This is a genomic window from Bradyrhizobium tunisiense (assembly GCF_042263385.1).
Classification (GTDB): domain Bacteria; phylum Pseudomonadota; class Alphaproteobacteria; order Rhizobiales; family Xanthobacteraceae; genus Bradyrhizobium; species Bradyrhizobium tunisiense.
Window position 1 is genome coordinate 1 of record NZ_JBHLEV010000011.1, and the last position, 225,565, is coordinate 225,565.

At 63.6% G+C, this 225,565-nt stretch carries 220 protein-coding genes and 3 pseudogenes (1 of these 223 cut by a window edge); 101 read left to right on the top strand and 122 right to left on the bottom strand.

Features of this window, described 5'->3' with window-relative positions; translation table 11 throughout:
- Positions 1–215: 215 nt before the first annotated feature.
- Complete coding sequence (locus tag ACFDR6_RS32130) at positions 216–629, bottom strand: hypothetical protein (RefSeq protein ID WP_212092094.1); 414 nt, start codon at positions 627–629, stop codon at positions 216–218.
- 305 nt (positions 630–934) lie between these two features.
- On the opposite strand from ACFDR6_RS32130, the gene ACFDR6_RS32135 reads away from it, so the two are divergent.
- A complete protein-coding gene (locus ACFDR6_RS32135) occupies positions 935–1,186 on the top strand; it encodes a DUF2798 domain-containing protein (protein WP_212092093.1) in 252 nt (83 codons plus the stop codon).
- A 7-nt stretch (positions 1,187–1,193) separates the two neighbouring features.
- On the opposite strand, the gene ACFDR6_RS32140 is transcribed toward ACFDR6_RS32135, so the two are convergent.
- From ACFDR6_RS32140 to ACFDR6_RS32150, 3 genes are all read right to left on the bottom strand, one after another.
- A complete protein-coding gene (locus ACFDR6_RS32140; RefSeq protein ID WP_212092092.1) occupies positions 1,194–2,981 on the bottom strand; it encodes a chloride channel protein in 1,788 nt (595 codons plus the stop codon).
- Positions 2,982–2,993: 12 nt separating this feature from the next.
- Positions 2,994–3,434, bottom strand: a complete 441-nt coding sequence (locus ACFDR6_RS32145; protein ID WP_375860792.1) for a class II aldolase/adducin family protein — start codon at positions 3,432–3,434, stop codon at positions 2,994–2,996.
- 88 nt (positions 3,435–3,522) lie between these two features.
- Positions 3,523–3,693 carry a hypothetical protein gene (locus tag ACFDR6_RS32150; RefSeq protein ID WP_317244060.1) on the bottom strand — a complete coding sequence of 57 codons (171 nt, stop codon included), beginning with the start codon at positions 3,691–3,693 and terminating at the stop codon, positions 3,523–3,525.
- Positions 3,694–3,779: 86 nt separating this feature from the next.
- Between ACFDR6_RS32150 and ACFDR6_RS32155 the strand changes: the two genes are divergently transcribed.
- From ACFDR6_RS32155 to ACFDR6_RS32175, 5 genes are all read left to right on the top strand, one after another.
- Positions 3,780–3,986, top strand: coding sequence for a hypothetical protein (locus tag ACFDR6_RS32155; RefSeq protein WP_212092090.1), 207 nt, complete (start codon positions 3,780–3,782; stop codon positions 3,984–3,986).
- Between the two features lie 113 nt (positions 3,987–4,099).
- Complete coding sequence (locus ACFDR6_RS32160; protein WP_212092089.1) at positions 4,100–4,666, top strand: YciE/YciF ferroxidase family protein; 567 nt, start codon at positions 4,100–4,102, stop codon at positions 4,664–4,666.
- 153 nt (positions 4,667–4,819) lie between these two features.
- Positions 4,820–5,203: an Hsp20/alpha crystallin family protein gene (locus ACFDR6_RS32165; protein ID WP_063202787.1), complete on the top strand. Its 384-nt coding sequence runs from the start codon at positions 4,820–4,822 to the stop codon at positions 5,201–5,203.
- Between the two features lie 8 nt (positions 5,204–5,211).
- The gene (lon, locus tag ACFDR6_RS32170; RefSeq protein ID WP_375860793.1) at positions 5,212–7,605 is read left to right on the top strand and encodes an endopeptidase La; all 2,394 of its coding nucleotides are present in this window, start codon (positions 5,212–5,214) and stop codon (positions 7,603–7,605) included.
- A gap of 5 nt (positions 7,606–7,610) precedes the next feature.
- On the top strand, positions 7,611–7,766 hold the full coding sequence (locus tag ACFDR6_RS32175; RefSeq protein WP_375860794.1) for a hypothetical protein: 156 nt from the start codon (positions 7,611–7,613) through the stop codon (positions 7,764–7,766).
- 72 nt (positions 7,767–7,838) lie between these two features.
- Here ACFDR6_RS32175 and ACFDR6_RS32180 read toward each other — a convergent pair whose 3' ends face one another.
- From ACFDR6_RS32180 to ACFDR6_RS32195, 4 genes are all read right to left on the bottom strand, one after another.
- Positions 7,839–8,141, bottom strand: a complete 303-nt coding sequence (locus tag ACFDR6_RS32180; protein WP_094891268.1) for an HU family DNA-binding protein — start codon at positions 8,139–8,141, stop codon at positions 7,839–7,841.
- A 343-nt stretch (positions 8,142–8,484) separates the two neighbouring features.
- The gene (locus ACFDR6_RS32185; RefSeq protein ID WP_375860795.1) at positions 8,485–9,717 is read right to left on the bottom strand and encodes an acetyl-CoA C-acetyltransferase; all 1,233 of its coding nucleotides are present in this window, start codon (positions 9,715–9,717) and stop codon (positions 8,485–8,487) included.
- 261 nt (positions 9,718–9,978) lie between these two features.
- The gene (locus tag ACFDR6_RS32190) at positions 9,979–11,442 is read right to left on the bottom strand and encodes a GH1 family beta-glucosidase (RefSeq protein WP_317242745.1); all 1,464 of its coding nucleotides are present in this window, start codon (positions 11,440–11,442) and stop codon (positions 9,979–9,981) included.
- Between the two features lie 155 nt (positions 11,443–11,597).
- Positions 11,598–12,551, bottom strand: coding sequence for a LysR family transcriptional regulator (locus ACFDR6_RS32195; RefSeq protein ID WP_375860796.1), 954 nt, complete (start codon positions 12,549–12,551; stop codon positions 11,598–11,600).
- Positions 12,552–12,628: 77 nt separating this feature from the next.
- On the opposite strand from ACFDR6_RS32195, the gene ACFDR6_RS32200 reads away from it, so the two are divergent.
- The gene (locus ACFDR6_RS32200) at positions 12,629–13,201 is read left to right on the top strand and encodes a YybH family protein (protein ID WP_375860797.1); all 573 of its coding nucleotides are present in this window, start codon (positions 12,629–12,631) and stop codon (positions 13,199–13,201) included.
- A 69-nt stretch (positions 13,202–13,270) separates the two neighbouring features.
- Here the strand turns inward: ACFDR6_RS32200 and ACFDR6_RS32205 are convergent, their stop codons facing one another.
- From ACFDR6_RS32205 to ACFDR6_RS32225, 5 genes are all read right to left on the bottom strand, one after another.
- Positions 13,271–13,678, bottom strand: a complete 408-nt coding sequence (locus ACFDR6_RS32205; RefSeq protein WP_212092077.1) for a hypothetical protein — start codon at positions 13,676–13,678, stop codon at positions 13,271–13,273.
- A 60-nt stretch (positions 13,679–13,738) separates the two neighbouring features.
- A complete protein-coding gene (locus tag ACFDR6_RS32210) occupies positions 13,739–13,906 on the bottom strand; it encodes a hypothetical protein (protein WP_212092075.1) in 168 nt (55 codons plus the stop codon).
- Positions 13,907–14,145: 239 nt separating this feature from the next.
- Positions 14,146–14,508 (bottom strand): hypothetical protein, encoded by a 363-nt coding sequence (locus ACFDR6_RS32215; protein WP_212092138.1) that lies wholly within the window; start codon positions 14,506–14,508, stop codon positions 14,146–14,148.
- A 145-nt stretch (positions 14,509–14,653) separates the two neighbouring features.
- Positions 14,654–17,116, bottom strand: a complete 2,463-nt coding sequence (locus ACFDR6_RS32220) for a TonB-dependent receptor (RefSeq protein WP_375860798.1) — start codon at positions 17,114–17,116, stop codon at positions 14,654–14,656.
- A gap of 160 nt (positions 17,117–17,276) precedes the next feature.
- A complete protein-coding gene (locus tag ACFDR6_RS32225) occupies positions 17,277–18,635 on the bottom strand; it encodes a histidine kinase (RefSeq protein WP_375860799.1) in 1,359 nt (452 codons plus the stop codon).
- Between the two features lie 195 nt (positions 18,636–18,830).
- On the opposite strand from ACFDR6_RS32225, the gene ACFDR6_RS32230 reads away from it, so the two are divergent.
- Positions 18,831–19,451, top strand: coding sequence for a response regulator (locus tag ACFDR6_RS32230; RefSeq protein WP_008562541.1), 621 nt, complete (start codon positions 18,831–18,833; stop codon positions 19,449–19,451).
- Positions 19,452–19,520: 69 nt separating this feature from the next.
- Entirely contained in the window at positions 19,521–20,366 is an 846-nt protein-coding gene (gene fghA, locus ACFDR6_RS32235) for an S-formylglutathione hydrolase (protein ID WP_375860800.1), read from the top strand.
- A gap of 4 nt (positions 20,367–20,370) precedes the next feature.
- Here fghA and ACFDR6_RS32240 read toward each other — a convergent pair whose 3' ends face one another.
- Complete coding sequence (locus tag ACFDR6_RS32240; RefSeq protein WP_212092067.1) at positions 20,371–20,943, bottom strand: DUF3280 domain-containing protein; 573 nt, start codon at positions 20,941–20,943, stop codon at positions 20,371–20,373.
- Positions 20,944–21,002: 59 nt separating this feature from the next.
- On the opposite strand from ACFDR6_RS32240, the gene ACFDR6_RS32245 reads away from it, so the two are divergent.
- From ACFDR6_RS32245 to ACFDR6_RS32270, 6 genes are all read left to right on the top strand, one after another.
- Positions 21,003–22,184, top strand: a complete 1,182-nt coding sequence (locus tag ACFDR6_RS32245) for an ABC transporter substrate-binding protein (protein WP_212092064.1) — start codon at positions 21,003–21,005, stop codon at positions 22,182–22,184.
- Positions 22,185–22,192: 8 nt separating this feature from the next.
- Positions 22,193–23,161: a YVTN family beta-propeller repeat protein gene (locus tag ACFDR6_RS32250; protein ID WP_375860967.1), complete on the top strand. Its 969-nt coding sequence runs from the start codon at positions 22,193–22,195 to the stop codon at positions 23,159–23,161.
- A complete protein-coding gene (locus tag ACFDR6_RS32255) occupies positions 23,158–23,964 on the top strand; it encodes an ABC transporter ATP-binding protein (RefSeq protein WP_375860801.1) in 807 nt (268 codons plus the stop codon). The genes ACFDR6_RS32250 and ACFDR6_RS32255 overlap by 4 nt, the downstream gene beginning before the upstream one ends.
- Entirely contained in the window at positions 23,961–24,809 is an 849-nt protein-coding gene (locus tag ACFDR6_RS32260; RefSeq protein ID WP_212092060.1) for an ABC transporter permease, read from the top strand. Before ACFDR6_RS32255 ends, ACFDR6_RS32260 begins: the two co-directional genes overlap by 4 nt.
- Complete coding sequence (locus ACFDR6_RS32265) at positions 24,806–25,414, top strand: BAR domain-containing protein (protein ID WP_212092059.1); 609 nt, start codon at positions 24,806–24,808, stop codon at positions 25,412–25,414. The genes ACFDR6_RS32260 and ACFDR6_RS32265 overlap by 4 nt, the downstream gene beginning before the upstream one ends.
- A 149-nt stretch (positions 25,415–25,563) precedes the next feature.
- Positions 25,564–25,866: a copper-binding protein gene (locus ACFDR6_RS32270; protein WP_317242736.1), complete on the top strand. Its 303-nt coding sequence runs from the start codon at positions 25,564–25,566 to the stop codon at positions 25,864–25,866.
- 54 nt (positions 25,867–25,920) lie between these two features.
- On the opposite strand, the gene ACFDR6_RS32275 is transcribed toward ACFDR6_RS32270, so the two are convergent.
- Together ACFDR6_RS32275 and ACFDR6_RS32280 are read right to left on the bottom strand one after the other, a co-directional pair.
- Positions 25,921–26,478, bottom strand: a complete 558-nt coding sequence (locus ACFDR6_RS32275) for a PQQ-dependent catabolism-associated CXXCW motif protein (RefSeq protein ID WP_212092055.1) — start codon at positions 26,476–26,478, stop codon at positions 25,921–25,923.
- Positions 26,479–26,488: 10 nt separating this feature from the next.
- The gene (locus ACFDR6_RS32280; RefSeq protein WP_212092053.1) at positions 26,489–27,370 is read right to left on the bottom strand and encodes a substrate-binding domain-containing protein; all 882 of its coding nucleotides are present in this window, start codon (positions 27,368–27,370) and stop codon (positions 26,489–26,491) included.
- Between the two features lie 127 nt (positions 27,371–27,497).
- On the opposite strand from ACFDR6_RS32280, the gene ACFDR6_RS32285 reads away from it, so the two are divergent.
- The 3 genes from ACFDR6_RS32285 (at position 27,498) to ACFDR6_RS32295 (ending at position 30,635) form a co-directional block, all read left to right on the top strand.
- A complete protein-coding gene (locus ACFDR6_RS32285; protein ID WP_375860802.1) occupies positions 27,498–28,424 on the top strand; it encodes a quinoprotein relay system zinc metallohydrolase 2 in 927 nt (308 codons plus the stop codon).
- Positions 28,425–28,521: 97 nt separating this feature from the next.
- The gene (locus ACFDR6_RS32290) at positions 28,522–29,340 is read left to right on the top strand and encodes a quinoprotein dehydrogenase-associated SoxYZ-like carrier (RefSeq protein ID WP_375860803.1); all 819 of its coding nucleotides are present in this window, start codon (positions 28,522–28,524) and stop codon (positions 29,338–29,340) included.
- A 164-nt stretch (positions 29,341–29,504) separates the two neighbouring features.
- The gene (locus ACFDR6_RS32295) at positions 29,505–30,635 is read left to right on the top strand and encodes an MFS transporter (protein ID WP_375860804.1); all 1,131 of its coding nucleotides are present in this window, start codon (positions 29,505–29,507) and stop codon (positions 30,633–30,635) included.
- Positions 30,636–30,712: 77 nt separating this feature from the next.
- Here the strand turns inward: ACFDR6_RS32295 and msrA are convergent, their stop codons facing one another.
- The 5 genes from msrA to ACFDR6_RS32320 all read right to left on the bottom strand — a co-directional run bounded on the left by msrA (position 30,713) and on the right by ACFDR6_RS32320 (position 35,067).
- Positions 30,713–31,228: a peptide-methionine (S)-S-oxide reductase MsrA gene (gene msrA / locus ACFDR6_RS32300; RefSeq protein WP_375860805.1), complete on the bottom strand. Its 516-nt coding sequence runs from the start codon at positions 31,226–31,228 to the stop codon at positions 30,713–30,715.
- Between the two features lie 335 nt (positions 31,229–31,563).
- Entirely contained in the window at positions 31,564–31,986 is a 423-nt protein-coding gene (locus ACFDR6_RS32305) for an OsmC family protein (RefSeq protein WP_375860806.1), read from the bottom strand.
- Positions 31,987–32,005: 19 nt separating this feature from the next.
- The gene (locus ACFDR6_RS32310) at positions 32,006–34,327 is read right to left on the bottom strand and encodes a molybdopterin guanine dinucleotide-containing S/N-oxide reductase (protein ID WP_375860807.1); all 2,322 of its coding nucleotides are present in this window, start codon (positions 34,325–34,327) and stop codon (positions 32,006–32,008) included.
- 235 nt (positions 34,328–34,562) lie between these two features.
- The gene (locus tag ACFDR6_RS32315; RefSeq protein ID WP_212092142.1) at positions 34,563–34,802 is read right to left on the bottom strand and encodes a hypothetical protein; all 240 of its coding nucleotides are present in this window, start codon (positions 34,800–34,802) and stop codon (positions 34,563–34,565) included.
- Positions 34,803–34,872: 70 nt separating this feature from the next.
- Positions 34,873–35,067: a hypothetical protein gene (locus ACFDR6_RS32320; protein ID WP_212092039.1), complete on the bottom strand. Its 195-nt coding sequence runs from the start codon at positions 35,065–35,067 to the stop codon at positions 34,873–34,875.
- An 87-nt stretch (positions 35,068–35,154) separates the two neighbouring features.
- On the opposite strand from ACFDR6_RS32320, the gene ACFDR6_RS32325 reads away from it, so the two are divergent.
- Positions 35,155–35,670, top strand: coding sequence for a YciE/YciF ferroxidase family protein (locus tag ACFDR6_RS32325; RefSeq protein ID WP_375860808.1), 516 nt, complete (start codon positions 35,155–35,157; stop codon positions 35,668–35,670).
- Between the two features lie 71 nt (positions 35,671–35,741).
- Here the strand turns inward: ACFDR6_RS32325 and ACFDR6_RS32330 are convergent, their stop codons facing one another.
- Positions 35,742–36,599, bottom strand: a complete 858-nt coding sequence (locus ACFDR6_RS32330) for an SDR family oxidoreductase (protein ID WP_375860809.1) — start codon at positions 36,597–36,599, stop codon at positions 35,742–35,744.
- 253 nt (positions 36,600–36,852) lie between these two features.
- On the opposite strand from ACFDR6_RS32330, the gene ACFDR6_RS32335 reads away from it, so the two are divergent.
- The 20 genes from ACFDR6_RS32335 (at position 36,853) to ACFDR6_RS32430 (ending at position 58,937) form a co-directional block, all read left to right on the top strand.
- Positions 36,853–38,103, top strand: a complete 1,251-nt coding sequence (locus ACFDR6_RS32335; RefSeq protein ID WP_212092033.1) for an ABC transporter substrate-binding protein — start codon at positions 36,853–36,855, stop codon at positions 38,101–38,103.
- Between the two features lie 121 nt (positions 38,104–38,224).
- Complete coding sequence (locus ACFDR6_RS32340; protein WP_212092031.1) at positions 38,225–39,052, top strand: helix-turn-helix transcriptional regulator; 828 nt, start codon at positions 38,225–38,227, stop codon at positions 39,050–39,052.
- A 225-nt stretch (positions 39,053–39,277) separates the two neighbouring features.
- The gene (locus ACFDR6_RS32345; RefSeq protein ID WP_212092029.1) at positions 39,278–40,288 is read left to right on the top strand and encodes a branched-chain amino acid ABC transporter permease; all 1,011 of its coding nucleotides are present in this window, start codon (positions 39,278–39,280) and stop codon (positions 40,286–40,288) included.
- A 1-nt stretch (position 40,289) separates the two neighbouring features.
- Positions 40,290–41,372, top strand: coding sequence for a branched-chain amino acid ABC transporter permease (locus tag ACFDR6_RS32350; protein WP_375860810.1), 1,083 nt, complete (start codon positions 40,290–40,292; stop codon positions 41,370–41,372).
- Positions 41,365–42,147 (top strand): ABC transporter ATP-binding protein, encoded by a 783-nt coding sequence (locus tag ACFDR6_RS32355; RefSeq protein ID WP_317242728.1) that lies wholly within the window; start codon positions 41,365–41,367, stop codon positions 42,145–42,147. Before ACFDR6_RS32350 ends, ACFDR6_RS32355 begins: the two co-directional genes overlap by 8 nt.
- The gene (locus tag ACFDR6_RS32360; RefSeq protein ID WP_375860811.1) at positions 42,140–44,347 is read left to right on the top strand and encodes an ABC transporter permease; all 2,208 of its coding nucleotides are present in this window, start codon (positions 42,140–42,142) and stop codon (positions 44,345–44,347) included. Before ACFDR6_RS32355 ends, ACFDR6_RS32360 begins: the two co-directional genes overlap by 8 nt.
- Positions 44,348–44,350: 3 nt before the next feature.
- Entirely contained in the window at positions 44,351–45,184 is an 834-nt protein-coding gene (locus ACFDR6_RS32365) for a phosphoenolpyruvate hydrolase family protein (RefSeq protein ID WP_375860812.1), read from the top strand.
- Positions 45,185–45,209: 25 nt separating this feature from the next.
- On the top strand, positions 45,210–48,116 hold the full coding sequence (locus ACFDR6_RS32370; RefSeq protein ID WP_375860813.1) for a flotillin family protein: 2,907 nt from the start codon (positions 45,210–45,212) through the stop codon (positions 48,114–48,116).
- 9 nt (positions 48,117–48,125) lie between these two features.
- Positions 48,126–48,563, top strand: coding sequence for an SRPBCC family protein (locus ACFDR6_RS32375; RefSeq protein ID WP_375860814.1), 438 nt, complete (start codon positions 48,126–48,128; stop codon positions 48,561–48,563).
- A gap of 2 nt (positions 48,564–48,565) precedes the next feature.
- On the top strand, positions 48,566–49,009 hold the full coding sequence (locus tag ACFDR6_RS32380) for an SRPBCC family protein (RefSeq protein ID WP_063202619.1): 444 nt from the start codon (positions 48,566–48,568) through the stop codon (positions 49,007–49,009).
- A gap of 2 nt (positions 49,010–49,011) precedes the next feature.
- A complete protein-coding gene (locus tag ACFDR6_RS32385) occupies positions 49,012–49,830 on the top strand; it encodes an FAD binding domain-containing protein (RefSeq protein WP_212092015.1) in 819 nt (272 codons plus the stop codon).
- Positions 49,831–49,834: 4 nt separating this feature from the next.
- Positions 49,835–50,311 carry a (2Fe-2S)-binding protein gene (locus tag ACFDR6_RS32390; protein WP_212092013.1) on the top strand — a complete coding sequence of 159 codons (477 nt, stop codon included), beginning with the start codon at positions 49,835–49,837 and terminating at the stop codon, positions 50,309–50,311.
- A 9-nt stretch (positions 50,312–50,320) separates the two neighbouring features.
- Positions 50,321–51,916, top strand: a complete 1,596-nt coding sequence (locus ACFDR6_RS32395) for a xanthine dehydrogenase family protein molybdopterin-binding subunit (RefSeq protein ID WP_317242724.1) — start codon at positions 50,321–50,323, stop codon at positions 51,914–51,916.
- Between the two features lies 1 nt (position 51,917).
- Positions 51,918–52,940, top strand: a complete 1,023-nt coding sequence (locus tag ACFDR6_RS32400; RefSeq protein ID WP_011086158.1) for a xanthine dehydrogenase family protein molybdopterin-binding subunit — start codon at positions 51,918–51,920, stop codon at positions 52,938–52,940.
- A gap of 11 nt (positions 52,941–52,951) precedes the next feature.
- Complete coding sequence (locus tag ACFDR6_RS32405) at positions 52,952–53,833, top strand: AAA family ATPase (protein WP_375860815.1); 882 nt, start codon at positions 52,952–52,954, stop codon at positions 53,831–53,833.
- On the top strand, positions 53,830–54,951 hold the full coding sequence (locus tag ACFDR6_RS32410) for a VWA domain-containing protein (protein WP_375860816.1): 1,122 nt from the start codon (positions 53,830–53,832) through the stop codon (positions 54,949–54,951). The genes ACFDR6_RS32405 and ACFDR6_RS32410 overlap by 4 nt, the downstream gene beginning before the upstream one ends.
- The gene (locus ACFDR6_RS32415; RefSeq protein WP_375860817.1) at positions 54,948–55,832 is read left to right on the top strand and encodes an amidohydrolase family protein; all 885 of its coding nucleotides are present in this window, start codon (positions 54,948–54,950) and stop codon (positions 55,830–55,832) included. The genes ACFDR6_RS32410 and ACFDR6_RS32415 overlap by 4 nt, the downstream gene beginning before the upstream one ends.
- Positions 55,833–55,863: 31 nt before the next feature.
- Positions 55,864–56,712 carry an MBL fold metallo-hydrolase gene (locus ACFDR6_RS32420; RefSeq protein ID WP_317242720.1) on the top strand — a complete coding sequence of 283 codons (849 nt, stop codon included), beginning with the start codon at positions 55,864–55,866 and terminating at the stop codon, positions 56,710–56,712.
- Positions 56,713–56,732: 20 nt separating this feature from the next.
- Complete coding sequence (locus tag ACFDR6_RS32425) at positions 56,733–58,307, top strand: isochorismatase family protein (protein ID WP_375860818.1); 1,575 nt, start codon at positions 56,733–56,735, stop codon at positions 58,305–58,307.
- A 3-nt stretch (positions 58,308–58,310) separates the two neighbouring features.
- Entirely contained in the window at positions 58,311–58,937 is a 627-nt protein-coding gene (locus ACFDR6_RS32430; protein WP_375860968.1) for an FMN-dependent NADH-azoreductase, read from the top strand.
- A 23-nt stretch (positions 58,938–58,960) separates the two neighbouring features.
- Here the strand turns inward: ACFDR6_RS32430 and ubiV are convergent, their stop codons facing one another.
- From ubiV to ubiT, 3 genes are read right to left on the bottom strand one after another with little or no spacing between them, the layout of a single operon-like run.
- Complete coding sequence (gene ubiV, locus ACFDR6_RS32435; protein ID WP_375860819.1) at positions 58,961–59,881, bottom strand: ubiquinone anaerobic biosynthesis protein UbiV; 921 nt, start codon at positions 59,879–59,881, stop codon at positions 58,961–58,963.
- Positions 59,882–59,907: 26 nt separating this feature from the next.
- Positions 59,908–60,885, bottom strand: a complete 978-nt coding sequence (ubiU, locus tag ACFDR6_RS32440; protein ID WP_375860969.1) for a ubiquinone anaerobic biosynthesis protein UbiU — start codon at positions 60,883–60,885, stop codon at positions 59,908–59,910.
- Positions 60,885–61,430 carry a ubiquinone anaerobic biosynthesis accessory factor UbiT gene (ubiT, locus tag ACFDR6_RS32445; protein ID WP_375860820.1) on the bottom strand — a complete coding sequence of 182 codons (546 nt, stop codon included), beginning with the start codon at positions 61,428–61,430 and terminating at the stop codon, positions 60,885–60,887. The genes ubiU and ubiT overlap by 1 nt, the downstream gene beginning before the upstream one ends.
- A gap of 49 nt (positions 61,431–61,479) precedes the next feature.
- On the opposite strand from ubiT, the gene ACFDR6_RS32450 reads away from it, so the two are divergent.
- Positions 61,480–63,060, top strand: a complete 1,581-nt coding sequence (locus ACFDR6_RS32450; RefSeq protein ID WP_375860821.1) for a UbiD family decarboxylase — start codon at positions 61,480–61,482, stop codon at positions 63,058–63,060.
- A complete protein-coding gene (locus ACFDR6_RS32455) occupies positions 63,057–63,653 on the top strand; it encodes a UbiX family flavin prenyltransferase (RefSeq protein WP_375860822.1) in 597 nt (198 codons plus the stop codon). Before ACFDR6_RS32450 ends, ACFDR6_RS32455 begins: the two co-directional genes overlap by 4 nt.
- Positions 63,654–63,676: 23 nt before the next feature.
- Here the strand turns inward: ACFDR6_RS32455 and ACFDR6_RS32460 are convergent, their stop codons facing one another.
- From ACFDR6_RS32460 to ACFDR6_RS32515, 12 genes are all read right to left on the bottom strand, one after another.
- Positions 63,677–64,000, bottom strand: a complete 324-nt coding sequence (locus tag ACFDR6_RS32460; RefSeq protein WP_212091972.1) for a metal-sulfur cluster assembly factor — start codon at positions 63,998–64,000, stop codon at positions 63,677–63,679.
- Positions 63,997–64,506: a DUF2249 domain-containing protein gene (locus ACFDR6_RS32465; protein WP_212091970.1), complete on the bottom strand. Its 510-nt coding sequence runs from the start codon at positions 64,504–64,506 to the stop codon at positions 63,997–63,999. Before ACFDR6_RS32465 ends, ACFDR6_RS32460 begins: the two co-directional genes overlap by 4 nt.
- A gap of 12 nt (positions 64,507–64,518) precedes the next feature.
- The gene (locus tag ACFDR6_RS32470) at positions 64,519–65,865 is read right to left on the bottom strand and encodes a hypothetical protein (RefSeq protein ID WP_375860823.1); all 1,347 of its coding nucleotides are present in this window, start codon (positions 65,863–65,865) and stop codon (positions 64,519–64,521) included.
- Between the two features lie 257 nt (positions 65,866–66,122).
- Positions 66,123–66,341, bottom strand: a complete 219-nt coding sequence (locus ACFDR6_RS32475; protein WP_212091966.1) for a DUF6894 family protein — start codon at positions 66,339–66,341, stop codon at positions 66,123–66,125.
- 612 nt (positions 66,342–66,953) lie between these two features.
- Complete coding sequence (locus ACFDR6_RS32480; RefSeq protein ID WP_375860824.1) at positions 66,954–68,153, bottom strand: ABC transporter substrate-binding protein; 1,200 nt, start codon at positions 68,151–68,153, stop codon at positions 66,954–66,956.
- A 669-nt stretch (positions 68,154–68,822) separates the two neighbouring features.
- Positions 68,823–69,086 carry a PepSY domain-containing protein gene (locus ACFDR6_RS32485; protein ID WP_375860825.1) on the bottom strand — a complete coding sequence of 88 codons (264 nt, stop codon included), beginning with the start codon at positions 69,084–69,086 and terminating at the stop codon, positions 68,823–68,825.
- Between the two features lie 151 nt (positions 69,087–69,237).
- Positions 69,238–69,873: a response regulator gene (locus ACFDR6_RS32490; RefSeq protein WP_212091960.1), complete on the bottom strand. Its 636-nt coding sequence runs from the start codon at positions 69,871–69,873 to the stop codon at positions 69,238–69,240.
- A 161-nt stretch (positions 69,874–70,034) separates the two neighbouring features.
- On the bottom strand, positions 70,035–70,664 hold the full coding sequence (locus ACFDR6_RS32495; RefSeq protein WP_375860826.1) for a response regulator: 630 nt from the start codon (positions 70,662–70,664) through the stop codon (positions 70,035–70,037).
- An 86-nt stretch (positions 70,665–70,750) separates the two neighbouring features.
- A complete protein-coding gene (locus ACFDR6_RS32500; protein WP_375860827.1) occupies positions 70,751–71,950 on the bottom strand; it encodes a PAS domain-containing sensor histidine kinase in 1,200 nt (399 codons plus the stop codon).
- A 633-nt stretch (positions 71,951–72,583) separates the two neighbouring features.
- Entirely contained in the window at positions 72,584–73,402 is an 819-nt protein-coding gene (locus tag ACFDR6_RS32505; RefSeq protein WP_375860828.1) for a hypothetical protein, read from the bottom strand.
- A 257-nt stretch (positions 73,403–73,659) separates the two neighbouring features.
- Positions 73,660–74,919, bottom strand: a complete 1,260-nt coding sequence (gene arcA / locus ACFDR6_RS32510) for an arginine deiminase (RefSeq protein WP_375860829.1) — start codon at positions 74,917–74,919, stop codon at positions 73,660–73,662.
- A 26-nt stretch (positions 74,920–74,945) separates the two neighbouring features.
- Positions 74,946–76,379: a basic amino acid/polyamine antiporter gene (locus ACFDR6_RS32515; protein WP_375860830.1), complete on the bottom strand. Its 1,434-nt coding sequence runs from the start codon at positions 76,377–76,379 to the stop codon at positions 74,946–74,948.
- A gap of 428 nt (positions 76,380–76,807) precedes the next feature.
- On the opposite strand from ACFDR6_RS32515, the gene ACFDR6_RS32520 reads away from it, so the two are divergent.
- Positions 76,808–77,311: a DUF1269 domain-containing protein gene (locus ACFDR6_RS32520; protein ID WP_212091950.1), complete on the top strand. Its 504-nt coding sequence runs from the start codon at positions 76,808–76,810 to the stop codon at positions 77,309–77,311.
- Positions 77,312–77,330: 19 nt separating this feature from the next.
- Here the strand turns inward: ACFDR6_RS32520 and ACFDR6_RS32525 are convergent, their stop codons facing one another.
- Positions 77,331–78,044, bottom strand: a complete 714-nt coding sequence (locus ACFDR6_RS32525; RefSeq protein WP_317242706.1) for a Bax inhibitor-1/YccA family protein — start codon at positions 78,042–78,044, stop codon at positions 77,331–77,333.
- A 254-nt stretch (positions 78,045–78,298) separates the two neighbouring features.
- Here ACFDR6_RS32525 and ACFDR6_RS32530 point away from each other — a divergent pair, with 254 nt between their 5' ends.
- The 11 genes from ACFDR6_RS32530 to ACFDR6_RS32580 all read left to right on the top strand — a co-directional run bounded on the left by ACFDR6_RS32530 (position 78,299) and on the right by ACFDR6_RS32580 (position 88,364).
- Positions 78,299–78,580, top strand: a complete 282-nt coding sequence (locus tag ACFDR6_RS32530; protein WP_375860831.1) for a DUF6894 family protein — start codon at positions 78,299–78,301, stop codon at positions 78,578–78,580.
- An 89-nt stretch (positions 78,581–78,669) separates the two neighbouring features.
- Positions 78,670–80,109, top strand: a complete 1,440-nt coding sequence (locus ACFDR6_RS32535; protein ID WP_375860832.1) for a basic amino acid/polyamine antiporter — start codon at positions 78,670–78,672, stop codon at positions 80,107–80,109.
- A gap of 30 nt (positions 80,110–80,139) precedes the next feature.
- Positions 80,140–80,379 (top strand): hypothetical protein, encoded by a 240-nt coding sequence (locus tag ACFDR6_RS32540; RefSeq protein WP_375860833.1) that lies wholly within the window; start codon positions 80,140–80,142, stop codon positions 80,377–80,379.
- Positions 80,380–80,420: 41 nt separating this feature from the next.
- Positions 80,421–81,542: an AI-2E family transporter gene (locus ACFDR6_RS32545; protein WP_375860834.1), complete on the top strand. Its 1,122-nt coding sequence runs from the start codon at positions 80,421–80,423 to the stop codon at positions 81,540–81,542.
- Between the two features lie 11 nt (positions 81,543–81,553).
- Positions 81,554–82,147 carry a hypothetical protein gene (locus tag ACFDR6_RS32550; RefSeq protein WP_375860835.1) on the top strand — a complete coding sequence of 198 codons (594 nt, stop codon included), beginning with the start codon at positions 81,554–81,556 and terminating at the stop codon, positions 82,145–82,147.
- Complete coding sequence (locus tag ACFDR6_RS32555) at positions 82,148–82,633, top strand: DUF992 domain-containing protein (protein ID WP_212091939.1); 486 nt, start codon at positions 82,148–82,150, stop codon at positions 82,631–82,633.
- Positions 82,634–82,772: 139 nt separating this feature from the next.
- On the top strand, positions 82,773–83,330 hold the full coding sequence (locus tag ACFDR6_RS32560) for an HdeD family acid-resistance protein (protein ID WP_212091937.1): 558 nt from the start codon (positions 82,773–82,775) through the stop codon (positions 83,328–83,330).
- 14 nt (positions 83,331–83,344) lie between these two features.
- Positions 83,345–83,623 (top strand): hypothetical protein, encoded by a 279-nt coding sequence (locus tag ACFDR6_RS32565; protein ID WP_375860836.1) that lies wholly within the window; start codon positions 83,345–83,347, stop codon positions 83,621–83,623.
- A gap of 82 nt (positions 83,624–83,705) precedes the next feature.
- The gene (locus tag ACFDR6_RS32570) at positions 83,706–83,948 is read left to right on the top strand and encodes a hypothetical protein (RefSeq protein WP_212091933.1); all 243 of its coding nucleotides are present in this window, start codon (positions 83,706–83,708) and stop codon (positions 83,946–83,948) included.
- Positions 83,949–84,003: 55 nt separating this feature from the next.
- Entirely contained in the window at positions 84,004–85,245 is a 1,242-nt protein-coding gene (locus ACFDR6_RS32575; protein ID WP_375860837.1) for an efflux RND transporter periplasmic adaptor subunit, read from the top strand.
- Entirely contained in the window at positions 85,242–88,364 is a 3,123-nt protein-coding gene (locus ACFDR6_RS32580; protein WP_375860838.1) for an efflux RND transporter permease subunit, read from the top strand. Before ACFDR6_RS32575 ends, ACFDR6_RS32580 begins: the two co-directional genes overlap by 4 nt.
- Positions 88,365–88,402: 38 nt before the next feature.
- Here the strand turns inward: ACFDR6_RS32580 and ACFDR6_RS32585 are convergent, their stop codons facing one another.
- The 10 genes from ACFDR6_RS32585 to ACFDR6_RS32630 all read right to left on the bottom strand — a co-directional run bounded on the left by ACFDR6_RS32585 (position 88,403) and on the right by ACFDR6_RS32630 (position 97,345).
- Positions 88,403–88,792: an acyl-CoA dehydrogenase family protein gene (locus tag ACFDR6_RS32585; protein WP_375860839.1), complete on the bottom strand. Its 390-nt coding sequence runs from the start codon at positions 88,790–88,792 to the stop codon at positions 88,403–88,405.
- Positions 88,793–89,044: 252 nt separating this feature from the next.
- Positions 89,045–89,692, bottom strand: a complete 648-nt coding sequence (locus ACFDR6_RS32590; RefSeq protein ID WP_212091927.1) for a glutathione S-transferase family protein — start codon at positions 89,690–89,692, stop codon at positions 89,045–89,047.
- Positions 89,692–90,435, bottom strand: coding sequence for an SDR family NAD(P)-dependent oxidoreductase (locus ACFDR6_RS32595; protein ID WP_375860840.1), 744 nt, complete (start codon positions 90,433–90,435; stop codon positions 89,692–89,694). The genes ACFDR6_RS32590 and ACFDR6_RS32595 overlap by 1 nt, the downstream gene beginning before the upstream one ends.
- 23 nt (positions 90,436–90,458) lie before the next feature.
- Entirely contained in the window at positions 90,459–91,661 is a 1,203-nt protein-coding gene (locus tag ACFDR6_RS32600) for a CaiB/BaiF CoA transferase family protein (RefSeq protein WP_375860841.1), read from the bottom strand.
- 42 nt (positions 91,662–91,703) lie between these two features.
- Positions 91,704–92,405 (bottom strand): ABC transporter ATP-binding protein, encoded by a 702-nt coding sequence (locus ACFDR6_RS32605; RefSeq protein WP_211404824.1) that lies wholly within the window; start codon positions 92,403–92,405, stop codon positions 91,704–91,706.
- Positions 92,398–93,144 (bottom strand): ABC transporter ATP-binding protein, encoded by a 747-nt coding sequence (locus ACFDR6_RS32610; protein WP_375860842.1) that lies wholly within the window; start codon positions 93,142–93,144, stop codon positions 92,398–92,400. Before ACFDR6_RS32610 ends, ACFDR6_RS32605 begins: the two co-directional genes overlap by 8 nt.
- Positions 93,141–94,145, bottom strand: coding sequence for a branched-chain amino acid ABC transporter permease (locus ACFDR6_RS32615; protein ID WP_375860843.1), 1,005 nt, complete (start codon positions 94,143–94,145; stop codon positions 93,141–93,143). The genes ACFDR6_RS32610 and ACFDR6_RS32615 overlap by 4 nt, the downstream gene beginning before the upstream one ends.
- Entirely contained in the window at positions 94,142–95,020 is an 879-nt protein-coding gene (locus tag ACFDR6_RS32620) for a branched-chain amino acid ABC transporter permease (RefSeq protein ID WP_375860844.1), read from the bottom strand. The genes ACFDR6_RS32615 and ACFDR6_RS32620 overlap by 4 nt, the downstream gene beginning before the upstream one ends.
- A 54-nt stretch (positions 95,021–95,074) precedes the next feature.
- A complete protein-coding gene (locus ACFDR6_RS32625; RefSeq protein ID WP_375860845.1) occupies positions 95,075–96,286 on the bottom strand; it encodes an ABC transporter substrate-binding protein in 1,212 nt (403 codons plus the stop codon).
- Between the two features lie 189 nt (positions 96,287–96,475).
- Positions 96,476–97,345 carry a helix-turn-helix domain-containing protein gene (locus ACFDR6_RS32630; RefSeq protein WP_375860846.1) on the bottom strand — a complete coding sequence of 290 codons (870 nt, stop codon included), beginning with the start codon at positions 97,343–97,345 and terminating at the stop codon, positions 96,476–96,478.
- A 615-nt stretch (positions 97,346–97,960) separates the two neighbouring features.
- Between ACFDR6_RS32630 and ACFDR6_RS32635 the strand changes: the two genes are divergently transcribed.
- Positions 97,961–99,058, top strand: a complete 1,098-nt coding sequence (locus ACFDR6_RS32635) for a hypothetical protein (RefSeq protein WP_375860847.1) — start codon at positions 97,961–97,963, stop codon at positions 99,056–99,058.
- Between the two features lie 42 nt (positions 99,059–99,100).
- Here ACFDR6_RS32635 and ACFDR6_RS32640 read toward each other — a convergent pair whose 3' ends face one another.
- The 15 genes from ACFDR6_RS32640 to ACFDR6_RS32710 form a co-directional block, all read right to left on the bottom strand.
- Positions 99,101–99,580 carry a hypothetical protein gene (locus tag ACFDR6_RS32640; RefSeq protein WP_375860848.1) on the bottom strand — a complete coding sequence of 160 codons (480 nt, stop codon included), beginning with the start codon at positions 99,578–99,580 and terminating at the stop codon, positions 99,101–99,103.
- A gap of 95 nt (positions 99,581–99,675) precedes the next feature.
- Complete coding sequence (locus ACFDR6_RS32645) at positions 99,676–100,212, bottom strand: tetratricopeptide repeat protein (protein ID WP_212091906.1); 537 nt, start codon at positions 100,210–100,212, stop codon at positions 99,676–99,678.
- A 106-nt stretch (positions 100,213–100,318) separates the two neighbouring features.
- Positions 100,319–100,717, bottom strand: coding sequence for a hypothetical protein (locus tag ACFDR6_RS32650; RefSeq protein WP_375860849.1), 399 nt, complete (start codon positions 100,715–100,717; stop codon positions 100,319–100,321).
- 12 nt (positions 100,718–100,729) lie between these two features.
- Positions 100,730–102,319, bottom strand: coding sequence for a type II and III secretion system protein family protein (locus ACFDR6_RS32655; RefSeq protein ID WP_375860850.1), 1,590 nt, complete (start codon positions 102,317–102,319; stop codon positions 100,730–100,732).
- A gap of 417 nt (positions 102,320–102,736) precedes the next feature.
- On the bottom strand, positions 102,737–103,153 hold the full coding sequence (locus tag ACFDR6_RS32660; protein WP_375860851.1) for a TadE family protein: 417 nt from the start codon (positions 103,151–103,153) through the stop codon (positions 102,737–102,739).
- Positions 103,153–104,520: a pilus assembly protein TadG-related protein gene (locus tag ACFDR6_RS32665; protein ID WP_375860852.1), complete on the bottom strand. Its 1,368-nt coding sequence runs from the start codon at positions 104,518–104,520 to the stop codon at positions 103,153–103,155. Before ACFDR6_RS32665 ends, ACFDR6_RS32660 begins: the two co-directional genes overlap by 1 nt.
- A 9-nt stretch (positions 104,521–104,529) precedes the next feature.
- A complete protein-coding gene (locus ACFDR6_RS32670; protein ID WP_375860853.1) occupies positions 104,530–104,955 on the bottom strand; it encodes a hypothetical protein in 426 nt (141 codons plus the stop codon).
- A 39-nt stretch (positions 104,956–104,994) separates the two neighbouring features.
- The gene (locus ACFDR6_RS32675) at positions 104,995–105,882 is read right to left on the bottom strand and encodes a type II secretion system F family protein (protein WP_317242682.1); all 888 of its coding nucleotides are present in this window, start codon (positions 105,880–105,882) and stop codon (positions 104,995–104,997) included.
- Positions 105,879–106,811, bottom strand: a complete 933-nt coding sequence (locus ACFDR6_RS32680) for a type II secretion system F family protein (protein ID WP_317242681.1) — start codon at positions 106,809–106,811, stop codon at positions 105,879–105,881. The genes ACFDR6_RS32675 and ACFDR6_RS32680 overlap by 4 nt, the downstream gene beginning before the upstream one ends.
- Complete coding sequence (locus ACFDR6_RS32685; RefSeq protein ID WP_375860854.1) at positions 106,808–108,241, bottom strand: TadA family conjugal transfer-associated ATPase; 1,434 nt, start codon at positions 108,239–108,241, stop codon at positions 106,808–106,810. The genes ACFDR6_RS32680 and ACFDR6_RS32685 overlap by 4 nt, the downstream gene beginning before the upstream one ends.
- A complete protein-coding gene (locus tag ACFDR6_RS32690; RefSeq protein WP_375860855.1) occupies positions 108,238–109,434 on the bottom strand; it encodes a CpaE/TadZ family protein in 1,197 nt (398 codons plus the stop codon). Before ACFDR6_RS32690 ends, ACFDR6_RS32685 begins: the two co-directional genes overlap by 4 nt.
- A complete protein-coding gene (cpaB, locus tag ACFDR6_RS32695) occupies positions 109,434–110,390 on the bottom strand; it encodes a Flp pilus assembly protein CpaB (protein ID WP_317242678.1) in 957 nt (318 codons plus the stop codon). Before cpaB ends, ACFDR6_RS32690 begins: the two co-directional genes overlap by 1 nt.
- Before the next feature lies 1 nt (position 110,391).
- On the bottom strand, positions 110,392–110,898 hold the full coding sequence (locus tag ACFDR6_RS32700; RefSeq protein ID WP_375860856.1) for an A24 family peptidase: 507 nt from the start codon (positions 110,896–110,898) through the stop codon (positions 110,392–110,394).
- 285 nt (positions 110,899–111,183) lie between these two features.
- Positions 111,184–111,393 (bottom strand): Flp family type IVb pilin, encoded by a 210-nt coding sequence (locus tag ACFDR6_RS32705; protein ID WP_317242676.1) that lies wholly within the window; start codon positions 111,391–111,393, stop codon positions 111,184–111,186.
- A 406-nt stretch (positions 111,394–111,799) separates the two neighbouring features.
- The gene (locus ACFDR6_RS32710; protein ID WP_375860857.1) at positions 111,800–112,297 is read right to left on the bottom strand and encodes a pilus assembly protein N-terminal domain-containing protein; all 498 of its coding nucleotides are present in this window, start codon (positions 112,295–112,297) and stop codon (positions 111,800–111,802) included.
- 167 nt (positions 112,298–112,464) lie between these two features.
- Here ACFDR6_RS32710 and ACFDR6_RS32715 point away from each other — a divergent pair, with 167 nt between their 5' ends.
- Positions 112,465–112,752, top strand: coding sequence for a hypothetical protein (locus tag ACFDR6_RS32715; RefSeq protein ID WP_375860858.1), 288 nt, complete (start codon positions 112,465–112,467; stop codon positions 112,750–112,752).
- Positions 112,753–113,224: 472 nt separating this feature from the next.
- On the opposite strand, the gene ACFDR6_RS32720 is transcribed toward ACFDR6_RS32715, so the two are convergent.
- Positions 113,225–114,451, bottom strand: coding sequence for an aminotransferase class III-fold pyridoxal phosphate-dependent enzyme (locus tag ACFDR6_RS32720; RefSeq protein WP_375860859.1), 1,227 nt, complete (start codon positions 114,449–114,451; stop codon positions 113,225–113,227).
- 274 nt (positions 114,452–114,725) lie between these two features.
- Between ACFDR6_RS32720 and ACFDR6_RS32725 the strand changes: the two are divergent.
- Positions 114,726–115,430: pseudogene (locus tag ACFDR6_RS32725) on the top strand (GntR family transcriptional regulator); the annotation flags it as partial.
- A gap of 109 nt (positions 115,431–115,539) precedes the next feature.
- On the opposite strand, the gene ACFDR6_RS32730 reads toward ACFDR6_RS32725, so the two are convergent.
- From ACFDR6_RS32730 to ACFDR6_RS32795, 14 genes are all read right to left on the bottom strand, one after another.
- Positions 115,540–117,216, bottom strand: a complete 1,677-nt coding sequence (locus ACFDR6_RS32730; RefSeq protein WP_375860860.1) for a N,N-dimethylformamidase beta subunit family domain-containing protein — start codon at positions 117,214–117,216, stop codon at positions 115,540–115,542.
- Positions 117,217–117,296: 80 nt separating this feature from the next.
- Positions 117,297–119,558 carry a N,N-dimethylformamidase beta subunit family domain-containing protein gene (locus ACFDR6_RS32735; RefSeq protein WP_375860861.1) on the bottom strand — a complete coding sequence of 754 codons (2,262 nt, stop codon included), beginning with the start codon at positions 119,556–119,558 and terminating at the stop codon, positions 117,297–117,299.
- Entirely contained in the window at positions 119,548–119,898 is a 351-nt protein-coding gene (locus ACFDR6_RS32740) for a N,N-dimethylformamidase alpha subunit family protein (RefSeq protein WP_375860862.1), read from the bottom strand. Before ACFDR6_RS32740 ends, ACFDR6_RS32735 begins: the two co-directional genes overlap by 11 nt.
- A gap of 49 nt (positions 119,899–119,947) precedes the next feature.
- Positions 119,948–121,015 carry an extracellular solute-binding protein gene (locus ACFDR6_RS32745; RefSeq protein WP_375860863.1) on the bottom strand — a complete coding sequence of 356 codons (1,068 nt, stop codon included), beginning with the start codon at positions 121,013–121,015 and terminating at the stop codon, positions 119,948–119,950.
- Positions 121,016–121,049: 34 nt separating this feature from the next.
- Positions 121,050–121,844 (bottom strand): ABC transporter permease, encoded by a 795-nt coding sequence (locus ACFDR6_RS32750; RefSeq protein ID WP_375860970.1) that lies wholly within the window; start codon positions 121,842–121,844, stop codon positions 121,050–121,052.
- Complete coding sequence (locus tag ACFDR6_RS32755) at positions 121,841–122,716, bottom strand: ABC transporter permease (protein WP_249153714.1); 876 nt, start codon at positions 122,714–122,716, stop codon at positions 121,841–121,843. Before ACFDR6_RS32755 ends, ACFDR6_RS32750 begins: the two co-directional genes overlap by 4 nt.
- Positions 122,713–123,822, bottom strand: coding sequence for an ABC transporter ATP-binding protein (locus ACFDR6_RS32760; RefSeq protein WP_375860971.1), 1,110 nt, complete (start codon positions 123,820–123,822; stop codon positions 122,713–122,715). The genes ACFDR6_RS32755 and ACFDR6_RS32760 overlap by 4 nt, the downstream gene beginning before the upstream one ends.
- A gap of 101 nt (positions 123,823–123,923) precedes the next feature.
- Positions 123,924–124,712 carry a shikimate dehydrogenase family protein gene (locus ACFDR6_RS32765; RefSeq protein WP_375860864.1) on the bottom strand — a complete coding sequence of 263 codons (789 nt, stop codon included), beginning with the start codon at positions 124,710–124,712 and terminating at the stop codon, positions 123,924–123,926.
- Between the two features lie 13 nt (positions 124,713–124,725).
- Positions 124,726–125,373, bottom strand: coding sequence for a class II aldolase/adducin family protein (locus ACFDR6_RS32770; RefSeq protein ID WP_375860865.1), 648 nt, complete (start codon positions 125,371–125,373; stop codon positions 124,726–124,728).
- Positions 125,370–126,656 (bottom strand): 3-oxo-tetronate kinase, encoded by a 1,287-nt coding sequence (gene otnK / locus ACFDR6_RS32775; RefSeq protein ID WP_375860866.1) that lies wholly within the window; start codon positions 126,654–126,656, stop codon positions 125,370–125,372. Before otnK ends, ACFDR6_RS32770 begins: the two co-directional genes overlap by 4 nt.
- Before the next feature lie 202 nt (positions 126,657–126,858).
- The gene (locus tag ACFDR6_RS32780; RefSeq protein WP_375860867.1) at positions 126,859–128,082 is read right to left on the bottom strand and encodes an allantoate amidohydrolase; all 1,224 of its coding nucleotides are present in this window, start codon (positions 128,080–128,082) and stop codon (positions 126,859–126,861) included.
- Positions 128,079–129,251, bottom strand: a complete 1,173-nt coding sequence (locus ACFDR6_RS32785; RefSeq protein WP_375860868.1) for an iron-containing alcohol dehydrogenase — start codon at positions 129,249–129,251, stop codon at positions 128,079–128,081. The genes ACFDR6_RS32780 and ACFDR6_RS32785 overlap by 4 nt, the downstream gene beginning before the upstream one ends.
- 64 nt (positions 129,252–129,315) lie before the next feature.
- Complete coding sequence (locus ACFDR6_RS32790) at positions 129,316–130,683, bottom strand: glutamine synthetase family protein (protein WP_375860869.1); 1,368 nt, start codon at positions 130,681–130,683, stop codon at positions 129,316–129,318.
- Positions 130,684–130,700: 17 nt separating this feature from the next.
- Entirely contained in the window at positions 130,701–132,044 is a 1,344-nt protein-coding gene (locus ACFDR6_RS32795; RefSeq protein WP_375860972.1) for an aspartate aminotransferase family protein, read from the bottom strand.
- 340 nt (positions 132,045–132,384) lie between these two features.
- Here ACFDR6_RS32795 and ACFDR6_RS32800 point away from each other — a divergent pair, with 340 nt between their 5' ends.
- The 3 genes from ACFDR6_RS32800 (at position 132,385) to ACFDR6_RS32810 (ending at position 135,126) form a co-directional block, all read left to right on the top strand.
- Positions 132,385–133,221: a DeoR/GlpR family DNA-binding transcription regulator gene (locus ACFDR6_RS32800; protein ID WP_212091842.1), complete on the top strand. Its 837-nt coding sequence runs from the start codon at positions 132,385–132,387 to the stop codon at positions 133,219–133,221.
- A gap of 13 nt (positions 133,222–133,234) precedes the next feature.
- A complete protein-coding gene (locus ACFDR6_RS32805) occupies positions 133,235–134,269 on the top strand; it encodes a helix-turn-helix domain-containing protein (RefSeq protein ID WP_212091840.1) in 1,035 nt (344 codons plus the stop codon).
- A 65-nt stretch (positions 134,270–134,334) separates the two neighbouring features.
- A complete protein-coding gene (locus tag ACFDR6_RS32810; protein ID WP_212092129.1) occupies positions 134,335–135,126 on the top strand; it encodes an inositol monophosphatase family protein in 792 nt (263 codons plus the stop codon).
- Between the two features lie 30 nt (positions 135,127–135,156).
- Here the strand turns inward: ACFDR6_RS32810 and ACFDR6_RS32815 are convergent, their stop codons facing one another.
- Both ACFDR6_RS32815 and ACFDR6_RS32820 read right to left on the bottom strand, forming a co-directional pair.
- Entirely contained in the window at positions 135,157–136,113 is a 957-nt protein-coding gene (locus ACFDR6_RS32815) for a choline/ethanolamine kinase family protein (protein ID WP_212091837.1), read from the bottom strand.
- A complete protein-coding gene (locus ACFDR6_RS32820; protein WP_375860870.1) occupies positions 136,110–137,135 on the bottom strand; it encodes a phosphotransferase in 1,026 nt (341 codons plus the stop codon). The genes ACFDR6_RS32815 and ACFDR6_RS32820 overlap by 4 nt, the downstream gene beginning before the upstream one ends.
- A 178-nt stretch (positions 137,136–137,313) precedes the next feature.
- Between ACFDR6_RS32820 and ACFDR6_RS32825 the strand changes: the two genes are divergently transcribed.
- Positions 137,314–138,720, top strand: coding sequence for an amidase (locus ACFDR6_RS32825; protein WP_375860871.1), 1,407 nt, complete (start codon positions 137,314–137,316; stop codon positions 138,718–138,720).
- Between the two features lie 3 nt (positions 138,721–138,723).
- On the opposite strand, the gene ACFDR6_RS32830 is transcribed toward ACFDR6_RS32825, so the two are convergent.
- The 4 genes from ACFDR6_RS32830 to ACFDR6_RS32845 form a co-directional block, all read right to left on the bottom strand.
- Positions 138,724–140,544 carry an ABC transporter ATP-binding protein gene (locus ACFDR6_RS32830; protein WP_375860872.1) on the bottom strand — a complete coding sequence of 607 codons (1,821 nt, stop codon included), beginning with the start codon at positions 140,542–140,544 and terminating at the stop codon, positions 138,724–138,726.
- 1 nt (position 140,545) lies between these two features.
- Complete coding sequence (locus ACFDR6_RS32835; protein ID WP_375860873.1) at positions 140,546–141,463, bottom strand: ABC transporter permease; 918 nt, start codon at positions 141,461–141,463, stop codon at positions 140,546–140,548.
- 2 nt (positions 141,464–141,465) lie between these two features.
- A complete protein-coding gene (locus ACFDR6_RS32840; RefSeq protein ID WP_212091829.1) occupies positions 141,466–142,446 on the bottom strand; it encodes an ABC transporter permease in 981 nt (326 codons plus the stop codon).
- Positions 142,447–142,560: 114 nt separating this feature from the next.
- Positions 142,561–144,123 (bottom strand): ABC transporter substrate-binding protein, encoded by a 1,563-nt coding sequence (locus tag ACFDR6_RS32845; RefSeq protein WP_375860874.1) that lies wholly within the window; start codon positions 144,121–144,123, stop codon positions 142,561–142,563.
- 333 nt (positions 144,124–144,456) lie between these two features.
- Here ACFDR6_RS32845 and ACFDR6_RS32850 point away from each other — a divergent pair, with 333 nt between their 5' ends.
- The 20 genes from ACFDR6_RS32850 (at position 144,457) to ACFDR6_RS32945 (ending at position 165,781) form a co-directional block, all read left to right on the top strand.
- Complete coding sequence (locus tag ACFDR6_RS32850) at positions 144,457–145,263, top strand: HAD-IIA family hydrolase (RefSeq protein ID WP_317242656.1); 807 nt, start codon at positions 144,457–144,459, stop codon at positions 145,261–145,263.
- Between the two features lie 23 nt (positions 145,264–145,286).
- Positions 145,287–146,243 carry a phosphotransferase enzyme family protein gene (locus ACFDR6_RS32855; protein ID WP_249153699.1) on the top strand — a complete coding sequence of 319 codons (957 nt, stop codon included), beginning with the start codon at positions 145,287–145,289 and terminating at the stop codon, positions 146,241–146,243.
- Positions 146,243–146,473 (top strand): hypothetical protein, encoded by a 231-nt coding sequence (locus tag ACFDR6_RS32860; protein ID WP_375860875.1) that lies wholly within the window; start codon positions 146,243–146,245, stop codon positions 146,471–146,473. Before ACFDR6_RS32855 ends, ACFDR6_RS32860 begins: the two co-directional genes overlap by 1 nt.
- A gap of 12 nt (positions 146,474–146,485) precedes the next feature.
- Positions 146,486–147,262, top strand: a complete 777-nt coding sequence (locus tag ACFDR6_RS32865; protein ID WP_375860876.1) for an ABC transporter ATP-binding protein — start codon at positions 146,486–146,488, stop codon at positions 147,260–147,262.
- A complete protein-coding gene (locus ACFDR6_RS32870) occupies positions 147,259–147,981 on the top strand; it encodes an ABC transporter ATP-binding protein (protein ID WP_212091817.1) in 723 nt (240 codons plus the stop codon). Before ACFDR6_RS32865 ends, ACFDR6_RS32870 begins: the two co-directional genes overlap by 4 nt.
- A 2-nt stretch (positions 147,982–147,983) precedes the next feature.
- The gene (locus tag ACFDR6_RS32875) at positions 147,984–148,898 is read left to right on the top strand and encodes a branched-chain amino acid ABC transporter permease (protein WP_375860877.1); all 915 of its coding nucleotides are present in this window, start codon (positions 147,984–147,986) and stop codon (positions 148,896–148,898) included.
- A gap of 3 nt (positions 148,899–148,901) precedes the next feature.
- Positions 148,902–149,972, top strand: a complete 1,071-nt coding sequence (locus tag ACFDR6_RS32880) for a branched-chain amino acid ABC transporter permease (RefSeq protein WP_317242653.1) — start codon at positions 148,902–148,904, stop codon at positions 149,970–149,972.
- A 28-nt stretch (positions 149,973–150,000) separates the two neighbouring features.
- Complete coding sequence (locus tag ACFDR6_RS32885) at positions 150,001–151,188, top strand: ABC transporter substrate-binding protein (protein ID WP_249153697.1); 1,188 nt, start codon at positions 150,001–150,003, stop codon at positions 151,186–151,188.
- Positions 151,189–151,278: 90 nt separating this feature from the next.
- Positions 151,279–152,007 carry a LamB/YcsF family protein gene (locus ACFDR6_RS32890; protein WP_212091809.1) on the top strand — a complete coding sequence of 243 codons (729 nt, stop codon included), beginning with the start codon at positions 151,279–151,281 and terminating at the stop codon, positions 152,005–152,007.
- A 39-nt stretch (positions 152,008–152,046) separates the two neighbouring features.
- Positions 152,047–152,289, top strand: a complete 243-nt coding sequence (locus ACFDR6_RS32895) for an acetyl-CoA carboxylase (protein WP_212091807.1) — start codon at positions 152,047–152,049, stop codon at positions 152,287–152,289.
- A gap of 16 nt (positions 152,290–152,305) precedes the next feature.
- Positions 152,306–153,706, top strand: a complete 1,401-nt coding sequence (locus ACFDR6_RS32900; protein ID WP_375860878.1) for an acetyl-CoA carboxylase biotin carboxylase subunit — start codon at positions 152,306–152,308, stop codon at positions 153,704–153,706.
- Positions 153,707–153,749: 43 nt separating this feature from the next.
- Positions 153,750–154,625 (top strand): 5-oxoprolinase subunit B family protein, encoded by an 876-nt coding sequence (locus tag ACFDR6_RS32905; RefSeq protein WP_212091803.1) that lies wholly within the window; start codon positions 153,750–153,752, stop codon positions 154,623–154,625.
- Positions 154,615–155,592 carry a 5-oxoprolinase subunit C family protein gene (locus ACFDR6_RS32910; protein ID WP_375860879.1) on the top strand — a complete coding sequence of 326 codons (978 nt, stop codon included), beginning with the start codon at positions 154,615–154,617 and terminating at the stop codon, positions 155,590–155,592. Before ACFDR6_RS32905 ends, ACFDR6_RS32910 begins: the two co-directional genes overlap by 11 nt.
- Positions 155,593–155,826: 234 nt before the next feature.
- Positions 155,827–156,792 carry a LysR family transcriptional regulator gene (locus tag ACFDR6_RS32915; RefSeq protein WP_212091799.1) on the top strand — a complete coding sequence of 322 codons (966 nt, stop codon included), beginning with the start codon at positions 155,827–155,829 and terminating at the stop codon, positions 156,790–156,792.
- Positions 156,793–156,920: 128 nt separating this feature from the next.
- Positions 156,921–157,880 (top strand): AraC-like ligand-binding domain-containing protein, encoded by a 960-nt coding sequence (locus ACFDR6_RS32920; protein ID WP_212091796.1) that lies wholly within the window; start codon positions 156,921–156,923, stop codon positions 157,878–157,880.
- A gap of 171 nt (positions 157,881–158,051) precedes the next feature.
- Positions 158,052–160,076: a hydantoinase/oxoprolinase family protein gene (locus ACFDR6_RS32925; RefSeq protein WP_375860973.1), complete on the top strand. Its 2,025-nt coding sequence runs from the start codon at positions 158,052–158,054 to the stop codon at positions 160,074–160,076.
- 3 nt (positions 160,077–160,079) lie between these two features.
- Positions 160,080–162,041 carry a hydantoinase B/oxoprolinase family protein gene (locus ACFDR6_RS32930; protein ID WP_375860880.1) on the top strand — a complete coding sequence of 654 codons (1,962 nt, stop codon included), beginning with the start codon at positions 160,080–160,082 and terminating at the stop codon, positions 162,039–162,041.
- Between the two features lie 26 nt (positions 162,042–162,067).
- Entirely contained in the window at positions 162,068–162,922 is an 855-nt protein-coding gene (locus ACFDR6_RS32935) for an FAD binding domain-containing protein (protein WP_375860881.1), read from the top strand.
- A 16-nt stretch (positions 162,923–162,938) separates the two neighbouring features.
- Positions 162,939–163,397, top strand: a complete 459-nt coding sequence (locus ACFDR6_RS32940; RefSeq protein WP_375860882.1) for a (2Fe-2S)-binding protein — start codon at positions 162,939–162,941, stop codon at positions 163,395–163,397.
- A gap of 14 nt (positions 163,398–163,411) precedes the next feature.
- Positions 163,412–165,781 (top strand): xanthine dehydrogenase family protein molybdopterin-binding subunit, encoded by a 2,370-nt coding sequence (locus tag ACFDR6_RS32945; RefSeq protein WP_375860883.1) that lies wholly within the window; start codon positions 163,412–163,414, stop codon positions 165,779–165,781.
- Between the two features lie 68 nt (positions 165,782–165,849).
- Here the strand turns inward: ACFDR6_RS32945 and ACFDR6_RS32950 are convergent, their stop codons facing one another.
- Genes ACFDR6_RS32950 through ACFDR6_RS32985 form a run of 8 tightly spaced genes read right to left on the bottom strand, consistent with a single transcriptional unit; the run spans position 165,850 to position 173,595 of the window.
- Complete coding sequence (locus ACFDR6_RS32950) at positions 165,850–166,596, bottom strand: SDR family NAD(P)-dependent oxidoreductase (RefSeq protein WP_212091787.1); 747 nt, start codon at positions 166,594–166,596, stop codon at positions 165,850–165,852.
- A gap of 47 nt (positions 166,597–166,643) precedes the next feature.
- Positions 166,644–167,606 carry a carbohydrate kinase family protein gene (locus tag ACFDR6_RS32955; RefSeq protein WP_375860884.1) on the bottom strand — a complete coding sequence of 321 codons (963 nt, stop codon included), beginning with the start codon at positions 167,604–167,606 and terminating at the stop codon, positions 166,644–166,646.
- A 30-nt stretch (positions 167,607–167,636) separates the two neighbouring features.
- On the bottom strand, positions 167,637–168,329 hold the full coding sequence (locus ACFDR6_RS32960; RefSeq protein ID WP_375860885.1) for an L-fuculose-phosphate aldolase: 693 nt from the start codon (positions 168,327–168,329) through the stop codon (positions 167,637–167,639).
- A gap of 19 nt (positions 168,330–168,348) precedes the next feature.
- On the bottom strand, positions 168,349–169,113 hold the full coding sequence (locus tag ACFDR6_RS32965; RefSeq protein ID WP_375860886.1) for a hotdog family protein: 765 nt from the start codon (positions 169,111–169,113) through the stop codon (positions 168,349–168,351).
- A gap of 21 nt (positions 169,114–169,134) precedes the next feature.
- The gene (locus tag ACFDR6_RS32970; RefSeq protein WP_212091779.1) at positions 169,135–169,704 is read right to left on the bottom strand and encodes a peroxidase-related enzyme; all 570 of its coding nucleotides are present in this window, start codon (positions 169,702–169,704) and stop codon (positions 169,135–169,137) included.
- A gap of 14 nt (positions 169,705–169,718) precedes the next feature.
- Entirely contained in the window at positions 169,719–172,031 is a 2,313-nt protein-coding gene (locus tag ACFDR6_RS32975; protein WP_375860887.1) for a molybdopterin-dependent oxidoreductase, read from the bottom strand.
- Positions 172,028–172,786, bottom strand: a complete 759-nt coding sequence (locus tag ACFDR6_RS32980; RefSeq protein WP_375860888.1) for a CoA-transferase — start codon at positions 172,784–172,786, stop codon at positions 172,028–172,030. The genes ACFDR6_RS32975 and ACFDR6_RS32980 overlap by 4 nt, the downstream gene beginning before the upstream one ends.
- Complete coding sequence (locus ACFDR6_RS32985) at positions 172,786–173,595, bottom strand: CoA transferase subunit A (protein WP_375860974.1); 810 nt, start codon at positions 173,593–173,595, stop codon at positions 172,786–172,788. Before ACFDR6_RS32985 ends, ACFDR6_RS32980 begins: the two co-directional genes overlap by 1 nt.
- A gap of 243 nt (positions 173,596–173,838) precedes the next feature.
- On the opposite strand from ACFDR6_RS32985, the gene ACFDR6_RS32990 reads away from it, so the two are divergent.
- From ACFDR6_RS32990 to ACFDR6_RS33020, 7 genes are all read left to right on the top strand, one after another.
- Positions 173,839–174,993 (top strand): ABC transporter ATP-binding protein, encoded by a 1,155-nt coding sequence (locus tag ACFDR6_RS32990; protein WP_375860889.1) that lies wholly within the window; start codon positions 173,839–173,841, stop codon positions 174,991–174,993.
- Positions 174,990–176,780: an ABC transporter permease subunit gene (locus ACFDR6_RS32995; protein ID WP_375860890.1), complete on the top strand. Its 1,791-nt coding sequence runs from the start codon at positions 174,990–174,992 to the stop codon at positions 176,778–176,780. The genes ACFDR6_RS32990 and ACFDR6_RS32995 overlap by 4 nt, the downstream gene beginning before the upstream one ends.
- A 32-nt stretch (positions 176,781–176,812) precedes the next feature.
- Positions 176,813–177,907: an extracellular solute-binding protein gene (locus tag ACFDR6_RS33000; RefSeq protein WP_212091769.1), complete on the top strand. Its 1,095-nt coding sequence runs from the start codon at positions 176,813–176,815 to the stop codon at positions 177,905–177,907.
- Positions 177,908–178,021: 114 nt separating this feature from the next.
- Positions 178,022–178,834, top strand: coding sequence for an IclR family transcriptional regulator (locus tag ACFDR6_RS33005; RefSeq protein ID WP_317242637.1), 813 nt, complete (start codon positions 178,022–178,024; stop codon positions 178,832–178,834).
- A complete protein-coding gene (locus tag ACFDR6_RS33010) occupies positions 178,831–179,094 on the top strand; it encodes a hypothetical protein (RefSeq protein ID WP_212091765.1) in 264 nt (87 codons plus the stop codon). Before ACFDR6_RS33005 ends, ACFDR6_RS33010 begins: the two co-directional genes overlap by 4 nt.
- A gap of 337 nt (positions 179,095–179,431) precedes the next feature.
- A complete protein-coding gene (locus ACFDR6_RS33015; protein WP_212091763.1) occupies positions 179,432–180,202 on the top strand; it encodes a response regulator in 771 nt (256 codons plus the stop codon).
- A gap of 10 nt (positions 180,203–180,212) precedes the next feature.
- Entirely contained in the window at positions 180,213–181,580 is a 1,368-nt protein-coding gene (locus tag ACFDR6_RS33020; protein ID WP_375860891.1) for an ATP-binding protein, read from the top strand.
- 150 nt (positions 181,581–181,730) lie between these two features.
- Here the strand turns inward: ACFDR6_RS33020 and ACFDR6_RS33025 are convergent, their stop codons facing one another.
- From ACFDR6_RS33025 to ACFDR6_RS33075, 11 genes are all read right to left on the bottom strand, one after another.
- Positions 181,731–182,642 (bottom strand): flagellin, encoded by a 912-nt coding sequence (locus ACFDR6_RS33025; RefSeq protein WP_375860892.1) that lies wholly within the window; start codon positions 182,640–182,642, stop codon positions 181,731–181,733.
- A 12-nt stretch (positions 182,643–182,654) separates the two neighbouring features.
- Positions 182,655–184,430 carry a flagellar hook-associated protein FlgK gene (gene flgK / locus ACFDR6_RS33030; RefSeq protein ID WP_375860893.1) on the bottom strand — a complete coding sequence of 592 codons (1,776 nt, stop codon included), beginning with the start codon at positions 184,428–184,430 and terminating at the stop codon, positions 182,655–182,657.
- A 19-nt stretch (positions 184,431–184,449) separates the two neighbouring features.
- A complete protein-coding gene (locus ACFDR6_RS33035) occupies positions 184,450–184,914 on the bottom strand; it encodes a flagellar protein FlgN (protein ID WP_135168687.1) in 465 nt (154 codons plus the stop codon).
- A gap of 9 nt (positions 184,915–184,923) precedes the next feature.
- The gene (locus ACFDR6_RS33040) at positions 184,924–185,184 is read right to left on the bottom strand and encodes a hypothetical protein (RefSeq protein WP_375860894.1); all 261 of its coding nucleotides are present in this window, start codon (positions 185,182–185,184) and stop codon (positions 184,924–184,926) included.
- Positions 185,185–185,187: 3 nt separating this feature from the next.
- Entirely contained in the window at positions 185,188–186,453 is a 1,266-nt protein-coding gene (gene flgE, locus ACFDR6_RS33045; RefSeq protein ID WP_375860895.1) for a flagellar hook protein FlgE, read from the bottom strand.
- Positions 186,454–186,483: 30 nt separating this feature from the next.
- The gene (locus ACFDR6_RS33050) at positions 186,484–187,152 is read right to left on the bottom strand and encodes a flagellar hook assembly protein FlgD (RefSeq protein WP_212091751.1); all 669 of its coding nucleotides are present in this window, start codon (positions 187,150–187,152) and stop codon (positions 186,484–186,486) included.
- Positions 187,153–187,642: 490 nt separating this feature from the next.
- Positions 187,643–187,915, bottom strand: coding sequence for a hypothetical protein (locus ACFDR6_RS33055; RefSeq protein ID WP_212469918.1), 273 nt, complete (start codon positions 187,913–187,915; stop codon positions 187,643–187,645).
- A gap of 167 nt (positions 187,916–188,082) precedes the next feature.
- Complete coding sequence (locus ACFDR6_RS33060; protein WP_375860896.1) at positions 188,083–188,508, bottom strand: flagellar export chaperone FliS; 426 nt, start codon at positions 188,506–188,508, stop codon at positions 188,083–188,085.
- Between the two features lie 2 nt (positions 188,509–188,510).
- Positions 188,511–190,184: a flagellar filament capping protein FliD gene (gene fliD, locus ACFDR6_RS33065; RefSeq protein WP_375860897.1), complete on the bottom strand. Its 1,674-nt coding sequence runs from the start codon at positions 190,182–190,184 to the stop codon at positions 188,511–188,513.
- A 62-nt stretch (positions 190,185–190,246) separates the two neighbouring features.
- Positions 190,247–191,071, bottom strand: coding sequence for a flagellin (locus ACFDR6_RS33070; RefSeq protein ID WP_212091736.1), 825 nt, complete (start codon positions 191,069–191,071; stop codon positions 190,247–190,249).
- Positions 191,072–191,215: 144 nt separating this feature from the next.
- Positions 191,216–191,911: an RNA polymerase sigma factor gene (locus ACFDR6_RS33075; RefSeq protein ID WP_212091734.1), complete on the bottom strand. Its 696-nt coding sequence runs from the start codon at positions 191,909–191,911 to the stop codon at positions 191,216–191,218.
- Positions 191,912–192,660: 749 nt separating this feature from the next.
- On the opposite strand from ACFDR6_RS33075, the gene ACFDR6_RS33080 reads away from it, so the two are divergent.
- From ACFDR6_RS33080 to ACFDR6_RS33090, 3 genes are all read left to right on the top strand, one after another.
- Positions 192,661–194,841 (top strand): hypothetical protein, encoded by a 2,181-nt coding sequence (locus ACFDR6_RS33080; protein WP_375860898.1) that lies wholly within the window; start codon positions 192,661–192,663, stop codon positions 194,839–194,841.
- A 61-nt stretch (positions 194,842–194,902) separates the two neighbouring features.
- The gene (locus ACFDR6_RS33085; protein WP_375860899.1) at positions 194,903–196,198 is read left to right on the top strand and encodes a hypothetical protein; all 1,296 of its coding nucleotides are present in this window, start codon (positions 194,903–194,905) and stop codon (positions 196,196–196,198) included.
- A 36-nt stretch (positions 196,199–196,234) separates the two neighbouring features.
- The gene (locus ACFDR6_RS33090; protein WP_375860900.1) at positions 196,235–196,771 is read left to right on the top strand and encodes a hypothetical protein; all 537 of its coding nucleotides are present in this window, start codon (positions 196,235–196,237) and stop codon (positions 196,769–196,771) included.
- A gap of 354 nt (positions 196,772–197,125) precedes the next feature.
- Here the strand turns inward: ACFDR6_RS33090 and bamA are convergent, their stop codons facing one another.
- On the bottom strand, positions 197,126–199,606 hold the full coding sequence (bamA, locus tag ACFDR6_RS33095; protein ID WP_375860975.1) for an outer membrane protein assembly factor BamA: 2,481 nt from the start codon (positions 199,604–199,606) through the stop codon (positions 197,126–197,128).
- A 314-nt stretch (positions 199,607–199,920) separates the two neighbouring features.
- Between bamA and ACFDR6_RS33100 the strand changes: the two genes are divergently transcribed.
- The 7 genes and pseudogenes from ACFDR6_RS33100 to ACFDR6_RS33130 form a co-directional block, all read left to right on the top strand.
- Positions 199,921–200,304 (top strand): hypothetical protein, encoded by a 384-nt coding sequence (locus tag ACFDR6_RS33100; RefSeq protein WP_375860901.1) that lies wholly within the window; start codon positions 199,921–199,923, stop codon positions 200,302–200,304.
- A 616-nt stretch (positions 200,305–200,920) separates the two neighbouring features.
- Positions 200,921–202,480: an efflux transporter outer membrane subunit gene (locus tag ACFDR6_RS33105; protein ID WP_375860902.1), complete on the top strand. Its 1,560-nt coding sequence runs from the start codon at positions 200,921–200,923 to the stop codon at positions 202,478–202,480.
- Positions 202,477–203,703: an efflux RND transporter periplasmic adaptor subunit gene (locus ACFDR6_RS33110; protein WP_375860903.1), complete on the top strand. Its 1,227-nt coding sequence runs from the start codon at positions 202,477–202,479 to the stop codon at positions 203,701–203,703. The genes ACFDR6_RS33105 and ACFDR6_RS33110 overlap by 4 nt, the downstream gene beginning before the upstream one ends.
- A gap of 1 nt (position 203,704) precedes the next feature.
- A complete protein-coding gene (locus ACFDR6_RS33115; protein ID WP_375860904.1) occupies positions 203,705–205,666 on the top strand; it encodes a MacB family efflux pump subunit in 1,962 nt (653 codons plus the stop codon).
- 90 nt (positions 205,667–205,756) lie between these two features.
- Positions 205,757–206,470, top strand: coding sequence for a response regulator (locus tag ACFDR6_RS33120; protein WP_375860905.1), 714 nt, complete (start codon positions 205,757–205,759; stop codon positions 206,468–206,470).
- A complete protein-coding gene (locus tag ACFDR6_RS33125; protein WP_375860906.1) occupies positions 206,467–207,783 on the top strand; it encodes an ATP-binding protein in 1,317 nt (438 codons plus the stop codon). Before ACFDR6_RS33120 ends, ACFDR6_RS33125 begins: the two co-directional genes overlap by 4 nt.
- 1,569 nt (positions 207,784–209,352) lie before the next feature.
- A pseudogene (locus ACFDR6_RS33130) lies at positions 209,353–209,607 on the top strand (ATP dependent DNA ligase); the annotation flags it as partial.
- 309 nt (positions 209,608–209,916) lie between these two features.
- Here ACFDR6_RS33130 and ACFDR6_RS33135 read toward each other — a convergent pair.
- The 3 genes from ACFDR6_RS33135 to ACFDR6_RS33145 all read right to left on the bottom strand — a co-directional run bounded on the left by ACFDR6_RS33135 (position 209,917) and on the right by ACFDR6_RS33145 (position 211,524).
- Positions 209,917–210,696, bottom strand: coding sequence for a sulfite exporter TauE/SafE family protein (locus tag ACFDR6_RS33135; RefSeq protein WP_375860907.1), 780 nt, complete (start codon positions 210,694–210,696; stop codon positions 209,917–209,919).
- Positions 210,697–210,846: 150 nt separating this feature from the next.
- Entirely contained in the window at positions 210,847–211,173 is a 327-nt protein-coding gene (locus ACFDR6_RS33140; protein WP_375860908.1) for a rhodanese-like domain-containing protein, read from the bottom strand.
- 18 nt (positions 211,174–211,191) lie between these two features.
- The gene (locus ACFDR6_RS33145; RefSeq protein ID WP_375860909.1) at positions 211,192–211,524 is read right to left on the bottom strand and encodes an ArsR/SmtB family transcription factor; all 333 of its coding nucleotides are present in this window, start codon (positions 211,522–211,524) and stop codon (positions 211,192–211,194) included.
- Positions 211,525–211,619: 95 nt separating this feature from the next.
- Here ACFDR6_RS33145 and ACFDR6_RS33150 point away from each other — a divergent pair, with 95 nt between their 5' ends.
- Positions 211,620–212,501 carry an MBL fold metallo-hydrolase gene (locus tag ACFDR6_RS33150; RefSeq protein ID WP_375860910.1) on the top strand — a complete coding sequence of 294 codons (882 nt, stop codon included), beginning with the start codon at positions 211,620–211,622 and terminating at the stop codon, positions 212,499–212,501.
- A 269-nt stretch (positions 212,502–212,770) separates the two neighbouring features.
- Positions 212,771–213,088 carry an ArsR/SmtB family transcription factor gene (locus ACFDR6_RS33155; protein WP_239626115.1) on the top strand — a complete coding sequence of 106 codons (318 nt, stop codon included), beginning with the start codon at positions 212,771–212,773 and terminating at the stop codon, positions 213,086–213,088.
- A gap of 40 nt (positions 213,089–213,128) precedes the next feature.
- Here the strand turns inward: ACFDR6_RS33155 and ACFDR6_RS33160 are convergent, their stop codons facing one another.
- The 14 genes and pseudogenes from ACFDR6_RS33160 to ACFDR6_RS33225 all read right to left on the bottom strand — a co-directional run bounded on the left by ACFDR6_RS33160 (position 213,129) and on the right by ACFDR6_RS33225 (position 223,913).
- A complete protein-coding gene (locus tag ACFDR6_RS33160) occupies positions 213,129–213,680 on the bottom strand; it encodes a YeeE/YedE thiosulfate transporter family protein (protein WP_239626117.1) in 552 nt (183 codons plus the stop codon).
- A gap of 11 nt (positions 213,681–213,691) precedes the next feature.
- Complete coding sequence (locus ACFDR6_RS33165) at positions 213,692–214,243, bottom strand: YeeE/YedE thiosulfate transporter family protein (RefSeq protein ID WP_375860911.1); 552 nt, start codon at positions 214,241–214,243, stop codon at positions 213,692–213,694.
- A 98-nt stretch (positions 214,244–214,341) separates the two neighbouring features.
- Positions 214,342–215,445, bottom strand: coding sequence for a YeeE/YedE family protein (locus tag ACFDR6_RS33170; protein WP_375860912.1), 1,104 nt, complete (start codon positions 215,443–215,445; stop codon positions 214,342–214,344).
- Between the two features lie 107 nt (positions 215,446–215,552).
- Positions 215,553–215,998 (bottom strand): annotated as a pseudogene (locus ACFDR6_RS33175) (DsrE family protein).
- Between the two features lie 8 nt (positions 215,999–216,006).
- Positions 216,007–216,912 carry an alpha/beta hydrolase family protein gene (locus ACFDR6_RS33180; RefSeq protein WP_375860913.1) on the bottom strand — a complete coding sequence of 302 codons (906 nt, stop codon included), beginning with the start codon at positions 216,910–216,912 and terminating at the stop codon, positions 216,007–216,009.
- A 14-nt stretch (positions 216,913–216,926) separates the two neighbouring features.
- Complete coding sequence (locus ACFDR6_RS33185; RefSeq protein ID WP_375860976.1) at positions 216,927–217,331, bottom strand: DsrE family protein; 405 nt, start codon at positions 217,329–217,331, stop codon at positions 216,927–216,929.
- A gap of 56 nt (positions 217,332–217,387) precedes the next feature.
- Complete coding sequence (locus tag ACFDR6_RS33190; RefSeq protein WP_375860914.1) at positions 217,388–218,080, bottom strand: c-type cytochrome; 693 nt, start codon at positions 218,078–218,080, stop codon at positions 217,388–217,390.
- Positions 218,064–219,335 carry a sulfite dehydrogenase gene (gene soxC / locus ACFDR6_RS33195; protein ID WP_375860915.1) on the bottom strand — a complete coding sequence of 424 codons (1,272 nt, stop codon included), beginning with the start codon at positions 219,333–219,335 and terminating at the stop codon, positions 218,064–218,066. Before soxC ends, ACFDR6_RS33190 begins: the two co-directional genes overlap by 17 nt.
- A 5-nt stretch (positions 219,336–219,340) precedes the next feature.
- Positions 219,341–221,032 carry a thiosulfohydrolase SoxB gene (gene soxB, locus ACFDR6_RS33200; protein WP_375860916.1) on the bottom strand — a complete coding sequence of 564 codons (1,692 nt, stop codon included), beginning with the start codon at positions 221,030–221,032 and terminating at the stop codon, positions 219,341–219,343.
- Between the two features lie 27 nt (positions 221,033–221,059).
- Positions 221,060–221,881 carry a sulfur oxidation c-type cytochrome SoxA gene (gene soxA / locus ACFDR6_RS33205; protein WP_375860917.1) on the bottom strand — a complete coding sequence of 274 codons (822 nt, stop codon included), beginning with the start codon at positions 221,879–221,881 and terminating at the stop codon, positions 221,060–221,062.
- A gap of 28 nt (positions 221,882–221,909) precedes the next feature.
- A complete protein-coding gene (gene soxZ / locus ACFDR6_RS33210) occupies positions 221,910–222,236 on the bottom strand; it encodes a thiosulfate oxidation carrier complex protein SoxZ (RefSeq protein WP_375860918.1) in 327 nt (108 codons plus the stop codon).
- 18 nt (positions 222,237–222,254) lie between these two features.
- The gene (soxY, locus tag ACFDR6_RS33215; RefSeq protein ID WP_375860919.1) at positions 222,255–222,707 is read right to left on the bottom strand and encodes a thiosulfate oxidation carrier protein SoxY; all 453 of its coding nucleotides are present in this window, start codon (positions 222,705–222,707) and stop codon (positions 222,255–222,257) included.
- An 18-nt stretch (positions 222,708–222,725) separates the two neighbouring features.
- On the bottom strand, positions 222,726–223,169 hold the full coding sequence (gene soxX, locus ACFDR6_RS33220; RefSeq protein WP_375860920.1) for a sulfur oxidation c-type cytochrome SoxX: 444 nt from the start codon (positions 223,167–223,169) through the stop codon (positions 222,726–222,728).
- A 123-nt stretch (positions 223,170–223,292) separates the two neighbouring features.
- Positions 223,293–223,913, bottom strand: coding sequence for a SoxW family protein (locus ACFDR6_RS33225; protein WP_375860921.1), 621 nt, complete (start codon positions 223,911–223,913; stop codon positions 223,293–223,295).
- Between the two features lie 47 nt (positions 223,914–223,960).
- Here ACFDR6_RS33225 and ACFDR6_RS33230 point away from each other — a divergent pair, with 47 nt between their 5' ends.
- Complete coding sequence (locus tag ACFDR6_RS33230) at positions 223,961–224,680, top strand: hypothetical protein (protein WP_375860922.1); 720 nt, start codon at positions 223,961–223,963, stop codon at positions 224,678–224,680.
- 3 nt (positions 224,681–224,683) lie between these two features.
- On the opposite strand, the gene ACFDR6_RS33235 is transcribed toward ACFDR6_RS33230, so the two are convergent.
- On the bottom strand, positions 224,684–225,415 hold the full coding sequence (locus tag ACFDR6_RS33235; RefSeq protein ID WP_375860923.1) for a cytochrome c biogenesis CcdA family protein: 732 nt from the start codon (positions 225,413–225,415) through the stop codon (positions 224,684–224,686).
- 75 nt (positions 225,416–225,490) lie between these two features.
- On the opposite strand from ACFDR6_RS33235, the gene ACFDR6_RS33240 reads away from it, so the two are divergent.
- Positions 225,491–225,565 carry the start of a thioredoxin gene (locus ACFDR6_RS33240; protein WP_375860924.1) on the top strand. It continues 297 nt past the right edge of the window, so the window shows 75 of its 372 coding nt (coding positions 1–75); its start codon is at positions 225,491–225,493; its stop codon lies off the right edge, out of view.

Below are 225,565 nucleotides of genomic sequence, written 5' to 3' on the forward strand. Positions count from 1 at the left end.
AGGCCGACACAGGCACGATGCCGTAGCCCGGATCAGCGCCTTGTCCGCCGCAGCTCGAAAAGCGAAGGCGGAAGAGACGTCCGGGATCTTTGCGAGCGGAATCCGGGTATCGCTGCGCTCACCGCGACTACGAGAGAACCGGCGCAGCAAAAAGGGCGGCCCAAACACCGCCCTTTCTCCTGCAACCCAATCCGGGCGGCGTCAAAAACGATCGTTCAATACGGCGCGTAACGGTAGCCCGGATCGTAATAGAAAGGACTGCCACCGTAGCCGGAACCGCCGTAATAGCCGTGCCCGCCGTAGTAAGGACGTGAGCCGTAATAATAGCGGTTTTCGTAATAGTCGCGGCGTCGCTGCTCGGCGATCACCCCCCCGATGATGCCCGCCGCGGCGCCCATAACGGCGAGACCGGCAGCGTTCGACCCGCGCCGGTAGTAGCGGCGGCGATGTGCGCTGAAATCGGTGGCGGCGGAGGAGCCCTGCCCGGCCGCGACAGGCTTTGCGGACACCGGCTCCGCCGGCGAGGCAGCAGCCGAAGGCGACGCCGAAATTGCGACCAACGCCAGGCTTGTGAACGCGGCCAGCACCATGTTGCGGCCGGCTGCAGAAATCACGGGTCTAACAGTCATTTTGACCTTCCTATGCCTTTGCCTAAGTTCTTGCCCAGCGAAGAGATATGCAAACCGCATTGAATCCGCAAACCATCGAGCTGGTTTCACGTTCGCGGCAATCTGCCACGCTTTGAACGATTGTAAACGTACGACCAAATCGCAGCTTGAACCACCGAACCTGAGCGGATAATGAACGGCTGCGCCGTTTTCCGGTCGCCGTAAGCGTTTTACGTGAACCAACGCATCAACCGACGCCGTCGGGATCGATGCCGTTTTGCAGGGTTCAACGTGACCGACGCGTCCTTTTCCTCAAGAGAAATCAGATGATTGCTGTTCGCAAACTGCCGGCGCGCTATGCGCCGATCGTGATGCCATTCGTGCTGTCCGTTCTCATGACGGCCGTGGTGTCGGTCATTTCGACGCTTCGGAGCCTGGGGCCAACGCCGGCATTCCTCGCGACGTGGCCAGGCGCCTGGGCCCTGTCCTGGCTGGTCGCCTTTCCAACGCTGCTCATCGTGCTGCCGATGGTCCGGCGCATCGTGGCCTGCCTCGTCGCAGCCCCATCCGGCCGGTAGAAGTCGCCTACGACAGCGCCCCCAGCACGCCGCGCGTCGCCTTGTCGATCTCCTCGACATAGCGGCGGCGCGCGAAGGTTTCGGTGAGGAATCCGATCACCTTGCGGCTGTCGGTGGAATCGACCACCGCCAGCATTTCGGCCTCGGCCTCGTCGAACACCGCCATCGCCGACTTCACGTTCATTTCCGGGATCAGAACGATGTCGATCAGGCGGGCGAGCTCGATCACCTGGATCTCGTCGGCGATGGTGTCGAGGTCGCCGGAGAACAAATCGGGCAGCAGGACGAGGCCGACATATTCGTCGACATTGTTGACGATCACGATACCCGGCCGCGAGCCCAGCGCGAACTCGCGGCGTGCGGCGGCGATGGTCGTGGTCGAGGGCACCTTGCCGACGTCGGAGCGCATCAGCCGCTCGACCGTGAGATTGCGCAGCCAACCGACGTCGTTGGCGCTGCGGATGGTCTCGCCGCGCAGATGCAGCCGCCAGGTCGAGAAGGAATGGCCGAACATGAAGCGGACGCAGATCGAGGTGACGATGCAGCCGGCGAGCACCACGGCGGTGACGTCGACATTGCGCGTCATCTCGAGCACCAGGAACGACATGGTCAGGGGGCCGCCGACGATGGCGACGCCGAGCGTCGCCATGCCCGTCAGCATCGCGACCAGCGGATCGATCGCGAAGTTCGGGCTGATCAGGAGAAGCACTGCCGCGAAGAATTTGCCGATCAGGCTGCCCACGAACAGCGAGGCGAAGAACAGGCCGCCGCGGAAGCCCGAGGCGAGCGAGATCAGGCACGCGGTCACTTTCAAGGCGATGATCAGCGCGATCAGGCCGATCGTCATGTCGTGAAAGAGATCGAGCACCATGGCGCCGTGTCCGGCTGCCAGCACCTGCGGCGTGATGATGGCGAAGCCGCCGACGATGAGGCCTCCGATCACTGGACGCAGCCAGACCGGCATCCAGGCGAACAGGCGCTCGAACATCGGCGAAGAACGCATCACGGCGATGCCGACGCCGCTGGTGATGAGCGCGAGCCCGATCAGCGCCAGATATTGCTCGACGCCGACGGCGCTGACCTTGGGTATCTCCAGCGAGTACGGCGCGCCGCCGAGCCATTGCGCGGTCAGGGCTCCCGCGAGCGATGCCGCCAGGATCGGGGCGGCGCTGCCGACCGCATAGACGCCGACGATGAGCTCACAGGCGTAGAAGGCGCCGGTGATCGGGGCGCCGAACGCCGCCGCGATCGCGGCGGCAGCGCCACAGCCGACCATCAGGCGCAAATCGTTGCGGCGCAGATTGAAGAACTTGCCGAGCTGCGAGGCGATACCCGAGCCGATCTGGGTATAGCCGGCCTCGAGGCCGACCGAGGCGCCGCAGCCGTTGGAGATCAGGGTCTGGCCCGACACCACCATGCTGTCGCGCATCGAGAGATTGCCGCCGCGCAGCGCGTTCGCCTCGATCGGGTCGACCGCGTTCGAGATCTTCATGCGCCGCCGCGACCATTCCATGATTCCGAGCGACAGCCCACCGAGTGCAGGCGCGATCAGTGCCGCCCACGGACTGACGCTCGCGTGAGCCGACAGGTGAACATCGACGGGAATCCCGTAGATCACCACATGCGCGAACTGCGCGATATGGGCCATCAGCGTCACGACCGCACCGGCCAGCGTGCCGATCACCAGCGCGAGCGGGATCAGGTAGAACTCGTTGCTGCGCAAGAGAGCGCGCAGCCGAACCATGGTGCGGTTCGTCCCCTTGCGATCGACGAGATGCCTGATCCGCACGAACACCTTCTGTCTGCCCTACCCTTCCGACACGCCGTAGCCGGCCATGCGCCGGCGGACCCGTTCGATCTCGTCGCTGGGAAGCAGCGGCGGTTGTCCGATCTGGAGGCAGCCGTGATACTGCCGCGCCAGCGTCTCGACTTCGACGGCGAGCCAATAGGTCGGATGCGCATGCACCACGGCGTTGACGTCGGGACGCGACTTCAGGATGTCGCGATGAAACCGCCATTCGCTCGACGGCTTCCCATCGGGCGCGTGTGCGCCGTCCATGGCCGTGAAGACGATCTGGTCCGGCGTCATGGCCTCGTAGGGCACGCTGGTCGGCGTGACCAGAAGCCCGTCCACATGTCGGACGCTGATATTGCCCGAGGTGCCCTGGTTGATGCCGAGCGCGTTCATGCGCCGGCAAGCGTCGATGATGGCCTGTCTCTTGGCGAGCTCGTCCGCAGTCATCGACATCCCGATTTCCTGACGATGGTCTTGTTGGACCGGAAGTACGTCAAACCAACATGGCAGTGCAAGCGAAAGCGACCCAAAATCAATGGATTCACTGATTGTCGCAGCCCTGTGACAGGTTGGTCCGGACGGCCGCAATCCCGTCGATCACGAACTGGACGGAATAGGCGGCGAGCAGCATGCGGAGAACGCGCGAGAGCACCGCATTTCCGGTGCGCGCGATCCGGTGAGCCGAAGCGGAGCACAGCGCGAAGTCGAGCACGGGCCGGCGTGGTCCTCGGACGCTGGAACGATGGCTTTCGGGCAGACTTAGCCTAGGCCACCGCTTTGCAATCAGTGGAGACGACAATGAGCGACAGTGGAATCGGAATGCTTCTTGGCCAGCTCTCGGCCAACCTGCTCTGGCTCTGGTTCATCGGAGCCTTCCTGCTCGGTGCGGTCCTCGTCTACGGAGTGATGAAGGCCGGCCACCTCAGGCGCGGCGAGCGGGCACAGCTCGATCGCGCGACGGAGGAGCGGCAGCGCCAGGAAGATCCCTACAAGCGCCCGACCTGAGCGACCGCTCCGCGCGCCGGTTGCAGTTAGGAACTTTCGTTACTGACGCGGCTTTGATCGCCTGAGGATTGAGGAGGGCGAGGCCTTCCCGTGTCACCTCAAGAGGAGGACGTATGGCCAAACGAACCAAGAAGCGCACAACCAAGAAGACCGCGGCTCGGCGGCCGCGTCAGGCGCCGAAGATGCTCAGCGACCTGTTTGTGGAGACGCTGAAGGACATCTATTTCGCCGAGAACAAGATCATCAAGACCCTGCCCAAGATGGCGAAGGCAGCGCAATCGAAGGAGCTGGCCGCCGCCTTCAACAAGCACCTGCGCGAGACCCAGGGCCAGGTCAAGCGGCTGGACCAGATCTTCAAGATGCTGGGCAAGCCTGCCCGCGGCAAGCCGTGCGAAGCCATCAACGGCATTACCGACGAGGGCGCCGAGATCATGAAGGAGTTCAAGGGCGCGCCGGCGCTCGATGCGGGACTGCTCGCGGCCGCCCAGGCGGTGGAGCATTACGAGATTTCCCGCTACGGCACCTTGCGCACCTGGGCCGAAGAGCTCGGCATGCCGGACGCGGCTAGGCTGCTGCAGGCGACGCTGGACGAGGAAGAGGCGACTGATCACACGCTGACGGAGCTCGCGACGTCCGTGATCAACCTCGAGGCCGAAGAAGAGTACCGCGCGGCGGCCTGACGCCCTGCGTGACCCGACGATGGAACGCCGCGGCCCGGGCCGCGGCGTTCGTTTTTCAATCGCACGACGGCGCATGGCACGTCAGCGCCGGCGGACTGGATTTCCGGGGAACCAGCCCCATATGCAGGCTTCCCCACCCCCGAGCCCCGCATCATGCAACCGAAAAATCCCCTCGACTGGATGCTGTCCGAAGCCCTCGACTCGTTGACCCGCGCCGACCGGCTGCGTCAGCAGTTTGGCCGCCAGGAAGCCTGCTGGGAGCCGCCGATCGACGTGCTCGAGACCGAGCATGAGCTTCTGATCCTGGTGGCGCTTCCTGGTGTCAATCCGGACAATGTCGAGACTGTCATTCATGACGGCGTGCTCGTCGTCTCCGGCCAGCGCACCCTGCCCCCGGAGCTCCGCAACGCCCGCATTCACCGGCTCGAGCTGCCGCAGGGGCGTTTTGAGCGCCGCATTGCATTGCCCCTCGGCCGCTACGCCATCAGCCGCTTCGTGATGGACGGCTGCGTCGCGCTGCGCCTTGCCAAATCCTGAGGTCGATCATGGCCACCGAACAGATGAACAACGAACAGACCAGTAACGACGTGAAGATCCCCGACGACGCGCTGATCATCATCCCCGTGCGCGAGATGGTGCTGTTCCCCGGCGCCATCGCGCCGATCACGATCGGCCGTGCCAAGTCCATCGCCGCCGCGCAGCAGGCGCTGCGCGAGCAGCGGCCGGTCGGCATCGTCCTGCAGCGCAGCCCCGAGACCGAGGAGCCCGGGCCGGACGACCTCTACCGGGTCGCGACCATCGCCAACATCGTGCGCTACATCACCGCGCCCGACGGCACCCATCACATCGTCTGCCAGGGCGTGCAGCGCGCGCGCATCCTCGACTTCCTGCCGGGAACGCCGTTCCCGGCCGCGCGGATCCAGCAGATCCCCGAGCCGACCGCGAATTCGCCCGAGATCGAGGCGCGCGCGCTGAATCTGCAGCGCCAGGCGATCGAGGCGATCGAGCTGCTGCCGCAGGCGCCGCCCGAGCTGGCCGCGATGTTCCAGGGCACCAGTGCGCCCGGCGCGCTGGCGGATCTGGCGACCTCGTTCATGGACATCAAGCCGCAGGACAAGCAGGAGGTGCTGGAGACCATCGACCTCGCCTTGCGCGTCGAGAAAGTGTCGAAGCATCTGGCCGAGCGGCTGGAGGTGCTGCGCATCTCCAACGAAATCGGCCAGAAGACCAAGGCCTCCTTCGACGAGCGGCAGCGCGAGGCGATCCTGCGCGAGCAGATGGCGACCATCCAGCGCCAGCTCGGCGAAGGCGACGGCAAGGCGGCCGAGGTCGCCGAGCTGACCGCTGCGATCGCCAAGGCCAACATGCCGCCCGAGGCGGACGCGCACGCCAAAAAGGAGCTGCGCCGCTATGAGCGCATGCCCGAGGCTGCCGGCGAGGCCGGCATGGTCCGCACGTATCTGGATTGGCTGATCGAGCTGCCCTGGGCGCTGCCCGCGGAGAAGCCGATCGACATCAAGGAGGCGCGAGCCATCCTGGACGCCGACCATTTCGGCCTGGAGAAGATCAAGAGCCGGATCATCGAATATCTGGCGGTGCGCAAGCTGGCGCCACAGGGCAAGGCGCCGATCCTGTGCTTCGTCGGCCCGCCCGGCGTCGGCAAGACCTCGCTCGGACAATCCATCGCACGTGCGATGGATCGCCCCTTCGTGCGCGTCAGTCTGGGCGGCGTGCACGACGAAGCCGAGATCCGCGGCCACCGGCGTACCTATATCGGCGCGCTGCCCGGCAACATCATCCAGGGCATCAAGAAGGCGGGCTCACGCAACTGCGTCATGATGCTGGACGAGATCGACAAGATGGGCCGCGGCGTGCAGGGCGATCCGTCGGCCGCCATGCTGGAGGTGCTCGACCCCGAGCAGAACGGAACGTTCCGGGACAATTACCTGGGCGTGCCCTTCGACCTGTCGCGCGTGGTGTTCATCGCGACCGCCAACATGCTGGACCAGATCCCGGGCCCGCTCCTGGACCGCATGGAGCTGATCAGCCTCGCCGGCTACACCGAGGACGAGAAGCTGGAGATCGCGCAGCGCTATCTGGTGCGGCGGCAACTCGAGGCGAACGGACTCTCGGCCGAGCAGGCCGAGATCGAGCCGGATGCGTTGAAGCTGGTGGTCAAGGGTTACACCCGCGAGGCCGGCGTGCGTAACCTCGAGCGCGAGATCGGCAAGCTGTTCCGTCATGCCGCGGTGCAGGTCGCCGAGGGTACGGCGACGAAGGTCGTGGTGGGCGCGAAGGACATCGCCACCGTGCTCGGCCAGCCGCGCTTCGAAGGCGAGATCGCGCAGCGCACCAGCATTCCGGGCGTGGCCACCGGCCTTGCCTGGACGCCGGTCGGCGGCGACATCCTGTTCATCGAGGCATCGAAGGTGCCCGGCAAGGGTGGCATGATCCTGACCGGTCAGCTCGGCGAGGTCATGCGCGAGAGCGTGCAGGCTGCGCTGACGCTGGTGAAGAGCAAGGCGCCGCAGCTCGGCATCGATCCGTCGCTGTTCGAGAAGAGCGACATCCACGTTCACGTTCCTGCGGGCGCGACTCCGAAGGACGGTCCGAGCGCGGGCGTTGCGATGTTCACGGCGCTGACGTCCCTGCTCACCAACCGAACGGTGCGCAGCGATACCGCCATGACCGGCGAGATCTCGCTGCGCGGTCTGGTGCTGCCGGTCGGCGGCATCAAGGAGAAGGTGGTGGCTGCGGCCGCTGCCGGGTTGAAGCGGGTGATGCTGCCGGCGCGCAACAAGCGGGATTACGACGACATCCCGAAGAGCGCGCGGGACAACCTCGAATTCATCTGGCTGGAGCGCGTCGATGAAGCCATCGCCGCGGCGCTCGAGCCGGTCGAGGTCCAAGCCGATGCAAAGGTCGAGGCGGCGGAGTGATTGCGATGAAGAAACGGCTGGAAAATGCAAAGCGATCGCGGACAACGCAGCGGCTACGCCGGCTGCTCGATCGCGCCATCGACCGGGTCCGCGATGCGCTGGCGGCGTCCGGGCCGCAGCTTCAACCCATTCCTGTCCGGGTGAAGCGCCGCAAGGGTTGAGCCCTCCGTCTCAGGCCCTCGCGGCTGCCCCAAACAAAAGGCCCCCTCCTACCCGAGGGGGCCTTTGCGTCGTTAGCCCACGGCGTCCTTGGCGGCCTTGACCGGGCGGGCGCGGACGATCTTCCGGGCCGGCTTGGCCTTGAACATCATCTCTTCACCCGTGAACGGGTTGGTGCCCTTGCGTGCCTTGGTCGCAGGCTTCTTGATGACCACGAACTTGGCGAAGCCCGGCACCAGGAACAGGCCGTTCTTCTTGAGCTCCTTGTGACCGACGTCGGTCAGCGTTTCCATGACGCTCTTGACGTCGCGCTTGGAAAGCTCGGTGGCGGTCGCAATCTTTTCGATCAACTGCGATTTGGACATTTGGGTTGCCATCGTGTCTCCTCTGATTCGTTGGCGGTTGGATATTAGACCAACCGGCGAAGGCCTATAGCCTTCTGCACGGTTTTGTCGGGGTTTTACGGGCTTTTTTGGCCCTCTGTAGCAAAAAACCCTGCTTTTTAGCTACTTCCGGCGCGGGAGAAGCTTCGGGCAGCGGATTTTGCCTTGTTTCAAAGGCCCGCACGCCATCCTGCTAGAACTGATTCGCCGCTTTCGACAAGCGGCGACCGGCCTCTTTGTGAAAGGCTGGTCGTGTTTCACCCTGAAAAATAAGGGTCGGACGCATATCGCCGGTCTTCCTCCCCGTAAAAACAGGGAGAAAGTGGCGGGCGATCGGTCAGATGCGCTCGATGATGACGGCGGGCGCCATGCCGCCGGCGGCGCACATGGTGACGAGACCACGCTTGAGATCGCGCCGTTCGAGCTCGTCGAGCACGGTGCCGATCAGGATCGAGCCCGTGGCGCCGATGGGATGGCCGAGCGCGATCGATCCGCCATTGACGTTGACCTTGGCGCGATCGAGCTTGAGATCGCGGATGTATTTTTCCGCCACCACCGCAAACGCCTCGTTGATCTCGAACAGGTCGATGTCGTCGACGGTGAGGCCGGCCTTCGCCAGCACCTTGCGCGTGGCCGGCACCGGCGCGTTCAGCATCAGGGTCGGCGAATCCCCCATGTTCGCCATCGCGACGACGCGGGCGCGAGCCTTCAGGCCATGCGCCCTGGCGTAGGCGGGCGAGGCCAGCAGGATCGCGGCGGCGCCGTCGACGACCCCGGAAGAGTTGCCGGCGTGGTGCACGAAATCGATCTCGAGGTCCGGGTATTTCTGCAGGATCAGGCCACGATAGGTCGTGCCCTTGTCGTCGAGCGCGTAGTCGGCGACCGCGGGGAATGCCGGCTTCAAGCTGCCCAGGCCTTCCATCGTGGTCTGCGGCCGCGGATACTCCTCGTGGTCGAGCGCGAGGCTGCCGTCCTCGCGGTGGACGGGCACGAGGCTCTTCTTGAAGTGCCCGTTCACGATCGCATGGGCCGCGCGCTTCTGGCTCTCCAGCCCGAGCGCGTCGACATCCCTTCGCGTGATGCCCTCCAGCGTGGCAATCGCGTCCGCGCAGACGCCCTGATGCGACTGCGGATGCTTTGCCCGCAGGCGCAGATTGCCGTTGTCCATCATCATCGGACCCGAGCCGCGGCGTCCCTCCATCGACATCATCTCGCAGCCGCCGGCGATGACGAGGTCTTCCGCGCCCGCCATGATCGAGGCGGCCGCCATGTTGACGCTGGTGATGCCGCTGCCGCAGAAGCGGTCCAGCGTCACGGCGCTGGCGCGCACGTCATAGCCGGCATCGAGCGCCGACATCCGCCCGAGATCGCCGCTTTGCGTCGCGACCTGCGCGCTGCAGCCCCAGACGATGTCGTCGACGTCGGCCGTGTCGATGCCGGTGCGCTCCGCGAGCGCGCGCAGCACGGTTGCGCCGAGCTGCTGCGGATGAATGCCCGACAGCGCTCCCTTGCCGGCCTTGCCGACGCCGCGCGGGGTCCGGCAGGCATCGATGATGAGTGCATCGGTCATGGGCGTTGTCCTCTTTGTTGTCAGTGTTGAGGACGGTTCTGAATAAGGGCGAGAGGAGAGTCAATGCGGGGCGTTTGCACCCGCCACCCGGAATTCCGCCGCACGTAAAATGGAGCCGATCGCATACGTCCTGAATGATCGGCCCGAAACAGTCGACGTCATGGCCGGGCTTGTCCCGGCCATCCACGCCTTGCTACTACGCACGAAGAACGTGGATGCCCGGGACAAGCCCGGGCATGACGACCTCAACGAGGATAGAGTTCACACCCCCGCCGCGTTCTTCACGATCACGTTGCGATAGAAGCTGGCGCTGAGTTTCGGCGTGCGGACCTGGGTGTCGAAATTGACGTGGTAGAGTCCGAAGCGCTTGTTCAGCCCGTACACCCACTCGAAATTGTCCATCAGGCTCCAGAGGAAATAGCCGCGCACCGGCACGCCTTCGGCGGTGGCGCGCTGGAGCTGGGCGAGATAGTTGCGCAGGTACATGATGCGGTCGGTGTCGTAGATCTTGCCGTCCGGCGTCACGACGTCGTCGCCGGAGGTGCCGTTCTCGCTGATATAGATCGCATCGGTCTTCCAGATCTTCGCCGCCAGCTTCGGCACCCAATAGAGCGTCTCGGGACCGACGCGGAGCCAGTCCGAATTCATGTGCGGGAACGATTTCGGGATCGGCAGCGGCATGAACCCCGCGCCCTGGTCGGACGCCACCACGTAGTTCTGCGGCGCGTAGATGTTGAGGCCGAGGAAATCGACCGGCGAGGAGATGATCTTCAGCTCCGCATCGGTGTATTTCGGCGCGTTGGCGCCGGCGTATTTCAGGAAGGCGTCGGTGTAGCGGCCCGTCATGATGACGTTGAGATAGCCCGCATTCATCTCGCGCAGCGCGATCTCGGCAGCACGGACGTTCTCAGGCGTGTCGATCGCGGGGGCGCAGGCGTCGATATTCTCCGCCGGTCCCACTCTCGTGCCGCGCCGGCCATGGGCGCGCACCGCCTGGACCGCGAGCCCGTGCGCCAGCGCGCTGTTGTGCCTGATCTGGTTGACCTCGGCTTGCGGCAGCGTCAGGCCCGGCGCGTCGATGCCGGTGCCGTAACCGAAATAGACGAAGCGGCCACTCTCGTTCAGAGTGAACACGTTCTTGACGCGGTCGGTAAGATGCTTCGCGACATGAGCCGCATAGTCGCCGAAGATCTTGCAGGTCTCCGTCGAGCGCCAGCCGCCGAAGCGATCCTGAAGCGATTGCGGCAGGTCCCAATGATAGAGCGTCAGCCACGGCTCGATGCCGTTCTTCAGGAGCTCGTCAATGAGCCGGTTGTAGAAATCGAGCCCCTTCGGATTCGGCCTGCCGTCGCCGTCCGGAAACAGCCGCGGCCAGGCCACCGAGAACCGGTAGGCCTTGCAGCCGAGCGCCTTGATCAGCGCGATGTCCTCCTTGTAGCGGTGATAATGCTCATTGGCGCGGTCGCCCGTGGTGCCGTCCTCGATCTTGCCGGGGATGCGCACGAACTTGTCCCAGATCGAGGCCCCCCGGCCGTCCTCGTCAACCGCACCCTCGACCTGGTAGGACGAGGTCGCCGTGCCCCAGAGGAAGCCCGCGGGAAAGCCGCTTCCGCCGCGCGGCGGCGGTGCCGGCCTGGCCTCGACGGCCTCGAGAGGATTTGCAATCCCGGCTGCGGACAACCCCGCCAGTTTGGCAAACTGGCGGCGCGAGACCGTATCCGTCATCAATGATGCTCCTCTTCTCTCTTTCGGGCCGGCACAATGGACATTTCCAGGCCATTTGAGAAGCGGTGCCGGGCACTCAGAACGGTAGAAGGTGTGGCAGGCAAAATGTCGCGCCCATTCCGAGATGAACGCCTCTCCAATTCAGTATGTCGATTCTAGCGTCGGCTTGTTCCGATTGAACCGACCACAACCTGCATCAGCCACGCGATGCCGGCGTCTCTCATCGCGGCCTTGGTGGCGACGGCCCGGATCGTATCCGCCTTGCGGGCGAAAGGCAGCTCGACGAATACCAGGCCGAAGCGGCCGGCATACTGCTCCATCAGTCGGCGTGGCAATGCCGCGATCAGATCGGATTCCGAAAGCTGGGCCAGCGCCATCATGAAATTCGGAACGGTCAGGGCGATGCGGCGTTCGAGGCCGCGCTTGGCCAACATCTCATCGACGAAGCCGCGCGGCTCACCACTGAGAGAGACCAGCAGGTGCTGCGATTGCGCGAATGCAGCATGGCTGACCGCTCTTGCCAAGGAATGTCCCTTGCGCATGGCCAGCACGAAGTCCTCTTCGTAAAGCCTGCGCGCCTCGAAACGAGGTGATACCGCCAGCAGCGGCAGCATCGCGATGTCGAGCTCGCGTCTTTCGAGCATGTCGAGATTCTCCTGCCAAGGCTCTCCGATCGCGCCGGCGCGCGGCGCCGGCATCAGGTGGACCAGCCCGATGTCAATGTGAGGCGCCGCAGTCGCAATCGATCGCAGGAGCGGACCGACTGCCGAGACCAGTACGGCATCGGGAGCGCCAATGATGAACCGGCGACTGCTTGTCTTCGGGTCGAACGGTGCGGCCGAGCCGATCAATCGTTCGATGCGTGCGATGATCTCGGCCACGGGCTCCCCAAGTTCCAGCGCCCGCGCCGTCGGAACCACACCCTTCGGTGTGCGCAGAAACAGCGGGTCATTCAGCAGAAGCCGGAGCCGGGCAAGCGCATGGCTTACAGCCGACGGCGTCAGGCTCAGCCGGGCGGCTGCCCGACCGACATGACGTTCTTCCAGGACCACGCGGAAGAGCACGAGGAGATTCAGATCAATCCTGGATAGATCAATTTGATTCAGCATGTTGCTGAAATCATATCGCTGTATTCATCGAGATCAAGACTTCATGGATGGGCACCCGTTCGACCAGGAGCTGCACAATGACCAAGAAGACGTCCGGACAGACCAGATCGGCATCCAGGCAGGAAAAAATGTCGCGGCGCGCGATGATGGCCGCCGCGGCTGCAGTTCCTCTGGTTCAGCTTTCGGCCGACGCGGCCGCCGGGCCCGAGGTGACGCCGAACCTCATCGAACGCGCGCGCCGTAAGAATGCCGCCTTCATGCGGGGCGACATGGATAGCTGGCTCCAGCTTGTCCGCATCGCACCGGATTTCACGTTGATGCAGCCCTTTGGCGGGCCTGCCAGTCGCGGATTTGACGCCAGCCCCCAACGCTTGGCTGACCTATCGCGATACTTCAGGGAGGGCGAAACCGACCTCGAGGTCGTGCAAACGCTTGCGTCGGACACGCTTGTCGTACTTGTCATGGTGGAACATCAGCGCGCCGAAGTCGGCGGATTGGCCGCTCAAGACTGGTCGCTCCGCGTCACTGAAGTCTACCGCAAGGACGGCATGGATTGGCAGCTCGTGCACCGCCATGCGGATCCGCTGGTCCGCAGCGTCACCCTGCAGCAAGCGGCGCTACTCGCCCGGGGCGGGTTGGAGAAAGAATAGTGTCCCTTGCCTCGCTGGTTCTGCCGGTCAGCCGTTTCAGAATGTCCCCAGCAGTCCGCCTGAGGTTTCTCAGCGCGAGCGCTTCGGCAGCTTCGGGAGCTTGCCGGGGTTGAACGCCGGGCGCTGCGCCGCCTCGTCATGTGCCGGCTGCTTTTGTTCCGTCAGGATGAGCGTGCCCTGGAGGATCATCCCCGGCACTTGCTGTGCCGTCGCGGTGTAAGTCGCGATCTTGCCGGGGCAGTTTCCCTCGATATCCAAAATGAGCTCGTCTTCAACGCCGAACACCGTGGCTCGTCCGTCGGTATGACGCTTCGTCGATACCGTGGCGGTGAAGCGATCTCCATCGACCTGACACGAGCCGTGATAGGTCATCAGGCTGTCACGGCCCCAGATCTGTCCGTCCGCGACATGGACGATGCCGGTCCCCTGGTCGAGCGGCGTCTTGTACCACGCCGCATATGTCCCGTCCTTGAGCATGGGAGCAGTCTTCCTTGGCCATTCCCCAGGACAATCCGCACGATTAGCGCTAAGAAAGCGTTAATCACGCGGCCCGTGCCATTCCGGACGCTGCTTGCGCAGCTCGGCTTCAAGCTCCTCGACGATGCCGTGAAGCAGACACGCGGCGAGCGGATCCGTAACCTCCCGTTCCAAACGCCGATAACGCGCGATCTGGCATTCCTGCTCTCTCAATTGGCGCTCTGTCATCACACCGGCCCTCCGACAGACTGACGCGGAGAAGCCCGAGGGGTTTCGTTAAAATTTTCGGATCATTTGAGATGGTTTCTGATTGGTAAAGACAACGCGGCGCGGTGCGTGGCCAAAGCATCCCGGCCGGCCTCGCCCCTAAAGCGCGATGCGATTAGGGTGAATCGTCATCGCGCCTTAGGTTGTTGTTTGAGCATGATCTTTTCGGAAAACCGCTGCGCACTTTTCCGGATCATGCTTTAGGCGGACAGACGAAGCCAGACATCCTTGCTTGCCAGCGTGCCATCCGGCGTGGCGATCTCCATGTCCACGACGTGCAGGGAGCCGGGCTCGTCTGCATAGATGTACCTGAGGTGCCACACGAGACCCAGGTCCGGTGAAATGACGAAATCGTCCAATGCGTCGGTGATATCCCGAACGGCCTCGCGGTGCGTCAAGGGCGCGGAGAACATCGCGTCGATCAAGTCGGCGAGGCTCATGCCCTCGACGAGCATGAATCGCGCGACCTCGTCACCGTAGGCGTGCCGAAGCGCTGAAACGATCGAAGCGACGGCATCCGGATTCTTCAACGACACGGTAAAGCGGGCCTCCGGAGCCATCATGCCGGAGGCGGAATATTCTGCAAGCTCAGCGAGCGCCACCGCGGAACAAGGGGCGCGGCCTCCGGCCGCGACGCCCGGTGCCGGGACTTCCGGCAGCTCGCCTTACCGAGTACGGGCCCGGACCGTACCGACGCGGCAGCGGTCGTTAGAACGTCACCCGCATCCCGGCATAGAACGCGCGCGGCCTTGCAGGGCTGAGCGAGCGAGGGTCGGTGAAGTCGGCGCCGCCATTGGTGAAGTTGGGCAAGGCATCGCGGTCGAAGAATTGGCCGTAGGTCACATAGCGCTTGTCGAACACGTTGTCGACGCGGCCGTAGAGGTGGACGTTCTTCGCGACCTGGTAGGAGGTGTGGAGATTGAAGACCGTATAGGAAGGCAGCTTTGCGTACTGGTTCGACTCGTCGCCGACTAGAAATTGATCGGAGACGAACAGCGCATTGCCGCCCACTTTCCAGACGTCGGTCACGGCGTAGTCGACGCCGACCTTGACGCGGTGGCGCGGGACCGCGGGGATCTGGTTGCCGGGCCGGACCTGGATCGTCTCGGTGGCCGGGTCGGCAAACGGGCTTTCGGAGCCAAGCTCGAGCGGGTCAAGGTAGCGTGCGTCGACGAAGGCGTAGCTCGCCTGGAACTGAAGCGTGGGCGACTTGATGTTGACTTCGGCCTCGAGCCCCTGCCGCCTTGTCCGGCCGACATTCGTGAAATAGCCGAAGCCGGTCCGGCCAACGACCGGCACCGCCATGATGTCGTCGTGATTGGTGGCGCGAAAGCCGCCAATCTTCCATCCGAGCGTGCCGATGTTCAGCTCCTTGGTGCCGCGGAAGCCGGCCTCCACGGTCTTGGAGACGACCTGCTTGAGCGGCGGATCGGAGACCAGAAACGCCGCGATCAGGCAGGGGCGGGCTGGATCGGAGCAGCCGAGCTCGAGCGGCGTCGGCACGCGGTTGGCCTCGGAATAGCCGGCATAGGCTGTCAATCCGGGCGTGATCTTGTAGGTGCCGCCGATGACCGGATTGAAGCGCATGAACGTGTGGTCGCCGTTGAGCGCAGTCCCGAGCTGATCTTCCAAGGTGATCCGCGCCGCGTTGAAGCGGCCGCCGCCCGTGACAGCGAAGGCGTCCGTGACGTTGAACGTATCCATCGCGTAGAGGCCGTTATATTGGTTGACGGTTCGCAGCGAGACGGGGCCGGCGATGGGGTCCGCGGCGGGAGTTGGACCGAGGAAAACGCCGCCGCCGCTGACGACGTAGTTCTCTCCCATCGAGCCGATCTCGGAGCTGGCGTTGTAACGCGTGACGCCGGCGTCATAGGTTGCGCCGACCACGAAGCGGTTGTCATGACCGAACAGTTGATCCGTGTTGGTGGCTTGCCCGGACACGCCGAATGTCGTCGAACGGATCGAGCCCCGGTCGATCGCGCCGAGGATCGTTCCCGGCGCAAAGGGATTGGCAAGCTGCACGCCGCCAGCGCCGTTGGCAGGTGTGGTGTCATCGCCAAAGCAGAGCAACGCCGGATTCGCAGCACACTCCTCCGCGTCGGTCGGATTGCCGTCGACGATGTTCTGCTCGAACCTGCGCACATGGGCGGTGCCTTCAAACGTCCAGGTCGGCGTCGCGTCGACCTTTCCGGTCAGGTTGAGATAGCCGACGCGGTTGGACGTGGTCTGCGGTGTGGTGTAGGTGGCGCCCCAATATTTATCCAGCAGCTCTGCCGGGACGATGGCGCTGGCGCCGAAATGGTTCTTGGCCGCTCCCATGTTGACGTGGAACTCGCTGTCGCCGCCCCTGTAGCCGACGTCGCCGTAGAAGCGCCGCACCTCCGATTGCGAGAAGTTGCGGAAGCCGTTGTCGCGCACGCCTTCGAGCGCGCCATAGACGGCGTAGTTCTGATCGACCTGCTTGCCCCATTGCGCCGACCCCTGAATGCGGCCGAACGAGCCGCCCATGATGTCGAGCTCCGCGCCCTGATAGGTGAAGCCGTCCTTCATCTGCAAATTGAGCGCGCCGCCCAGCGCGTTGAGGCCGAAGGCTGGATTGTTGGTCACCAGCGTCACCGACCTGATCGCGGCGGTCGGGATCAGGTCCCAGTTGACCGCGTCGGAGAAGGCTTCGTTGATGCGGACGCCATTCTGGTACACGGCGAGGCCCTGCGGCGTGCCCACGACCGGAGAAGCGACGAAGCCGCGGAACTCGATATCCGGCGTGAAGGGATTGCCGGTGACCTCGCTGATATTGACGCCGGCGATGTTGTCGCGCAGCGCATCGGTGACGTTCAGCGAACCCGTACGCTTGATCTGATTGGCATCGACAGCATTGATCGCCGAGGGGACCTTGTCGACATCGAGACCCCTGCCGGTGCCCGGCGAGGTCGGGTAGACATAGAGCCGAGTTCTCGGGGCAGCAGACCCGGGCACCCCGATACGCGCGACCGGCCGCGAGGGCGCCGCACGCCGCGTTGCCGTCGGAGGTGCAGTCACCTCGACCGGTGGCAGGTTCTGGACGTTGGTCTCTTCGTCCGGAGCGGCCCCGGCAGGGCTCGCAAGGACCAACCCCGACAACAGCCCCGTCGACACCGAGGCCATCAACAAACCACGCTTCAACTTGCTCATCCCCTTCCCCATCCGTAACCACCGGCTGTTTTGATTTTCGCCGATTGGTCGGGACGAGTGTATTCGGCCGCGATGGGTGCGCCAGCCACAAAAGATCGGCAATATCCGCGCCCGTTTTCCCGATCAAATCGGGAATTTTTCCCGACCATTTCGGGCGCGATCAGGCGGCCGCCGTCGGGACCAGCGCTTCCACGGTCAAGCCGCCATCGCCGGAGACGACGTTGAGCGTCCCGCCCAGGGCCAGAATGCGCTCCCTCATGCCGACGAGGCCGAAGCCGAGCTTCTGACCGGGCTCCATGCCGCGGCCATTGTCGCTGACCCGCACCCTCGCGCAAAAGCGGCCGTCGCGTCCCGGCTGCCCGGCCGGCTCGATGACCACGTTGACCGAGGTCGCGCCGGCATGGCGGAACACGTTGGTGAGCGCCTCCTGCACGATGCGGTAGATGGTGAGATCCGCGGTCTCGCCGGTCGTGCCCAGCGCCGGTGAGATCGAGGTCTCGATGGCGACCTCCGGGTGCGCCTCCCGCCACAGCCGCGACAGCGATTCCAGCGCCTGGCTCAGACCGAGCTCGGCAAGTCCGACGGGACGCAGCCGCTCCAGCACGCGGCGGGTGAACTGCTGGAGCGCGTTGATCTGCTCCAGCAAGGCGCTGCCATGCTTGCGGACGGCCTCCGCACTCGGCGCGCGTCCGTCCGCCAGCTTCGCCAATGCGCTGGCATGGGCGCGCAGCGAGAACAGATAAGGCCCGAACTCGTCATGCAGTTCGCGCGCGATTTCCTTGCGCTCGACGTCCTGGAGCGACACCGCGCGCTCGGCGAGGCGCCGCTTGTCCTCGACCGCCTCACCAAGCACCGCCGCCAGATGATTGAGCTTGCCGCAGATCGCGGCGAGCTCGGGGGCCCCTCCTGGCGTGACCCGCGCGTCATAATGCCCGCTCTCGATCTCTCCCATCGTCTCGGCCAACGACTGCAGCGGGGCCAGCGCGCGGCCCACCACATTCATCATCACCAGGAACAGCACCACCGCGACGACCGAGCCGACTTCGAGCTGGGTGACGATGCTGTCCCAGATTTCGGCAATCTCGTCGGTCGGATGCGAGGTGACCACGAGCGAGCCGGGCTTGCCCTGGATCGAGACGGGTACGCTGACTGCAGTCTGCTCAGGATGAACCAGGCCGACAAACCAGGCCGGTGGCCCGCGCATGTCAGCGTCAGCCCCGGTTCGAGGCGGCGTCAGCGGACGACCACTGGCGTCATGGAGGGCGATGCTGACATGGCGCAGGCGGCTGAGGTCGCGCGCGATCTGGTTCAGCTTGGCATCCGGATCAGGCGCCTCGTTCAGGTCCGCCACGATCATCTCGATGAACTCGCGCGCGAGCCGGATCACGCTCTGGTCCTCGGCCTGCACCCGCGGTCCGGCTTCCGCCACCTGGCGGCCGATATTGACGGCGAGCCCCAGGGCCAGCAGCAGCGCCAGCAACAGGTTGATGCGCCCGCGCAAGGATAGATTTTGCCACATTGGTATCGCTCGTGCCCCGCGAAGGTTTGGCCCGCGGCTGCCCGATGACGTTGACAGAGGGGAAGCTGCGGATATCTAATCGGAAGCGTACAGCAATCCCGGCCGGGTTGCATGAGGCGACATGAGACCCGCGCGGCTCCATGTTCGGTATCATGCGGCGCGACAACAGGCCGGCGCTGTCACAGGGAAACGCCTATGCGCATTCTGATCGTCGACGATCATCCCATTGTCGCCTCCGGCTGTCGCGCCGTGCTGGCCGACGAGGGCGAGATCGAGATTCTGGAGGCCGCCGACGCCGAGGACGGCGAGTGCGTCTTCATCGTCGAGCGCCCCGACCTCTGCATCATCGACATCAATTTGCCGACCGTCTCCGGATTCGAGCTCGCCCGCCGCATCCTCGAGCGCGCGCCCGAGGCCCGCATCATCATGTTCAGCATGAACGACGACCCGGCCTTTGCCGCGCGCGCGATCGAATGCGGCGCCAAGGGTTACGTCTCCAAGACCGGCGATCCCGACGACCTCGTCGAGGCGATCCGCGCCGTCGGCGGCGGCGGCACCTACCTTCCGACCGCGATCGCGCGCAGCATCGCCTTTGCGGGACCTGCGCTGGCGCAAAGCCCGCTGTCGAAGCTGAATGCGCGCGAAATGGAGATCCTGCGGCTGCTCAGCGCCGGCAAGAGCCTGTCCGAGATCGCCTGGCTGGTGCAATCGTCCTACAAGACGGTGGCCAACACCTCGTCCATCATGCGCCAGAAGCTCGGGGTGAAGACCTCCGTCGAGCTGGTGCGGCTGGCGATCGACAGCGGCGTCGCCTGACGACGCCATAAATTCGGTCACATAAGCGTTGCAATGCTGATGCGGTGAGATGCCAAGGAGCTCTAAGGCATGACGATCCAGACTGTCTCGACGAACAAATCCTATGGCGGCGTGCAGGGCGTCTATCGCCATGCGAGCCAGGCGACCGGCACCGACATGGTGTTCTCGGTCTATGTTCCCCCGCATGCCGAGGGCGCCAGGCTGCCCGTCGTGTGGTACCTCTCCGGCCTCACCTGCACCCATGCCAACGTCACCGAGAAGGGCGAATTCCGCAAAGCCTGCGCAGAGCTCGGCCTGATCTTCGTCGCGCCCGACACCTCACCGCGCGGGCCCGACGTGCCCGGTGATGCCAACAATGCCTATGATTTCGGCCTGGGGGCCGGCTTCTATGTCGATGCGACGCAGGAGCCGTTTGCGCGCAATTATCGCATGTGGAGCTATGTCACCGACGAGCTGCCGAAGCTGGTCGCCGAGAACTATCCGGTCGATGCCAAGCGGCAATCGGTGATGGGCCATTCGATGGGCGGTCACGGCGCGCTGACGGTGGCGCTGCGCAATCCGCACCGTTTTCGAGCGGCTAGCGCTTTCGCGCCGATCGTGGCGCCCTCGCTGGTGCCCTGGGGCACCAAGGCGCTGACCGGTTATCTCGGACCGAACAAGGACGCCTGGCGTAGCCACGACACGGTGGCGCTGATCGAGGATGGCGCGAAGTTTTCCGGCTTCCTGGTCGATGTTGGCGAAGCCGACAACTTCCTGAAAGAACAGCTCAGGCCGGAGCTGCTCGAAGCCGCCTGCACCAAGGCGAGCATCCCGCTGACGCTGCGACGGCAGGCGGGCTACGATCACAGCTATTATTTCATCTCGACCTTCATGGGCGATCATCTGCACTGGCATGCGGAGAAATTGAAGGGGTGATCCCCTACTCCCGCCTCCCGTAGTTCGGGGCCAGCAACCGGTTGCGGATCAGATAGCTCATCGTGCGCGTCCAGGCTTCATCCGTGTTGCCGCGCATGTCGGCGCTGGCGGCGGCGATCATGTTGCCGGTCTTCACGTCGCGCAGATAGATGTTGAGATTGATGATCAGGTTCGAGACCTTCTGCACCATGCCGGTGATCTCCAGGTCTGCTCCCAGCTGCCCGGCAAGCTTGAGATCGCAGCCACCGCAAGCCTGCAAATTGGCCTGACGGGCCGCGTCCCTGACCGGCGCGATGTCGAGCACCTGGAACCTGCCGGAATCGGCCAATTCCTTGCGCAGCTGCTCGCTGATGCGTAACAGCCGCGCCTCTTCCGGCCTGGAGCCATAGAACTCGCCGGGCAGGCTGGTGTCGATCAGCTCGAAATCGAACACCGCGAGTTTCGGCGGGTCGGCGAGCGCGACCGAGCCCGTCAACAGCAAAGCCGCGAAACCTATCAGCGCTCGCATGATCGTGATTCCGGTCCTCGTGCGCGCGGGGACGAAATGCGGGGTTGCATGCCCTGACAAATCGGTCATGCTTTAGCAGAGACAATTCTCTACCGGCGGTCAAGCGGGGGAGAACTCTTGGAGGAAACATGATCCGATGGCTGGCCGGTCTGATCGGCTTTGGTCTCGCTGCGACGAGCGCGCTCGCGGCGGAGCCTGCCCTGATCGGCGTCGGCTATCTCGGCCTCGCCGCTTCCCGATCGACGCTATCGCTGGTCGATCTGCCCGCGGAGAATGACGGCCTCGCCGGAGCCCGCCTCGCCATCGAGGACAACAACACCACCGGGAAATTTCTGGGCCAACGCTTTGCGCTGGAAGAACGGCGCATCAAGGAAGGTGAGGACCCGGTCCAGGCCGCGGCCGCGCTCGCGGAGAAGAACGGCTTCATCATCGCCGACCTGCCCGCCGATGCTCTGCTAAAGGTCTCGGACGCCCTGCGCGATCGCGGCACGCTTCTGTTCAACGTCGGTGCAATCGACGAGCGGCTGCGCGAGGCCGATTGCCGCGGCAATGTGATCCACACCGCGCCGACGCGCGCGATGCTGGCCGATGCACTCGGGCAATACCTGGTGTGGAAGAAGTGGTCGCGCTGGCTGCTGGTGGTCGGCTCGCATGACGAGGACAAGCTGTTCGCCGATGCGCTGAGGCGCACCGCGACGCGGTTCGGCGCCAAGATCGTGCAGGAGCGCACCTTCGAGGACAAGGGCGGCGCACGCCGCACCGATAGCGGCGTCACGCTGATCCAGCGCCAGATGCCAGTATTCACGCAGCAGGCGCCCGCCTATGACGTGCTGGTCGCCGCCGACGAGAGCGAGGTGTTCGGCGCCTACCTGCCCTATCGCATTTGGGATCCGCGGCCGGTCGCGGGCTCGGCCGGGCTCGTGCCGCGCAGCTGGGACGCCGCGCAGGACCAGTGGGGCGCCATCCAGATCCAGAACCGCTTCGTCAAGCTGAACGCGCGGCGGATGACCGCGCTCGATATGCAGGCCTGGACCGCGGTGCGCATGATCGGCGAGGCCACCTCGCGCACCAGTTCCGGCGACGTGAAAAAGGTGACCGACTTCATCAAGGGCCCGGACTTCTCGGTCGCCGCCTTCAAGGGCACGCGCCTCACCTTGCGCGACTGGAATCTCCAGCTGCGTCAGCCGATCCTCCTGGTCGACGGCCGCATGGTGGTGTCAGTCTCGCCGCAGGAAGGTTTTCTGCACCAGGTCTCCGAGCTCGACACGCTCGGCTACGATCGTCCGGAGAGCAAATGCAAGCTGAAATGAGGACGCGGATGTTGCGCATGTGGCGTGTTGGGCTTCTCTCCGGACTGGCGCTGGCGGCCGCGCCCGCGCATGCGTTCATCGCCTATGTCTCGAACGAGAAGAGCAACACGGTGACGGTGATCGACACCAACAGCTGGACCGTGACCAAGACGATCAAGGTCGGCCAGCGCCCGCGCGGCATCGATCTCACGCGCGACGGCAAGTTCGTGATGGTCGCCGTCGGCGACGACGACACCATCCAGATGATCGACGCCAAGACGCACAGCGTCGTGGACAGCCTGCCCTCCGGACCAGACCCGGAATTATTCGCCCAGGATGCCGCCGGCAAGATCCTCTATGTCGCCAACGAGAATGACAACACGGTGACCGTGATCGATCTCGAGAAGCGCACCCGGCTCGGCGACATCCAGGTCGGCGTCGAGCCCGAGGGCATGACCATCAGCCCCGACGGCAAGACGCTGATCAACACGTCCGAGACGACCAACATGGCGCATTTCATCGACACGGCCTCGCGCCAGATCGTCGCCAACGTGCTGGTCGACGCCCGGCCGCGCTTTGCCGAGTTCAAGCACGACAGTTCGGAAGTGTGGGTGTCCTCCGAGATCGGCGGCACCGTCTCGATCATCGACCCGAAGAAGCACGAGGTGATCGGCAAGGTCACGTTCGAGATTCCGGGCCTGCGGAAAGAGGCGATTCAGCCGGTCGGCATCGGCATGACCAAGGACGACAAGACCGCCTTCGTCGCGCTCGGCCCCGCCAACCGCATCGCCGTGGTCGATGTCGCCATGCGCAAGGTGACGAAATATCTCCTGGTCGGGCAGCGGGTCTGGCACGTGGCGTTCACGCCCGATGAGAAATACCTGCTCACCACCAACGGCGTGTCGAACGACGTTTCCGTCATCGACGTCGCCGCGCAAAAGGTAATCAAGACCATTCAGGTCGGCGAGCTGCCCTGGGGCGTCGCGATCGCGCCATGATCAGCCCTGCCCCCATCGCCGAACCGCGTGAGACGCCGGGGCTGGAATCGGCCGGGGCGCCGGCACTGTCGATCGACGGTGTCAGCCATGCCTATGGGCCGCGCCGCGCGTTGATCGACGTCTCTTTCAATGTGCAGCCGGCGAGCTTCACGGCCCTGCTCGGCCTCAACGGTGCCGGCAAGAGCACGTTGTTCTCGCTCGTCACGCGCCTGTTCGGCATTCAGTCCGGCCGCGTCGGCATTTTCGGCCATGACATCGGCAAGAGCCCCGGCGAAGCGCTGCGGCTGCTGGGGGTCGTGTTCCAGCCGCGCACGCTCGATCTCGACCTGTCGTTGACGCAGAATTTGCTCTACCACGCCGCACTCCACGGCATCAGCCGGCGCGAGGCGGCCGCGCGCAGCGCCGAGCTGCTCGGCCGCATCGGGCTCGAAGACCGCGCCGGCAGCAAGGTGCGCGATCTCTCGGGCGGGCAGATGCGGCGTCTGGAGATCGCCCGCGCGCTGCTGCACCGGCCCCGGCTGCTGCTGCTCGACGAGCCGACCGTCGGCCTGGACGTCAAGGCGCGCGCCGACATCATCAGCCAGGTCCGCCAGCTCGTGACCGAACAAGGCATCGGCGTGCTCTGGGCGACGCACCTGTTCGACGAGATCATGCCGAGCGACGACCTCGTGGTGCTGCACCAGGGCAAGATGCTGGCGCGGGGGCCGATGAGCCGCGTCATCGCGGAGGCCGGCGCGCAGGACGTCAACACCGCCTTCATGCGCCTGACCGGCGCGCAAACCATGCCGGGAGGCGGCGCATGAGCAGCATCACCACGCGTGACGCGCCGCGCGGCTTCTCGGCCGCCGAGTACATGACCTGCCTCACCGGCATCGTCTGGCGCGAGGGATTGCGCTTCCTGCATCAGCGCGAGCGCTTCGTCTCGGCGCTGGTGCGGCCGCTGGTGTGGCTGTTCATCTTCGCCGCCGGCTTCCGCCAGGTGCTCGGCATCTCCATCATCCCGCCCTACGAAACCTATATCCTCTACGAGGTGTATATCGCGCCCGGTCTGATGGCGATGATCCAGCTCTTCAACGGCATGCAATCCTCGCTCTCGATGGTCTATGACCGCGAAATGGGCAACATGCGCACGCTGCTGGTGAGCCCGCTGCCGCGCGGGTTCTTGCTGTTCTGCAAGCTGCTGGCAGGCACCGCGGTGTCGTTGCTCCAGGTCTATGCGTTCCTGCTGATCGCCTGGTTCTGGGACATCACCCCGCCGTCATCGGGCTATCTCACCGTGCTGCCGGCGTTGATCCTGTCGGGGCTGATGCTGGGTTCGCTCGGCATGCTGATCTCCTCCGGCATCAAGCAGCTCGAAAACTTCGCCGGCGTGATGAACTTCGTGATCTTCCCGATGTTCTTCGCTTCCTCCGCGCTCTATCCGCTCTGGCGGGTGCGGGAGGGCAGTCCTTATCTGTACTATCTCTGCGAGGCCAATCCGTTCACCCACGCAGTCGAGCTGATACGTTTTGCGCTGTACGGACAGATCAACTGGATCTCGCTCGCGGTGGTCGCGGCTTGCACAATCGTCTTCATGATCGGCGCGATTTGGGCCTATGATCCCTCGCGTGGGCTGGCGCGACGGGGGCCTGCAGGAGGCGAAGGATGAAGGTTCTGGCGATGGCAGTTCTGGCGCTCGTGCTGTCCGGCACGGCGGCCCGCGCGGCCGATCCGCGCTACCCCAACTGGCCCTGCACGCAGGCCAAGGTGCCGGAGATCTCGCTCGCCGCGGTCTGGGCTGGTCCTGCGCTCGACGACGCCGAGACCAGGTGGAAGAACGACACGAAAATCGTGGCGCTGGTCGCAAAACTGTCAGCGCGCAAGACGTCGATGGACGAAGCCGAGAAGTCGGTGAAAGACTTCTTGGCCGCCTCTTCCGCCGACAAGTCTGCGAATGCCAAGCTGCTGTTCGCCGGCCTGTTCGAAACGCTCAACGCCCAGCGTTCGCAAGTCATGAGCGGGCTGGAGCGCGTCAGCCGCAAGCAGCGCGAGGCCGCCGACAGGATCCGCGAGGAGGCAGTTCAGCTCCAGGCGCTTCAGGGTGCCACCCCGCGTGACGAGGCCAAGGTGGAGGCGCTCGGCAACGAGCTCATCTGGAAGACCCGCATTTTCGAGGACCGCAACAAGGTGGTGCGGTTCGTCTGCGAGGTTCCAACCACGATCGACCAGCGCCTGTTCGCGCTCGGCCGCGTGATCCAGCAGGAAATGGAATAGGGTCGGCAGCATGAGCTTGCTTCAAAGTTCCCGAGCTATGTTCACGATCGTTAACCTTTCGCCGCGCTAGCAGGCGGAACCAAATCGCCTTGGGAGGTCTTGTCCAAGTCAATCCAAGACATTCCAATCCAGGACATCGGGAGGCCTCGATGGGAACCATGAAATTCATCCTCGCGGGCGCTGCGGTCGCCACGATGCTCGCAACCAGCGCCTTTGCCGAAGACATGACCGGAATGGTCATGCGGATCGACCGGCTCAACGGCACGATCTCGATCCAGCAGGCGCAAAAGGGCACGGTCGGCGCCAGCACAGGTAGCGCCGGCGCGCTCCAGGAATTCAAGGCAAAGGACGCCGCGATGCTGGACGCCGTCCATGCCGGCGACAGGGTGAGCTATACCGCCACCGAGGCGAACGGCACCGGCACGCTGACGAAGTTGCAGAAGCAGAAATAGTCCTGTCTCCGCCTCTCCTCGCTCACGGGGAGAGGCGGGCATCTGCGCCCATCACTACTGCTCCGGCCGCGGCTCCGGCTGCACCTCTTCGGTGGGGAGCCTGGCACGCTCCCAGCCGTCGGTGCCATCGGGGTACCAGGCGATGTTGGAATAGCCATAGGCGAGCGCGCGCTTGGCGGCGTTCCAGGACATCCAGCAGTCGGCGAGGCAGTACATCACAAGCAGCGCCGACTTGTCGCCGCGCGAGGCGCGCGCGAGGCCGCGCTGGAAATAATCGTCCATGGCGGGCGGCAGCGTGCCATAGCCGGTATCCGGCAGCCAGATGCTGCCCGGAATGTTCCTGCGCGGCGCATCGCGCCACACCGTGCCTTCCGGAAGGTTCTTCGGCTTCGGCGGACGCGGCAGCACGTCGATAAACGCACCGCTTCCGGCACGCCAGATCGCTTCGGCTTCCGCCGTGGCAAGCACCCGCGCGCCGGCGAGCGTCGCCGGCACCGGCGCGCGATAATTGTCGGTCCGATAACCCTCGGGCTCGAACGGCTCCTGCTGCTGCGCCAGAACCGGCGCCGCCAGCAGGGCGGCGACGAGCGCAGCGGCAAGAGGCCGCCTCATGGTGTCTGCCTCATGGCGTCTTCTTGACCGTCTCCGCACTGAGCGGCCGATCGCTCTCGTCGAGCAACGGTACGCCGAAGTCGACCAGGATCTTGTTGATCTCGGCCTGGTTCTCCTGGATCAGCTTGTTGAGCTGCCGCTTCCAGTTCTGGTCGGCGGGCCGCACGCCCATGCCGATGCGATAGACCAGCTTCGGACCCGTGGCTTCCTTCACCAGCGGCGTGACGTGAAGCGAGCCGACCTTCTTCGCATAGTAGCCGGCCATGGGTCCCCACAGGACGCCGGCGTCGATCTTGCCGGCGGCGAGGTCGTCGATCATGACCTGCGCCGAATTGTCGTAGCGCGTGTCGACCATCAACGGATAGGGCTTTGCATCGCCCATCAGGCCGGCAATGGCCATGTTGGTCGCCGGCGGCGTTCCCGCGACGATGCCGACATGCTTGCCCTTCAGCTTCGGATCCTCGAGCGTAGCCACGCTCTCGAGCCCGCTGCCGGCCTTGGCAACCAATGCATAGCTCGTGCGGTAATAGGGGTTGGTGCCCTGCACGACGTCATCGCCTTGCGGAAAGCCCATGATGACGTCGCAGCGATGCGCACCCAGCGTCATCCGCACGAAGCCGGTGGCCTGCGGGAAGAAGACGTAGTCGAGCTTCTTCTGGAGCTTGTCTGCAAGCAGCTCGGCCAGCTTGTTCTCGAACCCCTCGCCCTTCTCGTTCGAGAACGGCAGATTGCGCGGATCGGCACAGACGCGCAGCACCTTGGGATCAACCAGCTCGAATGAGAGATCGCCGGCCTCGTTCGTCTGCGCGACGGCGACATCGCCGAGCGCACAGGATGCAACCAGAACCCACATTGAAAACAACCAGCGACGATGTCGTCCGGCCTCCGTCATCGTGCTTCCTCCTCGTTTTGTTTGAATGCTATCCATGCAACGCATGACGCGCCATGATGGGCCAGACTTCGCTGGCTTCGCTTTGTTGCAGTGCAATGCAGCGAACCCTTTGAACTGAGGCAGAAAAGTGTCCCGCATCGCTCGAGTGATCGCAGCCTTGTCCCTGCTGGGGATCGCAACGCTAGCACGGGCCGGGGCGGCCGAATTGCCTGTGAGCGAAGTCGCACCGGGAATCTTCGTCCATTCCGGGGCCATTGCCCTGATGACCCGCGAGAACGAGGGCGACATTGCCAATGTCGGCTTCGTCGTGGGCGATGACGCCGTGGCCGTCATCGACACCGGCGGCAGCCTTCGCGAAGGCGAGGCCCTGCTGGCCGCCGTGCGGGCCCGCACATCCAAGCCGATCCGCTATGTCATCAACACCCACGGCCATCCCGACCATGTCTTCGGCAATGCGGCCTTCGCCACCGCGGGCACGAGCTTCGTCGGCCACAACAAGCTGCCGCAGGCGCTCGCGACGCGCGGGCCCTTCTATCTCGACAATTTTCGTCGCATCATGGGTCGCGAGTTGATGGATCCCGTGAAGATCATTGCTCCCACCTTGCTGGTTTCGGACACAAAAACGCTTGATCTCGGGTCGCGCCAACTGACCTTGCGCGCCTGGCGGACCGGGCACAGCGACAGCGATGTCACCGTCTACGACGAAACGACCAAGACCCTGTTCGCGGGCGATCTCGTCTTTCTCCGCCACATTCCGGTCATGGATGGCAGCATCCGCGGCTGGCTCGAGACGTTGAAGGAGCTGGAGACCATCCCGGCGCGACGCGTCGTGCCGGGTCACGGCCCCGTGAGCGACTGGCCTGCCGCGCTGACCGACGAGCGGCGTTACCTGTCAACGCTGCTGTCCGACGTCCGCGCGCTGAACAAGAACGGCGAGCCGATCCGGGCCGCCGCCGACAAGGCGGCCGCTGAGGAGCGGTCGCGCTGGGAGCTGTTCGGCGACTACAACGCGCGGAACGCAACTGCAGCATTCTCGGAAATTGAATGGGAGTAGCAGGCGCGCTATCATGAGCAAGAGATCAGCTTCCGCGGGAGATCAGCTTCGCTGACTCTGGACGAGATCAGCTTTGCTGACTCGGAGGACCACGACCATGACCAGATGGACACGCCGCCTGCCCCTGATCGCCGCATTGCTCGGCATCGCCTTTGCCGTGCCGGCGCAGGCTGCAGACGCCGACGATCCCTGGCCGGGCTTGGTCCAGGATATCTTCAATAATCGCCCGATGAACGACGGCAGCGCCGTCATCGGCATCGAGATGCCGTATCGCGCAGAGGACGCGGCGATCGTTCCGGTGACTCTGCGCAGCAAACTGTCGCCCGCAGACAGCCGCCGCATCCGCTCGATCACCCTCGTGATCGACCGTAACCCGGCGCCGATGGCGGCGAAGTTCGAGCTCGGCTCCGATGCCAATGTCACCGAGATCTCGACGCGCGTGCGCGTCAACAACTACACCGACGTCCATGCGGTGGCCGAGCTCAGCGACGGCCAGCTCTATGTCTCGAAGGTCTATGTGAAGGCCTCGGGCGGCTGCTCTGCGCCGGCAGGAAAGAACGCAGAAGAAGCCAACAGCCGGCTGGGCCAGATGCGTTACCGGCAATTCGCGCGCGAGGAGGCGCCGGCGAGCCGTATCCGCGAAGCGCAGATCATGATCGGCCATCCCAACAATTCCGGCCTGCAGATGGACCAGGTCACGCAGCTCTACATTCCCGCCTTCTTCATCAACCAGCTGAAGCTGACGCAGGACGACAGCCCCGTGCTGTCGATGGAAGGCGGCATCTCGATCTCGGAAGATCCCAATCTGCGCTTCACCTACGTCTCCAACGGCGCCAGGCGTTTCCGCGCGGAAGCCAGGGACACGGACGGCCACGTATTCCGCAACGAGTGGGACGTGGAAAAGCCGGGGACGTGAGGCGTTCCTCCTCTCACTCCGGGGCGCGCGAGACGCGAACGGGCGATCATGGTGTTGCGGCTTGCTGTGGGCGGCTGCGCAATTCGGGAATGGCTCGGACATAAAGCTGCGGCATTTCTCGGGCTTGTCGGCCGTCCTGCCCTGCTTCCTCCCCCGGAATTCCCATGTCTTCCGCCGACCGGCCTTCGACGCGACTTGCGACCCGGCTTGCCTTCCTCGTTGCCGGCTTCGGCATCTCGTGCTGGGCACCGCTGGTGCCGTTCGCAAAGACGCGGCTCGGCGTCGACGACGGCGTCCTCGGACTGCTCCTGCTCAGCCTCGGCATCGGCTCGGTCGTTGCGATGCTGCTGACCGGAATCATGAGCGCGCGCCACGGCAGCAGGCCGATCATCATTGCGGGCGGCTTCGGCCTGGCGCTGGTCCTGCCCCTGCTCGCGGTCGCGAGCTCGCCCGCAACGCTGGCGCTGGCGCTTTTCGCATTTGGCGCGGCGCTCGGCTCGATCGACGTCGCCATGAACATCCACGCCGTGGAGGTGGAGCGCGCCGCGGGACGCCCGCTGATGTCCGGCTTCCACGCGTTGTTCAGCATCGGGGGGTTCGCCGGATCCGCGCTGGTGACGGCGCTGCTCTCGTTGCAGTTCGGCACGCTGGCCTGCACGCTGATCTGCTCCGTCCTGATGCTGATTGCAATGATCGTGACCTGGCCGCGCCTGCTTCGCTCCGTGCAGGTGCAGGAGGGTCCGCTGTTCGTGATGCCGCACGGATCGGTGCTGCTGCTCGCGCTGCTCGGCGCCATCACGTTCCTGGTCGAGGGCGCGATGCTCGATTGGGGCGCACTGCTCGTCATCGGCGCAGGGCTCGTCACCGAGGCTCAAGGCGGAGCCGGCTACATCGTGTTCTCGATCGCGATGACCGCGGGCCGGCTCGGCGGCGACGCCGTCGTTGCGCGCATCGGGGACCGCGCGACTTTGCTCTGGGGCAGTCTCATCGCGATCGCCGGTTTCGTGGTCCTGCTCACGGCGCCCGTCGCGGCAGTCGCCATCGCCGGATTCCTGCTGATCGGGCTCGGGGCGTCGAACCTCGTGCCGGTGTTGTTTCGGCGGGCGGCGCGGCAGACCGTCATGCCGACGGGGCTTGCGGTCGCCGCGATCACGACCGCGGGCTATGCCGGGATCCTGATCGGCCCCGCCGGCGTCGGCTTCGTCGCACATCTTGGTGGATTGCCGCTGGCGTTCTGGTTGCTGGCCGCATTGATGGGTCTCGTCACGCTAACGGCGCGCATCGTCACAAACTGAGCGCGCGCCTCGTCCTTCGCCCGCTTGCGCGGGTCCCTCGAGATCAGGCCAGCGTTTCAACGCTTGGCCATTCGGCCTTAACCGCCCATCGCGGCCGCTCGGCGCGGCAGCTTCCAGCCGGGCCGGATGAAGTGGCAGGTGTAGCCATCAGGATAACGTTCGAGATAGTCCTGATGCTCGGGCTCGGCTTCCCAGAACTCGCGCGCGGGCGCGACCTCGGTCACCACCTTGCCGGGCCACAGGCCGGATGCCTCGACGTCGGCAATGGTGTCTTCGGCAATCCGCTTCTGCTCCTCGCTGGTGTAGAAGATGGCCGACCGATAGCTCGTGCCGATATCGTTACCCTGACGGTTGAGCGTGGTCGGATCATGGATCTGGAAGAAGAACTCCAGCATGGTCCGGAAGCTGGTCCTGGCCGGATCGAACACGATCTCGATCGCTTCGGCATGGCCTTCGTGATTGCGGTAGGTGGCGTTCTTGACGTGCCCGCCGGTGTAACCGACGCGGGTGGAGATCACGCCCGGCTGCTTGCGGATCAGATCCTGCATGCCCCAGAAGCAGCCGCCGGCCAAAACTGCGCGTTCCGTCGTCATGTGATGTGCTCCCAATGATCGCTCAACAGCTTGTCCATCATATAGGCTTTCGGCCGCCCGGCCGAAAGCCGCGCCTCGACGCCCATCCGGTCGCCTGGATCGAATGGCGCGGAGCAAACGCTCGCCCCAGCGCGCGATGGCTTTAGGTCGAATCGATTGCCCCGGGCTCGGTGCAACCTCTCCCGCTTGCGGGAGAGGTCGCGCCGAAGGCGCGGGTGAGGGCTTTCTCCTCTAGGGGGCTATCCCATTGTGGAAGCACCCTCTCCCAACCCTCTCCCGCAGGCGGGAGAGGTGCACCGCCGGCGTCGCAGCAATCAATCCTCATCTCATCGCGCCTAGACCAGCTTGGCGTCGAGCGTGATGGCGGCGTTGAGCACCTTGGACACCGGGCAGTTCTTCTCGGCCTCGCCGGCGATCCGGGCGAAGCCGGCATCGTCGAGATTCGGCACTTTCGCCCGCAGGGTCAGCGCGGATTTGCTGATCTTGAAACCCTTGCCTTCAGGCTCGAGCGTGACGGCGGCTTCGGTCGAGAGCTCGTCCGGTGTGAAACCCGCCATCTGCAGGCCGAAGGCTAGCGCCATGGTGAAACAGCCGGCATGGGCCGCGGCGATCAACTCTTCGGGATTGGTGCCCTTCTCGTTCTCGAAGCGGGTCTTGAAGGAATAAGGCGTCCCGGCAAGCACGCCGGATTCGCTCGACAGGTGGCCCGCGCCATCGCGACCAGTGCCCTTCCAGACTGCTGTTGCCTTGCGGATCATCTCAGTTCTCCTTGCTTGCCTAAACCGGATCGAATGCGCGGATCGGCGGCAGATTGCCGGTGAACTTCTCGACCTCGACCGCCGTCAGCTGACCGGTGCAGCCCTGCGCCAGGGACGAGGTCCCGACGTCGCGGGTGAGCACGTTGGGATTGCCGTGAACGCAGAGCGGCGCCTCGTCCTCGGGATCCATCGGATCGTACCAGGCGCCGGTCGGAAGCTGCACCACGCCGGGCGCGATGCCGTCGGTGACGTGGACCGCGGCAAGGCAGGCGCCGCGCTCGTTGAACAGGCGGATGATGTCGCCATCCCCAATGCCACGTGCGTCCGCATCAACCGGGTTCATCCGTGCGACCTCGCGGCCACGATGTTTGGCGGCAAGCGAATGGCCGCCGAAATCGAGCTGGCTGTGCAGGCGCGTCACCGGCTGATTGGCGACGAGGAAGCAAGGCGCCCCGGGCTTGGGCATGTCGGTCTTGTCGAGCCAGACCGGATGACCGGGACAATCCGCATCGCCATGGCCGGCGATCTTCTGCGAAAAGATCTCGATGCGCCCGCTCGGCGTCGGCAGGGCGTGATTGACCGGGTCATCCCGAAAACGGCGCAGCCGGCCGCCGTCATCGGGCTGCTGCGGCACGACCAGGCTGCCGCGCGCCCAGAATTCGTCGAAGGTCGGCGCTTCGAGGCCACGCTTCGCAAGCGAGCCGCGGGTCGGCTCGTAGAGATGCTCCAGCCATTGCCGCGACGTGCGTCCCTCGGTGAAGGGTTCGCGCGCGCCGAGACGATCGGCGAGATCGGCGAAGATGTCGTAGTCGTCGCGCGCAAGGCCAAACGGCTCGGCGACCTTGTGCATCGCGACCATCAAGGGATCATTGGTGGAATAGCCGATGTCCTCACGTTCGAGCGTCATCGTCGCGGGCAGCACGATGTCGGCGTGGCGCGCGGTGGCGGTCCAGGCGAGCTCGTGCACGACGAAGGTGTCGAGTTGCGCAAAAGCCTTACGCAGGCGGTTGATGTCCTGGTGATGGTGGAAGGGATTGCCGCCGGCCCAATAGACCAGGCGGATGTCCGGATAGGTCCGCGTCTCGCCGTTATAACGATAGGTGGTACCGGGATTGAGCAGCATGTCGGCGATCCGCGCGACCGGAATGAAATCGGCAACGCCGTTGCGGCCCTGCCCCAGCGTCGGCCCCGGCACGTCGTTGACGCGGCGGCCGTAATAGCCGATCGCACCGAGCGAATAAGCGTAGCCGCCACCGGGAAGGCCGATCTGGCCGAGCGCTGCCGCCAGCACCATGCCCATCCACACCGGCTGCTCGCCATGCTCGGCGCGCTGCAGCGAATGTGAGACGGTGATCAGCGCACGCTTGCCGGAGGCGCGGCGCGCCAGCTTCCGGATCGTGTCGGCCGCGACGCCTGAGATCGCGGAGGCCCATTCGGCGTGCTTGGGCTGGCCATCGCTTTCGCCCATGAGATAGCGCAGGAAGACCGGCCAGCCCTCGGTGTAGCGATCGAGGAAGTCCTGGTCGTGCAGACCTTCGCTGACCAGCGTGTGGACGAGGCCGAGCATCAGCGCGGTATCGGTGCCGGGCACGCAGCTCATCCATTCCGCACCAGCTTCGACCGGCAGATCATCGCGGAGCGGGCTGACCAGGACGAACTCGCAGCCGCGCTTGCGGGCTGCGGCCATGGCGCCGCGCTCGACATGCTTGCTGATCGAGCCGCCGGCCACCATCGAGTTCTTCAGCGCCATGCCGCCAAAGGCCAGCACGATGTCGGTGTCTTCGGCGATCTGCTCCCAGGTGACGTTGCGCTTCGTGATGTCCTCATAGCCTGCCAAAATTTGCGGCAGCAGCACCGAGGACGCGCCCGAGGAGTAAGAGTTCACCGAGCGGACATAGCCGCCCATCGCGATGTTGAGGAAGCGATGCACCTGGCTCTGGGCATGATGAAAGCGGCCGGCGCTCGACCAGCCATAGGAGCCGCCGAACACCGCGCCGGGGCCGCGCGTGTCGCGGATGCGACAGAGCTCGTCGCCGAGGAGATCGAGCGCCTTCTCCCAGCTCACCGAAACGAACTCGTCGCGGCCGCGGCGATTGTCGGGGCCCGGCCCGCGCTCGAGCCAGCCGCGGCGGATCGCCGGCTGGGCGATGCGCGCCTGATGGCGGAGTGCACCGGGGAAATTGTCGATGATGCCGTTCGGATCGGGATCGCCCGCATAGGCCCTGACCTCGAGGCCGGCCGCGCCCTGACGCGCGGAGAACACGCCCCAATGCGAGGTGTGCGGCTTGAAGCCGTCCGACAGATCGAGACCGGGGTCGGGGAAACCAATCGTATCGTCCATCATCTGATCCTTGTTCCGGGTCCGGCTTGCAATCGGGTGGGGTAATTATACCGATCCGTGCCGGACGTCGTCGAGATCAGCCTTGACGGAAACGCTGGGCTGCCCCGCGCGATGCAAGCCGAGCCCGGCGCGGCGGCCGCACCTGGTTCGTCATCGCCCTCGCGAACTTCGTGATCACACTATGACCGTGCGTGCCGGCAGGTGCTCTCCGGCCGAGGACCGCCGGAATTCGGCATCACTCACCCACGCAGCAATCAACCAACAGCTGCCAGATCCGCTGCGCCTCGCCCCGCTCGTGACTCTCCGGCGCCTTCTCGGCGCTGGACTGATCATAACCGGCGATGGCGCGCGTTTCACGAGGCTCGATCCACCGCTCCGAGATCGGGTCGTACCATTTTCCGATGTTCATCTCAGTCACGGCGATCGACTCGCAGATTTGCTCAACAGCCGAGCGGGGCGCCTGCCGCGGTCTCATGCGAACCATTCGGCGACGCGCCACCCGGTTTACCAATCATGAGCTCGCATGATCGTTCCGCTTCTGGACCTCATCCCGGCCGCGCCGGATGAAGCGTGCGCGGATGCCGCTCGTGCAGCAGCCGCGCGAGCTCCTCACGCTCGCTCGCGCGTCCCTTCATGGCGGCCTCGAACAGCGCTTCCTGGATGTCGCGAGGCATGTCGCCCCATACGTCCATCGCGGCGCGTCCGAGCAGGCCCGCGAGATGATCAACTCCATCGCTCATTCGGCTCTCCTGGTCAGCACACGGGAATGGAACAGCTGCGGGCGTCCGGCGTTCCAGTGTCATCATTGTGAAAAGGAGACGTCTTTTATGGGATTCTTCACCAAGGACATCAAATCGATGGACGACCTGCTGCTGCACGGGCTGCAGGACATCTATTACGCGGAGCAGCAGATCCTGAAGGCGCTGCCCAAGATGATCGACAAGGCGACCAACAGGGACCTTGCGGCCGGACTGAAAGCTCATCTGGACGAGACCAACAAGCAGGTCGAACGACTCAACAAAGTGTTCGCCAAGCTCGGCAAGGAGCCCAGCGGCACGCAGTGTCCGGCCATCGACGGCCTGATCGAGGAAGCCGACGCGACCGCGAGTGAGATCGAGGACAAGGCGGTTCTCGACGCCGCGATCGTGGCCAATGCGCAAGCCGTGGAGCACTACGAGATGTGCCGCTACGGCACGCTGATCGCCTGGGCGGAACAACTCGGCCACGACGACATCGTGCGTTTCCTCACGACGAACCTGAACGAAGAGAAGGCGGCCAATACCAAGCTGAACACGGTGGCGCTTCGCAAGGGCGTCAACGCCAAGGCTTCAAACGCCGCCTGATAAGGATCTGCCATTGCGACGTGGCGGCCCGGCCTCCCGGTGCCGCCACGATTCTATGAGCTAAGAAACGGTCAGATGAACGGCTTCCCACCGGTGACGGCCAACGTCGCCCCTGAGGTGTAACTCGAGAGCGGATCGGCCAACATGACGTAGGCGGTCGCGAGCTCGGCCGGCTGGCCGGCCCGCTGCATCGGGACCTGCTTGCCGAAGTTCTTGACCCGTTCCTCCGACATGGTCGATGGAATCAGCGGCGTCCAGATCGGTCCCGGCGCAACGGCGTTGACCCGAATGCCCTTCTCCGCCAGCATTTGCGCCAGCCCGCCCGTAAAATTCTGGATGGCGCCCTTGGTCGTGGCGTAAGCCAGGAGAGTTGGGTTCGGCATATCCGAGTTCACCGAGGCCGTGTTGATGATCGCAGCGCCCGGCCGCATGTGAGGCACGGCCGCTTTGGTCAGATAGAACATGGCGTGGATGTTGGTCTCGAACGTGAGCTGCCACTCCTCGTCGCTGATGTCTCCGATATCCCCGAACGTGGCCTGATGGGCCGCATTGTTGACGAGGATATCGATGCCGCCGAGTTCCTCGACGGTGTGGCGTACGATGGCGCGGCAGTGCTCGGGATTGCCGATGTCACCGGGCATGAGGATCGCCTTGCGTCCCTCCCGCTCCACCAGCGCCTTGACCTCGGCCGCATCCTCGTCCTCGTTCAAGTAGGAGATGACGATGTCGGCGCCTTCACGCGCGTAGGCGATCGCGACCGCGCGGCCGATGCCGCTGTCGCCCCCGGTGATGAGCGCCTTCTTTCCGGCCAGTCGTCCCGAGCCCTTGTAGCTCTCCTCGCCATGATCGGGGCGTGGCTTCATCGCACGCGTCGAACCGGGCATCGGTTGCTGCTGCGACGGATAGGGTGGCCTCGGATAGTCGGTCATGAGTGGCTCCAGCGGATGTGCTCCGCTAACGGAGCCCCACCGGAAGCGTTCCTGTGAACCGCGCTGCTGCACCGCGGAACCATTTGCGCCGCAACATCCAAAATGAGACTGCCCGTCAAACCAAGGCAGGCGCCCGCGCATGCACCGCGTGCGACTTCGGCTAGCTTCTCTTCAAAGCCGCGGGCCTTCGAGAGTCACGCGGCGCCGCGCCAGTTCGGCACGGCCATAAATCGACGTCACAGGGAGGAGCACAATGTCGAAATGCAGTGTGGGACTGCTCGCGCTGAGCAGCCTGTTTCTTTCGGGCGCAGCGATCGCCCAGGAAAAAATCAAGGTGGGCGTGACCGCGACCCTCGAAGGCACCTACACGGTGCTCGGCGAGGACGGCATGCGCGGCCACCAGACCGCGCTCAACGTGCTGGGCAAGAAAATCGGCGACAAGGAGCTCGAATTCATCGTCGCCTCGACCGACGCGACGCCGGACTCGGCGGTGCGCGCCGTGCGCAAGCTGATCGAGCAAGACAAGGTCCAGATCCTGCTCTCGCCGCTGTCCGGCGACGAGGGCATCGCGGTCAAGAACTTCGCGAAGACCCATCCGGAGCTGACTTTCATCAATGCGGCCTCCGGCGCGCAGGAAACCACCTATGTCGATCCTGCCCCGAACTTCTTCCGCTACAACATGGACGGCGCACAATGGCAGGTGGGCCTCGGCAAATACGCCTATGAGGAGAAGAAGTATCGCAAGATCGCAACCGTCGGCGAGGACTATTCCTTCATCTACACCCAGGTGTTCGGCCTCGTGCTCGAATTCTGCGGCGCCGGCGGACAGGTCACCAACCGGCAATGGGTGCCGCTCGGCACCAAGGATTTCGCTTCGGTCATCGCCGCACTGCCCGACGATGTCGACGCGATCTATCTCGGCCTCGGCGGCGCCGACGCCGTCAACTTCCTCAACCAGTACCAGCAGGCCGGCGGCAAGGCGCATCTGATGGGCGGCTCCATCATGATCGACCAGACGATCCTGTCGTCCAAGGGCAACGCCAAGAACGCTCTCATCGGCACCATCGCGGCGAGCGGCCAAGCCGACACCTGGGAAGATCCGGGCTGGCAGAAATTCGTGAAGGCCTATCAGGACGCCTTCCCGCCCAACAAGCGCTTCCCGAGCCCGTCGCTGCTCGCGACCAACTACTATGACTCGACCATGGCGCTGATCCTCGCACTGCGTCAGGTCAATGGCGATCTTTCCAACAACCAGGCGAAGTTCAAGGAGGCGCTGGCGAAGATCGAGATCGATGCGCCGAACGGCAAGATCAAGCTCGACTCCAACCGCCAGGCGATCGGCACCAACTTCGTCACCGAAGTCGTCGACGACGGCAAGGGCGCGCTGTTCAGCAAGGTCGTGAAGGTGATCCCGAACGTGAACCAGACGCTGGGCTATGATCCGGCCGTATTCTCGAAGATCGGGCTGCCGAGCCGCACCGTGCCGGAATGTAAGAAGTACTGACGCATCACGCCTGGACGGAACCGGGGAGCGACTTGCTGACGCGGTCGCTCTCCGCTCTTGCAAACTTGTCGGCGTTGTTGAACGCTGACCGAAAAGACAAGAACATTCGGGAGGGGAAGGCATGAGCCGTGCGCTCGCCGTCTTCCACGGCCGGTTCGGTCGGGCGACGGTTTATCAGTTGAACCGCCCTTTCAATATCCACGCCCATCGCGAAGGTCATCTGATCTTCCATGTCGGCGGCATGCCCGCATGCATCGACGTGTCCGACGGGCACCACGATCTCACCGAGTCGTCCGTCGTCGCGGTCAATCCCTGGGAGCCGCACAATTTCCTGCCTGCCGATCTGGAGGGAGGCGCGATCTTCTTCGTGCTCTACGTCAACGCCGAATGGTTCGCACCCGATGCTTCGGGGACCCACCGGCTGCGTTTCGGCCGCACCCAGTTCAAGCGCACGCCGGCACTCGACAAGCACATCAGGCGAACCGCCGCGCTCGTGTGCGGCGCACCATCGCTCTCCAGTCTGGATTCCGAGCTGCGGAGGTTGATCGACATCTGCTACGACGAAAGCTGGCAGCAGGCCGAGATCGCCCGCGATCCGCGCGCAAGCGGGTCCGTCACCGATTTCCGCGTGCGCAAATGCATCAAGATGATGTCGGAAAGCCCCGGTGCCGAAATCGAGCTCGATACGATCGCGCGCGAATCCGGCCTGTCCCGGCCGCACTTCTACCGTCTGTTCCGCACACAAACCGGCGTCACCCCAAATCTCTATCTCAACACGTTGATCATGGAACAGGCGCTCGACGCCCTGGTGGCGAGCGAGACGCCGATCGCGGACATCGGCTTCGATCTCGGCTTCTCCTCGCAGAGCGGCTTCACCCGCTTCTTCGCCGCCAATGTCGGGATGGCCCCGACCGATTATCGCCGCGCAGCCAAGATTTTGCGCGCCTGAGCGGCGGGCCACGAAAAGATACTCACGATCAAACGTCACTCGCGCAGCCTCGCTAGGATGCGGGCAACGCGATCCCGAAAGAGGGTCGCTGGTCCAGGGAGGACGTTCGTCCATGGCAGGGCTCGCAGCCGGCAGCGGCTTGCATCCCTCCTCTCCGCGCCTGCGGGGAGACGGTTGGGCTGTGCCCGCGCCTTCGCGACCTATCCCCGTGTGCGGGGCGAGAGCATGAGCCGCTTTGTCGAACGCCATCCGGCCTGGGCACTGATTTTGATAATTGCCGTTGCCGTCGCGCTCTGGCTGATCTTCGCGGTCTGGCCGCCGGGCCTCGAAGAGGCCGTAGGCCGCAAGCGCGTCTTCCTCAACGCCGTCTTCAACGGCATCACGCTTGGAGGGCTCTACTTCCTCGTCGCCAGCGGGTTCACGCTGATCTTCGGATTGATGCGCAACGTCAACCTCGCACACGGCTCGCTCTACCTGTTCGGCGGCTATGTCGGCTACGCCGTCAGTACGGCGACCGGCTCCTGGGTGCTCAGCTTCATCGTCGCCTTCATCCTAACCGCCATGGTGGGCGTCCTGCTCCAAGTGATCGTGTTCCGCCGGATAGAGGGGCAGGATCTCAGGCAGACCATGGTGACGATCGGGCTTTCAATCGTGTTCGCCGATCTCATGCTGTGGGCCTGCGGCGGCGATTTCTACCAGATCCAGACACCGAACTGGCTGATCGGCCCCGTGGAGCTGCCGCTGGTCACGGCAATCAAATCCTCTGGCGAGCCGGTCTATCTCAGATATCCCATGGTGCGGCTGGTGATCTTCGTAGCATCCGTGATCATCGGCGTGGCGATGTGGCTTGCGCTCAATCGCACCCGCATCGGCATGATCATCCGCGCCGGCGTCGACGACCGCGATATCCTCGCTGCGACCGGTGTGCGTATCCAGCTCGTCTTCGTGGCCGTGTTCGCGTTCGGCGCGGGACTTGCGGGCATGGCCGGCGTCGTCGGCGGCACCTTCCAGTCGTTATCGCCGGGTGAGGACATTCGATTCCTGTTGGCCTCGCTCGTCGTCGTGATCGTGGGCGGCATGGGCTCGATCCCCGGCGCGGCGCTCGGGGCGCTCATCATCGGCCTCGCCGAGCAGCTCGGCTCGGTCTACATCCCGACCTACGCCATCGTCGTGACCTTCCTGATCATGGTGCTGGTGCTGGCGATCCGGCCGCAAGGCCTGTTGGCGAGGCGCTGACATGTCGCTCGCCCACGATGCCCGCGTTACCGCACCTCCCGCCACAATGGCGCAGCGCGCGGCCCGGACGTGGCCGGAAATCAACAATCCCGCGGCCTGGATCGTCGCGGTCGTTCTCGTGATCATGCCGCTGATCGCCAACGGCTTTTTCCTGATCGAGATCTTCGCCTCCACCCTGATTCTCGGCACCATGGCGCTGAGCCTGATGTTCCTCGCCGGCTATGGCGGCATGGTCAGCCTGATGCAGCTCACCATCGCGGGCTTCTCGGCCTACATGGTCGCCGTGTTCGGCGTCAGCGGCAACGCCAATATCAGCCTGGGCTGGCCGTGGTGGCTCGCGGTCCCCATGGCGCTGGCGCTGGCAACCGCGTTCGGCACACTCGGCGGCGCGCTCGCCGTGCGCACCGAAGGCATCTATACCATCATGATCACGCTCGCGATCGGAGCTGCCTTCTACTATTTCACCAATCAGAACTGGGCGATCTTCAACGGCCATACCGGCATCAATACCGTGGCCACGCCACATTTCTGGGGCGTCAACTGGCGCGCCGACATTCCCTTCTATTACATCGTGCTGGCGGTCGCCGCGCTCTGCTATTTCGCGGTCGAATATCTTTCGCGCGCCCCCTTCGGCCTCGCCCTTCAGGGCGTGCGCGACAATCCGCGCCGCATGGCGGCGCTCGGCTTCAACGTCAATGCGCACCGCATCGCGGCCTATGCTTTCGCTTCCTTCGTGGCCGCGCTGGCCGGCGTGCTCCAGGTCTGGAACTACCGCCAGATCTCGCCGGGCTCGGTCAGCGTCGGGGCCTGCATCGACGTGCTGATCATCGCCGTCGTCGGCGGCATCACACGTCCGATCGGCCCGTTCATCGGCGCGCTGATCTTCGTGCTGCTGCGCACCTTCGCGCTCGACTTCCTGGTCAGGATCGGCCTCGACGGCAACCGCTTCCGGCTGCTGATCGGGCTCGGCTTTCTCGCCATCGTGTTCTGGTCCTCGGACGGCGTCATCGGTCTGTGGCAGCGCTGGCGTCAGAGCCGGCGTCCGGCCGCAAATCGACCTGGCGGAGGACGCGGCCATGGATAGCGTCGCGCAACGCCTTTCGGCCGTCGGCGCTGGTGCAGCGCTTGAGCTGCGCGGTGTGACGCGATTATTCGGCGCACTCGCCGCGCTGACCGATGTCACCATGACCGTGCGCCCCGGCGAGCGGCGCGCCGTGCTCGGCTCCAACGGTGCCGGCAAGACCACGCTGTTCAACTGCATCACCGGAGACTTCGCGCCCTCCTCCGGCACCATCCGCTTCTTCGGCGAAGATGTCACCCACTTCCCGCCCTACGAGCGGATCCGGCGCGGGCTGCGCCGGACCTACCAGATCTCGGCGCTGTTCCCCGGCCTCACCGTGCAGGACAACGTCTACCTCGCCTGCCGCGGCGTCTCGCGCGGGCGCTACTCGTTCCTGCGTCCGGGACAGAACGATGCCCTGATGCATGCGGCCGACAATCTGGTTCAGGCCGTGCATCTTTCGGCCGTGAAGGATCAGCGCGTGGCCGAGCTCGCGCACGGCCAGCAGCGCCAGCTCGAGATCGCGCTGGCGCTCGCCGGCGCCCCGCGCTTCGTCCTGTTCGACGAGCCGGCCGCGGGCCTGTCGCCGACCGAACGGGCCGAGCTGATCGAGATCCTGACCTCGCTGCCGGCGCATATCGGCTACATCATCATCGAGCACGACATGGACGTGGCGCTACGCGTCGTCGAGAGCGTCACGATGATGCACAACGGCCGCATCTTCAAGGAGGGCCTGCCGGAGGAGATCCAGTCCGACCCCGAGGTGCAGGAGCTTTATCTCGGAGGCGGCCATGAGTGAGGTCCGCCGCTCCGCCGCCGCACTCGAGGTCCGCGGCCTCGACGTCTATTACGGTCATTCGCACGCCCTGCAAGGCGTCGACCTCACGCTGGAGAGCGGCGTGTTCTCCGTCGTCGGCCGCAACGGCATGGGCAAGACCACGCTGTGCAAGGCGATCATGGGGCTGGTGGCCGTGAGCGGCGGCTCGATCCGCGTTCGCGGCGAGGACGTCACGCAGCGGCCTTCCGCCCAGATCGCCCGGCTCGGCGTCGGCTATGTGCCGCAGGGCCGCCGGCTCTGGCGCTCGCTCAGCGTCGAGGAGCATCTGCAACTCGCCGGCGGGATGCGGCGAGGTGCCTGGACGGTCGAGCGCATCTACGACACCTTCCCCCGCCTTGCCGAGCGCCGGGATCACGGCGGCGGCCAGCTCTCCGGCGGCGAGCAGCAGATGCTGGCGATTTCGCGCGCGCTGCTCACCAATCCGCAGCTTTTAATCATGGACGAGCCGACCGAGGGCCTTGCGCCTGTCATCGTGACGCAGGTCGAGGAGATGCTGCTGCGGCTAGGCGAGGACGGCGATATGTCCGTGCTCGTGATCGAGCAGAATATCGGCGTCGCCACCGCGATCTCGCGCAACGTCGCGATCATGGTCAACGGGCGCATCAACCGCATCATCGATTCCGCGCGGCTCGCCGCCGACCGCGAGCTGCAGCAGCGCCTGCTCGGCGTCGGGCTTCACGCCGAGCTCGAGCCCGATGTCGATGTCGCGGCGTCCGGCACCGAAGCCAAACCGGCGCCGGCCCCGCGCCGCGACGGTCCGATCCGCATCTACATCTCCAACCCGACGCTGCCGACGCGGTGGTCGCAGCCGGTGCCGATCGCCCGCATCGAGGCGGCGGCGCGCACGCTCTCGACTCAAGTCGCGCGGCTCGACGATACGGCGCGGCGCAAGCGCGAGCCGGTAGCGGCGCAGACCGCGGGCCCACCGGTGGTGCTGGTCGTCGGCACGCTCGACACCAAGAGCATCGAGCTGCGCTACATCCGCGACATCATCGCTGAAAGCGGCCTGCGCACGCGGCTGGTCGACGTCTCGACCAGCGGAAAGCATTCGTCCTGCGATGTCTCCGCGCAGGAGATCGCCCTGAATCACGGCCGCGGCGGGGCCGCGGTATTCGGGCCGGATCGCGGGGTTGCCGTGACCGCGATGGCCGATGCGTTCGCCAACTGGCTGCGGCGCCAGGGCAATGTCGCCGGCGTGATCTCGGCCGGCGGGTCCGGCGCGGCCTCGCTGGTTGCTCCGGGAATGCGCGCGCTCCCGGTCGGCGTGCCCAAGCTGATCATCTCCTCCGTCGCGTCCGGTGACGTCGGGCCCTATGTCGGCCCGGCCGACATCACGATGATGTACTCCGTCACCGACGTGCAGGGGCTGAACTCGATTTCTCGCGCGGTGCTGGCCAACGGCGCCCATGCGATCGCCGGCATGGTCAAGGCGCGCCTCGATGCGCGCGCCGCCACGGCATCCGAGACCGGCCTGGCTTCGGTCGGCATCACCATGTTCGGCGTGACGACGCCGGCGGTGCAGAAGATCGCGGCCGATCTGCGTGACGATTTCGAGTGCCTGGTCTTCCACGCCACCGGCGTCGGCGGCCGCTCCATGGAGAAGCTCGTCGAGTCCGGCCAGCTCGCCGCCGTCATCGACCTCACCACGACCGAGATCTGCGATCTCCTCATGGGCGGCGTGTTCCCGGCGACGGAGGACCGCCTCGGCGCGGTCATCCGCACGCGCATCCCCTATGTCGGCTCGGTCGGCGCGCTCGACATGGTCAATTTCGGCGCGCCCGAGACCATTCCCGAGCGCTACCGCGGCCGCAAGTTCCACGTCCATAATCCGCAGGTGACGTTGATGCGGACGACCGTGGAAGAGAACGAGCGGATCGGCCGCTGGATCGGCGAGCGGCTCAACCAGATGGATGGCCCTGTGCGCTTCCTGTTGCCCGAAGGCGGTGTCTCCGCGCTCGATGCGCGGGGCCAACCGTTCTGGGATCCGGACGCCGACGCCGCGCTGTTCCGCACGCTCGAGCGCACGGTACGGCAGACCGGCAATCGTCAGCTCCTTCGTGTCCCGAAGAACATCAACGATCCCGACTTCGCCGCCGCCATCGTCAGTGCATTCCGAACCCTGTTCGGCCGCACGGCTACGCGGCGGAGACTAGCGAGGTGACCGATGGCAAGGTTTGAACGCACGGCACTGCTGAGGCGGTTTCGCGAGATGGCGAGGCGCGGCGAGCCGATCGTCGGCGGCGGCGCCGGCACCGGGCTATCGGCCAAGTGCGAGGAGGCCGGCGGTGTCGATCTCATCGTCATCTACAATTCCGGCCGTTATCGGATGGCCGGCCGCGGCTCGCTCGCGGGGCTGATGGCATACGGAGATGCCAATGCCATCGTGCTCGAAATGGCGAACGAAGTTCTGCCCGTGGTCACCAGGACGCCGGTGCTCGCGGGCGTGAACGGCACCGATCCGTTCCGCGACATGGACGTGTTCCTCGACCAGTTGAAGGCGCTCGGCTTTGCCGGCGTCCAGAACTTTCCGACCGTCGGCCTGATCGACGGCACCTTCCGCGCCAATCTCGAAGAGACCGGCATGTCCTACGCGCTGGAGATCGACATGATCGCCAAGGCGCACGACAAGGACATGCTGACCACGCCCTACGTCTTCAGCGAGAAGGAGGCCGCCGCGATGGCGATCGCCGGCGCCGACATCATCGTCTGCCACATGGGGCTGACGACCGGCGGCTCGATCGGCGCTCAGACCGCGCCAAAGCTGAACGACTGTCCGGCGCAGATCGACACCTGGGCATCCGCCGCACTCAGCGTCAATCCGGACATTCTGGTGCTGGCGCATGGCGGTCCGATCGCGGATCCCGCCGACGCCGATTTCATCATGAAGAACACCCGCCATTGCCACGGCTTCTACGGCGCCTCCTCGATGGAGCGGCTGCCCGTGGAGCGGGCGCTGACGGAACAGGTGCGTCAATTCAAGGCGATCGGCTCGCGGTAACGCCGAAGGTACGAGGGAGGGAAAGATGTCGGGGAATCTGGTCGGTGAATTGATCCTCTGGCTGATCGTCGCGATCGTCGTGATCGTGGTCGGCGTCTACATCGTGAACTGGCTCTACCACCGCTCCTCCAAGGAGACTTCGTTCGTCCGAACCGGCTTCCTCGGCGAACGCGTGGTGATCAATGGCGGCGCGTTCGTGCTGCCCTTCATCCACGATTACACGCCCGTCAACATGAACGTGCTGCCAATGGGCGTCGTACGCTCGAAGCAGGATGCCGTGATCACCCGTGACCGCATGCGCGTCGACATCGAAGCCGACTTCTATGTCCGCGTGCAGCCGACCCGCGAAGCGGTCTCGATCGCAGCGGCAACGCTCGGCCGCCGTACCCTGGAGCCCGGGCAGTTGCACGCGCTGCTCGCCGGCAAATTCATCTCCGCGATCCGCTCCGTCGCCTCTGAAATGACCATGGAAGAGATGCACGAGCGGCGCGGCGACTATGTCGCGCGCGTCAAGACCGAAGCGGCCGAGGCCCTCGCCCAGAACGGCCTCGAGCTGGAATCCGTCGCTATCACCGATCTCGACCAGACCGACCTCGAATTCTTCAACCCGTCGAACCGGTTCGACGCCGAAGGCCTGACCCAGCTGATGCAGGACATCGAGGCCAGGCGGAAGCTGCGCAACGACATCGAGCAGGACTCGATGATCAAGATCCGCACCCGCAACCTGGAGGCCGAGCGGCAGGCCCTCGAGATCGAGCGCGAGAGCGAGACCGCGCGGCTGGAGCAGGAGCGCGACATCGAGATGCGCCGCGCCCTGCAACGCACGGAAGTCGCCCGTGAACGCGCGCTGCGCGAGACCGAGGCCGAACAGGCCCAGATCTCCGCCCGCGAGACCATCGAGCGCGCCCGCATCGCCAATGACCAGGCGATCGCCGAGGCCCGCATCGCCTCGGAGCGGGAAACCCGCCAGAAAGAGATCGAGCGGACCCGGACCATCGAGGAGAAGGAGCTGCTGGCACGGGAGGAGATCGAGAAGACGAGGATCGCCAACCAGCGTTCGATCGACACTACGCGGATTGCGTCAGAGCGCGAGGTGCGCCAGCGCGAGATCGAGCGCATGCGCACGATCGAGGAAGCCGAGATCGCCGCCCGCGAAGCTATCGAGAAGGCGCGGATCCAGCAGGACCGCGTCGTCACCGATGCCCGTATCGCTAACGAGGAAGAGACGCGGCGCCGCGAGATCGAGCGCTCGCGTGCCGTGGACGAGGCCGAAATCGCCGCCCGCGAGGCGACCGAGAAGGCCCGCATCGCCCAGACGCTGATCGTCAATGTCGAGCGCATCTCCTCGGACGAGCGTACCCGCGCGCTGGAGATCCAGCAGGTTCGCACCATCCAGGAGGCCGAGATCGAGGCCCAGCGCGCCGTGGAAGCGGCCCGCATTGCCCGCGAGCGGACGCTCGCCGCAGAGCGTATCGCCGCCGAACAGAACACGCGGCAGTTGGAGATCGAGCGTAATCAAGCGCTCGACGTCGCCGGCATCTCCGCGCGAGAGACCACCGAGGCCAGCCGCATAGCCCAGGAAGAACGCGTGCGTTCGCTGGAGATCGCCCGCAACCGTGCCATCGAGGAGGCCGATATCGCCTCGCGCGAAGCGATCGAGGCGGCCCGCATCGCCCAGGAGAAGACGGTTGCGGCCGAGCGCATCCAGGCCGAGCGCGACACCAAGGCGCTCGAAATCGAGCGCACCGGCGTGCTGGAGGCGGCCGAGCTGAAGCGGCGCGACGCCATCGAGCGCCAGCGCATCACTGTCGATCTGGCGCTGGAGGCCGAGCGTATCAATTCCTCCAAGAAGCGCGAGGTGCTCAATATCGAGCAGAAGAAGGCGGTCGAGATCGCCGACGAGGACCGCGTCATCGCGCTGTCGACCAAGCGATCCGAACGAATCGATGCCGATCGCCAGGTCAAGCAGGCCGAGATCGTCGCGCGCAAGGAGGTCGAGACCACCGACGTGTCGCGCGAGCAGGCGCTGGAAGCCGCGCGCATCGAACGCCGCCGCGCCATCGAGCAGCTCGAGGTCGCCCGCGTGCAATCCTTGCAGGAGGCCGAGATCGCCTCCCGCGAGGAGGTCGAGCGCGCACGCATCGCATCCGACCGCGGCCTGGATGAAGCCCGCGTCGGCCGCGAGCGCGAGCTGCGCAAGCTGGAAGTCAACCGCGAGAAGGAGGTCGAGACCGTCCTGATGGAGAAGGCGATCGCGATCCACCTGAAGTCGTTGGAAGAGTCCGCGGCCAAGGCTTCGGCAGAGGAAGCGCGGATGCGTGCGACGGAAGCAACCGAGCGCGTCATCACGGCGCGCGAGAACGAGATCGCGAAGCGACGCAAGACGGTGGAAATCCTGATCGCCGAGAAACAAGCCGAGGAGACCCGGATCGCAGCGGAAGCCGAGCGCGTTCGTGCGGCGGTGGAGGCCGAGGCGCAGCGGATGCTCAACGAGGCCGAGAATGTGCTGACCGATCAGGCGCGCTACTCGCTGTTCCGCAGAAAGCTGCTCGACCGGATCGAGGGCATCGTGCGCGAAAGCGTCAAGCCGATGGAGAAGATCGAGGGCATCCGCATCCTGCAGGTCGATGGCCTCAACGGCAACGGGAATGGCGGCAATGGCGGCCGCAGCGCCACTGACGAGGTGATCGATTCCGCCCTGCGCTACCGCGTCCAGGCACCGCTGATCGATTCCATCCTGGCGGATATCGGCGTCGAGGGCGGCAGCCTCGCCAAGATGCCGGGCCTGATCCGCGAGGCGCGCGACATGCAGGGCATCAAGGAGTCCGCGCGCAAGGGCGGCGGCGGTGGGGGTGACAAGCCAGCGGCCTCCCCGCCTGCGGCCGAGGGCGGCGAGGCGGCGGCCGAGCGCGGGCCGAAGAAGAAGAGCTGAGGTCGCACCATGGCTCGCGTCTACGTCTCCACCGTCGTCAACGCCCGCAACGACCGCGTCTGGGCGCGGGTGCGTGATTTCAATGGCCTGCCGAACTGGCACCCGGCCATCGCCGAAAGCCGCATCGAGGGCGGCGAGCCCCCCGACAAGATCGGTTGTGTGCGAGATTTTCGCCTGCGCAACGGCGACCGCATCCGCGAGAAGCTGCTCGGCCTCTCCGACTACGACATGTTCTGCACCTATTCGATCCTGGAATCGCCAATGGGCGTCGAGAACTACGTCGCGACCTTGCGGCTGACCCCCGTCACCGACGGCGACCAGACCTTCATGGAATGGACCGCCGAGTTCGACTGCGCGCCGGAGCGGGAGACCGAGCTCGTCAGCAATATCGGCGGCGGCGTGTTCCAGGGCGGGTTCGACGCGCTCAAGCGTGTGTTCGGAGGCTAGCCGTGCCGCATATCGTCAAGAGCACGATCCTGGACGCACCGACCGACGCGACGTGGGCGGTGCTGCGCGATTTCAACGGGCATGATCGCTGGCATCCGGCGGTCGCGACCTCCTCGATCGAGCGTGCGCAGTCGTCCGACAAGATCGGCTGCGTCAGGCGGTTCAAGCTGAAGGACGGCTCCGAGTTGCGCGAGCAACTGCTGGCGCTGTCGGACCTGGAACAGTCCTTCAGCTATTGCCTGCTCGATACACCGGTGCCGATGTTCAACTACGTCGCTCATGTCCGGCTGCTGCCGGTCACCGACGGCGACCGGACTTTCTGGCACTGGGAATCCCGCTTCACCACGAAGCCCGAGGACAAGGATCGTATTACCCATATGGTCGCCGAAGACATCTATCAGGCAGGCTTCGAGGCGATCCGCCGGCACCTGAAGGAGGCCGCGTAATCATGGCTGTGACAGTGAAGACTTTTGCAAGCGCCAGCGAGGCGGCCGGCGCGCTGTCCTCGGACCGCAGCGCGCGCTATCTCGGCGGCGGCACGCTGGTGATGCGAGCGCTGAACGAGGGGGATGTTTCCATCTCGACCGTGGTGCGCGCACAGGACCAGGCACTGACCAGGATCGACGCCTCGGGCCCACGCATCACATTGGGCGCCGGCGTCACCTTCGCGCGCGTCCTCGCCGAACGCGACCTCGCCTTCCTGCACGCGCCCGCCCGTTCGATCGGCGGTCCCGCCGTGCGCAACATGGGTACGGTCGGCGGCAACCTCTTCGCGCCAAATCCCTACGGCGATTTCACCGTCGCGCTGCTGGCGCTCGATGCTACCGTCACTGTAGCCGGCGGCTTTGGCGCGCGCGACGTCCCGATCGAAGAGTTCCTGCAGGCGCGCGAACGACAGGCCGGGACATTGGTGCTGTCGGTGTCCTGCACCCGTCCCGCCAACAGCGAAGCCTTCCGTTATCGCAAGATCGCGCGCATCAAGCCGAAGGGCGGTTCGGTCGTCACGCTCGCGGCCCATCTGCCGATCAGCGGCGGACGTATCGCGGGCGCCCGGATCGCGCTGGGATCGATGGCACCGACCCAGATCCGCGCCCGCGCCGCCGAGCGCGCGCTGGAGGGCCGCTCGCTGGATGCCGCGACCATCGCGACGGCCGCATCCGCGGCCACCGAAGGAACCTCGCCATCCGACAACGCGCTCGGCAGCGCCTGGTATCGCCGCGAGATCGTCGGCGTGCATCTACGTCGTTTGCTGTCGGAACAGGAATAGGGCCATGGCCAAAATCCCCCTGCAATTTCGTCACAACGGCCGCGACGTCGCGATCTTCGTCGACGGCGGCACCAATCTGCTGGTGGCGCTGCGCGAGCTGATCGGCGACATGACGCCGAAATTCGGCTGCGGCCAGGGTGGCTGCGGCACGTGCAGCGTGCTCGTTGACGGCGAGCTGCACCTCTCCTGCCTGACGCTCGCCGAGACGGTCGCCGGCCGTTCGATCGACACGCTCGACGGCATGAAGCAGGGCCCGAACCTGCACCCGCTGCAGCGCGCCTTCGCCGACAATTTTGCCGCCCAGTGCGGCTATTGCACCCCGGGGATGCTGATGGCCGCCAAGGCGCTGCTCGACCGCAATCCCTCGCCCAGCCGCGACGAGGTGATCGAAGCCATTTCCGGCAACATCTGCCGCTGCACCGGCTACGAGCCGATCATCAATGCCATCCTCGCTGCCGCCGGCGGCCGGGTCAGCGCCTGAGGTCAGACCATGCTGGAACTGCGCAAGGACATCTTCGCCGACGAGCGCGACGATAACCTCAAGGAGATCGGCAAGGGCACCCAACGCCAGGACATGCTCGGCCATGTCACGGGCACGTCGAGCTACTTCAACGACCATAAGCTGCAGGGCATGCTGCACCTGAAGGTCGTTCGCTCGACACAGGCCCATGCACGGATTCGTCGCATCGACACCACCGAGGCGGAGCGGTCGGCCGGCGTACGCCGGATCATCCGCGGCACGGACGTGCCGGTCAATCTCAACACGCTTCTGAGCCTGATCAATTTCGGCAAGGACGACGAGCCGTCGCTGGCGGTCGACAAGGTCCGCTACAAGGGCGAGCCCATCGTCGCGATCGTCGCCGACAGCGAGCGCGAGGCTTTCGAGGCCATCGCGAAGGTCAAGGTCGACTACGAACCGCTGCCGACCGTGTTCGACGTCGAGGACGCGCTCAAGCCCGGCGCGCCCGTGGTCAACGAGACCTATCCGAAGAACGCTTTCATCTATCACGATGTCTACGACCACCAGCGCCTGCGGTTCGGCGACGCCGATGCGGCGCTAGCGAGCGCAGATCACGTGCTTGAGCAGCGCTACCAGATGTCGCCCATCGAGCACGCGCCGACCGAGACCAACGGCGCCATTGCGGCTCCGGATACCAACGGCCGCTACGTCGTCTATACCTCGACGCAGGCGCTGTTCTTCTCGGTCGACACTTGCGCCAAGATCTTGGACGTGCCGTCCAACACTTTCCACTTCATCGGCGGCACCGTGGGTGGCGGCTTCGGCGGCAAGGTGGACACTTTGACCGAGCCGCTCGCCATCCTCGGCGCCATGCTGACGGGACGCCCCGTCCGCTACGTGTTCGGGCGCGAAGAAGAAATGCAATACGGCCCGCCGCGCGGCGCCGAACGGATCTACATCAAGGATGGCGTGATGCGTGACGGCCGCATCGTCGCGCGCAAGATCCGCGCCTATTTCGACAGCGGCGCCTATACGCGGCTGTCGAGCTACGCCGCGGTGAAGTGCGCCGCGCATCTGCCGGGCCCCTACACCATCCCGAACGTCTATGGCGACGTCTATTGCGTCTTCACCAACCGCACGCCGGCCACCGCCATGCGCGGCTTCGGCGTCACGGCGATGGACTTCGCCATCGAATGCCAGATGGACAAGCTCGCGAACCTCGTCGGCATGGACCCGATGGAGTTTCGCATCCTCAACGCCTATCGCGACGGCGACATGAAGGCACACCGGCGCGAGGCCAAGAACACGGCGCTGATCGAATGCGTGCAGGTCGCCGCTGAGAAAGCCAAATGGCCGATCCGCGACGAGTTCAGGCGCGCCTCCTCGCGCAAGGAGGGCGGCGGCAGCCGCGCGGTGATCCCACCAACGCCGACGGATTCTTCGCGCGCACGTCCAGCCGCGCCGGTCCAGCAACGCACCAGCTATGACCGGCTGCCGCCAACGGTCACGCGAGAACCGCCGCGCGATCCGCCCCCGCCGGCGCCGCCATCTCCCCCGCCGCGCCCGGCTGCGCCATCCCACGGCGCGACGCGGTTCTCGTCGGTGTTCGGCACCAGGAGACGCTGACATGACCAGGCATCGCGGACGCGGCATGGCGTCGATCAATTATCCCATCGGCATGAACCTTGGCGGGGATCCCAGCCAGGCCCTGGTTCACTCCAATCCCAGCGGCAAGTTCACCGTGGCCTTGTCGTCGATCGACCTCGGCCAGGGCATGAAATCGGTGACGCGGCAGATCTGCGCCGAGACGCTGGGCGTGCCGGTCGAGGACGTCTATGTCGACACGGCGGACTCCGACACCGGCCCGCACTGCATGGGCTCGTTCGCCTCGCGCGGCACCCACCGCGTCGGCAACGCCGTCATGGCCGCGGCCCGCGAGGCGCGCGGCGTGATGATGGAGGCGGCCGCGGAGGAGCTGGAGGTCAACGCGGCCGATCTGGAGACCGACGGCCGCGGCAACATCCACGTCAAAGGTGCACCGCACCGCTCGATCTCGACCAAGGACGTCGCGATTGCCGCGCAGTTCAAGCAGGGCAAGACCATCTCCGGTCGCGGCATCTTCCTGGTCCCGCTCTCCAACGTCGATCCCGAGACCGGCGAGATGTCGCCGGCAACCTGCTATGCCCATGCCTGTCTCGTCGCCGAAGTCGAGGTCGACGACGAGACCGGCGAAGTCGCGATGGTACGGATGGACTCCGCCTATGAGCTCGGCCGCGCGCTCAACCCGCGTCTGGTGGAGCAGCAGCTCGTCGGCGGCGCCTGGATGGGCGTCAGCCACGCGCTCTACGAGACCCCGGAACCCTATTATCCCGACCCCGTTCACGGCCCCCGCGACTTCGTCGAGTATCTAATGCCAGGTCCCGGCGACATCTGTCCGCACGATATCGCGGTGCTGGAACGCCCCGCGCCCGATGGTCCCTTCGGGGCAAAAGGCCCCGGCGAGATGTGCGCCAACCCGGTTCTGCCGGCCGTCGCCAATGCGATCTTCAACGCCGTGGGCGTGCGCATCGACGACCTGCCGATCACGCCTGAAAAGGTACTGCGCGCGATCAAGAGCCAGGGCGGCGCACGGCCGCAGGCACGGCGCTAGAGGATTGAGCCGTGGCGGTTCGCAGCAACATCGTCGGCATCGACAGCCCGGAGGCACTGGAGAAGGCGCTTCGCGCGGCCTATTACCTCGCCGACGAGGGCCTTGCGACATCAGCCTATCTCGGCCTCGCGCTCGGCAAGCCGCTGCTGCTGGAAGGCGCGCCGGGCGTCGGCAAGACGGAAGCCGCAAAAGCGATCGCCGCCGTGCTCGGCCGCCGCCTCATCCGCCTGCAATGCTATGAGGGCATCGACGCGTCCGCTGCGCTCTACGAATGGAACTACCCGCGCCAGATGCTGGCGATCCGCCAGGCCGGCGACGAGAACATCGACATCTATGGCGAAACCTTCCTGATCGAGCGGCCGATGCTGGCCGCGCTCCGCGCGCCCGATTCCACCGTGCTCCTGATCGACGAGATCGACCGCGCCGACCAGGAGTTCGAGGCGTTCCTGCTCGAATTTCTCTCCGACTTCCAGATCTCGATTCCCGAGCGCGGCACGGTTCGCGCGGCCGAACGCCCCGTGGTCGTGCTGACGTCGAACCGCACGCGCGATTTGCACGAAGCCCTGCGCCGCCGCTGCGTCTATCACTGGATCGACTATCCGACCGCCGAGCGCGAGGCGCGGATCATCATGATGCGCGCCTCCAGCGTCGCTGAGGCCACCGCCCGCGCCGTCGTCGCAGCCGTGGAAAAGTTGCGGCGCGAACCCCTCAGCAAGGCGCCGGGCATTGCCGAGGCCGTCGACTGGGCCGAGGCGGCGACGCTGCTCCACAAGGGCGGCGCACGATGGCCGGATGCCTTCAAGCGCTCGATCGGGGTGGCGCTGAAGGACGAGGAGGATCTGCATTTCATTTCGCCGCGGCTCGATGCGATGCTCGCGGAGGCGACGGCATGAGCACCGAGCCGCAGCTCCCGCGCGCCGCGCGCGTCTTCGTCGCGTTCGTTCCCCTGCTGCGCGCGAACGGCTTTGCCGTGGCACCGGAGCAGACGACGACGTTCCTGGCGGCGATCGGACTGCTCGGCCCCGATAGCGTCGAGCACATCAGGCAGGCTGCCCTGGCGACGCTGGCCCCGCCGCCCGAGCGCCGCGCGACCTTCGATCGGCTGTTCGATTTGCATTTCCGCGGCAGCGAGGCCATCGAGCGCACCAACGACGGCGAGGATGACGAGACCGTCCGGCTTCAGGAGGAAGGCCGTGGTGATGAGGAGCCGCTTCTCTCGGAAGAGGCGAGCGAGTCCGGCTTGACCGCAACGCGCGCCGAGGCGCTGGTCGAGCGCCGCTTCGGGGCGACCGCGAACGCGGATGCGTTGCGCCGCCTGGCGCGGGAGGCGCCGCGACGCCTGCCGCGGCGGCGCGGCCACCGCCGCATGCGCACCCGGCGCGGGCCGTTTGTGGACCTTCGTCGCACCTTGCGCGACAGCGTCCGCAGCGATGGCGAGATCTTGCGGCTCGGCCACATGAAGCGGCGCCGACGCCCGCGCAAGATGCTGCTGCTGATCGACGTCTCCGGCTCGATGAAGAGCCGCACCGAGGAAAACATGAAGCTCGCCCATGCGCTGGTGCAGGCTGCGCCCAATGTCGAGGTGTTTACCTTCGGCACGCGGCTGACCCGCGTCACCCGCCCGTTGCGGCTGAAGCGCCGCGAGCAGGCGATGAACGCCGCTGCACACCTCGTCAGCGACTGGGACGGCGGCACCCGGATCGGCGACGCGCTGCAAGCGTTCCTGGCCGTCCCGCGGTTCGGTGGCTACGCCCGCGGCGCCGCCGTGGCGATCGTTTCCGACGGGCTCGAACGCGGCGAGACCGACGCCCTCCGCGACGCCGTCGCAAAGCTGTCGCGCCGGGCCTGGCGCGTGAGCTGGTTGACGCCGCTGGCGACGGGCCCCGGCTTCCGCCCGCAGACCGAGGCGCTTGTCGCCATCGAGCGCTTCGTCGACGACCTCGTGGATGGCGGTTCGAGCGCGTCGATCGTCGCGCACATTCTGGCTTTGGGACGAAGGAGAGCGGCGTGAACGGTATTGTCGATGGCCATCATCACATCTGGCGGCAGGCCGACCTGCCCTGGCTGATCGGCCCCATGCAACCGCGCATCTTCGGACCTTACGAGCCGATCCGGCGCGACTATCCGATTCAAGAGTATCTCGACGACCTCAAGGACACCGGCGTCACGCGCTCGGTCTATGTCCAGACCAACTGGGCCAACGACCGCTTCGAGGACGAGGCTGCCTGGGTGCAGCAGACAGCGGACGAACACGGCTGGCCGCACGCGATCGTCGCTTATGCCAATTTCGCCGCGGACGACGTACGCCCGCAGCTCGACCGCCTGAAGTGCTACCGGCTGATGCGCGGCGCGCGCATGCAGCTGCACTGGCACGAGAACCCGCTCTACCGCTTCGCAGCCCGCGCAGATCTCTGCGCCGATCCGATCATTCAGCGCAACGTCGCGCGCCTCGCCGACTATGGCTGGAGCTTCGACCTGCAGGTGTTCACCCCGCAGATGCCGGACGCCGCGGCGCTTGCCGAGGCTTGCCCCGAGGTGACCTTCATCCTCCAGCATGCCGGTATGCTGGAGGATCTCTCTCCGGCGGGACGCGCGGCCTGGCGTGCCGGAATGGCCCGGCTCGCGGCCTGTCCGAACGTGGTCTCGAAGCTTTCGGGGCTCGGCACCTTCATCCATCGCAACGATCCCGCGCACATCGCCGCCGTGCTCACCGACACCGTCGCAATCTTCGGCGCCGAACGCTGTCTGTTCGGCTCCAACTTCCCGATCGAGAAATTGTGGACCAGCTATCGCGAGTTCGTGAACGCCTTTCGCGGCGCCGCGGCGCCGTTCAGTGCTGAGCAGCAGGACGCCATCTTCAGGACGACGGCGACGCGCGTCTACCGGCTTTGACAGACAAGAAACAGATGAGGGAGGGCAACGAATGGCGCTGGAGATCAAGATCCTGGACTATGGCGATATCGAGCTGGAATCGAGCTTTCTGGTTCTCGGCCGCGATTGCGGCCGCACCCGCCGCGTCCTCACCCTCGGCTTCCTGATCCTCGGGGGGAAATATCCCGTCGTGGTCGACACCGGCTACCGCTCCAACCAGATCATGGAGACGCTGGGCATGCGCGGGCTGCAGTACCACGAGAACATGATCGAGAACCAGCTCGCGCGCCACGGCGTGCGCATGGGCGACGTCCGCTTCGTCTGCCATACCCATCTGCACATCGACCATGCCGGCAAGGACGATCTGTTCTCGATGAACACGACCGTCGTGCTCAATCGCAAGGAGCTCGAATACTCGGTCTCCGGCCTGATGCATCCGCAATATCCGGCCCCCGACATCAAGCACCTGATCGACCGCCTGCACACCAAAAGCGCGCTGCGCTTCCTCGACCTCGAGATCACCGGTCCGATCGAGCTGATGCCCGGCGTCTATTGCGACGCCGCCAATGCACACACCGAGGGCTCGATGAACGTCATCGTGGAGACGGCCGATGGCATCGCAACCATCTGCGGCGACGTGATCTACGACTTCAACGATCAGATCGTGACGCCGTTCAACGAGATCCACGATTGGGAGCCACGCACGACGGGCAACCATGGCACCAGCAAGCGGGCGGAGAAGGCCTCGATCAAGAAGCTGCTCAGCAATTCGCGCTATTTGCTGCCGGTGCATGACCGTCCCGCCAAGATCGAAGGCGGCAACGTCGTCGGGCGCCTGCACGATCAGGTCCCCGGACCGATCGTGCAATCGTTGCCCCCGCGCAACTGGTTCCCGGCGTAACGTGAGTTGAGGATCGGCCGATGACCCATGTCACCTTGCGCAGCGAGTTCGAGGCCCTGATCGACCCCTATGCCCCGGTCGCGCAGGTCGGCACCGGCTTCGACTTCACGGAGGGACCGATCTGGCATCCGGTCGATCATTATCTGCTGTTCTCGGACATGCCGGGCGATGTGCGCCGACGCTGGGATGCGCGGCGCGGCGTGGTCGAGGTCAAGCGCCCCTCCAACAAGTGCAACGGCATGACCTATGATGCCGAGCTCAATCTGATCGTCTGCGAGCACGCGACATCGTCGCTGATCCGCGAGCGGCCGGACGGGCGGCGCGAAGTGCTGGCTTCGCATTTCGGGGGACAGGAGCTGAACAGCCCGAATGACGTCTGCGTACACTCGTCCGGCGCGATCTATTTCTCGGACCCCTGGTACGGCCGCATGCCGGTCTACGGTGTCGAGCGGCCGCGCCAGCTCGGCTTCCAGGGCGTCTATCGCATCGTGCCCGGCGGCGAGCCGAAACTCGTGGTCGAGCGAAACCTGTTCGACCAGCCGAACGGGCTGTGCTTCTCACCCGACGAGAAGCTGCTCTATGTCAACGACACCGTGCAGGCGCTGATCCGCGTCTTCGACGTCAATGCCGACGGTTCGCTCTCGAATGCCCGGGTGTTCGCAAGCGGCATACGCTCCGAGCTCGAAGCCGGCCTTCCCGACGGCATGAAGTGCGACCAGCACGGCAATGTCTGGGTCACCGCGCCCGGAGGCGTCTGGGTCTATTCGCCGCGCGGCGAGCTGCTCGGCAAGGTGCGCGTGGCCGAGCTGGTCGCCAACCTCGCCTGGGGCGGGCCGGATTTCCGAACGCTGTACCTGACCGCGCCCCACTCGGTCTATGCGATTCCGACCAAGGTCGGCCCGCGGCACGAGCCCTATATGAGCGGCCGGCGAAGCGGCGGCGGCGCGACCGCAGGCGTCGCACCGGCGGCGCCGATCCTCGCTGACGGGGACATGCGGCTCGATCCGCAGCGCTGCGCCATGATCATCCAGGATCTGCAGAACGACGTCATCATGGACGGCGGCGCTTTCGCCGATTCGGGCGCACCAGGCCACGCGAAGCAACAGCATGTTGTCGAGAATGTCCGCCGCCTCGCAGAGACCGCGCGGAGCCGCGGCGTCGCCATCATCCACGTCTGGTTCGTCGTCGAGCCCGGCGCGCCCGGCGTGACGCTGAATGCGCCGTTATTCGAGGGTCTCGTCGACAGCAAGGCGATGGTGCGCGGAAGCTGGGGCGCAGCGCCTGTCTCCGGCCTCGAACCCCGGCCCGGCGATTTCGTCGTCGAGAAAATGCGCATGAGCGCCTGGGAAGGCACGCGGCTTGAAACGATCCTGAAGGCGACCGGGCGCGACATGATCATCAACACCGGCGCCTGGACCAACATGTCGGTCGAGCACACCGCCCGCACCGGCGCCGACAAGGGCTACTTCATGATCGTCCCCGAAGACTGCTGCTCGACCATGAATGCCGATTGGCACGCCGCGTCGATCAATTTCGCCATGCAGAACGTCGCGATCGTCACCCGGGCGGACACTGTCATCAGAGCGTTGGGATGAACGCTGGTGAAGCTCCTGCACCTGTCCTGCTCGCCCCGCACCGACTCCGTCTCGAGTGCCGGCGCGCGCGTCTTTCTCGACGGCTTTCGTCAGGCGCGGCCAGACTGGGACGTCGACGTCGTCGACATCTGGCGGGAGCGGATGCCGGAATTCGCAGGTCCCATCGTCGAGGCCAAATATGCACGGATGGACGGTCAAACCTTCAACGATGCGCAACGTGACGGCTTTGCCGAGGCCGAGCGCATGGCGCTGCGCTTCTCGCTGGCCGATCGCGTGCTGATCTCGACGCCGATGTGGAATTTCGGCATCCCCTACAAGCTCAAGCATTGGTTCGACATCATCGTCCAGCCCGGGCTGACCTTTCGGTTCGACCCGTCACAGGGCTATCTTCCGCTGCTCAAGGACCGGCCGACATTGGTGATTCTCGCCAGCGGCAGCGACTTTTCCACCGGCATGAATCGCGGCCGCATCGACATGGCGACACCCTACCTGCGAGACATCCTGCGCTTCATCGGCATCGACAACATCCGTTTCGTGCCGATCGGGCCAACCACCGGGCCGCAGGAGCGGATAGAGGCTGCACGGGAAAGGGCGTATCGGCGTCTGGCTACGATGGCCACGACCTTCTGATGCGCCGGCGTAGCTTTGTCGTGTTACGCCGCCGAGCCTGGCGCATCGCCTGATCGGGCCTGATGATAGAGATGACCTGGCTCTGCCCACAGGAACCCGTTCGAGAACGGAACGCCGGGATAGGCTGCGGCAAAACGGCGGTTGCCGCCTTCGACATCGTCACGGCCGTCCAGCACGTCGCGAAAGATCTTCGCGATCTCGACCATGTCGCAATCCTGCGGCGACAGGCGCAGCGCGCGGACGCCGCTCTCGTGCAGCAGGCCGGCCTCACCCAGCAGATTGGCGCAGGTGTGAGACAGGGTCTGCACACCATTGATGGTCAGGAAATCCTGATGCTCCAGCGTGTTCAGGAGCAGACCGTCCGGATCCTTCTCGCAGACAAAGCGACAATTGTCCTTCGCGAGCTTGTGCAGGCGCGCATGATAGCAGCGGGCAGAGATGGCGAGCGGCACCCGGCCGAACGCGAACACCTCGGTGGTAACATCAGGAACGGCCTGCGCGATCGCCGCGATCGAAGCCAGCGGCAATTCCGGCGGCAGGCAGATGCGTTTCGCTCCATGCGCGGCGTGAAAGGCCGCGCTCGCCTCGTTGTAGATGTTGACGAAGGGCCCGATGGCATGCGACCGGCCTGCGAGCGCCTTGAGGCAGGTCAGATCATTCACCTCGACCAGCGCGCCCTCAGCCGAAGCGAGCTCTTCGGTCTGGCGGCGTTCACGCCGCAGCGAGACCAGGATGAGCGAGCCCAGCAGTACCTGTTTGCCCGCGCCCTGCAGCCGCTCCACCACGGAGGGGATGTGGTCGGCGAAGAACGGCGAGCGTTTCGAGCAGACGATCTCGCCGATGGAGACGACGTCGACCGGCGCCTCGTCAGCGATGCGGAAATAGAAGTCGCGCCAGCGTTCCGGCGCCCAATTGTACAGAACTGGACCGAGGCTGAGTTGCATCGCTTGAGCTCGCATATTCGAACGGATCAACGCCAGGTCTTGCGATAGGCGCCGAGCGTGGAGGCCTGGCCTTCGGCGAAGGGCTTCAGGCTCGCAATATCCGTCTCACTCCGGGCCTCGAGCGTCGCGAGCGCACGACGGAAATGGCGTACTACGCTTTCGACATAGGCCCGGCCGCGCTGGCGGCCCTCGATCTTGAGCGCGGTCACGCCGGCATCGCGCATGCCCTTGAGCAGGGTCGTGGCGTCCAGGCTGACGGGATCCTCGAAAATATAGCCGGCGCCCTGTGCGGTCGAGAAGCGGCCCTTGCACAGCGTCGGATAGCCGGCGGGCTCGCGCATGCCGAACCGATTGATGGTGAAGCCGCCGAGGCTGGACTTGGTCCCCTCCGCGGTCTGCTCATAGGTCACGTGGCTCGGCGGCGAGCAGACGCCCTGCATGTTCGGCGACTTTCCGGTGGCATAGGACGACAGCGAGCAGCGCCCCTCGGCCATCACGCAGAGGCCGCCGAACACGAACACCTCGGTCTCGCAGGCGGACTCGCGGGTGATCTCGGCGATCTCAGGCACGCTGAGCACGCGCGGCAGCACGACGCGCTTGGCGCCGAAGGTTTCGGCGTAGAAGGCGATGGCATCGGGATTTGCGGCCGCGGCCTGAACCGAAACATGCAGACGCTGGTTCGGATGGCGCCGCGCGGTGTAGTCCATCAAGCCGATGTCGGCGAGGATCAGTGCATCGGCGCCGGCGCTCACCGCGTCGTCCACGGCGCGATGCCAGATGTCCACGGCGGAGGCGCGCGGGAACGTGTTGATGGCCACCAGGACCTTGGCGCCGCGGGCGTGCGCCAGCGCGATCCCCTTGCGCAGCTCGTCGCGGCTGAAGTTCAGCCCGGGAAAATTACGCGCGTTGGTCTCGTCGTTGAAGCCGCAATAGATCGCATCGGCGCCGGCATCAATGGCGCTCTTCAACGCGGCCGGCGTGCCGGCAGGACAGATCAACTCCATCATCTCGATTGCTCGCCTTGCCCCGGTGAACCGATCACGCGGCCACGGGCGGCCTCGAAGGCGCGCCGCGCCGGCGCGCCCAGCGGGCCGAACAACGAGGACAGCTCAGTGACGAGATCGAGCTGGGTGTCGTCGATCGTATTGCGCAGCGCCAGCACCGCCTCGACATCGCCCTCGACGAGGAGCTCGCGCGAGAACATCAGGGCATCGCCATCGACCCTGCCTTCGAGCAGAGCCAGGAGATTGGCGAGCGAGGCAAAGATCCGCGCGTCCAGGTCTTTCGGCAGGTTGCGCACGACAGACAAGCGCGGCGGCCTCGCCTCGACCACGAAGGCAAAGGGCAGATCGATCGGCTTGATCCCGAACCGCGCGCGCGCGTGCTCGCCCAGCCGGTCGAACATTGCAGGGTTGCGCCGGTGGATCCGCTGCAGGACGCCGCCAAGAACGAGCTGCAGCGGCAACAGAGGCAGCGGACGCATGGCAATTGCGACGAGCGGCGGAATCGTCGGCAATTGGCCGGGCGATGGGGCGGACGGATCATTCATGGGCCTCACATCTGGACGGATTGCACGCCGCTGTATTTGAGCGGGAACAATGAAGACCGAAAACAGGCCGGCTAGCTGTGATTTTTTGGGAGCTTGCTCATTGCAACGTGATGTGCCGCGCTTTCGCGACTTGTCCGACTTTCTCCGCTTCATCGAAAGCCGGGGGCAATTGCGACGCATTCGCGAGAAGATCTCCGTCGTCCACGAGATCACGGAAATCCACCGGCGTGTGCTCGGCGCGCACGGACCGGCATTATTGTTCGAGCAGCCCGTCAAGGCCGACGGCAGCCCATCGGAGATGCCTCTCCTCACCAATCTGTTCGGAACGGTCGAGCGGATCGCATGGGGTATGGGAATCTCGCCCGACCGTCTCGAAGAGCTTGGCGCGCTGATGGCCGAGCTCCGCGCGCCGCGACCGCCGAACAGCATCAGGGATGTCTTCGACAAGCTTCCGCTCGCCCGCGCCGCGCTGGCGACGCGTCCGCGCACGCGCGCGGCGGCGCCGGTCCAGGACTGCGTCACGATGGGGCCCGACATCGATCTCGCGCGCTTGCCGGTCCAGGTCTGCTGGCCCGGCGAGCCGGCGCCGCTGATCACCTGGCCGCTCGTGATCACCGTGCCGCCCGAATCCGCGACGGCCGACCAGGAGGAGAATGTCGGCGTCTACCGCATGCAGGTGCTCGGTCGCGACCGCGCCATCATCCGCTGGCTCGCGCATCGCGGCAGCGCCAGGCATCACCAGCAATGGAAGGCGATCGGGCGCGACATGCCGGTCGCGATCGTCATCGGAGCCGATCCTGCGACGATCCTTGCTGCGGTGCTGCCGCTACCGGAGACGATGTCCGAGCTGCGCTTCGCCGGAATCCTGCGCGGCGAACGACCCGACCTCGCGCCATGCCTCACCGTCCCGCTCGCGATCCCGGCCGAGGCCGAAATCGTCATCGAAGGCTTCGTCTCCGCGACCGAGACCGCGCCCGAGGGACCGTATGGCGATCACACCGGGTACTACAATTCCGTCGAGGCATTCCCCGTGATGCGCGTGACCGCGATCACCACCCGTCGGCAGCCCGTCTACCTCTCGACCTTCACGGGCCGACCGCCGGACGAGCCGTCGCGGATCGGCGAGGCACTTAATCACCTGTTCGTACCGCTGATCCGACAGCAATTCCCCGAGGTGACCGACTGCTGGCTGCCGCCGGAGGCCTGCTCATACCGCATCGCCGTCGCGGCGATCAGGAAGCGCTATCCCGGCCAGGCGCGGCGGCTGATGCTCGGCCTGTGGTCGATGCTGCCGCAGTTCAGCTACACGAAACTGCTGATCGTGGTCGACGACGACATCGACATCCGCGACTGGCGCGCCGTGATGTGGGCCGTCTCCACGCGTAGCGATTCCTCGCGCGATCTCGTGACGCTCACCGACACGCCGATCGACTATCTCGACTTCGCCTCGCCGAAATCGGGACTCGGCGGCAAGCTCGGCATCGATGCCACGACCAAGATTCCTCCGGAGACGGATCGGGAATGGGGCGTTCCGCTGGCCATGGATCCTGCCGTGATCGCGCGTGTCGATGCGATCTGGTCCAGCCTCGGCCTGTCCGGCATGCCCGCACGCGTACCGGTCCTCACATGAGCGGGCGGCAGGGCATCATCGTCGGCATCAGCGGCGCCTCGGGCGCCGCAATCGGCATGCGCATCGTCGAGCTGCTGGCCGACAACCCGCATTACGCGGTGCACCTCGTGGTTTCGCCTGCGGCAGAGCGTACGCTGAGCGCGGAAGTGGGAAGCGATGCGCTCTCGCGGCTGCGCGCGCTCGCCTTCCGCGACCATTCGCATTCCGACATCGGCACCGCGATCGCCAGCGGCTCTTATCCGGTTGCCGGCATGATCGTGGCGCCGTGCTCGATCCGCACGCTCTCCGCCATCGCCTGGGGACAGCTCGACAACCTTCTGACGCGCGCGGCCGACGTGCAGCTCAAGGAGCGCCGCCGGCTGGTGTTGCTGGTCCGCGAGAGCCCGCTGCATCTCGGCCATTTGCGCAGCATGCTGCAGGCGACCGAGATCGGTGCGATCATTGCCCCGCCGATGCCGGCCTTCTATCTAAGACCACGGTCGCTGGACGAGGTGATCGACCAGATCGCCGCCCGGGCGATCAATCTGCTCGACCTCGCGAAGCTTCGCGCCCCCGCGAAGATCTGGCCCGGCCCGGGCTCCGACGGCATGTAGCCGGCCCGGCCGCCCCGACCGGTTCAATTCACCTCGGCAAAGCCGAGCGATGACCTGACACCCGGCGAGATCATCGAGGGCTGCCAGGGCGGCTCGAACGTCATGGTGACGTCGACCGAGTCCACGCCCGGAACGAGGCACGCGCTGCTCGCGACACCCTCCTTGAGAAAGGACGCGGCGGGACAGCCGCGCGTCGTCGCCGTCATGGTGATGTGCGCGGCGCCATCGTCGACCGACACATCATAGATGAAGCCCAGGTCGACGATGTTGTACCCGAGTTCCGGATCGATCACGACCTTCAGCGCCTGCTTGATCTGCGCCACGAGATCGTCGTCGTTGGTCGTCATGCGTGCGCCCTCACCGTCAGGTGATAGGCATCCTTCTGCCGCGTGAAGCCGCCGCGCCACTGATGGCCGCGCTTGGTCAGCTCCCGAAACAGGAAGACCGGTTCGCGACTGAGCAAGGCGTGGAGAGTCTGGCCCGGCGCGAGCCGCTCCAGGGCGGCCAGAATGCGCACCATAGGCTCCGGCGGATCGAGATCGCGGTTGTCGAGATGAACCGCGGGCTCCGGCCAGTCGCCGTCGCCCGGCGCGGCGGGGGGCGGTTCAGCCGCCTCGATCGACCCGTCGTCCGGCATAAAGCGGATCTCCCATTCGCCGCCTTCCAGCTCGGCTTCCCGATGCGCAAAGCCTCTGCTCGCCATGACGTCGAACAGAGGAACCGGCTTGAAGGGAGCATAGAGCCGCAGCCCTTCCCCGGGCTCGAGCCGCTCGAGCGCGGCCATGATGATGGAGAACGGCTCGCCGCCTGCGCGCAGGATCGGCCGCACATCGACGTCGATGAACTCGGTCATGGCAATCTCCTTTCAGTTCCGCGAGACCAGAAGATGAGGCATGACGGCTCCGGCCGGCAGGCGCATCGGCTGCGCAACGTCGGTGAGCCGCCGGGCCCTGATGAACTCCTCGCTCAGGCCGAGCGTCGCAAGCGTCACCACCGCCACGGCGGCGCGGAAGCCGAGCGGCGCATCGAACAGGAGCATCAACGCCGCCGTCCAGCTTCCGGCGAAGAACAAGACAAACCATCTCAACGCGCGGCGCTCGGCAACGAGGTCCTGGACGCGAGGCGTCGCCACCCTGCCCATCACCGGACCATAGGTCTCAAGCCAGGTCAGGAACGGGACGATCTTGTAGAGATTGGCGAGCACGAGGCCTGTGAGCCAACCGAACGCGACGAGAAAGGCGATCGCGCCGACATGGGACGGAGATGACCCGGCCGCAAGAAGCGCGGCGCCAAGGATTGCGGCCGCGACGAGGCTTGCCAGCGAAACGAGGCTCATGCGCGTGTTGAGCTCGAGCGCGCGACGTTTGCGGTTCCTGTACAGGCCGAGCACGTCGCGGCCGTAGGCGCCCAGCGACAGCAGTGCCGCAGCTCCTGCAAGCAGAAGCGCCAAGTTCAGCCCGGTCATGCGCCAGAATGCAAGCACGCCACCGACAAGTCCGATGGCCAGCGCGGCGATTCCCGCAAGCCAGGCAAGCCGCCCGAGCCTCGCATCGCCGTCGGGCGCGAGCATGAACATCGCAAGCAAGCGATAGCTGACGCCCATGGCAGTGAACGTCAGCCATCCGCCAAGCCCCGCAATCGCGTGGATCGGAACGCCCGCGACCGACAGGTCCGGCCATTGCGCACCGACGGCGATGCCGGACAGCATCAGCGAGAATGTGCCGCCGAATGCCGCCGTGACGCAGATGCAGACAAGCCCGCCTGCGACGAAATGCGCGGGCCCCGGCAGCGGGCGGGCCGACCAGAGCGTCATGCCGAGATTGGCAACGACCAACGCGAAACCGGCAATCAGCAGGCCAGCTCCGAGGGGAAGCAGCCAGGCCGCCCCGTTGAAGTGCCCGCCCAACGCCAGAAAACCTCCGAGCAGCACAGTCAGCCCGACCGTCAGCAGCGCGAGAGCGGGCAGTGTCCAGCGCTCCGCATAGAGCGGCCTTGCGACCAGCACCGGCACGAACTGGAACAACGCGCCGGACAGAACCATGCTCAACCAGCCGATGCAAACCATATGGACGATGACGAGCGTGTCCGGGCCGCCAATGTCGTCGTTCGGGAAGCCGAACCCGACGACCATCAGTCCTTCTGCAAGCAGCAGCCATACGATTGCGACCGCGAAGTAGCTGATGGCCCATCTGCAGAGGCTGGTTCCGATCACGGTGCGCTTCCCATAGCTGCACACGAAATTCCGTGCCAGCGCACCAAAACGGTAGAGGTTGCAGTCGCAATGACGTTGTCGAGGCGCAAACTCCACCACCATTCGCGACAAGGGGCGGAATCACCTCATCGCCCTGCCGAGCCTCGGCTATGGCGGCGAACCCGTCGCCACGGCTTTCGAAGGAGGCGTCCGGAAGCTTCGACTAACCAATGATCCTTCGGCTGACGCTCTTGCTTCGGTGCCGTCTGCGCCAATGGTCAAGTCGCGTTGGGATAGATCTGCTCGCGGTGAACTTCCCGGCCGCTCTCGTCGATGACCACGATCCGGAGGTCCGGATGGCCTTTCGGCTTCTCTCTGCGTACCCTGTCGGCCAAGTTCTTGCTGTGCGCAATGGCCGCCCCATCACTCACTAGCTCCAGTCCTGACCTGTCCCGGAGGGGCACGCCGTCCTTGAAGTCGAAATAGTAAGTCGGCATCGGCTCATTCCCGCGCTACCACGCGACTCGGTTGAAGTCATCATTCCCGGAAAGGGCCGCCGAGGCCCATGGATTGGGGCGCAACTGCGCGTCGCCTTACGCAAGCTGCATGCTAGCGGGCCCGGCCCGATCAAGGCTTGATCGGGATCAAGTCCCGATCTGCCATTACGTTCTTGCGCCGCGGGTCGCGTGTCGGACGTTCGTCCCGGTATGGGGCGAGGATAGCCGGCAGTGGCGGGGGCAAGAATCCCGCATCATGCACAACCCCGGCACTCTGCCAGTTCGATTCCAGAATGCGGCGAAGCCACTGCCGCGGTCACCTCCTGCACCGTATTGGACTCGGCGCGCGGCGGCAAATCGGTACCGAGGACCGCTTGATGGCTGTGTCAGGCCTGCAAACAGCAGGCCGGCAATAGCGCGGCAGTCGGGACATCCGCGAGAAAGCGTAGGGCTTACCGAGCACGTCCCGGGCCACTGCCGCTCGCCAATCGACCCCGGGGCGCGACTAGGATCGGCGGTCATCGGTACGCGTGACGCTCATATGCAGCATCCATGAACAGCGCAGACTTGGACGCAGCTCACGCCGCGTCCGCCGCTCTGGCCGTCGCGAACTCATTCGGACTTGGCGTCCAACACCTCGCCGAAGGCTTCCCAGGTCGAGCCGGTCCACCGCTGCAGCCGCATCTGCGTCCAGATCATGTTCTCGGATTCGCTGGTATTGACCTTGATCCCTGGCAGTACCGTCGGAACGATGAAATCCTTGAAGTTCTTGGCCTGCGCGAGGATGTTTTTGCGGGACAGATCATTGCCGCATTGCTTCAGGATCTGCTCGAGCAGGATGCCCTGCTGATAGCCGGTCAGATAGCTGCCGTTCGTGATGTCGACCCCCGCGAGATACTTGTCGAGGAATGCCCGATAAGCCTGCATGCCCGGATCGTCCTTCCAATTCGGATCCATGACATCCTTGTTGGTCGTCCCGACGATCACGCCGGTCGACTTGTCGAGGCCGGCCGGCGCCAGTGTGCCTCCGACCGAACCGGACGGAAAGTTGATGATCACTGTCGCTTTCCAGCCGATCACAGAAGCCTGCCGGATCGCCTGCGCTGCGAATTTCGGCGTTCCCGCGATTATCAGGGCCTCGGCGCCGGAGCTCTTCAGAGTTGTGATCTGCGAATCGACGGTCGGCTCCGTGACCTCATAGGACGCGCTGACGACCTTCCCGTCGTAGTCCTTGCCTAGAAACGACTTGAACGCATTGACGTAATCTTTGCCGAGATCGTCGTTCTGATAGAGGATCGCGTATTTGGCCTTCGGCAGCGTTTTGGTCAGATACTTCGCGTAGATTTTTCCCTCGGTGTCGTAGCTGACGAGGCCTGTCGTGGTCAGCGGGTAACTCGCGACGTCGGTGAACTTGGACGAGCCGCTGATGATGGCGATGCTGGGCACCCCCTTCGCCCTCAGGTACTTCGCCGTGGCCGAAAGGCCCGGCGTGCCGAGCTGGCCGAACATGAACGCCACTTCGTCGCTCTCGACGAGCTTGCGGACATGCTCTACCGCCTTCGGAGGGCTGTAGGCGTCGTCATAGGCGATGTAGTTGATCTTGCGGCCGTTGATGCCGCCGCGGTCATTCATCGATTGAATGTAGGCAATCAGTCCCTTGCCGACGAGACCGATCGACGATGCCGGGCCGCTGAACGGAAACACTCCACCGATCTTGATCTCGGTCGCGGTAACTCCGGGCTCGTCAGCTGCGAACGCCGGACTGCTCAAAAGCAAAGCCAGAGCCGCAAGACTCTTCCATTTCGCCAACATGCTAGTCCTCCCTGATGCGCGCCCATCCGGGGGCACGGCATTGTGTTTTGTTGCCTTACCCGGCCGCTTGCCCGGCATCGCGCCGCGCGAACTGCGCGCCGCGCTGTCCGACCGTCATTGCCAGCGCGTGGCCGGCCCGCGGCCGTCGCGCTCGGCCGTCATGCGCGGAACCTACAGTTCTTTTATAGAACTAGTCAAGCGCCCGGATGATCATTCGTCGGCCGCGCCCTCCGGCCCAGCAGTCGGTGCGACGTTCGGTCCTATAGTCCTTTCAGGATCCAACGCTGATCCGGGTGAATGCCGCGCCCGACAGGCAAGTCGGATCGCTCAGGTGGGATATTAATTCTATTATTGAACTTTTGTTGATCGCAGTCTGCGGGCAGGCCCATGACACCGATCGCTTCACAATCGGATGCCTTCCTTGCGAACGAGAGCTCTCACCTTGGACCGCCATCGGATCGGCCGTCCGCATTCGGCATGACCAGCCGTTCCTGCCATAGGCTCGCCAAGTCGATGTCGATGGATGGGGCGACCACGGGCCAACTCGTGGCCGCTCGTAGGTGACGGTCTCGTTGAAAGTAGGCGCCTGAAGGCAACGTGGCGCAGCATCGAGCGCCTGACTTCGCTCGTGCGCCAGCAATGTCGGCTGCTGACCGTGCGGGACTCCGCCTAGCGATCAGGCTTCGTGGATATGATCTCACCCGTCTTCGCGTCGGCGTGGAACTTCATCCTCTGACCATCCTTGATGCCTTCGCCCTCCCAACGACCGTCATCGGCCTCGATTTTGCTGACCAGCGTGAAACCCGACTTGAGAACCTTCTCGATGACTTGCTGGATCGGCATCCAGTCGGCCCCCGGCCGGTCAGCATGCGCGACGTTTATGGCAACTGCCGCCAGAACGACTGCGAGAACTACAGATGCACTCTTGTTCATGCGGATCCTCCTTGCAGCGGATGCCGGCAAGTCTTGCAGCATTTGTGGAACCAGAGCACTCCCAAATTCCGCCTAGGGCGCCATGGGACAAATACGGACACAGCCGGCTGTGACATGGTCCGACGAAACATCGCTCGGCCGGCGGAGCCTCTCAGGGCGCCACCAGTTTCTTGCGGATGGCGTAACGGACCAGTTCAGCGGTCGACGACATCCCCAGCTTGCGCATCGCCGACGCGCGATGGGTTTCGACGGTTTTGACGCTCAACTGCAAAATAGCGCTTATGGACCTGTTGGTATGTCCTTCCGCGATCAACTGGACCACGCTCTGCTCCCGCGAGGTGAGCAGCATATCCGACTTGTTCAGCTTGTTGAGCTGGTAGTCGTGGAGCAATTTCTCCAGCAACACGCTGGTGAAATAAGGCCTGCGATCCAGCAGCGCCTCGACGGCGGACAGCAGGTGCTTTCTCGCATCCGATTTGAACAAGAAGCCGCGAACACCCGCCAGAATGGCTTCGGTCAGCAGCTCTTCGTTTTCATGCATCGTCAAAATCAGAACTTCGCTGCGCAAGCGAAGCGACTTCAATCGGCGGCTGACCTCCAGCCCATTCATGAGGGGCATCGAATAGTCGACGATCACGACGTCCGGCGTCGTCTCCAAGGCCAATGCCACGGCCTGCTCGCCGTTCATTGCTTCGCCGACGACGATCCAGTCGGAGCGCGTGTCGATGATCGCGCGGAGCCCTGAACGCACGATTTCATGATCATCCGCAATCAGGATGCGCTTCACGGCGTGGTTCTCCTATCCGACCGCAATCGGCGGAGATGATCGGCAGCAGAACGGTCGAGCGATCATACCGATCGCGGGCCTGAGCATCATCCTGCAAAACCCCGAGATGGCCGGGCGAATGTACTGACGCGGCCGCGGCCATCAAACCCGGCGGGGCATCGTCATGCCTCGACCAATTGCGCGCGGACCGCGTATCGGACCAGGCCCGCAGTCGAGCTCACGTCCAGCTTGCGCATCGCGGCGGCCCGATGCGCCTCGGTGGTCTTGACGCTGAGGTTGAGGATCGCACTGATGCCCTTGTTGCTGTAGCCTTCGGCAACCAGTTTGACGACCAGTTGCTCGCGCGGAGTGAGCCCCGGATGCCTGTCTGCATTGCTGCCAGATTGGCCGTTCAGCTCGTTCCGGCACCTCTCGGTGCAGAACCGTTTGTGCGCCAGAAGCGAATCGACGGCCGTCATCAGCAATCTGTTGGCGTCGGATTTCACCAGGAAGGCGCGCGCGCCGGCCTCAAATGCCTGCTGGGCGAGCAGGCCGGAGCTGTGCACCGTGAAAATCAGGACCTCGGTCTGCAGCGGATATTCCCTGATCCGCCGCGCGACCTCCAGTCCGGTCATTCGCGGCATGGAAAAATCGACGATGGCCACGTGAGGCCGGCTCTCGATCGCCGCTGTCAGCGCCTTGCCGCCGTCGCTCGCCTCGGCGACAACTTCCCAATCCGCCCGTTGTTCGAGCACCGCTCGCAAGCCCGACCGTACCGCTTCGTGGTCATCTGCGATGAGAAATCGCTTCATGACGAGCACTCCAATGTCGTTACTCGGCGGCTTGGCCGAAACGAATGCGTTCCGACCTGCTGCCGGTGATCAGTGTTTTTCTTCCCTCAGTGGGTGCCCGCTGGGACCCTCGTGACAGTGGCGTCCTTGCGCCGATTTCGCCTGTTAGTGACCAACGCATGCGGAAAGACGGCGCACAGAACGGTGCCGGAACGAGGCGTTGCCGGATCGGTGCGGATCTCCAGCGAACCTCCGATCTGCTCCAGTCTTGCTCTCATGGCGGGAATTCCAACGCCGGTCGATATCGGCCGGTTCGCACGGCCGGCCTGAAGCCCGCGCCCGTTGTCGCTGATGGTCAGCCGAAACTGGCTGCCGGCCCCGTCAATGACGATGCTCACCTCCGTCGCCTTTGCATGGCGGAATACGTTCGTGAGAGCTTCCTGAACGACCCGAAGCAATGAGCGCTGCGTCTCGTAGGGCAATCGATCAACGTCGGCCAGGATCCTGGTCGTGACCCGCAACGACGTGCGCGCCGCGAATCCATCGGCATAATGCTCGATCGTGGCCTTGAGCCCTTCTGTCAGATTCTGCGGGTGCAGCAGGTAGGCGAAGGCGCGGATTTCCCTGAGCGCCTCGTCGATCGACGCGTCGATCTCATCGCAAAGGCGCTCGGCTCCGACCGGATCGTCCATGGTCCGCCGGATCCGCATCAGACCGAGGCTCGCGGCAATCAGATGCTGACACGTCGAGTCGTGCAGATCGGATGCAATGCGTTGCTGAATATCCTCCTGAATAGACAGCAAATTGACACTCGCCTGCGCGGCATCAGATTCTTCGACGCCGCCTTCGAGAAGTCCGTTGCGCGCGATGCGATGGCTGCCGATCAACCGGACCGCACCACCGGCGGCGCCGTCCATGATCGGAGCGATGGTCGTTTCCATGTTCTGGCGCTGGCCGCCAAACGCAAGGCGATGGCGAATCCTGACCTCGGCTCCTTCTGCGAGACACGCGCGGAGAGCTTCGCTGACGGCTCTGGCGTCGTCTCTGCCGAGGCAGTTGGAGACGTCCATCTCCCGGATGTCTTCCGACGAGACGCCGAGGCGAAGCTCGAACGCCGGATTGATCCCCTCATACACGAAGTGCCCTTCAAACGAAGGGCGTACTGCAAAAAGAAGATCGGATGAGAAGACCCAGTAAAGGCGTTCGCTGGTTTCTTCCGGGCCAAGTCTTTCTTGCGAGCCAAGTCGCAACCACCCTCTGACACTGGTTCCACTCGACTCACAGGCGGGCGAGCTATGCAGCTTCACGGTACGCACCACTATTCACCGGTGACGCCCGACATTGAAGCTCAACATATTGAAGCTCAATACATTGAGGTCGAACATCGAGAGTCTCCTCCCTGCCCCGCCGGCGAGATATCCATCCATGGACCAGGAGACGCACGCCCTTGGGGTCGGCAGAGTATACACCGTAAGGTTGCTCACACCACCAGGTAGTGTTGCTGACGGAATAAAATCTCGCACCGGTGAAATGACGTCGGGAGGGATCGAATGGCTGGTTTTTGCCGGATTATCCCGCCGTAATTCAAATAAGCTGCAACAGATACTCAAGCGCAGCAAATCGCCTTCACGATTGCGCCGAGGCGATCGCACCAGTTGAGACGCGATGTGCTAGCGGCTCATAGCGCCGCGCGTATTCGACTTGTTCTTCTTTCCCTTCCTTGCGTTTGGCACAGGCTGTTGCGGCGGCACGATCACCAGCGGATGAGACGGCGCCCGCAACCGTTGGGTGCCGGCGTCGTCCCTGAGTGCATCCGTATCGAGACGCTGGCTCCGGTCCACGGAGTCGCGCGCGTCCGCGGCCGCGGCGGATGCCGCCGTCAAACTGACTATGACCCCGAATAGCACCCAAGCGCGCCTCAACGTCATCTTGCAGATCTCTCAAAAGGCAAAGTCAAGCCGGGGACCGATCCTGATATCCCTGTAGCGCCGCACCATGACGTTCGATTCTCGCGCCTCATACAGCACACTCGTCGTAAGCGAAATATTGCTGGCGAAATTATACCTCAGGCCGATGTCCGCGGAGTAGATCTGATCCTGTCGTCCCCTGTTCAAGCCGTCGGTGAACCAGAAGGCTTCGAACAACGGCGTGCTCACGATTGACCATTCTGGATCGAGCTTGACCTCAATGCCGAGCAAGGCATCGAAGCGCCAGCGCCGAGCTTCCGCTAGGTCGGAAAACCGGTAGGTCAGGAGTAATAGCGGTGAGAATGTCACATTGTTCACGCGGAGGTCGCGTGCCACCGAGCCCATCAGATCGTCCGACGTGAAAGCGAGATCGCGGTAGACCCCGTCGAAATCGTATCGGTGCTCGTAGATGGCGGAGAAGCGCCAGCCGTTCCAGTTCTCCGTCAGGCGCGCTCCCATCCGCGCCACTGCGGCATTGCCGTCCTTCTCTCTCGCAAAGGCATCGTATTGTGCGCGTGCGTAGAGCCGGTACGACAGGTCATCTGTGAGGTTTCCATCCAGCCTGACGCTCACGTCGGGCTCATAGAAGAAATCCGACCTGCGATTGTCCCGGCTGAACAGGGCATTATCGGTAAAGTTCGACGTGACGGAACCGACGACACTCCAGGACGGAGCGGAGTAGTACGGAACGGGACTGCTCGCCTTCAATTCGGTGAGATCAACGTCGGCAGCCCAAACAGTGCCGGTTCCCAACAACCACAAGACCGGCAAAAACGTTCTCGACCTGCGCATCGTGTGCCTCTTTGGCTTTTGCGTGCACCAGGAATCGTCTTAGCCTGGGCAACGATTGTGGCGTGTTGATGATATGATTCAAAATCAGAGATTGAATCGATGGACCGCCATTTCGTTAATTGCCGAAAGGTTCTCACTCACCGCGTCGCATGGAGGCCAATCCTGCGCCTCTCCAATCGCGCAGGTGCAAGAGGGCCGGAGCAGCGCTCCGCCCCGACAGACCGGCCTCACGACCGAACCCCGTCTTTTCGCATGACTTAGTAGTCCGCCGGATCCCTGATGATCGGACAGGTCATGCAATGACCGCCTCCCCGTCCGCGCCCGAGCTCCGCACCGACGATCGTGATCACCTCGATCCCTTCCTTGCGCAGCAGGGTGTTGGTGTAGGTATTGCGGTCATAGGCGAACACCACGCCAGGAGACGCGCAAACCAGATTGGCGCCGCTGTCCCACTGTGTTCGCTCGCGCATATAGGCGTTTCCCCCGGTCTCGATCACACGCAACTTCTTCAGACCAAGGGCTTGCGCCACGACATCCACGAACGGCTTTTCATCCCTGCGCAGCTCGAGGCCGGCCGAATTGTCGGCTGGCCGGTAGGAAAACGCCGCGATGTTGTCGACGATGTCGGGATACAGCAGAACGCAATCCCTGTCAGCGAACGTGAAGACCGTATCGAGATGCATCGCCGCACGGAGCTTCGGCATCGCCGCCACGATCACGCGCTCCGCCGCCTTCTTCTTGAACAGGGCTGCGGCGACCTGGCTGATCGCCTGCCGCGAGGTGCGCTCGCTCAACCCGATCAGCACGTTGCCCTTACCGATCGGCATCACGTCGCCGCCTTCCAGCGTCGCAAGACCGTGGTCCCGCGTCGGATCACCCCACCAGACATTGACCTTACCGGCGAAATCCGGATGGAACATGTAGATGGCGGTCGCGAGGATCGGCTCTTCGTGCCGCGCCGGCCAGTAGAGCGAGTTCAGCGTGACCCCGCCATAGATCCAGCAGGTCGTGTCCCGCGTATACAACGTGTTGGGAAGCGGCGGCAGCAGATACTCGGTCATGCCGGCGGCTTCGCGCACGAGCCTGAGCATCTCGCCGCCATGAGCGTCGGGGAAGTCGTGGGTGGAAACGCCCCCGATCAGTGTTTCGGCCAGGTCGCGCGGCTTCAAGCCGTCCAGATAGCTCCGCAGTTCGTCGACCAGGCCGAGACCGACCTGATCGGGCACCACCTGGTTATCGAGAATCCACTTGCGCGCCTCAGGGATTGCGACCGTTTCCGTCAGCAGGTCGTGCATCTCGACGACTTCGATACCGCGGTCACGCATCTTCTGGACGAAGTCGAAGTGATCGCGCTTGGCATTCTCGACCCACAGCACGTCATCGAACAGCAGGGTGTCGCAATTGGACGGTGTAAGGCGTTGATGGGCGCGGCCGGGTGAGCAGACCATCACCTTCCGGAGTTGACCGACCTCCGAATGGACCCCGAAGGAAACCGAGCCCGACGCCTGCTTTGCCATGGGAGTTCTCCCGGGAGTTGCCTTGCCTAGATGGTGATGTAGCCGATGGCCAAACCGTGGATTCCGACAGCAGCGCCCACGGCGGCGGCGATGAAGATGACCCACTCGACGGCCGTAAAGACCCTCGCTTTCTGCTCCAGACGCGCCCAGAAGTAGAGTACCGTCCCGGGCGCATAGAGGATCAAGGACAGCAGCAGGAACTTCATTCCGGCGGCGTAGATCAGGAATAGCGTGTAGACGACGGCGATGCCGGCAAAGATCATGTCGCGCGTTCTGTCGCCGTTGTCCTTCCCATAGGTCTCGCCTCGCCTGGCGAGCAGAAGCCCATAGGCTGCGACGAGGAAGAACGGAATCAGCGACATCACGCTCGTCAGATTGAGCATCAACGCGAATGCATCCTGCGACCAATAGGTGCTGATGACGAAGAGCTGAACGATCGCATTGGTGAGCCAAAGCGCCGCGGCCGGCACCTTGTTCGCATTTTCCGTGCCGAACAGGGCCGGCATGTCCCTGGTCCGGCCCGCGGCGGAGAGCACTTCGGCGCAGATCAGCGACCAGGCGAGATAGGCCCCCAGCACCGAAACCAGAAGTCCGACGCTGACGAAGATCGCACCCCAATGTCCGACGACCGCCTCAAGTACGGTCGCCATCGACGGCTGCCGCATGCCGGCGATCTCGGCGCGGGGAAGCACGGCATAGGGCAGCATGGTCACGAGCACCATCAGGCTCGTCACGATCGCAAATCCCAAAATGGTCGCAGCGCCGACATGCGCGCGTTCCTTGGCGTAGCGCGAATAGACGCTGGCGCCCTCGATGCCGAGAAAGACGAAAACGGTGACGAGCATGGTCGCACGAATCTGCTCGAACAAGCCCTTGTCCGGCATGCCTTCACCGCCCCAGAAATTCGTTTGAAACAGGTCCGCCTTGAACCCGACGATCAGAATGACGATGAAGACGAGGATCGGCACGATCTTCGCGATCGTCACGATCGTGTTGATGGCGGCCGCCTGCTGCACGCCGCGCAGAATCATGAAATGGAACAGCCATATTCCGATCGAAGCGACGACGATCGCGATCACGGTGTTCCCGTCCCCGAAGACCGGGAAGAAGGCGCCCAGCGTCGACTTGATCAGCACCCAATAGGAGACGTTGCCGATGCAGCTCCCTATCCAGTATCCGAATGCCGACAGAAAGCCGGGATAGTCGCCGAACCCCTCCTTCGCGTAGGCATAGACGCCGGCATCGAGCTCGGGCTTTCGTTCCGCCAGCGCCTGGAACACTCGCGCGAGGGTGTACATGCCGCCGCCTGCGATGCACCAGGCGAAGATGGCACCGAACGGTCCGGTGGCGATGCCGAAGGTCCTCGGCAGCGAAAAGATGCCCGAGCCGACCATCGAGCCGACCACCATCGCGGTCAACGCGAACAACGAGAGCTTTTGGATTGACGACGTCCCAGCCATGTGAAGACCTCGCGACACGAGCTTGCGTTGCATCCCGGCCGATCGACTTGTCCACCGGTTGCACCATGCGCCTTGCGCCGGGGCTGGAATATCGGGTGATTACCTAGTCGAGGATCGGGATTCTCCTCGCCAATGAAGGAGCGCTCCCGATGGAGACGCAGTTCGCAGCCGTTGGAGGGCGTCGTTTTCTCTTCGCGCCAGGCACTGCCGTTCAGTATGTCGGTGCCTGTGGCCGTGGGAGGCGGGAGCTCAAGCATCGGTTGGGAACGGATCCACCGTCCCTCCATGGAGATGATCAGGAACATTCATCCCACACCTCCCGGGGTTTTCTCCGATGCCGCGCCGGGGAGCCTGCAGCTAATCTTTCGGTGTGTCCCGCCGGGCCTCCCAGGCTTGGCCGGCGGAGCTCGACCCAGCAGGAGGCTTGCATGTCCGATCTCGTAGCGATCGTGTATCCATCTGAGGCGAAGGCCGAAGAAGTGCGTCAACGGCTGCTCAGGCTGCAGAAGGAATATCTGATCACACTCAGCGATGCGGTGATCGCCGTGAAAACCGATTCCGGCGGCATCAAGCTCAATCAACTCGTCAACACGACGGCGGTGGGCGCGATGACCGGAAGTTTCTGGGGTCTCCTGATCGGCGTGATCTTCCTCAATCCGATCCTCGGTGTCGCGGTCGGCGCGGCATCCGGCGCGCTCGGCGGCGCCCTCTCCGATTTTGGCATCGACGACGCCTTCATGAAGGAATTGTCTGCTTCGCTTCACACGGGCAACGCCGCCTTGTTCGTCCTGATCAAGAACATGACGGCGGACAAGGTGCTGAAGGAGATCAAGGACGCCGGGGGGACTGTGCTGAAAACGTCGCTGGATGACACCAAGGAACAGGCCTTGCGCGACGCGCTCGCGAGCGCGGCTGAACGGCCGGCGGCCTGAACGGCCGCCTTCGGCCTGCTCAGCGCCGACCACCGGCGAGTCGCAGCAGCATCATGAACAGGTTGATGAAATTGAGGTAGAGCGACAGTGCCGAAATCACGGACTTGCGGCCAGCCGACGTTTCATCATCCCTGCCGTCGTACATTGCCTTGATCCGCTGCGTGTCGTAGGCCGTGAGTCCGGCAAACACACCGACGCCAACGACCGAGATCAGCCAGTCCAGCCCGGAAGACTGCAGGAAGAAGTTGACCAGGCTGGTGATGATGACGCCGATCAGGCCCATGAACAAGAAGGTGCCGAGACCGGACAGGTCGCGTCGTGTGGTGTAGCCGAATACGCTGAGCGCTCCGAAGGTTGCTGCCGCGATGAAGAAGACGCGCGTGATCGACGCATTGGTGTAGATATGGAACAGCGTCGAGAGCGACACGCCGACCAGGGCGGCATAGATGAAGAACAGAAGCCGTGCCGTTGATACCGACAGCGTATCGATGCGCGAACCGATGAAGAAGACCAGCGCCAACGGCGCCAGGATGAAGACCCACATCAGCGGACTCTGCAGCAAGGCGGGACCGGTGAGCTGATAGGTCAGCCACGCGACGACGGCGGTCAGGCCGACGCCGGCGGCCATGTAATTGTAGATGCGCATCATGTAGTCACGCAGTCCGGCATCCACCGCGATTGTGCCACCACCGCCCGCACGCGCGGCCGTCAGGTTCTGATCGTAATTCGGCATCGCTCGTCTCCTCTCAGCGCTTGCTGACGGGGCCTATGCTATTCCCCGAGATCAGAGGACGGCATCGGACAATCACCCGAATGCCAGCGGGGAAACCACCCTGTATGCCCGCAATTTACTGGCGATCCGCAGCGACGATCCCGCCCATTACAATACGGAAATCTGGAACCGCCGCTCACCTGTCCTCCTTTTGGAGGGGGCGCCTTACGCGTTTGTCACTAGGAGATGGTCGCCGCGCGGACTAATCGGCTGACATGCGCTTCTATTTTCACATCGTCGACAGATACGGTCTCACTCCCGATGGTGTCGGCGGCGAATATTCCGATCAGGGTGCGGCAGTTCTGCACGCCCAACGCATTGCGGCCGAGCTCGCGAAGGCCGGTGAATTCTGCCGTGCCGGCGTCGTGCTTTTGGCAGCCGCTCCCGGGCCATCATCGGGTCCCGACGAAGGCACGACCGCCCCACTGCTACGGCCTGCAGGCGGCGCAGAACCGACTGGCCATTTCCTGCCCCTGCTTCCTACAGAGAATCCCTGATGTGCGAGGGGGAAAGCCGCCTCTAAAGTCTTCGCCGGGATCGAGCGGCATCGGTGTCCGCCGATCGCGGATTGGAAGGCCATCTTGCCATGGCTTCGTTACCGAATGAGGTCGACCAAAAACTCTCGCGCAATGCGCTCATCGCGCTCGTGGTGGGGTCGATGGTCGGCTCCGGCATTTTCGCACTCCCTGCATCATTCGGGCGGACCACGGGTGCGCTCGGCGCGATGATCGCCTGGACGGTCGCAGGCTCCGGCATGCTGATGCTCGCCTTCGTGTTCCAGGCCTTGTCATACCGAAAGCCGGACCTCGACGCCGGCATCTATGCCTACGCCAGGGCCGGGTTCGGCGAGTATATCGGCTTCGCTTCGGCCGTGGGGTACTGGATCGGATGCTGCCTTGCGGATGTCGCCTGTCTCGTTTTGATCAAGGCAACACTCGGACAGTTCTTTCCTGTCTTCGGTGACGGTACAACGGCGGTGGCGATCGCTTCGGCGTCCGTCCTGCTGTGGAGCGTGCACATTCTGCTGCTGCGCGGCATCAAAAACGCCGCCACGCTCAATACGATCGCGACCTACGCCAAGATCATCCCGATCCTGCTGTTCATCGCGGCCGCGGCCATCGCCTTCGACGGCGGGCTTTTCTCCATGAACTTCACGGGAACGGAGCAGCCTGAGCATTCAAACGTGCTCACCCAGGTTCGCGGCACGATGCTCCTGACCGTGTTCGTGTTCGTCGGGATTGAAGGCGCCAGTGTCTATTCCCGCTATGCCCGGAGCCGCACCGATGTTGGGTTTGCAACCATTGCCGGCTTTCTGACGGTGCTCAGCTTGCTCGTCCTCGTGACATTGCTGTCCTATGGCGTGCTGCTGCGGCCGGAACTGGCGGATCTGCCGACGCCATCCATGGCCGGCGTCATGGAAGCGATCGTCGGCCGCTGGGGCAGCATGTTCATCAGCGTGGCACTCCTGATCTCGGTCCTCGGCAACTACCTGTCCTGGTCTCTCCTGGCGGCTGAGGTGCTGCATTCCGCGGCGGTCCACCGCACCATGCCGTCCTTTCTCGCAACAGTGAACGCGTACAAGGTCCCGGCTGGAGCGCTCTGGCTCACCAACTGCGTCATTCAGACTTTCCTTCTCGTCACCTGGTTTGCGGAATATGCATTCACGCTCGCCCTGAAGATGACGAGCGCGATGACGCTGATCCCGTATTTTTTTGTTGCGGCTTACGGTCTCAAGCTCGCCTGGACCGGCGAGGCTTACGGCGCCGGCGAACGCGCCCGTGTCGTTGATTGGATCCGCTCGGCAGTCGCGACGGTCTACGCGGCCGGCATGATCTACGCAGGCGGGCCGAAGTTTCTCCTGCTGTCCTCGATCCTCTATGCACCTGGCACGCTGCTGTTTCTTCTCGCCCGGCGCGAGCGCAAGGAAGCGGCATTCAGGCCATTCGAGGCAGTTCTCTTTGCGGTGATTACGGTCGCCGCATGTGTCGGCGCCTACGCACTGTCCACCGGAGCCATCTCGATTTGAGTCCTGGTCCTTGGCTGCATGGAGGCGAGTATGAGCATTCGAACCATCTGGGGCGCCCTGATCCTGGGCGGGTTGGTGGCGATTTCCGTATCTCCACCCCCGTTGCTGGCCCAGTCGACTGACAAGGGAGTGCTGGCGCCGAAGGACACCGGCGCATCGGTGCCGAAGAACGTGGCGCCCAATGTCAATACGAACCCGACCAAGCACCGCTATTGGCGCCATCGCGGCGGCAAGCATCCGCACTTCGGCAGCCGCCGCGTCCGCACCTAGGTGCCGCGAACGATCATCCACCCTCGCGATTGGACCGATCCATGAGCGATTCCAGGACAGGGCCGGAGCGGCTTCGCGAACTCGTTCCGCACGACGAGTCCAGCGGCCTGCCGGAGCAAGCCGGGCGCGGCGTTCTCGCGACCGCGCTCAGCCTGCTCGCTGCCTGCGTCCTGCTGTTTCTGGCGTGGCAGACAGTGTCCAGTCTCCTGCTCATCTTTGCAGGCGTGTTGTTCGGCGCATTTCTGGATGCCTGCGCAAGGGCGCTGGCCCCGATCCTTCCGCTCGCTCGCGTCTGGCGGCTGACGATCGTCCTGCTGCTGTTCTCCGCCCTGTCGGGATTTGGACTGGTATGGGGCGCTGGCAAGCTACCGGAGCAGACCCGCCTCCTGCTGAAGGTCATGGACAGCCAGATCGACGTCCTGCAGGAGCATCTCCTGTCCTACGGAGTCGACCTGCTCGGCCCGGAATGGGGCCGCGACTTTGCGCAATGGCTGTTCTCGGACCAGGGGCGTTTTCTCAGCCACGCCCAGTTCGTGCTCGGCGGAGCATCGAGTCTTCTGACCGGCGCGCTGGTCATCGTATTCCTCGGAATCCTCTTCGCCTTCGATCCGACCAGCCATCGCGAGAGCCTGGTCATGTTGGTGAAGCGACCCTACCGCGCGCGAACAAGAGCGGTCATGGACGAGATGGGCAGCGTGATGCGGTTGTGGCTGATCGGACAGTTCATCCGGATCATTCTCATGACGCTGTGCGTCTGGGTCGCACTCTATCTGGTCGGGCTGCCCGGACCTCTGGTGCTCGGACTGCAGGCAGGCTTGTCGAACTTCATTCCATATCTCGGACCGATCGTGGCGGCGCTTCCGATCGCGCTGGTCGCAATGCCACTCGGCGGCTCGCTTCTGATCTGGGCCGTGCTCATCTACACGATCATCCAGTCGATCGAAGGCTACGTGATCGGCCCGCTGATCCACCGTCAGGCGGTCGAGATCCCTCCTGCCTGGACGCTCGTCGCGATCGTGATGCTTGGCGCACTGTTCGGCGTCCTGGGCATCGCGATGGCCATGCCCCTGGTGGCAATCGGCCGTGTCGCAATCATCCGGTTCTACGTCGAGGACTATCTCGGCGACGACCCCAAGCCGACGTTCGGCAGCAACCGATCGTGAGTGGGTGGACCATGAGCGAGACCGATCTACAACGGAACGAGGGCGCGGAGCCTGCCGCGCCTCATTTCAACATGGCCCGTTTCTTGTGGCAGCAACTCCCTTATGTGGTGGCGCTGGTGCTCGCCGTCGCAGGCGTCGCCTATACCAACGTCTCCCACCAGCCTCTCGTCGGCTACTGGGAATTCCTGGCGCTCGCCATCGGCGTGGTCTGCGTCGTCACGAAATGGCCGGAGACACAAGGCAAGGACGCCCAGCTCCGATTGATCTGGACCCAGGCGCTGCACTGGATCGCCGTCCTGGTCACGATGAACATCATGCTGATGTCGGGGGTCCAGCAATTGCTCCCGACACCGGCGACCGGCTTGGTCCTGCTGACGTTGCTCGCGCTCGGCACTTTCCTCGCGGGCGTCAGCCTTCTGTCGCTACAGATTTCATTTCTGGGCCTTGCGATGGGCGTGACCGTTCCGGCGATATCCTGGCTGAAGCAATCCGTCTTTTTCTTCCTGCTTGGCGCGGTGCTGTTGATCGGCCTCGGCATCACGTTCTGGCTTCGCCAGGATCGACGACCCGCGGCCGCGCCCGTGAACGACCAGATGGAGGCTTGAATGCCAATGATACGGTTCCTTTGCCTTGCTGCATGCGCGTTGCTTTGCACCGCCGCATCGCCCGCCCGCGCCGACGCATTCCGGGTCGGCAGACTGTTATGCCTCAGCTCACCGCGCGTGGGCTTGGTCCTCGGATCGGTGCAATCGCTGCGCTGTACTTTCTTCTATGCCCGCAGACCGCCTCGACAATACATCTACGAGGGACGCATAAGGCGCGTCGGTCTCGACCTAGGAGCGACCTCCGCGGGTAGTCTCTCCTGGGCGGTCTTCGCCAAGAATTCGCGGATCGGTCCCGGTACGCTGCGTGGAAACTATGTGGGCGCGAGCGCCAATGTCGCATTCGGCCCCGGCCTCGGGGCCAATGTCCTGATTGGCGGCTCGCGCCGGAGCGTGATGTTGCAGCCGCTTTCGATCGAGCGATCCATTGGAATCAATCTGGCGGCGGGCGTGACCAACCTCTCTCTCGGTCCGCGCGGCAGGCGCTAGCTCGTTCAGGGCGATCCCTCCCGAGACTCCATGCGAACATTCCCGCCCGGTCGCTCAGGGTTTCGTCGGATGTCGACGCTCCGGCTCCAAAGCTACCGTCGCGTCGGGGTGGCGATCCCTAGTAGATCAGGAGCGTGGCATGACAGTCTATGACAGCCGGTCCGGCATCGCAGCTCTGGGCCCTCCACCCCTGTGGGTTTGCGCTCTCCTTGGCGTCGTCATGATCGCCGCCGGTATCGCAGCCCTCAGCGACGTGGCGTTCGCGACCATCATCAGCGTGAAGTTGATCGGATTGACCGCGATCGCGGCCGGCGCATTCGAGATCGTCCACGCTTTCTGGACCAAAGGATGGGGCGGCTTCCTGTGGCAGATCCTGCTCGGCGCCCTTTACGTCGCCTTCGGGCTCGTGCTGCTGACCGAACCCGCCTCCGGCGCCCTGGTCCTCACGTATTTTCTAGGCGCGGTCCTGATCGCCTCAGGTGTCATTCGATGCGTGCTGAGCTTTGCCCATTGGCGCGAAAGCGGATGGATGATGCTGATCTCCGGCATCTTCGGGTTGGTCGCCGGCGCGCTGATCCTGTTCAGCTTCGTCACCATGAGCCCGTGGATCCTCGGATTCCTGCTTGGCGTCGACCTGATCTCGCACGGCCTCGCCTGGCTGCTTTACGCGCTTCAGTCCGTGCGACGGACTGCGTAACACAAGGAGAGAAGATGATGGATACGCCCAACCGCCGCGCTTTCCTTGGCCTTGCCCGAAATGCCGTAGCTGTCGCGGCGATCGGCGCCATCGGCGTCCGCTTCATTGCGGTTGCGGAAGCGATGCCGATCGCACCCGATCTCGGCCAGACCGACCGGCGGCCGGATCTCCTGACGCAGGCACAATGGGGACCGCCGCCTCGTCCTGGCTGGCGCCGCCGGCGACCGCGCAGCCGCCGCTGGGTTTGCTGGTGGCATCGCGGGCGTCGGCGCTGCGGATGGCGGTGGCTCTAGGCCCACGCCCTTGCGCAACCGCAAGGCGGCCGACGGGTCATGAAGGCGCCGGGTAGCACCAAGCCGGACGACGGAGGAGATCGTGCGCCACACCAACCTATGGCTTCTCGGAGCCATTCTCGCGGCGCTTCTCGTTCTCGCGACCTGGTACTCCCTGGCGGTATGGCAGGAAGCGCCATCAATGCCGTTTTACCGCAACGCCATCCTGGCGGGCGCTGCAATCCTGATGCTGGTGTCCGGCGGCGGCTTGATCGCACTGATGTTCTATAGCCGGCGCAGGGGTTACGACGAGCCCGTGCGCGGCGATCGAGCACCGCGGGAGTAAGGAGGCGCCGGTGAAGCACCGGCTTGGTCCCAAGCCCGGTTGCAAGGAGCGGACGATGAACCTTGCTGGCGTCTCGATCAGGCTGCTGGTGGCAATTCTCCCGACGATCATCGCCGGCGGGCCGGGCCGGACCCAGCCCGCCGCGCCGGGGCCACCCGCGGTCGGCGTGGTGGAAGCGACAAGGCGACCCATCACCGAGAGCAGTGAATTTCTCGGGCGGATCGAGGCGATCAACCGGGTCAATGTCGTTGCGCGCGTCACCGCATTTCTGGAACGGCGCCTGTTCGAGGAAGGCGCCGAGGTCAGCAAAGGCGATGAGCTCTACCGGCTCGAACGTGGCCCATTCGAAGCGGATCTGGCGTCGAAACAGGCGCAGGTGGCGCAGCTTCAGGCGACACTCGAGAATGCCAAGCAGACGACGGAACGTGCGCGGACTCTGCTCGGAGGCCCTGCCGGGCAACAATCCACCTACGACGCCGCCATCGCGAACCAGCTCAGCCTCGAAGCCCAGGTCCAGGCCGCGCAAGCCCAGGCTCAGGCCTCCCGGATCAATCTCGACTACACCAAGATCGTCGCGCCGATCGCCGGCAAGATCGGACGCACGGCTTTGACGGAAGGCAACGTCGTCGGCCCAAGCTCGGGCGTGTTGACCACCATCGTCAGTCAGGACCCGATGTACGTCACCTTCCCCGTGCCGTTGCGCCAAGGACTGGAACTACGGGAACGATACGGGCCGCAAGGCGGCCTGGAGGCCGTCGTCATCAGGCTGCGACTGCCCGACGGCCGCATGTACGGTCAGTCCGGCAAACTGAATTTCGTCGACAATACCATTGCCCAGAACACCGACACGATCACCGTGCGCGGCGAGATCGGCAATCCCATTCTGCGGGCGTCCTCGGCGCCCGGCGTCACCGTTCACGAGCTGACCGACGGCGAATTCGTGACGGTCGTGCTGGAGGGGGTCCAGCCGATCGAGGTGCTGGCGATCCCGCGCTCCGCCGTGCTCTCCGATCAGCAGGGCGATTATGTTCTCGCAGTCGGCGCCGACAACAAGGCCGAGCAGCGCCGCATCCAGCTCGGGCAATCGACGCCGACCATCGCGGCAGTCATCGCCGGGCTCGCGGCCGGCGACAGGGTGATCGTCGAAGGGCTGCAGCGGGTTCGCCCCGGCCAGGTCGTTTCGCCGGGGCCGGCAAGCCCAATGATCCTGTCGAGCATGAAGGCCGCGGATGGCGCGGCTCCGCAAGCAGCTCCGGGCACCTCCGGCAAGGCCGGCCGGGCGGGCGACAGGCCATGATGTCCGCGGTCTTCATCGATCGTCCCCGGCTAGCGATGGTGATCGCCTTCATCATCACCATCGCCGGCGCGCTCGCTCTGACGCAGATTCCGGTGGCGCAATTTCCCGACATCGTGCCGCCACAGGTCACCGTCTCAGGCACCTTCCCGGGCGCATCCGCCGAAGTCGTCGAGAACAGCGTCGCCCAGCCCCTGGAGGCACAGATCATCGGCGTCGACCGCGCGCTCTACATGAAATCGACCAGCGCCAGCGACGGGAGCTACACGCTGACGGTTTCGTTCGCGCTCGGCACGAACCCCGACATCAACACCGTCAATGTCAACAACCGCGTGCAAAGCGCGCTGTCGCAGTTGCCGACCGAAGTGCAGCAACAGGGCGTGACGGTCCGCAAGCGGTCCTCGTCGATCCTGCAATTCCTCGTGCTCTACAGCGCCAATGGCGAGCAGGATCCACTGTTCATCACGAACTACGCCATCATCAACGTGCTCGACGCGATCGCGAGCACCCCGGGTGTCGGCCAGGCCAATCTGTTCGCCAAGATGAACTACTCGATGCGGATCTGGTTCGACACGCAACGGCTCACCAGCCTCAATCTCACGCCGTCGGACGTCATTGCCGCAATTCGCACGCAAAGCGTCCAGGCGCCGGTCGGCCGCATCGGCGCGCGCCCGATCAGTGAGGACCAGCAATTCCAGTTCAACGTGCAGACCCTGGGCCGGCTCGCCACCGTCGACCAGTTCGCCAACATCGTGCTTCGCGCCAACCCGGACGGCTCGTCCCTGCTGGTGAAGGACGTCGCCCGTGTCGAGATGGGCGCGCAGAACCTCGACAGCGAAGCGCGGATCGACGGACGCGCAGCCGTTCCGGTCGCGATCTATCTGGCGCCGGGCGCCAACGCGGTGACCACCGCGCAAGCCGTGGCGGCGACGATGCAGCGGCTGTCGCAGCACTTCCCCGCCGGGCTGAGCTACCTCGTGCAATACGATTCCACGAGCTTCGTGCGCGACACCATCGCAGAGGTGTTGCAGACGCTGGGCGAGGCCTTCGTGCTGGTCGTGATCGTGGTGTACCTCTTCCTCGGCAACCTCCGGGCCACGGTCATCCCGGCAATCGCGGTTCCGGTAAGCCTGATCGGCACATTCGCCGTCCTGCTGGTGCTGGGTTATTCCGCCAATACGGTGTCCCTGCTGGCGATGGTGCTCGCGATCGGCATCGTCGTGGACGATGCCATCGTCGTCGTCGAGAACGTCGAACGGGTCATGCAGGAGGAGCCTGACCTTTCTCCGACCGAGGCCAGCAAGAAGGCCATGACCCAGATCACCGCACCGATCGTGGCGATCACCCTGGTGCTGCTGTCGGTCTTCGTACCTATTGCATTCATTCCAGGCGTTTCCGGAACTCTGTTTCGCCAGTTCGCGGTGACGATCAGCGCCGCGATGGTGATCTCAGCGTTGAACGCGCTGACACTGTCGCCCGCTCTGTGCGCGCTGTTCCTGCGCCACGCCGGACCCAGGCGCGGCATCATGGGCCGCGTCCTCGGCTCGATCGACTGGATTCGCGACCGCTACAGCAGCGGCGTCCGTCGCCTCGTGCGCATGGCCAGCCTCTCCGCTCTGCTCGTCGCGCTCCTTGCCGCCGGCATCTTCGGCATGTCGCTGATCACGCCGACGGGTTTCCTGCCCGAGGAAGATCAGGGCGCCTTCTTCACCTCGGTGCAATTGCCGGACGGCGCGTCGGTGGCGCGAACCAGCGAGGTCACCCGAGAGGTCGAAGACATCCTGAAGCAGATGCCAGCTGTCGACCACGTTCTTGCCATCGTCGGCTTTTCCCTGCTCGACGGCGCCTCCGAATCGAACAGCGCGCTGGTCGTGACGCGCCTGAAGCCATTTGCCGACCGCAAGGCAGCAACGGATTCCGCGCAAGCACTGATCCGGCAGACCTTCGCGGCCGGCGCGCAGATCCGACAGGCCAATGTGCTGCCGTTCAACCTGCCACCGATCATCGGTCTCTCCACCGGCGGCGGGTTCGAATATCAGCTCCAGGCATTGGAAGGACAGAGCCCGGCCGAGATCTCGAGCGTCACAAACGCGCTGATCGGCGCCGCCAATGCCGATCCACGTCTGGTGCGCGTCTTTTCCACTTTCACAGCGACCAATCCGTCGATCCATCTCGACATCGACCGCGGCAAGGCGCAGGCACTCGGAGTGACGATCAGCGACATCTTCACCGCCCTGCAGGCGACGCTCGGCGGCATCTACGTCAACAACTTCAACCGGTTTGGCCGCACCTGGCAGGTCAACGTCCAGGGCGAAGCGTTCGATCGCAGCGATATCTCTGACATATGGCGCATCTATCTGCGCAACGCCGCCGGCCAGATGGTGCCGATCAGATCGCTGGCTGGGGTCAGGATCGTGACCGGGCCCCAGGTGATCACCCGCTACAACAATTACCGCTCGGTCACGGTGAACGGCAGCCCGGCGCCCGGAGTCTCCTCGGGCACCGCGATGGCCGCGATGGCCGATGTCTCAAATGCCGTGCTGCCCGTCGGTTACAGTTTCGCATGGACCGGCACCGCGTACCAGGAGCAACAGGCCGCCGGCCAGACCGGCATCGTGCTGATGCTTGCCGTGCTGTTTGCCTATTTGTTCCTGGTGGCGCTCTATGAGAGCACGGTGATCCCGATCCCGGTGCTTCTGTCCGTCGTCGTCGGCGTGCTCGGCTCCTATGCCGGCATCAAGCTCGCAGGCCTCAATCTCGACCTCTACGGCCAGATCGGGCTGGTGGTGCTGATCGCGCTCGCCGCCAAGAACGGGATTCTGATCGTCGAATTCGCCAAGGAGCAACGCGAAGCGGGCGTGGTGCTAGAGGACGCCGCGGTCCAGGGCGCCCATATGCGCTTCCGTGCGGTCATGATGACCTCCGTGGCCTTCATCCTTGGCCTGCTGCCGCTGGTGATCGCGACCGGCGCTGCGGAGCTCAGCCGCAGGGCTGTCGGTACAGCCGTGTTTGCGGGCATGCTCGCCGCGAGCTCGATCGGAATCTTCCTGGTGCCGATGCTCTACGTGACGTTCCAGCGTCTGCGGGAACTCGTGAAGAGCAAGCCATTGCCCACCCATTGAATCGACCGGGCGCACTTGGTCGACCGCATTGAATTGGGTCAGTCGCTCACGCCGTCCCGCAGCACCAGCCGCGCGATGTTGAGCTGATGTATCTGGCTGGTGCCCTCGTAGAGCCGGAACAGGCGGACGTCCCTGTACCAGCGCTCGATGGACGAAAGGTCCGCGATATAGCCGGCGCCGCCGAACATCGGCACGCAACGGTCGGCCACGCGGCCGCACATCTCCGTCGCGAAATACTTGCACATCGACGCTTCGATCGCGACATCTTCGCCGCGGTCGCGCTTGCGCGCCGTCTCGAGGATCATCGATTGCGCCGCAAAGATCTCGGTCCGGCAGTCGGCGATCATCGCCTGGACGAGCTGATAGTTCGCAACCGGCTCGCCGAACTGGACGCGGCTCTTGGCATGACGGACGGCCATGTCGAGCATCCTCTCGCTCGCGTCGTGCGAACACGGGCCATCGCCTGCCACGCAGAAGAGCTGCGGGGATTTCAGGCGACGCGACGTCGCGAGTGCTTAGCCGGCGGGGCAGAGCGCAAGCACTTAATGCGGGTGAAGAAGCCTCATATCGCCGCCCCCTTGCGTGCATGGCGCGCCGTAGCGGTGCAGGAGATCGCTCGTGATGACCTCGTTTGCTGCCAAAACGGTCCGGGAGGTGGTCATCTCCCCTCTGCTCTCGTCCTAGATCTGAGCGAGATTTGCCCTTTCCCCGCTCCGGTATCCCTCGCGCGAGGTAACGCGCTCAAGATACGGAACGGCACTGTCGCAGATCCCGACGCCGTATTCGATCGCCCATGTCAGACAGGTCGTTAGCAATATATCGGCCGTGGTGAACTGGTTTCCCATGAGGTATTGACGGCCGTCGGACAGCGCAACGTCGACATGGCGGAGTTGCCCGCGAAAGTACTCGGCAGCCTGGGAAACGACCTGAGGAGCTTCGCCGTAGATGTGGGCCAGCCCCTTGTTGGTGCCATGCCGCCTCATGACATACAGGCTCGTTGAATCCAGTTCGGTTACGATGAAGAAGCACCACTCCAACCACTTCGCGTAAAGCTTCGGGCAGTTCGGAACGAGGCCGCCATCGGACGTCCGGTGCTTGCTGGCCAGATACGCTACGATCGCAGCACTTTCTCCGATGGTCAGGTCACCGTCCTGCAGAAGCGGAATCTTCTGGCGCGGATTCAGCGCCGTATATTCCGCCGTCTTGGTTTCTCCCGATCGCGGCAGGATCGGCCGCGACTGGTACGGAAGATCGAGTTCATGAAGCGCCCAATGCGCGCGAATGGTGCGTGAGGTGCCGACACCCCACAGGATGAGACCATCTGTCATCACCATGTCTCCACCGACGGACGCAAATCGAGTTCGTGAGTCCAGCCGTCTTTGGATTGTTGGTGAGCAAACCAGTACGCTTCGGCAATGGAGGCCGTTTTGGTAAGGCTATCGGGTGGAATTTCGCTAGCGCTAACTCCGGTCGCCGCCTTCATGCGCTGATGAATGGCTTCGCTGTCAACGCCCGCGTCGATCAAGAGATGGACGACGTGAATGTTCTTCGGTCCAAGCTCACGGGCCATCGCTTGGGCGACGGCTCGCAAGCCGAACTTTGCCGCCGAAAATGCTGCAAAGCCCTTTCCTCCTCGAACGCTTGCGGTCGCGCCGGTGAACAGCATCGTACCCCGTCCACGTGTGGACATGTGCTTCGCCGCCTCACGGCCCACTAGAAAACCCGCATAGCAAGCAAGTTCCCAGGCCTTGAAAAACAGCTTCTCAGTTGTCTCTACCAATGGCTTGTTCACGTTCGATCCGGCGTTGAAGAGACACACTTCGATCGGACCGACATCTCTCTCGACATCCGTGAACAGTTTCTGAATTTCCTCTTCCTTGCGCGCATCGACGCTGTAAGCGCGCACCTCATGTCCAGCGGCGCTGAGTTCGTCAACCAGTGCCTGAGATTTGGCGGCCTCTCGCCGTGCGATGCAGACCTTATACCCGCCTTGCGCAAAACGGCGCGCCACGGCTGCACCTATGGCGTCCCCTGCACCGACCAGAAGGGCTACCCCGTTTGACTTCGTCATTGCTGTCTCCACAACATCAGATTTTACTTGGACGCCGCGCGGACAGACTTGTTCGCGATCATTGCATCGATTGCGCTGTCACTGTAGCCGAGCTCGCGCAGTACCACGCGCGAGTGTTCACCTACCCGTGGCGCCGGACCACCGATGGCGGCCTTGTTGACCTCGAAGATGGCTGCAGGCTTCGGCTGCCGCACCCGCCCCACCGTCGGCTGGTCGAACTCTTCGATCAGGCTGCGCGCCACGACCTGCTCGTTCTGGACGATCTCTCCGCGACGCAAGATCGGCGCGCACGGCACATCGGCGGCATCCAACCGCTGCAGCCACTCAGCGGTGGTTCGCTCAGCGATGTACTCCTGCATCTTGTTGATGCGCGCGGTGGCGTTTACGAAGCGCGCCCCCGGGGTCGCAAACCGCTCGTCCTCGACCAGCTTCGGATCTCCAGAAGCCTTGCAGAAGCCCTGCCATTCGGAGTCCGAAATCGTGCCGCAGGTGATATACCCGTCGAGCGTCTTGAATACGAGGTCCGGCCGATCGTTGGGATCCCTGGTCGTGGCCTCGGCACCGACTACTGTATATTGCATCATGCCTTCCGGCCACAGATACGAGATCATGGCATCCAGCATTGCCACCTGGATGTGGTCGCCCTGCCCGGTCTTCTCCCGTGCATAAAGCGCCGAGGACACCGCCTGCGCCGTGAACACCGACGTTGTCTTGTCGCAAACGATGGTGCGGATCATCTGCGGGCGATTGGTCACCGGCTGCGACTGAATGTCGGCAAAACCGGACAGCGCCTGCACGATCGGATCATAGACGCGCTTCTTCACATACGGCCCGCTGTCGCCGACCCCGCTGATCGAGACATAAATCAGCCGCGGGTACTTCTTGCGCAGCTCCTCCTGGCCGAGTCCGAGGCGCTCCATTGTGCCGGGACGGAAGTTCTGCACCAGCACGTCGCTCTGCGCCGCCAGCTTGGCCAGCACCTCGCGGCCCGTCTCGCTCTTGATATCGATCGAAAGGGAGCGCTTGCCGCGATTGCACGAAACGAACAACGCCGAGAACTCGCCGGCTGCGTCGATCAGCGTCCGGCTCCGACGCGTGCCGTCGCCGCTCGTCGGCTCGATCTTGAGCACATCCGCTCCCTGATCCGCCAGAAACATGGTCGCGTATGGACCCGACACCACCGCTGTCAGATCCAGGACGCGCACTCCACTCAAAGGTCCTGGCATTTCCTCACTTCCTCCGTTGGTCCGTCGTCTTCAGCTTCAATGTCACACGCTCAAATACATGCGCCTGATATCGTCGTTTGCAATCAGGGATTTCGTGTCGCCGGCGAATTGAACCCGCCCCTGACTGAGCACGTAGACATAGTCAGCCAGTTGGGTCGCGAGGTGATAGTTCTGCTCCACCAGCAGAAGCGGGGTCCCGGACGCCTTGATGTCCATGAGCACGGCTTCGAGCTTCTCTATGATCACCGGCGCCAGGCCTTCGCTGGGCTCATCAAGAATCATGAGGTCTGGACCTGCCACCAGCGCCCGCCCGATAGCCAGCATCTGCTGTTCACCGCCAGACAATTGTCCGCCGAGACTCTTGCGCCGTTCGGCGAGGCGGGGAAAGATCTCGAACACATACTCGATGGGCTTACGCCGGGGCCGGCGTTTCGACGCACCATAGGCAATGGCAAGATGCTCTTCGACAGTTACGGTGGGGAAGATGCCGCGATCCTCCGGCACGAAGGCAATGCCGGATTTCACGATCCGATGCGTCGGCAGCCGTGTGATATCAATCTCATTGAAGACGACGCGGCCACGCCGCGCGGGCGTCAGCCCCAATATTGAGCGCAGCGTCGTCGTCTTGCCAGCACCGTTGCGGCCGAGCACCGCCACGCACTGCGCGGTGGTTACGGAGAGATCAACGCCTTGCAGTACGTGGCTTTCGCCATAATAGGTGTGAAGGTGCTCGACCTTAAGCATGGCGCTGCCCCAGATAAGCCTGGATCACCTGAGGATTGGACTGGATCTGATCCCTCGTCCCCGTTGCGAGCACCCTGCCGTAACTCAGCACCGTGATGATGTCGCAGATCGCAAAGACGACATCCATGTCATGCTCGACAAGCAGAATGGTCAATTCGGGTGACAAGCCGTTGATCAGCTTGATCAGACTGGTACGCTCGTCAGGCGACGTGCCCGCCGCAGGCTCGTCCATCAGCAAGATCTTCGGCTCCGCACAGAGCGCGATCGCGACCTCGAGTTGACGCTTCTGTCCGTAGGAGAGTTCGTTGACTCTCCGGTGCAGCACGGTGTCCAGATGCATTTGCTCTGCCGCAAGACGCGCTTTCCGGACGACGTCGGTAAATGACCGGCACGACTGGAATATGGAACGCCGCGAGGCATCAAATGCTTGACATGCAACACGCAGGTTCTCAAGAACAGTGACACTCTCAAGCAGCATGTTCTTTTGAAAGGAGCGTGAAAGACCGCCTCGCGTGACGAGATCGGGCCGCCCCTGCTTCACCGGAACCCCCTGAATGAGAATTTCGCCGCTGGTCGGCGGCTGCCATCCCGTGATGATGTTGAACAGCGTGGTTTTGCCGGCGCCGTTGGGGCCGATCACCGCATGGCGTTGACCAGACGGCACCTTCAGATCGAGGTCACTGATGACCTGCAGCCCGCCGAAGGCCTTGCGAAGGTTTCGGATTTCGAGGGCGCTCATTGCCGTTTCCCGATCAGCATGCTGATGGAGCCGAGAACGCCACCGCGGAAGAACGCAACCACAAGCATGAAGAAGATACCGAAGAACAAATTGTACTCTTCCGTAATCATGCTCAGCGCCTGCTTGACCACGACGAAGACCGCGGCTCCCACAAATGGCCCGAGAATTACATTGGCGCCGCCGATGATGACCATCAGCACCCCCTCACCGCTCATCTGCCAGCTCATCGCATCGGGATTGACGAAATAGGTGTACTGCGACTGAAGAATACCTGCGACCGCACAGATCACGGCAGCCAGCGCGAACGATCCGACCTTGTAGTTGGCGACCGCATATCCCATCGACATCATGCGACGCTCGTTTTCACGAATGCCGATGAGGACGCTGCCAAAGGGCGACGTTACGATTCGCCACAGCATCAGCAGGGAAAGAACCGCGACAACGAGTACGTAATAATAGAAGACGGTGGGGTTGTCCGCGCTCATGCCGAGTAGCGACAGATCGGGGCGCGGAATTCCCGTCATTCCATCCGACCCGTTGGTCCAGCGCAACTTGATCGCGGCGCCATAGAACATCTGCGAGAACGCCAGTGTGATCAGGAGGAATTCAACGCCACGCGTCCGGGTGCAAATCGCGCCGATTGGCGCCGCGATCGCGGCCACGGCTACTAACGTGACTGGGGCTGAGATCCACAGCGGCCAGCCCAACAGAGCCGTTCCGATCGCGATGCCGTATCCCCCGAACCCGAGAAACATCGCCTGTCCTAGAGATACGAGACCGGTGTATCCGGTCAGAAGATTGATGCCAGATGCAAATATTCCCGCGATCATGACTTCGACTGCCAGGGTCATGACGTAGCCAGACACGAACGATGGCAGCGCGCATAAGCCGAAGCCAATAGTGACGAACAAGGCGGCGTACGCACGATGTGAAGCGGGAAGCGGCAGAGGCTTCATTGCTCCGGCTCTCCGCTCGCTCGTGAGCGTGACATCTGCGCTCATGCAACCCTCCCGACCGCGCCGAAAAGGCCCTGCGGGCGAAAGATCATCACAGCTATCAGAAGGACGTAAATTGCAAACAGCTCGGCTTCCGGAAGATAAGCCTGAGCAAATGTATCCGTCATGCCGACGATAAGCGAGGCGTAGAACGACCCCTTGAGATTGCCGAGGCCGCCCACCACCACGACCACAAAGGTCGTGACGACAATGCCGATGCCCATGCTGGAGTAGATGCTCATGACCGGCGCCGAGACGACGCCGGCAAATCCGGCTAGCGCGGAACCGAACCCGAATACCAGCGCGAACAAGACATTGATGTTGATTCCGAGCGCCGTGACCATCTCGCGGTTGTCGACCCCGGCCCGCAGCGTGGCCCCGACCAGGGTGCGATCGATCACCAGGATGAGCCCGACGGCGATGGCGATGCCAATCGCGATGATGAATAGCCGATAGATCGGATACTCAATTCCCAGCAAGGCGACACGGCCCATCAGGACATCAGGCGTGACAATGCTGTGAAACGCCGATCCAAAGATATACTCGACTGCGCCGGCGGTGGCGAACAGCAGGCCGAACGTCAGCAACGCAAGATCGAGATGCGTCGAGCGGCCGCGCTGCGCCAGGGGCTGCAGCACGAAGAATTGGAGGATGAAGCCGGCCGCGAACGGAAGCAGCGGACCAACGAGCAGCGCGAGCCAGAACGAACCCGTGTTGTTGGCGACGACCAACCCGAAATAGGCCCCCATCGTAAAGAAGGCGCCGTGAGCCAGATTGAGAATGTTCATCAGCCCGAAGATCAACGTAAGGCCGACGGCGAGAAGGAACACCAACATGCTCAACTGCACGCCGTTGAGAAGTTGGATCAGGAAAGGCTGCATGCTTCACCCAAATTCGAGAGACGCGGGGCCCGCCGGAGCGAACCCCGCCTCGGATCAGAACGATTTCGTGCAACCCGGCAGATCGCCAGCGCCAGGAAACTGGTCCAGCGGCTTACGCTGCATCTTGCCGTCGGCGCCCTTGACGATCTCGACCACATAGACCTTCTCAAGCAATGCGCTGTTCTGCGCGTTGAACTTGATCTTCCCGCGTGGCGAATCGAACGTCAGGTCTCGCATGGTCGAAATGAACTTCGCGCGGTCTTGCGGCATCTCGCCGCCGAGCTTTTCGAGAGTGAGCATGATGGCCTTGCCGTTGTCGTAACCAAGCGCCGCGCTCACGTCGGGATCCTGCTTGTACTTTGCGTTATAGGCCTTGACGAACTTCTGATTCGCCTCGGTTTCGATGCTGGGGTGATGCGTGGCGACGTGCTGGGCATTGAGCGCCAGATCGCCGAGTGCGGGCCACAGCGCCTCGTCGTAGACCCAGTGATCGCCAATAAACGGAATCTTGGTGCGAAGGCCGAAATCAGCGTGCTGCTTGACGACCTGGATTGCTTCCGCGCCTGCATAGAATGCGTAGATGATTTGCGCGCCGGAGTTGGCAGCCTGCGTCAATGCGGCGCTGTAGTCCTTTGTCTTCTGGAACGGTGTCCAGATTTCCTCGATAACCTTTCCGCCGTTGTCTTCGAAGCCGCGCTTGAACCCCCCGATAAATGCGCGGCCCGCAGAGTAATCAGGCCCCATCGTCACGGCGGTCTTGATCCCCTTGCTTGCCCAGTACTTGCCGGAGGCATATTCAAATCCGTTGGCGCTGAACGAGGTGCGAGCGATGTATGGGCTGCAGAACTTGCCGGTGATCTCGTCCGCGAAAGCGTTCACGAACACCATCGGCATTTTGTTCTTGTCGGCAAGCTCCGAGATGGCAATGCCGACATTCGAACCGACGACACCGGCAACCAGATCGACCTTGTCCGACTGAACGAACTTGTTGAATCTCTGAACGCCCACGCTCGGCGTCAACTCGTCGTCCGCGCGGACAATCTCGATGGGACGACCGTTGCTCTTGTTGCCGAACTCTTCCAGTGCGATTTGAAAGCCGCGATCGATGCTTTCCGCCGGAACTGCATAGACGCCCTTGTACGGCAGCATCAGACCGATCTTGATGGCGCCCTTCTCCTGCGCGTAGGCCGGCACGCCGGCCGATGCTGCGAGACCGATCGCCCCGGCGAGCCCCACAAGCACGTATCCCTTGAAAGAAGTTGCCATTTCGCTCTCCCTCGTGCCGGCCCGTCCGCCCGGAACTCCCGCTTGAGGAGTCGCGGCACGGCGGTCGCGGTCTGCGCCGATTTTATGGGAGAGTGTTAGATCGCGAGGCTGATCCTGACTTGCAGAATAGCGCCACGGCTTTCGTCAAAGCGCCATCTTGTCCCTGGCGCGCGCTCAGGCTGGCGTTGCCTATGACAGGCAACGCTGACGGAACCCCGAGGGAGTGATGCCGGTCGCCTTCTTGAAACTCGTCGAGAAATGCTGGGCGTCGTTGAAACCGGTCGCAAGGGCTACATCGACAATGTTGTCTTCCGTTGCCGAGAGCCGTCGCTTCGCCTCCTCGATCCGAAGCGAGAGCACGTAGTTGTACGGCGTCACGCCGACGCTTTCCTGAAATGCGCGCAGGAAGTGCCGCTTGCTCAGCCCGGCGATTTCGGAGAGTTCCGCGAGAGATATGGGCTGAGTAAGGTTCTCACGCACATACTCCTCAACACTCCGTAGGCTTCGGCCCGATAAACCGCCGCGCAGTTTGTTGGACGGCTGCTGACTTCGATCGCTGATGCGAGAAATATGAGCCAGCGCCTGGATCGACCACCCCTCCGCCATGAGGCTGAAAACATTGTCCGGCGAGGTAGCTTCGCGGCAAAGTTCGGCGAGGCCACGCGTCAGTCCATCGTGCTCAAAAGCGATCGTGCAGTTCGTGATCGCGTGCTGCAGGCGTTCGCCCACAAAGGATGGGTTTAAAAATACCACGGTGTAATCGAGGGTCGGTCCGACGTTCCACTCACCTTCGATCTCGATTGCGGCAGGAAAGATGGCCAGCTTCGACTTCCCGGAAAATCGCCGCTCAACCGGACGTCCGTCAATCGTCGCTCTTAGACGTTCGGCCCCCTTTCCGAACCAGAACAACGACAGCTCGGGCTGACGAAAATGCCAGTGCATGCGCCCGATCGTCTCCCTGCGAAGAATTTCGATCCGCATGCTCGGGGTATCGGTGATCACGGATGACACGAGATCGCCGCCAACCAACCGAACGTAGTTCTGACCGACGGTTCCCATTCCGCAAACCTCATTGAACGCGCGTTCCAATATAGAATGCACTCAAATTGGGGGAAGGGCGAGGCCCTTTCCTTGATGCGATGCAGCATAGTTCTTAATGGTTCAATTGCTGCACGGTCCCGGTAATTGTTGTTGCGACACTTCTGATCCAGAAGTTCGTTCTGCGCGACAAGGTCGGATCGGCCAAGACGATCTCGGTCTGATCAGCCTTCGGCGCAGCTTCAAGTTCGGTTGCTGGAGCGACCACCGGCCGGCCTGCCCCTGACCGGACCGTGTCGGCGCAGAGCGCGGGACGTGCTTCGGCTCGTTGTGCCCGAGGTAATTTCAACCATATTGGCGACCACGACAGGGCCGGGGTGTCCCCCTGCTTCCAATCTCGGCCGCGTCGTCATGGCAGGCGCCCTCGAAGAGCTTGTCTGCAGCGGATATCGAGGATGCCTGTTATATTCCGCCGGAATCGGTTGCCGACGGCACCCTGTTGGGTGAATTTCATCCGGCTGACACAATATGCAATTTTGCAAATCGCGCGTCCTTACGTTGCTTGCCATCAGGCCCGATGGGCGAGCAACCGTCGCGGAGCTCGAGCAGCACCTCCGGGACAATGCCGATACTCAAGTGCCAGAAGTCGTAGACAAGCTGCTTGACGACATCGATATGATCGAAACGGGCCTCGTCATATCCGACGGCAAAGAACTACAGATCACCGACGCCGGCCGTGAGGTCGCAAATGTAATTAGGCACTATCGCGATCAACTCCCCTTTACGGCCGGAACGCCGGGCGCCGAGGCTTTAGGGCTGATCGACCGTCTTATCGGCTCGGACGTGAGATCGCGGATTTTCGACCTTGAATTCCGGGGTGCAGACACAGACTCGGCCGAACGAGCCGGCGAAGAGGGCAAAGACCAGCAGCCGCCGCCTCCCATAGAGCCGCCGCTCACCGCAGCGCAACAGTCCTCGCCCATCGCAGCTCCAGATCCACAAGACCCGGCGAATTCCCCCATTCCCAAGCCTATCGAGCATTCGCCCTCAGTCAGACCTGATCCCCGACCGAGCGCTCGGCGCGCGTCGTCCAACGACACCGGCCACACAACCCCGCGAGCCCCCGCATCGCGAGTTCCTGTCGGCAAGAGCATAGGCGGCAAGCTTAGTCGCCTGGGCCTGATGTGGCGTAAGCACTTGGAGCCGGATCTGCCGAAAGAACGACCGACGAGTCGGAGCACGGGGCTCAACGGCGGACTCGTTGCGCTGGTCAGCTTGCTGGCCCTCATCATCTGCAGCGGAGCTGTCATCGCGCTGGCGCAGATCAGATCGTTGAAGACGGAAATTTCCTCGCTGCAGCGAGAGCTGTCACCTCTGAAGGAGCGGCTCGCTCGCATGGATCTGGCAGAGAAGGTCAGAGAGGCCAAGGATGCAAAGGCGCGAGAGGAAGCCGACCGACGGCCGGCGGCTGTTCCCCAGCAGGCGGCTCTCAGCCTCTCCCGCGAGGAGATTCAACTCATTCGCGAATACATCAAGCCGGCGCCTGCCAGCGGTCCTTCCACGGCATTGGCAAGCGTTGGAGATGCCGTCGCATGGCCGACGATTCCGTTTCCTTCGCCCGTGACGGAGAAGGTGCCCAAATTGCTCGGCGCGCGGTTCACGATTCGCAACGGCGCCATCCTCGTCGTGCGGCGCGACAGTCGCCAGGTCGACGCTGTGCTGGGTCCGAATTGATTTGAATCTCGCAATGCGCCGACGATCACGACGCAATCGGTTTCAAGCCGTGCGGGGCGCGCGCAGGTAGAGGAAATGGGAGATGAGGCACGACGTCAGGGTGGCGCCCAGGATCCCTGCCAGCAGGTAGAATCCTTCTCCTGACGGCACCGCGATCCAGCCCAATGACGCCTGCCTGGCCGCCTGTGCAGGGCTCTGCCACGACATCAGCAGGAAGCCGGCATATCCGGCGGCGAACTGCGTCGAAACGGCGAGCGGCAGCTTGGAGCGCATCATCAGGCCGAGACAGGCCAGCGCGAAGATCGGCAGCGCAATGCCAAACAGCTGGACGCCTGCGAGGTCGGTGTATTCGGCCAGCGCCTCGTGGCTGCGCTGAAACAGCCCGAACACCCTGAGGTTCAGGTACCAGAGCGTCGCGGAGGACGGGGTGCGTTCGAGCGCGAGGGCGGCCAGCTCGGCCGACAGCGTCGCCACGAACAGGGCCAGAGGTCCGAGAAACTGGAGTTTGAATAGCCGACTCATGGGACAAGACTAACGTTGCAAACGTTGATCCTGTCTTAAGAGTTCCCGAGCCCCGGCCGGAAAGCCGAACGCCGTCAATCGCCGGTTAAGCCCCTTCAGGGCTGGTTGTTCGGCGGGCGCTCGATGAAGCGGCGGCTGCCGTTGAGCAGCTCGAGATTGTTGGCGATGACGGGATTGCCGGGATCGAGCGCATAGGCCTTCTCGAACTTGCGGCGCGCCGCCGACAAATTGCCGCGCAGCATGTAGGAGTAGCCCTGATCGTTCAGGAGCTGGACGGTCTCGCCGCCGAGGCGGACTGCCTGCGCGTAGGCCTGGTCGGCGAGATCGAAGCGGCGCAGGCGGTCGTAGCTCGCCGCAAGACCCATCCAGGCGGTCAGATCCTTCGGCGACTTCTCGACGCCATCACGAAAATAACGATTGGCGATGCCGTAATTGCCGCGATTGAAGTGCTCCAGCCCCAGCCGCACCGGCTCGTCCGACGGATAATATTTGACGTCGGTGGGCTCCTGCACCGGATCCGGGCCGCCGGCGTCGACAGGCGCGACGATCGCGGCCTGCCGCACCGTGTAGTCGCACGCGGCAAGGCCAGTCGCGAGCCAGCAACAGGTCAGCATCAGGATCAGACGCCGCATCAGTCCTTGTCCCCCGCCAGCTTCGCCTCGCCTTAGCCAGCCCCCAACAAAATTCTGCAAAACAACCCCATGCACAGTAGCTATATAATTGAAATCACTCTTCTTTTTATTTCGCTCCCGCGCCACCAACCGGTACCGAGACACCAGCCGACGCGCCGGCCCCCAACCCTTCGATGTGGACGTTCTGTGTCGTGGGCGGCCGCTGGCCCATCATCCTGGTGGGCTCGCCGATATCCGGAAGCTGATCAGTCGGCTGTCTCAAGGTTCCATAGCGCGTGACGGCGGAGCCGGCGCGGCGCGCATCGGTGGCGATGCGGGTGTCGCCGACATAGCGCGGCCAGGGCGTGATGGTGTGGGTGGCGGCGTTGACCTGCTTGGCGTCGCCGGCGCTCATGGTGAGGGTGTCGGAGCGTTGGAAATAGCGGTCCATCTCGTCGTGCCCGGCGAGGCCGTAACACCCTCCGAGCAGGAAGGGCGCGCACAGAGCCAGATACCTGATGGTCATCTCTCGCGTCCTTCAGTTGAGGGTTTTCACGACGGTCTGGTCGGCGGGAGGCGGCAGAGGCGGCGTCCTGAGTTCGGGGGCGATGATGTGGCCATAGGGCCCCTTCACCTCGCCGCCGGAATTGACGTAATCGTTGTAGCGCTTGCGGACTTCCACCTGGCCGTTGAGGAAGAAGTCGACGTCGTTGGCCGGCAGCCGCGAATCCAGCGGCGAGGCCATTTGCTGGCCCGGCGCGGCCGGCGCAACCAGGCGCGGCGTTACGATGATGACGAGATCGGTTTCCTGCTGCTGGTAGGACTTGCTGCTGAACAGGGTGCCAATCACCGGCACCGAGCCGATCCAGGGCAGTTGCGAGACGTCCTGGCGGTTGCGGGTCTGCAGAAGGCCGGCGATGGCGAAGCTCTGGCCGTCGCGCAGCTCGACGGTCGTGCGCGCGTCGCGCCGCGACAGCGCAGGAATTGTCGTTCCCGCAATCGTCACCGCATTCTGGAAATCGAGTTCGCTGACGGATGGCTCGACGCGTAGATTAATCGCGCCGCGCGAGAGAACGGTGGGAACGAAGCCCAGTTCGACACCGAACTTTTTGAACTCGATCGTCACGGTCGGCAACGCGCCCGCAACCGGCGAAGAGGCCACAGGAACGGGAAATTCGCCGCCGGCAAGGAAACGCGCAGCGTCGCCCGACAATGCCATCAGATTTGGCTCGGCCAGCCGACGTAGCACACCCTTGGTTTCGAGCGCCGTCACGAGGCTATCGATGGACATACCGTTGTTGAGCCTGAGTACGCTGGTGAGCAGGCTACCATACGGCGTTGCACCGCTGACCAGCGTGCCAGCTGTGGCAAGCAGGGGAAGCGTGCTGGGTGGGGCACCATTGCCAATGGGAGTGCGCCCGGCGGCCGTGACGTCCCCCTTCCCCGTTTGGAGGATATTCGTACCATTGGCATTGGCAGCGTAGAGATTGACGCCGAGGTCACGGCCAGCGGTTCTGTTGACCTCGAGGAAGCGCACCTCCAGCATCACTTGCTGTGGCGCCACGACGCTCATGGCGTTGACGACGGTGCCGCCCTTGGCGACCGTACCGGTCGCAATCGCCATCGCGCGCTCGGCGGCGACGGCATCGGCGACCGTCCCACTCAGCACCACCTGCCCTTCGGACGAGGAGACGCGGATGCCCTGCGAGCCGGTGCTGGCGCGGATGTTCTGCTGCAGGCTGTTGGTATCGATGGAGACCTCGACGTCGAGGATGCCGATCTGCTTCATCGAGGAGTCGAGCAGGATGACGTTGGTGGTGCCGGTCTGCTTGCCCTGGATGTAGATCAGGTGATCGCTCAGCGACTTGACGTCGGCAATGTCGGACGAGCCCGCGACGATGGTCGCGAAGGCCTGGTCAACCCGGAAGGTCCTGGACTTGTTGACGATGACCTTGACGCGCTGGACGTCGTTCATCTCGCTGACGAAAACGCCCCCGCCGGATACTCGCCGGTCTGCCGCGCCGGCGCGATCCGCGGAGCCGACCAAAACAAGTCCGGCGCCCAGAGCCAAAACGCCCAGGGCGAAACGCCCAGCTCCGGCCCTCATGAAAACGCGACCGCCACCCATTTCAAAACCCCTTGCCGCATTCTGCGGCTGCCCCAACACTATATTCCCGGGCGCCTTAGCAACTCTCCTTCGCACGCAACGCCACAGAGCTTACAATTCGTTCCACTACAAACCGTTACCAATATTTCCCGGTCGGCGGAGGCTTCGGACGTCAACCCGTCCCGCCAAAGCGCCGGCCGCGCAATGCATCCGCCTGAGGATCATCATCAATCCCGGGATGAAATGGCAAGGCGAGACGTCTCTCGCAGTGCGGTAACGCCACAGAAAACTGTCAATTGTTGCCGCGCGGCACCACTTTTCCCGGCTTATCCGCGGCAGAGCGGGTATCTCTAGGCCCACAATCCACAGGTGCCATCGCACCAGCCCGCGACTGCCGATGAGCGTGCTCATGCAGCGTCGAGGCCGGGAAAACTCGGCTCATGGAGAGAACGGAACCTGGGTCGAGGCGCTCGGCGCGTTCAGGGACGATCCCCAAATCGGAACGAGCATTGCAAAATCCGGCTGAGACGCCGTGACCGTCAGCATTCCTCCTCCCGATGTTGTGGCGAGCGTCGGGCTTAGACCACCGGCATAGAGGAACGGGGCCGTATTCTGCTTCTCCGTGCTGGTCAGATAGTCACCCGTACAGCCCGAGGGTGAGTTGTTGCTGATGACAGCGGGCGTGTAGCACTGGATCATCATGGCACGGGCGCCGGCTCCCGCGAGATGCCGAAGCGACTGCATCGTGATCGCATAACGTCCGAAATCGACGATCGCGAACACCAGCATGAAGAACACCCCGGCGACCACGCAGAATTCGAAGGCAGCTACTCCGCGATTGTCGAGCTTCCTCATCACTTCACCAGAGCAACGACTTGGGTTTTGGCGATGGTGCCCGGCGCGCAGCCTGACGTGCTCATGTAGGCACTACCGCTCATGGTGAGAGTATTGGCAATCACTTCCGTACAGGCCGTATTTGTACTGGCCGTTGTTCCGTTCCACGTCACATCGACATTGGGGAAATAGAGCGCGCCGCCCAGAGCAACGTTACCACTGCCGTTGATGGTGACATTGTTGTTGCTCTTGGTCGGGGCCTGATCGTCGATCAAAACGCCATTCAGAAGAGAAGAGAAGGAGTTGACTGCAGGAGCGGAGAGACTGACCGTAGCGCCACTGATGGAAATGCTCGAGTCCCCCAGCAAAACGAGGGTTACGCCTGTTCCTGAACTCGTGCACGTGCAGTTGACGTATCCGCCGTTGATCTTAATCGCCGCCTTATAAAAGATATACGTGCCGGACGTTGCGCCTTCTGTGTCAAAAGTTACGTAGTCCCCTGTCGTCACGGTGAGGTCCTTGTATGCCCCCGTGCCCGAACTGTTCGGAGTGATCTTATAGCAATTCTTGACATCAGCAGGTAACCCAGGGGCGCACGTTATTTTCTGTAGTGGCGCCGTATTGCCGGTTCTGCTGTTGAACGATGCAGTATTCAATGGCGCAAGCGGATTCGTCGCGGGCAGCATGTTGTAATTGTAGGGCACCCCGGGATCGCAATTGCCCGAATTGGTGCAGCCATTGACCGCATTCACAGCCCAACCCGAACCGGAGAAAGTGGGAGTGCTCGCGTATTTGACGGTGTTGTTCGCCATCAACCCACAGCCATTTCCGGTGATGTTGACGCTGCCGCCCAATGTCAGTCCGATGCTATTGGGAGCCAGCCCCAGCGCACAAAGGTCCTTGGGATTTTGGATCTCCACAATCGCTTGAGCGCGGATGTTGGCGGTCGACAGGCCAAGCACACCGGCAAGGTATGTCGGCTGCTGCTGGGCCACAACGGCACGAACGAAATTGCCACTCCCCGAACTCGCCCACGCCCCCGCAGAATAGCTGCCTCGATCGACCTCAACCGTCCGCGTCGTACCTGCCGGAAGCGCACAGCCCGTAAACGACTCGCCGGTATTGCAGAACGAATTCTGTGCCGCGAACTGCTTGCCGCGGTAAACATAATCCTGCCCCGTATCGCAATTGGTGCTCGTGGAGATCGTGCAGGCAAGGGTCAAACCGCCGGAATACGCCGCCGCATCAGCGGCACTCTGAGCGTGTTGCTTGGTCACATGCCATGATCCAGCCTCGGCCCCGAGCGCCATGACTCCGACCAGCGGGACAAGCGCGATGACGTATGCAAAAGCAACGGAGCCACGATTACAGCGACGCAGGTTGCGCATAACGTTCTCCTACTGAAATCGTTCTGAATATTTGACCGTGCAGGTGCTGCACAACATCGAACTGAGCACCATCGGAGACAACGAGAAGCTTGTCGTGAAGGTGTAGTATTTGGGCAATGTTGCGCCCGAAGCGCACGGAGCGGGCGCGCCATCACAGTACACTTCCGCAGTGATGGAATAACCTCCGACAGTCGACGGCAGTGAGCTTTTCCAGTCGTTGACAGCGGATGAACTCGTGACGTCGCTCGGCGGCTTGTATTGGGTGAACTGACCCATATCACGCAAAGCCTGATGCGCGGAAAGGTACTTGAAGCCAGCGATCGCAACATCAGCCAGCGGAAACAAGATGGTTATCAGCATCAAAAGAAGGACAATGGGCAGCTCGAAAGAAACAGCCCCGCCTTGATCCTGGATAAACGAAATCTTGCGGCCCATGCCTACCTCGCCATGCAACTTCCTGCGCGCGCGCCGCGCCTACTTCAGCACACGGATCAGATTCAAGAGCGGCCCCCCGCCCAGGATGACGAACATGGCCGGCAGGAGAAACAACACCATCGGGATGGTCAGCTTGGCACCGAGCTTGTGAGCGCGTTCCTCAAGCTTGGTGATCCGCTCCCGCCGAAGATCCGTGGCGATGCTGCGCAAAACCTGACTCAATGGCGTACCGTATTGGAGGCTCTGGCTGATCATGGTGCCGAAGCGGCGAAGTCCATCCGATAGAAGCCCCATCTTCTCGAATGCATCGAAACGATTTGGCAGCAACCGGAGATCATCCAGAAGCCCGTAGAGGACGCGAGACATGGCCGGATTTGTCTCGCCCATTTCCGTGGCTACGCGCTGCAAAGCCCCCTCGAGCCCCATTCCGGCTTCGCTGCAGACGACCAAAAGATCTATCGCATCCGGCGTCCCCAGTCTGATTGCGGCATCGAAACGCCGCTTCAGCACAAACAAGATGAGCCGGGGTCCTACAATCCCGACTACCAGACCAACGAGCGTCAGGAGGAAAACATCCTTCTGCTCACTTCCCGAGAGCAGCGCACCAACAAAGATGACGACCGGCAAGAGGACCATGCTGACGATCTTGATGCCGAGCCAGATCGGCAGAGTCTTGTGATGGTTGAGACCCGTCGACTTCAACACGGCTCGCAGCTGATCCAGGTTCTCCTCAGCGTGGAAGCGCCGGTACCGCATGCCGATGGACGAGATCCAACCCGTCACGTCGTGCGACACCGTGGGAACGCCCCGTACGGCATTCGACACCCGAGTGTTCAATGCCCGCAGGTGCATTTCACGAATGATCAACAGGAGTGTTGCAGTCGCCGCCAAAATGGCAAGGGACACGAAACCGAGACCAGCGGTCATAGCGTCGTCTCCCTTCGGATCAACCATCGGATCACGAAGTGCCCGGTAACCACCGAGACGACCGCGTAAGCCAGCATGTTGTTGCCAATCGGGTCCTGGAAGAGCGGCTCGATCGATTGCGGATTAATCTTGTAAATAATTCCGCCGATGATGAGGGGCGCGAAGGTGAGCGCGCGCGACGAGAAGATCACTTCGCCGGCCAGCGCTTTTGCGCGAGCAGCAAGGGCAACACGCTGACTGATGGTTTCGCCCAAAGTCTGCAATGTCTCGGATAAACTGCCGCCAGACTTCAACTGAACCCCGAGGGTCACCGCGAAGATACCGTATTCCGTGACGCCCGTTCTTCGATAGACCGCTTCAACCGCTTCGTCTGGAGCTCTTCCCGTGCCCAGTTCGCTGCATACGATCGCGAACTGACCGGCGGTCGGCTCCGGCATATCGCGCGCGATGGTACGAAAGGCCTCCTGCACAGGCAGGCCGGAGCGGACCGTACTGGTTACGATCTGAATGGTGTCCGGCAGCTGTCGAAAGAGCCGGTCGGTGAACCGACGCCGCTGCCATCCAAAAAGACCGCGACTGACCACAACGGCAGCAATCGCGGCTGCGATCGACCCGTAAGAAATGGGATAATCAAAGAGGTCGACAACGTAGAATATCGCGGACGCGACGACAAATGCCGCAAGCAATACGTAAGCCGGATGCAATGAATAGCTCAATTCAGGCCTGTAATCGACCAAGAGGTAGATCAATCGAGAACGAGGCGCGGCCTCGGACCTGCGGATCGTCGGCAGGCTCTCCGTGGTCGTGGACTTGAGAACCGTCGTCAACTGACGGTCAAACCGCTTCTCGCGTGCGTCGAGCCACAAGGAGGCGACCGTGGCGCACAACAGGAGAACAAGAACGATGAGTATCGCGGATTGAGGGATCATATCTGCCCCATGGCCTCGGCCCAGGCGCGATCCAGCCCGAAATATACCAGGCGGCTCTTGAACTTCGGGATCGCATTGGTGCTCGTGTAGACGCCCGAAATCCGCCCGTGAACGTCCTCCTCCTTGTACTCGAAGGCCGCGATGTCGTTGGTGGTGATCACCTCGCCTTCCAGGCCGACCACCTCGCTGACCTGGATGATGCGGCGCTGCCCGTCGCGCATGCGCTCGACCTGCACGATGAGATCCAATGCCGCGACGATCTGGGCCCGGATCGCGCGCGAGGGCAAATTGACCTGCCCCATCTGCACCATGTTCTCGACACGGGTCAGGGCGTCGCGGGTGCTGTTGGCGTGCACGGTGGAGATCGAGCCGTCATGGCCGGTGTTCATGGCCTGGAGCATGTCGAAGGCCTCGGCGCCGCGCACCTCGCCGACCACGATCCTGTCGGGACGCATGCGCAGGGCATTCCAGAGGAGATCGCGCTGCGTCACTTGCCCGGTGCCTTCGAGGCTGGGCGGCCGGGTCTCCAGGCTGATCACATGCGGTTGCTGGAGCTGCAATTCCGCCGCGTCCTCGATCGTGACGACGCGCTCGCGCGGATCGATGAACTGGCTCATGGCGTTGAGCAGCGTGGTCTTGCCGGAGCCGGTGCCGCCGGAGACCAGCACGTTGAGCCGGGACCTGCCGGCAATCTCCAGCAGCTTCGCGATGGCCGGGGTCATCGAGCCGTTCTGGACCATGCCGGCCATGTCGAGCCGGCGGCTTGGAAACTTGCGGATCGAGATGCAGGGGCTGTGGATCGCGAGCGGCGGCAGGATGATGTTGACGCGGCTGCCGTCCGGTAGGCGGCAGTCCACCATCGGGCTGGATTCGTCGACGCGGCGCCCGACCTGCGCTGCGATCTTCTGCGCCACCGAGGCGATGTGGTCATTGTCTCGAAACCGCACCGCGAGCCGCTCCAGCTTGCCGCTGCGTTCGACATAGACGTTGCTGGGCCCGTTGATCATGATGTCGCTGATCGACTGATCCATCAGGAGCGGACGCAGCGGGCCGTAGCCGGTCATGTCGTCCGCGATCTCGTCCGCGAGCAGCATCTGCTCGCGGCCCGACAGTTCGAGCCGGTCCTGGTTGGCAATGGCGTGGATGATTTCTTCGACCTGCCGCCGCAGGATATCGCGGGAAACCGTCGCCGCGACCGCGGGATCGATCTGCTCGATGACGCGTTCGCGCAACGACGCCGACATGACGGGGTGATGAATCGCGCTTTCCTCGCGCCTTGCCGTCACGACGGGTGTCGCGGCAGGCGCACCTGGTGGCGGCGACTGATTCAGGATCGGCGGCGGTGCAGCGGGCATCGCCAGAGGCAAGCCTGCCGGCAATGAAGGCAGACTATCCGGCATCTCGTCAGGGCGGCGGCCAAATTTCTTCATAGCCCGAGCAGCCTCCGCAGCCGGCCCTTACGCTGGGCGCCGATGCCGGTGATCTCCCGGACGATGGGGGCCAGATGGCGCCGCAATTTCCTGACGTGCTTCAGCGCGGGGATGCCGAGATTGACCGCCTGGGTCATGCCCTTGCCGAGATCCGGAATCACCATGTCCGGCTCGGCGCCGAGCGCCTTGACCATGGTGGCCCGGGGCAGCCCGCCCGCGCGATCGGCCCGGTTGAGCAGCGTGAACACCCGGTCCTTGCCGGCGATGTTGGTGACGGCGGTACGCAGCGCATGAGCATTGCGCAGTCCTGTGACCTCGGCTTCCAGCAGCACCACCACGTGACGCGAGAGTTCGATCACCGAGTGCATGGACGGCGGGAACGGCACGGGCACGTCGACGATGACGTAGTTGAAGCGTTGGCGGAGCAGGCCCAGCACGTGGCGCACCCCCGCCTCGGTGATGTCGAGCTGCGCGTCGAGCTCCTCGTCGGCGGAGATCAGGGACACCCGTTCGTTGATCTCGATGGCCGCCCGCTCGAGAAACAGCGTGTCGGCGCGCATCGGGTTTTCCAGCGCGATCCGCAGGCCCGGCCCCGGCCGGACGCCCAGCATCACGGCGGTCTCGCCGCCCTGCAGATGCAGATCGAGCAGCGCGACCTTGGCCTTGGTGGTCTCGGCGATCTGCAGCGCGAGGTTGATCGCGATGCTGGTGGCGCCGGCGCCGCCCTGCGCGCCGCAGATCGAGACCACATGCCCGCCGCGATCGGCCGGCACGTGCGAGACGGCGCCCAGCAGCTTCGGGCGCAACTGATCCAGCACGATGTCCCGCGTCAGCGGCTTGGGAAGATATTCGGTGAGGCCGAGATCCATCAGTTGACGGAAGAACGTGATCTCCCTGTTGTCGCCGACCAGCGCCACGCGGACATCGGGCGGGCAGACGCCGGCGAGGCGCTCCAGCTCCGGAAAGGGGTCATCGATGCCGCTAATATCGGTGACCAGGGCGAACAGATCGGTGTCCGTCTCCAGCATCTTGATGGCATTGCGGATGTTGCCATGCTTGATCGTGAGATTGCTGCCTTCGAGGCCCTTGCCGAGCGCGCCGGCGCTGATGTCGTCATTGACGAAACAGACGATCCGATTGCGCGCCACGACGGACGTCGTTTCCTGGGGCGGAGTGACCACGGCCATGTTCATCAACGTTTCTCCGGCAGCCTGGCGGCAAAGCCAATTGCGCTTGCGGTGCGGGCGGCAGCTTCCGATCCGTCGCAGCTCACGGCGACGTCGCTGCCTTCGGAGTCCTGCTTCCGGACCGTGTACTGCTTGACCTCGCCCCCGGAATGAACGACCACCGCCGTCCTCTGCCCCGCCATGGCATTCTGGCGCGCAAGCTCCGGCGAGACGTCGCAGCTCGAGATCGAACCGCTATCGCCCTTGTCCCACTGGTCGATGGCAGCCCGGACCGCGAGAGACAGCGTACCGAGCTGCTTGGCGACCGTGACCTTCTTGACCTGCTCCTGCGTCAGCTCCAGCGACACCGTCTGCGGCAGCTTCCCTGTCACAGAGGCAACGCTGCGCCCGCCCTGCACGATCTCCTGATCGATCGCGATGACACGGACATTGCGCAAGACGGTCTCGCTCATCGCGCGACGGGCGGGATCCGCCTTCTCGAACACCTGGGTCAGCACGACGTCGACATGATCGCCCGGCCTGACCAGGCCCGAGACGCCTGACTCCTCGTCCACCTTGATGCTGATGGCGCGACTATCCGGCGCCAGCACGCTGGCGAGGAAGCCGCGATCCCGCGGACGCAGGATGTCCTGCAATGTGACGGGGCTGCCGGCCTCGACGAACTTGCGCACCAGAGAGCCGGGCAGCCCGGCCGCCGATTCCGGCGTTTCAAGGATCGCGCCCGTCGGGACGCGATCCGGCGCCACCTGGCGAAGCGTGAAATCTTCCTGGCGGGCCAAAGTCCCCTTCGGCAGCGGTCGTGCCGCGACGTAGTAGCCGACCGTCGCAGGCGCCACCGGCCCCTTTTCCGCAATTTGCACGGGGGCCTGCTTCGGCAGGTTCATGTTGTAGGCGATGAGCCCGAGGGCCGTGGTCGCGAGCAAAAGGACCATAATGATCGAGATGCGCAAGGCGGATGACATGTCAAAATCCTCGACTGAAAATGGCCCAGATGCCGCCGCAGGCGATGGCAACTCCGTAAGGCAATGGAGCATGGCGCAAATGGCGCCAACGCTCGACCGCGTAGACGCGGCGTGCGAAAGACGATCCGGCGGGAGCGAGCTTCGGATACGGCAGGTTACGCATGGTCACATGCAGCACGGCGAGAACGCCGCCAGCCCACGCAGTGACCACCAGCATCTGAATGATGCCGTTCACGGGAAGGCCGACCGCCAGAGCAGCCAGCAGCTTGACATCGCCGCCGCCCATCCAGCCGCGCATGTAGATGACCAGCAACACCAGAAAGAGGATGGCAGCCGCGATCAGCGACTCCAGGAGCTGCATCGGGCTCGCCAATTGAGCGACGATTCCAAGCAGCGCCAGCGCCAGGCAAATTTCATTACGGATTGTTCGTGTTGCGATATCGAGCGTCGCAACATGGAGCAACAACAGGACTTCCAAAATGGAAACTATGTAAATGAACCAACTCATGGAACTCGTGCCTCAGGGCACCTCAGGGGGAAGCTGGCAATAGTATCAATGTCCGCCGTCTTGGACTCGCGAGTTGACCTCTGAAGTCCTGGAGACGCTGACCGATCATGCGCATCGCATGGATCGGCCCGTTTGGCCCGACCAGCACGGAATGAAAGCAGCGACAACCGCTGCGCAGAAAAATTTCAAACGAGGTCGTGCAGCCGACCCAACTTAAGTACAGGCTCGCGAATAATAAGCAGTGGGAGGAGGATGACGGCTTGTCTGCCCCCTCCCATCTGAAGTTTAGAGAGGAAGAGCGATAGCGGTCGTGATCTTGGCGACCGCAGCGGTCAACGCGGTATTGAGGCTGGTGCTGCCGGTGCCGGCGAAGAAGGTGATCACGACGGTGATCACAGCCGCGGCGACGATGATGTACTCGAACGACACGACGCCGTCCTGGTCCTTGCGCAGCTGCTTCAGGGCTTCGGTGGTCTTGATGTAATATTTCAACATAGGAGAAAATCCCTCTTACTAAAGATGAACTGACCGTTACCGTTGGCAGGCAAAATTGAGCCAACTGAGAAATTGCTACTATTTCCCGGCAAAGTTGTCACCTGGTAATCCTTTCTTAACCTTACTCGGGGCGCCCGGGCGACTACGGTGAGGAACTTTTTCCCGGGCGACGAGGCGATCGATGCCCATTCGGAAGCACCGAACTGCATCATCGACGGGCAATCACCCGCGGATTTGACGAAATGAGTGGCAGAGCACGGCGCGCCGTCGCCGTCACCAACCGCGACAAATGACCGCCGACGGCTGGTTGAGGACGACCAGGCCCGATCCGAATTTCCGAAGGCAGTGGCCGCAGGCGCCAACCCGCTAGGCGTGAGGCGCCATGGCCGACCTCACCCCCTCTTGCTCAGCGAGATTCCCGCGGCAGCCCGGCGCTGGGGCCGGAGGGCTCGCCGCGCTGCTGGTTCTCCGCTGTTGCACCGTAAGGCAGCGGCTTGGCATCGGGGTCAGCGCGGCCGCAGGAGCGGCTGGTGCAGAAATAGCCCACATAGTCCTTGGCGTCGGCCCGGTAGATCTTCACCAGCCCCTGGGTCTGGTCCACGATGATGTTGGAGCGGTGGACGACCTGACCATCGGCGGCATAGGCCGACATCAACACGCGCCCGGCCTTCAGGCCGCGGATCGTGAAGACGCGATCGGTTTCGGGAATGACCTGCGCGATGTCCTCGACGGAGAGCGAGAACCTGGTCACGGGCTGATCCAGGGTGAAGGTGCGGGCCTGCTCGGCGCGAAGCTCGATCGTCTCGGTGGCGACGATCTCCTGCATGCGCTGGGCAGTTGCCGGGACGGTGACGCAGACCGTGATGAAGGCCAGCAATGCCGCCGGTAAAATCAATCGTTTCATGAAAAACCTCCCGAGAGACAGAAAAGCTGGTGAGTGCAAATGACACGCGGGCAGCGAACCCTAGCACGGTCCGCAGCCGCCGTCTCTTTCGTGTTGATGCGATGCGCCCCGCGCTTGCGTTCGAGCGAGGCTTGGGAGAAGCTGAACGCGGGCCGCCGGGGACAGCCATGCGCATCTATTTCTGTTTATCCGCACTTCTGGTTTGCTGCTGGATGTCGGCCGGCGGCGCGCACGGACAGGCCGCGTACCTGGTCGACGAGCGTCCCTGCCCGGACCAGGACCCCCGCCTGCGGCAGCCGCGCGCCAACGAATGGTGCGACTACGTCACCAAGATCAAGCGCTGCGACGGCGATCTGGCCGAGCGTCTGGTTCAGCAGAGCCGGGCGCCTGCCTACCTGGCGTCCGAGCTCGGTACCGAGCATCCGCGCCGACTGATCTGTCATCCCGGCGAATAGCATCGCCGGCGGCAAGCCGGCGTCACGCCTCGCATCAGGACAGCATTAGGTACAGTATTTTCCCGGAATCGCCTCCCTCCTTCCGTACCTCTAACGTAGGCGTCGCCGGGGCTGGCATTTCATCCCGAACGCGATTTCAACCGGCAAGGGGTCACCGAAAGGTGGCCCCTTTCAGTTTGGTTCAGTTTGGCGGGAAAGGAAGCCCGCCCCCGGCAATATAGCGATCGGAGGCGGGCCAAGGTCTTTTCGCGGCGCCTGAACTTCCCGGGGCTGGCTTGGGAAGCGTCGCTTCGCAATGGAACCCTAGCACTCGGAAATCCGGCCCGGCACCCGTAACAATACCGGTCGTAAGGTTTTGACCAGAAGGCGCCGATACTGATCCAGATCGCGAAGACCGCGACAAACATCGGTAACGAGGCAAAGAACCAGACCCAACGCGCTCACGGTTGCGGCTTCGGAAAGCCACGTGACATCAAAGTGCCGCCACGCTTGCGAAGCCGTGCTCCGCAGCCTCGAGTGCCACGGCGATGTCGGCCTCGGTATGGGCGGCGCAAAGGAACATGTTGTGCTTGGGATGGAAGTAGACACCCCTTGCAAGCATCGCGCTGCAAAAGGCCGAACCTTTCCGATAGTCCGGGTCCCCTTCAAACAATAGGGTCGGCATTTGCACAGGCCCCGACTGACGGATTGAAAGACCGAACTGGCGGGAACGCGTCTCGAGACCATCACGCAGCGTTTGCCCGAGCTGCGCAAGGCGGCCCGGGACATCGTCCCTGCGCACGATCTTCAACGTCGCGACGGCAGCAGCCATGGCGACGGCGCCGGCCCAGAATGACCCCGTGACAAAGACCTGACTCGCGGCGCGGCGCAGCCAATCGGCTCCGGTGACGGCCGCCAGGGCATGACCATTGGCGATCGCCTTGCTCCAGGCGGACAAATCGGGCCGAACACCAAGGCCTTCCCAGCTACCCGCGGCATTCAGGCGGAAGCCGGCGCGAACTTCGTCGATGAGCAGCGCGGCCCCCTTGCTGTCACAGATGCGACGCGCCGCGCGCGCGAACTCTACGGTTGGAAGTTCCTGGTCGAACCCGAGATCGTGGCGGAACGCCGAAACCAGAATTCCGGCAAGATCATCACCCGCCGCCTTGGCCGCCGCCTCGAGGCTCTCGACGTCGTTGAACGTGAAATATGCGAGATGGGCGCGATCCTCCGCGGTCACACCGAGCAGGGACGGTGAGCACCACGGCACGGCACCATGATAGGCGCCCTTGGCGACGAGGATCTTTCGTCGACCTGTTGCAGCCCTCGCGATCGTGACGCACGTCGTCGTCGCATCGGTGCCGTTCTTCTGAAACTGCGTCCAATCGGCATGTCCCACCATATCGACGACAAGCTCGGCCAACTCGACCATGACTTCGGCCGGACCATTGAGGCAGTCGCCGTCGCGCCGCTGACGCTCGGCGGCTTCCTCCACCTCGGGATGGTGGTGGCCGAGCAGGTTGGGACCCCAGCTGCACATGAAGTCCACGTAGCGGTGACCGTCGACATCCCAGAGCACGCCGCCTTCGCCACGGCTGAAGAACTGCGGATACGCCTCCGGCAACTTGGCCGCGTGGAGATGTCCCCACATCCCGCCTGGCACGACCTTCTCGGCCCGCGCCCGCAGGGCGGCATCCCTTGTCCTGATCAATTCCGGCATGCCTTCTCCTCTCCTCCAGTTTTGATATATCATATATTATTATCTCAGCTACAAGGGAATTGTTGCTACCCAGGCCCGTAGACCTCGTGGGCGGCAGCCGATCCCGGAGCTGACGAATTTGGATTTCAGGGAGGCGGCGAGCTTGAGGGCTCTGTCGCAGAAGAAGCGCAGACGGTCAGTGCGCGACAACGACATCCTATATTATATACGAAATGGATTCGAACCCGGGTCGGCGCTGATGGCCGAAACGGCCCAGACCTTTCGGGGACCGAGCATGGTTGACGTTGAACAGAGGCGTGGCGAGGGCGGCGTGGGCCCGGTCGCGCGCGACAGCCTGACGAACCTAGTCTACAACAATCTGCGCCAGGCGCTGATGGAAGGCCGGTTCTGGCCGGGCCATCGCTTCAAGATCCGCGACCTTGCCGCGACCATGAGCGTGTCGGAGACGCCCATTCGCGAAGCCCTGATGCAGCTCGTGCGCGGCCGCGCGCTCGAGATGCAGGCGGGACGCTCGATCATGGTCGCCCACATGACGGCCAAGCAGTATATCGAGCTCAGGACCGTCAGGCTGTTTCTCGAGGGACTTGCCGCCGAGCACGCAACCACGCGCATCTCGGAAGCCGACATCGACAAAATGGAGGCCACTCACCGCGAGCTGATCAGCGCGGAGAAGGAGCACAGATGGTCCGACGCCGTTCGCGCCAACTGGCAATTCCACCGCGGTCTCTATGATGGATCGGGGCTTCCCGAAGTGCTCGCCATCCTCGACGATATCTGGATGCGGAACGGCCCCTTGTTGAATTTCCATTACCCGCACGCCCCCCCGACCTATCCAAAAGAGCACCAGCACCTGTCCGTTCTCAAGAATCTGCGGCAGCGCCGGCCGGACAAGGTTCGCGAGTCGATCCAGGCGGACATGATGGAAGGCGGCCAGAATCTCGTCCGGTTGCTGGAAAAGCATGGCGGCACGCGCTTCATGACTCCCGAGACGGCCATCGACGACGACCTCGAGATCGAAGCGATGAAGACGCGCACTGCACCACCTGCCAAGGCAGCCCGCGCGAAATCCAGGCGTCGCTGAGAGCTGCTCACGCGGAACGGGGCGCAGTGAAGCGATCGAGGATGTTGCGGGTGATCCGCTGCGTGAACGGATCGCCGCGCTTCAGCCCCATCACCCATTCGCAAGTCGCAGCCGTCAGCACCTCGCCCTTGCCGCGGGTCATGTGCACCATCATGCCGGAGCCGTATTTGTAGCGGGCCAGACCCTCGGGCGTAACCTCGCCGGTGATGCACTCCACCAGGCCTTCGTGGTCGCTGCTGCGTACGTAGTAGCGGAAGCCCTCACCCTGCGGCTCGTCTTCGGCCAGGACGGCTGGCGCCATCGCCAGGATCTGAATGGTCTCGGGCTGCCCTTCGACCGGCACCGGAAAAGGAAGACCGTTGCGGAACGTGTAGTCCAGCCCGTCGACCTCGTAGGCGAAGATGTGCTGCTTGTCGCCGAAGATGTCGGCATAGTGCAGTCCTGTGCCGGCAAATGCCCAATGTTCGGGGCGATAGACCGTAAAGCCTCGTTGGCCGTTCGGCGCGAAGCCACCCCAGGACGCGTAGAGGCCGTGCGCACCGTTCACGCCGACCGTCGAGGCGCCGGGCCAACGGACGTTGCGATCTTCCCAGGCAGACGTCATCAGGCGCGCGCGGTCCGTGCCGACGATCGGATCCTTGTGGACGGCTTTGAACTTGTAGCAGACTTGGCGCTTGCCATCGTCCTCGAGCCGGATCTGCCACAGGAAATTCGCGCCAAAGCGCGCGAGCCGCCCGCCGCCCTCCACATAGCGCTCCATCGCCTCGCGCATCTCCCATGTCCAGTACTCGTCATGGCCGATGATGGTGACGCAAGGGTAGGCGTCGAGCAGCTCGGGCCTGTAGTGAAGATCGGTCTGGGTGATCATGTCGACGGCGTAGCCTTCCTTCTGCGCCCAGAGCACGAAATGCCGGTCGTACTGGGCCCAGCCCGCTGCCGCGTAATATTGGCCAAAGCCGTTGGAGAACGCCCACTCCTTCATCTGATAGCGTGGCGCGTCACCCATCTCGGGCGCGGGATCGGCGCAGATGCGCGGCGCACCGGGCGGCAGCCAGACCACGCCGCGCGTCCATGGCCGCTGCAGCGACAAAACCGGCGACGGCTCGTCCCTGTCAGGACCTTCGACGCCGAAATAATGATTGGCACCGCCAAAATCGTTGTAGGCGGTCCATGTGCCCGTCGGCAGGATCATCAGGATCTTCGCGCGCCGCGTTTTCTCCGTCGGACGCACGACGAAGAAATGATGCTGGATGAAGCGGGCCCCGTTCGCTCGCTCGCACGAGGAGACCACACGATAAAAGCCCGAGCGCAGATCCGGCGGCAACGTCCAGCGATGAGCGACGGGCCAGTTGCAGCCATTGCGATAGGCATCGGATGGCGTGGCCGCGAACACGCCGTCAAGCGCATCGACCTCATGCACCATCTCGGGCTCGAGACCGTCGCGATAGATCTGCAGCCGCCAGGCCTTTGCGGTCGCGGAGGAGCGAAAGACGACTTCGTCTCCCGGGTCGTAAGACATCGCATCGGTATAGGTGTAGACTTCCGCGACGGAGGGATCGCCACGCGGAGCCTCATACCAGGGCTGGCTGGCCCAGTGCTCGTCCGCATGCATCGGGCGCGCCTTGCGGGGAGCGACGTTGACCGATCCCAATTCCGGGGGGGGAAACTCAGGCTTGTCCGACATGACAGCCTCCCTGGTTCGAGAAGCCATCTCTGGCGACGAGATGGCGATCTTGCATGTTGGGCCGAAATCGAGGCCGCAGTCTAGGTTTTGGCAGGCATGATGAACGGCCTTGGATCGAGAAACCGATTCACGACGTTCAACGTGATGGTGCTGATGTTGTTGTCGTAGTTGTTGTGACCCAACGACATGCCGTAGGTGATCGATCCGGTCGCAAAGACGGCGCCGCCATGGGCAGTCTCGAAGAACACCATGTCGGCGCGCACCAGCGCATTCTGCGTGCCGTCGAGTCCGTCGACCACGGTGCGGAACTCCTCCGGCGTGGGCAGCGCGCCCGCACCCAATCCTTCGGACGTTGCGATCCGCAACGCATGCGGCGGCGTTCCGAGCTCGAGATCGTACCGGTCGATCTCGCTGCCGACCGCACCATTGTAGCGAAACCCGAAATCACCGAACTTTTCGTGACGCCCTGTGCCCTCGAAGATAAACGCGACGCGCGCATCCTCGCTTTCGGCGGTACGCAGATAATAGCCGCAGGTATCGTTGATCATGGCCGAGAACCCGACGCCGACCAGCTTTTGCGGCGCAAAGCCCGAATGCCGCCACAGCGAGCCCGGCTCGCCGGTGCCGGCAAGATGCACTTCGCCGGGCTCCGATTCCCAGGTGCGCGTTCCTGCCATGCCGCGGCGAACCTCCAGCGCGGCGGGTGCGGCCGGGTGAAAGCCGCAGCGCCAGTAGAATGCATTGCCTCCCATCGAGATGTGCCGCCCTCCGGCGTTCTGATACGCCATGATCGCGTTCATCATGTTGAAGCTGTAATATTCGGGGTGGGTCGGCGTCATCATGACTCGGTAAGGAGCGAGCGCCCGCGCTCCCTCCCGGTCAAGCTCGACATCCGTGATCAGATCGTAGGCGATCCCCTTCTCCTCGAGCCAGTCGAGGATATGTGTGTCGTTGATCAAATTGAACCAATAGCCGCGCGGACGCATGTTGAGGACCGGCCGCAGCCAAGAGCTGTACGCTCGCCCCGAGCCGTCGACATGGCAATCATAGGTCGACTGGCCGATCTCCGGGTTCTCCTGCATGAAGACGTCATCTTGCGGCAACCACAGAACGTGCTCCATCAGAGTCTCGAAGTGAACCTGATAGAGGCGCAACGCGCTGTTGGCATAAGCCAGATATGTCGCGATCGAAGCGACCACGACCAGATCCGCCCGCCGGGACGCCTTGCCGGGCGTCACGAAGAAGGTGACGTAGCTTTCGCAGTCCCAGTCTGGATTGTCGCCTGCCGAGGTCAGCCGGAGCGCGTAGACGCCGGATCGCCAGTGGGCTGGCACATCGAGCGTGCAGGTCGTCTGCCATTCGCAATCGTAGATATCGTCGCTGTGGAAATGAATCGCCGCATATTCCTGCGGCGACAGCCGCCAGTCGTGAACGGATCCAGACCATTGAAAGCCGGTCACGCCCCTGCGGGGCAGCTGGCGGAGGTTACCGTGCAGGCCGTTCGGTGAAATATCCTTGATCGACAGTGACGAGATTCCGTTCGAGAAATCCCAGAAGGCGACAAGCCCGGCATCGCTTGCCCCCGTCCGCAGCCGGCCGTCGAATACCCGCAGCGCCTCTGCGTCCAACGGACACGAAAGGACACGCGGAGCTTCGATCTTGCCGTCGAAGTGCGAGGTATATTGGCGATCACCATTCGCATGATGGGCCGCGATCAGGAACGGCAGGCCGGAATCGAGCGCAGGCGCCTGCGGCAGGGCGAACGATTTCGAATGGGCGGCGGCCGGCCGAACGCCGTCTGCCGGAACAATCAGCGACAAGGACGCCGATCCCCGCGCAAGGTCAAGCGCGCATGATACGAATGCCCAGACGCGCGGGCGCAGCTTGACGTCGAGGGCAAAACGCGCGGGGGTACCGTTCACCTGGCCCAGCACCAGGACCAGATACCCCTCCTCGTCGAGCTCTAGCGCATAGCCGCGCGCCGAGCGCTCGCACCAATTTCCCAGCACGGCCTTGGCATTGTCCGCGATCCGCGTCGGATACACGTAGGCTCCGAAACACCAGTGCCCGCCGGTCGGGACCAGTGCACCGTCGTGGTCGACGACGGCGTTGGATCCCTGCCGGATCGGTTGGTCGAGGCAGGCATGCTCACCGTCAATGGGGCTCGTCATGACCTCATATTTGAAGCCTGGGCCGTTGGTATCGACATCGCCGCAGCGCAGCCTGAGCACCTCGACCTTCACGCTCGGCCGCTTGCTGCTGAGCTGAAACCTGACGGCTTCCCCTGCCGGGACGCTGATGCGGTCCGGATAGCCGAGATACTCGTTGGTCCTATAGATCACCGGACATCTCCGAAGGCAAAGTCGTTCCCGTCATTTCCTGCCAACGCAGCTTGAAGACATGCCACTCCGCTTCAACAAGAGACGTGAAGACGCGATCATCGACGAAAGGCATCGGATCGCCTCGACGCTTGGGGATGCGCGACAGCCGCCAGGCTTTGCCAGCCTCGAGCACGATCAGGACAAGCCGCCCTTCCGGCTTGCCCCATCGCATCCGGGCCAACAGCTTGCGAAGTTCCGGGCTATGCACGCCGAGCGGACTTGCGCGGAACTCCTCGACGAGATCGAGCCTTCGAGGATCGATCACGTAGCGCAGCGCGCCGGGGTCACTGGTGTGATCCATGGTCCATCCTCGTCTTGCAAGTGCGAATGGCGGGAGAAGCCAGTGCGGCTTAGCGGGTCAGCCAAGCCATCCACCGCTCACGCAGCGCATTACGATGTTCGCCGATCCAGGCGAAATCGGGCTTGACCAGCTTCTCGTAGTTCTCGGGCGAGGTCGCGTAGAGATTGCGCTCCTCCGGCTTCAACAGCTCGATGGCCGACTTGCTGGCGGTCGCATAGTTGACAGCGCGCATGAACGGAACATGCGCGTCGGAGCTCGCATAGAAGAAATCGAGATAGGCCATGGCTGCATTGAGATCAGGTGCGCCCTTGAGGACAGCCATGTAGCCGGTGTCGCGGATGGCCTGATCCCAGGACATGGCAACCGGTACGCCCTCCTTCACGACGGCGAGCGCGCGGCCCGAGTAGCTCATGGCCATGACGACCTCGCGGCTGCGCATGATCTGCTGCACCTGGTCGCCTGTCTTCCACCACACCGCGACATTGGGACGGATCTCGTCCAGCTTCTTGTAGGCACGATTGATGTCCAGCGGGAAAAGCTGCTCCGGCTTGACGCCGTCGGCGAGGAGCGCAGCTACCGGAACCCACCAATCGCTGTCGCCGGTGTCCGGCAGCCCTCGCGGCCCGGGAAACTGCTTGACGTCCCAAAAATCCGCCCATGTCTTCGGCGCCTTGCCCTTGAACGTTTCGGTATTGTAGGTGATCAGCATGCCGCCGGTCGTCCGGGCGACACCGTAGGGCTGACAGGCGTCGGAGACACCGAACTTCTGGACGCTCGGCAGTTTCGCACAGTCGATCTTCTCGAGCATGTCGGTGCGTCCGACCAGGTCGGGACCCGTTGCCGTGACGATATCGAATTCCACCTTGCCGGTTCGCTGCATCGCCTTGGCGCGCGCCCACTGATCGGGGACCTCGATTGCGACCGGGACGATCTCGACATTCTTGGCCTTGTTGAAGGGATCGTAGAAATATTTCGCGAGGGTGTTGCCCATCAGGCCGCCGGTCGTGGCAATCACCAACTGGTCTTCCAGCTTTTGGGCGGCTGCCGGCAGCGCTCCACAAAGAACCCAAGCAAACACGACAGCTGCCGAGCTCCACATCCAACCTGTTCTTGGCATCGACGATCTCCTCTCTGGCTTCTCGCCCGGTTCGCTACCGGGTGACGCTGCGGGATCTGAGGACATGGGCCCCCAGCAGAATCAAGATGGACAAGACGATCAACAGTGTCGCGATCGCGGGAATCACCGGCGTCAGGTTCTGCTCGATGTCCTCGAACATTCGGCGCGGTAGCGTCTTCTGGCGCACGCCGGACAGAAAGAACGATACCACCGGCTCGTCGAAGGAAATGATGAAGGCAAACAGCGCACTGCTGGCGAGACTCGGCAGGACGAGCGGCAGCGTGACCAGGCGGAAGGCTTGAAAGCGTGTCGCGCCGCAGCTCATGGCCGCCGCCTCCAGATTGGCATCAACCTTTCCCAGGGCGGCAGCCATCGTGAAAACGACGAACGGCAAGGTAAGCACCGTATGCGCCAGCACGAAGCCGGGAATGGTGCCGGAGAGACCGATCGTCTGAAAAAACAGATAGAGCCCGACGGCGAGCGCGATATGCGGCACAATGATCGGCCCGATCAGGAGGATCTGGAAAGCCGTTACCAACCGGCTGCGGCCGCGGATCATTGCATAGGTCGCGGCCGTGCCGATGACCGACGCGAAGAGAGAGGTCAGCAAGGCGACCTGTACGCTGAGCCAGGTCGCGGCACGCCATTGCCTGCTGTCAAAATACTCCGCGTACCATTTCAGCGTAAAGCCGGACGGCGGAAATGCCAGATAGTCGTTCTGGCTGAACGACATTGGAATGACGATGACCAACGGCACGATGATGAAGGCCAGCACGGCATAGACATAGGCTCCCAGCGCGAGCGATCCGCGGTCGGTCGGCGGTTTCACGAGGCATTCCCCATCAGCCGGTCGAAACGGAGCATCTTGCTGAAGATGACCGCCAGCAACGTGACGAATACGGTCAGCACTCCGACCAGCGCCGCAGCGAAGGGCCAATCGAGAATCTCACGAATCTGCTTCGAGACGAGCGTCGAGATCATCATCTCCTGCGGCGAGCCGAGCAGCGCGGGCGTAATGAAGAAGCCGAGCGCCGTGAGGAACACGAGTAGCGAACCGGAGACGACGCCCGGCAGGCTCAAGGGGAGGATCACTTCCAGAAAGGTCCGCAGGCGCGTTGCGCCGAGCACGGCGGCCGCACGCCCGTAGTCGCTCGGAATACTGCGCAATGCGCCGTAGATCGGCAGGATCATGAACGGCAGGAGCACGTGGGTCATGGCGATGACGACGGCGCTCTGGGTATACAGCAGCTTGAACGGCTGTGACGTCAGACCGAGAGACATGAACGCCGAATTGATCAGCCCGTTGCGCTGGAACAGGAATGACCAGGCGGCGGTGCGAACCAGGACGCTCGACCAGAGCGGCAGGATGACACAGACAGCGACAAGGGCGGCGACCGTCCCCTTTGCCCGGCTCATGTAATAGGCCACCGGGAAGCCGAGGATGACGGACAAGGCGGTCACCAGCGTAGCGGTCCAGACCGTGCGCATCAGGACGCGCATGTGAACCGGATTGTCGACGACGCGCGCATAGTTGTCCAAGGTCGGATGCGGCTCGAGAATGCTGATCGCCAGGAGCTGCAGGATCGGATAGACGAAGACGAAGGCGATGATGGCGAAGAACGGAAGGAGCAGCAACAGCGTCGACAGGCCGCTCAGCCGGCGGCCGTCGGAATGCCAGAAATGCGATCGCTCCTCCCTCATCGCCGCTTTCCCCGGTAGAGCAGCATCGCCTCGGTAGGGATCGTGAAGGACGCAACGTCGCCCGCGGCCAAGGAGCTGAACTGCGAGGCGCCGGGGATTCGCGCGCGCATCTCGGTGCCATCAGGCAGACGTCCTATCAGAAGCAAGGCTGCCCCGGCATAGACGACGTCGCTTAACGTTACAGCGATGACTTGCCCGGCGGGACTGGCGCCGAGTTGCAGGCGCTCGGGTCTCACGGCCAGTACCGCGTCCTCGCCGGCCGCAACCGGCTCGACTACTGCCGTCGCCGGCAGGCGCCATGTCTCACCCGATGGCAGGGCCACGGAGATGTCGTCGCCGACGCTTTGGACGGCGACGTCGACGAAATTCATTTCGCCGATGAAGCCGGCGGTAAAGAGATTCGCGGGCCTTTCGTAAAGCTGGCGCGCCGGCCCGATCTGCTGGATCTTGCCGTCTCTCAGGACAGCGATCCGATCGGCCATAGTCAGCGCCTCGCTCTGGTCGTGAGTGACGAAGATGACGGTGATGCCGAGTTCCGCATGCAATCGCTTGATCTCGAGTTGCATGTCTTCGCGCAAATTCTTGTCGAGCGCACTTAGCGGCTCGTCCATCAAGAGCACGCGCGGTTGGTAGACGATCGCACGCGCGAGCGCCACACGCTGCTGCTGACCGCCTGAAAGCTCATTCGGACGGCGGTGGCCATAGCCTGCCAGACGCACGGTCGCGAGCGCGGCTTCGGCGCGCGCGTGGCGCTCAGCTGTCCGGAGACCGCGCATCTTCAAGGGAAAGGCGACATTGTCCAGGATCGACATGTGCGGGAACAGCGTATAATTCTGGAACACCATTCCCAGGTTACGCCTGTTCGAAGGAACATAGGTCAGGTCTTCGGAATCGACGTGAATGGTGCCGCTGGTCGGGTATTCGAATCCTGCAACACTCATCAGGATCGTCGTCTTTCCGGAGCCGCTTGGTCCGAGCAAGGCGATGAACTCACCGGCAGCAATATCGATATCGACGCCATCGACGGCGGACACGGCACCGAAGCGCTTCTCCAAGCGACTGATGCGGATCGATGCGCCCGACGCCGATTGCCTGGCCGATGCAATATTCACGGAGCCTCGCTTCCCTTCCGTCTTGCCTTCGATCCGGCGGCCCTTGCACCCAATCCCAATGCCGCCGTCCTAGATATAATATTTGATATATCAGGCTATCGCGCGATGAACCGCGCGACAAGGGCCATCTGCGCATCGAGCATAGGCTTTCCGCCGATGACCTTTGCGCCCTGCGCAGCCGCCCTTGCAAGAAGCCGGGTCACGGCTGGATTTACGATAATGTCGCTGACGGTGGCGCCGGCACCGACACCTTCGATATCCACCGGAAGCGGATCATCCGGTTTCATGCCGAGCGACGTCGTATTGACGATGAGATCGAATGCGCGCGCCTCCGCGCGGCCGGCGCTGACCTTCGCGGCGGGATAATGCGCAGCCACGGCAGCCGCAAGCGCGCGGGCTTTCTGATCATCCCGGTTCATGATCGTGAGTTCGCGCACGCCGGCCTCCGCCAGGCCGAATGCAGTGGCACGTCCCGCACCACCTGCACCGACCTGGAGCACCTTTCGACCGCGAACTGCAACTTCGTGCTGAGCGAGGCCGGCGATGAATCCCCTCGCATCCAGATTGTCGCCCACGAGGCGCCCTTCCGCCGTCCGCTTGACGAAATTGACCGCGCCAATCAGTTGCGCCGTCGGCGTGATCTCATCGAGATGCTCGATCACGCAGGTCTTGTGCGGGATCGTGACGCCGAAGCCGAAAACGTTGCGCATGAGCCTGATGCTCGCGACGGCCTGGCCGAGATCGCCGGGCAGGACATGGATCGGGGACACCGCCAGATCGTCGCCGATCGATGCGAAATAGGTATTCATGACCGCACTCGCCCGCACATGATCGATCGGGTCGGCAAGCACAAACATGATCTTGGTCTTCCCGGTGATCTCCATGGAGCTGTCTTTCTCAGGCCGGCAGAGCAGCGCGGCCGTAGCTGCCATAGCGCTCGACCACCCGCGCCATTTCGTCGTCGGGAAGGATCGCGGGTGCGCCGGCCTGACGGGCAAGAAGATACTGCCGAGCAAGGGTTTCGAGCTTCACGGTGAGGTCGAAGGCCGCCTGCAGCCCTTTGCCGACGGCAATCATCCCGTGGTTTGCGAGCAGGCAGGCTTTGCGCCCTTTCAGCGCCGCGACGGCGCCGTCGGCGAGAGCCCTGGTGCCGAACGTGGCGTAGGGTGCACAAGGCACATCGTTTCCGCCAAAACCGGCGACCATGTAGTGGAATGCCGGAATTGGTTTTGCGAGGCAGGACAGCGCGACGCAGCAGTCGGCATGGGTGTGCACCACCGCGTTCAAGTGCGGATAGGCGTTCAAGATCGCCAGATGCATGTGCCATTCACTGGAGGGCAAGCCGCCGCCAACCACGGTTCCGTCGCGCTTCAAATGGACGAGACCATCGATGGTCGTGTTGCCGCTATTGCCGCCGCTCGGCGTCATGAGAACGTCTTCTCCGATGCGACAGCTGACATTTCCGCTGCTGCCGTGATTGAAGCCCTTGGCTTCCAGGCGCGCCACGGTATCCAGGACGGATTGTCTAAGTTCGCGTTCGTTCAATTGACCGCCTCCGGATTCGACATCGCTTCCAGCGTCGTCGCGAACAGGTCGATGGGGCCCAGCTTGCCGGACTTCAGACAAAGGGCGACTGGATCCTCGTCTTCGGTCACCGCGGTGCCGATGCCGGGTCCGCCATAGGGACCGACCCGCAAGCGCCGAATGCCGAGGTGTTCGACGATCGCACCAGACGTCTCGCCACCGGCCACAACGAAGCGCCGCACGCCGATGCTGCGAAGAGAGACGGCGAGCCGACCAAGAATGGCTTCGGCGAGTTGCGCGGCGCCTTCGCGACCATAGCGCTGCTGAGCCATTTTGACGGCCTCCGGCGCGCCCGAGGTGGCGAAGCCGACAGGACCGCGGTGCAGCCGCGGCCGCGCCCAGTCGAGCGCATCGCCAACCGTCGCCGCCACATCTTCGGCGTTCGGAAGATCGATGCGAAACACGGGATGGCTCCTCTCGAATTCGGCAAGTTGCTCCAACGTCCGCTCGGCGCAACTTCCGGCGAGAACCACGCCGCCGCCGCCGACCGCACGCAAGCCGGGCGGTCTCCTGGCCGTGGCGAGGAGCCCCCGCGCCTTCCAGATCGCCGGGTAGTGCTGCACGATCGTCGCATTGCCCGTCATCAGCTTCCAATCGCAGGTGAGCGTGGCAAGCGTGTCGAGATCCCGATCGTAGATCGTGTCCGCAATGAAGTAGCGGATACCGCGAGCCGCCGCTTCCGCGATCGCACAACCGGCCGTGTCGGCGCCGGCGTTGACCTGCGAATGCGCCAGAAGACCGACCCTGACCCGCGTTTGACGTTGCAGAACCCGGACGAGATCGGGATCGGTCATCGGGGTCAGCGGGTCATTGCGCTTCGGCGAATCCGAGATCAGCTCGGTTCCGAGAAACAGATGACCATTATAGACGGTCCTTCGAAGGGCGGGAGAAGCCGGGCAGAAGGCGGCGTATTCGGCGCCGGTCAGTTGCATCAGCAGGTCGGAGACCGGGCCGATATTTCCCTGGTCGGTGGAATCGAACGTCGCACAATATTTGAAGAAGATCTGCTTCGCGCCCCGCGCAAGCAGCTCACGTGCCGCCTTCGCCGTCATGCTGACGGCTTCGCTTGCGGGAATCACCCGCGTCTTCTGCGCGACCACGATAGCCGGCACATCGCCGCAGTTGCCGACGAGATCGGGGTCGGTGACAAATCCGCATTCGATCCCGGCAGCAACCAGCATGGCGGCCGTTTCCAGGCCGCCCGTCAGATCGTCCGCCACCACTCCGAAGATGAGCTTCGTCATGCGTCCCGCAGGTCTCCTGCAATACCGGCGAAGTCTTGATACATGATATATCAAATATTTGCAATACCGGCTTGCCCGTCTGCGAGCGCGGCGGTGCTCAAAGCTGGCAAGTCTTTATCTATATGGTGGGCGCACCAGGGCTCGAACCCGGGACCCGCTGGGCGTGGCCCCGATCTTAGGGTCTGTATTGCGCGACGGGTCGCTACACGGCAGTGACCATCCGCCACAACGTCTCGACCAGCACGGCGTAGCCCTTGTCGAGAGCTTCAGGTGCCGTGAATTCGCGCGGATTGTGGCTGAGCCCGCCCTGGCTCGGCACGAATATGAGCGAGGCCGGGATGCATTTCTGGACCGCCAACGCGTCATGCCCCGTGATGGTCTTGAGCGTCATGGCCTTGCAGCCGAGATCGGTCGCAACGGCAAGGATCACCTCGACACCATCCGGATCGAGCACGGAGGCCGACCGCCTCTCGTCGGCGGCTATCGAGATTCCGACTCCGATCTGGCGAGCTTCGCGCTCGATCCGCGTTAGAAAGCGGTCACTGATGGCGGCCACCACGGCTTCTTCTTCGTGTCGGATCTCGAACCAGACTCTAACGCGGCCTGCGACCACATTCGGTGAATTCGGGTGAACGCTGATACGCGCCGCAGAGGCGTGCGCGCCAGCGTTCTCGCGCGCGACTTCGACGTAGAGGGCTTCGATCGCGCGGGCCGCCGCGCGTAGGGCGTCCCGGCGCAGGGGCATCGGCATCGGTCCCGTATGCGAGTAATCACCCTCGAAGACGACCGATATCTTGCGCGTCATCCAGGCGCCGGAAACCGCGGCAATATCCCCGGAAACCTGCTCGAGCCGATCACCCTGCTCCACGTGAAGTTCCACATAACGTACCGGGCGGTACTCGAGCGGCGTGACACCGCAGTAGCCGATCGCGGCCAGTGCAGCGCCGAGCGTGACGCCGTCGCCATCCACACAGGCATAGGCGTCCGGCAAGCTCAAGCTGCCGGCGAAAACGGAGCTGCCGGTCAGGCTAGGCTGAAAACGGGCTCCTTCCTCATTGGTCCAGTTCACGACGGCCAGGTTGCGTCGTGCGGCGCCGGGGTTCGCAAAACAGCGCTCCCTGACCGCTTCGACCGCAAGGAGCCCTGCCAGTACACCATAGGCACCATCGTATCGCCCGCCCGTCGGCTGGGAATCGAGGTGCGAGCCGGTGATTACGACGTCGTCCAACGCGGGGTCGAGAATTGCGACGCCGAACATATTGCCGATCGCATCGATCCTCGGGACGAGGCCACGGTTGCCGATCTCGCGCAGAAAGAGATCTCGCGCCTGTTTGTCGAGCGCCGTTGCCGCAAGCCTGCAGACGCCGCCGCCGTCAGTCGCGCCAATCGCCGAGAAACTTGCGATGAGATCGTGCAAGACGGTCATGTACCGAGATCACCGCGAATGGCTGCAAGCGTCAGTTGCTCGAACTCTGCTTCGGTCAACTGGCGAGGATTGGTGCTCGCGGTCGGATCCCTCGCCGCATCGGCGGCAATCGTCCGGGCCTCACTCTCCTTCACACCGAGCTCGGCCAAAGTGTGCGGTACGCCAAGCTTCTTTCGCAAGGCCAGGATCCAGGACAACACCGCATCGAAATCATGGCTAGGCAAATTCAGCGCGCGAGCTATGTGCGGCATCTTGTCGGCAATCGCGTTTCTGTTGCAAACGACGACGTAAGGAAAGACCACAGCGTTGGTCAGCCCATGGTGGGTGTCGTAGCGCGCACCGACCGGATGGGATACCGAGTGGATCGCGCCCAGTCCCTTCTGGAAGGCGGCGGCCCCCATCGACGCCGCGGCGAACATGTAGGATCTTGCTTCGAGATCCCGACCATTTTCGACAGCGCGTGGCAGGTAGGTGTCGACGATCTTCATCCCCTCAAGGGCAATGCCGTCGGCGAGTGGATGAAACGCCTTGACGCAATAGGCCTCAAAGCAATGGGACAGAGCGTCCATACCCGTCGCCATCGTGAGAAATGGCGACAGCCCAACCGCAAGCTCGGGGTCCTCGATCGCGATCTTCGGCATCATCATGGGATGGAAGATGATCTTCTTCTCATGGGTGTCTTCGCGCGTGATCACGACGGCACGGCCCACCTCGGAACCCGTGCCGGCCGTGGTCGGCACGGCGATGATCGGTGCGATGCCATGCGTGTTGGCGCGGGTCCACCAGTCGCCGATGTCCTCGAAGTCCCATACCGGCCGCGACTGCGCCACCATGAACGCCACGCATTTTCCGACGTCCAGCGCCGAACCTCCCCCGACCGCGATCACGCCGTCATGGCCGCCCGCTTTGAATGCGCGCACTCCAGCGCTCAGGTTCGCCGCTGTCGGATTTGTCTTCACGTCGGAAAATATGCCGAGCGGTATTCCCGCCTCGCGAATGCGGCTGACAATGCCGGCGATGAGATCGGTCTTGGCGAGACCGTGGTCGGTGACCAGCAACGGTCTGGTAAGGCCATATGTCCGGCAGGATTCGGGGAGTTCGGCGATGCGGCCCGGACCGGTAATGACACGCGTCGGAAAATTCCAAGCCCCGGTGATCTGAACGTCCATGTGCGGCTCTCAGTGCTCGATGCGAAGGTGGAACGATTTCCACCGGGTCAGCGCTCCAGCGAAATCAGATGATCTCGAAGTAGCGGGCAAGTTCCCAATCGGTGATGGCTTTGCGGAATTCGCGTTCCTCCCACTGCCGTGTCATGGCGTAGTGATCGACGAAGACGTCTCCAAACAGATTGCGGGCCGCCTGCGAAGCCATCAATCGCTCGGCGGCTTCCGACAGCGTGCGCGGAAACGCCCGCTCGGGCGGGAGCATTCGCTCATAGGCATTCCCGGCGATTGGCTCGCTCGGTTCGATCTTGTGCTCGATCCCCCAGAGCCCCGATCCCAGCGCCGCGGCGATCGCAAGGTACGGATTGATATCGGCGGCAGCGACCCGATATTCCACACGCTGACTCGCAGGTTTTCCGGGAATGACCCGCAGCGCACAGGTGCGGTTCTCGATTCCCCAGGTAGCATCCGTCGGCGCCCAGAAGCCCGGTACCAGACGCGAATAGCTGTTCACGGTGGATGCAACCATCGCCAGCAATTCCGGCAGCAATGCCTGCTGGCCGCCGACAAACCAGCGCATGGTGTCGGACATGTTGCCGGGGCGCCCGCTCTGGTAGAATGCTGGGTTGCCGTCCTTGTCGCGCAGCGAAAGATGCAGGTGCCCGGATTGTCCAGGATACGCGCTCGACCATTTGGCCATGAAGGTGAGCATCTTGCCCTGACGCTCGGCCCAGACTTTTGAAAAGGTCTTGAACAGCACCGCGCGATCCGCAGCCTCGAGCGCATCGGTGTACTGGATCGCGGCTTCCAGGACACCGGGCCCGGTCTCGGTGTGCAGACCCTCGATCGGCATATCCATCTCGTCACACAGCTTGAGGAGCGAGCGATGGAATTCCGACTCCACGGAGGCGCGCAGCATGGAATAGCCGAACCAGCCCGGCGTGAGATTCTTCAGCCCGCGAAAGCCCTTTTCTCGCACGCTGTGGGGCGTTTCGTCGAACACGAAGAATTCAAACTCGGCAGCCACCGATGGGGCAAATCCCATGACTTCGGCACGATCGATGACCCGGCGAAGCAGCCGGCGCGGGCAGAGCTTTTCCGCCTCACCCTCGAACTCGCCGAGAAAGAACAGCATGTTCTCTTCCATCGGGATATCGCGGCAGGTCGCCGGATCGATGCGGGCAGTGGCGTCGGGAAAGGCCGTGTGCCAGCCGGTAAACTTGCCGGCGTCGTACATCTGGTCGTTGGAATCCCAACCGAAGATGATATCGCAGAAGCTGAGGCCACTCTCCAATGCGCCAAAGAACTTGTCACGCGCGAGATATTTTCCACGAATGACACCATCGAGATCGACGACCCCAAGTTTGACGTGAGACAGGTTCCGTTTCTCGACCAGAGCCTTGGCATCGGCGGCGGTTTTTACGTGTCTTGCGTCCATGAACTTGAACGAGCCCCTTAGGCCGACGCGATCGCGCGCAACTCTTCATCGCAAGCAGTGATGAACAAATCCGCGTGGTCCGTGCCGAAACACAGCGGCGGGCGAATCTTGAGAGTGCTGCCGAATGGTCCGGCAGCGCCGATCAGGAAGCCGCGCTGGCGCAGGCGGTTGATTAGCATGATTGCGAGCTCCGGCGCCGGCTCCTTGCTGTCACGATCAAGTACGAGCTCGAGGCCGATGAACAGACCGGCGCCGCGAACATCCCCGATCTGGATGCGGCGATTGCCGATCTCGCGCAATCCGTCCATCAGATGACGTCCGACCTCGCCCGCATTCTGCAACAGGCCCTCATCTTCGATCACGTCGAGCACCGCAAGCCCCGCCGCTGCGGCCACTGGATTGCCACCGAACGTGTTGAAGTACTTCACTTCCGCCGCAAAACAATCGAGCAATTGTGCACGCAAGGCGACGCCTCCCATGGGAAAGCCATTGCCCATGGGCTTGCCCATGGTCACAATGTCGGGGACAACACCATGGCGCGCAAAGCCCCACATGGCTGCACCGGTGCGTCCAAAACCTGGTTGCACCTCGTCGGCGATGAACAACCCCTGGCGTTCATGGACGAGCTTTATGGTCGATGCCAGGAAGCCGGCCGGTTCGGCGTAGACACCGTCGCTCGAAAAGATCGTGTCCACCAGTAGCCCTGCGAACCCGACACCGCTTCGCTCGAGATCGGCAATTGCCGCCGCAACATTGTCGGCGAAACGCCGCCCCGGATCGCCGACGAGATTGCGGAACATCTCGGGCGCTGGCACCACCCGCACATGAGACGGCAACGGTTGGCCCGGACGTGAGGACGGCGATATGTCGGTCACGGCTGTGGTGTTGCCGTGATACGCCGTCTCCGTGACGATGAAGCCGGCCCGGCCGGTCGCGACCTTCGCGATCCGCAGCGCCAGATCGTTAGCCTCGCTACCAGTGCACGTCAGCACCAGATGATCGATCTCGGATGGAAATGTCGCCAGCAAGCGCTCCGCATAGCCATCCACCATATCGTTGAGATAGCGCGTGTGGGTGTTGAGCAGACCGACCTGGCGACGAATGGCCTCAACGACGCGAGGGTGCGAATGCCCGACCGATGGGACGTTGTTATAGAGATCGAGATATCGGCGGCCCTCGACGTCGAACATGTAGACGCCTTCGGCGCGCTCCATTCGGATCGGCTCCTGGTAAAACAGGACCGAAGCCTTGCCGAACGACCGCAGGCGTCGTTGCACCGCCTCCCCGAGTTCGGCGCCCATCGCGGGCGCACGACTCTGGTCGAAGGCATTCAACGCCAGAATTTCTGTTTCCCGCTGCACTACACGCCTCCTCTGACCGCGCCTTGCGCAAGTCAAAGCGATCACTGCAGCGATCGTGCCGCAGTCATTTCCCGATCAGCTTGAAGAAATGTGCGAATTCCCACAATGACAAGCCGACCAGAGGCAAAAGACATCGGAGCCTCAGGCATGCAGCCTCACGTCACTCCAAATACTATCCTGCTTTCAATGGATTAGATCGATACCAACCGTTGCATGCGGAGATACTGGGCACTCCACTGCCCAGAATTTGAGGGACTTGCCACATAATTGGTGTATCTTTCCAAACTGCCGTGAGAAAGACTTCCTTGTCCCGACGGCCGAGGCAGATGAGGACACGTCAATGACGAGCGAGCCGCTTCAGACCAGCGACGCCTCCGCGGCCGACAGACGGCCACGAAAGAGCGACGGCGATCGCCTCTCGAAGCTGGCGCGACACAAGCACATCATCGCGCAACTCACCGCCGCCCCGACCCTGCGCGCCTCCGAGATTGCGGCGTCGCTTGGTGTCTCCGGCGAAACCATACGCCGAGACCTCGTGGAGCTTCAGGAACAGAAGCTCATCAACCGCACCTATGGCGGCGCGTCCCGTCCGTTTGCGCTCGAACCGGCTCTCACCGATCGCAAGGCGCTCATGATCGCCGAACGCGAGGCGATCGCCGCCGTGATCGCCGACCTCGTTCTACCGAACGAAGTCCTGATGCTGGCCGCCGGCGCCACGACGTTTCATGTCGCCAGACGATTGGCTTTGCGCGCGCGCGACATCACGGTCATCACGCACGACTATGCGATTGCGGGCGCGCTCGCGGTCAATTCATCCATCCGGGTGCTGTGCTGTCCGGGTCGCTATCACCCGACTGAAGGCTATGTGTTCGGCACACAGACGATCGCCAACATCAACAGCTACGAGGCCAACCGCGCCATCGTGAGTGCGACAGGCATCAGCGCACGGGGCGCCAACGATGCGGATGATGAGGCCGGCGCGATCTATGGCGCGATGGTCAAGCGCGCAGCGGAAGCGATCCTCGTCGCCGATCACAGCAAGTTCGACCAGCGCGCCCTGACCGTGTTTGCGCAATGGACCGACATCGACCGTCTGGTTACCGACCGGCAACCGGAAGGATCTCTGGCAACGGCGCTCCGAGAAGCCGGAACGGAGTTGATCGTTGCCCAACCCTGAGAGAGACCAAACCATGGCAAGCCTCACATCTCTTGCTTCTCGCGAGGAGTATACCGGCCTTGATGATGGTGGCGGCGACAAGGGTCCTGCATCGCATAGGCGAACCAGGATCGGACGCCTGGATCTTGAACTCGTCGCGCCGCAGCAAGCCTTCGCCTGCAGCTGGAAACGCACCTCCAGCATTCACGATGCTTCCTATGTGCTCGTATTTCCCCTGACCGGATGTGTGACGTTCAGCCAGGACGGCCGCGTCGGCATTGCCCGGGCCGGCGAATATGTCCTGCTCAGCGAACTCGCCTTCTACGAATTGTCGTCCGACAAGACCACACGCCTTCTGATGCTTCGGATCCCGGCCGCGGAGCTGCGCGGACGTCTCGTCTCGATCGAGGATCACATCAGCCGACGCTTCAAGCCAAACGAGCAGATGACCCGCCTTCTGGCCGGAATGGTCCAAAACGTGGCCGAGCTGTTCATCGAGTTGCCGGCGCCGAATCCACAGGCGCTTGCGACGGAAGTCATCAGCTTCGTGGCCCTCACGATCGGCTCGGAGGACAGGGGCGCCGCCACAGACGTCCGCAATGCGCGCTATCACCTGCGTCGCCGGATCGTTGATTTCATTGAAAGCCATCTCGGCGACCAATCCCTGTCACCGAAGAAGATTGCGGCCAGCAGCCGCATCTCGCTGAGCTATCTCTACAGTCTGTTCACGGACAACGAGACCACGGTCAGCCAGTTCGTGCAGACCAAACGACTGCAGCGAGCCTACGAAATCCTGGTTGCCGATCCCAAGGGCCACCGTACCGTGTCGGAGGTCGCCTACGAAGTGGGCTTCAAGAACGTCTCGCATTTCTCGCGCTGCTTCAGCCGCCACTTCAAGGTGGCCCCGCGTGACGTTCGCCAGGCACCGCAAGCCGCGCCGCGGCCGGGCCCAGCTGCGCGCGCTGCCGGACCGAACGGATCGTCTTCGCCACGAATGGCCTCCTCACGCAAGGCATTCGGGTCCCCGTATTGGAACGTTCGCAAGCAACAGCTTCACGAGACGGTTTAGAGCCGAATTCCCAAGGCCAGCCTCTGCGCCGCTCATGCGCGACGTGCTTTCCCCTGGAGCGAGCATTGGACGACATTCAAGACAAGATTTCTGCGAACGAACTCGCTGCGTTCTTCCATGAACTCGCCGACGTGGCCGGCCGGATTGCGTTGACCCATTTCCGTTCCAGTGTCGATTTCGAACGCAAGCAGGATCTGACGCCGGTGACGATCGCCGATCGTGCGATCGAAGTGGAATTGCGGCGCCTGATCAGCGCGCGCTTCCCCGATCACGGCATCGTCGGTGAGGAGATGGGATCGACCTTCGGCGAGCGCCACACCTGGTACCTCGATCCGATCGACGGAACGAAGAGCTTTATCTCCGGAATGCCGCTGTTCGGCACGCTTGTCGCGCTCGCCGACGAACACGAAGGATCGGTCGTCGCCGGCATGATTGACATGCCGGCGCTGGCCGAACGGTGGTATGGCACGCGGCGTGGGGTCAGCTTCAACGGCAAGCCCGCCATGGTCAGCCGCACGGCAAGACTGGAAGACGCACAGATCTACACATCTTCGCCGGACTTCTTTACGCCGCAGGATTGGGCTCGCTATGACTTGCTGAGCAAGAAAGCCATGTTCCGACGATTTGGCGGCGATTGCTATCAGTATGGGCTGCTGGCGTCCGGCCATTGCGATCTTGTCGTGGAGACGTCGCTCAAATCGTTCGACTTCATGGCATTGATTCCCGTGGTCGAGGGCGCCGGCGGAATCATACGCGACTGGGATGGGCGGCCACTCACACCGGACTCCGACGGCCGCGTGATCGCCGCGGCGAACGACAGCCTGCTCGAGCAGGCCCTGACCATCCTGAAGCAATAGCCGCAAGAGACCGTCGGGGCCGGCGCCGGCTCACACCAGCCGTAACCAGCCGTCCCAGCGCGGGTCATACATCACGTCGCGGGCGCGCATGTATTTCCAGACGCCGTACTTCTGGTAGTCGAAATCCCAGGTGTTGAGCTTGCGGTTGACGACCGCCCATGAGGCCCATTTCATATCCGCGAGCGCGCGGTTGAGAATGACGCGCGCAATCATCTGCGGACGAACCTCGCCCAGATATTGCTCGATGAGAGCTTCCGTCAGCTTCTCGTCAAAGAACATTTCGGCAAATAGCACGCCGAGCTCGTAGCTGCGCTCATTGTTGGAGGCGAATTCGTAGTCGATCAGCTTCATCGGCCTGGGCGCGCCGACTTCGGCCGAAATGAGGAAATTCCCCGGCATGGGATCGTTGAAGCACGGAACGAGGTCGAGGCCCGACGCCAGGAAGGCCGACTTGGCCTGATTGTAGCGGTGCATCAGCCAGGGCATGTCCTGCGGGAAATGCGATCCCAGTTCCTTGCCCTGCTCGATATGTTCCTCGATCATGTCGAAGATCGTCTTGGTCTGGCCGAGCTTGGGGCCGCCATGCAAACGGCGATAGAGATCGAGCACGTCGGACTGGATGGCGGAATCGCCGAAATCCGCATTGGTGCAGGCGCGGTAGCCCTCCAGAAATTCACTGATCTCCAGCCCGTCCGCCGCGTCGAAGAAGATGACCTCCGGCCCGACACCCATGGCATGGGCATTGCGCGCGGCCTCGTTGGCGGTGACGCGATCGATGAACATTTCCGAGCCCTCGCCCGGCACCTTGACGAAATAGCGGCGCGCGTCGCCGGACATCTCGACCAGCCAGTTCTGGTTCGATAGGCCGCCGACCAGCGGTGCATAGACGGCCGCCTTGCCGCGCCATTGCGGGACGCGAGCGATGGCGGCCTCGACGTTGCGTTCGTGAACCGTGGTCCCCTCACCAACTTTTCTGCGAACGGTCATGCGATCCTCCGAAGCATCTCGCCAAAGCGGGGCTCCCGAACCGCCATGCGGCAACGCACGAAGCGCCAACTGGCGAATTTGTAGAACTCCAGCGTATTGCGCGCCGATTTGGCGGCGAGCAGCGCGCCGATCAATCCCCAGCGCAGATCATCAGCCACGCCGTAAATCCGCGCACGGTTGAACGTCCCCTCGTCGAATGTCCCGGTGCTGCGGGTGAAGAGGTCGCGCGCCTCAGGCTCCTGCGCGCAGGCCTCGACGAAGAAGGTGCCAATATCCTCCAGCGGGTCGGCCGTCGTCGCGCGATCCCAGTCGATCAGACGAACCTCGCCTGCGTCGCTGATCAGGATATTCGAAACATTGCCGTCGCCGTGGATCGGCACCGCGTTGATGTCCAGCGTCCGGAGGGCGTCGGCCGCAAAGCGCAGCTCCTTGACCAGCCATTCGGCATCCGACGGCAGCTGTGCTTTCGCGGCCGCCGCAGCAGCATGGAAATGCTCGATCTCGTCAAAGACGCTGTTGCGGCGTGGCAGCGGCGGTCCGGATTGAAACAGGCGCATCGCCGCAATGACGGCGTCGACGATGTCGGGCTCGAGCATCCGCTCCAAGGTACCGACCCGCCAGCCCTGGTTGAGATCCTCCATCACCAGCAGGCCCGCCTTCGGATCGGCCATCAGCACTTTGGGCCCGATGCCGAGATCGGATGCACGCTGCGCCGCCTCGAAGGCGCACGCCACGTCGATATAGAGCTCCGCATCACGATCCATGGCCTTGATGAAGATGCTCTCGCCACTGCCCTTTCTGGTGGCGCGCCAGGGAAAGCCGTCGACGCCTCGCCAGCTTGGCGAAGCCAGGATCGGGATGGCAGATTCGATCACGATGTCTCCGGCTCCCCATCCGGGGAGCCCGGCAATGGAATTCCGGATGGTAGCCAGTTCCGTTCCAGATTGACTCATTCCAGATTGACTCATGGCGACTTCCGATCTCTTGCAGTTGCCGTTCAGCCGACCTTCGTGTCCGCCCAATTTGATCAGGCAAATTTTGATCAGGCAAATTTTGATCAGGCAAATTTTGATCAGGACAGATGCAAAAGGGATGCCTCGCGCTCCACCAAATCATGCCGTTGAACCAGCGGGCCTACCCTTATGCGCGCTATGTCCGCTATCCGGAGTGTGATCCGGGACGCGACCCATCGAGGCCACCATGTCTGCTGCAGAACTGATCGGGATGAGCCTTGCCGAGCTGGCGGAGGCGTACGCCTCGCGCGCGCTGTCTCCGGTGGAGGTGCTGCGAGCGACCCTCAACCACTCCGAAGGGGTCAATACCGCGATCAACGCCTTGTTCAGCTTCCGTCCGGAACAGGCCATGGCCAGCGCGCAACGCTCGGAAGCCCGATGGAAGGCCGGAGCAGCGCTGGGTCCGCTCGATGGTATTCCAATGACCGTCAAGGACAGCGTCGCCATGGCCGGCTGGCCCTACTTTCATGGCATCGGAGCCAACCGCGCCCTGCCGCCTTCAAATTACGATTCACCACCGGCGATCGCATTGCGCGAAGCCGGCGCGGTGATCTTTGCAAAAACCACGATGCCGGATTGCGGCCTGATGGCGTCAGGCATCAGCTCGCTGCACGGCATCACCCGCAACCCCTGGGGGCTTGCCTGGAACACCGGCGGCTCGTCGGCCGGCGCCGCCGCGTCGGTCGCTGCCGGCGCCGGATATGTCTCCGTCGGCACGGATATCGCGGGCTCCGTCCGCCTTCCAGCTGCACATTGCGGCCTCGCCGGACTCAAGCCCACCCACGGACGCGTGCCGCATCTGCCGGCCGACACCATGCGCATGGCCGGTCCCATGGGCCGCAGCGTCGACGATATCGCCCGCCTGCTGACCGTGCTGACGCGGCAGGACGAGCGCGACACCTGGAGCCTCCCCGCCGACGGCGTGCGCTATCACGAGCGCCTCGAGCGCGATGTGAAGGGATTGAAGATCGGAATCCTCACCGACATGGGGTTTGGCATGAAACCCGAAGCGGTCGTGCGCGAGACCGTCGAGGCGACCGGAAAGCTGCTGGCGGGCGCAGGCGCGTTCGTTGAACCGTTTGCCTCGCCGCTAGACCATGACGCCTATGCGGCGATTGACCTGTTCCTCCAGGTCCGCGGGTATCTCGAATACACCTCGCTGCCCGCACATACTGACACCCCACGCGACATCAATCCCTACGTTCGCGCGTGGTCTCTCGGCGGAGCAAAGCATTCAGGCACCGATCTCTACCGGGCCCTGGGGCAGATCGCCAAAATGAAGGCGGCGCTGCTGGGGGCGTTCGAAGGCTGGGACTATGTCATCTCACCGACGCTGCCGGTGGTGAATTTTCCGGCGGAAGAACCGGGTGTCTCCCGCGAGACGCCGCTCGCGCACACGCTGTTCACGGCCATGTTCAACCAGACCTGCCAACCCGCTTCCACGGTCTGCATGGCGTTCGATTCCCGGGATCTGCCAATCGGTGTTCAGGTCATCGGCCATCGCTTCGACGATCTCGGCGTCCTCCAGGTGACGAAGGCGCTGGAAGATCTGCGTTCAATCGAGCTGGGCTGGCCGTTCAAGCCACGCCCCTGACCGTCAGGCCGCCGCCTGCGCCTGATCACCATCGAGCAGATGGCAAGCGGCGAAGCGCCCCGGCGAATGCTCGACGAGCCCCGGCGTCTCCACCCGACAGCGGCCGAAGGCCTTCGGACAGCGCGACGCGAAGCTGCAGCCGGCTGGGATGTCGATCGGGCTGGGCGGCTCGCCCTCGAGCAGAAAATCGGAGGGATCAAACGGCTTCTGCTCCAACGTCGGGGCCGCCGACAGCAGCGCCTTGGTATAAGGATGCTGCGGGTCGAAGAAGAGATGGTGGTTGTCGGCAATCTCGACCATCTCGCCGAGATACATCACCGCGATCCGCGTGCAGACCTTCCGCACCATGGCGAGATCGTGCGAGATGAAGACGTAGGTGAGGTCGTTCTTCTCCTGCAATTTCGAGAACAGCTCGATCAGCCTGCCCTGCTCGCGCTGGTCCAGCGCCGACAAGGTCTCGTCGAGGATCAGGAGCTTGGGATCGAGAATCAGGGCTCGTGCAATCGAGATGCGCTGGCGCTCGCCGGTCGAGAGCGCGTTCGGCAGCTGATCGTAGAGCTCAGCGGCAAGACCGACTTCGGCCATCGCCGCGATCACTCGCTTCCTCAAACCGGCGCGCTTGACCCTGCCACGGATCAGGAGACTCTCCTCGATCATGCGGCCGACCGTGGTCCGCGGCGGCAAGGCATTGTACGGGTCCTGCAGGAGCAGCTGGAACTCGTTGCGCTTGCGGATCAAATCCCCCGACGACAGCGCACCGAGCGAAGTCCCGTTCAAGACGATGCTGCCGCTGTCAGGCGTCTCCAGCCAGGCCAAGAGCCGGGTCAGGGTCGACTTGCCGCAGCCGGATTCTCCGACGATGCCAAAATTCTCGCGTGGCATGATGTCGAGCGTGACACCGCGCACCGCCTGCACGTTGCTGTAGCTGTTGAACGTGCCGCGCTTGCGGGCGCGATAGGTGCGATGGACATTCTCCACCTTCATCAACGGCGCCTCGCCCTGCGCCTGACGGCGAGCAAGCGGGCCCTCCGCCGTCTCCCACATCCGCGGCACGCTTGCGATGGCCTTGCGCGTGTAGTCGGATTGCGGCGAAGCCAGCAGGTCGGCGAACGCCTGCTGCTCGACAAACCGGCCCTGGTGCAGCACGGCCGTTCGATCGCCGAACTGGCCGAGCGTCGGCAAGGAAGACGACAAATAGATCGTCGCCATCTTGTGCCGCGTGCAGAGGTCATGGAGCAAGGCCACGATCTGCGCGGCGATGGTGACGTCCAGCGGCTGGGTCACGTTGTCGGCGATCAGCACGGCGGGTTCGGCGCAAATGGCATCCACGATCATCGCGCGCTGCATCATGCCGCCGGAGAATTTCGACGGGTAGTCCCAGTAGCGCTCCTTTGGCGAGGGGATGCGGACCTCGCCGAGCAGCTGCATGACCCGGTCACGACACTCGCGCCCGTTCCATTCAGGCCTCACACTGTGCAGCTTCTCCGCGATCTGGACGCCCACCGGCACGGTCGGATCGAGCGAACTCTGCGGCTTGGAGCCGATATAGGCGATATCGCGCCCGATCCGGACTTCGCGCGCGCCGGCGCCGAGGATGTCATGACCGGCGAAGGCGACCCGTCCGGCGCGATATTCCAGGCTCTCCGGCAACCAGTTCGCCAGCGCGCGGCTGAGCACCGTCTTGCCCGCACCGCTTTCCCCGTAGATGCCGAAAATCTCCGACGTGCTGAGGCGGAAGCTGACGTGATCGAGAATGGGAGCCGCCCCGGGTGTCGTCGCACCAACCGTCAGATCGTCGATTTCGAGAATGAGCGAGAGATCCATCTCAAAGACCTCCATAGATGCGGTTGCGCGCCTTTTCCAGCGCCGAGCCCATCAGATTGATCGAGGTGAGCGCGATGGCGAGGAAGATTCCCGGGATGGTCCCGATCCACCAGGCATTGAGAAGATATTTGCGGGAATCGGCGATGATGCTGCCAAAGCTCGGGGTCGGCGGCTGAATGCCGAGCCCGAGGAAGCCCAGGATCGCTTCGAAGATCATCATGCGGGCGACATCGAGCACTGCGACGAACGCGATCGGCGGCAGGATGTTGGGCGCAGCGAACAGCAGCAGGACGCGCCAGTCCCCGGCCCCGAGCACCCGCAAGCCACGCACATATTCCTTGCCGCGCTCGGCGACCGCGGCACTGCGGGCCACCCGCGCGTAGAGCGGCCAGCCGGACAGCGCCAGCACGATAATGATGGTCGGGACGGTCGGCCGCGACACGCCGAGAATCGTGATCGCCAGGATGATCATCGGAATCGAGAGCTGCGCGTCGGTGATCCGCATGATGATGGTGTCCCACCACCTGCCCTTGAAGCCCGCGAACAGGCCGAGGCCGCAGCCGATGATGAAGATCAGGAGCACCGTGACGATGCCGACCAGCAGCGAATAGCGCAGTCCGATAAGGCTGCGCATCAGGATGTCACGGCCGAGCTGATCCGTGCCGAGCACGTGATCCCAGGTCCATTTCTCGCCCAGATAGACCGGCGCCAGGAATTTGTCTTTCACCACCATCTTGGTGGCGCTGACCGAGGACACTTCGGGATAGATCGCGGACGCCAGCAGCAGCGCGATGAAGACAAAGAAACCGACCTTGAAGCTCGACATGCTCCAGGCTGCAGCCAGGATCCGCCGATTGACGGACCGGATGCGCGCCAATCGAGGTTCAAGCTCCGCAGCAATGACCGTGGTGGCCGTCATGGTCAGATCTCCACGCGAGGGTCGATGAGATAAGCGACCAGATCCACGATGATATTGATGAACACGAACACCGCGCTGGTCGTAATGGCGATGCCCTGGATGACCGGGAAATCACGTCCGACGACGGAGACGACGGTCAGATTGCCGAGGCCCGGATAATCGAAGATGTATTCGATCACCAGCACGCCGCCGATCAGGGTCGAAAGCTGGATGCCGAGCAAATTGACCAGCGGCACCGCGGCATTGCGCAGCGCATGGGAATAGACGATGCGGCGGCGCGACAGGCCGCGAACCCGGGCTTCATCGATGAACGGCGCCTGCATCACCTCGCCAAGTGACGTCGTCAGTGTCCGGATAATGAAGGGCGCGATCTCCACCGCCAGCACCAGGGCCGGCAGAATGACATAGGAGAAGCCCTGGTAGCCGAGCGCCGGAAGCAGCTTCAGCTTGATTGACAGAAACAGGATCAGAACGATCGCGAGCCAAAAATTCGGGATCGACACGAAAAGCGACTGCATGCCGAACGCCAGGGCGTTCTGCCATCGATGCTGATGCAGACCACCGGCTATTCCGACCGGAAACGAGATCAACAGCGCGAACAACAAGGCCATGCCGCCCAATTGCAGCGTGAATGGCAATCGTTCGAGAATGAGGTCGGTCACAAGCGCCATGTCCGACTTGGTCGGATCGACATATTGGCCACCGGCCGCAATCATCCCGCTACGCGGCCGAAGATAAGACTGTCCGAGGTCGCCCTGGAGCAGACCGCGCATATAGCGGCCGTATTGAACGATGATGGGATCGCGCAGCCCCATCTTGGTCGCCACCTGCTCGACCACATCGGGCGGCGCCATGCCGCCGACGATCAGACGAACGGGATCGCCTGGAACCACGCGCAACAGCGTAAAGATGATCAACGAGGTGATGAAGACGATCAGGAGGCCCTGCGCGATCCGCTTGACCAGGAATTCCAGGATCAACATCGGGAAGAGCTACCCTTGCATTCGTCGGGAGTTCCGGCAGGCCGGGTCGTCTGGCCCTGCAACCGACCTGAGAAACCCGATAGGTCGGACAAGTCCGACCTATCGGAGCAATCATCATGCCAGTGTGGCCTTGGTCATGTCCTGCATGCCGTTCGGGTAGATGTAGAGGCCGTCGAGCTTCTTGCTGTAGGCGTGGATGAAGACCGAGGTGAACAACGCCAGTGCCGGCGCCTTTTTGGCGATGGTCGGCAGCGTCTCGGTCTGGAGGATCTTCTTGCGCTCTTCGATAGAGGTGGCGTTGCGCTCCTTGTCGAGCACCGCGTCGATGTCCTTGTCGACGATGCCGGTGATGCGCTTGGATGAGGAATGGAAGTGGGTGCGCAGCACCAGATCCGGCTCGGGCGAACCCGTGCACCAGCCGCAGTCGATCATGTTGCCTTCGCCGCCGCCCGGCTTGTCATAGAGCAAATTGCCCCAGGCCGCGACTTCGAGGGTCTGAAGATTGACCTTGAAACCCTGTTCCTGGAGCATGCCGGTGATCAGCTCGGCATATTCCTTGGTCTTCGGATAGAAGCCCACCGAGGTGTAATAGGTGAGTTCGGGCAGGCCCTGGCCCTTCGGGAAGCCGGCTTCCGCCAGCAGCTTCTGGGCCTTGGCTGGATCGAATTCCGGATACTCGGCGACCTCCGTATAGCCGAACTTCACCGGCGAGATATGCGCCTTGGAGTAGGTTCCGGAGACGCCGAGAATTTCAAGAACCTGCTTGCGGTCGATTGAATGGCACGCCGCGAGACGAATGCGGGGATCGTCGAACGGCTTCTTGGAGCAGCGGAAGAACAGATATTTGTTCTCGACCGACACCGCCTTGTGGATGTTGAAGCGGGCATCCTTGGAAATCGTATCGACCTGCTCCTGCTCCAGCCGCTCGATGATGTCCGCCGAGCCATTCAGCAACGACAGCGTCCGGGTCGTGGTGTCGCCGACGAAATGATATTCGACGCCAGGAATCTTGGGCGCGCCGAGGAAGAAGTCGGCGTTGGCGGCGAGAACGGTGGTATCGCCCTTCTGCTCGACATATTTGTACGGCCCGGTGCCGTTCATGCGAGCCGACAACTGCGCCTTGTTGGCGACGTCCTTGGCGGACATGATCGGCAGGAACGAGGAAAGATAATAGTAGAGCGACGCCGGATAACCGTGTGCCTTGGTGTTGATGCGGCAGGTGAAGTCGTCGACGACGTCAACGGTGACGAGGCCCGGATACCACTGCGCCGGTCGATCGGGCAGGCAGCCATATTCATAGGTCGCCTTGACGTCGGCTGCCGTAAACGGCGTGCCGTCGTGAAACTTGATGCCCTTCCGAAGCTTGACTTCCATCGTGGAAGCATCGATCGGCGTCATCGACTCCGCCAATTCGAAGATCAGCTCGTCCGGCTTGTCCGGCTTCATCGGCGCCCGCGTCAGATAGCCAAACACAAACCCCTCGACGATGAGCTGGCCAAGATTGGTGTGCGTGGTCGGATCCCAATTGCCGGACAGCGCCTCGGCGCCGAGAAAACGCAGCGCCTTGCCTTCGGCCGCAAAAGCTGAATTTACCAGGAAGTCCGGGTTGACCCGTCCGAAGCCGAACGCTGCGGCACCGGCAAGCCCTCCTAACATCACGTCTCTACGGTTGATCATGTCCTATCCCTCGATGATTTTGGCAACGTTGAAACTGCTGCCGAGGGCGCGGGGCCTCAGCCGTTTCGATCGTCTCGCGCAACGTCCTCAACCTGCAAAGCGTAGACCAAAGGCCGCGCTTGCCCGATTCCTGCTGCTCCACGATTCCGTTGCTGACACTCCCGGATGCGACGATTGCGCGCGGCGACTCCTGATCGCCCGGAGCGCAGCGCCCAACTCCGAGGCATCCGCGCCTCTCCACTGTGCAGGACAGGAATGATGGACGCTCGGAACAGCGGTTCGGAGACGGTGAGCCTATAATTTTCGCCTTTCGAAATGAGCGGAATCCCTGCCTTGAAAACACAGACGTTCCCGACCGTTCGCGGCATCATCTCGGACCTCGACGGCGTGGCCTATCGAGGAGATGCCGCGATCCCAAGCTCGGTAAGAGCGTTCCGCGCCTGGCACGACCAGGGCCTGCCGTATGCGTTCGTCACCAACAACTCGACGAAATCTGCCGCGCAATTTGTGACGAAGCTGACCAGCATCGGCATTCCGGCAAACTCACGGCAGGTCTTCAATACCATCTCGGCGGCGACGGCCCTGCTCGCAAGACGCTGGCCGCAAGGCACACCGGTCTTTGCGATCGGCGAACAGCCGTTACTCGCGGCCATTGAGGCAGCCGGCTATGATCTGACCTCTGTGGACCCGGAAGTCGTGGTGCTCGGCTTCGATTCGATGCTCGACTACGCCAAGCTGCGAACGGCCATACGGGCCGCACTGGCGGGAGCAGCGATCATTGCGACCAATCCCGACGTCCTCACGCCCGTGCACGATGGATATGACCCTTGCGTCGGCGTGCTGACGGCGGCGGTGGTCGCTGCAGTACCAAGTGCGAAGCCGATCGTCGTCGGCAAGCCACATCCGTTCCTGATCGAGCAGGCGCTTGCGCATCTCGGCACCGCCAAGCACGAAACGATCATGATCGGCGACCAGGTCGCAACCGATATCGCGGCGGGCAACGCCGCCGGCCTGCGCTCCATCTTGCTCGCCAGCGACGTGCCGTTCAACGCGGCCGCGGGCGTCGTCCCCGATCGCATCGTGTCGAGCCTTCTTGATCTCCTCGATGCCACTTCCGGGACGGCCGGCCGGCTCTCATGATGACTCCGAGCTTGATCGAAAGCATGCAGACCGAGCTTGGCGCGGCATTGCCGCTCTGGGGTCTCTCGTCACAATCGACGGTCTCCTTCCTCAGCCATTCCGAGAACACGACATTCCTGGCACAGGATGCGGCATCTGGACGGAGGCTTGTGCTGCGCGTGCAACGGATCGGCTACCACACGTCGGCCGAGATCAGGTCCGAGCTCGCCTGGATCAATGCGCTGATAGCGGAGGATATTGTCGTCACGCCTCGCCCAGTCGCCGATCGTGAGAGCCGGGCGCTATGTCCGATCGTCTTGAACGGCTCGCGGCGACAGGTTGCGGCATTCGAGTTTCTCAGCGGCAAGGAGCCCGATCCATCGGACGATCTCGTTGCCTGGTTCGGCAAGCTCGGTGCGATCTGTGCCAGGCTTCATGCGCATAGCCGCCGATGGAAGCGGCCGCCGGACTTTCAGCGCAAGATCTGGGATTTTGATGCAATGTTGGGCACACGACCGTTGTGGGGCGATTGGCGGGCCGGCCTCGGTCTTCGCGACGATGGCCGACAATTGCTGCAGAGGGTCGCCGACACACTCAAGCAGCGTCTCGATAGCTACGGAAACACTCACGACCGATTCGGTCTGATCCACGCCGATCTGCGGCCGGCCAATCTTCTCGTCGACGGTGCGCGTCTCGGCGTCATCGACTTCGACGATTGCGGCTTCTCCTGGTTCTTCTACGACTTTGCCGCCGCCGTCAGCTTCATGGAGCACGAGCCCGTGGTGGCTGAACTCCAGGCATCATGGCTCGACGGATATCGCGCGATCGCGTCGGTTTCGCGCGAAGACGAGCTCATGCTGCCCATTTTCGTGATGCTCCGGCGCATGCTGCTGACTGCCTGGATCGCCTCGCATTCGGACACCGAGACCGCACGACGGCTGGGAACGGACTACACCGATGCAACCGTCGCGATGGGAGAGCGATTCCTGCAAGCGCTTTGATGGTCGCGCGTGACGCGACCAAGTCGCTTGTTTTGATTTCGTTCCAGTTTTGCCCTCGCTCCAGTCTTGCTGTTCCGCGGCTCCAGAGCGCCATGACCGGCGCTGCCCAGCCGGGAAAGAATCCTGGGAACGTCAGCATCATCACAATTTCCGATATCGGCGAACGATATTTCGAATTTTACAAGCGTCTGCCGCAACGCAAAACTCCGTTTGTGATGGGCGACGAGTGAGAAGGCGTTGAGATGGCTTCCGGTGGTTTGGAGTTGGGCGCTCGCGACGTCAGCGTCCAGTTCGAAGGCTTGAAGGCGCTGTCAAACGTCACGCTCACGGTTCCGCGGGGACGCATCACCGGACTGATCGGCCCCAACGGCGCCGGGAAAACGACACTTATTAATGTGCTGACGGGGTTTCAGCCGGTCGGCACGGGGACCGTCGAGCTGGAAGGCGAGGTCCTCAACGGCATCGCGGCCCACAAGCTGCGACGCAAGGGCGTCGCGCGCACGTTCCAGTCCGGACGACTTTTCCGCGATCTGCCGGTTGTGGACAATCTAGAGGTTACAGGCGTGGGTCTCGGTCAGACCCGGCGCGAGGCGATCACGGAGGCCGAGCGCGTGCTGACTTGGCTCGGCATATCGCACCTCGGCAGCACGATCGCAGGCGCCCTGCCCTATACCGACGAACGCCGCGTCGCTATCGGCCGCGCCATCATGTGCACGCCGCGCTATCTGCTGCTGGACGAGCCCGCGGCCGGCATGTCCGAGCATGAAAGCCACGATCTGGCCGTCATCATCAGGCGGATCGCCGGCGAACTCGGCGTCGGCGTGCTGCTGATCGAGCACAACATTGGCCTCGTGCTTGAACTCTGCGAGCGCATCTTCGTGCTCGATTCCGGCGAGATCATCGAAGTCGGCGCGCCTGCGCAGATCCGCGACAGCGACGCGGTCCGGCACGCCTACATGGGCACGCAGCGCGACGACGTGATTCCGGCGCTCGCGACCGAGATGGGCGCCGCATCATGACGCTGCTCGCCGTCGACGACATCACCGTCAGCTACGGACGCCTGACAGCCCTGCGCGGCGTCACACTAGAGGTCGCCGAGGGTGAGGTTCTCTTCGTGACAGGCCCCAACGGCGCAGGAAAGTCGACGCTGCTGAACGCGCTCGCCGGGGTCGTACCGGTGGGATCGGGCTCCATCACCATGGACGGCGCGAAAGTGACGGGCGCCGCGCCGGAGGACATCGCGCGCCGCGGATTTTCGCTGGTGCCGGAAGGACGCAACGTCTTCGGCGCACTGAGCATCGAGGAGAATCTCAAGGTCGGCACCGGCATGCGAGCCGACAGGCACAAGATCGCCGGCGACCTCGAGTCCGTCTACGCCGAATTCCCGATGCTGGCCGATCGCCGACACACGGCGGCCGGCATGCTCTCGGGCGGCCAGCAGCAGATGCTCGTCATCGGTCGCGCGTTGATGACGGCTCCGCGCATCATGGCGATCGACGAGCCGTCGCTCGGACTTGCACCCAAGATCATCGATCAGGTCTACGAGATCCTGGTACGGCTGCGGGCGCAGCGCAAGCTGACGCTGCTGATCGTCGAGCAGAGCTCGACGCGCGCCATGATGGCCGGCGGACGCATGATCCTGATCCGCGGCGGGCGCATCGTCCTCGAGGGCGCAGCCGCCGACATGATCAAGGACGAGCGCCTGAAGCAGGCCTATTTCGGCTTCGGAGATCACTGAGAATGACCGCGGTCCTGCAGATCATCTTCGACGCACTGAGCCTCGGCAGTCTCTATGCCCTGGGCGCGCTCGGTATCGCGCTGATCTTCGGCGTCATGCGGCTCGTCAACTTCGCCCATGGCGACTTCATCGCCTTCTGTGTGTTCGCAATGCTGTGGCCGTCGGTCAACGCAACAGCGGTGGTCTTTGCCGGCATGCTGCCGTTCTATCTCCTGATTCCGCTCTTGCTCATGATCGGCGCGGCACTCTCGATCCTGTCAGAGATCGTCGTGTTCCGCCGTTTCCGCAACGCCAATCCGGCAACGATGATGATCGCCTCCTTCGGTCTCGGATTCGTCATCCGCCACGTCCTGCTGACCTTCTATTCGAGCCGCCCGAAATCGATCACCCTGTGGCCAAGCCTCGGCCTGCCGGTGGAATTTCTCGGCGCCCATATCCCGATGCTGCAAGTCGTAACCATCGTCATCACGCTGGCCGCGCTCGCCGTGCTCGTGCTGTTCCTCAAGCGCACGCGCTATGGCCTCGAAATGCGCGCGGCCGCCGAAAACTTCACCATGGCGCGCATGCTCGGAGTCCGTGCCAACGGCGTCATCCTGCTGGCCTTTGCCATCAGCGGCATGCTGGCCGCGGCAATCGGATTAATCCTAGCCACCATCTCAGGCACGGCCGACATCAACATGGGCGCCAATGTGATGCTGATCGCCTTCATCGCCACCGTGATCGGCGGTCTCGGCAGTGTGCCCGGCGCTGTCGCCGGCGGCTTCATCATCGGCGCCGCCAGCGTCGTCTTCCAGGCAACATTGCCGCACGACGCGCGCGTCTTCCGTGACGCCTTCGTCTATGGCGCGGTGATCGTCGTCCTGCTGGTGCGGCCGCAAGGCCTGTTCGCACCGAAATCCGCCAAGCAGAGGGTCTGATCGATGCCAAAGCGGCCGTCTGTCATCCGGCGAACGATCCTGACACCGATCATCCTGATCGTCGTGCTGCTCGTCATGGCCGCTCTAAGCTATCAATTCGGCAGCCGTGCGTTCAACCGAACTGCGGTCGAGATGTTCATCAACATCATGGTGGTCGTCGGCCTCTACGTCTTCGTCGGCAATTCCGGCCTGCTGTCGTTCGGGCACATCAGCTTCATGTGCCTCGGCGCCTACATGACCGCCTGGCTCGCGATTCCGCCCGTGATGAAATCGATCACGCTCAAGGGACTGCCCGCCTGGCTGCTGCATACGCAACTGCCGATGTGGGTGGCCACACCGATCTCAGGGATTTTCGCGGCCTTGTTCGCGCTCGTCGTCGGACGCGTGATCATGCGCCTGTCGGGGATTGCGGCCTCGATCGCGACCTTCGGACTGCTTGGCGTCATCAACAACGTCTATTCGAACTGGGATTCGGTCACGGGCGGACAGGGTTCGATCGTCGGCATACCGCCGACCATGAACGTCTGGATCGGCTGGCTGGGTGCGGCGGTTGCGATCGTGATCGCATACCTGTACGCGATTTCCCGCTCCGGGCTCGCGCTTCGCGCCACGCGCGACGAGTCCGTCGCCGCCAGCGCCTCGGGAATCGATATTGTCCGTGAACGGCTGATCGCGTTCGTGGTCAGCGCCTTCATCATCGGCATCGCCGGCGCGCTCTATGCGCACTTCCTCAGCATCGTCAATCCCGGCGCCTTTTACCTGCGCACGACGTTCATCACACTGTCGATGCTGGTCGTCGGCGGCATGTACAGCCTCAGCGGTGCCGTCACCGGCGTCGTCGCGATCTCGGTGCTGATCGAGCTGTTCCGCAACCTCGAAAAGGGCATCAGCCTTGGCGCACTCAAGGTCGCACTGCCCAACGGGATCCAGGAGATCGCGATCGGCATCATCACCATCGTCATCCTGATGTATCTGCCGACCGGCCTCACTCGCAACCGGGAGTTCTCCTGGCGCGGATGGCCGGTGCTGCGACGATGGTCACGCCCCGTGCGGACGGCAAAGGAACTGAGCTGAATTTCACTGCACAACTGGAGGAATGGTTATGCGTCTTGCGAGAATACTGGGCGTCCTGACCGGAGTGGCCGCACTCTGGCTCACACCGGCCAAAGCGGCCGACGAGATCGTCATCGGATTTGCGACCGCTGCTTCAGGCTTCATGCAGGCCTATGACAAGCCGGCACAGGATGCGGCCATGATCCGCATCGACGAGATCAACAAGGCGGGCGGCCTGCTCGGCAAGAAGATCAAGGCCGTCTTCGCCGACACCAAGACCGATCAGGCTGAAGGCGCCAAGGCCGGCCTCGCCGTCCTCGACCAGGGCGCCGACCTCGTGATCGTTTCCTGCGACTACGACTTCGGCGCGCCGGCGGCGCTCCAGGCGCAAGCGGCCGGCAAGGTCTCGTTCTTCCTTTGCGCCGAATCGATCAAAGCCGGCATCCCCGGCGTCGGTCCCTACTCGTTCTCCGCCTCCGTGCTGGCCGCCGTGCAGGGCGCGACCATGGCGGAATGGGCCTACAACAAGAAGAATGCCCGCAGCTTCTACCGGCTGCTCGACAGCTGGACCGTCTACAACAAGGGTATCTGCGACGGTTTCGACTGGATGATGCCGAAGCTGAAGGACGCCAAGCTGGCCGGAAGCGACACGTTCAAGAATGACGACGCCTCGATCGCGTCCCAGATCACGCGCATCAAGAGCCTGCCGAAGGAGCCCGACGCCATCATGGTCTGCACGATGATGCCGGGCGCGGTCTCGGCCATCAAGCAGATCCGGGCCGCCGGCATCAAATCGATGATCCTCAACGGCTCCAGCATGGACGGCAGCTACTGGCTGAACGCCATTCCTGACCTGTCGAACTTCTACGTTCCGGTGCAAGGCTCGATCTACGGCGACGATCCCAATCCGAAGGTTAACGAGTTCAACAAGAAGTACAAGGACGTGACCGGCGGCGATCCCTCCAGCCAGTACGTCTATCCCGGCTATGTCCTGATCGAAGTCTGGGCCAAGGCGGTCGAACGCGCCAAGACCACCGACGCCCCGGCCGTTGTCGCCGAGCTGGAAAAGATGAACAACGAGGCCACGCTGTTCGGACCGCGCACCTTCAACAAGGACATCCACCATCAGAACCAGGGCCGTTACCTGATCATCGACACCGAGGGCGGCAAGCCGAAGATGGTCGATCAGTGGACGATTTCGGAGAAGATCCCGGTCGACTATCTGGTCTCGAAGTAAACCGGCCACGCGCCGCCCGCGGTGCCTGTCGCACCTGCGGGCTGCCGTCCCCCTTGGATCGAACGCAAGCCGTTGAGAGGAAACAGGAGAATGGTCGTGATTAATTGCGACATGGGCGAGGCCTATGGCCTCTACAAGATGGGCGACGACAAGGGGTTGATGCCCCACATCGATGTCGCCAACGTGGCTTGCGGCTTCCATGCATCCGACTTCAACCACATGCGCAAGACGGTGCAGCTCGCCAAGCAATTCGGCGTCAAGGTCGGCGCCCATCCGTCACTGCCGGACTTGCAGGGTTTCGGACGGCGCGAGATGAAGATCGACCGCGAGGAGCTGACGAACTGCCTGCTCTATCAGATCGGCGCGCTCAAGGCATTCCTGGATGCCGAAGGCCTGCCGCTCAATCACATCAAGCCGCACGGCGCCCTCTATGGCATGGCCGCGCGCAACGAGAACATCGCGGAGGCCGTCGCGGACGCCGCCGATGTCTACAAGGTACCGCTGCTCGGCATGAAGGGCACGCTGCATCAGATGGTCTACGAGCGGCGCGGCCACACCTTCGTCGCCGAATACTACGCCGACCTCGACTACAATGCCGACGGCAGTCTCATCATCACGCGCGAGCACGAGGCCAAGGATCCGGCCGATGCGGCATCGCGATGCACACGAGCCGTGAATGAAGGCAAGACCCGCTCGGTGGCCGGCAACGACGTCCTGGTCGGAGCCGACTCGATCTGCATCCACTCCGACACGCCCAATGCGGTTGCAATCGCGCACGCCGTTCGCGAGGCCGTCCGCCCCTATCTCACCGCGCGGTGAGGCGGAAGGCCGGAAAAGACGATCCACCAGGAGAACCCCATGGCAACACAGCAGATCTTCTCGCCGCTACCGGGCATATTCTATCGCAAACCCGCACCCGACAAGCCGGACTACAAGACCGATGGAGACGCGATCACGGAGAACGACACGATCGGGCTCATCGAAGTGATGAAGTCATTCAACGAAGTGAAGGCCGGCGCGGCAGGCAAGATCCTGCGTTTCCTGGCCGAGAACGAGGAACCGGTGATGGCCGGCCAGCCGATCGCCGAAATCGACGTTTGAGAGCTTTCAAGCGTCCATGACCATTCACAAGCTCCTCATAGCCAATCGCGGCGAGATCGCCGTCCGCATCATTCGTGCGGCGCGCGAACTCGGCATTGCGACCGTCCAGGTCTACAGCAAGGCCGACAAGGACTCGCTTGCTGTCCGGCTCGCTGACGAGTCGATCGAGATCGGCCCGCCGCAGGCTTCAAAGTCGTATCTCAACCAGACGACGATCCTCGCTGCTGCGCGTACGACCGGCGCCGACGCCATCCATCCCGGCTACGGCTTCCTGGCCGAGAACGCCGAGTTCGCCGCCGCCGTCGAGGCGGCGGGACTGGTCTTTGTCGGCCCGACGGCGCAATCGATCCGGCTGATGGGCGACAAGGTTGCGGCTCGCGAGGCTGCGGCCGCGGCCGGCGTGCCGACCGTCCCTGGCAGCGCCGGACGCCTGGAATCTGCCGACGCAGCTTTCGCTCTGGTCGAGACAACCGGCTTTCCCGTGATGATCAAGGCCGCCGCCGGCGGCGGCGGACGCGGCATCCGCATCGCGCGTTCGGCCGAGGAATTCCATCATCTGATGCCGCAGGCGCAGGCAGAAGCGCTTGCCGCTTTCGGCGATGGCGGCCTTTATGTCGAGAAGCTGATCGAAGGCGCGCGGCACATCGAGGTGCAGATCCTCGGCGACGGGCGCGACGTCATCCATTGTTTCGAGCGCGAGTGCTCGCTGCAACGACGCCGCCAGAAGGTCTGGGAGGAAGCCCCCTCGCCTTCGCTGACGCCGGCGGTTCGTGAAAGACTGTGCTCGTCTGCCGTTGCGCTTGCCAAGGCCGTCGACTATCGCGGTGCCGGAACGCTCGAATATCTCTATGACGACCGCAGCCACGAATTCTACTTCCTGGAGATGAACACGCGCATCCAGGTCGAGCATCCCGTGACGGAGATGATCACCGGGATCGACCTCGTGTGCGAGATGATCCGGATTGCCGGCGGCGAGCCGCTGCGCATCCGCCAGGAGCAGGTTCGCGTTCGCGGTCATTCGATCGAGGTCCGCATCAACGCCGAGGATCCGGCGAAAGGTTTTATGCCGAGCCCTGGCACTATCAGCGCACTCAGTGTGCCCGAAGGCGAAGGCGTGCGCTTCGACAGCATGCTCTACCAGGGCTACACGGTGCCGCCGTTCTACGACAGCCTGCTCGGCAAGCTGATCGTGCACGACAAGGATAGACCGAGTGCGATCCGGCGGCTCGAGCGCGCCCTTGCGGAGCTCCGCGTCGAGGGCCTTGCGACCACAAAGCCCCTGCATCAGGCGCTCGCGCGCGATCCCGACGTCATGGCCGCGCGCTTTCATACAGCCTGGCTCGAGCCATGGCTGGAAACCCATGCTTCGTCGCTCGGCACCGCGACGCCGTCACCGGCCGCCAAGGTCGCACAATGACCGCGAGAGAACCCGCCCCGTCAGCAACAGGAGGCCGCTAGTCATGCAAACCCGATTTTCCTACGGCGGCGACGAGCACATCTTCGCCGAAGTCGCCGAGTCCATGTCGCTGGAGGCCTTCTTCAAGGGCCTCTTCGTCACCAATGCGGTCCGCGACGCCAAGATCAAGGGCGTGACCGAGATCTGCCCGGCCAACGCATCCTATCAGGTCAAGTTCGATCCGGACCGGATCAAGCCCGATGACCTGCTTGCCGAGCTGAAACAGCTGGATTCCGCATCTGAAACATCCGCACCGGTCATCAAGACGCGGATCATCGAAATCCCCGTTCTTTACAATGATCCCTGGACGCACGAGACCTTGATGCGCTTCCGTGAGCGCCATCAGGATCCGAACGGCACCGATCTCGAATACGCTGCGCGGATCAACGGTCTCGACGGAGTCGACGCCTTCATCAAGGCGCACTCCAGCGCGCCGTGGTTCGTCTCGATGGTCGGCTTCGTCGCCGGCCTGCCGTTCCTGTACCAGATGGTGGAGCGCCAGCGGCAGATCCAGGCGCCGAAATATCTGCGTCCACGCACGGACACGCCAAAACTCACCGTCGGGCACGGCGGATGCTTCAGCTGCATCTACTCGGTACGCGGTGCCGGCGGCTATCAGATGTTCGGCATCACGCCGATGCCGATCTACGACCCTAACCAGAAGATCAGCTATCTGCGCGACTTCATGTGCCTGTTCAAGCCGGGCGACATCGTGAAATGGAAACCGATCGACCGGCCGGCCTATGACGCTGCGGTCGCCGATGTCGATGCGGGCCGTTTCGCGCCTATCATCCGCGATGTCTCATTCTCGCTGACCGAGTTCAACAACGACATCGACGCCTATAATCGCAAGCTCGAGGGGGTTCTCCATGGCAATTAGAGTCTTGAAGCCCGGTCTTGCCACCACCGTGCAGGATCTGGGGCGTCCCGGCTACTATCACATCGGCATCCCGCTCTCCGGCGGCATGGATCGTCACGCGCTCGCCGCTGCAAACCTGCTCGTGGGCAACGAGGAGGGCGCAGCCGTCCTCGAGGCCGTCTTCATGGGGCCGGAGCTCGAATTCACCGAGGACGCCCTGATCGCAGTCACCGGCGCCGAGCTGCCGCCAAAGCTCGATGGCGAGCCGCGCGAGACCTGGACGAGCTTCAAGGTGAAGCGCGGCCAAAAACTCTCCTTCGATTTCCTCAAGCAGGGCGCGCGCGGCTATATTGCAATCGCCGGCGGCATCGACGTGCCGCTCGTCCTGGGCTCTCGCTCCACCTATGCGCTCGGCGCGCTCGGCGGCTTCAAGGGCCGGAAGCTCGAAGCCGGTGACGAACTTCCCATCGGCAAGGCCAGTTTCGCCGTCAAGGACGGCCGCACCGTCGCGAAGGAGCTGCGCGGCCTGCCGGCGGCGATGCCGACGGAGCTGCGCGTGATGCCCGGGCTCTACTGGCATCGCATCACCGAGACGGCCGGCGTCGGGTTTTTCGGCGACACCTGGAAGGTCGCGCCGGAAGCTGACCGGATCGGCTACCGCTTCAAGGGCGGCAAGCCGCTCGAATTCGTGCCGCGCGAGCCGCCTTTCGGCGCGGGTTCCGATCCGTCCAACATCACCGATGCCTGCTATCCCTATGGTTCGATCCAGGTCCCCGGCGGCACCGAGCCGATCGTGCTGCATCGTGACGCGGTCTCAGGCGGCGGCTATTTCATGGTCGGCACGGTCATCGCAGCGGACATGGATTTGATCGGCCAGCTCCAGCCCAACACTCCGGTGAAATTCGTAAAGGTCGGAATGGATGAGGCTCTTGCGGCGCGCAAGAGCCGGGCCGAGTTGCTGGGCAAGCTTCGCAGCGCTTTGACATAGCCGCCCTGGAGCTCTGGCACTGAAGGGGCGTGCGGTATCTGGCTGCATACTCGACTGCCGGGCGCCGATGCGACGGCGCCTGGTCGCTCTGACCGCCCAACTTTCCACTAATTCTGTTCTTCCACTTACCAGTGCGCCCGTTGGGCACGAGAGTTGCAGTGAAAGCTCTGTGCCGAGAAGCCTTGCTCGACCGCTCCTGAGTTCAAGCAAAATCAAAATATCGGATCGACCGCGATGTCCGTTTCTCTGAAACAAATCCGCTATTTCGTCGCCGCAGCCGAAACTGGACGCATCAGCCAGGCGGCCATCGACCTGAATGTCTCGCAATCCGCGGTCACCGCCGCGATCCAGCAACTCGAAGCCACAGTCTGCGCCCGCCTGCTGGAACGTACCCAGACCGGCGTGACGGTCACCATGGAGGGCAACCGGTTCCTGTCGCAGGGACGTCAGATCCTTGCTTCCGTCGCCGAAGCCGTCCGCGGGACGCACATGTCCGCCGGTCCGCTATTCGGAACGGTGCGCATCGGCGTCACCTATACCGTTTCCGGCTATTTTCTGCCGCGCCATCAGATGCGTTTCCAGGCGAGCTTTCCCGGGATCACGGTCGAGCTGTACGAGGCGCCGCGCGACGTTCTTGAACGCGCCGTCGTTGACGGTGCGCTCGATCTCGCTGTCATGCTGGTCTCGAACCTGCACAATAATGCCATGCTTGCGAGCGAAACGTTGTTGCGCTCGCCGCGCCGGTTGTGGCTTGCTCCCGATCATCCACTAACGCGCGCCGAGCGGGTCCATCTCGCTGAGATCGCAACCTACCCTTACGTCATGCTCACCGTCGACGAGGCCAAGCACACGTCGATGCGCTACTGGAACGCGTTGTCGCTCGAACCACGAACGATCTTCCGCACCTCCTCCGTCGAAGCCGTCCGGTCCATGGTTGCGGGCGGAATGGGCATCACCATCCTGTCCGACCTCGTCTACCGGCCCTGGTCGCTCGAGGGCCAGCGGATCGAGACGCGCGTCATCGAGAACGAGGTGCCCAGCATGGACGTCGGACTGGCTTGGCGCCGTGACAGCCAGTTTTCCGAGGCCGCGAAGGCGTATCGCGACTTCATGCGCTTCGCCGTGGCGGGCGTCGGCCCGGCGCGTCCTCCGGTCGGCACCGACCACCGGCAACGATCGGACGAGGCCATCGAAATCTGAGATATCGGTGCCCGCTTAATTCGATTTGACGCCGTCAAGTCGTCCTCGCCAAGCTTGGGTGATCACGGCGGCCGGCGCGATGACAGAGCATAGGGCCCGAACGGGCGACGGCAGGGACGGAGTGCGGCATGCAGGCCACTTACGCGACCAGCAATGTTCCCTCGCAAAGTCGGCGGCATTTCTGGCAGGACGTTGTCTCCAAAACCTACTTCCCACTCGATCTTGTCTTTCCCGGCGGCCGCGACTTCCACGCGAGCCTGGGCGCCTGGTCCATGGGTCCGCTCTCGGTATCCCGCAATGTCTCGAATGGCCTGCTCTACAGGCGCCGCGAGCAGCACCTCGTGAACGAGCGCGAAGAATGCTTCCTCATCACGGTCCCTGAGCTCGCCGAGATCCGTTTTGAGCAGGACGGCAAGGACGTGCGCTGCCGGCCGGGCGCCTTCGTGATCGAGCGAAGCCATCTGCCCTACGAATTCAGCCATCAGGATCCGGCAGCGCTATGGGTGCTGAAAGTGCCGAGCGCCGTCCTGCGCGCCCGGATATCGCGCCCCGAACGCCTTGCGACGCTGCAATTCGACGCCAGCCGCAGCGTGGGCGCGCTTTTCGTCGACACGCTGCGGCTTGCCGGCGAACGCATCGCGGACATGGACGATGCGGCCCGCACCGTGATGGGCAAGCATCTCATCGATCTCCTGGCGATGGTGATCGAGTCCGACGACCGCGTACTGGTCGGGCATTCCTCCTCCGTTCGCAACGGCCACCTCCATCGCTGCGAGCAGTTCATTCGCTCACGCCTTGCCGACATGCGGCTCACCCCGCAAATGGTCGCGGACGGCTGTGGCATCTCGCTTAGATATCTGCACCAGATATTTGAGGGAGAAGGCATCACCGTTTGCGCCCATATCAGGAACCAACGCCTGTCGATGTCCGACGCAATGCTGCGTGATCCCGGCTGCCGCAAGAGCATCTCGGAAATCGCCTACCAATGGGGTTTCGGAGACCAGGCGCAGTTCAGCCGGAACTACCGCCGCCGGTTCGGCTGCACCCCGAGCGAAGCCCGCGCCGCGGCACGCATCGCCCTTCCCTGACAGCGCATCCGTGTGCCGCGACCTGACCGATCCTTAGGCATCCGGCAGCCGGTCCTGGCGGATCGGCCGTTGGTGCTCTCTCGCACAAATCTTCCTGCGCTCAGCGTCAAGAACTGCCGCCACCGATCTGCCTATGATCGGCGAAACGCAATTCGATGAGGAAGTCGCATGGTGCAGAACCTTCGTGTGGCCGTCGACGTCGGCGGCACCTTTACCGACATCTGCATCATGGACGAAACAACCGGCCTCATCCGCATCGAGAAGACGGCGTCAACCCCCGATCCGATCGACGGGATCATGGGCGGCGTGTCCAAGGCCGGTGTCGATCTTGCCGGGGTGGCGCTGTTCTCTCATGGCACGACAGTTGCGACCAACGCACTGATCACGCGCCGCCTGCCCCGCACCGCCGTGGTCACGACCAAGGGGTTTCGCGACGTCATCGAGATCCGGCGCGCCAACAAGGAAGACCTCTGGGATACCTACAAGGATGTCGTCAAGCCTTACGTTCCGCGGCGCGACCGCCTGACCGTGCCCGAGCGCGTCGATGCCGGCGGCATCGTGATCGAGCCGCTCGATGTCGAGGCCGCACGCAACGTCGCGCGCATTCTCAAGCGCCGCGGCGTTGCCGCGATCGCAGTCTGCTTCATGAATGCCTATCTCAACGGGGCGAACGAGCGGACCATGCGCGACATCCTCATCGAGGAAATGCCCGACATTCCAGTCTCGATCTCCTCGCAGGTGCTCCCTGAAATCTTCGAGCACGAGCGGTTCTCGACCACGGTCGCCAATGCCGTCGTCAGTCCGGTCGTCGTCAGTTATACGAGCCGGCTCGGCGAACGTCTCGCCGACGAAGGCTATACCCGCGATCTCCTGCTGCTGCACACCGGTGGCGGCGTCATGACGCCGGCCAGCGTCAAGGACTTCGCCGCGCGCCTAGCTGGTTCCGGAATCGCCGCCGGTGCCATCGCCAGCCGCTACATCGCCGGCCTCTGCGGCTTTCCCAATTCGATCGGCCTCGACATGGGCGGCACCTCGACCGACGTGTCGCTGGCCTATGAAGGGCAGTCGCGCATCACCAAGGACTGGTACATCGAGTTCGGCTATCCGATCCGCTTCGCGTCCATCGAGGTCCTCACCATCGGTGCCGGCGGCGGATCGCTGGCCTGGACCGACGCGGCCGGTTCCCTGCGCAACGGCCCGCAATCGGCCGGCGCCTTTCCGGGCCCGGCCTGCTACAGCAACGGCAACACGCAACCGACCAACACGGACGCCAACGTCACCCTGGGCCGGCTCGGCACCAATCTGGCGGGCGGCAAGGTAAAGCTGGACCCCGCACTGGCACGCCAGGCGGTCGAGGACGGCGTCGCAAAGCCGTTCGGTCTCGGATTGCACGAAGCTGCCGACGCGATTGTCAAGGTTGCCAACGCCAACATGTCGGACGCGGTGCGGCTAATCTCAATCAGCCGCGGCTACGATCCACGCGACTTTGCCCTGGTGGCCTTCGGCGGCGCCGGTGCGCTGCACGGGGTCGATGTCGCGCGCGAACTGGCGATCCCGGTCGTGATCGTGCCGCCCAATCCCGGCGTGACCTCGGCGCTCGGCTGTCTGCTGGTCGACATGCAGCACGATTTCTCGCAGAGCTGCATGGTCGGCGCCGACGAGGCCGATGCCGCCGACATCGAGGCGCAGTTCGCGGCGTTGGAGAAGGATGCGCTTGCCCGGCTCACCCATGAAGGCATCGCGTCACAGGATATCGTGCTCCAGCGCTCCATCGACATGATGTATCGCGGTCAGTGGCGCTCGCTCGCGGTCCACGCGCCCAGTCCGATCGGCGCAATCACCGACCTCGTCCAGAGCTTCCATTCCGAGCATCAGCGCGAATACAATTTTCGCCGTGACAGCGCCCCGGTCAGCTTCTTCCGTCTCAATCTCAAGGCGGTGGGCGTCGTCCCCAAGGCGGAGTTCGCCGTCCACGAACCGACCGGTGTGATCCCTGAGCCGGTTGGCCGCCGCAGGGTGTGGTTCGAAGGCAACGGGTTGGACACGCCCGTCTACGAGCGCGACGACCTGCCCTGCGGCTTCTCCTTTCAAGGCCCCGCGATCGTCGAGCAGGTCGACGCGACGACCGTCGTGCCGCCAGGCGCCAGCGCCGAAGTCGACAAATACCTCAACATCATCATCCGCGTGAAGGAGTGAACCATGGCCGGAGATCTCCCGCTCGACCCCGTGACCTTCGAGGTTCTCAAGAACTCCTTCATCACCAGTGTCGACCAGATGGGCGAGCAGGTCCTGCGGACCTGCTACTCCTTCGTCATCTACAACCGCGATTTTTCCAGTGCCCTGCACGACGCCAAGGGCGAATGCGCCGCACAGGGCAATCAGGACATCGCCGTCCATGTCGGCACGCTGCATTTCACCTGCAAGGACGTCATGCGTTTCTTCGACGGGGACATGCATGAGGGCGACGTCTTCGCCATCAACGACCCCTACGCCGGCGGCACGCACTTCCCGGACGTGCGCCTGATCCGGCCGATCTTCGCTGACGGCAAGATCATCGCCTTCAGCCAGTCGAACGGCCATTGGTCCGACGTCGGCGGCAGCGTGCCGGGATCGTTCGATGTCGCCGCGCGCGAAATGTTCCGCGAAGGCCTGCGCATCACGCCGATCCGCCTGTTCGACAAGGGCCGCTTCTGCAAGGACGTCGCACATCTGATCGCCTCCAACACCCGCGATCCGGCGTCGATCATCGGCGACATCCAGGCGCAGTCCCAGGCCACCCAGGTCTGCGAACGCGAGATCCTGCGCCTCGTCAACAAATACGGTCGCGACACGGTCGAGACCGGCCTTGCTGCCGTGCAGGACTATGTCGAACGTTCGGTGCGCCAGCGCATCGCGGCCCTGCCCGATGGCGAGTGGGAGACGGTGGACTTCATCGACCGCGATCCCGCCGGCAGCGAGGGCATGATTCCGATCCGCATCAAGCTGACGATCAAGGGCGACCGCGCCATCTACGACTTTACCGGCAGCCATCCGACCATCGGCTCGATCTACAACTCCGCCTTCGGCACGACCTTCTCCGCCGTCGCAGCCGGCATGAAAACCTTCTTCCCGGACCTCCCGCTCAATTCGGGCTTCTACCGCTGCTTCGAAATCATCGCGCCGGAAGACTCGATCGTCGATGCCAAATGGCCGATCGCGGTCACCGGATTCCTGATGCCGTTCGAGAAGATCATGAACTCGATCTACGAGATGTGGTCGAAACTGATGCCGGAGCGCGCGCTCGCCTGCGCTTTCAATCTCGAATATCTGCTCACCGGCGGGCTCGACGCCCGCAGTTCCGACAAGCCCATCTTCATGTTCTATGACTGGCTGCCCGGCGGCTGGGGCGGACGCAACGGCAAGGACGGCAGCAATGTCACGACGGCTTGCTTCGGCACCGGCCTGATGTCGCAACCCGTCGAAGGCCAGGAGCGCGCCAATCCGATCCTGACCACCGAATGCGAGATCCTCAAGGACTCGCCCGGTCCGGGCAAATGGCGGGGCGGCGCCGGTGTCGTGAAAACCTCCCGCATGCTCCAGGCCGAGAAGACCGTGATTTCCTACATCTGCGACCGCGAGCGCGCCGTGGTGTGGGGCATCGAGGGTGGCCTGCCGTCCATGCCGCACGGGCTGACATTGACGCGTGCCGGCGGCAAAGGCGAAGAGCGGCTCGGCTCGATCTTCTCCGATGTCCCGATCGGCGAAGGCGATATTTTCTCGCGCCCAACAGCCGGCGGTGGCGGATTCGGCGATCCGCTCGAACGCGACCCGGCCCTCGTGATCGAAGATATCAAGGACGACTACGTCTCGGTCGAGCGCGCTGCCAAGGATTATGGCGTGGTCGTGCGCACCGTCGATGCCGAGCTGTGCGACTATGAGGTGGACCAGGCCGCGACCGCAGCGCTTCGCGCCAAGATCAGGGCCGAACGTGTCGCCAATGTGCGGCTCGATCCTGAGATCGTGGCGGAGAATTACCGCAGCGGCGCGATCGGCGCGCTCGACGTGATCCGCCAGCATGCCGTGATCCTCGACTGGGGCACGGGCGCCCTGCTTCCAAAATCCACAAGCCAGTTCCGCGAGGTGTTCGAGCGGCGGTCGGTGGCGAAATGGAGCACAGGCTGACGGATCGAATCGGGAGTGCCGCCACCATGGAGACGCTTGCTTCAGGATCCCTCTATGTCGCGCCATCGCTGATGGCGGCGCTCGATGCGCTCGACGAAGGCGGCGCTGAAGCCGCGCCCTTCGCTGGTGGCACGTGGATCATGCGCGCCCCTATCCGGCATGAGCCGCTCAAGTCGCGTTACGTCGCGATCGGGAAGATACCAGAGCTCCACGCGATCAAGATCGATGCCGGCGAGGTCGAGATCGGTGCGGCGGTGACGCACGCCGCGCTAGCGGCAGCGCTGGCGGAAGTTTCGGAGTTTGACGTGCTTACGGCGGCAGCCGGGCGCTCTGCCAATCCTGCTATCCGCGGGATGGCGACCATCGGCGGCAATCTCGCAACGACGGCGTTCGCCGCAGCCGATTGCGTGCCCGCGCTTCTCTGCCTCGACGCCGACGTCGAGATCGCGAGCCGAGGCGGCCCGGAGCGAACCAGCCTGGAGCAGTTCCTGAGGATGAGATCGACACTGGCGCCCGGGCGGCTGCTCCAAAGCATCATCGTGCCCCGGCGCAGCCGCAAGACCGTTCACGCCCGCCTGCCGCTGCGGCAGGCCGGGGACTATCCGACTGCCATCGTCAGTCTCGCCGTGAGCATCGATGATGCCAAGCGCGTTCAGACGGCACGTGTCGCCGTCGGTTCAGTCGAGCCCGTCGCGCGCCGATGGGAGCGCCTCGAGGCCGCGCTCGTCGGACGTCCGTTGAACGCGGCGAGGGCCGCGGAAGCCGCGGCCGGGCTCACGGACGAATTCACAGGCCGCGACAGTGCCGACGTGCCTGCCTGGTACCGGGCGCGCGTCCTGCCCGGCCTCGTCCGCCGTGCAGTCGCCGCGCTTTGCTCTTGAACCGTCGGGGGTGAACATGAGCCATAGCCTGACCGTCAACGGCGACCACCTCACCTCCACTGCCGATCCTGTCACGCCTCTCGTCGACGTCCTGCGCGAGGAATTCCATCTGACAGGCGCAAAGCCCGTCTGTCGCGAGGGCTTTTGCGGCGCCTGCATGGTGTTGATCGACGGCGATCCCACCCCGTCGTGCCTGATACCGGTCGCGCTCGCCCAGGGCTGCGATATCCGCACCGTCGAAGGCCTTGCCATAAATGGCGGATTGAACCCGATCCAGGCCGCGCTCGAGGCCTGCGACGCGGTCCAATGCGGCATGTGCTTTCCCGGCATGGTCGTGAGCCTGACGCATCTCCTGACGACCCGCCCCGAGGCAACGCGCCACGACATTCGAGTTGCATTGACGGGCAACATCTGCCGTTGCACCGGATACGAACGCATCATCGAGGCCGCACTGCTGGCGCTTGCGACGACATGACGGGAGAGGCAAAGATGTCCGACGCTTCCGCAACCATGAATTTCGCGCGACGCGACGCGGCCGACAAGCTGCGCGGCCGCACGCGCTACACCATCGATCGTTACCTGCCCGGCATGTTGCACGCGGCGATCTTGCGCGCCGGCGTGCCGTCGGGCCGGATCGCCCGCCTCGACATCACCAAGGCTGCCCGCATGCCCGGTGTGCGCGCCATCGTCACCGCAGCCGATGCGCCCGGCATGATCGGAATCGGCATCGCCGACCACCCGCTGTTTGCCCGCGACGTGATCCGCTACGACGGCGAGCCGATCGCCGCAATCGCGGCGGACACGCTGGTGCAGGCGCGGGCCGCGCTTGCGGCAATTGACGTCGAGATCGAACCGCTGCCCGTGGTTCTCACCATGGCGGATGCGCTTGCGCCTGACGCTCCGCTCGTGCACCCCGACTGGCGTAACTACGAGGTTCTGCTCGAAGGCGGGGCCCGCGGAGGCAACGTCGCCTGGGAGGCGACCGTCGTTCGCGGCGACGTCGATGCCGCGTTTGCCCGGCCCGATGTCTACATCATCGAAAGCTCGTTCCGGGTCGGCCGCCAAAACCATGTCGCCTTCGAGCCGCGCGCGGTGGTCGCAAGTTATGAAGACGGGCGCTTCCACATCGAGACGTCGACCCAGGTGCCCTGGACCATCCGCAACGCAACCGCACGCCTGCTGGGCGTGCCGGCCTCCCAGGTTCGCGTCACCGTACCGCCGGTCGGCGGCGGCTTCGGCCTCAAATTCGATCTCGCGATCGAGCCCTTTGCAGCCTTGCTCGCGCGGGCAAGCGGACGGCCGGTCCGGCTGGTCAATTCGCGCGAGGACGAGATGCTCACCTGCCTCTTTCGCGAAAACGCCGACATCCGCATCCGCTCGGCGGTGACGCGCGATGGCGAGATCGTCGGACGCGAGGCCGTGGTCCTGATGGATTGCGGCGCGTATGGTGGCGAACAGGTTTTCCTGACCACGATGACCGCTCACACGCTCGGCGGAAATTATTCTCTTGGCGCGGTCCGGCTGGTCTCGCGCGCGGTCTATACCAACACCGCCCCGAACGGCGCTTTCCGCGCCTGCAACGGCGTCTACAACACCTTCGCGCTCGAGCGGCATACCGACGAAATCGCGGCCAGAATCGGCATGGACCCCCTCGCCTTCCGCCGCCGCAACGTGCTCGGCGACGGCGATCTCGGCGCCACCGGCCAGGTGTTCGAAGGCGACGTGCTCGGTCCGATGCTTGACCGGATGGATACGTTGCGCGATGCCGCCGCAACGCCGCCCAAGCGTACCGACGGCCGGCTCTATGGACGCGCGACGGTTGTCGGCACCTGGTTCGTCTTTGTCGGACCATCCGCCGCGACCGTGAACATGAATGCCGACGGGACGGCAACGCTGGTGACATCGGGCGTCGAGATCGGGTCAGGCTCCATGATGCAGGCTCTGCCTCAGATCGTGGCCGGCACGCTCGGCCTCAACCCCAACGATGTGATCGTCCGCGCGGCCGACACCGATGCCGCCGGCTACGATGTCGGTGTCGGAGGCGGCCGAACCACTGTCTCGCTCGGTGCCGCCAGTCTGTCGGCGGCGCAAGAGGTCCGCACGAAGCTGTTGAAGGTCGCCTCCGAGATGATCGAGGCCGCGCCTGAGGATCTGGTCATGCGATCGGGGCGGATTGAAATCGCCGGAGCGCCCGGCTCCGGCCGCCTGATCTCCGAAGTCGCAACGCGTGCCCAGGCGCAGATCGGTCCGATCTCCGGCACCGGGGCCTTCACGGGAGCTGGCGTGCCCTCGATGCCCGGCTGCGTCGCCGGCCATTTCATCGACGCGATCGACATCCCCGTCTTCGCCGTCCATGATTGCGAGGTCGCCGTCGACACCGAGACAGGACACGTCGAGGTGTTGAGCTACCGCGTCGTCCAGGACGTTGGCCGCGCGCTGAACCCGCGCGCGATCCATGGCCAGATCCAGGGTGGCGTGGTTCAGGGATTGGGTTACGCCTTGCACGAGGAAGTCACGATCGGCAGCAATGGCCGCGTCTGTCAAAATGGCTTCGAGACCTACCGCGTGCCGCTGGCCCTCGATGTCTTGCCGGTCGATATCAACCTGTACGAAGGTGCGCCGTCGATCGGACCGCTAGGGACGAAGGGCGCCGGCGAAGTTCCGATCCTGAATGTCGCGGCCGCCGTCGCATGTGCCGTCGCCAACGCAACCGGAAAGCCTGTCCAGGAACTGCCATTGACTCCGCCGCGGGTGCTCGAACTCCTCCTCGACCAAAAGCCAACTCTCTCCCTGTCCCACATTGCCGCGGCCTGGACAGACAATCTGGTGCGCCCGCACAGCGGTGGCGGATCGAATTGAACAACCGAAGGCGACGAGACCATCCGCCTATGAGTTGCCTGCCGGCTCGGGACGCCGGGTTGCACGCGTTAGCTGTAGAAAATACCTCCGTCCACGTTGAGGGCCTGACCTGTCACAAACGCTGAATCATCGGACGCGAAAAACGCCACGGGCCCGACGACGTCCTCCGGCTGCCCAAGCCGGTGCAAGTCCGTGACCTTCTCGAAATAGGCGACGCGCTCGGGATCACGGAGATTGTTCATCCCCATCTCGGTCACGATGATGCCCGGGCATACGGCATTGACCGTGATGCCGAAGCCTCCGAACTCCATGGACGAAACCCGGGTGAAGCCGACCACGGCCGACTTCGACGCGGCGTAGTGGGACTGTCCCGGACCGCCCGTTCGTGCCGCGAGCGAGGCGATGTTGACGATCCGTCCGTATTTGCGCTCCTTCATGTGCGGCACCACGGATTGGGTCATCTGGAAGACGCCCCGCGTGTTCACGGCGAATGTCTGATCCCATGTCTCGGTGGTCAGCTCGTCGATCGTCGCCAGTCGGAGGATGCCGGCGTTGTTGACGAGGACGTCGATGTGTCCCAGCCCCTGCACGGCTTCCGCCATGGCCCGCTTACAATCCCCGAGATCGCTGACGTCGCCAAGCACCGGGATGCAACGACCCCCGAGCGCGGCGATATCGGCGACGGTCTCGAGCAGGACTTTCTCCTGAGGTGCGATGTCGGTCAGCGCGAGATCATAGCCGCGCCTGGCAAGACCCATGGCGATTGCTCGGCCAATTCCGCGGCTTGCTCCCGTAACGATTGCATGTCGGGCCATGTTATTTTCCCCTATTGGTCGGATTGACGTATTGATGAGTGGTTGGCTCACGCCTGAGCGGGCTTGCGCACGGGGAGCGAGTTCATCGCCTTCGCGGTCTCCTCAAATGACACGAGGTTGGCGCCGGAGCCGAGACCCGTCGCGACAATTGCGGATGTCGCCGTCGCAAGCCTGGCGCAGTCCAGCAAATCCCAGTCGCGCACGAGACCCGCGATGAAGCCGCCGGTGTAGGAATCGCCGCATCCCGACGTATCACGAACCTTCACCTCGAAGGCAGGTACGGTGAACTGACGTCCGTCGCGCGTCATCACGAACGAGCCGTCGGCGCCCATGGAGATAGCGCAGGCTCCGGCTCCCTTCTCGATGAAGAAGCGCGCGCATGCGGCCGGATCCGCGGTCCCAACCATCGCATGGGTCTCGTCAATGCTTGGCATGAAGAAGTCGACATAAGGCATCAGAGGTTCGACCAGTGCCAACGTCTCGCCGCGAGCCTGGATCAGGTCGAGCGTCGTCGTGCAGCCGGCCGCCTTCGCCTCGCGCAGCAATGCGACGGACGGCGCTCCATCCATCGCCAGCAGGGAGCCAACCCCGCCGAGATGCAGAATCTTGCTCCGGCAAGCGGCGCTTTGCGTTTCGGGTGCGATGCGCCAGCGGGCGGAAGCGCCCCTTGCGTGCATGACCGGACGCGAGCCGTCGGGCCGGATCGGCAGGATCGTGGCCGAGGTCGGACTGCCGGCCATCCGCTCCATGAGAGAGATGTCGATGCCTTCACGCTCCAGCGCGTTCAGCATCCAGTCGGCCTTCTCGTCGGAGCCGACGGCGCCTACCGCGAGCGCCTTCAGACCGAGACGCGCGCAAGGGAGGACCGTTCCGCCGGCGGTGCCCGCGACCGCGAGCCGAATTTCTTCGATCAGCAAGCGGCCGCCGCCCGGCGGAATCTCCGTCACCGGGACGCCAAGAATATCCAGAATATAAGTACCGCAGACGCTGACGTCGTGAGAGTGAGCCATGTTTTCTCGCAGATGGTGCTGTGACGTGATCTAACTCGGACGCTGGGGGATCTTGGGCCCGCCGTCGCTATCGCGCAGGCCGTACTGCCCCCATCGCTTCAGGATGCTGTCGATCTCCTCGTCCGGCAGCAGCGGAGGAGAGCCAAGTTGAAGACAGCCGTGATATTGCTTGGCGAGCACCTCGACCTCCACGGCGAGCCACAAGGCCTTGCGCAAATTAGGACCGATGGCGATCAGCCCGTGATGTGCGAGCAGGCAGGCGCGTCGATAGCGAAGCGCGTCCAGGGCCGCCTGCGACAGCTCAGCCGTGCCGTATTGGGCATAGGGCGCGCAGGGAATGTCGTTTCCGCCAGCAGCGGCGATCATGTAGTGAATCGGAGGGATCGCGCGGTTCATGATCGCGATGATGGTGCAGAAGATCGGATGTGCGTGGACGACGGCACCGACCTCCGGTTTCGACTTCAGGATGTCGAGGTGAAAACGCCATTCCGTCGACGGAACGTTGCCGGCCGACGCGGTCCAAGAACCGTCCCACTTCATGGCCACGATGTCCTCGGGCTTCATGCGGTCGTAGGGAAGACCGGACGGCGTCAACAGCATGCCGTCGTCGGTTCGGACGCTGATGTTTCCGGACGTTCCCTGGTTGATGCCTTGCGCCGCCATCTCACGACATGCGTCGATGACGGACTGACGAAGCTCGAGCTCTGTTTCGCGGCCGGTCATACCCTGCTCCCACCCTCGTTCATGCACTTGCTCCGAGCTGGACCTGACGGTCAACCAACAGCCAAGTGGCTCGCGCGGTCGCCAGCACCTCCTGCTCCGCATCGAGCAAAGCGCTCTCGGCAAAGAGCTTGCGGCCTTCCCGCCCGGTCGGCCACGCCACCACCACACATCGATCTTCCGGGCGCGGCCGGCGCTTGATCCGTGCGGCCATGCGTCCGAGCAGGACCGTTTCGTCACCATTCAATCCGAGATGACGGGCGCCCACGCTGCAATAGCCGGTCGGGCAATCGAGGGCGGCCCAGACGAATTCGGACGCGACATAGCCGTCCTCGCCGGACAGACTGCCGTGAGGTACCCAGGAGGCCGCGAACACGACGGGCTTGCCCGGCACTGCCCCCGCCTGCAGCGGACCTGCGAAGATCCGGAGACCGTCGCCATGGCCACGTGCGGGGCCGCAGACGAAACATCCCGGAAGGTTGTGGGTCCGCTCGTCATAGGGTGTTCTGCCAACCGCTTCTTCGGCCGCCGCATAGGTCACCCTGGGAACATCCGTCACATCGACGCCCCCGGCATGCGCCGCCGCGAGCAGCCTGCCGTTGTCATACAGCTCGATCCCGCCGTCGCTTCCCGTCCGCACGTCGAGCGGCCGCTCCAGCGGCGGCGGCGCGCGCAACGTCACTTCGGCGTCTCCGGCAACGTGCCTTGCGAGACATCCGCACACATAGCCTCCGTTGCCGGAATTGGGCGGGCCCCGGAAGCGCCTGTCGATGACCAGCGATACCATTGCAGTTCTCGTTCGCGGCGCTCAGCGGCCCATCGCAAAGAATTCGTCGTTCGGACGCATGCTGGTGACGTTGGCGAGACGGTTCGACATGCCGAAGAAGGCAGCGATGGCCGCGATGTCCCAGACGTCCTCCTCGGTGAATCCGTGTCCTTTGAGATCCCGGACGTCAGAGTCGTCCACCTCATAGGCGCGCGCCGAGACCTTCATCGCGAAATCGAGCATCGCCCGTTGCCGCGCGGTGATATCGGCCTTGCGATAATTGGCGGCGACCTGATCCGCGATCAGCGGATTCTTCGCGCGTACGCGCAGGATGGCGCCGTGTGCGACGACACAATACTGGCATTGATTGGCGCTGCTGGTCGCGACCACGATCATCTCGCGCTCGGCCTTGGTGATCGGCCCGGGCTTGTCCATCAGAGCGTCGTGATAGGCGAAGAAGGCCCGGAACTCGTCAGGACGATGCGCGAGCGTCAGAAAGACGTTGGGGACGAAGCCGGACTTCTCCTGAACCGCCTCGATCCGCGAACGGATATCCTCCGGCAGCGTCGCGATGTCGGGAACGGGAAAGCGACTGATGGCGGGCGCAGACATGTTGCAAGCTCCTGTTAGACTGCCGCAAGCGCGACGAGCGTTTCTTGATAGGCCTCGAACGCATCGCGCCGATCGGCGGCGTAGGGCTCGACCCGCACCAGGCAGGTATGGGCCGAGCAGCCCTGGCCGAATTGGGATGTGCCGATATCGAGCGTGAGCACGTTCGGATTGCCCGCGACCTCCAGACCGCTATTGCCGGTCGGCGTGAACCAGGCGCCGGTCGGAAGCACCAGCACGCCTTGACGGACCTTGTCGGTGACCTCTGCCGTCGCGAGGCACTCGCCACGGCGGTTCCAGATGCGGATCGTCCGGCCGTCGGCGATGCCGAGTGCGGCCGCGTCGTCAGGATGAAGGCGAGCCTGTTCACGGCCATTGCGTTTCATGGCCCGGCTCGATGCGCCGGTTTCGAGCTGGCTGTGAAGACGGCCGGCCGGCTGGTGCGAGATGAGGTGCATCTGGCCCGCCTCGGCGGCGTTGCCCAGCCATTCAGCCGGCTCGATCCACGCGGGATGCGGGCGGCAATCGGCATAGTCCAGCCTGGCCAACGTCTCGCTGCCGAGGACGATCTTTCCACTCTCGGTTCTGAGTGGATGCGCCTCGGGCTCGTTGCGGAAGTCGGACAGGAACGTATGCCCTGCTTTGACCGGGCAGCGGGCATAGCCGGCCTCCCAGAACGCATCGAAATCCGGCATCGCGAAGCCGAAGCGCTGCGAGGCGTCGCTGCGGCAGGCTTCATAGAGATGGCGGACCCAGCCCATTTCGTCCCGGCCTTCGTTGAACCGATCGGCCACCCCGAGCCTGCCTGCGATCGCATTGAAGATCTCGAAGTCGGAGCGGGATTGGCCCAGCGGCTCGATCGCCTTCTTCATCGCCAGGATGAAATCCGAGCGCCTATTGCCGGCAAGATCGTTGCGCTCGATCGATGTGGTCGCCGGCAGCACGATGTCGGCCCGCTGGGCCGTCGCCGTGAACATCGGGTCCTGCACGATGATCGTTTCCGGCCTCGTCCAGGCTTCCGACAGGCGATTGAGGTCCTGGTGATGATGGTAGGGATTGCCGCCCGCCCAATACACCAGCCTCGTATCCGGATAGGTGCGGATCTCGCCTTCGTAGCTGAACGGCTTGCCGGGATTGAGCAGCATGTCGCTGATCCGCGCCACCGGAATGAAGCTGTCGATCGGTCTCGTCAGCTGTGAAATGGCAGGAGAGCGACCAAGGTTGAGCGGTGCCCCGACGCCGCCCAGGGAGGCGTAGCCGTAGCCGACGCCGCCGCCCGGCAACCCGATCTGGCCGACAACCGATGCAAGTCCGAGCGCCGCCCAGAACGGCTGTTCGCCGTGATGTGCACGCTGCAGGCTCCAGCTCACCGTCAGCATGCTCCGCGTGTCGACCAGGCGGCTAGCCAGCGCCGCGATCCTGTCCGCATCGAGGCCGCAGATGTTCGCCGCCCACGCAGCCTCCTTGCGCACGCCATCCGGCTTGCCTTCCAGATAGCCAAGCAGACGATCCGCGCCGCTGGTGCAGCGCGCGAGGAAATCCGCATCGTGCCGGCCCGCCTTCACGATCTCGCCGGCAAGCCCGAGCATCAGCGCAGCATCCGTGTTCGGCCGGATCGGCCACCATTCGGCATCGACCCACTCCGGCAGGTCGTCCTTCAGCGGCGAGACGTGGATGACCTTGACGCCGCGTCCGACGATCGTCCTGAGATAAGTCTCGAGGCGATGGCTGCCAATTCCTCCGGCCTCGTTTTGCGCGGTTCGCGGCGAGAGAGCACCGAACACCACCAGCGTCTCGGTGTGCTGCGCGATCGTGTCGAGCGTATTGGCGTGGCCGCCGCATGCGTCGTCGCTGCCGAGCGTGTGGCGCAGGATCACGGGACCTGCCGCGATCGAATAGGTATCGACGTGCCTGGTGAAGCCGCCCACCAGATTGAGCATGCGCTTCAGAAGCGAGGAAGCATGATGCAGGCGGCCGGAATTGGTCCAACCATAGGAACCCGCGAAGATCGACGCGTTGCCGAACGTACCGGCCACGCGGCGCACTTCGTCGGCGACCAGCGTCGTCGCCTCGTCCCAGCTGACCGCGACGAATTTCTCCCGGCCGCGTCCGCGGCGATCGCTCTTTTCGCGCTTGTCGAGCCAGCCCGAGCGAACCATCGGGCGCAGCACGCGCCGCTCGGGATTGGCCCATTCTGCAATGGAATGGATGATCGGGGAAGGCGCCGGATCGTGCTCGAACGGCTCGACACCGACGATGCGATCGTCCTCGACGAGGATCGTGTACGCACCCCAATGGCTGCAATGCGGAATCCGCTTGATCCTGCTCATGCGTCGACCGCCACGAGATCGCGCCGCATCTGCGCGGCGAATTCGGGATAGGTCTCGGCGAGTTCGCCAAACACACGGCCGCGGAGCAGGTCGAGCGTCGATCGATCGGGCAGCGGGGTCTGCCGCGGCTCGGCATCATGGCCAAACCGGAATCCTGTCGCTTGCTTGATCTCCGCGAGATCGTGCCCGGGATGGACGCTCTCCAGGTCGAACCCCGGCCGCGTCTTGTCGAAGCGGAAGAGTCCCTTGCCGGTCAGGAGGGCAATGGGGCCGCCGCTCCGGAAGACCCCCTCGGGACTGACGCCCGGCGCGCTGATGAAGTCCACGTGCTTGACGAAGACACGGGGCGTATGCTCCTCGCGGAAGAGAATGACCCGCGGCACGACGAAGTAGAGATAGGCCGACCCGAACGAGCCGGGCCAGCGCACGCTCGAGCGCGGATAATCACCGGTGCCGACGAGGTTCACGTTGCCGAAGCCGTCGATCTGTCCGCCACCGAGGAAGAACGCATCAATCCGGCCCTGACCGGCACAATCGAACAGCTCCGCCGAACCGTTGGTGAAGAAATTATGCTCGACAGAGCCGAGAATGGAGATGCGTGGACCGACAGCGCCGCCCGCTTCCTTCATGGCACGCAGCAGCATCGCGCCGGCGGCAGGAATCGGAGAGGAGGCGCCTACGGCGACGTGCCTGACCCCGTCGAGCAGCCGCGCGATCGTGCAAATCAGCACTTCGCGGGGGAGGACTTCGGCCATCACGCGGGCTCCATCTGCGCCCGCGCCATATAGGCAGAGAAGCCGTCCGCCGTTCGCGCGGCCTTGGCATAGCGCGCGATCTCCGCGCTGTCGGTCGGATATTCACCCCACAGACCGTAGGGCCACGCCCCCTTCGGAGCGCGCGCGACTGCCGTGACGTAGAGTGCCGGCAGCACGCCGGCAGCGCTCATCTCGTCGGCAAGCAGATTTTGCTCGACGATTCGCTCCACCGTGACCAGAACGGTGCGAGAAGCGTAGGCCATTGCGGCGAGTTCGCGTCGACGACCGATCCAGACATTGCCGAAGCGATCAGCCAAGGGCACGTGGAAGATCGTGACGTCCGGCTTGATGGCGGGAATCAGCACGATCGGATCGCCTCCATCCGCCAGCGGATTGTCGACGACGCGCCAATCGTCGCGATGTCGGAGCAGATCCGTTCCGATCAGACCCCGGAGCGGCATGAAGGGACTGCCCTTCTGCGCCGCCATCAGGCCGGCATGGATGGCAGGACACGTTGCGTCCTTCAGTCGAACGGCACCCTCCTTGACCGCAGCGTTGAACCGGGGCGCTGCACCGGCTTCACCCAGCGACACGGCGCTGGTTTCCACGATCCGGACAAGACCGGCGCCGACAAGCTGGTCCACCTGCAATCCGCCGGTTGGCACGCAGACGAGATCGAGATTGCCCGCACCATGCTCGATGATGGGCCGCGTCATCGCCATGGAGACGCCGGCGTAGTCGACCGGGAGCGCTACGCGCATGCCCGGCTCGATGTGCTTCGCCATTGCGCGAGGCTCGCTCAACACCATCATCCTCCCGTCTTGTTCTATATTGTAGAACGCCATTCCACGTTTATGTTAGGCGGATCCGGACGACACTGTCAATCTGACTTGGTCGGCGAAGCCTTTGGCTAAAGGGGATCTCACCTCCGCATGGGCCGCATCGGGGCGCCATTGTCCCACGAGCGGTCGGCTCGACTTGACAAGACGGCGCGCTGCGCCAACAATAATTGGAATAGTGTTCTACAATATAGAACAATCTGGGAGGAGAGAATGGGTGAGCCCGCGGCTCTGCGCGCACTGCGCTCCGGCGATGCGAACGTTGGGACGTCGCCGACCGGCCGCCGCCGGGAACGCGACGCCATCGGATCGAGCATCGCCGTTCGCGAGGCGGTGAAAAGATACGGCAGCTTCCACGCGGTCGACCGCATCAGCATCAACATCGAGCCGGGCGAATTCATCACGCTTCTTGGCCCTTCCGGCAGCGGAAAGACGACGCTGCTGAACCTCGTGGCGGGCTTCCAGAGCCTCGACAGCGGCGAGATCCTCGTCGACGGCAAGCCTGTCCACAACGTTCCGACGCACAAACGCGGCTTCGGCATGGTGTTCCAGAGCTACGCGCTGTTTCCGAACATGACGGTCAGCCAGAACGTCGCGTTTCCGCTTCGCATGGCCGGTGTCGATCGGGCGACTGCGGAGCGACGCGTCGCCGAAACGCTGGAGATCATGCGGCTGACGGAGCATGCGACGAAGTCTCCTTCGCAAATGTCCGGCGGGCAGCAGCAGCGCGTCGCAATCGCCCGCGCGATCGTCAAGAGGCCCAAGGTCGTGCTGATGGACGAGCCCCTCAGCGCCCTGGATCGGCGGTTGCGCGAGCAGATCCAGATCGAGATCCGCGACCTTCACCGGACCATCGGCAGCACGATCCTGTTCGTCACCCATGACCAGGGCGAAGCCCTGACGATGAGCGACCGCATCGCGGTACTCAACGCCGGCAAGATCGTTCAAATCGGCCGCCCGGTGGACATCTACCGGCATCCGACCGATCGTTTCGTCGCCTCGTTCGTCGGCGAGAGCAATCTGATCGAGGCCGAGATTCTGCAGAAGCGCGGCTCGACGCTGACGATGAAGAACCGCGCAGGATACGTGTTCAGCGCCGAAAGCCGGGACACGATCGACGTCGGGCGCGCAACGGTGCTCGTGCGTCCGGAACGCATCGCCGTGTCGAACGAGCCGAGTGCCAACTCAACGCCCGTCAGCGTCACGTCTGCGATCTTCCTCGGCGAGATCCTGCGGATCGAGGCGCAAATGGAGGGTGGAGATCCGCTCCTGATCCGGTGCACCGACATGGCCGACCGGCCATTGCCGAACGTCGGGGATCGTCTGCACGTGAGCTGGGGCGCCGCGGACTGCTGGGTGCTTGCATGACCTCGGCATCGATCGGCCTCCAGGCAGACCGTCCCGCGAATCTCGATCTCGTGAGGAAGTTGAAGGATCCGGCGCTGCTGCTCCTGCCTGCGCTCGCCTTCCTGGCCTTCATCTACTTGCTGCCGCTGATCGATCTCATGCGTATCAGCGTGAGCGGGCCGTCTTGGACGTCCTACTTCGAGCGGGTGTTCGCGATACCACTCTATTGGGATTCGCTCGTCCGCACGATGCAGATCTCAGTCACCGTTGCGTGCCTGTGCCTGCTGTTCGGATACCCGACGGCGCTGCTCATTCACCGCAGTCGCGGCATAGCCCAGGTCATGATCGCGACCGCGATCGTGCTGCCCTATTTCATCGCCATCCTGATCCGGACCTACGCCTGGATGGTCCTGCTCGGCCGCAACGGGCCGGTCAACAAGATGCTGGTGTCGATCGGCATATTGAGCGAGCCCGTGCAGCTTCTGTTCAATCGCGGCACGGTGCTTCTCGGCATGACGGCGGTGCTTCTGCCGTTGATGGTGCTGACGATTTATTCCAGCGTGGCGCGGCTCGATCAAAGCCTGACGCGCGCGGCACTGGCCAGCGGCGCCGGGCCCATTGCGGCTTTCTGGCGCGTGATGTTGCCCCTGACCTTGCCCGGCATGGGTGCCGGCTTCCTGCTCGTCTTCGTCGCCGCCATCGGATTCTTCATTACGCCGACCCTGCTCGGTGGTCCCGGCGACCAGATGTTTGCCATGCATATCACCCAGCAGGCGGACTCGGTCACCTCGGAGGGATTCCTGCAGGCGTTGGGTGTGGTGCTGCTGACGATCACTTTGGCCGTGGTCGCGGTGGCCGGACGCTTCCTCGGATTCGAGTTCATCTGGGGCGGCCGCAAGCTGACGGAGGCCACACCGAGGACGACAGACCGCCACGCTATCGATGCCAGCCGCCGCAGTCTCGGCGCCTCAGCTGCCGACGTGATCGGTTGGCCGCTTCTGAGGCTGTTCGGGCGGTTGCCGGCGAGCTTCGGGACCTGGACTGTCCGCCTCATGGGCGGACTGGTCCTTGCCATTCTCATCCTGCCGATCATCGTGGTGATGATCATTTCCTTCAGCAGCGCAAGCTATCTGACCTTTCCGCCGCCGGGCTTCTCTCTGCGCTGGTACGAGCAGTTCTTTTCCGATTCGAACTGGATGCGGGCATTCTGGACGTCCTTGGTGGTCGCGGCGATGTCGGCGGGAATCGCGATCGTGCTGGGCGCGTCGGCCGCACTCGGCATCGTCAGGAGCAGCATTCGCGGCAAGTCCACCATCATGCTGCTGCTCGTTAGTCCGATCATCGTGCCTCCGGTCGTGCTCGGCCTGTCGCTCTATAGTCTGTTCCTGCGTTTCGACCTGGTCGGCTCCGTCTTCGGCCTTGCCGCGGCACATGCGATCGGCGGCCTTCCCCTCGTCGTGGTGATCCTGTCCGCATCGCTTCAAGGCGTCGATAGCAGGCTCGAACAGGCGGCTTCCGTCCATGGCGCGTCGTCCCTGACGGTGTTCCGCCTGGTGACTCTGCCGGCCATCATGCCGGGCCTGGCTGCGGCGACATTCTTCGCCTTCCTGCATTCGTTCGACGAGTTGGTGCTGACGCTATTCCTGTCGAGCGCGGAGCTCAAGACGCTCCCACTCATGCTGTGGGGTGACGTCAATTATCGGCTCAATCCGGTGCTGGCCGTGGTCTCGACGCTGGAGGTGCTGCTGGTGGTCGCCGGGCTAGCTCTTGCACGACCGGTTCTCGCCACGTCGCGGAAGGCAACGTGACACAGATCAAGTTTCAACTGGAGGAAGAGAAAATGCTGGGAATGAAACGCTTTCGACTATCGGCTTCCGTGCTGGCCTCGGCCCTGCTCGCCGCGATGGGGACAGGTCTGGCTCAAGCGCAGAGCAACGTCGTGATCATGCAGGACCCGGGCGGCGGTTATGGCGATGCATTGCGCAAAGTCATGTACGACCCCTTCGAGAAGGAGACCGGCATCAAGGTGGTCACCGTCCAGGAGGCCCGCAGCGGCCCACGCATCAAGGCCCAGGCCGAAGCCGGCAAGGCGCAATGGGACCTGACGTTCATCTTCGACCAGGAGACCAAGCTGCTCGGCGATTGCTGTCTGGCCGACATCGACTATTCCAAGCTGTCCGACGCGGCGAAGCAGACGCTGGCGGCAATGCCGGACAATTTGAAGCGCAAGAAGGGCGTGGCCTTGCAGGTGATTGGCGTCGGCCTCGTCTACAACAAGGACAAGTACAAGGGCGAGAACGTACCGACCAGCTGGGCCGACTTCTGGGATGTGAAGAAGTTTCCCGGCCGGCGCTGCATGCCCGCCTGGCCGCGTTTCGTATTCGAGGCGGCGCTGATGGCCGACGGCGTGGAGAAGAGCAAGCTCTATCCGATAGACATGGAGCGGGCGTTGAAGAAGGTCAAGGAAATCAAGCCGCACATCGCCAAATGGTGGACGACGTCCGCTCAGCCGCCGCAGCTCCTGCTCGATGGCGAGGCCGACATGTGCATGGCCTACACCGGCTCGATGAGCAAGCTCGCCCTGGAGGGCGCCCCGATCGAGCTGACCTTCAATCAGGGCTTCATCTACTACGACTTCTTCTCGATCCCAAAGGGAGCGCCGAACTATGATAACGCGCTGAAGCTGTTGTCCTGGCGGCTCGAACCCAAGCGCGCGGCGCAACTCACCTCGACCTTCCCGGTCGCCCTTCCCTCCCAGGTCGTGTTCGAGGCCGCGACCGACAAGAAGCTCGCGCGCTACTGGGCCAACAACCCGGACAACGTCTCGAAGGCGATCGAATGGAGCCCGGATTATTGGGGCGCGGCTTCGCCGGCCGGAAAATCCACCAATGAAGAGTACGGGCAGGAGAAGCTGAACGCCTTGCTGGCCCAGTAGGCAGGCTAATCGGCCCCGATCCGAACGGACCGGGGCCGATCCCCACACGCGGGCTGTTGCGGATCGCGCGACCATGCTAGACGCTGTGAAAGATCATTCTACTTTGGCTGGTGGATGGATAAGGCTTTTACTAAAGGGCTGCGTCTCCTGGAAGCACTTGCTCTGAGCGAGCAGCCCCGCGGGGTCACGGATCTCGCGAGCGAGCTGAAGCTCACCAAGAGCAACGTGCATCGGCTGTTGATGACGTTGCAGTCCCAGGGCTATGTGCGCCAGATCCCCCCGCATAGCACCTACGAGCTCACGACCAAGATCTGGGCGCTCGGCAGCCACGTCATCCACCGGATGGATCTCATCAACATCGCGCGACCGGCAATGACGAAGCTTGCCGAGATCACCGGCGAAACCATCCATCTGTCGGTGCTCGAGGACACCGACGTCGTCTACGTCGACAAGATCGAAAGCGCTCACCACATCCGCGCCCATACGAGCGTGGGGATGCGCGCCCCCGCCTTCACCATGGCGACCGGAAAGGCGATGCTCGCGCATATGCCCGATGACTATCTGGAACGATTTCGCCCGCATCTCAGGCGTTACACGGAATCGACGCGAACAACGATCGAGGAACTGCGGGAGGACATCGATCTGGCGCGCGCGCAGGGCTATTCTTCCGTGCTGCACGGCGAATGGCGCGAGGGCATCGCGGCCTGCGCTTGCGCGATCCTCGGCCGTTCGGGCGAACTCGTCGGAGCGATCGGCATGTCGGGCCCCGACAGCCGCATCAAGCGCAAGCAGATCAAGGAATATTCGGTTCACGTGATGGAGGCAGCCAGAGCCATCGGCGCTGCGCTCGGCTATTCCAGTAGGCCGGCGGCGTACCCCGCGGTGAGAGGCGATTCTACAATGTCACAACTACGACGCGCCCGTTGATTTTGCTGCCACAATTTCTGCGGCGGTGCACCGGGCAATGCCGGCATGACGAAGTCGCGCGCTCGCGTGCTGGGCCCGAGGTGCGGGTGCTCGCGGTCGCGCCCGGCGTGGTCGACACCGCCTTCGTTCCCGGCCGCGGCGCGGACTTCAATGCCAAGACCGCCAACACCACGCCGCTGAAGCGGATCGCGTTACCTATTGCAGTTCGCTCCGCGTGCGGGAAGAGGTTGGACGCATCGCCAGATGCGTTCCGGTTGTAGTACATTGGCGCAACGTTGAAGAAAGCCCTTGCACGGTAGGTCGAAGGCGAACTCCAGGCCGATCACGCCTACCACCTCGGCGGCACTTTCATCCACTAGACATCATGAGCTTCTCCCGACAGCCCAAACCGGCGGAAGCCGCCGGAATCGAAGTCATGATGGGCGCTATTGGGTATGCGGCGTTTCTTGGTCGATAGCGGCACCGTATCGTTAGGCCTCTCAACGACACCTTGCCGTTCCACGGCCCGGCATTGCCGGGCCTGTCGAGATCGCGTCCAGAAACAATCTGAAACAAAAATCTCCGCCATTTGGTCCGAATCTTGGACAAACAAGTCACATGGCCATTCTCAATCCCAACATCCTCGTCGTCGAGGACGACCGCGAAACCCGGACGTTGATTGCGAAGTACCTGCGCAACAACGCCTGCAACGTCACAGCCGTGAGCGACGGCCGCGAGATGTCCCGCGCCATGACCGATCACCGCGTCGACCTCATCATCCTCGATGTCATGCTGCCGGGGGAGGACGGCCTGAGCCTTTGCCGCAGGGTTCGCGCCGAATCGCAGACGCCGATCATCATGCTGACCGCGCGCGGCGAAGACGTCGATCGCATCGTCGGTCTCGAGATGGGCGCGGACGACTATCTGCCCAAACCCTTTAACCCGCGGGAGCTGCTCGCCCGCATCAACGCAGTGCTTCGCCGCCAAGCCGCCGCGCAAGCGGCCAGCGCGGTCCAAGGCGCGAGCACGCTTGCCTTCGAAGGCTGGCGCATCGATCTGCGGCTGCGCGAATTGCGCAATCCGGACGGCGCGCGCGTCGCGGTAACCAGCGCCGAGTTCGATCTGCTCAGGACGTTCTGCGAACGGCCCGGCCGCGTGCTATCACGCGACAGCCTGCTCGACCTCACGCAGGGCCGCAACGCCGGCTCGTTCGAGCGCTCCATCGACGTGCTGGTCAGCCGCATCCGGCGCAAGATCGAGCCCAATCCGGCCGATCCTACCATCATCAAGACGGTGCGCTCAGGCGGTTATCTGTTCACACCACGAATCGAGCTCGCGGGAACTGAGGCAGCAAGCCCCGAGGCGGTCGCAAGGCCCCTGAGCAGCTGACGGGGAGACGATGAAGCCGTTCTCGTTCCTCCACCTCAAGGGCATCGGCGGGCAGATCGCCGCGCTGGTGCTGGCCTCGACCGTCGCGCTCCATCTCGTCGTCACCACCGCCTTCCTGATCAGCCGGCCGGACCGCCCCGACGCCTCGCCTGAAGGGGCGCATCAACTGGCCGATGCCGCACTGCTGCTTGGTGCCGCGGAGGCGAGCGAGCGTCCGCGCCTGCTTGCCGATCTTGCGCGCGCCTTCCCCGGGCTCGGCATCGAGATGCTGGCGCCCGGCACGGCAAATCTCGAGGAGAGCGACAGCCTGCCGCTGCGCGCGATGCATCGCCATCTCGGCCGCGCCTACAATACGGGACTGCTGGCTTCAGGCGGCATCGAGCCCCGTATCGGCGTGCAACTGCCCGACGGTACCGTGATTGCGGGCCATGCCGATGGCGGCCCGCGACCGCGGTTCTGGGGCGGACCCTGGCTGATGGCGCTGATGAGCACCTTCATCTGCGTCACCGTGCTCGGCCTGTGGGCGGCGCGCGCGCTGACGCGGCCGCTGTCGTCCTTTGCCGAGGCGGCGGAGAATTTCAGCCTCGACGGCACCGCCGAACCGCTGCCCGAGCGCGGCCCAGAGGAGATCCGCGCGGTGGCGCGCGCACTCAACCGCATGCAGGAACGGATCGCGCGGCTGATGTCGGATCGCACGCGGATGCTGGCCGCGATCAGCCACGACCTGCGTACGCCGATCACGCGGCTGCGCCTGCGCGCCGAATTCATCGAGGACGAGGGCAACCGCAAGCACATGCTGATCGACCTCGACCAGATGCGCTCAATGCTCGAATCGGTCCTTTCGCTCTTGCGCGACGACCGCAAGATCGAAGCCGTGACGCTAGTCGATATCGCGAGCACACTGCAGCTCGTCGCCGACCAGTTCGGCGACATGGGCCATGTCGTGTATTATGACGGGCCAGCTTCCGCGAGCGTCGTCGTACGGGCCGACGACTTGCATCGCGCCGTCACCAACCTCGTCGAGAACGCGGTCCGATTCGGCGCAGAAGTGAAGATCCGTCTCAAGATATCGGGCACAGGGCTCGTCATCGACGTCGAGGACGACGGTCCCGGCATTTCGGATGCACGCAAGCAGGAGATGCTGGAGCCGTTCGTGCGCGGCGACAATGCGCGCACCATGGACGACTCCACCGGCTTCGGGCTCGGCCTCTCGATCGCGCGTGCGATCGCGATCGCCCATGGCGGCGAGCTGTCGCTGCACGACCGCAAGCCGCATGGGTTAATCGTGCGGATGCAACTGCCTGTGAAGCAGCAGAACTCCACATCAGCGCCAATGTGCGATCGACCAGTTTCTGGTCGAGAGAGCCTTCTTTTTTGATCAGCCTCCGGCCCGAGCGGATCGGCTTACATTTTTCATTTGGATTCCATTTGCTCATCGGGTATTCGATCTGACTCCCCTGGAAGGTTTCCGGACCATCCGGTCGAGCCCCAGCGACTCCCTCTATTACCGAACGAACCCGGCCCTTGTTCACTTCAGATAACTCGCAAGATTCAGGCTCAAGATCTTCCCGAGAGCAGAATAGGACGCCGTGAGTTGCGTCTCGTAAGTCGAAAGCTGCGCCGTAATGGCGGCGACGTCGACGCTGGTCAGGTCATTCGACAAGGTCTCCGCGTAACTCTTGTAGTCGGCCTGGCGAGCGCTCGCGGTCTCGATCGATGACGCGGCGCCGGACAGCTTTGCCTGCACGGCAGCGGTGTCGTCGAGCGCCGTGCTGGCGAGATCCAGCGCGCTGGTGATATCCGCAGACGACAGCGTCGTGCTGTTGGCCACGAACTTCAGGACGCGCATCACCTCCTCGAACGCCGAATTATCCGCGGTGACGCCGTATGATACGGTTTCATTGGCGTCAACCCGTACCGAGGCGATCTCGCTGTCGCCTTTGTAGTAGCTGGTGTCCGCAGTCGTGGTCGAACCAGTACCAGACGAAAAGCTCGTGAGATCGACCGGAGCCGTATCGGTCTTGCCGCCGGCAAACACGTATTGGCCATCATACTGCGTGTTCATCAGCGAGCCCATCTGCTCCAGCATCTGCTGGGCTGAGCTGATCGCCGAGTTCACCTCGGTCGAGCTCCCGGTCGAGGCGGCGCTGAGCTGGGAGCGCAGCTGCGTGAGGATGTCGGTCACCGAGCCGACCGCCGAATACATCACCTGGACCTTGCTGCCGGCGAGCGTAGCCGCGTCGATATAGGATTGCGCGCGCGTCACCGAGACCTGAAGGTTGATGACGTGCTGGGCGTCCGCGCCATAGCCGCCGAAATCCGTCGAGACGACGCCCGTCGATTCCTGGATCTGCTTGGTGGCCATGACCGATTCCACGCGCATGACGTCGGCGATCATCCTGTTCGACTGGGCGAAGGTGGCCACCCTCATCGCGACCATAACCGTACCCCCTTACGTCGACTGCACGGCGGTGAGCAGCGCCGAATACATGGAGTTGATGGCCTGGATCAGCGCCGACGCCGCCGAATATTTGTTCTGGAGCGTGCTCAAATTGGCCGTTTCCTCGTCCAGATTGACGCCAGACTGCGACGACAGCGAATTCGCATAGGTCGACTGCGCGGTCTCCTTGGCGGTATAATCCGTGGAGGCCTGCGAAGCCTTGCTCGAGACGTGGGAGACGATGGCCGAGGCGTAGTCGGCGAGCGACCCGGTGCTGGCGGCGAGCCCGCCCGTCGATGCAAACGTCTGCGAGGCCGTCAACGCATCGTAGAAGGCATTGATCACGGTGGCGGAACCGGACGACAGCACCGAACTTCCGACAGTCAGGCTCGACGACGAGTCCAGCGTCGCAAGCTGGAGCTCGTTCGTGCCGGACAGAATCTTGCTGTTGACCGCGATGTCCGAAGCGCTCGTTCCCGTCACCAGATCGTTGAGGCCGAAATATTCGGAGAATCCCTCGCTGGAGCTTCCGACCGAGCTCGTCATCTCGTTGATGGCGACGCCGTTGCCGGAGCCGGTCGCCGTGATCGAGAGATGGCCATCCGAATCGATCGAGGCGGACAAGCCGGAGATGCCGTTGATGGCGGTGACGAGATCGCCGACCGTCGCGTAGGACGACAGGTCGAGATCGGCGTAGGAGACCAGGTTGCCGCTCTGGTCGGTGGCCGCGATGCGCACCGAGCCAGAGGCGGACAGGGCAGAACTGCTGGTGACGGCCGTCGTCCCCGTCAGGCTGGTCGGCGCCGGCACCGAAGAGGCGCTGTTCGAGACGTTGTTCATCACGGACGCCAGCTGCTGCGCCAGCTGGTCGAGCTGGGACTGCGCGTCCGGCAGAGTGTCGTCACGGAGCGTGATGAGTGCGCCGATATCCCCACCGGTGATCTGGGAGGTGATGTCCACCCCGTTCACGGTGATCGCGCTGAAGCCGCTCGACGAGGAGCCGGCGGTGTAGGTCGTTGACGCCGTCACATTGGACGCAGCCGTATAGCTGATCGTATGCGCGGAACTGTCGACCAGTGCCTGGCCTGATTTGGTGTAGATCTGTATGTCGCCGTTCGAAGCGGTGAAGTAATTGATGTTCATCTTCGAGGCGAGGTCCTGAAGCGCGGTGTTGCGCTGGTCCTCGAGGTCGGCGGTGGACTGGCCGGAGGCGGCCGTCTGCTTGATCTGGGTATTCAGATCCGCGATCTGCTGCAGGTCCGCGTTGACGTCGTCGATCGAGGACGCGATGTCCAGATCGGCGTCCGACCGCAGCTTCTGGATCCCGCTGGAGGTCTCCCGCAACTGGCTCGCGACGTCGTCGAGCGCGCTGACGGCGTTGGATTGCAGCGAGGCGCTGCTGGGCGTGCTCGCCAGCGACGACAGCGCCGATTCCAGCGAGGCGATGCTGTTGGCGAGCGAGGTCCCGGACGAGGAATCATCGCTGCTGCTGATCGAGCCGTAGAGCTGCTGGAGCGACGTCAGGTAGGTGTTGGTGGTGTCGGCCGCGCCGAGCTCGGAATCCGCGCTGACCAGCGACTTCAACAGCAGCTTGTCGACGGTCGAGGTGATGCCGGTCACCGTGACGCCGGTGCCGACGCCGTTGGTGACGCTGCTCGACTGGGTCGCGGACTTCCTGGTATAGCCCGTCGTGTCGGCGTTCGAGATGTTCGACGACGTCACGCTGATCTGCACGGACGTCGCAGACAGCCCAGTGAATGCGACCGATCGAGCGATATCGAGCGACACGGCGGCTTCCCCCGTTCCGTCAGGCGCTGCGGCTGGTGCCGCTGGACACCGCACGGGCGGCAGCGACGCGGCCGGATGCACCGTAGGGCGAAACGGCGACGATCTGCTCGCGGATCGCCTGCATGACGGCCTCGATCCGGCGGTTGCTGGCCTCGATCGCAGCGCGCAGACGCACCAGATTCTCGTCCATCTCCGCCCGCAGCCTCAGGATCCGCTCCAGCAGCTGCTCGCGCAGGATCCGGTCCCGCACCGTCAGGCTGGTCGTGCCTGCCGCGCACTCGGCAACGGTTCGCTCGAAGATCTCCGCCAGCTTGTTCTTCTCGTCGACCTGCTTCAGGCGCGAGGCCGGCAGGCCCTTTGCAAGCTCCGCGTTCTCCTCCGCGATCAATGCAGTCAGGGTGTCGATCAGCGTGATCAGCGACTTGATCCGGGCATCGCCGTTCACGGCGCTCGTCCTTGTGGCTTGGGCTACAGTCATGGTCATCGCCTTCTTCTAGTTATTCCGTTTGCCGCGGCCGCCTTGCGAGTTGCGCAGGTAAGCGCCGATGGCGGCCGTCCTGGCAGTCGTCTGCCGCATCTCACCGTCGATCTCCGCGGCTTGCCGCACGAGGCCACGCCGCGTCGTTTCCACGTCGTCGAGCAGCACGAGCAACTGCTTGCGGTCGCTGCCCTTGACGGTTGCGGCCCGTGCCATCAGCCGCTTGAGCTGGCGCAGCAGCGCCTCCCCAACGGCGTTCGCTTGCTCACCGCGCATCGCTCACCTCATCGCCGAGATCAGGGTGTCGTACATCTCGTTGACGGTGGAGATGATCTGGGACGCAGCGGAATAGGCCTGCTGCGCCGAGATCATGTCCGAGAACTGGCTGGAGGTGTCGGTGGTCGATGATTCCAGCTCGCTGCCGTGGATCGTGCCCGCGCCGTTCTCCCCAGAGCCCTGCAGCGCAGCATTGCCCGACGTCACGGTCGCTGAATAGATGCCGTTGCTGGAGGCGGCGAGTCCGCTCGGATCGGCGAAGGTCGCCACCGCGATCTTGTAGATCGCGATGCTCTGGCCGTTGGAATAGGTCGCGTTGACGAGGCCATCGTCACCGATCGAGACGCTCGACAGCTTGCCGTAGGACAGGCCATCTGAATCGATGCTGGTGACGTTGACTGACGGGGTGGTTTCGCCCGACGCATATTGCGTGAGGCCGTCGGTCTTGCCGGCGGTTCCGAGATTCATGGTGATGGTGCTGTTCGCCGCACCGTCGGTCCAGCCGGTGATCGAGACGGTGGCCGGATTCGGGCTGGTACTGGCGAGCGAACCGTCGCTATTGAAGGTGATGTCGATCGTGCCTGAGGCCGTGCCTGTTGCGGTCGTGGTGTCCGAGGCCGGCGTCGGATTGGCGAAGCTCGCGCTCCAGGCGTTGGTGCCCATCTTGGTCCAGGTCACCTGCATCGAATTCGAGGCGCCGAGCGAATCGTAGACCGTCATCGAGCTGGTGTAGGTGGCGCCGGTCGCGGCATCCGACGGCAGGTTCGCTTCGATCGTGGTCTTTGTGGTGGCGCTGCCGCTGGTCGAGGCGACCTGGGTGTTGATGGCCTCCAGATTGCTCGCCGACTCGCTGCCGACGACGTTGCCGTCCGCGTCGGTGCGCCAACCCTCGAGGTAGTAGCCGTTGTTCTGGAGGTAGCCGGCGTTGTCGGTGGTAAAGGCGCCGTTACGGGTGTAGGCGACCGTGCCGCCCGACTTGGCGTCGGTCACCACGAAAAAACCCGAGCCCTGGATCGCGACATCCGTGGCGTTGGAGGTCGCGGCGAGCAGGCCCTGCTGGGTGATGTTGGCGCGGCCCGAGACGGTGACGCCGCCAGAAGCGTAGGAGGTCGTATTGCTGGAGGCGGTCACGAGCGCGTCGAACATTCCCGACGTGGTCTTGTAGGCGGTCGTGTCGGAATTGGCGATGTTGTCGCTGATCATCGACAGGGACTGGCTCTGGGCACTGAGCGCCGAGATCGCCGATGACAATGCGCCGGTGAGACTCATGATAAGCTCCGAGGAAATCAGGATGTGAGATCAGGATGTGACGCCGAGGATGTTGGCGGCGCTGACCGCGACGCCGTTCACCGTGAGCGAGGGCGTGGACGTCGAAGTGTCGATGCCGGTCACCTTGCCGGTGACGGTCGTGTAGTTGAGCACCGAGTTGCCGGCGGTGTCCGTCGCCGTCACCGATATGCTGTACTGGCCGCCATCGGAGAGCTGATTGCCGCTGGAATCCTTGCCGTCCCAGGTGAAGGTGTTCGAACCCGAGTTTCCCGTCCCGGCGCCGGTGTAGACGACGTTGCCGGAGGAATCCGAGATGCTGATCGAGACGTCCGAAGCGGTCGACGACAGCGAGTAGCCATAGGTCGCCGAACCGTTGCTCAACGTCGCCGTATCGGACTTCGCTTCGACAGTGTGGCCGATGTAGTTCACCGAGTTCAGCGTCACGAGGCTCGAGAACGAACTCGCGAGCGACGACAAGTTGGAGTTGATCGACTGCTGCGAGGTGAAATTGGCGTAGGACGTGAGCTGATTGACGAGATCGGTGGTCGAGGTCGCATCCAGCGGATTCTGGTTCTGCAGCTCGCTGACCAGAATGCTCAGGAAATCGCTGGATGTCAGCGTCGAGTTGGACGACGTGCTCGACGATGATGATGTCGTGGTGGTCGCAGTCGTTGCAGAACTCACGGCGGAAACGGTCATCGGAAACTCCGGCCTTCTCTTGCTGCCGGCGACCAGTATCGGCTCGCGGCGCTTGAAATCTGTGTGCTGATGAAACGGGTGGGCGCGCGGATTCAGGCGCCGATTCACGCGCGCGAGAACGGCATTCGACACGGCAAAATCTGCCGTGTGCGCGTCTTAAGCGAGCGCTGAGTTCGAGTTGATTTGGCGCGGCGGTGGCAGTGCACTGCCTCGCTCCACTCGCGGGGAGAGGCAGGGCTATCGCATATGACTTGTGGCGACGGCCTGCGCGCACGCCTCGTCCTTCGAGACGACGCTTACGCGCCTTTTCAGGATGAGGCTAATCAGCATTAGTGCTCGTTGAAACTGCTGCCGCGCACTCCGCCCTCATCCTGAGGAGCCCGCCCAAAGCGGGCGTCTCGAAGGATGGCCGCGGGAAAAAACTCCCAAATGCGATTGCCCTGCCGCAAGCGGGGCGAGGTGAAGGAAGCGACGATTCAGAGCAGAGCGCTCAGCTCCCCGCCGTCTCGCCTTCGGTGCGCGGCTCGGCGGCGTCATCTTTCATTCTCGCGGCCGCAGCGACAATGCGGTCGGCGAGGCCTGCCGGCGCGCGCACCGGCGGTGCCGCGAGCGCGAGGCGCAGGGCGCGCGCCTCTTCCAGCAGGGCTTGCGCGGCCGACGATCGTGACAGCAGCTCTTCGGCGGGCAAACGCCGATCGTCGGGCCAGAGGGAGAGATCCTCGCCCAGCCGATCGATCAGTTCCTCAAACTCGATGACGTCCATCGCCCGCCGATCCCGCCTCGGTCAGGCTGTCATAGAGCATTGCAAGCGCTCCGGAAACCGGATTTCAGCGGCTTCGCGCGCCAAATGTGCCCGCAGCACTACGGAAGCGGTGGAACGGCGACCGTTCCGGTGCCCGCCCTCCCCGCGTCGCGGGGGAGCAGGCGGCTTCAGCCCTTGCGGGCCGAATCGACCGGTCCAGGCTTGCTGCTCCGCACGGTCGTGTCGACGAACTCCCAGGCCTCCCGCAGTTCGGTCAGCCCGGCGATGATGCGGCCGAAATTTTGCCGGGCGTGCGGACGGCCAAAGGCCCGGTGGCTCGCCAGGATCATCGCGTGGTAGGTCTGGAACAGCCGCTCCGCCACGTCGCCGCCTCTGGCGAAATCGAGGTTGTGGCTGAGCCCACGCAGGATCGAGGTCGCCTTCATCAGGTGCTCGTGCCCTTCCTCGAAACGCCTTGCCTCCTGGGCGGCGAGCGATCTCTGGAGAGAGATGATCGTGCCGCCGAGCAGCATCGAGACCGCCTTGAGCGGCGGCACGGTCGTTGCCGTCCCCCGATAGGCCTGGTTGGCCATGTACGCCATCGGATTATGCATCGTCAATCACTCGAGTTGAGCAGGGCCTTGAGATAGTCGAGCGTGCTGCTCGCACTCTCGATCGCGGCTTGGTACTTCGCGTACTGCGTCTGCAGCTGCGATTGCAGCGTCGCCGCGGCGCTGTTGATGTCATCGACCCTTTGCTGGAGCTCCTCGTCGCGCGTCGTCAGACTGGTGATCTGCGTTTGCAACGCGCCAGTCGATGACGAATAGTCCTTCGCAAGCTGGTAGATCTGCGATGCAATCCCGGTGCTCGAGGTGACCGTGATCGACTGCGAGGTCGAGCCGCTATAGGTGAAGGCCATGCCGGCATAGATCGAGCCGGACGCGCCGATGATCGTGGTGCCGCTGACCGTAAACAGCGAGGAGTCACCGCCGACAGAGGCCGAGGACAGCTTGCCGTCGGAATCGACGGTCAGCTCCAGGGTGAAGGATTGCGGCGACGTCCCGGTGTTGACGACGCTGAGCTGGCTCGACGACGTCGTGGTTTGCGCCGACAGCAGCTTGGTCACGCCGCTCAGGTTAGTGCTCAGGATCTCCGACAACGTGCTGGTGTCGAGCTCGAGCTCGTTCTTCTCGTTGAAGGACAGGCCGAGATCGGCCATCGTCATGCCGCCCACGGTGCTGTTCAAGGCGTTCTGGAGCGCATCCATGATGTTGCGCATGGTTCCGTCGCCGAACAGGACCGCGCTCGAATCTGCGGTGCCGTCGGTCGTGGTCGCCTGCTGGGCGATGACCTCGTCGCGAAAAGCATTGTAGTTGGTGACGAAGGTCTCAAGCGCCGCTTGGATCTGGCTGGTGTCGGTCTCGATACTGATGTTCAGCGAGGTTCCGTCCGGGGTCGCCTGGAGCAGGCTGAAAGTGACCCCGCTGAGAACGTCGGTGATGTCGTTGGTGTCGCGCGTCATCGAAATGCCGTCCAACGTGAATTCGGCCGACTGCGCCTCCTGGATCACGTTGGTAAAGCTGCCCGAGCTGCCGGTCACGCCGAGCTCGTTCATGATGTCGTCGCCGGATGTGCTGGAATAGGTGATGTCCACCGCATCCGCGGTGCCGGTCAGCACCATCTGGAATGACGTGCTGGATACCTGCACGATAGAGGCCTGGACGTTGGTGGTCGAGGTCTGCGCATTGATGGCATCGACAATGTCCTGGAGCGACATCGTGCTGGTGACGGTGATGTCGGACGTAGGCCCGCCGTCCAAACCGATGGAAAACGTGCCGGAATAGCCGAGCTCGTCGGTCTGGCTCGATTGCGAGGTGCCGACCACCTTCTGTGCGGCCGCGAGCTGACTGATCGTCAATGTATGGTCGCCGATCGCCGCCCCGTTCTTGATCGTCATGGAAAGCGCCGAGGAGGCACTCACGTCTCCGGTCGAGCTGATGCTCGCCGCGCGCGTCGCGAATGCGCTGGTGGAGAGCGAATTGACCACCGCCGTGGATAGTGACGACAAGCCGGAATACAGCGTCTCCAGATCGCTCTGAAGCGTCTGATAGGCCGAGATCTTGGCCTCGTTGTTCGTGATCGTGGTCGAGATCGTATCCGCCTGCGCGGTCTTCGCGTCCACGGCGGACTGTATCAGCGCTGACCAGTCGATACTGCTCGAATTGGTCGACCCGCTCGTGGTGACGGTGACACCCGAGCTTGCGCTGCTGGTTGAGCTGACGCTGGCCACTTTGGTTGCCTATTCCCTGGCAGTGAGCGGGCCGGCCTCATGCCGGCCCGCTCGGATCGTCATCAGTTCAGCAGCTGGAGCAAGTACTGGGGCATCTGATTCGCCGCGGCGAGCGCCGACACGGCAGCCTGTGTCTTCACTTCAGCCGAAGACAGCTTGGATTGCTCGGACGCGATATCCACGTCCTCGATCGCGGAGTTTGCCGCCTGGAGGTTCTGCGTCTGGGTCGAGATCGAATCCGACGAGAAGTTGAACCGCGATTCCTGAGCGCCGATCGAGGCGCGCGCGGCAGAAACAGTGTCGATCGCAGTATCGATGGCATCGAGCGCCGATGTCGCGCCGGACTGAGTGCTGACGTCGAGCGTGGAGACAGCGAGAGAGGACGCTGTCAGGCTGGTCAACTGGATGTCGATCGTGTCAGAGCCGTCCGAGCCGACCAGCACGGACACACCGGACGAGAACACGCTGGATCCATCGAGCAAGCTCTGGCCGGAATAGCGGGTACCGGTCGCGATCGAGTCGATTTGGGCGTTGAGCTGCGAGAATTCCGATTGGATATAGGCGCGACTGGAGTCGGTCACGGTGCCCGACGCGGATTCCGACGCCAGCGACTTCATGCGGGCGAGAATGTCCGAGATGTTCGATGCGCCGCCGTCGGCGGTCTGGAGAATCGCGGTCGCCTGCGAGGCGTTGGTCGCAGCCTGCTGAAGCGTGGTGACGTCCGAAGAGATGCGCGTGGAGATCGCAAGGCCCGCGGCGTCGTCGGATGCCGAGGTGATGCGCGATCCGCTCGACAGCTTCGAGAGCGAGCTGCTCTCCTGCGCGGCGTTGATGTTGAGATAGCGGACCGCCGCATTGGCGGCGGTATTGGTGCTGATTACGGGCATTGAGAGCTCCTGTGCTGATGGGCATGGCGTGCCGCATCGTTGAGATCGACTGACGACGACGCGGACCGCAGCCCCGTCCGTTCGCTCAAACGGCGGAGCGCAAGGAGATCAGGCGCGAAAAACTTGGCGAGGCGATCTTTATGGTTAGCAGTCGGTAAACGCGGTGCGGATGTCCCGCTCGTGCTTGCGCAGGAGCTGGCGAAGCTGCTGGCGGCCGCGCTTGAGCAGCGACTCGACGGCGGCGACGGTTGTATCCATAACCTGGGCAATTTCGCCGTTGCTCATGTTTTCGTGGTAGGACAGGATTACCGCGACGCGCTGTTGCTCGGGCAAGCGCTGCATCGCGAGCTCCAGCATGTCGTTCAGCTCGCGACGCTCGATGAGCTCGACGGCGCCGGGCTGATTGTCAGCGACTTCCGGCACGGCCTCGACGTTCTCGGTGCGCGGCTTGCGACGCAGATCGATGCAGCGATTGGAGATGACACGGTAGAGCCAGGTCGAGAATTTGGCGCGGCCGTGCTGCCAGCGTCCGCGATGGCTCCAGATCTTGAGCATGGAATCCTGCACCACGTCCTCGGCGTCCGCGGCGTTGCCGACGATACGCAGCGCAATGGCATAAGCGCGATCGATGTGACGCTCGACCAGCATGCGGAATGCGACTTCGTCGCCGGTGGCGAGCTTGTCCAGGAGTTCGCTGTCCTCGTCGTAGACGACATCGGCATCGGGCGCGCCATCCGGCGCGAGCGGCGCGGACGGCATCATCGGCACCGGCGCTTCAGCCGGCACCGTCGTCGCAATCTCGGCCTCGGCGGGAGCCCAGACCTCAGCAGCGTAACTCATCCCGCAACCTCCAACCCGCAATGCCGGCGGCGCCAATGCCACACGGCTTCCACGCGTTGAACGCGGGGCGAAAGCAATCCAGGCGATAAATTTCCGTTGTTTTTCAAAACGTTACCTGGGTCTTTTTTGCCGAGTACCGGGCAGCTATTGCCGGTCGCGCGATCATCTTGGGCGTCGTACGCGCAATCATCACATCGTCTCGGGCCATGGCGGATCGTTCATCCTGAGCAGATGTCGTCGAGAGAAGAACGCTGACATTACGCGGCCCTAGGTGATCAGACGCGACACGCACTTGATGCATGAAGAGACAATTGTTTCCGAGTGTGAATGAACGCGAGACAACTTCTGCACCCGGCAATTTTTTCCGAATCACCATTTTCGAACCTAGCGATTTTTTTGAACTTGTCAGTCGCGACGAGCACGATTTCGAATCGCGCGTGAACTTTTTTCGCGCGTGTGGCGCCTGACCTCACGCACACGCACGTTAATCGCTCTGATTGGCGGGGATTGCTGGCATGACGATCGCAACGACTGGCGCAGCGCGCCGCGCGCAAATTGTTTCTGCTTGGTCATTTGATGTTTTCGATACGTTTCTGCTTCGCGCCTGCACGACGCCAGATGGCGTATTTGAAAGGACTTACGAGCTTTCCGGCATTTCACAATCATGTCCCAATGCTTCCGCGAGTTTCGTTCAGCATCGCATCCAGGCCGAAGCGCGTGCACGCCGGATCGCGAAGGAGAAACGCGGCGTGGGCGAAGTGCACATCGACGAGATCTATTCCCGTTTCCCGTTCAAGCTCTTCGGTCGGGCGCGCAGCGATCTGATAGATCTGGTCGAATCAGAGTTTGCGGCGGAGATCGAGCTTTGCCGCGCAAATCCGGACATGCTTCGGCAATATCGGGACATGAAGCGCGCGGGCTACCGTGTCGGCTTCATCTCCGACACCTATTGGGATTCCGACCGGATGGCGCGATTGCTGCGGGCTTCTCATCCCGGGCTGAGCTGGGACTTTCTTTACGCATCCTGCGACCACGGCAGCAGCAAGAGCGGGTCGCTGTTCGCGACGTATCTATTCGAGCAGAACATCGACCCCAGCGCCTCCTTCCACGTCGGCGACAATGAAAAGGCCGACATCAGGGGCGCGACGCGCCACGGCATTCGCCCGCGCTACTATCCGCAGGCCACCGCCCAGCTTGCTGCGAAGTTTCAGCGCGAGACCGCGCTGTTCGAGCTGTTGTGCTCGGGTGCGCCGTCTCGACTCGATCACGGCGCACGTACGCTGCGGCGCATGGTCGCCGCGCGCAGCGCCGAGAGGTCGCCAGCGTTCCATCTGGGAGTGACAGTGCTCGGCCCGGTGATGAAGGCATTCGATGTCTTTGTTGCGCGGCGCTGCGAAGAGGTCACAGGTCCCGGCCGAAAGGTCGCCCTCGGCTTCCTCGGCCGGGACGGCTTTCTGTCGCACCAGATCTGGCAGCGGCTGCACGGCATGACCTCGGCCTATATCGAGATCAACCGCCGCGTCAGCCTGATCGCCTCGGCGGACACGATGCAGCCGCTCATCGATCTCCTCAGCAAGGTCTTCAAGATCGACGCGCCGACATTCGGCGAGATGCTCAAGGTCATGCCGGCGAGCGTCGCCGCATACTTTGCCGGCTTCCCGGACGGGATCGCTTCCGGCGAGGAACTCGCCGAGGCGCTTCCGGAACTGATGAATCCAGCCGAAGTCGTCGAGCTTGCCGCAGACTTGCGCGCGCGGCTGCTCGCCTATCTGCGTCAAGCTGTACCTGGGTTCGATGACTGCACCGATCTCGTCCTCGCCGATCTCGGCTATTCCGGCAGCGTGCAGAAGGCTCTGCGTCGCATCTTCGACCTCGAAGGCATCGGCATCCGCCTCCACGGCGCCTATCTGATGTCGCTCGACGACGCCTTCGACGACCTCGCCGAGGAGGACAGCGCCGAAGGATTCATCTCCGACCTCGTGGTCACCCCTCACGCCAAGCGCATGCTGATCCGCAACGTGGCGCTGTTGGAGCAGATCTGCTGCTCCGCCGACGGCTCGGTGCGCGACTATGACGGCAACCAGGTTCTGCGCGAGATCAATCCGCGCCCCGAAAGCCAGATCGCGCTGGCCGCCGAGATCCAGGCCGGCGCTCTCGCCTTTGCAGTAACGGCCGAAGACGCCGCCCTCGATTTTGGTCTGAGCCCCTATGCGACACCCGACGTCGCCGCGCGCTGGTGCGCGGCAACCTTGGCGCGCCTCTTGTTGCTGCCCGACGATGACGAGCTGGCGCTGCTGGGCGAACTGAAGCACGACGTCAATCTCGGCACCCGTGCGCTGGCACCAATGATCGACGGCGACTTCATCCGTCGGCAGATCACCGCCCGCGGCCTCTCAGCCGCCTGCACGGCATCGGCACCGCCGATGTGGCTCGCAGGCTGCTTTGCGCGGCTATCGGCGTCCCACTCCTATCTCTACACGCTGTTTGGCGCCAACCGCCTGCCGGCCGACGTCTTCGAGGACAGGCCCTGCGGCCAGGTCCAGGTCGGACTGTTTCGCGGGAATGGCGAAGCGACACTGGAGACGGTGACGCTTCACCACAACGGCCTCGGCGAGTTGCGCCTGCGCATTGCCCTGTCGCGGAGCATGGTGGTGACCATGATCGCACTGCCGCTGGCCACATTCGCGCCCGATGGCCTTCTTCACGGCGTGACGGTGCAGCAGGGCGACGACTCTCGCGACGCAGCCGAGAGTCAGGACGTCACCGGCCTTGCGGAGGACAGCCTGATCTTCGCCGGTCTGCAGCGGACCGGCAGCCATTATAGCACCAAGACCGAGGACGGCTGCCTCCTGATCCCGGTCGCCGCGATGGCGCAGGACATTGCGATCTACTCCGTGGCGATTACGCCGCTCCGATCCGGCCCCAAATAGTGCGCCTGATCGCGCCGTCAGGACCGTTGAAGTCCAAGGGGTTGGCACGAGGGGCACGGAATTGACGGACGGGACGCACGCGAATCTTGATCGGCTACTGCAATCCGGCGGCATCCGGCTCGGCGAGGCCCAGCACGACCGTCTGGCCTGGCTGGTCAGCCGGTACGGTGCACCGACGCTGGATGGCGTCAGCGAGGGGCGGCGCAACGGCGTCGTCATTCTTCGAGAGCCGCCAAGCGGCGCGGCCGCCGAGTTGATCTACCGCTCGCTCAATCCCGGCTGCGCCGTCGTCATTCCCAGAGGCGAGAACCCCGGCTTCGACTTCCTCAAGTCTAAGCTGACCGAGTTCGGCACTGTCGGCCCCTGTGGCGCGGACGGACCGCACGAGATGTGGTGGGGCGGCATCGGCTGGTCGAAATTCCTCTCCGCCGTCGATTCATCAACCCTGCGTCCGCGGATCGTCTCCTGCTATCCGCGCGGCGGCGACGCAACCGCGGCCTTCGCGCTCCAACATTCGCTCGAACGGCTCGACCTCGCCTGCCACATCGAGCCGGTCGAAGCCCAGCTCGGCGACCGCATCCTCTGCTTCGAAAAGGCCGAGTTCATGATGCGGATGTGGAACAAATATCGCGAGCCGCTGCTGTTCGTCGAAGCCGGCGCGGTGCTGCGCGAGGCGCCGCTGCTGCCGTCCTTCCTCGGCTGCGACCTGGCCTTGCACAAGTGGAGTCGCTGGGAGATGTCGGCGCGCACGCTCTATCTCGGCCGCACCAAAGCTGCGGAGATGATGCTGCGCACGTGGCAGCAACTCGCCGCGTCCTATCCTGCGATCTGGGAGGGCTATCTGCTCGATCAGGCCTGGAGCCTGACGTCGTCGCAGGTGCCGCTCGACACCGTATGGCTGCCGCGATCCTATCACGCACTGAAAGGCGACCTCGGCGCCTCGCGCGCCACGATCCTGCATGACCAGCAGACGACGACGCTGGAGCTCGGTCCCGATCCCGGCTTTGCGAGCATAGTGCGTGTCGCCCGTCGCGCCGGCCGCACCGGCGCCCGCGACGCCTTCATGGTGATGACCTCGAAAGCCGAGACCGGCAACGGCATCGCCGTAATCCTGCGCAACGTCTCGGCCAGCGATGCCGGCGTGGTGGCCGCGACTGTGGAGGCCGTGACCGGCGCCTATGCCACCGATTGCGGCGGGTACAGCCGGCTCGAGCTGTCGCTCTGCGCCTGGCAGGAAGACGTCGGTGCCGCGCGCGAGGCCGCCGCCCAAGCGCGCTGCCGCGTCCTGGAGATCGCGCCGGGACAGCGCATCGCCAACGACTTCTTCGCTGCCACGCTTCCGACGAAGCGCTCATGACCGCTCGCCACATCCTCCCCTGACGGACACCTCACGATGCTCAAGACCATCATCCTGCTCACCGACACCGTGCAACAACAGCAGCCGCTGGCCAATCTGCTCCGCGAGCACAATCGCGATCTCTCCTTCTGTTCGGCGCTCCGCGCACCGGACCTCAGCGCGATCGAGCCTGACGTGTTGAACGAAGCACGGCTGATATCCTTTGCGGCCGATGTCGCAGTTCCGGAAAAGCTCCTGCTCCAGCTCGGCTATGGCGCCTACAAGTTCTACGCCGCGCCGGCGCAATATCCGGGCTTGCCACCGGCGCCCGACGAGAGCGACGACGATTCACGCTGCTATTCCGTGATCGCACAATCAATGATGATCTGGCCGGATTTCAAGAAAATAGTCGGCCTGGAGACCGTGACGATTCCTGACGGGACCGTTGCTGCCGAGCGCGAGCGGATGGTGTTATCTCGCCTTGCGTACCTGTTCTGGCAGATGTCGGGTCTGATCGCCGGCGAGGCCACCGATCTCCCCGGCATCATCGAGCCCAGCGAAGGCCGGCGTCCGGCGCTTGCGATGATGAATTAAGGGCCGCCAGCGCGGTGCGAGGCTGCGCGGAGCGCCAGGCGATGCTCCGGCACCGCGAACGCGATCGTCCGGCCCCCGCACGGCAAGGCCGCAGTCGCGCAGCTCCGCGTGTCCAATTCTCCGACACCAACATCCGCATCGATTCTGGCGTGCCGCCTGCTCATGTGAGCTTGGCGTTCGACGGGACGATGACCCTCCACGATGACCATCGACAAGGACGATCATGGCCTGGACTGCCGCCGAGCGCCCAAAATGAGCGATTCGCCTTCGCGGGATCTCCTTGGCCTGCCAATGCTCGCGGTTCTCTCCTAGATTGACGCGTTCCTCTCTCGACCTGCAGCGGCGGGCGTCCAGCTAGAACGAAGTGCCACCCCCAAACCTGAACTCCTGAACCGTGTCGTACTTGCCCTTCGTCAGCGGCACGGCGTAGTCGAAGCGCAACGGCCCGAACGGCGAGGCCCAGATCAGGCCGACGCCGACCGACGATCGCACCACGCTGCTGTCGTCATATTGAAGTCCGCAGGTCGGGCAGGCCTTGGTATTGACTTCGCCCGTGGCCGACCACGAGGTCGGGCCCTGGTAGCCCCAGAGCGATCCGGCATCGGCGTAGAGCGCGCCCTTCAGGCCGACTTCCTTGGGCAGGAACCAGAACGGCATCTGCACCTCCATCGACGCGCCCCAGTATTTCGTGCCGCCAATCGCATCGCCGCTCGCGCCCAGGCTCCAATAGCTGATGTCGCGCGGACCGATGCCGTTGGAAGCGAAGCCTCGCACGAGGCTCGGCCCCATCTGGAAGTGATCCAGCATGCGCAGATCCTTGTCGCCGATCTTGTTCAACAGGCCGCCCTGCAGATGGATAACGCTGACGATCTCGGACACCAGAGGCGTGTAATATTTGGTGTCGAACGCGGTCTTCAGATAAGCTACGTCTCCGCCGACGCCGGCGAAGTCCTGCTTGAAGTCGATCAGCAAGCCGTCCGTCGGGTTCTTGGTGTTGTCGAGCGTGTTGTAGGTCAGCGTATAGCCGAGCGCCGACGTCCAGGTCGCGCCGTTCGCCAGCTCTTTGCGAACCGGCAGGCTCGACTCCCCGTCGCCATAACAGCCGTATCCATAAACGCCGGAATCCGTGGAATTGGTCGGGTCCACACCGCCCAGCACATTCTGGATGTAGGCCGGCGTCGGGTTGAAGGCCAGCGAGGAATTCGCCGCGTTGTTGTTGCAATTGTTGTAGGCGCTGGCGAGTGAGATGGTCTGCCGATAGAGCGAATAGCGCAGCTGGAGTGACAGGTCCTCGCGCAAGGCAAGACCGATGCGCGGCGAGAATCCCAGGGTTGTCACCCCGTAGCTCGTGTAGCTGTTGGACTTCTGCTCACGCCAATAGGTGTCCAAGCCCAGAGCCAGCCTGTAGTCGAGCAGATACGGCTCGACGAAGGACAGCGATATTCCGCGGGAATATTGACCGTAGGTGACCGAGGCCTTGCCGTAAAAGCCGCGACCGAGCAGGTTGCGCTCTGAGATCGAGACTTCGGCCAGCGCGCCGTCGGTGGTCGAATAGCCGCCCGAAACCGAGAAGTCGCCGGTCGACTTTTCCTCGAGATCGACGATCAGGATCACGCGATCGCTGGAGGAGCCCGGCTCGGTGACGATCTTGACGTTCTTGAAGTAGTCCAGATTCTTGAGGCGCCGCTCGGCACGGTCGACCAGGGCACGATTGTAGGCGTCGCCTTCCGAGAGGTCGAACTCGCGGCGGATCACGTAATCGCGCGTGCGGGTGTTGCCGCGCAGGTTGATGCGCTCGATATAGGTCCGCGGCCCCTCATCGACATTGAACACGACAGAGACGGTGTGCGCCTCGAAATTGCGGTCGCCGGCGGGACGAACTACGGCAAAGGCATAACCGCGGCGCGAGGCTTCAATCTGCATCTCCTCGGTCGATTTCTCGATCGATTCGACGTTGTAGAGCGAGCCGACATTGACGCGCGAGTAGGTGCGCAGCGCGCCCGCGTCGAAATTGACGATGCTGGAACGGAAGCTCACCGATTCGACCCGATATTGCTGCCCCTCCTCGATCCTGAAGCTGACGAGGAAGCCCTTCTTCTCCGGATCGTATTCGGTGAGTGCGCCGACGACCTGGACGTCGGCAAAGCCGTTCTTGAGATAGAAGCGGCGGATCAGGTCGCGATCGGCCTCGACGCGGTCGGGATCATAGACGTCGTTGTTGCCCAGAAAGCTGAGCAGGTTGCTCTCACGGGTCTTGATGACGTCGCGCAATCGCGAGGCCGAGAAGGCGCTGTTGCCGATGAACTCGACGGACTTGACCGGGGTCTTGGCGCCCTCCTCGACCGTGAAGACGAGATCGACGCGGTTGTTCGGCTGCTCGATGATTTCGGGCGTGACGCGCACGTCGTACCGACCCGAACGTCGGTAGATCTCGGCGATGCGCAGCGTGTCGGATTGCACCAGCGCCCGCGAGAAGGTCCCGCGCGGCTTGGACTGGATCTCGGCCGAGAGCTGCTCGTCCTTGATCTTCTTGTTGCCCTCGAAGGCGACACGGCCGATCACGGCATTTTCCACCACCGCGACCACGAGACGGCCGCCGGACTGACCGATCTTCACGTCCTGGAACAGGCCCGTCCCGATCAACGCCTTGAGTCCGTCATCGACGGCGGCTTGATCGAGGCGGCCGCCCGGTCCGGGCCTGAAATAGGAGCGGATCGTCTCGGCCTCGACGCGGCGATTGCCCTCCACCGCGATCGTCTCCACCCCCTGTGCGGCCGCCGGCTGCGGTAATAGCACGAGCGAAATTGAGCTCGCAACGCATACGCCACTCGTCATCACTGCAATCAGCAAGGCCCGCAACACCGACATTCCAACACCTCAAGAGCACCTCCTGCTCTGAGACGAGACCGCTGTGGCCGAGATGTGGCTTTGAGATTTCTGGATTGTTTCCAGTCGTTGAGATTGATTTGCGGATCAATCGCTCGAGTGCGTCCATCATGACGAGCGCACGAGGCTTCATCGGCGAACGACCGGCATGCCGATGCGCGCGCAGGGAGCGCCACCATCCGCACGCGCAGCAACATCGCGCAACGGCAGAGTTCTTTACAGCCTCTCACGTCGGTGCGAGAGGCGACGCATCGAGAATTCGCATGGGGCATTTGCCGATGAACGCGCTTGTCGTAACCAGGACGATGCTGGTCGTCGTCCTTTCCTCGACCCTCTCCGTCCAGGCCGCAACCACCCGCAAGCGCAACCAACGACAAGCGTCGCACGAGATCGTGTACGAGTATGGTCCGCACGGCCCCAACCGGTCGTACCAGTCCGGCCCGCATACGCGCGTCTACGTGAGCAAACGCTCGTGGCTCGATGGCGGGACCGAAGTGCTTCCGGGAGAGCGCAAATTCACCGACTACGCCTTGCCATCCGGCACACCGTTCGCACGCGAGAACGGCAACCGGCCGCTCGACCGTCAACCCCTGAACCCGGACTCGGACCTGGGTGGCTTTACGCAGAGAATTCCGATCTCGTGGTGACCGCACAGCAGCATACAGGTGAAGCCCAACACGCGGCCTTCCCTGCGCGATGGTCGAACGGCTTATGCCGCGCCCTCCCGGGAGCCGCACTTTCCTTCTGGCCTCCCTCGCCCCGCGAATTTGAATGATGCAGTCCGCCCGGTTGGGCTCGCTCGCACCTCCGCAGACAGCTTGACCGTGACAACGACGGCCAGGACCACACGGTTTTGCCATACGCACGGCCCGCCATTTCGCCGCAGTTTTCCCGGCCCTGTCGACGGAGCCGGAAACTTACAAACGAGACGAGGCCTAGTCCGCACGCGGCCGCGGGCTCACAGGGACTACCCGCCCTGCCCGCACCTCTCATGCCGACGCTGCCGCGTCCACCGCATTTCGGTAAATAGGAATGTTCTTGCAGAAAGGATTGACGCAGCGGCGAAACAGGATCGATGTCTTGCCTGACAGGCACCGTGCGGCGGCGCGAGATGCCCCGCAACATCTGTTTACATCCAGCAACATTCCGGCTGCCGAAAGGCCACGATCGCGCGGCTACTGGGGGCCTGTACATCCTACCCTTCCGAAGGCCAATGGGCCACCGCACGTCCCGCGGCAAGGCTCATGGATCTCAGCCGATTTGATGCCGTCACACTTGTTCGTCGCCGTTCTCGCGCTATCCGCAGAGGAGAACCATCACTCGACGCCGTCCCCGTTACGCGCCGCCCTGTCGCGCACCGGATCGGCTTGCGTCGTGCTGATGTTGGCTGCCGCACTGGCTGGCTGCGCCGTCGGGCCGGATTATGCCGGGCCGCCCGGGCTGGTCATGCCGTCGCACTGGAGCGCACAACCAACTTCCCGGCGTCAATCCGGCACGCTGGGTCGCTGGTGGATGCGCCTGCGCGATCCCCTGCTCAACCAGTTGATCGAACAGGCCGTCGAAGCCAACCCCAATGTTGCCAAAGCCAAGGCGGTCGTGCGCGAGGCGCGCGCAACGGTTCAGCAGACCGGCGCAGGCCTGTTTCCCTCCGTCAGCGGCTCGGCCTCGGTGACCGACAACAAGAGCAGCGCGGGCTCCGCCTCGGCCATCGTCGACACAGCGCCCTACACGCTGCACCAAGCGAGCTTCGATTCGAGCTGGGAGCTCGACCTGTTCGGCGGCACGCAGCGGAACGTCGAGGCGGCGGTCCGGGGGCAGCAATCGGCGGAGGAGGATCTGCGCGACAGCCTCGTCACGCTCATCGGCGACGTTGCCGCCTATTACGTGGAGGCGCGCGGCTACCAGGCACGGATCGCGCTGGCGCGGCGAACATCGATCTCGCAGCGCGACACCGAAAAGCTCACCCGCAGCAAATACGAGGCCGGCAGCGGCAATGCCGTCGATCTCGCCAAGGCGACGGCACAAGCGGCGAGCACGGAGGCGAACGTTCCGACCTATCAGGCGGCGCTTGCGGCCGATATTCATCGGCTCGGCATCCTGCTCGGAAGGCCGCCCGACGGCGTCGCTTTGCTGATGGCACGGTCCGCGCCCGTGCCTGCACCGCGCATGCCGTTGCCCACGCGGTTGCCCGCCGATCTCCTCAAGAGCCGCCCCGACGTCGCCAGCGCCGAGCGCAAGCTGGCGCAGGCCACCGCCAAGATCGGCGCGGCCGAAGCGGACCGCTATCCAGCGGTGTCGCTCACCGGCTCCGTCGGCACTTCTGCCCTGCGTGCCGGCGATCTCGCAAAATATTCCAGCGTGAGCTGGTCGGTGGGCCCCTCGGTCACGGTGCCGGTCTTTGACGCGGGCAAGCGCCTGGCGACGGTCAAGATCGCGGAGGCGCAACGCGACCAGGCGTTCGCGACGTTCCATTCGACGCTGCTCACCGCACTTGAAGACGTCGAGAACGCGCTGGTGTCGATTTCGCAGGAGCGTGTTCGCGGGGTCAAGTTGGCCGAGGCGGCGAAGAACTATCGCGAGGCCGCCCGGCTGTCGCGATCGCTGTTCGAGACCGGTAGCGCGAGCTTCATCGACGTGCTGGACGCCGAACGCTCGCTCTATTCGGCCGAGGATTCGCTGATCCAGAGCAAGGTATCCGCGGCCAAGGACTACATTTCCCTGGCGAAGGCCCTCGGTGGCGGCTGGTCCGATCCGGTCGACACATCGACGCCGATCATCGTGGACACCAACACAGGACCACACTTCCGGGAGACGGTGAAGTGACCGATATCATCACCGCCAGGCGCGTGAAGATTGCCGCCGCGGTGGTTGCCGTCGTGGCAACCGGGGTGGTGGCCGCCATGCGCTTTCCGGCGACGTCGAGCAAGACGCAGTCCTACATCACTGCGCTGGTCACCGTCAGCGATCTGCGCGAGGAGGTGCTCGCGAGCGGCACGCTCAAGCCGGCGCGCCTGACCGCCGTCGGCGCGCAGGTGTCGGGCCGGATCACCGCCCTCAATGTCCGCGTCGGCGACACGGTCAAGGCCGGCGACGTCATCGCCCAGATCGACCCTGTCACCAAGCAGAACGATCTGCGCAATTCGGAAGCTTCGCTCAAGAACTACCGGGCTCAGAAGCTCGAGAAGGAAGCCGCGTTGGTGCTGGCGGAAGCCAACCTCGCGCGCCAGCAGGCGACGCTGGCGCAGCGTGCCACCTCGCGCAGCGATTTCGACAGCGCGGATTCGACGGTGCGGCAGACCCGTGCCCAGATTGCCGCGCTCGAAGCTCTGATCGTGGGAGCCGAAGCCAGCGTCGAGACGGCCAGGGTCAACCTCGACTACACCAGGATCACCGCGCCCATCGACGGCACGGTGCTCGCCACCGTGGTGCAGGAGGGGCAGACAGTCAACGCGGTGCAGTCCGCGCCGACCATCGTCGTGCTCGGCCAACTCGAGACCATGACGGTGCGGGCGGAGATCTCCGAGGCCGACATCGTCAAGGTCAAGCCGGGACAACCCCTCTACTTCACCATCCTGGGCGACCAGGACCATCGCTACGAGGCCAGGCTGGAGCAGATCGAGCCGGCCCCCGAATCGATCAAGAGCGACGCGAGCTTCTCTTCGACCACCACATCGAGCTCGAGCACGAGTTCGTCGAGCTCCACCAGCACCGCCATCTACTACATCGGCGTCTTCAACGTCCCCAACAAGAATCTTTCGCTGCGGACCTACATGACCGCCGAGGTGCACATCATCACCGGTGAGGCCAAGCGCGTGAAGGTCATCCCCGCGCTCGCGCTGATGCGGAAATCCGACGGCCGCAGCACCGTCCGCACTCTCGATGCGTCGGGTGACGCGCACGAACGCGAGGTCAAGACCGGACTCAATGACCGCACGACGGTCGAGATCAGGTCCGGCCTCGATGAAGGCGACCGGGTCGTCACCGGAGAAGCCAGCGAGCAGACCGCATCGCGCGGCATGCCCGGCGGCCCGTCCGGAGGTCCCTGAGATGGCCGACCCCATCATTGCGCTCGAGAACGTCCGGCGGGAGTTCATGGCCGGCGACAGCAGCGTGGTCGCGCTCGACGATCTCTCGCTGGACATCCAGCCCGGCGAGATGGTGGCGATCATCGGCTCGTCGGGCTCCGGCAAATCGACGCTGCTCAACATCCTCGGCTGCCTCGACCGCCCGACCTCCGGCACCTATCGCGTCGCCGGCAAGACCGTCTCGGAGCTCGACGCGGACGCGCTGGCAGCGCTGCGCCGCGAGCATTTCGGCTTCATCTTCCAGCGCTATCATCTGCTCGGCGACCTCTCGGCCGCCGAGAACGTCGAGATCCCCGCCATCTATGCCGGGATGAAGGCCAGGGAGCGCCGCGCGCGCGCCGAAAAGCTGCTGGCGAGGTTGGGCGTGAACGACCGCCGCGGCCATCGCCCGAACCAGCTGTCGGGCGGCCAGCAGCAGCGCGTCTCGATCGCACGCGCGCTGATCAACGGCGCGGAGGTCATCCTGGCAGACGAGCCGACCGGCGCGCTCGACCGCCGCAGCGGCGAGGAGGTCCTCAAGATTCTGAAGGAGCTGCACCGCGAGGGGCGGACGATCATCATCGTCACCCATGATGCCGACGTCGCGGCAAGGGCGGAGCGCATCATCGAACTGCGGGACGGCAGGATCGCAGCCGACCGCCGAACCGAAACCGCAGATATTTCCGAACCGTCGCCACCGGCCTCCCGGAGTTCGTGGGAGAGCGGTCATGGCTGGCCGGGTGCATTGCGGCGCCTGCGGGAAGCCTCGCGGATGGCGCTGGTGGCGATGGCCGCACACCGGCTGCGCGCGTTCCTGACCATGCTCGGAATCATCATCGGCATCGCCGCGGTGTCGTCCGTGGTCGCGCTCGGCAACGCCTCCCAGCGCAAGGTGCTGTCCGACATTTCGAGCCTCGGCACCAATACGATCGAGGTGTTTCCGGGAAAGGACTTCGGCGATGCGCGCGCCGGCAAGATCAAGACGCTCGTCCTCGGCGATGCCCGCGCGCTCGGTCAGCAGAGTTTCATTGCCGGGGTCACGCCGACGGTCTCGACCAGCACGACGATCCGCTACCGCGGCAACGAATCGAACGTGCTGGTCAACGGCGTCGGCGAGAGCTACTTCCTGGTCAAGGGCGCCAAGCTCGCGAAAGGACGCCTGTTCGACGCCGATGCGGTTCGCAACATCGAGCGGCAGGTCGTCATCGACGACAACACCCGCAAGACCTTCTTCGCCGACGACCAGACCGCAGGGATCGGTCGCGTCATCTGGCTCGGCAAGGTGCCCTGTCGCATCGTCGGCGTCATTGCCCAGCAGCAGGGCGGGTTCGGCTCGAACCAGAACCTCTCGGTCTATCTTCCCTACACCACCGTGCAGGCGCAGTTCACGGGCGACCGCTCGCTGCGCAGCATCCTGCTCCGGATCAGCGACGAGATCTCGACCGCGCTGGCACAGGATGCGGTCACCACGCTGCTGACGCAGCGGCACAACACCAGGGACTTCGTCATCCTCAACACCGACGACATCCGCCGCACCATCACCAGCACGACGCAGACGCTGGCCTTCCTCGTGGCCGCGATCGCGGTGATCTCGCTGGTCGTCGGCGGCATCGGCGTGATGAACATCATGCTGGTGTCGGTCTCGGAGCGGATCGGCGAGATCGGCGTGCGCATGGCGGTGGGCGCAAGGCGCAGCGACATTCTCCAGCAGTTCCTGGTGGAGGCGACGCTGATCTCGTCGATCGGCGGCATCGCCGGCATTCTGATCGCGCTCCTGCTCGGCACGGCGATCAATTTCGCGATCCCGGGGTTTCAGGTCACCTATTCGATGTTCTCGATCGGGGCGGCGTTCCTGACCTCGACCGGTATCGGGGTCGCCTTCGGCTTCTTCCCCGCCCGCCGCGCCGCTTTCCTCGACCCCGTAGTGGCTTTGAGCCGTGACTAATTCTAGGATTGCAATATGACCGTAGTTCTTCGGACGAGACAATCGTCCGCAAATCGACCAACGATCGGGACACCCGATGCGATATCAGTCATGACCAACGGCACGCAGAACATCCTGATCGTCGAAGACGACCGGCAGACCCGCGACCTCATCTCGCGCTATCTGCGCGAGCATTCGTTTTCGGCGGGCGCGGTCACCAATGGCAAGGAGATGGACCGCTACCTCTCGCAGAACAAGGTCGATCTGATCGTGCTCGACCTGATGCTGCCGGGAGAGGACGGCCTCAGCCTGTGTCGCCGCGTGCGCATGGAATCCATGACGCCGATCATCATCCTCACGGCGAAGGGCGAGGACCTCGACCGGATCCTCGGCCTCGAGATGGGTGCCGACGATTATCTGCCGAAACCGTTCAACCCGCGCGAGCTGGTTGCCAGGATCAACGCCGTGCTGCGCCGGCAATCGAGCGAGCGTACGACCAGCTCCACGGCGACGCGGCTCAAATTCCAGGAGTGGACGATCGATCTTCGCCTGCGGGAGCTACGCGACCCCGAGGGCGCTCAGGTGCCGCTGACCAGCGCCGAGTTCGATCTGCTGCAGGCTTTCTGCGAACGGGCCGGCCGCATCCTGACCCGTGACAATCTCCTGAGCATAACGCGCGGCCGTCCCGGCGGCAGCTTTGGCCGCAGCATCGACGTGCTGGTCAGCCGGCTGCGCCGCAAGCTCGACCGCACGGAAGAGACGTCTATCATCAAGACCGTCCGCACCGGCGGCTACGTCTTCACGCCGGTGGTGGAGGAAGTATGAGCCGCACCGCCGGCATCCTGGCGCTGTTCAGCTTCAGGCGGATCAGCGGCCAGATCGCGGCCCTGGTACTGGTCTCGCTGGTCCTGATCCACGTCTTGATTGCCGGGTATTTCCTGCTCAGCCGTCCGAAGCTCTTGACCGATGCGCCGGTCGAGCAGTTCGAGCTGATCGCCCAGATCATCGGCAATACGCCCAAGGCCGAGCGCGCGGTCGTCCTCGATAGCATCAGCCGGACCTTTCCAGCGCTCAAGCTGCAATTGCGGGAAAGTGTTTCCACGTCCGCGACGCCGCTGCCGGCGCGGACGCCCATGTCCATCCCGTCAGCGCTTGGCGGTCGGGCCGAGTTCATTCCCGGCACCGGCGCGCAGCAGGACCGGGTGTGGTTCTATCTGGCGGGCGACGACGTGCTCGAGGCAACGATCGGATCGTCCAAGATGCCGGCCTTCGTCAGCGGCCTCTGGACCTCCACGCTGCTGTTCCTGGTGGCGAGCGTCACGCTGCTCGGCATATGGGCCGGCCGCGCCCTGTCCTCGCCTCTGTTGGCCTTCGCGCGCGCGGCGGAGAATTTCAGCCTGAACCGGTCCTCGCCGCCGTTGCCGGAAAACGGGCCGGAGGAGATCAAGTCCGCAGCCAGGGCGCTGAACCGGATGCGCGAGCGCATCACGGCGCTGATGAACGAGCGAAACCGCATGCTCGCCGCCATCAGCCATGACCTGCGCACGCCGATCACGCGATTGCGGCTGCGCTCGGAATATATCGAGGACGCGGCCCAGCGCATACAGACCGTACGCGATCTCGATCAGATGCAGTCGATGCTGGAGTCGGTACTCTCCTTGTTGCGCAGTGAAAGCGCTGCCAGACCGACACTGGTCGACGTTGCCGCGCTGCTCCAGATGGTTTGCGACCAGTTTTCCGATAGCGGCCACGCGGTGCATTATCTCGGTCCGGACAGAGCCGCATTCATCGTCCGGCCGGACGAGATCATTCGCGCGGTCACAAACCTGGTCGAAAACGCCACGCGCTTCGGAACCGAAGTCCGCGTCGAGCTCTTGATCGCCGGAGACCAGATTATCATCGACGTCGTCGACGACGGCCCTGGAATACCCAATGAGAAGAAGGCGGCGATGCTGGAACCCTTCGTGCGAGGAGAAGAAGCCCGCACCATGGACGAAACGGCGGGATTTGGCCTCGGCCTCGCGATCACGCAGGCGATCGTGACCGCGCATGGAGGAACGCTGCTGCTGCTCGACAACGAACCGAGGGGTCTTCGCGTCCGCCTGCTGCTTTCCAATGCCGGCCGTAGCCACGACTGAAGCTGCCGATCCGGCGTTGTCCTGGAAGCAAGAGCGCGGTGAGGTTCCCTGCTGCTCTGGTTGTCCTCGAACGCCACGTTGTACGCGATCTGACGGCGACTTCTAAGAGCTGCCAGCAGGTCAAAATACAGGTCGATACTGACATTGGCCAATATCCTAAGCGTCCCCCTCCGACCCGCACGGATTGCGTTACGATTGAAGAGACCATCTTATTGGCACGAGTGCGCGAGTCGTAACCTGTCAGACAGCGATTGAGCTTCGGGAAAACGTTTTCTCGGTCAGCTCTGCCTGCTTCCGACCCGGCCGAAGTCGCGCGCGCGCATTCGCAGGCGCTACTCGGCACCGAGCATGAAGCCGGACAGCCTGAAGCCCTAAATAATAGTCGAGCACACATGGCAGTAGCATCGGCAATTCCAAGTCTTTGATCGACAGCGCCTGCCGCAGGATGTTTCGCGACTGAGGTCGTTGCTCAGCGCACGGCTAAACGCCTCGCATGCACGAATAAAGGAACTCAAGCTTCGGCTTCAACTGGATAAGGTCCCACCCGAACTCGTGGTCAACGAGGACAATGGTGAGCCTTACGACGAGACTACCTATCGCCATTGGGTGTCGACCGCCAACGTCGACAAGCTGTTCGCCCCTTCCTCTCGATGAGGAGAATAAGGCGCAGCGCGCTCGAGCGGTCGATCAGCGCAAGCGCGCATTAGCGGAATGGCTGGATGCGCAGACCGCTCGCGACAGCAATGGCCATGAGACAGCATGGCGTCTAAGCCTTGCCCGGCCCTGATGTTCGTCAACGGCGCCGGGCATTCATACCGAAGCGCGCAGACTATCGTGAAGCACTACCGCGCCCGCGATGCGGCTCGTGCCGATTCCGGTATCGACAGGCTTGAATTGCAGGTGCGGAAGGAAGGCATGAGGAGCTGAACGCAGACCAGTAGGTCTCATTTTGCTGCGCGTTTCAGCGGTGGATGAGCTTCGGCCCTAATTATCCGGCTCGTCGCACGGCGTGCGACGTACGACCATCAAAAGCGTCGCACGAGACCCAGTTTGTTCTGTCGCGGAATTTAAAAAAGCCCTTGCGGGCCAATCGCTTAAGGGTGGTGGGCGCACCAGGGCTCGAACCTGGGACCCGCTGATTAAGAGACACGCTGCCGCCGTTGATTTCTCAGGAGAAATTTTCCAACTGAATCAAAATCCGATCATTGGAGATCAATGCCTTACAAAAGGAAATCCAACCACAAGAGGCGTGGTGGTTGGCAGATCGAGACAGTCGAAACGTCGGGGGTTCAAGTCACTGGTCCGCTACATCGCGAGACCCACTATTGCGGAGGCCCTGTTCTCCTATCGGCGGGCAGCTTAACTCGTGGCACGGCGCCTTGATAGTCCGCCACGAGCCGCCGTTCGTACGCGATCTGTCGCTGCCCTAAATGTCGCGGATATCCAACCTGCTGAAGCGTGGCAAAGCCAAGATCGCAGCACTAAGAGGACGCCCGAGCATAGCAGCCCGGTCTGGGCGCGGCAGTCGAATCGTCTTGCACTGCGCGAAGGATGCATTCCGCGAAATGAGATGGCATCTACCTCGGCCGGGGCGACGACCAAGTCTACGCGGGAAAGCTCGATCACGGCTTCGACAAGGTCTCCGCAGCCAACCTCCAAAAGCGGCTGAAGCCGTTGATCCGGAACACGCAGCCCTACTCGAAGCGGATCTCTCACAAGGCATTTGGGTCGAGCTGAAGCTGCTCGCCGAGTTCGAGTATCGGGCAAAGTCGGTGGAGGGCAAAGTGCGGTACGATTTTCAAGGGACTGCGCGTGGACCATTGACAGCGCGTGGGAGAGCCGTTGGCGGACGAACTATCGGCGAGAACGGGCGTCTAATGTTGTCCGCGCTCGCTGCAAGGTCAGTTCGATTTGAGGCAACAGACGTGGCAGATCGACAGCGCGTCAGCGCTGCCGGTAGGACAACTCGAACCCGAAATGATCCAGAACCTCGACAAGGAACTTGGCTGGCACACTCTGCGGGCAGCAGATCTCGGGAGCCAATGCTTGGAAGAACGAAACAGCTCAGCAGTTATCTCTCGGACAGATGGCTCTGAGAAAGAGCTCGGGCAAGCCTCGTCACATCAGGCCAAGTCACATCAGGCCAAGGCTGCGGACCAGCATGTAGACCGCGACTGCAAATATGAGCGCCGCAAAGACCGCATTCAGCGCGCCCTTGCGGCCGGCAAGGGAGGTTGCGGAGCGGGCGCCGAGAAGCCCGCCGAGAACGCCGCCGACGATGAACAACCCGGCGAGAGACCAATCCACAAGACCGGACACGGTGTAGTTCGCCGCAGTTGTCAGCCCGAGCGCGGTGACCGCCAGGAGGGAGGAACCTACCGCATACAATATGGGCATGCCGGTGGCGGCGATCAGGGCGGGGACGATCAGGAAGCCGCCGCCGATCCCGAAGAAACCGGACAAGGCTCCCGTGGCGAGGCCAAAGGCAACAAGCTTCGGCAGATTCTCCCGGCTCAGCCTTACCGATGGCTCGCCCTCGCCGGAGTTTCCTCTCAGCATCAGCGCGCCCACTACCAGCATGACCAGCGCGAAAAGGGCGAGCAGCTTCTGGCCATCCATGATCTTGCCGAGAGTGGAGCCGAGAAAGGCCCCAGCCACACCGGCGGCCGCGAACACGGAGGCGCAGCGCCACTTCAAGTTTCCGGCACGGACATGGTTGGCCAGGTTGGCAGCCGCGTTCGCCGCGACGGCGATGGCGCTCGTCCCAATCGCGACGTGCGGGTCGGTCACTCCGACCAGATAGATTAGGAGCGGGACGGCCAGAATAGAGCCACCGCCGCCGACCAGCCCCAGCGAGAAGCCGACCAACGAACCGGAGGCGATGCCGAGCGCGCCTTGGGTCAGCGACAGCATTGTGAACTCCTCAATTCGCCGTCATGCAACTCCTGACGGCACTTGGCAGCCCCCGCAATTTCCAGGGCACTCACATCGAGACGGCCACAGGCCGGCACCGCTGCGGCGATCAGTGGGCACCGATCTGCATTTGGCGTTGAGGCCGTAGGCTCAATGGCGCTCGTTCTCAACCGGCAGACCCGCTTTGCGCCAAGCGTCGAGCCCGCCCTCCACGATGAAGGCTTCGCAGCTTCCGTTCAGTTTAGACGCGAGCCGCGCTGCGTTGATCTGCGTGCGGGCGCCGCTCTTGCAGTGGAAAATGACCTGCTTGCCCTGATGCGCCGCAAGATCCGCCTCGTCGAGCTTCGGCAAGGGCAGGTTTCGAGCGCCCACGATCCTTTCGCGGGCGTGCTCGTCCGGTTCGCGGATGTCGATGAGAATAGCGCCTTTCGCGAGGAGACTACGAGCTTGAGCGGGATTGATAGTGGGTAGCGACATTATCGGCTCCTATGTTGCTCATCTGCTCTTCGTTCTGACGGGCGCGCAGAACAGCTTGTAGAGCGTTGCGAAGAGTTGTTCGATGCGCGGATCGGCAATGCAATACCAGAGCGTCTGGCTCTCCCTCCGGAACGCGACGAGACCCTCGTCGCGCATTTTCGCAAGGTGCTGGGACAGGGCCGATTGTGACAGGTCCACGGCTTGAGCCAGGGAACTGACGTTGTCCTCGCCGCATTCAACCAACCTGCACAGGATCATCAATCGGCGCTCATTCGCGAGCGCCCGCAAGATGGCGGCGACCTCGACGGCCTGCTTCTCGAAGGTTTCCGGATCAAACGTTGGAGATGCCATCGGGCCTTCCTCTTGTATTTTAGACATTGCTTATTTAGTTTATGCTAATATATCCGTCAAGACCAACCGGACGATGACATCAGGAGGTTCCAGACATGTCACGACCCATCATCCGATCATTCTTCGACGAGCCGACCAATACGGTAAGCTACCTGGTCGGTGATCCCGCAACGAGAAAGGCCGCTATCATCGACCCGGTGTTCGACTACGACCACAGTTCGGGCGAAGTGGATACGCGATCTGTCGGGGCGATGCTGAAAGCTGCTGAAGATGCCGGCTATACCGTCGAACGGGTGCTGGAAACGCACGCACATGCGGACCATCTCTCGGGCGCGCCGTTCATCAAGGCGAGGACCGGCGCGAAGATCGGCATTGGAGAGCACATCACGGACGTCCAGCGCATCTTTCGACCGATCTTCAACGCCACCGACTTGAAAACCGACGGCAGCGATTTCGATCATTTGTTCCGCGACGGCGAGCGCTTCAAGATCGGAGAACTCGACGTCGAGGTTCTCTACACGCCGGGGCATACGCCGGCGGACATCTCCTACAAGATCGAGGATGCCGTATTCGTCGGCGACACTCTGTTCATGCCGGACTACGGCACCGCGCGCGCCGATTTCCCCGGCGGCGATGCTCACAAGCTCTACCGTTCGATCAAGCGGCTGCTGGCGCTGCCACCGGAGACGCGGCTGTTCATGTGTCACGACTACAAGGCCCCAGGCCGTGATACGTTCGCGTGGGAGACCACGGTACGCGAGCAACGCGAGAACAACGTTCACGTCAGGGACGGCGTTCCGGAAGACGAATTCGTGGCTTTGCGGCAGGCGCGAGACACCAAGCTTTCGGCGCCTAGGCTGCTGCCTTCCATTCAGGTCAATATCCGCGCCGGCAAATTCCCGCCGGCCGAAGCCAACGGGGTGCGCAACCTCGCGATCCCCGTGAAGCTGAAAGGTGGCGCGCAGACCTGCGTATAGGCCCGAGACAATCGCGTGTCATGCCGCGGCACCGGCCCCTGATCGTACATCGAGCGTCAGCTCCGATCTGGTGCCGCTGCTAGTTTGCGATTCGATTTGGTGAGCTGCGCTCCGACCTGGGATTGTCGTCCTGAAATCACTCGTTGATCAGGGCGACGCACAAGGGCACACCAGCTGTGGCGGTCTCGCTGCGTCGCCACGCTCTCGCAAACATTGCTCGTGCGAGCGTGTTTGACTGCTGCAATACAGATGCTATTGAAACCGCTGTCATGCCCCACTTGAACACGACCGAACTGGAGCGACAGGCCAAGGAAGTGGCTGCGCTCATGCGCATGTTCGCGAACGAGCACCGCCTGCTCATCCTCTGCAGGCTGGTGGAGTATGGCGAGGTTGCCGCCAGTGCTCTCGCCGACGACGTCGGCCTTTCCGCCTCGGCACTGTCCCAACATCTCGCCAAGCTGAAGGCAGAGGGCGTCGTCGCTGCCCGACGCGACGGCCAAACGATGTGGTATCGCATCGCGGACCGCCGGGTCGAAGAGCTGTTTTCAACCCTGCACCGGCTCTTCTGTCGTCCTCGGAAACGATGAGCTTGTCTCAGCGCACCTCGGCGCGGACAGTAGGACTCGCTCAACCCTTCTTCTGCCTGGCTTCCGTGGATTCGATCCACCAGAAGAACAACCCCGCACCGACTGCCAGTGCGGCGAACCAGACGACGTCGGGGATGCCCGTCACGTCCGGGAGGCGAACCTTGCCCAGCGCCCCGACGTTGAGCACGTTCGCCTTGAGCCAATCGAAGCTCAGAGCGTAGAGGATGGCGCCGGCGACCATACCGAGCGCCCCGACCAGAGCATGGACACTGCCGGTCGCAATGGCGCCAAGCGCCGTTCCAGGACAGTAGCCGTAGACCACCATGCCGACGCCGAACAGTGCGGCGCCGAGCGCGACCGCCAGCATGTTGGCATCCTTCACGTAGTATTTCGTGTTGCCGGTGTCGACGAGCAGCAGCACGCCGATGCCGCCGACCACGATCGCCGTGCCCATCACCTTCAGCACGGTGAAGTCGCGCAAGCGAAATTGATTCTCGATCACGTTGCAGCTGGTCACCTTGCCTCGCTGAAGGAGGAAGCCGAAAGCTGCACCCATCAGTACCGGCCCAAGGATCGTCATCATTGCGGTCATCTCAATTCTCCTCACCGCGTACGGAACATGAGGGCGGAGACGGCGAGTCCGGTGGCGAACATGACCGCCAGGAACAGCCAGCTCGAGACCGCGAGCTGCAACCCGCCGGAGATGCCGTGCCCGCTGGTGCATCCGCCGGCAAGCCGAGCGCCGTACATGATCACGATGCCACCGAGGAACGCGGCGACGAAACGCTTCGCAACTGACGGGCCGAACCGCTCCTTCCAGACGTCAGGCACGAGCTCGAGGCGCCATGTGCCCGACATCACCGCCGAGAGGAACGCGCCAAGCGGTATGCCGATGAGGAACCAGACGCCGTAGTCCCACTTCAGCGGCATGCTCTTCCAATAGGAATTCTGCGCCACGGCCTCCGGCCCGACCACCGGGACGGCGAACAGCGAGGCGACGCGCGAATAGGCGGTGGTGACGCCGAGCGGATCGCCGAACACCGCAAAAGCGATCCAGCTCAACAGCCCGATTCCGGCGCCGACGAGATAAGGCGACCAGTCGATCCGCGCGGTGCGCGGCGCTTCGCGAACATAGCTTTCCGTGATCGTGGTCATGTGCCTTTCCCCGGGGCAGCGGCGCACTACCGCGTTCCTGCGGCTCGATCGGCGCGCATCGACGAAAATCATATTCAAGGAATTTTATTTAGCAATCTCTAAAATAAAGAATCAGGCGCCGAGGTCGGCGAGTTTGCCGCCTGACGCGGTCGCGGTATGCCGGCGCGGTCGACGAAATGATCGGTCAGCCCTGCCCCGAGCCACATGCCAGCAAGCACGAGCCAAGCCGTGAGCGCAAATACCGACGCACCGGTCACTCCGGCGCCGACCGCGCAGCCGCCCGCGAGCATCGCGCCGAACCCCATCAACACCGCGCCGAATAGATAGCGTCTCATGCCAAGCCCATCCGAGAATCCCTCCAACTTCAGCTCACCCGCGCGCGCCGCTGCGGCGAATGAGCCGAGGAATACGCCGGGCATAATGCCGAGGTCGAAGCCGAGCCGCAGCTGCGAACTGTTCAGCACCAGCATCAGCAACTCGGCCGAAGGCCCGCTGAAGGTGAGGCTCTTCAGCGTCACGGGCGCGAATGAAGCCTGCGAGAGCCGATAGGTGAAGAGCCAGCCGGCAACGACTGCCGCTCCCGTGGCAAGCGCGGAGAGGATGAGACCGCGTGGCAGGTTGCTGCGAAAAGCGAAAGCCAATCCGGCAATCAACCACAATCCCCCAAATGCGAGCTTCTCGGGAGTACCGGCACCGAACACGGCCATGATGTCGCGTGATGGTCCGCCATCCACCAACCACAGGTTGGTCACCCATTCGCGAGCGGGCGACAACAGACCACGATAAGCGGCCTGGGCGGTCACTGCAAACACCAGCCCCGACAGCAGGGCTCTCAGATTGCCATTGGCGGAGAGCACGAGCAGTCGGCTGGCGCAGCCGCGCGCCAAGATCATCCCGCAGCCAAACATCACGCCGCCGGCGAGCGCGCCGGAGATGCTGCCCTGCTGAGCGAGCTGGCGCGCCTCGGATACGTCGAGCCAGCCGATTGCGACCAGGGCCTGTGTGCCGACCAGCGCCGCGGCAAACGTTAGCAGCCAGACGGCAAGGCGCGGTCCGCCCTCCCCACGGGAGAATTCCACCGCCGCGGCGCGCAGGCAGAAGCGGCTGCGCTGGGCGAAGAACCCGAACAGGCTCCCGACCAGGAGCCCGCCGAGCCATGACAGCCGGTCTTCACCCAAGAGATCGATGATCGGCGTCAGCACGTCCGCCTCGGCTGTTCCTGCGAGCTAGCAGTTCTAGCGATCTCGTCGTCGCGTCCCATGAGCCAGATCAAAGCTCCGACGCCGCAGGATGCCGGATCAGCGCGGCCTCAGGGACGCAGATAGGCATATCCCTGCTGCTGCAGCTCGGCGAGCCGCACCACGCCGCCCTTCTCGGCCACCACGAAGCCCGGCGTGAGGTCGTCCAGCTTGACGCCCTGCGCCTTCATTGTGTTGGCGCAGGCGTCAAAGCCGACGCCGGCATCGACAAGCTTCGACATCATCGCAACGGTGTGGTCCTGGGCCGCGAGCGCGTGAAAGGCACGCAGCGCCGGCCCATGCACGACCAGCCTGATGTTGGCCTTGCCGGGGTCCGCCAACGTCGTCGACATGGTTCTGAAGATTGCCCAGGGACGAAGACGACACGATCGGCATCGGCGAGATGATAGACGGCACGCTGTCGCGCGGGCGCTTCCGTCGCAGCGGACGCCTGGCGTACCGCGAAAGCACTAAATAAATCGGCAAGGCTCGCGCGAAGCATGGATCGACGCTGCATGGCCCCTCCTATCGTGTCTGCTTGACGAACTCGGCGATTCGGTCGGCGACGTCTTCTGCGAACAGGTCGCGGAAGAAATGATCGGCATCCTCGATGCTGTCGAGCTGAACCCTGCCCCCGCTCGAACCGGCAAGCGACGCGAAGGAAGCTGCCACGTCGGGCACAATGGTATCCTTGGTCGCGGCGAGTACCAGCACCGGCGGCTTCATACGCGCCACGAGCGCGGCCGTGTCCTGGCCGGCATCGGGACCGTAGAAGGACATCAGGGCCCGCGCGGTGACCACGGCATTGCGACAATAGATGAAGCCCGGCACGTCCATCCACTCACTGCCGCGGCCCGCCGCGATTGTCTTCGTCGCCAGTTCCAGAGACGGCTCGAGCGGCTTGCCATAGGTCTGCACGTAGGCGGCGCGCAAGTCGGCCTCGGCCTTCGCGGTCACCGGCGCCAGCAGCACCGCACCCGCCACCGGAGAGGTTTCGCTTGCTGCGAGATACCGCGCGACCTGGTTGGCGCCGCGCGAATGGCCGAACGCGATCACGAGCCGGGACATGCCCCTCGCCCGCGCGACCCAGGCGCCGATCTCTGTAACTGCATCCTCGATGACATAATCATGCCGCGCGCCGCAGTCATACATGCCCTTGCGGCGATCGAGCCCCAGCGACAGCGTATGGGCGATCGAAACGATGCCACGCTGCTCCAGCGCCTTGGCAACGCCCTGAATAACTTCCATGTCCTTGTGCGCGAGCGTGCCGTGAGTCATCACAACGAGCGGCGTATCGGGACCCACCGAGCTTGGGGTACGCAAGGTCGCGAGCGTCGTGCGGCCGTCGACCGACAGTTCGAGCTCCTGCTCGGCAGCACCTGCGGGCCCCGCGAGCGCGAGCAAGACTGCCAGTCCCATCAACCATCGCATCGGCGGTTCACTCCCTAGGGCCGGACAATCGTCCAGTTCTTCTCCGCAAGATCCATCAACGCGGCAACCCCGACCTGCGTGACGCTAACGCCCTCGATCAGCGGCGGTCGATTCTCCTCCTTCGCCGCCAGCGTCTCCAGCGTGTTCCCGCAGGCGATGAAACTCACATTGGGCATCGATTTCAGGAAGTTCAGCAGGCGCTCCTTCACCGGCGAGCGGTCCTCGAGCAGCATGTCGAGGCCGCCATTGAAGGCAACCACCACGATCTCGACATCCTCGCCCTGCCCGGAATAATGCCGCGAGACGTTGGCCGCAACATCGAGGACGGCGCGCATCTTGCTCGGGTCGTCGTCGCTGATCTGCAGCGCGAGCCTGTGCGGCTCGGCGGCCCGGGACGATGCGGAGGGACTTGTCACGATGAGGGCGGCAGCGATCAGACCGCGAAAGAGTTCGCGACGGCTCGCCCGGCCGCTTCTCACTCCACGCCCCGTGACTTCCCGTCCTTGTTGTCCTCGGGCGTGACGTCGATCGCAACGGCACGCGCAGTGATCTTCACCGGCGCGATGCAATTCTTCATGCAAGGATCCTTCTGCCAGAACGATTTCTCGCTCGCGGCACGATCGTCCATCACGAAGCCCTGCTCGTTCGGCATCTTGATCGTGGCGAGATTCTTGTTGCTCAGCTCGAAATTTTGGTCGGTGACGACATCGTTCAGGTAGAGGACATAGGCGACCAGCGCATAATATTCGTCGACCGACTGCGACTGGGCATTGCCATAGGGCATGGCGTGACGGACGTAGTCGAACACCGTAGACGCGTAGGGCCAGTACGAGCCCACCGTCTTGACCGGATTGTCCGAGGTCAGCGAGCCCTTGCCGCCGGCGAGCACCGGCCAACGACCGTTACCCTCGCCGAACTCGCCGTGGCAGGTCGAGCAATTGTCCATGAACAGCTTTTCGCCCTGGGCAACCGTGCCCTTTCCCTCCGGCAGGCCCTGGCCGTCGGGCCGCACATCGATATCCCAGCCGCGGATCTCGTTCGCGGTTGGCGCGCGGCCGATGTGATAGCGGGGAGCACTCTTGGCGTCCGGCTTCTGCTCCGCAAGCGCCTGAGCGCTCAGCGCGCAAGTCATCAGTGCGGCTGCAATGAACCTAGGCGACTTCGACATTCTCGACCTCACCGTTGGCCTGCACATGCCAGGTCTGGATGCCATTGTTATGATAGATGGAATTCACGCCACGAATCTTGCGCAGCTCGGCCTTGCTCGGCTGCACGTATCCGGTCTCGTCCTGGACTCGCGACTGCAGCAGCAGCGGCTCACCGTTCCAGTCGAACTCGTAGTAGAAGCGCGTCAGCGCCTTGTCGAGAACGGGCCCGTCGAGCCGCGCGGGCCACCAGTTGCGGCCGCCATCGAGCGAAACATCGACGCGCTTGACCTTGCCGTTGCCGCTCCAGGCAAGCCCGGAGACGATGGTGAAGCCCTTGCCGTGCCTGATCGGTGCCTGCGGGCTCGGGCTCGTGATCACCGACTTGGCGTCCATCGACCAGGTGAAGCGGCGCGCCTTGCCGCTCGGCAGGAGATCCGTGTATTTCGACGTCTCCTCGCGGGTATGCCAAGGCTGGTCACCGAGCTTGATGCGACGCAGCCACTTCACCCAGAGATTACCCTGCCAGCCCGGCACCACGAGCCGCATCGGATAGCCCTGTTCGGGATAGAGCGCCTCGCCGTTCATCTTGTAGGCGATGATGCAGTCGTCGAGCGCCTTCTCGATCGGCAGGCTTCGATTCATCGCGGCCGCATCGGCCCCCTCGACCAGCAGCCACTTGCCGTTGGCCTTGACGCCGGCCTCTTCCAGCAGGGTGCGCAGCGAGACGCCGGTATACTGCACACAGTGGATCATGCCGTGGGTGAACTGGCAGCCATTGAGCTGGGCGCCGCGCCATTCCATCCCTGAGTTCGCCGCGCATTCCATAAAGTGGATGCGGTTGACGCGCGGATAGCGCTTCAGCTCGTCCAGCGTGAGAATGAGCGGACGTTCGACCAGCCCATGAATCATCAGCCGATGATCGGCCGGATCGATCTCGGCGATGCCGCCGTGATGCCGCTCGAAACAGAGGCCGTTCGGGGTGATGATGCCTTCGAGTTCGTGCAGCGGCGTGAAGCTCACCGAGGACTCGCGCGAGGCGGTCAGCCATTCGACGTCGCGCCGGATGACGTCCTTCTCGAACTTCGATGGCTTGCCGTACGGACGCACGGCGACGCCTTCGCCGAGCGACTTGGTCCATTCCGGCACATTTGGAGGCTGGTTCGCCGGATTGCCGCCGCCGGCCAAGGCGGGCTTTGCGAGCACCGATGCCGCAACGCCCGCGCCAGCGGCCAGGAAACTGCGTCGGGATTGCCGGGGACTGTCCATCTTCGACATCGCTTCTACGCTCCGGTCACTTTGACGGCTCTGTTGGGTTCGAGGCGAACGGTCTTTTGTCGGGTCAGATAATTGCCCACGACGTCCCAGATCGGCGGCCCTTCGGTTCCTTCATTGACGCTGGCCCAGCCAGCCACCTGATACTCCCTGGCGGGATCGATCGGCGCGCCGGTCTTGACCATCTGCATGTCCGAGATGCGGCTGCCTTGCGGCTTCGTGACATCGATCGCGTAAGAGAGCCCGCCGATGCGCACCATGTCGCCGCCCTGCTGATAATAGGGATCGACGTTGAAGAGATTGTCGGCGACGTCCTCGATGATCTCCTTCAACCGCGAGCCCGTCATACCCATGCGGTACACCGCCGGATAGGTAATCGCGGTCGCGTTGGTGACATCCTCGAAGGTGACGTCCTGCCCCGGCAGCACACTCGTGCCCCAGCGGAAGCCGGGCGAGAGCGCGATCTCGGCGTCGCGCTCCTGCATGAGCGCCTGGCAGATCAGGTCATCGAACGTGCCGTTGAAATTGCCGCGTCGATAGAGCAGCGAATCCGTCTTGCCGAGCACCTTGGCGAGGTCGGATGCGAAGGGCCTGCGCACCTCGGCGATCTTCGCGGCCATCTCGGCGTCCGCCGTGATCACATCGGAGAACAACGGAATCAGCTTGTAGCGGAACGCCTTGACCTCGCCGTCACGGACATCGAGGTCGAGCCGCGACACGAACTTGCCGGACGAGCCCGACGCAATCAGCAGGGTCTTGCCGACCTTCACTGCCTCGGGCAGCGCATCATGGGTGTGTCCGGTCAGGATGACGTCAATGCCCTTGACGCGGCTCGCAAGCTTGCGGTCGACGTCGAAGCCGTTGTGCGAAAGCAGCACGACGAGCTGAGCGCCACCCTTGCGCGCCTTGTCGACCTGTGCCTGGACGTCCTCCTCGCGCACGCCGAACGACCAGGTCGGGATCATCCAGCGCGGATTGGCGACCGGCGTATAGGGGAAAGCCTGACCGAGCACCGCGATCTTGACGCCGCCACGCTCGATCACGGTCGAGGCGTCAAAGGCCGCCTCGTTCCATTCGGTGTCACGGATATTGAGCCCGAGGAACGGGAAGCCGAGGCCTTCGATCGCCTGCTTGACGCGCTCGGTGCCGTAAGTGAACTCCCAATGCCCAGTCATGGCGTCGGGCTTGAGCAGCGCCATGCAGTCGACCATGTCCTGGCCGCGCGTCTTCAGCGAGGACCACGATCCTTGCCAGGTGTCGCCACCGTCGAGCAACGCAACCTTGTCGCCGCGCTCGGCGCGAATGGCCTTGATCACGGTAGCGGCGCGGTCGAGACCACCGATCCGGCCATAGGTCTTGGCCAGCGCCTCGAAATCGTCCGACGTCAGGGCGTAGGCCGCCGACGAGCCCGACGCGATGCCGAAGCGGCTGAGAAATTCCTTGCCAGTGACGTGCGGCGGCAGCCCCTTTGCGTCTCCCACGCCGAGATTGGTCGAAGGTTCTCGGAAGTAGAGCGGCATGAGCTGACCGTGAATGTCGGTGACATGCACCAGCGTGACGTTGCCGAGCGAGTCGAACGCCAGCAACTCCTTCTCGGTCAGGCGCTGCTGGGCGACCGCCCGGGTCAGGCCGCAGCCCATACCGGTCGAAAGTGCAGCCGTTGCCGCAGCAACCTGGACGAACTCGCGGCGAGAGATCACGCGCAATGCTCCTGTATACTTATCGTTTCAATTGCGCACCGACGGCGTCTCGATCGGCAGCCCGATGCCGCGCCAGGCCACGTAGAGCTCGAGCGCAAGGAAGTCGTCCGACAGCGGCTTGAACGGCTCGGCACGCACGTCGAACATGCAGCCTTCGAACCGCTCATGCAGCGGCACCACACGCTGGTCGCGCAGCCGATACGTCGGGAAGCCGTTGGTCTGGCCCTGGCTCAGGAAGTCCGCACGCATGAACTTGCCATTGTTACGCTCGTGGCACGAGGCGCAGGCGAGATCGAGCTGTCCATAGCGCGTGTAGTAGGTCTTCTTGCCACGCTCGAACCACGGCGACATCGGTCCGTCGGTCTTCACCTTCACCGGCATGCCGTGCGATTGGTATCGCACGAACGTGGTCATGTCGGTCAGCTCCCTGGATTTGAATTTCCAGGGCTCCGCCTTCATGTGCTCGGTGCGGCAGATATTGATGCGCTGCTCGAGATTGACCGGCTTCTTCAGCTTGTCGTCCCATTTCGGCATCGCCGCGCCGACGCCTTTCATGCTCGTCGCGGCCTCCCCATGGCAGCTCATGCAGGACTTGCCTTCGCTACCCTCGACCTTCTTCCAGGCATCCGCCGCGCGCTCCACGGCGAGAAACCCCGGATTTTCGAGATCGTCGTCCTGCAGCGCGCGCGTCTCCTTGCTGCGGAACTGGTAGCCGGAGATAATGGTCTCGAAGACGTGTCCGGGAGGTGCGGGAATGCCCTTGCGCTCGGCCTCCTCCGCGGAGACACACGTCGCCACCGATGCGGCCGCGGCGATCGCGACAGCGAGTCCAAAGTATCGCGACAGCATCCGCCCTCTCCCTTGAAGCCCCAAGGCACTACGCCTTGAGCGCGATCTTCTCTTCGGCCGTAGTCACCGAGCCGTCGTCATCGGTCCAGGCGAACTTGAACGTCCCTGCCTCGTCCACCCTCGCACTGAACTGGATGTAGGGGTTGGCCGAGATCGCGGGTTCCAGCGCGCAGCTGAAGACCGGCTTGCCGTTGAACTCGCAGGTGAACTTGTTGATGATCTTGCGTGGAATCGGCTTGCCCTGCGCATCTTTGCGCTGGCCCGATTCCATGACGTGCGAGACCAGGGTTTTGATCTGGATGATTTCGCCCTTGGCCGCTTCCTTGGGAAGCTTGAGGCGCGGTTTCTCCGCCATCGTCCGTCTCCTTTAGCTTTAGCCGCCGCAGCCGCCGATCGTGACCTTGACGGTCTTCTGCTCCGTGAACAGCGAGCCGTCGCTCATTCTCGCGATCGCAACCACGTTCTGGGTGGCTGCGAGACGGATGCGGACCGATGCTTCCGCCCTGCCCGAGAGCGGCGTGAACGTCAGCGTTGCGACGCCCGCATTCGGATTGCCGTCGGCGAGAATCATGACATCCTTGACGTAGGATTCCGCCGTCATCGGGCTCTCGACCGTGAGCGACAGCGGCACGGTATTGCCATTCTCCGCGATCTCCGGCAGGTCGAGCGCGATCTTGCCTTTGGCCGGCTGCTTGCCGCCAGTGAACTTCTCGATCCACTTCGCGGCGTCATTGCTCACTTCAGCATCGGCCGCCATCGGCATCAGGGTCAGCATGACGAAGCCGCCCCCGAGCGCAAATGCCTGCCGTCGATTGATGGCTTTCATTTCTGGTCCTCCTCGCCGTCAGTTCAGCGTCTTGAGAAAAGCGACGACGTCCTCGACCTGCGCGGCCGTAAGGATCGTCTTGCCTACGAACTCCGGGCGCACCCGGCTGAGACCGTCGTTCTTGAAGAACGCCGGCATGACCGTATCGGTAAAGATGCGCTTGGGGTCGGCGACGATGAGGCGAAGCTGTGCCTCGCTGTAGCGGCCTGCGACGCCGTCGAGCGAAGGGCCGAACTCGCCGTGAAATTCCTGGGACTTCAGGCTGGTAACCTGGTGGCAGGCCAGGCAATTGCCGAGCGTGCGTGTCAGGAACACCTTCTTGCCGGCATCGGGATTGCCCGGTGTACCGGTCAACGATTTTGGCAGGGCGTCATCGACAACGTCGAGCTTGATCGGCTCCTGCGCAAAGGCGCTTCCGGCCGAAAGACATAGTGCAAACGCAGCTACGAGCGAGCGCCGCATGTTCCCTACCCTTATGACGGGGTGACGCCGTCTTTGATTGCGATGGACTCACAATCCATCAAATTCATTTATTATGATATGTTCATATAAAAGGCGGCGTCAAGCGAAATTCACGGGGCGCTCTCAACCGTTTGCGGCGAGAAAATCCCGGAACGAACCGCGCTCATAGGCCCGCTCCCGCACGAAACGAAACATCGAAAGCAAATGCGGCGGCTTGAGATAGCCGGGCGCCCGCGCCACTTCCCGCGCCATCACCTCTTTCGCTTCGATGCCGTCGGAGGACGGCGGAAAGAACTGGAAGGTCGGAGTGAACCTGATCCCGTATTTCTGCGCGAGCTCCTTCTCGGACAATTCCCGGCGATCGAAGTCCGTAACCTTGCGGGAGCCGATCAGATTGAGCTGCAAGACTTCGAAATTGTCGCGGACGTATCTGGTAATATCGGCGTCCGCGAAGTTCACTAAATGCGTCTCGCGGCAGTAGGGACAGCCGCGCAGCTCCCACATGATGGCGAGGCGCCTGCCGCTGGCGGCGGCGCTGTCGAGATCCTCACGCAGATCGAGAAAACTCTGCAGAAACCAGGGTTCATGATAGAGCCCGTCTTCCCCGAGCGACGGCTCTGCTGCGGCCACGCCGCGACCGGCGGCAAGGGCGGCGCCGGACGCCAAGGCGAGGAAGCCGCGCCGCGTGGGTGCGCGAAGCGAGATCAGGGATTCGTGCTCTGGGAGATCCTGCGCGTCGGTCATTTTCGCTATGATATTCGAATATACGAATGTGACAAGGATTTCCGATCGTGCGCCGCATCATCGTCCTGCTGGCATGGCTGGCTTCGAACGCGTTCGCCCTAGGCGCGGACGCCGCAAAACCCGCGGATTTCGCATCGGCGATGGCGCCGATTATGGCCAACCTGCGCACCGCTGCGAGCTATGCCCGCACCGGTAACATCGCGCTGGCCCAGATGGAGACCGGCGAGGCAGTGGCCGCATGGAAGCGGCTCGAGCCGAACGCATCCATCCCCCTGCCCGTCTATGCGCCGGCCGTGCTATCGGACTTTCTCGATCGCGGTCGCGAACGCCTCACGGCAGCAACGCGTGCGCTGGACAGTGGAGACGCCGTCGCTGCCGGCCGCGAGCTGCTTGCGCTTCGTCAGTCACTTCATGAGCTCAGGCTTCGTGCGGGCCTCTACGATCTCGGCGACTGCGTCTTCGAGATCGCGCCGGCGATGGAGAAGCTGCGTGTCGCGGCCACGCGGTACGGCGAGCAACCCGCACCGGCGAACGCCGAGGACACCGTTGCCGTCGCGGGTGCATTTCGCGATCGCCTGCAGCGCTGCAACGAGTGGGCGAGCGCGGAGATCGCCAAGACAAGCGAGTTCCGCCGCCTGATCGACGGCGCGATCGCGAGCAGCGGCGCGATTGCGCACGCGGCAATGGCCGGCGACGGGCCGCTCGTGCATCGTTACCTGATCGAGCTGCAGTCCTACGCTCAGTTGCTCGATTTCCGCTTCGGTTGAGACTTAGCCGATGCTGGTCAGGGCGGGGAATCGCTCCAGCAGCCACTCCGAGACCGCCGGCATCAGCCCGGTCAGGAACATCAGGCCGGTCACGACTAGGAAGACACCCATCGCTTTCTCGACCAGGCCGAGATGCCGGCGGGCACGGCCAAGCGCGACAATGAACTTGCTGGTGAAGGCAGCCGCGATCAGGAACGGAATGCCGGTCCCAACCGAATAGGCGAGCAGCAGCAGCGCCCCCCGTCCCGTCGTCTCCTCCGAGCCTGCCATCAGCAGGACGGCAGCGAGGATGGGGCCGGCGCAGGGTGTCCAGCCGAACGCGAACGCCACCCCCATGGCGAAGGCTCCCGCCACGCCGGCTGGCCGGTTGCCGACCTGCAAGGTCGCGCTGCGATATAGCAGAGGAACCTTAAACATCCCGAGAAAATGCAGGCCCATCACGATGATCAGGCCGCCGGCGATGATGCCGAGCGTCGACAGATGCGCCGAGATGAAGCGTCCGGCGAGCGATGCGGTCGAGCCGAGCGCGACGAAGACCAGCGAAAAGCCCGCCACGAAGGCCAGTGCGGAGACCAGGACGCGTGGCCGCATATCCGGCCTGTCGCCGGACAGATCCGTCACCGAGACGCCGGCCATGTAGCACAGGAAGGGCGGCACCAGGGGCAGGATACATGGCGACAGAAACGATAACAGCCCTGCGACAAAGGCAGCTCCCAGCGTGACGTCCAAGGTCATGGCGCCTCATCCCTAGCACATATACGAATTTAATGATATAACGCGCCCAGGAAGTCCAGAGGTCCGTTGCCTGAAATGAACCGAATCATCGCCTCGCTCGCAGTTGCTATCGCGCTCGCGCTGCCCGCGACGGGATTGCGCGCGGCCGAG

What these genes read in the sequence shown, in the direction of transcription:
- ACFDR6_RS32970 (WP_212091779.1), bottom strand. Translation starts at nt 169,704, where the DNA reads ATGTCTGCGCCCGCCATCAGTCGCTTTCCCGTTCCCGACATCGCGACG.
- ACFDR6_RS32290 (WP_375860803.1), top strand. Translation starts at nt 28,522, where the DNA reads ATGACCAGATGGACACGCCGCCTGCCCCTGATCGCCGCATTGCTCGGC.
- ACFDR6_RS32980 (WP_375860888.1), bottom strand. Translation starts at nt 172,786, where the DNA reads ATGGCCGAAGTCCTCCCCCGCGAAGTGCTGATTTGCACGATCGCGCGG.
- ACFDR6_RS32255 (WP_375860801.1), top strand. Translation starts at nt 23,158, where the DNA reads ATGATCAGCCCTGCCCCCATCGCCGAACCGCGTGAGACGCCGGGGCTG.
- ACFDR6_RS32940 (WP_375860882.1), top strand. Translation starts at nt 162,939, where the DNA reads ATGAGCCATAGCCTGACCGTCAACGGCGACCACCTCACCTCCACTGCC.
- ACFDR6_RS32450 (WP_375860821.1), top strand. Translation starts at nt 61,480, where the DNA reads ATGAAGACCGAAAACAGGCCGGCTAGCTGTGATTTTTTGGGAGCTTGC.
- ACFDR6_RS32320 (WP_212092039.1), bottom strand. Translation starts at nt 35,067, where the DNA reads ATGAGCGATGGAGTTGATCATCTCGCGGGCCTGCTCGGACGCGCCGCG.
- ACFDR6_RS32180 (WP_094891268.1), bottom strand. Translation starts at nt 8,141, where the DNA reads ATGGCAACCCAAATGTCCAAATCGCAGTTGATCGAAAAGATTGCGACC.
- ACFDR6_RS32400 (WP_011086158.1), top strand. Translation starts at nt 51,918, where the DNA reads ATGACCAGGCATCGCGGACGCGGCATGGCGTCGATCAATTATCCCATC.
- ACFDR6_RS32835 (WP_375860873.1), bottom strand. Translation starts at nt 141,463, where the DNA reads ATGACGGCCACCACGGTCATTGCTGCGGAGCTTGAACCTCGATTGGCG.
- ACFDR6_RS33015 (WP_212091763.1), top strand. Translation starts at nt 179,432, where the DNA reads ATGGCCATTCTCAATCCCAACATCCTCGTCGTCGAGGACGACCGCGAA.
- ACFDR6_RS32965 (WP_375860886.1), bottom strand. Translation starts at nt 169,113, where the DNA reads ATGGTATCGCTGGTCATCGACAGGCGCTTCCGGGGCCCGCCCAATTCC.
- ACFDR6_RS32505 (WP_375860828.1), bottom strand. Translation starts at nt 73,402, where the DNA reads ATGCGCAGGTCGAGAACGTTTTTGCCGGTCTTGTGGTTGTTGGGAACC.
- ACFDR6_RS33160 (WP_239626117.1), bottom strand. Translation starts at nt 213,680, where the DNA reads ATGACCGCAATGATGACGATCCTTGGGCCGGTACTGATGGGTGCAGCT.
- ACFDR6_RS32460 (WP_212091972.1), bottom strand. Translation starts at nt 64,000, where the DNA reads ATGACGACCAACGACGACGATCTCGTGGCGCAGATCAAGCAGGCGCTG.
- ACFDR6_RS32955 (WP_375860884.1), bottom strand. Translation starts at nt 167,606, where the DNA reads ATGGCTCACTCTCACGACGTCAGCGTCTGCGGTACTTATATTCTGGAT.
- ACFDR6_RS32825 (WP_375860871.1), top strand. Translation starts at nt 137,314, where the DNA reads ATGTCTGCTGCAGAACTGATCGGGATGAGCCTTGCCGAGCTGGCGGAG.
- ACFDR6_RS32665 (WP_375860852.1), bottom strand. Translation starts at nt 104,520, where the DNA reads ATGCGCAACCTGCGTCGCTGTAATCGTGGCTCCGTTGCTTTTGCATAC.
- ACFDR6_RS32785 (WP_375860868.1), bottom strand. Translation starts at nt 129,251, where the DNA reads ATGGACGTTCAGATCACCGGGGCTTGGAATTTTCCGACGCGTGTCATT.
- ACFDR6_RS32985 (WP_375860974.1), bottom strand. Translation starts at nt 173,595, where the DNA reads ATGGTGTTGAGCGAGCCTCGCGCAATGGCGAAGCACATCGAGCCGGGC.
- ACFDR6_RS32840 (WP_212091829.1), bottom strand. Translation starts at nt 142,446, where the DNA reads ATGTTGATCCTGGAATTCCTGGTCAAGCGGATCGCGCAGGGCCTCCTG.
- ACFDR6_RS32700 (WP_375860856.1), bottom strand. Translation starts at nt 110,898, where the DNA reads ATGAGTTGGTTCATTTACATAGTTTCCATTTTGGAAGTCCTGTTGTTG.
- ACFDR6_RS32540 (WP_375860833.1), top strand. Translation starts at nt 80,140, where the DNA reads ATGAGCATTCGAACCATCTGGGGCGCCCTGATCCTGGGCGGGTTGGTG.
- ACFDR6_RS32465 (WP_212091970.1), bottom strand. Translation starts at nt 64,506, where the DNA reads ATGACCGAGTTCATCGACGTCGATGTGCGGCCGATCCTGCGCGCAGGC.
- ACFDR6_RS32480 (WP_375860824.1), bottom strand. Translation starts at nt 68,153, where the DNA reads ATGTTGGCGAAATGGAAGAGTCTTGCGGCTCTGGCTTTGCTTTTGAGC.
- ACFDR6_RS32240 (WP_212092067.1), bottom strand. Translation starts at nt 20,943, where the DNA reads ATGACCGATTTGTCAGGGCATGCAACCCCGCATTTCGTCCCCGCGCGC.
- ACFDR6_RS32580 (WP_375860838.1), top strand. Translation starts at nt 85,242, where the DNA reads ATGATGTCCGCGGTCTTCATCGATCGTCCCCGGCTAGCGATGGTGATC.
- ACFDR6_RS33165 (WP_375860911.1), bottom strand. Translation starts at nt 214,243, where the DNA reads ATGACCACGATCACGGAAAGCTATGTTCGCGAAGCGCCGCGCACCGCG.
- ACFDR6_RS32195 (WP_375860796.1), bottom strand. Translation starts at nt 12,551, where the DNA reads ATGCTGAATCAAATTGATCTATCCAGGATTGATCTGAATCTCCTCGTG.
- ACFDR6_RS32560 (WP_212091937.1), top strand. Translation starts at nt 82,773, where the DNA reads ATGACAGTCTATGACAGCCGGTCCGGCATCGCAGCTCTGGGCCCTCCA.
- soxY (WP_375860919.1), bottom strand. Translation starts at nt 222,707, where the DNA reads ATGAAAGCCATCAATCGACGGCAGGCATTTGCGCTCGGGGGCGGCTTC.
- ACFDR6_RS33000 (WP_212091769.1), top strand. Translation starts at nt 176,813, where the DNA reads ATGCTGGGAATGAAACGCTTTCGACTATCGGCTTCCGTGCTGGCCTCG.
- ubiT (WP_375860820.1), bottom strand. Translation starts at nt 61,430, where the DNA reads ATGAATGATCCGTCCGCCCCATCGCCCGGCCAATTGCCGACGATTCCG.
- ACFDR6_RS32950 (WP_212091787.1), bottom strand. Translation starts at nt 166,596, where the DNA reads ATGGCCCGACATGCAATCGTTACGGGAGCAAGCCGCGGAATTGGCCGA.
- ACFDR6_RS32630 (WP_375860846.1), bottom strand. Translation starts at nt 97,345, where the DNA reads ATGGGAACCGTCGGTCAGAACTACGTTCGGTTGGTTGGCGGCGATCTC.
- ACFDR6_RS32270 (WP_317242736.1), top strand. Translation starts at nt 25,564, where the DNA reads ATGGGAACCATGAAATTCATCCTCGCGGGCGCTGCGGTCGCCACGATG.
- ACFDR6_RS32360 (WP_375860811.1), top strand. Translation starts at nt 42,140, where the DNA reads ATGAGTGAGGTCCGCCGCTCCGCCGCCGCACTCGAGGTCCGCGGCCTC.
- ACFDR6_RS32515 (WP_375860830.1), bottom strand. Translation starts at nt 76,379, where the DNA reads ATGGCTGGGACGTCGTCAATCCAAAAGCTCTCGTTGTTCGCGTTGACC.
- ACFDR6_RS32650 (WP_375860849.1), bottom strand. Translation starts at nt 100,717, where the DNA reads ATGACCATCAGGTATCTGGCTCTGTGCGCGCCCTTCCTGCTCGGAGGG.
- ACFDR6_RS32365 (WP_375860812.1), top strand. Translation starts at nt 44,351, where the DNA reads ATGGCAAGGTTTGAACGCACGGCACTGCTGAGGCGGTTTCGCGAGATG.
- ACFDR6_RS33055 (WP_212469918.1), bottom strand. Translation starts at nt 187,915, where the DNA reads ATGGACGTCATCGAGTTTGAGGAACTGATCGATCGGCTGGGCGAGGAT.
- ACFDR6_RS33225 (WP_375860921.1), bottom strand. Translation starts at nt 223,913, where the DNA reads ATGACCGACGCGCAGGATCTCCCAGAGCACGAATCCCTGATCTCGCTT.
- ACFDR6_RS33145 (WP_375860909.1), bottom strand. Translation starts at nt 211,524, where the DNA reads ATGGCATCTCCAACGTTTGATCCGGAAACCTTCGAGAAGCAGGCCGTC.
- ACFDR6_RS32685 (WP_375860854.1), bottom strand. Translation starts at nt 108,241, where the DNA reads ATGAAGAAATTTGGCCGCCGCCCTGACGAGATGCCGGATAGTCTGCCT.
- ACFDR6_RS32385 (WP_212092015.1), top strand. Translation starts at nt 49,012, where the DNA reads ATGGCTGTGACAGTGAAGACTTTTGCAAGCGCCAGCGAGGCGGCCGGC.
- ACFDR6_RS32350 (WP_375860810.1), top strand. Translation starts at nt 40,290, where the DNA reads ATGTCGCTCGCCCACGATGCCCGCGTTACCGCACCTCCCGCCACAATG.
- ACFDR6_RS32860 (WP_375860875.1), top strand. Translation starts at nt 146,243, where the DNA reads ATGGTCGCGCGTGACGCGACCAAGTCGCTTGTTTTGATTTCGTTCCAG.
- ACFDR6_RS32475 (WP_212091966.1), bottom strand. Translation starts at nt 66,341, where the DNA reads ATGCCGACTTACTATTTCGACTTCAAGGACGGCGTGCCCCTCCGGGAC.
- ACFDR6_RS32870 (WP_212091817.1), top strand. Translation starts at nt 147,259, where the DNA reads ATGACGCTGCTCGCCGTCGACGACATCACCGTCAGCTACGGACGCCTG.
- ACFDR6_RS32485 (WP_375860825.1), bottom strand. Translation starts at nt 69,086, where the DNA reads ATGAACAAGAGTGCATCTGTAGTTCTCGCAGTCGTTCTGGCGGCAGTT.
- ACFDR6_RS32345 (WP_212092029.1), top strand. Translation starts at nt 39,278, where the DNA reads ATGAGCCGCTTTGTCGAACGCCATCCGGCCTGGGCACTGATTTTGATA.
- ACFDR6_RS32535 (WP_375860832.1), top strand. Translation starts at nt 78,670, where the DNA reads ATGGCTTCGTTACCGAATGAGGTCGACCAAAAACTCTCGCGCAATGCG.
- ACFDR6_RS32855 (WP_249153699.1), top strand. Translation starts at nt 145,287, where the DNA reads ATGCAGACCGAGCTTGGCGCGGCATTGCCGCTCTGGGGTCTCTCGTCA.
- ACFDR6_RS32310 (WP_375860807.1), bottom strand. Translation starts at nt 34,327, where the DNA reads ATGGACGATACGATTGGTTTCCCCGACCCCGGTCTCGATCTGTCGGAC.
- ACFDR6_RS32935 (WP_375860881.1), top strand. Translation starts at nt 162,068, where the DNA reads ATGGAGACGCTTGCTTCAGGATCCCTCTATGTCGCGCCATCGCTGATG.
- ACFDR6_RS32165 (WP_063202787.1), top strand. Translation starts at nt 4,820, where the DNA reads ATGCAACCGAAAAATCCCCTCGACTGGATGCTGTCCGAAGCCCTCGAC.
- ACFDR6_RS32225 (WP_375860799.1), bottom strand. Translation starts at nt 18,635, where the DNA reads ATGTGGCAAAATCTATCCTTGCGCGGGCGCATCAACCTGTTGCTGGCG.
- ACFDR6_RS32670 (WP_375860853.1), bottom strand. Translation starts at nt 104,955, where the DNA reads ATGGGCCGCAAGATTTCGTTTATCCAGGATCAAGGCGGGGCTGTTTCT.
- soxA (WP_375860917.1), bottom strand. Translation starts at nt 221,881, where the DNA reads ATGCTGTCGCGATACTTTGGACTCGCTGTCGCGATCGCCGCGGCCGCA.
- ACFDR6_RS32355 (WP_317242728.1), top strand. Translation starts at nt 41,365, where the DNA reads ATGGATAGCGTCGCGCAACGCCTTTCGGCCGTCGGCGCTGGTGCAGCG.
- ACFDR6_RS32275 (WP_212092055.1), bottom strand. Translation starts at nt 26,478, where the DNA reads ATGAGGCGGCCTCTTGCCGCTGCGCTCGTCGCCGCCCTGCTGGCGGCG.
- ACFDR6_RS32220 (WP_375860798.1), bottom strand. Translation starts at nt 17,116, where the DNA reads ATGAGCAAGTTGAAGCGTGGTTTGTTGATGGCCTCGGTGTCGACGGGG.
- ACFDR6_RS33140 (WP_375860908.1), bottom strand. Translation starts at nt 211,173, where the DNA reads ATGTCGCTACCCACTATCAATCCCGCTCAAGCTCGTAGTCTCCTCGCG.
- ACFDR6_RS33040 (WP_375860894.1), bottom strand. Translation starts at nt 185,184, where the DNA reads ATGCGCGGTGAGCAAGCGAACGCCGTTGGGGAGGCGCTGCTGCGCCAG.
- ACFDR6_RS32160 (WP_212092089.1), top strand. Translation starts at nt 4,100, where the DNA reads ATGGCCAAACGAACCAAGAAGCGCACAACCAAGAAGACCGCGGCTCGG.
- ACFDR6_RS32790 (WP_375860869.1), bottom strand. Translation starts at nt 130,683, where the DNA reads ATGGACGCAAGACACGTAAAAACCGCCGCCGATGCCAAGGCTCTGGTC.
- ACFDR6_RS32945 (WP_375860883.1), top strand. Translation starts at nt 163,412, where the DNA reads ATGTCCGACGCTTCCGCAACCATGAATTTCGCGCGACGCGACGCGGCC.
- ACFDR6_RS32765 (WP_375860864.1), bottom strand. Translation starts at nt 124,712, where the DNA reads ATGGAGATCACCGGGAAGACCAAGATCATGTTTGTGCTTGCCGACCCG.
- ACFDR6_RS32525 (WP_317242706.1), bottom strand. Translation starts at nt 78,044, where the DNA reads ATGCCGAATTACGATCAGAACCTGACGGCCGCGCGTGCGGGCGGTGGT.
- ACFDR6_RS32815 (WP_212091837.1), bottom strand. Translation starts at nt 136,113, where the DNA reads ATGACCGTTCGCAGAAAAGTTGGTGAGGGGACCACGGTTCACGAACGC.
- ACFDR6_RS32660 (WP_375860851.1), bottom strand. Translation starts at nt 103,153, where the DNA reads ATGAGGAAGCTCGACAATCGCGGAGTAGCTGCCTTCGAATTCTGCGTG.
- ACFDR6_RS33070 (WP_212091736.1), bottom strand. Translation starts at nt 191,071, where the DNA reads ATGCCCGTAATCAGCACCAATACCGCCGCCAATGCGGCGGTCCGCTAT.
- ACFDR6_RS32245 (WP_212092064.1), top strand. Translation starts at nt 21,003, where the DNA reads ATGATCCGATGGCTGGCCGGTCTGATCGGCTTTGGTCTCGCTGCGACG.
- ACFDR6_RS32230 (WP_008562541.1), top strand. Translation starts at nt 18,831, where the DNA reads ATGCGCATTCTGATCGTCGACGATCATCCCATTGTCGCCTCCGGCTGT.
- ACFDR6_RS32995 (WP_375860890.1), top strand. Translation starts at nt 174,990, where the DNA reads ATGACCTCGGCATCGATCGGCCTCCAGGCAGACCGTCCCGCGAATCTC.
- ACFDR6_RS32915 (WP_212091799.1), top strand. Translation starts at nt 155,827, where the DNA reads ATGTCCGTTTCTCTGAAACAAATCCGCTATTTCGTCGCCGCAGCCGAA.
- ACFDR6_RS33235 (WP_375860923.1), bottom strand. Translation starts at nt 225,415, where the DNA reads ATGACCTTGGACGTCACGCTGGGAGCTGCCTTTGTCGCAGGGCTGTTA.
- ACFDR6_RS32340 (WP_212092031.1), top strand. Translation starts at nt 38,225, where the DNA reads ATGAGCCGTGCGCTCGCCGTCTTCCACGGCCGGTTCGGTCGGGCGACG.
- lon (WP_375860793.1), top strand. Translation starts at nt 5,212, where the DNA reads ATGGCCACCGAACAGATGAACAACGAACAGACCAGTAACGACGTGAAG.
- ACFDR6_RS33020 (WP_375860891.1), top strand. Translation starts at nt 180,213, where the DNA reads ATGAAGCCGTTCTCGTTCCTCCACCTCAAGGGCATCGGCGGGCAGATC.
- ACFDR6_RS32185 (WP_375860795.1), bottom strand. Translation starts at nt 9,717, where the DNA reads ATGACCGATGCACTCATCATCGATGCCTGCCGGACCCCGCGCGGCGTC.
- ACFDR6_RS33035 (WP_135168687.1), bottom strand. Translation starts at nt 184,914, where the DNA reads ATGACCATGACTGTAGCCCAAGCCACAAGGACGAGCGCCGTGAACGGC.
- ACFDR6_RS32325 (WP_375860808.1), top strand. Translation starts at nt 35,155, where the DNA reads ATGGGATTCTTCACCAAGGACATCAAATCGATGGACGACCTGCTGCTG.
- ACFDR6_RS32930 (WP_375860880.1), top strand. Translation starts at nt 160,080, where the DNA reads ATGGCCGGAGATCTCCCGCTCGACCCCGTGACCTTCGAGGTTCTCAAG.
- ACFDR6_RS32610 (WP_375860842.1), bottom strand. Translation starts at nt 93,144, where the DNA reads ATGAGCGCCCTCGAAATCCGAAACCTTCGCAAGGCCTTCGGCGGGCTG.
- ACFDR6_RS32410 (WP_375860816.1), top strand. Translation starts at nt 53,830, where the DNA reads ATGAGCACCGAGCCGCAGCTCCCGCGCGCCGCGCGCGTCTTCGTCGCG.
- ACFDR6_RS33120 (WP_375860905.1), top strand. Translation starts at nt 205,757, where the DNA reads ATGACCAACGGCACGCAGAACATCCTGATCGTCGAAGACGACCGGCAG.
- soxZ (WP_375860918.1), bottom strand. Translation starts at nt 222,236, where the DNA reads ATGGCGGAGAAACCGCGCCTCAAGCTTCCCAAGGAAGCGGCCAAGGGC.
- ACFDR6_RS32830 (WP_375860872.1), bottom strand. Translation starts at nt 140,544, where the DNA reads ATGGATCTCTCGCTCATTCTCGAAATCGACGATCTGACGGTTGGTGCG.
- ACFDR6_RS32605 (WP_211404824.1), bottom strand. Translation starts at nt 92,405, where the DNA reads ATGCTTAAGGTCGAGCACCTTCACACCTATTATGGCGAAAGCCACGTA.
- ACFDR6_RS32390 (WP_212092013.1), top strand. Translation starts at nt 49,835, where the DNA reads ATGGCCAAAATCCCCCTGCAATTTCGTCACAACGGCCGCGACGTCGCG.
- otnK (WP_375860866.1), bottom strand. Translation starts at nt 126,656, where the DNA reads ATGACGAAGCTCATCTTCGGAGTGGTGGCGGACGATCTGACGGGCGGC.
- ACFDR6_RS32730 (WP_375860860.1), bottom strand. Translation starts at nt 117,216, where the DNA reads ATGTCGGACAAGCCTGAGTTTCCCCCCCCGGAATTGGGATCGGTCAAC.
- ACFDR6_RS33050 (WP_212091751.1), bottom strand. Translation starts at nt 187,152, where the DNA reads ATGACCGTTTCCGCCGTGAGTTCTGCAACGACTGCGACCACCACGACA.
- ACFDR6_RS32905 (WP_212091803.1), top strand. Translation starts at nt 153,750, where the DNA reads ATGCAAACCCGATTTTCCTACGGCGGCGACGAGCACATCTTCGCCGAA.
- ACFDR6_RS32550 (WP_375860835.1), top strand. Translation starts at nt 81,554, where the DNA reads ATGAGCGAGACCGATCTACAACGGAACGAGGGCGCGGAGCCTGCCGCG.
- ACFDR6_RS32265 (WP_212092059.1), top strand. Translation starts at nt 24,806, where the DNA reads ATGAAGGTTCTGGCGATGGCAGTTCTGGCGCTCGTGCTGTCCGGCACG.
- ACFDR6_RS32205 (WP_212092077.1), bottom strand. Translation starts at nt 13,678, where the DNA reads ATGCTCAAGGACGGGACATATGCGGCGTGGTACAAGACGCCGCTCGAC.
- ACFDR6_RS33150 (WP_375860910.1), top strand. Translation starts at nt 211,620, where the DNA reads ATGTCACGACCCATCATCCGATCATTCTTCGACGAGCCGACCAATACG.
- ACFDR6_RS32455 (WP_375860822.1), top strand. Translation starts at nt 63,057, where the DNA reads ATGAGCGGGCGGCAGGGCATCATCGTCGGCATCAGCGGCGCCTCGGGC.
- ACFDR6_RS32920 (WP_212091796.1), top strand. Translation starts at nt 156,921, where the DNA reads ATGCAGGCCACTTACGCGACCAGCAATGTTCCCTCGCAAAGTCGGCGG.
- ACFDR6_RS32705 (WP_317242676.1), bottom strand. Translation starts at nt 111,393, where the DNA reads ATGTTGAAATATTACATCAAGACCACCGAAGCCCTGAAGCAGCTGCGC.
- ACFDR6_RS32975 (WP_375860887.1), bottom strand. Translation starts at nt 172,031, where the DNA reads ATGAGCAGGATCAAGCGGATTCCGCATTGCAGCCATTGGGGTGCGTAC.
- ACFDR6_RS32175 (WP_375860794.1), top strand. Translation starts at nt 7,611, where the DNA reads ATGAAGAAACGGCTGGAAAATGCAAAGCGATCGCGGACAACGCAGCGG.
- ACFDR6_RS32615 (WP_375860843.1), bottom strand. Translation starts at nt 94,145, where the DNA reads ATGAGCGCAGATGTCACGCTCACGAGCGAGCGGAGAGCCGGAGCAATG.
- ACFDR6_RS32305 (WP_375860806.1), bottom strand. Translation starts at nt 31,986, where the DNA reads ATGATCCGCAAGGCAACAGCAGTCTGGAAGGGCACTGGTCGCGATGGC.
- ACFDR6_RS33005 (WP_317242637.1), top strand. Translation starts at nt 178,022, where the DNA reads ATGGATAAGGCTTTTACTAAAGGGCTGCGTCTCCTGGAAGCACTTGCT.
- ACFDR6_RS32720 (WP_375860859.1), bottom strand. Translation starts at nt 114,451, where the DNA reads ATGCCGGAATTGATCAGGACAAGGGATGCCGCCCTGCGGGCGCGGGCC.
- ACFDR6_RS33025 (WP_375860892.1), bottom strand. Translation starts at nt 182,642, where the DNA reads ATGGTCGCGATGAGGGTGGCCACCTTCGCCCAGTCGAACAGGATGATC.
- ACFDR6_RS33115 (WP_375860904.1), top strand. Translation starts at nt 203,705, where the DNA reads ATGGCCGACCCCATCATTGCGCTCGAGAACGTCCGGCGGGAGTTCATG.
- bamA (WP_375860975.1), bottom strand. Translation starts at nt 199,606, where the DNA reads ATGACGAGTGGCGTATGCGTTGCGAGCTCAATTTCGCTCGTGCTATTA.
- ACFDR6_RS33190 (WP_375860914.1), bottom strand. Translation starts at nt 218,080, where the DNA reads ATGTCGAAGTCGCCTAGGTTCATTGCAGCCGCACTGATGACTTGCGCG.
- ACFDR6_RS33180 (WP_375860913.1), bottom strand. Translation starts at nt 216,912, where the DNA reads ATGCGATGGTTGATGGGACTGGCAGTCTTGCTCGCGCTCGCGGGGCCC.
- ACFDR6_RS32590 (WP_212091927.1), bottom strand. Translation starts at nt 89,692, where the DNA reads ATGACAGATGGTCTCATCCTGTGGGGTGTCGGCACCTCACGCACCATT.
- ACFDR6_RS32675 (WP_317242682.1), bottom strand. Translation starts at nt 105,882, where the DNA reads ATGACCGCTGGTCTCGGTTTCGTGTCCCTTGCCATTTTGGCGGCGACT.
- flgE (WP_375860895.1), bottom strand. Translation starts at nt 186,453, where the DNA reads ATGAGTCTCACCGGCGCATTGTCATCGGCGATCTCGGCGCTCAGTGCC.
- ACFDR6_RS32370 (WP_375860813.1), top strand. Translation starts at nt 45,210, where the DNA reads ATGTCGGGGAATCTGGTCGGTGAATTGATCCTCTGGCTGATCGTCGCG.
- ACFDR6_RS32130 (WP_212092094.1), bottom strand. Translation starts at nt 629, where the DNA reads ATGACTGTTAGACCCGTGATTTCTGCAGCCGGCCGCAACATGGTGCTG.
- ACFDR6_RS32645 (WP_212091906.1), bottom strand. Translation starts at nt 100,212, where the DNA reads ATGCGGCGTCTGATCCTGATGCTGACCTGTTGCTGGCTCGCGACTGGC.
- ACFDR6_RS32625 (WP_375860845.1), bottom strand. Translation starts at nt 96,286, where the DNA reads ATGGCAACTTCTTTCAAGGGATACGTGCTTGTGGGGCTCGCCGGGGCG.
- ACFDR6_RS32530 (WP_375860831.1), top strand. Translation starts at nt 78,299, where the DNA reads ATGCGCTTCTATTTTCACATCGTCGACAGATACGGTCTCACTCCCGAT.
- ACFDR6_RS32895 (WP_212091807.1), top strand. Translation starts at nt 152,047, where the DNA reads ATGGCAACACAGCAGATCTTCTCGCCGCTACCGGGCATATTCTATCGC.
- ACFDR6_RS33125 (WP_375860906.1), top strand. Translation starts at nt 206,467, where the DNA reads ATGAGCCGCACCGCCGGCATCCTGGCGCTGTTCAGCTTCAGGCGGATC.
- ACFDR6_RS32520 (WP_212091950.1), top strand. Translation starts at nt 76,808, where the DNA reads ATGTCCGATCTCGTAGCGATCGTGTATCCATCTGAGGCGAAGGCCGAA.
- ACFDR6_RS32420 (WP_317242720.1), top strand. Translation starts at nt 55,864, where the DNA reads ATGGCGCTGGAGATCAAGATCCTGGACTATGGCGATATCGAGCTGGAA.
- ACFDR6_RS32910 (WP_375860879.1), top strand. Translation starts at nt 154,615, where the DNA reads ATGGCAATTAGAGTCTTGAAGCCCGGTCTTGCCACCACCGTGCAGGAT.
- cpaB (WP_317242678.1), bottom strand. Translation starts at nt 110,390, where the DNA reads ATGTCATCCGCCTTGCGCATCTCGATCATTATGGTCCTTTTGCTCGCG.
- ACFDR6_RS32145 (WP_375860792.1), bottom strand. Translation starts at nt 3,434, where the DNA reads ATGTCGATGACTGCGGACGAGCTCGCCAAGAGACAGGCCATCATCGAC.
- ACFDR6_RS32585 (WP_375860839.1), bottom strand. Translation starts at nt 88,792, where the DNA reads ATGCTCGACATGGCCGTCCGTCATGCCAAGAGCCGCGTCCAGTTCGGC.
- fghA (WP_375860800.1), top strand. Translation starts at nt 19,521, where the DNA reads ATGACGATCCAGACTGTCTCGACGAACAAATCCTATGGCGGCGTGCAG.
- ACFDR6_RS32800 (WP_212091842.1), top strand. Translation starts at nt 132,385, where the DNA reads ATGACGAGCGAGCCGCTTCAGACCAGCGACGCCTCCGCGGCCGACAGA.
- ACFDR6_RS32295 (WP_375860804.1), top strand. Translation starts at nt 29,505, where the DNA reads ATGTCTTCCGCCGACCGGCCTTCGACGCGACTTGCGACCCGGCTTGCC.
- ACFDR6_RS32875 (WP_375860877.1), top strand. Translation starts at nt 147,984, where the DNA reads ATGACCGCGGTCCTGCAGATCATCTTCGACGCACTGAGCCTCGGCAGT.
- ACFDR6_RS32335 (WP_212092033.1), top strand. Translation starts at nt 36,853, where the DNA reads ATGTCGAAATGCAGTGTGGGACTGCTCGCGCTGAGCAGCCTGTTTCTT.
- ACFDR6_RS32710 (WP_375860857.1), bottom strand. Translation starts at nt 112,297, where the DNA reads ATGAAACGATTGATTTTACCGGCGGCATTGCTGGCCTTCATCACGGTC.
- ACFDR6_RS32990 (WP_375860889.1), top strand. Translation starts at nt 173,839, where the DNA reads ATGGGTGAGCCCGCGGCTCTGCGCGCACTGCGCTCCGGCGATGCGAAC.
- ACFDR6_RS32640 (WP_375860848.1), bottom strand. Translation starts at nt 99,580, where the DNA reads ATGAGTCGGCTATTCAAACTCCAGTTTCTCGGACCTCTGGCCCTGTTC.
- ACFDR6_RS32745 (WP_375860863.1), bottom strand. Translation starts at nt 121,015, where the DNA reads ATGCCAAGAACAGGTTGGATGTGGAGCTCGGCAGCTGTCGTGTTTGCT.
- ACFDR6_RS32845 (WP_375860874.1), bottom strand. Translation starts at nt 144,123, where the DNA reads ATGATCAACCGTAGAGACGTGATGTTAGGAGGGCTTGCCGGTGCCGCA.
- ACFDR6_RS32890 (WP_212091809.1), top strand. Translation starts at nt 151,279, where the DNA reads ATGGTCGTGATTAATTGCGACATGGGCGAGGCCTATGGCCTCTACAAG.
- ACFDR6_RS32900 (WP_375860878.1), top strand. Translation starts at nt 152,306, where the DNA reads ATGACCATTCACAAGCTCCTCATAGCCAATCGCGGCGAGATCGCCGTC.
- ACFDR6_RS32880 (WP_317242653.1), top strand. Translation starts at nt 148,902, where the DNA reads ATGCCAAAGCGGCCGTCTGTCATCCGGCGAACGATCCTGACACCGATC.
- ACFDR6_RS32565 (WP_375860836.1), top strand. Translation starts at nt 83,345, where the DNA reads ATGATGGATACGCCCAACCGCCGCGCTTTCCTTGGCCTTGCCCGAAAT.
- ACFDR6_RS32575 (WP_375860837.1), top strand. Translation starts at nt 84,004, where the DNA reads ATGAACCTTGCTGGCGTCTCGATCAGGCTGCTGGTGGCAATTCTCCCG.
- ACFDR6_RS32395 (WP_317242724.1), top strand. Translation starts at nt 50,321, where the DNA reads ATGCTGGAACTGCGCAAGGACATCTTCGCCGACGAGCGCGACGATAAC.
- ACFDR6_RS32155 (WP_212092090.1), top strand. Translation starts at nt 3,780, where the DNA reads ATGAGCGACAGTGGAATCGGAATGCTTCTTGGCCAGCTCTCGGCCAAC.
- ACFDR6_RS32805 (WP_212091840.1), top strand. Translation starts at nt 133,235, where the DNA reads ATGGCAAGCCTCACATCTCTTGCTTCTCGCGAGGAGTATACCGGCCTT.
- ACFDR6_RS32375 (WP_375860814.1), top strand. Translation starts at nt 48,126, where the DNA reads ATGGCTCGCGTCTACGTCTCCACCGTCGTCAACGCCCGCAACGACCGC.
- ubiU (WP_375860969.1), bottom strand. Translation starts at nt 60,885, where the DNA reads ATGGAGTTGATCTGTCCTGCCGGCACGCCGGCCGCGTTGAAGAGCGCC.
- ACFDR6_RS32655 (WP_375860850.1), bottom strand. Translation starts at nt 102,319, where the DNA reads ATGGGTGGCGGTCGCGTTTTCATGAGGGCCGGAGCTGGGCGTTTCGCC.
- ACFDR6_RS33090 (WP_375860900.1), top strand. Translation starts at nt 196,235, where the DNA reads ATGCTCAAGACCATCATCCTGCTCACCGACACCGTGCAACAACAGCAG.
- ACFDR6_RS33075 (WP_212091734.1), bottom strand. Translation starts at nt 191,911, where the DNA reads ATGAGTTACGCTGCTGAGGTCTGGGCTCCCGCCGAGGCCGAGATTGCG.
- ACFDR6_RS32260 (WP_212092060.1), top strand. Translation starts at nt 23,961, where the DNA reads ATGAGCAGCATCACCACGCGTGACGCGCCGCGCGGCTTCTCGGCCGCC.
- ACFDR6_RS32330 (WP_375860809.1), bottom strand. Translation starts at nt 36,599, where the DNA reads ATGACCGACTATCCGAGGCCACCCTATCCGTCGCAGCAGCAACCGATG.
- ACFDR6_RS32960 (WP_375860885.1), bottom strand. Translation starts at nt 168,329, where the DNA reads ATGACCGGCCGCGAAACAGAGCTCGAGCTTCGTCAGTCCGTCATCGAC.
- ACFDR6_RS32620 (WP_375860844.1), bottom strand. Translation starts at nt 95,020, where the DNA reads ATGCAGCCTTTCCTGATCCAACTTCTCAACGGCGTGCAGTTGAGCATG.
- msrA (WP_375860805.1), bottom strand. Translation starts at nt 31,228, where the DNA reads ATGACGACGGAACGCGCAGTTTTGGCCGGCGGCTGCTTCTGGGGCATG.
- ACFDR6_RS32555 (WP_212091939.1), top strand. Translation starts at nt 82,148, where the DNA reads ATGCCAATGATACGGTTCCTTTGCCTTGCTGCATGCGCGTTGCTTTGC.
- ACFDR6_RS32280 (WP_212092053.1), bottom strand. Translation starts at nt 27,370, where the DNA reads ATGACGGAGGCCGGACGACATCGTCGCTGGTTGTTTTCAATGTGGGTT.
- ACFDR6_RS32680 (WP_317242681.1), bottom strand. Translation starts at nt 106,811, where the DNA reads ATGATCCCTCAATCCGCGATACTCATCGTTCTTGTTCTCCTGTTGTGC.
- ACFDR6_RS32690 (WP_375860855.1), bottom strand. Translation starts at nt 109,434, where the DNA reads ATGAACATGGCCGTGGTCACTCCGCCCCAGGAAACGACGTCCGTCGTG.
- ACFDR6_RS32595 (WP_375860840.1), bottom strand. Translation starts at nt 90,435, where the DNA reads ATGACGAAGTCAAACGGGGTAGCCCTTCTGGTCGGTGCAGGGGACGCC.
- ACFDR6_RS33155 (WP_239626115.1), top strand. Translation starts at nt 212,771, where the DNA reads ATGCCCCACTTGAACACGACCGAACTGGAGCGACAGGCCAAGGAAGTG.
- ACFDR6_RS32215 (WP_212092138.1), bottom strand. Translation starts at nt 14,508, where the DNA reads ATGATGGCTCCGGAGGCCCGCTTTACCGTGTCGTTGAAGAATCCGGAT.
- ACFDR6_RS33100 (WP_375860901.1), top strand. Translation starts at nt 199,921, where the DNA reads ATGGGGCATTTGCCGATGAACGCGCTTGTCGTAACCAGGACGATGCTG.
- ACFDR6_RS33105 (WP_375860902.1), top strand. Translation starts at nt 200,921, where the DNA reads ATGCCGTCACACTTGTTCGTCGCCGTTCTCGCGCTATCCGCAGAGGAG.
- ACFDR6_RS32600 (WP_375860841.1), bottom strand. Translation starts at nt 91,661, where the DNA reads ATGCCAGGACCTTTGAGTGGAGTGCGCGTCCTGGATCTGACAGCGGTG.
- ACFDR6_RS32200 (WP_375860797.1), top strand. Translation starts at nt 12,629, where the DNA reads ATGACCAAGAAGACGTCCGGACAGACCAGATCGGCATCCAGGCAGGAA.
- ACFDR6_RS32190 (WP_317242745.1), bottom strand. Translation starts at nt 11,442, where the DNA reads ATGACGGATACGGTCTCGCGCCGCCAGTTTGCCAAACTGGCGGGGTTG.
- soxC (WP_375860915.1), bottom strand. Translation starts at nt 219,335, where the DNA reads ATGTCGAAGATGGACAGTCCCCGGCAATCCCGACGCAGTTTCCTGGCC.
- ACFDR6_RS32315 (WP_212092142.1), bottom strand. Translation starts at nt 34,802, where the DNA reads ATGAGACCGCGGCAGGCGCCCCGCTCGGCTGTTGAGCAAATCTGCGAG.
- ACFDR6_RS32495 (WP_375860826.1), bottom strand. Translation starts at nt 70,664, where the DNA reads ATGAAGCGATTTCTCATCGCAGATGACCACGAAGCGGTACGGTCGGGC.
- ACFDR6_RS32740 (WP_375860862.1), bottom strand. Translation starts at nt 119,898, where the DNA reads ATGGATCACACCAGTGACCCCGGCGCGCTGCGCTACGTGATCGATCCT.
- ACFDR6_RS33060 (WP_375860896.1), bottom strand. Translation starts at nt 188,508, where the DNA reads ATGCATAATCCGATGGCGTACATGGCCAACCAGGCCTATCGGGGGACG.
- ACFDR6_RS32210 (WP_212092075.1), bottom strand. Translation starts at nt 13,906, where the DNA reads ATGACAGAGCGCCAATTGAGAGAGCAGGAATGCCAGATCGCGCGTTAT.
- ACFDR6_RS32545 (WP_375860834.1), top strand. Translation starts at nt 80,421, where the DNA reads ATGAGCGATTCCAGGACAGGGCCGGAGCGGCTTCGCGAACTCGTTCCG.
- ubiV (WP_375860819.1), bottom strand. Translation starts at nt 59,881, where the DNA reads ATGCAACTCAGCCTCGGTCCAGTTCTGTACAATTGGGCGCCGGAACGC.
- soxX (WP_375860920.1), bottom strand. Translation starts at nt 223,169, where the DNA reads ATGCGGCGCTCGCTCGTAGCTGCGTTTGCACTATGTCTTTCGGCCGGA.
- arcA (WP_375860829.1), bottom strand. Translation starts at nt 74,919, where the DNA reads ATGGCAAAGCAGGCGTCGGGCTCGGTTTCCTTCGGGGTCCATTCGGAG.
- ACFDR6_RS32425 (WP_375860818.1), top strand. Translation starts at nt 56,733, where the DNA reads ATGACCCATGTCACCTTGCGCAGCGAGTTCGAGGCCCTGATCGACCCC.
- ACFDR6_RS32780 (WP_375860867.1), bottom strand. Translation starts at nt 128,082, where the DNA reads ATGACCGTCTTGCACGATCTCATCGCAAGTTTCTCGGCGATTGGCGCG.
- ACFDR6_RS32135 (WP_212092093.1), top strand. Translation starts at nt 935, where the DNA reads ATGATTGCTGTTCGCAAACTGCCGGCGCGCTATGCGCCGATCGTGATG.
- ACFDR6_RS32715 (WP_375860858.1), top strand. Translation starts at nt 112,465, where the DNA reads ATGCGCATCTATTTCTGTTTATCCGCACTTCTGGTTTGCTGCTGGATG.
- ACFDR6_RS32755 (WP_249153714.1), bottom strand. Translation starts at nt 122,716, where the DNA reads ATGAGGGAGGAGCGATCGCATTTCTGGCATTCCGACGGCCGCCGGCTG.
- ACFDR6_RS32865 (WP_375860876.1), top strand. Translation starts at nt 146,486, where the DNA reads ATGGCTTCCGGTGGTTTGGAGTTGGGCGCTCGCGACGTCAGCGTCCAG.
- ACFDR6_RS32885 (WP_249153697.1), top strand. Translation starts at nt 150,001, where the DNA reads ATGCGTCTTGCGAGAATACTGGGCGTCCTGACCGGAGTGGCCGCACTC.
- ACFDR6_RS33135 (WP_375860907.1), bottom strand. Translation starts at nt 210,696, where the DNA reads ATGCTGTCGCTGACCCAAGGCGCGCTCGGCATCGCCTCCGGTTCGTTG.
- ACFDR6_RS32250 (WP_375860967.1), top strand. Translation starts at nt 22,193, where the DNA reads ATGTTGCGCATGTGGCGTGTTGGGCTTCTCTCCGGACTGGCGCTGGCG.